At 41.4% G+C, this 230686-nt stretch carries 191 protein-coding genes and 1 tRNA gene (2 of these 192 cut by a window edge); 106 read left to right on the forward strand and 86 right to left on the reverse strand.

The window, feature by feature from the left end; genetic code table 11:
• Positions 1–1016: the 5' portion of a FecR family protein gene (locus BMW86_RS28045; RefSeq protein ID WP_089786477.1), read on the reverse strand. The gene continues 94 nt to the left of window position 1, outside the view; only the first 1016 of its 1110 coding nucleotides appear in the window; the start codon lies at positions 1014–1016; the stop codon falls past the left edge of the window.
• Positions 1017–1022: 6 nt separating this feature from the next.
• The gene (locus BMW86_RS28050) at positions 1023–1583 is read right to left on the reverse strand and encodes an RNA polymerase sigma factor (RefSeq protein WP_089786479.1); all 561 of its coding nucleotides are present in this window, start codon (positions 1581–1583) and stop codon (positions 1023–1025) included.
• 323 nt (positions 1584–1906) lie between these two features.
• On the opposite strand from BMW86_RS28050, the gene BMW86_RS28055 reads away from it, so the two are divergent.
• Positions 1907–5245: a SusC/RagA family TonB-linked outer membrane protein gene (locus BMW86_RS28055; protein ID WP_089786481.1), complete on the forward strand. Its 3339-nt coding sequence runs from the start codon at positions 1907–1909 to the stop codon at positions 5243–5245.
• Positions 5246–5253: 8 nt separating this feature from the next.
• Positions 5254–6633 carry a RagB/SusD family nutrient uptake outer membrane protein gene (locus BMW86_RS28060; protein ID WP_089786483.1) on the forward strand — a complete coding sequence of 460 codons (1380 nt, stop codon included), beginning with the start codon at positions 5254–5256 and terminating at the stop codon, positions 6631–6633.
• A gap of 39 nt (positions 6634–6672) precedes the next feature.
• Here the strand turns inward: BMW86_RS28060 and BMW86_RS28065 are convergent, their stop codons facing one another.
• The 4 genes from BMW86_RS28065 to BMW86_RS28080 form a co-directional block, all read right to left on the reverse strand.
• Positions 6673–6927 (reverse strand): DUF6520 family protein, encoded by a 255-nt coding sequence (locus tag BMW86_RS28065; protein ID WP_089786485.1) that lies wholly within the window; start codon positions 6925–6927, stop codon positions 6673–6675.
• Positions 6928–6961: 34 nt separating this feature from the next.
• Positions 6962–7996, reverse strand: coding sequence for a hypothetical protein (locus BMW86_RS28070; protein WP_089786488.1), 1035 nt, complete (start codon positions 7994–7996; stop codon positions 6962–6964).
• Positions 7997–8005: 9 nt separating this feature from the next.
• Positions 8006–8410 (reverse strand): MauE/DoxX family redox-associated membrane protein, encoded by a 405-nt coding sequence (locus BMW86_RS28075; protein ID WP_089788205.1) that lies wholly within the window; start codon positions 8408–8410, stop codon positions 8006–8008.
• Positions 8411–8505: 95 nt separating this feature from the next.
• Positions 8506–9396 (reverse strand): helix-turn-helix transcriptional regulator, encoded by an 891-nt coding sequence (locus BMW86_RS28080; RefSeq protein ID WP_089786490.1) that lies wholly within the window; start codon positions 9394–9396, stop codon positions 8506–8508.
• Positions 9397–9524: 128 nt separating this feature from the next.
• Here BMW86_RS28080 and BMW86_RS28085 point away from each other — a divergent pair, with 128 nt between their 5' ends.
• The 6 genes from BMW86_RS28085 (at position 9525) to BMW86_RS28110 (ending at position 15111) form a co-directional block, all read left to right on the forward strand.
• Positions 9525–10193 carry an aspartyl/asparaginyl beta-hydroxylase domain-containing protein gene (locus tag BMW86_RS28085; RefSeq protein WP_089786492.1) on the forward strand — a complete coding sequence of 223 codons (669 nt, stop codon included), beginning with the start codon at positions 9525–9527 and terminating at the stop codon, positions 10191–10193.
• Entirely contained in the window at positions 10193–11080 is an 888-nt protein-coding gene (locus BMW86_RS28090) for a hypothetical protein (protein WP_089786494.1), read from the forward strand. Before BMW86_RS28085 ends, BMW86_RS28090 begins: the two co-directional genes overlap by 1 nt.
• A complete protein-coding gene (locus BMW86_RS28095; RefSeq protein ID WP_089786497.1) occupies positions 11077–12003 on the forward strand; it encodes a phytanoyl-CoA dioxygenase family protein in 927 nt (308 codons plus the stop codon). Before BMW86_RS28090 ends, BMW86_RS28095 begins: the two co-directional genes overlap by 4 nt.
• Positions 12003–12524, forward strand: a complete 522-nt coding sequence (locus BMW86_RS28100) for an adenylyl-sulfate kinase (RefSeq protein ID WP_089786499.1) — start codon at positions 12003–12005, stop codon at positions 12522–12524. The genes BMW86_RS28095 and BMW86_RS28100 overlap by 1 nt, the downstream gene beginning before the upstream one ends.
• 131 nt (positions 12525–12655) lie before the next feature.
• Complete coding sequence (locus tag BMW86_RS28105; RefSeq protein ID WP_089786501.1) at positions 12656–13654, forward strand: LLM class flavin-dependent oxidoreductase; 999 nt, start codon at positions 12656–12658, stop codon at positions 13652–13654.
• A gap of 251 nt (positions 13655–13905) precedes the next feature.
• On the forward strand, positions 13906–15111 hold the full coding sequence (locus tag BMW86_RS28110) for a PAS domain S-box protein (RefSeq protein ID WP_089786503.1): 1206 nt from the start codon (positions 13906–13908) through the stop codon (positions 15109–15111).
• Positions 15112–15113: 2 nt separating this feature from the next.
• Here the strand turns inward: BMW86_RS28110 and BMW86_RS28115 are convergent, their stop codons facing one another.
• From BMW86_RS28115 to BMW86_RS28125, 3 genes are all read right to left on the reverse strand, one after another.
• Positions 15114–16130 carry a GntR family transcriptional regulator gene (locus BMW86_RS28115; RefSeq protein ID WP_089786505.1) on the reverse strand — a complete coding sequence of 339 codons (1017 nt, stop codon included), beginning with the start codon at positions 16128–16130 and terminating at the stop codon, positions 15114–15116.
• Positions 16131–16148: 18 nt separating this feature from the next.
• A complete protein-coding gene (locus BMW86_RS28120; RefSeq protein ID WP_089786507.1) occupies positions 16149–16799 on the reverse strand; it encodes a suppressor of fused domain protein in 651 nt (216 codons plus the stop codon).
• A gap of 556 nt (positions 16800–17355) precedes the next feature.
• On the reverse strand, positions 17356–18714 hold the full coding sequence (locus BMW86_RS28125; protein WP_089786509.1) for a hypothetical protein: 1359 nt from the start codon (positions 18712–18714) through the stop codon (positions 17356–17358).
• A 141-nt stretch (positions 18715–18855) separates the two neighbouring features.
• On the opposite strand from BMW86_RS28125, the gene BMW86_RS28130 reads away from it, so the two are divergent.
• From BMW86_RS28130 to BMW86_RS28160, 7 genes are all read left to right on the forward strand, one after another.
• Complete coding sequence (locus BMW86_RS28130; protein WP_089786511.1) at positions 18856–19674, forward strand: SDR family NAD(P)-dependent oxidoreductase; 819 nt, start codon at positions 18856–18858, stop codon at positions 19672–19674.
• A gap of 59 nt (positions 19675–19733) precedes the next feature.
• Entirely contained in the window at positions 19734–20639 is a 906-nt protein-coding gene (locus BMW86_RS28135) for a helix-turn-helix domain-containing protein (protein ID WP_089786514.1), read from the forward strand.
• 259 nt (positions 20640–20898) lie between these two features.
• Positions 20899–21819 (forward strand): FecR family protein, encoded by a 921-nt coding sequence (locus tag BMW86_RS28140; RefSeq protein WP_089786516.1) that lies wholly within the window; start codon positions 20899–20901, stop codon positions 21817–21819.
• Between the two features lie 34 nt (positions 21820–21853).
• The gene (locus BMW86_RS28145; RefSeq protein ID WP_089786518.1) at positions 21854–25006 is read left to right on the forward strand and encodes a TonB-dependent receptor; all 3153 of its coding nucleotides are present in this window, start codon (positions 21854–21856) and stop codon (positions 25004–25006) included.
• A 91-nt stretch (positions 25007–25097) separates the two neighbouring features.
• Complete coding sequence (locus BMW86_RS28150) at positions 25098–26516, forward strand: hypothetical protein (protein WP_089786520.1); 1419 nt, start codon at positions 25098–25100, stop codon at positions 26514–26516.
• 75 nt (positions 26517–26591) lie between these two features.
• A complete protein-coding gene (locus tag BMW86_RS28155) occupies positions 26592–27314 on the forward strand; it encodes a hypothetical protein (protein ID WP_143056719.1) in 723 nt (240 codons plus the stop codon).
• Positions 27315–27325: 11 nt separating this feature from the next.
• Positions 27326–27952 carry a hypothetical protein gene (locus tag BMW86_RS28160; RefSeq protein WP_089786523.1) on the forward strand — a complete coding sequence of 209 codons (627 nt, stop codon included), beginning with the start codon at positions 27326–27328 and terminating at the stop codon, positions 27950–27952.
• A gap of 3 nt (positions 27953–27955) precedes the next feature.
• On the opposite strand, the gene BMW86_RS28165 is transcribed toward BMW86_RS28160, so the two are convergent.
• Entirely contained in the window at positions 27956–28483 is a 528-nt protein-coding gene (locus tag BMW86_RS28165) for an RNA polymerase sigma factor (RefSeq protein WP_089786526.1), read from the reverse strand.
• 225 nt (positions 28484–28708) lie between these two features.
• On the opposite strand from BMW86_RS28165, the gene BMW86_RS28170 reads away from it, so the two are divergent.
• Positions 28709–29293 carry a DUF4202 domain-containing protein gene (locus BMW86_RS28170; protein ID WP_089786528.1) on the forward strand — a complete coding sequence of 195 codons (585 nt, stop codon included), beginning with the start codon at positions 28709–28711 and terminating at the stop codon, positions 29291–29293.
• 30 nt (positions 29294–29323) lie between these two features.
• Here the strand turns inward: BMW86_RS28170 and BMW86_RS28175 are convergent, their stop codons facing one another.
• A complete protein-coding gene (locus BMW86_RS28175) occupies positions 29324–30253 on the reverse strand; it encodes a type VI immunity family protein (protein ID WP_089786530.1) in 930 nt (309 codons plus the stop codon).
• A gap of 187 nt (positions 30254–30440) precedes the next feature.
• Here BMW86_RS28175 and BMW86_RS28180 point away from each other — a divergent pair, with 187 nt between their 5' ends.
• Both BMW86_RS28180 and BMW86_RS28185 read left to right on the forward strand, forming a co-directional pair.
• The gene (locus BMW86_RS28180) at positions 30441–31253 is read left to right on the forward strand and encodes an MOSC domain-containing protein (RefSeq protein ID WP_089786532.1); all 813 of its coding nucleotides are present in this window, start codon (positions 30441–30443) and stop codon (positions 31251–31253) included.
• Positions 31254–31419: 166 nt separating this feature from the next.
• On the forward strand, positions 31420–33477 hold the full coding sequence (locus BMW86_RS28185; protein ID WP_089786534.1) for a pectate lyase family protein: 2058 nt from the start codon (positions 31420–31422) through the stop codon (positions 33475–33477).
• Between the two features lie 235 nt (positions 33478–33712).
• Here BMW86_RS28185 and BMW86_RS28190 read toward each other — a convergent pair whose 3' ends face one another.
• The 4 genes from BMW86_RS28190 to BMW86_RS32935 all read right to left on the reverse strand — a co-directional run bounded on the left by BMW86_RS28190 (position 33713) and on the right by BMW86_RS32935 (position 37190).
• On the reverse strand, positions 33713–35701 hold the full coding sequence (locus tag BMW86_RS28190; protein WP_089786536.1) for a copper-translocating P-type ATPase: 1989 nt from the start codon (positions 35699–35701) through the stop codon (positions 33713–33715).
• A 17-nt stretch (positions 35702–35718) separates the two neighbouring features.
• Positions 35719–36183: a heme-binding domain-containing protein gene (locus BMW86_RS28195; protein ID WP_089786538.1), complete on the reverse strand. Its 465-nt coding sequence runs from the start codon at positions 36181–36183 to the stop codon at positions 35719–35721.
• A 5-nt stretch (positions 36184–36188) separates the two neighbouring features.
• Positions 36189–36731 (reverse strand): DUF3347 domain-containing protein, encoded by a 543-nt coding sequence (locus BMW86_RS28200; RefSeq protein WP_089786540.1) that lies wholly within the window; start codon positions 36729–36731, stop codon positions 36189–36191.
• A gap of 84 nt (positions 36732–36815) precedes the next feature.
• A complete protein-coding gene (locus BMW86_RS32935) occupies positions 36816–37190 on the reverse strand; it encodes a hypothetical protein (protein ID WP_089786543.1) in 375 nt (124 codons plus the stop codon).
• Between the two features lie 76 nt (positions 37191–37266).
• On the opposite strand from BMW86_RS32935, the gene BMW86_RS28210 reads away from it, so the two are divergent.
• The 3 genes from BMW86_RS28210 to BMW86_RS28220 all read left to right on the forward strand — a co-directional run bounded on the left by BMW86_RS28210 (position 37267) and on the right by BMW86_RS28220 (position 38646).
• Positions 37267–37842, forward strand: a complete 576-nt coding sequence (locus BMW86_RS28210; RefSeq protein ID WP_089786545.1) for a Crp/Fnr family transcriptional regulator — start codon at positions 37267–37269, stop codon at positions 37840–37842.
• A gap of 74 nt (positions 37843–37916) precedes the next feature.
• Positions 37917–38327 carry a DUF4267 domain-containing protein gene (locus BMW86_RS28215; protein ID WP_089786547.1) on the forward strand — a complete coding sequence of 137 codons (411 nt, stop codon included), beginning with the start codon at positions 37917–37919 and terminating at the stop codon, positions 38325–38327.
• The gene (locus BMW86_RS28220; protein WP_089786550.1) at positions 38314–38646 is read left to right on the forward strand and encodes a hypothetical protein; all 333 of its coding nucleotides are present in this window, start codon (positions 38314–38316) and stop codon (positions 38644–38646) included. Before BMW86_RS28215 ends, BMW86_RS28220 begins: the two co-directional genes overlap by 14 nt.
• Positions 38647–38700: 54 nt before the next feature.
• Here the strand turns inward: BMW86_RS28220 and BMW86_RS28225 are convergent, their stop codons facing one another.
• A complete protein-coding gene (locus BMW86_RS28225; protein ID WP_143056720.1) occupies positions 38701–38988 on the reverse strand; it encodes a hypothetical protein in 288 nt (95 codons plus the stop codon).
• Positions 38989–39299: 311 nt separating this feature from the next.
• Here BMW86_RS28225 and BMW86_RS28230 point away from each other — a divergent pair, with 311 nt between their 5' ends.
• The 8 genes from BMW86_RS28230 (at position 39300) to BMW86_RS28265 (ending at position 46613) form a co-directional block, all read left to right on the forward strand.
• A complete protein-coding gene (locus BMW86_RS28230) occupies positions 39300–39851 on the forward strand; it encodes a hypothetical protein (protein ID WP_089786554.1) in 552 nt (183 codons plus the stop codon).
• A 2-nt stretch (positions 39852–39853) separates the two neighbouring features.
• Positions 39854–40507, forward strand: a complete 654-nt coding sequence (locus tag BMW86_RS28235; RefSeq protein ID WP_089786556.1) for a hypothetical protein — start codon at positions 39854–39856, stop codon at positions 40505–40507.
• Positions 40486–41271 (forward strand): sensor histidine kinase, encoded by a 786-nt coding sequence (locus BMW86_RS28240; RefSeq protein WP_089786558.1) that lies wholly within the window; start codon positions 40486–40488, stop codon positions 41269–41271. Before BMW86_RS28235 ends, BMW86_RS28240 begins: the two co-directional genes overlap by 22 nt.
• On the forward strand, positions 41268–41927 hold the full coding sequence (locus tag BMW86_RS28245; protein WP_089786560.1) for a response regulator transcription factor: 660 nt from the start codon (positions 41268–41270) through the stop codon (positions 41925–41927). Before BMW86_RS28240 ends, BMW86_RS28245 begins: the two co-directional genes overlap by 4 nt.
• Positions 41928–42071: 144 nt before the next feature.
• Positions 42072–42359 (forward strand): DUF2089 family protein, encoded by a 288-nt coding sequence (locus BMW86_RS28250; RefSeq protein WP_089786562.1) that lies wholly within the window; start codon positions 42072–42074, stop codon positions 42357–42359.
• Positions 42356–42904, forward strand: a complete 549-nt coding sequence (locus BMW86_RS28255) for a hypothetical protein (protein WP_089786564.1) — start codon at positions 42356–42358, stop codon at positions 42902–42904. The genes BMW86_RS28250 and BMW86_RS28255 overlap by 4 nt, the downstream gene beginning before the upstream one ends.
• A 2-nt stretch (positions 42905–42906) precedes the next feature.
• Positions 42907–44103, forward strand: a complete 1197-nt coding sequence (locus tag BMW86_RS28260; protein WP_089786566.1) for a serine aminopeptidase domain-containing protein — start codon at positions 42907–42909, stop codon at positions 44101–44103.
• Positions 44104–44225: 122 nt separating this feature from the next.
• On the forward strand, positions 44226–46613 hold the full coding sequence (locus tag BMW86_RS28265) for an ABC transporter permease (protein WP_089786569.1): 2388 nt from the start codon (positions 44226–44228) through the stop codon (positions 46611–46613).
• Between the two features lie 48 nt (positions 46614–46661).
• Here BMW86_RS28265 and BMW86_RS28270 read toward each other — a convergent pair whose 3' ends face one another.
• On the reverse strand, positions 46662–47966 hold the full coding sequence (locus BMW86_RS28270) for an outer membrane beta-barrel protein (RefSeq protein WP_089786572.1): 1305 nt from the start codon (positions 47964–47966) through the stop codon (positions 46662–46664).
• 202 nt (positions 47967–48168) lie between these two features.
• Between BMW86_RS28270 and BMW86_RS28275 the strand changes: the two genes are divergently transcribed.
• The 3 genes from BMW86_RS28275 (at position 48169) to BMW86_RS28285 (ending at position 50915) form a co-directional block, all read left to right on the forward strand.
• The gene (locus tag BMW86_RS28275; RefSeq protein WP_089786574.1) at positions 48169–48546 is read left to right on the forward strand and encodes a BlaI/MecI/CopY family transcriptional regulator; all 378 of its coding nucleotides are present in this window, start codon (positions 48169–48171) and stop codon (positions 48544–48546) included.
• A 5-nt stretch (positions 48547–48551) separates the two neighbouring features.
• Entirely contained in the window at positions 48552–50018 is a 1467-nt protein-coding gene (locus BMW86_RS28280) for a M56 family metallopeptidase (RefSeq protein WP_089786577.1), read from the forward strand.
• 96 nt (positions 50019–50114) lie between these two features.
• The gene (locus tag BMW86_RS28285) at positions 50115–50915 is read left to right on the forward strand and encodes a hypothetical protein (RefSeq protein WP_089786580.1); all 801 of its coding nucleotides are present in this window, start codon (positions 50115–50117) and stop codon (positions 50913–50915) included.
• A 36-nt stretch (positions 50916–50951) separates the two neighbouring features.
• Here BMW86_RS28285 and BMW86_RS28290 read toward each other — a convergent pair whose 3' ends face one another.
• On the reverse strand, positions 50952–51929 hold the full coding sequence (locus BMW86_RS28290) for an MBL fold metallo-hydrolase (protein ID WP_218149246.1): 978 nt from the start codon (positions 51927–51929) through the stop codon (positions 50952–50954).
• A 260-nt stretch (positions 51930–52189) separates the two neighbouring features.
• Here BMW86_RS28290 and BMW86_RS28295 point away from each other — a divergent pair, with 260 nt between their 5' ends.
• From BMW86_RS28295 to BMW86_RS28455, 33 genes are all read left to right on the forward strand, one after another.
• Positions 52190–52393, forward strand: a complete 204-nt coding sequence (locus BMW86_RS28295; protein WP_089786585.1) for a hypothetical protein — start codon at positions 52190–52192, stop codon at positions 52391–52393.
• A gap of 772 nt (positions 52394–53165) precedes the next feature.
• Entirely contained in the window at positions 53166–55019 is a 1854-nt protein-coding gene (locus BMW86_RS28300; RefSeq protein WP_255373032.1) for a polysaccharide biosynthesis protein, read from the forward strand.
• 82 nt (positions 55020–55101) lie between these two features.
• Entirely contained in the window at positions 55102–55944 is an 843-nt protein-coding gene (locus BMW86_RS28305; protein ID WP_089786591.1) for a polysaccharide biosynthesis/export family protein, read from the forward strand.
• 17 nt (positions 55945–55961) lie between these two features.
• Entirely contained in the window at positions 55962–58376 is a 2415-nt protein-coding gene (locus BMW86_RS28310; protein WP_089786594.1) for a GumC family protein, read from the forward strand.
• 39 nt (positions 58377–58415) lie between these two features.
• Complete coding sequence (locus BMW86_RS28315) at positions 58416–59414, forward strand: NAD-dependent 4,6-dehydratase LegB (protein ID WP_089786596.1); 999 nt, start codon at positions 58416–58418, stop codon at positions 59412–59414.
• Positions 59411–60544, forward strand: a complete 1134-nt coding sequence (locus BMW86_RS28320; protein WP_089786598.1) for a LegC family aminotransferase — start codon at positions 59411–59413, stop codon at positions 60542–60544. The genes BMW86_RS28315 and BMW86_RS28320 overlap by 4 nt, the downstream gene beginning before the upstream one ends.
• The gene (locus BMW86_RS28325) at positions 60537–61178 is read left to right on the forward strand and encodes an acetyltransferase (protein WP_089786601.1); all 642 of its coding nucleotides are present in this window, start codon (positions 60537–60539) and stop codon (positions 61176–61178) included. The genes BMW86_RS28320 and BMW86_RS28325 overlap by 8 nt, the downstream gene beginning before the upstream one ends.
• A complete protein-coding gene (gene neuB, locus BMW86_RS28330; RefSeq protein WP_089786603.1) occupies positions 61175–62188 on the forward strand; it encodes an N-acetylneuraminate synthase in 1014 nt (337 codons plus the stop codon). Before BMW86_RS28325 ends, neuB begins: the two co-directional genes overlap by 4 nt.
• Positions 62185–63354, forward strand: a complete 1170-nt coding sequence (neuC, locus tag BMW86_RS28335) for a UDP-N-acetylglucosamine 2-epimerase (RefSeq protein WP_089786606.1) — start codon at positions 62185–62187, stop codon at positions 63352–63354. The genes neuB and neuC overlap by 4 nt, the downstream gene beginning before the upstream one ends.
• Positions 63351–64238: a formyltransferase family protein gene (locus tag BMW86_RS28340; RefSeq protein WP_089786608.1), complete on the forward strand. Its 888-nt coding sequence runs from the start codon at positions 63351–63353 to the stop codon at positions 64236–64238. The genes neuC and BMW86_RS28340 overlap by 4 nt, the downstream gene beginning before the upstream one ends.
• Positions 64235–64906, forward strand: a complete 672-nt coding sequence (locus BMW86_RS28345; RefSeq protein WP_089786611.1) for a PIG-L deacetylase family protein — start codon at positions 64235–64237, stop codon at positions 64904–64906. The genes BMW86_RS28340 and BMW86_RS28345 overlap by 4 nt, the downstream gene beginning before the upstream one ends.
• On the forward strand, positions 64906–65952 hold the full coding sequence (locus tag BMW86_RS28350) for a nucleotidyltransferase family protein (protein WP_089786613.1): 1047 nt from the start codon (positions 64906–64908) through the stop codon (positions 65950–65952). The genes BMW86_RS28345 and BMW86_RS28350 overlap by 1 nt, the downstream gene beginning before the upstream one ends.
• A complete protein-coding gene (locus tag BMW86_RS28355; RefSeq protein WP_089786615.1) occupies positions 65952–66674 on the forward strand; it encodes an acylneuraminate cytidylyltransferase family protein in 723 nt (240 codons plus the stop codon). Before BMW86_RS28350 ends, BMW86_RS28355 begins: the two co-directional genes overlap by 1 nt.
• Before the next feature lie 67 nt (positions 66675–66741).
• Entirely contained in the window at positions 66742–68145 is a 1404-nt protein-coding gene (locus BMW86_RS28360; protein WP_089786618.1) for a lipopolysaccharide biosynthesis protein, read from the forward strand.
• Positions 68142–69602, forward strand: a complete 1461-nt coding sequence (locus tag BMW86_RS28365; RefSeq protein ID WP_089786620.1) for a hypothetical protein — start codon at positions 68142–68144, stop codon at positions 69600–69602. Before BMW86_RS28360 ends, BMW86_RS28365 begins: the two co-directional genes overlap by 4 nt.
• Positions 69603–69614: 12 nt before the next feature.
• Positions 69615–70130: an acyltransferase gene (locus BMW86_RS28370; RefSeq protein WP_089786622.1), complete on the forward strand. Its 516-nt coding sequence runs from the start codon at positions 69615–69617 to the stop codon at positions 70128–70130.
• Between the two features lie 27 nt (positions 70131–70157).
• Positions 70158–71288 carry a glycosyltransferase family 4 protein gene (locus BMW86_RS28375; RefSeq protein ID WP_089786625.1) on the forward strand — a complete coding sequence of 377 codons (1131 nt, stop codon included), beginning with the start codon at positions 70158–70160 and terminating at the stop codon, positions 71286–71288.
• Positions 71285–72574, forward strand: coding sequence for an O-antigen ligase family protein (locus tag BMW86_RS28380; protein WP_143056721.1), 1290 nt, complete (start codon positions 71285–71287; stop codon positions 72572–72574). The genes BMW86_RS28375 and BMW86_RS28380 overlap by 4 nt, the downstream gene beginning before the upstream one ends.
• Positions 72575–72606: 32 nt before the next feature.
• Positions 72607–73548, forward strand: coding sequence for a hypothetical protein (locus BMW86_RS28385; RefSeq protein ID WP_089786629.1), 942 nt, complete (start codon positions 72607–72609; stop codon positions 73546–73548).
• 19 nt (positions 73549–73567) lie between these two features.
• Positions 73568–74701 carry a glycosyltransferase gene (locus BMW86_RS28390; RefSeq protein WP_089786632.1) on the forward strand — a complete coding sequence of 378 codons (1134 nt, stop codon included), beginning with the start codon at positions 73568–73570 and terminating at the stop codon, positions 74699–74701.
• Positions 74702–74728: 27 nt separating this feature from the next.
• Positions 74729–75766: a polysaccharide biosynthesis protein gene (locus BMW86_RS28395; RefSeq protein ID WP_317042627.1), complete on the forward strand. Its 1038-nt coding sequence runs from the start codon at positions 74729–74731 to the stop codon at positions 75764–75766.
• An 11-nt stretch (positions 75767–75777) separates the two neighbouring features.
• On the forward strand, positions 75778–76902 hold the full coding sequence (locus tag BMW86_RS28400; RefSeq protein ID WP_255373033.1) for a polysaccharide biosynthesis C-terminal domain-containing protein: 1125 nt from the start codon (positions 75778–75780) through the stop codon (positions 76900–76902).
• Between the two features lie 26 nt (positions 76903–76928).
• Positions 76929–78077, forward strand: coding sequence for a non-hydrolyzing UDP-N-acetylglucosamine 2-epimerase (gene wecB, locus BMW86_RS28405; RefSeq protein ID WP_089786636.1), 1149 nt, complete (start codon positions 76929–76931; stop codon positions 78075–78077).
• Positions 78078–78105: 28 nt separating this feature from the next.
• Positions 78106–79251, forward strand: a complete 1146-nt coding sequence (locus BMW86_RS28410; protein ID WP_089786639.1) for a glycosyltransferase — start codon at positions 78106–78108, stop codon at positions 79249–79251.
• A 19-nt stretch (positions 79252–79270) separates the two neighbouring features.
• Positions 79271–80497 carry a glycosyltransferase family 4 protein gene (locus BMW86_RS28415; RefSeq protein ID WP_218149247.1) on the forward strand — a complete coding sequence of 409 codons (1227 nt, stop codon included), beginning with the start codon at positions 79271–79273 and terminating at the stop codon, positions 80495–80497.
• A gap of 20 nt (positions 80498–80517) precedes the next feature.
• Positions 80518–81111, forward strand: a complete 594-nt coding sequence (locus BMW86_RS28420; RefSeq protein WP_143056722.1) for a sugar transferase — start codon at positions 80518–80520, stop codon at positions 81109–81111.
• Position 81112: 1 nt separating this feature from the next.
• Positions 81113–81733, forward strand: a complete 621-nt coding sequence (locus BMW86_RS28425) for an acetyltransferase (RefSeq protein ID WP_089786641.1) — start codon at positions 81113–81115, stop codon at positions 81731–81733.
• Between the two features lie 5 nt (positions 81734–81738).
• Complete coding sequence (locus tag BMW86_RS28430) at positions 81739–82869, forward strand: aminotransferase class I/II-fold pyridoxal phosphate-dependent enzyme (RefSeq protein WP_089786643.1); 1131 nt, start codon at positions 81739–81741, stop codon at positions 82867–82869.
• A gap of 277 nt (positions 82870–83146) precedes the next feature.
• On the forward strand, positions 83147–84649 hold the full coding sequence (locus BMW86_RS28435) for a T9SS type B sorting domain-containing protein (RefSeq protein ID WP_177189428.1): 1503 nt from the start codon (positions 83147–83149) through the stop codon (positions 84647–84649).
• Positions 84650–84818: 169 nt separating this feature from the next.
• On the forward strand, positions 84819–85733 hold the full coding sequence (locus tag BMW86_RS28440) for a hypothetical protein (protein ID WP_089786647.1): 915 nt from the start codon (positions 84819–84821) through the stop codon (positions 85731–85733).
• A gap of 27 nt (positions 85734–85760) precedes the next feature.
• Positions 85761–86663 carry a hypothetical protein gene (locus tag BMW86_RS28445; protein WP_089786649.1) on the forward strand — a complete coding sequence of 301 codons (903 nt, stop codon included), beginning with the start codon at positions 85761–85763 and terminating at the stop codon, positions 86661–86663.
• 77 nt (positions 86664–86740) lie between these two features.
• Positions 86741–87442, forward strand: a complete 702-nt coding sequence (locus BMW86_RS28450) for an FkbM family methyltransferase (protein WP_089786652.1) — start codon at positions 86741–86743, stop codon at positions 87440–87442.
• A gap of 157 nt (positions 87443–87599) precedes the next feature.
• On the forward strand, positions 87600–88664 hold the full coding sequence (locus tag BMW86_RS28455) for a T9SS type B sorting domain-containing protein (protein WP_089786654.1): 1065 nt from the start codon (positions 87600–87602) through the stop codon (positions 88662–88664).
• Between the two features lie 249 nt (positions 88665–88913).
• Here the strand turns inward: BMW86_RS28455 and BMW86_RS28460 are convergent, their stop codons facing one another.
• Positions 88914–89915: a GNAT family N-acetyltransferase gene (locus tag BMW86_RS28460; RefSeq protein WP_089786656.1), complete on the reverse strand. Its 1002-nt coding sequence runs from the start codon at positions 89913–89915 to the stop codon at positions 88914–88916.
• A gap of 523 nt (positions 89916–90438) precedes the next feature.
• Between BMW86_RS28460 and BMW86_RS28465 the strand changes: the two genes are divergently transcribed.
• Positions 90439–91953 carry a sigma-54 interaction domain-containing protein gene (locus BMW86_RS28465; RefSeq protein ID WP_218149248.1) on the forward strand — a complete coding sequence of 505 codons (1515 nt, stop codon included), beginning with the start codon at positions 90439–90441 and terminating at the stop codon, positions 91951–91953.
• Positions 91954–91958: 5 nt separating this feature from the next.
• Here BMW86_RS28465 and BMW86_RS28470 read toward each other — a convergent pair whose 3' ends face one another.
• From BMW86_RS28470 to BMW86_RS28500, 6 genes are all read right to left on the reverse strand, one after another.
• Positions 91959–92645 carry a response regulator transcription factor gene (locus tag BMW86_RS28470; RefSeq protein WP_089786661.1) on the reverse strand — a complete coding sequence of 229 codons (687 nt, stop codon included), beginning with the start codon at positions 92643–92645 and terminating at the stop codon, positions 91959–91961.
• A gap of 316 nt (positions 92646–92961) precedes the next feature.
• The gene (locus tag BMW86_RS28480) at positions 92962–93789 is read right to left on the reverse strand and encodes a hypothetical protein (protein WP_089786666.1); all 828 of its coding nucleotides are present in this window, start codon (positions 93787–93789) and stop codon (positions 92962–92964) included.
• A 131-nt stretch (positions 93790–93920) separates the two neighbouring features.
• Entirely contained in the window at positions 93921–94745 is an 825-nt protein-coding gene (locus tag BMW86_RS28485; protein ID WP_089786668.1) for a hypothetical protein, read from the reverse strand.
• Between the two features lie 63 nt (positions 94746–94808).
• Entirely contained in the window at positions 94809–96131 is a 1323-nt protein-coding gene (locus BMW86_RS28490; RefSeq protein ID WP_089786671.1) for a nucleotide sugar dehydrogenase, read from the reverse strand.
• Positions 96132–96163: 32 nt separating this feature from the next.
• Positions 96164–96928, reverse strand: coding sequence for a tyrosine-protein phosphatase (locus BMW86_RS28495; protein ID WP_089786673.1), 765 nt, complete (start codon positions 96926–96928; stop codon positions 96164–96166).
• Between the two features lie 21 nt (positions 96929–96949).
• On the reverse strand, positions 96950–97429 hold the full coding sequence (locus BMW86_RS28500) for a GAF domain-containing protein (RefSeq protein WP_089786676.1): 480 nt from the start codon (positions 97427–97429) through the stop codon (positions 96950–96952).
• A gap of 301 nt (positions 97430–97730) precedes the next feature.
• Here BMW86_RS28500 and idi point away from each other — a divergent pair, with 301 nt between their 5' ends.
• Positions 97731–98246 (forward strand): isopentenyl-diphosphate Delta-isomerase, encoded by a 516-nt coding sequence (gene idi / locus BMW86_RS28505; RefSeq protein WP_089786678.1) that lies wholly within the window; start codon positions 97731–97733, stop codon positions 98244–98246.
• Between the two features lie 80 nt (positions 98247–98326).
• Positions 98327–99295 (forward strand): (-)-gamma-cadinene synthase, encoded by a 969-nt coding sequence (locus tag BMW86_RS28510; RefSeq protein ID WP_089786681.1) that lies wholly within the window; start codon positions 98327–98329, stop codon positions 99293–99295.
• On the opposite strand, the gene BMW86_RS28515 is transcribed toward BMW86_RS28510, so the two are convergent.
• Positions 99292–100365, reverse strand: a complete 1074-nt coding sequence (locus tag BMW86_RS28515) for a hypothetical protein (protein WP_089786683.1) — start codon at positions 100363–100365, stop codon at positions 99292–99294. The two genes, BMW86_RS28510 and BMW86_RS28515, sit on opposite strands and share 4 nt — an antisense overlap.
• Positions 100366–100466: 101 nt before the next feature.
• Between BMW86_RS28515 and BMW86_RS28520 the strand changes: the two genes are divergently transcribed.
• Entirely contained in the window at positions 100467–102098 is a 1632-nt protein-coding gene (locus BMW86_RS28520) for a sodium/sugar symporter (protein WP_089786685.1), read from the forward strand.
• A gap of 143 nt (positions 102099–102241) precedes the next feature.
• On the forward strand, positions 102242–103120 hold the full coding sequence (locus BMW86_RS28525; protein WP_089786687.1) for an inositol oxygenase family protein: 879 nt from the start codon (positions 102242–102244) through the stop codon (positions 103118–103120).
• A 101-nt stretch (positions 103121–103221) separates the two neighbouring features.
• Here the strand turns inward: BMW86_RS28525 and BMW86_RS28530 are convergent, their stop codons facing one another.
• The 4 genes from BMW86_RS28530 to BMW86_RS28545 form a co-directional block, all read right to left on the reverse strand.
• Positions 103222–103743, reverse strand: a complete 522-nt coding sequence (locus BMW86_RS28530) for a hypothetical protein (protein WP_089786689.1) — start codon at positions 103741–103743, stop codon at positions 103222–103224.
• A 74-nt stretch (positions 103744–103817) separates the two neighbouring features.
• Positions 103818–104333 (reverse strand): hypothetical protein, encoded by a 516-nt coding sequence (locus BMW86_RS28535; RefSeq protein ID WP_089786691.1) that lies wholly within the window; start codon positions 104331–104333, stop codon positions 103818–103820.
• Positions 104334–104468: 135 nt separating this feature from the next.
• Entirely contained in the window at positions 104469–107408 is a 2940-nt protein-coding gene (locus BMW86_RS28540) for an FAD-binding and (Fe-S)-binding domain-containing protein (protein ID WP_089786693.1), read from the reverse strand.
• A 66-nt stretch (positions 107409–107474) separates the two neighbouring features.
• Complete coding sequence (locus BMW86_RS28545) at positions 107475–108473, reverse strand: DUF72 domain-containing protein (RefSeq protein ID WP_255373034.1); 999 nt, start codon at positions 108471–108473, stop codon at positions 107475–107477.
• 208 nt (positions 108474–108681) lie between these two features.
• Here BMW86_RS28545 and BMW86_RS28550 point away from each other — a divergent pair, with 208 nt between their 5' ends.
• From BMW86_RS28550 to bshC, 6 genes are all read left to right on the forward strand, one after another.
• Positions 108682–110094: a glycogen synthase gene (locus tag BMW86_RS28550; protein ID WP_089786698.1), complete on the forward strand. Its 1413-nt coding sequence runs from the start codon at positions 108682–108684 to the stop codon at positions 110092–110094.
• Positions 110095–110121: 27 nt separating this feature from the next.
• On the forward strand, positions 110122–111393 hold the full coding sequence (locus BMW86_RS28555; RefSeq protein WP_089786701.1) for a glucose-1-phosphate adenylyltransferase: 1272 nt from the start codon (positions 110122–110124) through the stop codon (positions 111391–111393).
• A gap of 206 nt (positions 111394–111599) precedes the next feature.
• Positions 111600–113201: a hypothetical protein gene (locus tag BMW86_RS28560; protein WP_089786702.1), complete on the forward strand. Its 1602-nt coding sequence runs from the start codon at positions 111600–111602 to the stop codon at positions 113199–113201.
• 20 nt (positions 113202–113221) lie between these two features.
• Positions 113222–116665, forward strand: a complete 3444-nt coding sequence (locus BMW86_RS28565) for a hypothetical protein (protein ID WP_089786705.1) — start codon at positions 113222–113224, stop codon at positions 116663–116665.
• Positions 116666–116920: 255 nt separating this feature from the next.
• A complete protein-coding gene (locus BMW86_RS28570) occupies positions 116921–119554 on the forward strand; it encodes a DUF6055 domain-containing protein (protein ID WP_089786707.1) in 2634 nt (877 codons plus the stop codon).
• Between the two features lie 228 nt (positions 119555–119782).
• Positions 119783–121378, forward strand: coding sequence for a bacillithiol biosynthesis cysteine-adding enzyme BshC (bshC, locus tag BMW86_RS28575; RefSeq protein WP_089786710.1), 1596 nt, complete (start codon positions 119783–119785; stop codon positions 121376–121378).
• On the opposite strand, the gene BMW86_RS28580 is transcribed toward bshC, so the two are convergent.
• A complete protein-coding gene (locus BMW86_RS28580) occupies positions 121366–123597 on the reverse strand; it encodes an FUSC family protein (protein ID WP_089786712.1) in 2232 nt (743 codons plus the stop codon). The two genes, bshC and BMW86_RS28580, sit on opposite strands and share 13 nt — an antisense overlap.
• A 288-nt stretch (positions 123598–123885) precedes the next feature.
• Here BMW86_RS28580 and smc point away from each other — a divergent pair, with 288 nt between their 5' ends.
• Together smc and BMW86_RS28590 are read left to right on the forward strand one after the other, a co-directional pair.
• The gene (smc, locus tag BMW86_RS28585) at positions 123886–127416 is read left to right on the forward strand and encodes a chromosome segregation protein SMC (protein WP_089786714.1); all 3531 of its coding nucleotides are present in this window, start codon (positions 123886–123888) and stop codon (positions 127414–127416) included.
• 29 nt (positions 127417–127445) lie between these two features.
• The gene (locus BMW86_RS28590) at positions 127446–127841 is read left to right on the forward strand and encodes a DUF4259 domain-containing protein (RefSeq protein WP_089786717.1); all 396 of its coding nucleotides are present in this window, start codon (positions 127446–127448) and stop codon (positions 127839–127841) included.
• Positions 127842–128183: 342 nt separating this feature from the next.
• Here BMW86_RS28590 and BMW86_RS28595 read toward each other — a convergent pair whose 3' ends face one another.
• Positions 128184–129446 carry a NupC/NupG family nucleoside CNT transporter gene (locus tag BMW86_RS28595; RefSeq protein WP_089786719.1) on the reverse strand — a complete coding sequence of 421 codons (1263 nt, stop codon included), beginning with the start codon at positions 129444–129446 and terminating at the stop codon, positions 128184–128186.
• 215 nt (positions 129447–129661) lie between these two features.
• On the opposite strand from BMW86_RS28595, the gene BMW86_RS28600 reads away from it, so the two are divergent.
• Positions 129662–131914, forward strand: coding sequence for a DUF7133 domain-containing protein (locus BMW86_RS28600; RefSeq protein ID WP_089786721.1), 2253 nt, complete (start codon positions 129662–129664; stop codon positions 131912–131914).
• Positions 131915–131946: 32 nt separating this feature from the next.
• On the opposite strand, the gene BMW86_RS28605 is transcribed toward BMW86_RS28600, so the two are convergent.
• The 5 genes from BMW86_RS28605 to BMW86_RS28625 form a co-directional block, all read right to left on the reverse strand.
• Entirely contained in the window at positions 131947–133353 is a 1407-nt protein-coding gene (locus BMW86_RS28605) for a sigma-54-dependent transcriptional regulator (RefSeq protein WP_089786723.1), read from the reverse strand.
• A 51-nt stretch (positions 133354–133404) separates the two neighbouring features.
• Positions 133405–133677 carry an RNA recognition motif domain-containing protein gene (locus BMW86_RS28610; RefSeq protein WP_089786725.1) on the reverse strand — a complete coding sequence of 91 codons (273 nt, stop codon included), beginning with the start codon at positions 133675–133677 and terminating at the stop codon, positions 133405–133407.
• Between the two features lie 330 nt (positions 133678–134007).
• Positions 134008–134508, reverse strand: a complete 501-nt coding sequence (locus BMW86_RS28615) for a DUF192 domain-containing protein (RefSeq protein WP_089786727.1) — start codon at positions 134506–134508, stop codon at positions 134008–134010.
• Between the two features lie 16 nt (positions 134509–134524).
• Positions 134525–135703: an aminofutalosine synthase MqnE gene (gene mqnE / locus BMW86_RS28620; protein ID WP_089786729.1), complete on the reverse strand. Its 1179-nt coding sequence runs from the start codon at positions 135701–135703 to the stop codon at positions 134525–134527.
• A complete protein-coding gene (locus tag BMW86_RS28625; RefSeq protein ID WP_089786731.1) occupies positions 135700–137835 on the reverse strand; it encodes a M43 family zinc metalloprotease in 2136 nt (711 codons plus the stop codon). Before BMW86_RS28625 ends, mqnE begins: the two co-directional genes overlap by 4 nt.
• A 256-nt stretch (positions 137836–138091) precedes the next feature.
• On the opposite strand from BMW86_RS28625, the gene BMW86_RS28630 reads away from it, so the two are divergent.
• Positions 138092–140737, forward strand: a complete 2646-nt coding sequence (locus tag BMW86_RS28630) for a T9SS type B sorting domain-containing protein (protein WP_089786733.1) — start codon at positions 138092–138094, stop codon at positions 140735–140737.
• A 255-nt stretch (positions 140738–140992) separates the two neighbouring features.
• Here the strand turns inward: BMW86_RS28630 and trxA are convergent, their stop codons facing one another.
• Together trxA and dnaE are read right to left on the reverse strand one after the other, a co-directional pair.
• Entirely contained in the window at positions 140993–141310 is a 318-nt protein-coding gene (trxA, locus tag BMW86_RS28635; protein WP_089786735.1) for a thioredoxin, read from the reverse strand.
• A gap of 138 nt (positions 141311–141448) precedes the next feature.
• Positions 141449–145084 (reverse strand): DNA polymerase III subunit alpha, encoded by a 3636-nt coding sequence (gene dnaE / locus BMW86_RS28640; RefSeq protein WP_089786737.1) that lies wholly within the window; start codon positions 145082–145084, stop codon positions 141449–141451.
• Between the two features lie 192 nt (positions 145085–145276).
• Between dnaE and BMW86_RS28645 the strand changes: the two genes are divergently transcribed.
• Entirely contained in the window at positions 145277–145897 is a 621-nt protein-coding gene (locus tag BMW86_RS28645; protein ID WP_089786740.1) for a C40 family peptidase, read from the forward strand.
• 23 nt (positions 145898–145920) lie between these two features.
• Positions 145921–146883, forward strand: a complete 963-nt coding sequence (locus BMW86_RS28650) for a glycosyltransferase (protein ID WP_089786742.1) — start codon at positions 145921–145923, stop codon at positions 146881–146883.
• Here BMW86_RS28650 and BMW86_RS28655 read toward each other — a convergent pair.
• Entirely contained in the window at positions 146765–148264 is a 1500-nt protein-coding gene (locus tag BMW86_RS28655) for an oligosaccharide flippase family protein (protein ID WP_089786745.1), read from the reverse strand. The genes BMW86_RS28650 and BMW86_RS28655 overlap by 119 nt on opposite strands.
• Positions 148265–148355: 91 nt before the next feature.
• On the opposite strand from BMW86_RS28655, the gene BMW86_RS28660 reads away from it, so the two are divergent.
• Positions 148356–149285 carry a glycosyltransferase family 2 protein gene (locus tag BMW86_RS28660; protein ID WP_089786747.1) on the forward strand — a complete coding sequence of 310 codons (930 nt, stop codon included), beginning with the start codon at positions 148356–148358 and terminating at the stop codon, positions 149283–149285.
• 7 nt (positions 149286–149292) lie between these two features.
• Complete coding sequence (locus tag BMW86_RS28665; protein ID WP_089786750.1) at positions 149293–150297, forward strand: glycosyltransferase family 2 protein; 1005 nt, start codon at positions 149293–149295, stop codon at positions 150295–150297.
• Between the two features lie 11 nt (positions 150298–150308).
• Here BMW86_RS28665 and BMW86_RS28670 read toward each other — a convergent pair whose 3' ends face one another.
• A complete protein-coding gene (locus BMW86_RS28670; protein WP_089786752.1) occupies positions 150309–151091 on the reverse strand; it encodes a hypothetical protein in 783 nt (260 codons plus the stop codon).
• Positions 151092–151649: 558 nt separating this feature from the next.
• Here BMW86_RS28670 and BMW86_RS28675 point away from each other — a divergent pair.
• From BMW86_RS28675 to BMW86_RS28685, 3 genes are read left to right on the forward strand one after another with little or no spacing between them, the layout of a single operon-like run.
• Positions 151650–152108, forward strand: coding sequence for a (2Fe-2S)-binding protein (locus BMW86_RS28675; RefSeq protein ID WP_089786755.1), 459 nt, complete (start codon positions 151650–151652; stop codon positions 152106–152108).
• Entirely contained in the window at positions 152105–154264 is a 2160-nt protein-coding gene (locus tag BMW86_RS28680; protein ID WP_089786757.1) for a xanthine dehydrogenase family protein molybdopterin-binding subunit, read from the forward strand. Before BMW86_RS28675 ends, BMW86_RS28680 begins: the two co-directional genes overlap by 4 nt.
• A 26-nt stretch (positions 154265–154290) precedes the next feature.
• On the forward strand, positions 154291–154926 hold the full coding sequence (locus tag BMW86_RS28685) for a hypothetical protein (protein ID WP_089788214.1): 636 nt from the start codon (positions 154291–154293) through the stop codon (positions 154924–154926).
• A gap of 96 nt (positions 154927–155022) precedes the next feature.
• Here BMW86_RS28685 and BMW86_RS28690 read toward each other — a convergent pair whose 3' ends face one another.
• From BMW86_RS28690 to BMW86_RS28735, 10 genes are all read right to left on the reverse strand, one after another.
• The gene (locus BMW86_RS28690; protein ID WP_089786759.1) at positions 155023–158169 is read right to left on the reverse strand and encodes an efflux RND transporter permease subunit; all 3147 of its coding nucleotides are present in this window, start codon (positions 158167–158169) and stop codon (positions 155023–155025) included.
• A gap of 5 nt (positions 158170–158174) precedes the next feature.
• Positions 158175–159248, reverse strand: coding sequence for an efflux RND transporter periplasmic adaptor subunit (locus BMW86_RS28695; protein WP_089786761.1), 1074 nt, complete (start codon positions 159246–159248; stop codon positions 158175–158177).
• A 10-nt stretch (positions 159249–159258) separates the two neighbouring features.
• Positions 159259–160629: a TolC family protein gene (locus BMW86_RS28700; protein WP_089786764.1), complete on the reverse strand. Its 1371-nt coding sequence runs from the start codon at positions 160627–160629 to the stop codon at positions 159259–159261.
• Between the two features lie 21 nt (positions 160630–160650).
• The gene (locus BMW86_RS28705) at positions 160651–162117 is read right to left on the reverse strand and encodes a hypothetical protein (RefSeq protein ID WP_143056723.1); all 1467 of its coding nucleotides are present in this window, start codon (positions 162115–162117) and stop codon (positions 160651–160653) included.
• Between the two features lie 153 nt (positions 162118–162270).
• Positions 162271–162699: a MarR family winged helix-turn-helix transcriptional regulator gene (locus BMW86_RS28710; RefSeq protein ID WP_143056724.1), complete on the reverse strand. Its 429-nt coding sequence runs from the start codon at positions 162697–162699 to the stop codon at positions 162271–162273.
• 227 nt (positions 162700–162926) lie between these two features.
• Positions 162927–163217: a type II toxin-antitoxin system RelE/ParE family toxin gene (locus tag BMW86_RS28715; RefSeq protein ID WP_089786772.1), complete on the reverse strand. Its 291-nt coding sequence runs from the start codon at positions 163215–163217 to the stop codon at positions 162927–162929.
• Positions 163211–163426, reverse strand: coding sequence for a hypothetical protein (locus BMW86_RS28720; RefSeq protein WP_089786775.1), 216 nt, complete (start codon positions 163424–163426; stop codon positions 163211–163213). The genes BMW86_RS28715 and BMW86_RS28720 overlap by 7 nt, the downstream gene beginning before the upstream one ends.
• A 294-nt stretch (positions 163427–163720) precedes the next feature.
• On the reverse strand, positions 163721–164722 hold the full coding sequence (locus BMW86_RS28725; RefSeq protein ID WP_089786777.1) for an NADP-dependent oxidoreductase: 1002 nt from the start codon (positions 164720–164722) through the stop codon (positions 163721–163723).
• A gap of 22 nt (positions 164723–164744) precedes the next feature.
• A complete protein-coding gene (locus BMW86_RS28730; protein ID WP_089788216.1) occupies positions 164745–165506 on the reverse strand; it encodes an SDR family oxidoreductase in 762 nt (253 codons plus the stop codon).
• A gap of 10 nt (positions 165507–165516) precedes the next feature.
• Complete coding sequence (locus BMW86_RS28735) at positions 165517–166320, reverse strand: SDR family NAD(P)-dependent oxidoreductase (protein WP_089786780.1); 804 nt, start codon at positions 166318–166320, stop codon at positions 165517–165519.
• An 89-nt stretch (positions 166321–166409) separates the two neighbouring features.
• Between BMW86_RS28735 and BMW86_RS28740 the strand changes: the two genes are divergently transcribed.
• Together BMW86_RS28740 and BMW86_RS28745 are read left to right on the forward strand one after the other, a co-directional pair.
• Entirely contained in the window at positions 166410–166817 is a 408-nt protein-coding gene (locus BMW86_RS28740; RefSeq protein ID WP_089788219.1) for a winged helix-turn-helix transcriptional regulator, read from the forward strand.
• A gap of 121 nt (positions 166818–166938) precedes the next feature.
• Complete coding sequence (locus BMW86_RS28745; RefSeq protein WP_089786783.1) at positions 166939–167151, forward strand: hypothetical protein; 213 nt, start codon at positions 166939–166941, stop codon at positions 167149–167151.
• A gap of 501 nt (positions 167152–167652) precedes the next feature.
• Here the strand turns inward: BMW86_RS28745 and BMW86_RS28755 are convergent.
• From BMW86_RS28755 to BMW86_RS28765, 3 genes are all read right to left on the reverse strand, one after another.
• The gene (locus BMW86_RS28755; protein WP_089786788.1) at positions 167653–168819 is read right to left on the reverse strand and encodes a hypothetical protein; all 1167 of its coding nucleotides are present in this window, start codon (positions 168817–168819) and stop codon (positions 167653–167655) included.
• Between the two features lie 83 nt (positions 168820–168902).
• Entirely contained in the window at positions 168903–169784 is an 882-nt protein-coding gene (locus BMW86_RS28760; protein WP_089786790.1) for a hypothetical protein, read from the reverse strand.
• A gap of 64 nt (positions 169785–169848) precedes the next feature.
• On the reverse strand, positions 169849–171372 hold the full coding sequence (locus BMW86_RS28765; protein WP_089786792.1) for a M61 family metallopeptidase: 1524 nt from the start codon (positions 171370–171372) through the stop codon (positions 169849–169851).
• Between the two features lie 136 nt (positions 171373–171508).
• On the opposite strand from BMW86_RS28765, the gene BMW86_RS28770 reads away from it, so the two are divergent.
• From BMW86_RS28770 to BMW86_RS28780, 3 genes are all read left to right on the forward strand, one after another.
• Positions 171509–174085, forward strand: a complete 2577-nt coding sequence (locus BMW86_RS28770) for a sigma 54-interacting transcriptional regulator (protein WP_218149249.1) — start codon at positions 171509–171511, stop codon at positions 174083–174085.
• A gap of 236 nt (positions 174086–174321) precedes the next feature.
• A complete protein-coding gene (locus BMW86_RS28775; RefSeq protein WP_089786797.1) occupies positions 174322–175074 on the forward strand; it encodes an SDR family oxidoreductase in 753 nt (250 codons plus the stop codon).
• Positions 175075–175099: 25 nt separating this feature from the next.
• Positions 175100–175456: a YciI family protein gene (locus tag BMW86_RS28780; protein ID WP_089786799.1), complete on the forward strand. Its 357-nt coding sequence runs from the start codon at positions 175100–175102 to the stop codon at positions 175454–175456.
• 53 nt (positions 175457–175509) lie between these two features.
• Here BMW86_RS28780 and BMW86_RS28785 read toward each other — a convergent pair whose 3' ends face one another.
• The 3 genes from BMW86_RS28785 to BMW86_RS28795 all read right to left on the reverse strand — a co-directional run bounded on the left by BMW86_RS28785 (position 175510) and on the right by BMW86_RS28795 (position 177569).
• Positions 175510–176517: a bestrophin family protein gene (locus tag BMW86_RS28785; protein ID WP_089786801.1), complete on the reverse strand. Its 1008-nt coding sequence runs from the start codon at positions 176515–176517 to the stop codon at positions 175510–175512.
• A gap of 18 nt (positions 176518–176535) precedes the next feature.
• Positions 176536–176718 carry a hypothetical protein gene (locus BMW86_RS28790; RefSeq protein WP_089786803.1) on the reverse strand — a complete coding sequence of 61 codons (183 nt, stop codon included), beginning with the start codon at positions 176716–176718 and terminating at the stop codon, positions 176536–176538.
• Between the two features lie 164 nt (positions 176719–176882).
• Positions 176883–177569, reverse strand: coding sequence for an exopolysaccharide biosynthesis polyprenyl glycosylphosphotransferase (locus tag BMW86_RS28795; protein ID WP_089786805.1), 687 nt, complete (start codon positions 177567–177569; stop codon positions 176883–176885).
• Positions 177570–177699: 130 nt separating this feature from the next.
• Here BMW86_RS28795 and BMW86_RS28800 point away from each other — a divergent pair, with 130 nt between their 5' ends.
• From BMW86_RS28800 to BMW86_RS28820, 5 genes are all read left to right on the forward strand, one after another.
• Entirely contained in the window at positions 177700–178827 is a 1128-nt protein-coding gene (locus BMW86_RS28800; protein ID WP_089786806.1) for a DUF1972 domain-containing protein, read from the forward strand.
• On the forward strand, positions 178824–179822 hold the full coding sequence (locus tag BMW86_RS28805; protein WP_089786809.1) for a glycosyltransferase family 2 protein: 999 nt from the start codon (positions 178824–178826) through the stop codon (positions 179820–179822). The genes BMW86_RS28800 and BMW86_RS28805 overlap by 4 nt, the downstream gene beginning before the upstream one ends.
• A gap of 4 nt (positions 179823–179826) precedes the next feature.
• Complete coding sequence (locus tag BMW86_RS28810; protein ID WP_177189429.1) at positions 179827–180954, forward strand: amidohydrolase family protein; 1128 nt, start codon at positions 179827–179829, stop codon at positions 180952–180954.
• Positions 180944–181963: a glycosyltransferase family 9 protein gene (locus BMW86_RS28815; RefSeq protein WP_089786813.1), complete on the forward strand. Its 1020-nt coding sequence runs from the start codon at positions 180944–180946 to the stop codon at positions 181961–181963. The genes BMW86_RS28810 and BMW86_RS28815 overlap by 11 nt, the downstream gene beginning before the upstream one ends.
• A 219-nt stretch (positions 181964–182182) precedes the next feature.
• Positions 182183–183256: a glycosyltransferase gene (locus tag BMW86_RS28820; protein WP_089786815.1), complete on the forward strand. Its 1074-nt coding sequence runs from the start codon at positions 182183–182185 to the stop codon at positions 183254–183256.
• On the opposite strand, the gene BMW86_RS28825 is transcribed toward BMW86_RS28820, so the two are convergent.
• The 13 genes from BMW86_RS28825 to BMW86_RS28885 all read right to left on the reverse strand — a co-directional run bounded on the left by BMW86_RS28825 (position 183222) and on the right by BMW86_RS28885 (position 201961).
• The gene (locus tag BMW86_RS28825; protein ID WP_089786817.1) at positions 183222–184877 is read right to left on the reverse strand and encodes an ATP-binding cassette domain-containing protein; all 1656 of its coding nucleotides are present in this window, start codon (positions 184875–184877) and stop codon (positions 183222–183224) included. The two genes, BMW86_RS28820 and BMW86_RS28825, sit on opposite strands and share 35 nt — an antisense overlap.
• Positions 184861–186123, reverse strand: coding sequence for a hypothetical protein (locus BMW86_RS28830; protein ID WP_089786819.1), 1263 nt, complete (start codon positions 186121–186123; stop codon positions 184861–184863). Before BMW86_RS28830 ends, BMW86_RS28825 begins: the two co-directional genes overlap by 17 nt.
• The gene (locus tag BMW86_RS28835; protein ID WP_089786821.1) at positions 186114–187193 is read right to left on the reverse strand and encodes a glycosyltransferase family 4 protein; all 1080 of its coding nucleotides are present in this window, start codon (positions 187191–187193) and stop codon (positions 186114–186116) included. Before BMW86_RS28835 ends, BMW86_RS28830 begins: the two co-directional genes overlap by 10 nt.
• The gene (locus BMW86_RS28840; protein WP_089786823.1) at positions 187190–188398 is read right to left on the reverse strand and encodes an O-antigen ligase family protein; all 1209 of its coding nucleotides are present in this window, start codon (positions 188396–188398) and stop codon (positions 187190–187192) included. Before BMW86_RS28840 ends, BMW86_RS28835 begins: the two co-directional genes overlap by 4 nt.
• On the reverse strand, positions 188395–189846 hold the full coding sequence (locus BMW86_RS28845) for a lipopolysaccharide biosynthesis protein (protein WP_089786826.1): 1452 nt from the start codon (positions 189844–189846) through the stop codon (positions 188395–188397). The genes BMW86_RS28840 and BMW86_RS28845 overlap by 4 nt, the downstream gene beginning before the upstream one ends.
• Entirely contained in the window at positions 189833–190735 is a 903-nt protein-coding gene (locus BMW86_RS28850) for a hypothetical protein (RefSeq protein ID WP_143056725.1), read from the reverse strand. Before BMW86_RS28850 ends, BMW86_RS28845 begins: the two co-directional genes overlap by 14 nt.
• 4 nt (positions 190736–190739) lie before the next feature.
• Positions 190740–191543: a class I SAM-dependent methyltransferase gene (locus BMW86_RS28855; protein WP_089786831.1), complete on the reverse strand. Its 804-nt coding sequence runs from the start codon at positions 191541–191543 to the stop codon at positions 190740–190742.
• Positions 191544–191552: 9 nt separating this feature from the next.
• On the reverse strand, positions 191553–192983 hold the full coding sequence (locus tag BMW86_RS28860; protein WP_255373035.1) for a B12-binding domain-containing radical SAM protein: 1431 nt from the start codon (positions 192981–192983) through the stop codon (positions 191553–191555).
• A gap of 2 nt (positions 192984–192985) precedes the next feature.
• Complete coding sequence (locus BMW86_RS28865; protein ID WP_143056726.1) at positions 192986–193897, reverse strand: hypothetical protein; 912 nt, start codon at positions 193895–193897, stop codon at positions 192986–192988.
• A gap of 29 nt (positions 193898–193926) precedes the next feature.
• Positions 193927–194532 carry an RNA polymerase sigma factor gene (locus BMW86_RS28870; RefSeq protein ID WP_255373036.1) on the reverse strand — a complete coding sequence of 202 codons (606 nt, stop codon included), beginning with the start codon at positions 194530–194532 and terminating at the stop codon, positions 193927–193929.
• A gap of 129 nt (positions 194533–194661) precedes the next feature.
• Positions 194662–198435, reverse strand: a complete 3774-nt coding sequence (locus tag BMW86_RS28875; protein WP_089786838.1) for a hypothetical protein — start codon at positions 198433–198435, stop codon at positions 194662–194664.
• Positions 198436–198516: 81 nt separating this feature from the next.
• A complete protein-coding gene (locus BMW86_RS28880; RefSeq protein ID WP_089786840.1) occupies positions 198517–200979 on the reverse strand; it encodes a YfhO family protein in 2463 nt (820 codons plus the stop codon).
• Between the two features lie 52 nt (positions 200980–201031).
• Positions 201032–201961 (reverse strand): glycosyltransferase family 2 protein, encoded by a 930-nt coding sequence (locus tag BMW86_RS28885; RefSeq protein ID WP_089786842.1) that lies wholly within the window; start codon positions 201959–201961, stop codon positions 201032–201034.
• 64 nt (positions 201962–202025) lie between these two features.
• On the opposite strand from BMW86_RS28885, the gene BMW86_RS28890 reads away from it, so the two are divergent.
• Both BMW86_RS28890 and BMW86_RS28895 read left to right on the forward strand, forming a co-directional pair.
• A complete protein-coding gene (locus BMW86_RS28890) occupies positions 202026–202307 on the forward strand; it encodes a hypothetical protein (protein ID WP_089786844.1) in 282 nt (93 codons plus the stop codon).
• Positions 202307–203089 carry a queuosine precursor transporter gene (locus BMW86_RS28895; protein ID WP_089786846.1) on the forward strand — a complete coding sequence of 261 codons (783 nt, stop codon included), beginning with the start codon at positions 202307–202309 and terminating at the stop codon, positions 203087–203089. The genes BMW86_RS28890 and BMW86_RS28895 overlap by 1 nt, the downstream gene beginning before the upstream one ends.
• Positions 203090–203102: 13 nt before the next feature.
• Here BMW86_RS28895 and BMW86_RS28900 read toward each other — a convergent pair whose 3' ends face one another.
• The 10 genes from BMW86_RS28900 to BMW86_RS28945 form a co-directional block, all read right to left on the reverse strand.
• A complete protein-coding gene (locus tag BMW86_RS28900) occupies positions 203103–203555 on the reverse strand; it encodes an NUDIX domain-containing protein (RefSeq protein ID WP_089786848.1) in 453 nt (150 codons plus the stop codon).
• On the reverse strand, positions 203552–204571 hold the full coding sequence (locus BMW86_RS28905) for a TIGR00180 family glycosyltransferase (RefSeq protein ID WP_089786851.1): 1020 nt from the start codon (positions 204569–204571) through the stop codon (positions 203552–203554). The genes BMW86_RS28900 and BMW86_RS28905 overlap by 4 nt, the downstream gene beginning before the upstream one ends.
• Positions 204568–205404 (reverse strand): NAD-dependent epimerase/dehydratase family protein, encoded by an 837-nt coding sequence (locus BMW86_RS28910; protein WP_089786854.1) that lies wholly within the window; start codon positions 205402–205404, stop codon positions 204568–204570. Before BMW86_RS28910 ends, BMW86_RS28905 begins: the two co-directional genes overlap by 4 nt.
• Positions 205405–206631, reverse strand: a complete 1227-nt coding sequence (locus BMW86_RS28915) for a class I SAM-dependent methyltransferase (protein WP_089786856.1) — start codon at positions 206629–206631, stop codon at positions 205405–205407.
• Between the two features lies 1 nt (position 206632).
• Positions 206633–207178: a dTDP-4-dehydrorhamnose 3,5-epimerase gene (gene rfbC, locus BMW86_RS28920; RefSeq protein WP_089786859.1), complete on the reverse strand. Its 546-nt coding sequence runs from the start codon at positions 207176–207178 to the stop codon at positions 206633–206635.
• Positions 207175–208200: a CDP-glucose 4,6-dehydratase gene (gene rfbG, locus BMW86_RS28925; RefSeq protein WP_089786861.1), complete on the reverse strand. Its 1026-nt coding sequence runs from the start codon at positions 208198–208200 to the stop codon at positions 207175–207177. Before rfbG ends, rfbC begins: the two co-directional genes overlap by 4 nt.
• Positions 208194–208970, reverse strand: coding sequence for a glucose-1-phosphate cytidylyltransferase (gene rfbF, locus BMW86_RS28930; protein ID WP_089786863.1), 777 nt, complete (start codon positions 208968–208970; stop codon positions 208194–208196). The genes rfbG and rfbF overlap by 7 nt, the downstream gene beginning before the upstream one ends.
• A gap of 68 nt (positions 208971–209038) precedes the next feature.
• Positions 209039–209977: a magnesium transporter CorA family protein gene (locus BMW86_RS28935; protein WP_089786865.1), complete on the reverse strand. Its 939-nt coding sequence runs from the start codon at positions 209975–209977 to the stop codon at positions 209039–209041.
• Positions 209978–210079: 102 nt separating this feature from the next.
• Positions 210080–210859, reverse strand: coding sequence for a diaminopimelate epimerase (dapF, locus tag BMW86_RS28940; RefSeq protein WP_177189430.1), 780 nt, complete (start codon positions 210857–210859; stop codon positions 210080–210082).
• A 167-nt stretch (positions 210860–211026) separates the two neighbouring features.
• On the reverse strand, positions 211027–211905 hold the full coding sequence (locus BMW86_RS28945; protein ID WP_089786867.1) for a nucleoside phosphorylase: 879 nt from the start codon (positions 211903–211905) through the stop codon (positions 211027–211029).
• An 88-nt stretch (positions 211906–211993) separates the two neighbouring features.
• Here BMW86_RS28945 and BMW86_RS28950 point away from each other — a divergent pair.
• Both BMW86_RS28950 and BMW86_RS28955 read left to right on the forward strand, forming a co-directional pair.
• A tRNA-Cys gene (locus BMW86_RS28950) sits at positions 211994–212064 on the forward strand.
• A 158-nt stretch (positions 212065–212222) separates the two neighbouring features.
• On the forward strand, positions 212223–212780 hold the full coding sequence (locus tag BMW86_RS28955) for a DUF6934 family protein (RefSeq protein WP_089786869.1): 558 nt from the start codon (positions 212223–212225) through the stop codon (positions 212778–212780).
• A gap of 385 nt (positions 212781–213165) precedes the next feature.
• On the opposite strand, the gene BMW86_RS28965 is transcribed toward BMW86_RS28955, so the two are convergent.
• The 5 genes from BMW86_RS28965 to BMW86_RS28985 form a co-directional block, all read right to left on the reverse strand.
• A complete protein-coding gene (locus BMW86_RS28965) occupies positions 213166–215565 on the reverse strand; it encodes an ABC transporter permease (RefSeq protein ID WP_089786874.1) in 2400 nt (799 codons plus the stop codon).
• Between the two features lie 102 nt (positions 215566–215667).
• Positions 215668–218031: an ABC transporter permease gene (locus tag BMW86_RS28970; RefSeq protein WP_089786877.1), complete on the reverse strand. Its 2364-nt coding sequence runs from the start codon at positions 218029–218031 to the stop codon at positions 215668–215670.
• 241 nt (positions 218032–218272) lie between these two features.
• Positions 218273–219403 carry a DUF5074 domain-containing protein gene (locus BMW86_RS28975; protein WP_089786880.1) on the reverse strand — a complete coding sequence of 377 codons (1131 nt, stop codon included), beginning with the start codon at positions 219401–219403 and terminating at the stop codon, positions 218273–218275.
• A gap of 5 nt (positions 219404–219408) precedes the next feature.
• Complete coding sequence (locus BMW86_RS28980; RefSeq protein WP_218149250.1) at positions 219409–221361, reverse strand: TonB-dependent receptor; 1953 nt, start codon at positions 221359–221361, stop codon at positions 219409–219411.
• A 182-nt stretch (positions 221362–221543) separates the two neighbouring features.
• Complete coding sequence (locus tag BMW86_RS28985; RefSeq protein ID WP_089786884.1) at positions 221544–222122, reverse strand: porin family protein; 579 nt, start codon at positions 222120–222122, stop codon at positions 221544–221546.
• A gap of 341 nt (positions 222123–222463) precedes the next feature.
• On the opposite strand from BMW86_RS28985, the gene BMW86_RS28990 reads away from it, so the two are divergent.
• The 5 genes from BMW86_RS28990 to BMW86_RS29010 all read left to right on the forward strand — a co-directional run bounded on the left by BMW86_RS28990 (position 222464) and on the right by BMW86_RS29010 (position 229780).
• The gene (locus BMW86_RS28990) at positions 222464–223426 is read left to right on the forward strand and encodes a sensor histidine kinase (protein WP_177189431.1); all 963 of its coding nucleotides are present in this window, start codon (positions 222464–222466) and stop codon (positions 223424–223426) included.
• Positions 223407–224168: a LytR/AlgR family response regulator transcription factor gene (locus BMW86_RS28995; protein WP_089786888.1), complete on the forward strand. Its 762-nt coding sequence runs from the start codon at positions 223407–223409 to the stop codon at positions 224166–224168. The genes BMW86_RS28990 and BMW86_RS28995 overlap by 20 nt, the downstream gene beginning before the upstream one ends.
• Positions 224169–224294: 126 nt before the next feature.
• Positions 224295–225620 (forward strand): TolC family protein, encoded by a 1326-nt coding sequence (locus tag BMW86_RS29000; RefSeq protein WP_089786890.1) that lies wholly within the window; start codon positions 224295–224297, stop codon positions 225618–225620.
• A 7-nt stretch (positions 225621–225627) separates the two neighbouring features.
• Complete coding sequence (locus tag BMW86_RS29005) at positions 225628–226683, forward strand: efflux RND transporter periplasmic adaptor subunit (RefSeq protein ID WP_089786892.1); 1056 nt, start codon at positions 225628–225630, stop codon at positions 226681–226683.
• Between the two features lie 10 nt (positions 226684–226693).
• Positions 226694–229780, forward strand: coding sequence for an efflux RND transporter permease subunit (locus BMW86_RS29010; RefSeq protein ID WP_089786893.1), 3087 nt, complete (start codon positions 226694–226696; stop codon positions 229778–229780).
• Positions 229781–229857: 77 nt separating this feature from the next.
• Here BMW86_RS29010 and BMW86_RS29015 read toward each other — a convergent pair whose 3' ends face one another.
• Positions 229858–230686 carry the 3' portion of a 2-hydroxyacid dehydrogenase gene (locus tag BMW86_RS29015; RefSeq protein WP_089786896.1) on the reverse strand. It continues 167 nt past the right edge of the window, so the window shows 829 of its 996 coding nt (coding positions 168–996); the start codon falls outside the window, past its right edge; its stop codon occupies positions 229858–229860.

The following is a 230686-nucleotide window of genomic DNA, read 5'->3' on the forward strand; positions in this document are numbered from 1 at the left end:
TCTATTATACCGTGAAATTGTATGTTTTGACGCAGCTTACTTATTTTCACATCCATCCTGAAATATTTACGGATAAGCCCAGCCAATTCTTCCATCGAAATCACATTCTCACACCGGTAAATACCATTTTCCATATCATCAATAATGAAGGAGTTCTTTTTCATACTGAGACCAGGTAATGTAAATACTTCTTCACCCGGATCCAGCATCATCGTATCTTTCCCTTTTATATACTCCACTTTCCCACTCATTAGTGATACTCCTTCTTTGCCATCATAAGTACTTGCTCTAAAGCGCGTACCAAGTACCTGTATCACACTATTGGGTAAATGGACTAAAAAAGGCTTATTGGAATTTTGAGCTACCTCAATATCTGCGTTTCCTGATAAACTGATTTCACGAGTGTCACCAAACGTAAGAGGAAATGTAACTTTTGTAGCCGCATTAATCATAACGGATGTTCCATCTGATAAAATAAGCTGGTAAAACTTGCCTGCCGGTACATATAAAACACCGGTCTTGCCTGCATTCTGTTCCAGATGATAAGTAAATGCGGAGCCATAATTTTCATTAACGGGCCCTACGACTGTCATATCATATTTGCCCATATTCAGAATCGTGCCATTATCTAATGCCAGCTGAATACTATCCCTGGATGGTATCACCACTTTACTTATATGATTACTTTCCCTATGCCGATTTATAATAAAAACACTCAGAAAGACAATGAACAAAGCTGCGACACTGACTCCTATATAATAACGGTCCAGGATCCTGCGTACCGGATGTTTAGCTTTAATAAATACAGGAGCATAATTTGATAATTGAGCCCTTCCCTTTTCCGCTTCCTTACTCATTAGTAAATCATATGTCTCATTATATAAATTCTGAGCATCTTTACTTTCTGCTAATTTTTTTTTCAATAAAACACGCTCTTCCTCCGTAATGTCATCGGAAATGTCGGAAATAATGAGGGCTAATATAAAATCTTTGTCTTCCATATCTGAACTATACATAAGTCGCTAGTTTAATTGAAACCATAACAGAATTAATAAAGAATTCTGCAAAATTGGTCTTAGGAATTGAATCGCCCTGCTAACATATACCCTGATAACCGGTACCGATATCCCCATTTTTTGGGCAGCTTCTTTGTAGTTCCGGCCATCTATATGAACAAGTATAAATGCGTCTTTATGTTTTTCGGAAGGTATTTTATTTACAGCAGCACGTACAAATTCGAGAGAGTCCTTACTCTCCATGTCATTATTGGGCGACTGCTCAGCGGGTAGTGTTTCTCCGGACTCCAGCGGTTGGTTGCCCTGTTTCTTTTTCGCCCTGAGTACATCCAACGCTTTAAACTTTGCCATTCCTGTAAGATAACCTTTCACAGTAGTTGTAATATTAATACTTTCCCTGTCTCTCCAGAAAGCTGCAAATACTTCCTGAACAATATCATTGGCTTCGTCGTTATCCTTTAATATATTAAAAGCCCAGTTGTATACATTAATACTGTGTAAGTTGAATGCTTTGGTATGTGCATCTTCATCTCCTCTTTTTAACGCGGCCAGAAAATGTTTATCCATATGTTAAAAGTTATTATTATGATTGGTTGACTGGCATAAAGAATATGACTCTAACGTGGACATTATAATCAAGAGTAGATTCATTTTCTTTAATATAATATCAAATTAATAATAGTGGAATCACTTAAGACGGCAAATGTAGCTGATAGATTTCTATGTTTTAGTTAATACGTTGTGAATGAAATAAATTTTCAGCAACCTCTTTTTATAAGTAATTTACCGCCCTCCGTAAATTGAAAAACTAAAGAAAAACTTACCCATTCCTGTTATGAAATCTATTATTTACCGACTACATACATACACCTTACCAATCTGTAGAACTTATGTCAAATGATATGAAATCTTATCATTTCTTATATAGAGGCGGTTTACTGACATTATTATTTCTTTACCTGCAGCTGATCCCATTATTCGCCCGGCAAGAGCAGCCGGAAAATAAACAGGTAACGCTTAAAATGGAGAATAAATCTTTTAAAAAGGTTTGTAATGCCATCGAAGACCAGGTTAAACTCTACTTTTCCTTAGATGGGATACAATTAAATCGTAATCAGAAGGTTTCTGTTAATTTCGTCAATACCCCTTTGCATACAGCACTGGATACGTTGCTGAAAGGCATGGGTGTTACATGGAGTATCAATAGTAAATCCATTGTTCTCAGGAAAAATGCTGAAATAATACCTGTTATAAATAAGAGCGATTCCATAACAGTTACCGGCAGAATATTCAGTGACAGAAATATTGGATTGCCCGGCGCTACTGTTATGGAGGACGGTACGGTTCATGGCATCCCTACAAATCAGTATGGACAGTTTTCTTTCCGTGTTAGTAAAACCGCCACACTGAAAGTCACTTATTTGGGTTATAAAGAGTACAAAGAAAAGGTAGCAGGGAAAAACAACTTTCTTATTACACTCTCTCCTTTGGAAAGTTCCCTCAATGAAACGGTTGTAACAGGTTATGGGACGGATGACAAACGATTTCTGACCGGAAGTATCAGCCGTGTAAAGGGAGAAATTATAGGATCTCAACCGGTACTGAACCCCTTACAGGCGATACAGGGAAGAGTCGCCGGTGTACAAATCACCCAGAAAACCGGTATTGCGGGAGGTGGCTTTGATATTCAGATACGGGGACAGAATAGTTTGAGACTGATTAACAATCCATTTTATATTGTTGATGGTATACCCTATATGGCAGAACCCCTGAATATTCCAGGTGTTTCCCCATATCCAACAATTACCAATAACCCATACAGTGGTATGAACCCACTGAATTATATCAATCCGGAAGATATTGCCTCCATAGAAATATTGAAAGACGGTGATGCTACAGCTATTTATGGTTCCAGGAGCGCAAACGGAGTGATATTGATTACAACAAAAAAGGCTGATTCTTCCATGGCAAGGAAAGGAAATCCCATCACATCATGGAAGAATTCCCTCCGGATAACTGCCAGTATTTATGGAGGGGGAGGTAAGGTGGCCCATCCCATGAAAATGATCAATACGCCGCAATACCTGGCCATGCGCTTTGAGGGGATCAAAAACGATCAGACAACGATGAAGGTTTCTGATTATGACATAAATGGTGAATGGGATACAACCCGCTATACCGACTGGCAAAAAGAATTAATTGGCAGGACAGTCCATATTAATAATGAATTCGTCACAGCTTCCGCAGGTAATCAATATACACAAGGGTTGATAACTTTTGGACATTACAGACAAACCATGCCTTTCCCGGGAGAGAATTTATTTGACCGGTTTTCTATTCATGGTAACTTAAATATTATTTCCTTCGATAAACGTTTTAAAGTCAATATTTCTCTTAACTATTCCAGTGGAGAAACAAAAAGTATAGGGCAGGACCTTACTCAATTTGCGCTCAATCTCGCTCCTGATGCCCCCAGTCTGTATGACTCATTGCATAATATAAACTGGCAGCATAACACCTTTTTTAATCCTGCTTTATTTACCAAACGTCCTTACTCGGGTAATACCTCTAATTTAATCACCGCCGGACAATTCAGCTATCAGATCAACAAATGGATCTCATTAACATCCAACCTGGGATTTGTACTGAGTTCAGTGAGGGAAAAGAGTAAGCGGTTCAGGACATCTTTCAATCCCGAAATAGCACCTCTCGTGCTTTTATCTACAATATTCGGGAATAGCAAAGTACATTCCTGGATTGCAGAACCACAATTAAATTATAAAAGCGCCATCGGAAAAGGAACATTAACCGGTTTACTGGGTGGTACCTTTCAGGATGAAGTCACCGATCATCTGAAACAAACTGCCAGTGGTTTCCTGACAGAGAAACAAATGGATGATATCCGCTTTGCCAATCAACTGACCATTCTTCCGGTACGCCAATATTCAGAGTATAAATATGCTGCCCTGTTCGGACGTGTTAAATATGAATGGGACCATAAATACCTGATGAATGTATCTGGCAGGATCGATGCCAGTAGCCGGTTCGGGAGCCGTAACCAGGTTGCCAGATTTATGGCAGTAGGGGCAGCCTGGATCTTTTCAGAAGCAGACTTTATCAAGAATGACCTTCTCTTTTTAAACTTTGGTAAACTGAGGCTTAGTTATGGTTCTACAGGCTGCGATCAGATACCTAACTATGAATACCTGGATGGCTACACTACATTGGATGGTACACAATATCAGGGAGTGCCTGCGATCGTTCCTTCCCGTCCGGCAAACCCTGATTTCAGATGGGAAGTGACCAAAAAACTGGAAGCCGCACTTGAATTTGAGTTATTCAAAAAGCGTATCTCAGGTACAGTGGATTTTTACAGGAATAGATCGTCTAATCTGTTGGTGGGTTATCCATTACCACCCACTGCCGGATTTACATCGGTTCAGTATAATCTGAAAGCTGTTATAGAGAATAAAGGACTGGAAATAGAGCTGGCAAGTGTTAATATAAAGTCAAAATTCTTTAACTGGACAAGCACCTTCAACCTCACTATTCCCAAGAATAAACTCGTTTCCTTCCCGGGGCTTGCTAATTCACCTTATGCAAACCAGTATGTAATAGGGCAGCCGGCATCTATTTTGAAATTATACCACTATCTGGAGGTAGATCCTCTGACAGGGCTCTACAAGGTAGAAGATAAAGATCTGAATGGGGTGTTTGATGTAAAAGACCAGCAATCTGTCAAAAGCCTTAAACCTGTATTCTATGGAGGATTGCAGAACGGGTTTGATTACAAATTATTTCACCTTGATTTCTTCATCTATTTTGTAAAACAGCAGGGTTATAATTATAGATATTATATGGGCCTTCCGGGCCAATTTAACCAAAATCAGCCTGTCAGTATATTAGATCGCTGGAAAGCAGCAGGAGATAATGCGCCTGTCCAGCAATTCAGCAGTGCCGATAATGCTGCCGCAGTACAGAGTTATGACAGATATAAGAACAGCGATATTTTAATTTCAGATGCATCTTTTGTAAGATTAAAAAACGTGAATATCTCTTTTCAGTTCCCGGAAAACTGGAAACCTAAAAAGATCAACGCCATGAGTATATTCTTTCAGGGGCAGAATTTACTGACTATCACCGGATATGAAGGACTTGATCCGGAGACCCAACAGCTTGGCCTGCCTCCTTTAAGAACATTTACTGCTGGTATTAAAATCACTTTATAAGTAAAGCTATGCAACCAAAAATGCTGTTATTTACCTTGCTGATCATTGCAACGGTCAGTTGTAAAGATATAGTTGAAATCGATCCTCCAAAATCGGAGCTGGTCATCAATACTGTATTTTCCAGTGATGCTATCGCTGAACAGGCCATAGCCGGTTTATATGCGTCATTATTAACCGGGTATGCTTCAGGAGATCTTACCAGTATTACCTACCTGGCCGGATTATCGTCGGATGAATTAATTACTGGTTCAGATGGAGGAATAGATTTCTATAAAAATGCGATACTCCCCAATAATGCAGTGATATTGAAACTCTGGAGTGATCCGTACAAGGAAATTTACATTGCCAACTCAATATTAAAAGGACTGGATTTACCAACGGCTAATATCTCCCAGACATTAAGGCAACAACTCTCCGGAGAGGCCCGTTTCATGAGGGCTTTTTCTTACTTCTGCCTGATCAATTTATTTGGAGATGTACCACTGACATTAACAACAGACTATAATATTAATGCAAACATAGCACGTTCTCCAAAGGAAATGGTGTATGATCAGATTATTACTGATTTGAAAAATGCGCAGATTTTATTGTCGGGAGACTATATTAAAAATGAACGGGTACGGGCCAACAAATGGGTGGCCACAGCTTTACTGGCAAGAGTATACTTATACCGGGGACAATGGAGTGATGCTGAAACACAGGCCAGTGCAGTTATTGATAATAATGCTACATTTAATCTCTGTCCATTGGACAATGTATTTTTAATGAACAGTAATGAGGCTATCTGGCAATTGAGCAGGGTGGATTCAAATAGTCCTGATGCTGCTACTTTCGTTATTTCTTCGACGAATCCGGTGAATGCAACAATAAGAGCTTCTCTTGTTGCATCATTTAGCAGTGCAGATAAGCGTAAAAAGAGCTGGATTACCAGCCGGAAATATAATGGCAATACATATTATTATCCCACTAAATACAAGGCAACGGAAGCTACACCTGTTACTGAGTATTCCACCATATTAAGATTGGCTGAACAATACCTGATCCGGGCGGAAGCGAGAGTCTGGCAGGGGAAATTTACAGAGGCTGCATCAGATATCAGCATCATACACCGCAGGGCAGGGTTAAAAGATATCAAAGCCGGCACAAAAGAAGCTATGCTGGCGATCCTTGAAAAGGAGAGGGTCTTTGAACTTTTCACTGAATGGGGACACCGGTGGTTTGACCTGAAACGATCACCCAGTCTGACAATCGCAGGGAATACAAGAGCGGATGACCTGTTACAGCCATTGGAGAAAAGCTGGCAATCCACTGATACTTTATATCCAATACCACTGGATCAGCTATTAAAAGATCCGGCTATGGCGAATGCGCAGAACCCGGGTTATTGAATAAGCTAATTGGCAAAACTGCCAATTAGCCTTTATCTGTTATTGTACCTTTTCTCCGATTGCTGACCATACGCAACCCGAAGTATACAACTGATAGGTAATGCCGTATGCGATGGTTGTGCAAAAAGCGCCATTCCCTTCGCAGAAGGCCCTGATCTGGCAATCCACATACTGGCCGGGGTAAAAATCTACCAGTCTGGTATAAACTGCGTATGACCTGGATTTAGACGCAAAGGCGCCTCCAACGGCCAATAAAATGACGGCGCTGGTTAACAGTACTTTTACTCGTTTCATACATTTTGATTTTACAGTTACGAAAATTGGATACCTACTTATTCAGTTTTAAGTTATATGCCACATAAAAATGGGAGTACAAGGCAATCAGTTTATCTTTTATAATACACATTTCAGTAAAACTTTCTTTATGCTGCATGGGGATGTAGTAGGTCTGGATATAATGGCCATCTGTCATTGAATATACATCCACCAGGTCATATTCTCTGAGCGCAGCAAGGCTTTCATTATCCCCCAATAAAGCAGACCTGATATATATATTATCTGCGTGCAGACATACTGTAGCATTCACAAAAGAAGGAGGGGCGGAGAATGTAGTACCCTGATCAGAAATTTGAGCAATTGAAATCTTAGCAACAGTTGTTGTATCAATAGTATGAATCGTTTGTATCAGGTTCAGGTTAGTATCTAATACCAGGCACTGGTTCCGGTAATAGTACATATATACCAGTTTATTGGAAGCCTTATCATATTTAAGCTGACCATCTGTACAAAATACCCCATCTATCTGTTTCTTTAAAGTATTTACCGGTGTGATAACATAAGGGGAATCTGATTGTACTTTCAATAACATATTTTCTTTAGCAACAGTATTCACTGCACGCACTGCAAAAGAGGCAGGAGAGATATTTACGGCAGTAGTGAAATAGCTGCTTTTATGCAGGAATGTATCCATTTTGAGGCTTTGCAGATCTCCTCTGAAAAATTTCGGAGAGAGGCCATCAGATAGATAAACATAAGGTGAATCAACGGATAAACAGGATGATTGCCACACTGCTTTGATCTTTTCAGGAAACTGTAATTTTAAATTTTTATTGCCCACCCACAGATCCAATGGTTTTTTTCTATTCCCCAGATAGATATTGGCAGATGTATGTCCTGCGATGTAAAAATTGCTGCCTTCTAGCGCTACTTCTTCAGCTACAGTTAGTTTCGTTATCGGGATACGCCGGGAAAACCCGTTTTTAGTTGCATTGGACCGTCCCATTGTGATGAACAATATGAACATTAACAATCCGCAGCATACCGTACAGATGCTTACAAACCGGATGATATTTTTATTCGACATGACGAATGTTTATTGCTTGTATATGCTGATTCCAACTAATGCGAGTATGACAAAAACAATGTTAAATATGAGATGCTGACTCCAGTTCATTTCTGCTATGATCCCGCCGCAGGAGCAGGGGAGATGTATGTTTAAGTTTAATAGTATGGCGATATAAAATGTAAATAACAACATGAGAGCGAAGCTGGCGCATAAGCCTATTATGCGATAGCGGGGTAGTACCAGTAATCCGGAAATAGTTATTTCTGCTATGGGCACACCTACGGCTACTGAGGGTGCAAACCTGGTAATCATTGGCGACTGACCAATAACAGCCTGAAAGTTTCTGAAATCAAGAATTTTATATACGGCGGTATATATAAACAGTAAAACGAACAGTAGGGATATGATTTCTACCAGCCATTTTTTGACCATAATGCTGTTTTTTAGATTGTCCCGTATTTTGAGGTCCCCTTTGCTTGTGAGTGTGAAGGTCGATTCAAAAGGCATATTACGGTATCGCGTTCCGTTCAATTTACTATCGCGTTGCGTTCTCTGATAATGCTGGGTGTATAACCGAAATGTTGTTTAAAAGCGTGTGTGAAGGCGGCGGCAGACCTGTATCCTACCTGTAGAGCGATTTCATGTATATGTTTGTTTGTATGGGCCAGAAGTTCTTCTCCTTTTTCCAGTCTTACTTTTTGAAGATACAGGGAGAAGGGGATGCCAAATTTCTTAATAAAACTTCTTCTGAGGGTGGATTCGCTGATGTAATACATCTTTGCCAGTTTGCTGATGGAGATCTCTTTATCGAGGTTATTGCTGATGAAGTCGAGGTATTCTTCTTTTTGGGGAGAGAGATGATCATCGAGGAATAAGATCAGTATTTCTCTCAGTTTAGTTTCCAGCCATATTTCGGTTAAAGAGGAATCTATGCGGGTGAATTTCACTTCATTGATCGCCTGTAATAGCTGGATGAAGATCGTTCTCGGATAGGTAGCTTTTGTGAGGTTGATTAAGTGTGTTTTTGTATATCCGTACTGGTGGAGTTCATAAATTCCCGGCTCCAGGTTTAGCAGCAGGGGAATGCTGTTATCGTTTATGAGGATGTATTGTCCCTGGTGTAAGCGTTTATTGATATTCATGCAGGCGTTGCCTGTGAGCATACAATAGAAGGCCATTTCTGCTTCTGCTTTGGCGGTGCAGAAAGAAGCAGGTTGTCTGACAAAAAAGGTAGTATTATTGATCATATAACCGTTGACAGCCTTTTGCTGGTATAGGATGTCTGCGGGGGGAGAAGTCATGAGAAAGGGCCTTGCGAAAGGGCAGATATGTTTGGAGTAGTAAGTGGGAATGTCATACGTTAATTTGATTAATTGTGAGGGTACGTCAATGACCTTGAATTCTAATGAAAGATTCATAATTGTTACTATGGTTCTTAAAAGGGATGTGTCTTCTCGAGGCTGCTGATAAAATATTGTAAATCAATTTACGAATTATAAGTAAATGCTTGAGTATTAGATATTAATAATATATCTTAGGGCTACAGATGAATTATATACAATTTTCCCAATTTTATGATACAGATCGGCTCCAGGCTGAATTAGCCGGCGTCTTAAAGGAAGAATGGCCTTTGCATTTTAATACACGGGATTTTAATGGCGATTGGCGGAGTATTTCTTTGCGCTCTGCGAGTGGAGAGAGTAATGATATTTACGCGCATCCCGACGGGGAGTATAAAGATACGCCGGTGCTTAAATTGATGCCTTATGTAAAGGAGATCCTGGATAGCTGGGAATGTGAGAAGGAGTCGGTGCGACTGCTATCTCTGGCTCCCGGGAGCGTTATTAAACCGCATAAAGATCCGGGATGTGGGTATGCGGATGGGATATTCAGGCTACATATCCCGATTGTGACCAATCCTTCTGTATATTTTACTATTAATGGTATGCAATTACATTTGAAAGCGGGGGAGTGCTGGTATATGGATTTCAGCACTACGCATAGTATTGTGAACAATGGGGATACTGCACGCGTGCATATTATCATTGATGGTATCCGGAATAGCTGGACGGATCAGCTGTTTGATGCACATGGGTATAATTTAGGGGCTAAAAAGATGGATGCGGCTGTAAAAGCCCGGATGATAGCTGAACTTGAGCGGATGGATACGGATACTGCCCGGAATTTAATTGCCAGTTTAAAAGCGGAGAAATAATGTGGATACCTTATAAGCTGACGGATGGGATGGTGAAATGGCTGGATCTTGGGGACAGGCGGATGACTGATCCGTTTTTTGATGAGACGATACAGATTTGCAGGTGTAGACAAAAGGAGCGGTCTTCTTTACAGAGTGTTTCCAGTGCGGAGTTTCTCCTGGAAGCGGGTAAGGGATTGGATGCTTTATCTCCCGGAGCGTTTATTTTTCATGTTTCCCGTTGTGGGTCCACGTTGTTATCTCAGGTGTTTTCACAGCCGGAGGAGAATATAGCGATTGCTGAAGCGCCTTTGCTGGATGAGATCTTACAGGTGGGGGATGCCTCTTTGTTTAAATCGGCAGTTGCGCTGATGGGGCAGAGGCGGAATTTCAAAGAGACGGATTATATTATCAAATTAGATAGCTGGCATATTCAGTATTATGCTACTTTACGGGAATGGTATCCTTCAACGCCATTTTTCTTTTTGTATCGCAGGCCGGATGAGGTGATTGCTTCTCATGCTAAACGCCGGGGGATTCATGCTGTTCCGGGGATGGTGAGTCATTCATTGCTTAAAACGGATGCGCCGGAAACGTTTGGCGGGGATTTTAACCGGTATACCGCGCAGGTACTGACCCAGTATTTTTTGCAGTTACAAGGCATTTGGGCTTTACATCATCCTAATAATTTGTTTTTTGATTATGCTTCCGGTGGGAAGGCGATGGTGGCCGCTTTTAGCGAGTTTACAGGTGTGCCGGTACGCGATAAGGATCAGGCGAATACCCGCTTAGGTTATCATAGTAAATCCACGCAGGAGGTGTTCAAGCCTGAGGAACCAGTTGATAGGAAATTCTTTTTTGAAGATTGTCATGCCGCTTATGAGCAGCTAAGAACTTTACATTTATGACGGATTTCCTGTTTGTGTTTTATGCTACTCATATGGGCAAAAAACAGAGCACTGCGATACCTGCATATGAGAATTTCTCGCGTGTGGAAGATATCTGGTTGAATATTTTTGGTTTAGGTAAATTCGAGACTTATCAGTTTTTGTATGGGGAATGCAGGGATATTGATGATTTCAAATCCTGGATTATTAATTTAAAGGGGGCTGAGTTTGTCCATCATGCTACTTTGCAGTTCGATAACTGGTTGACTTCTTCTTCTGTTTCAGATAACATTTCTCATACTTTACTAAATCCATCTCAACTATCATTCTGGCAAGAACAAGGTTATCTTAAAATAAGTGGTTTAGTGGAATCTGTTTTATGTGATGATGTAAAAGACCTGATCTGCTCTCATTTAAATCTCTCCTCTACCTGGTATCCTGCTCATCCCGACTGGCAGGGCCTGATGTTACAGGTGTTTCAGGATGTCCGTCTAGAAGCTATCCGGAAACATCCCCAGATTCATCAGTTATTCGCTGAGCTCTATAATACGCATAACATCATTTCCAATACAGATAAACTGAGTTTTAATCCTCCTGAGACGGGTTCCTGGAAATTCAAGGGCAGTGATCTTCACTGGGATCTCGATCTTTCCAAACCTATCGAATATTACATTCAGGGGCTTATTTACCTGGATGATGTTCCTGCAGATCGAGGACCATTAATTCTCGTTCCCGGTTTTCATCATCAGTTTGCTGATTTCATACAGTCATTTTCTTCCCTGGATGATGCTATGGTAGCTGTTCGTGCTGCGACTTCTCCTATACCTGTACCAGGTGTTAAAGGGGATGTGGTTGTCTGGCTGAGTACCTTGCCTCATGCGGCGAGTGCCAACCACTCTTCCCTGCCGAGATTTGTCCAGTACCTTAATTTCTCTAAACTATAATGGGGCATATTATACAGTTCACCGGTTTATCCGGAACGGGTAAAACCACTTTATCCAACTCCCTGCTTGCCTGGGGAGATTCCCTTGGTCTGCGTATTAAACTCATAGACGGGGATGTCTATCGTCAAACCCTTTGCAAAGACCTCGGCTTCAGCAAAGCTGACCGTCTGGAGAATATCGCCCGTTTAGGGGCATATGCCTGGTCTATTATCAATTCCTATGACTTCATTATCATTGCCGCTATAAACCCCTATGAAGAAGCCCGTATCAACATCAAACGCCAATACGGTGCTTCCCTGATATGGCTGCGATGCGACTTGCAGACCCTAATTGCCCGGGACCCTAAAGGTTTGTACCGGAAAGCGCTCTTACCCGATACCCATCCTGATAAGATCCATAACCTTACCGGGCTCAATGATACTTTTGAAGAATCTTTAATTGCTGATTTGATTGTGGATACTGATAAATTGAATGCGGAGGAGACGTTTTGGGTTGTTGTGGGGTTTCTAAAGGAGAAGTAATATTCTAAACCATTGAAAATGATTTAGAATATTTATTTTCAAAGGCTTTAATGGTGTTTTCTATGTTAGGAATCATTGACTCCAAACTTTAATTTTGTATTGGAAAAGACTAACAGACTAAAAGAATCACAATGACGAAATTAGAATCAACGAAGTACTCAGTATTAGACCTGGCCAGCGTAACACAGGGACACACACCTGCGGATAGTTTCAAGAACAGCCTGGATTTAGCGAAGAAGGTAGAAGAGTTCGGTTATACAAGATACTGGTTTGCCGAACACCACAACATGGCCAACGTAGCAAGTTCAGCAACCGCCATATTAATAGGACATATAGCAGGAGGGACGAAGACGATGAGAGTGGGATCAGGGGGGATAATGCTACCGAATCATGCGCCACTGATAGTAGCAGAACAGTTTGGGACATTAGCGTCGATTTACCCTGGAAGGATAGATTTAGGATTAGGGAGAGCGCCAGGGACGGATCAGACAACGGCCCATGCAATCAGAGGCGAGAATTTTAAGGCAATGCACAACTTTCCCAGGGATATCGAAAGATTACAGCAATTCTTCTCAGCAGAGAACAGTCATAGTAATGTGAGGGCGATACCAGGAGAAGGATTGGAAATACCGATATGGGTATTAGGGTCCAGCACGGATAGTGCCATGGTCGCAGCAGGATTGGGATTACCGTATGCTTTTGCCAGCCATTTCGCACCAACCTACTTTATGGACGCAATAAGACTGTACAGAGAGAATTTCAAGCCTTCAGCCAGTTTAGAGAAGCCTTATGTGATATCATGTGTGAACGTAGTAGCCGCAGATGCAGATGAAGAAGCAGAAAGGCTCGCAACATCAGTGAAACAACTCTTCATGGGAATAGTTACCGGAAGAAGGCAGTTATTGCAGCCACCGGTAGACAATATGGAAGACATCTGGAATATGCATGAAGAAGCAGCGGTGAACCAGATGTTGGCATATTCGTTCATAGGAGGACCAGCAAAGATCAAAAAGCAAATGGAAGTCTTCCTGGAGAAAACAGGAGTAGATGAAGTGATGGCAACATCTCACATCTATGATCATCAGGCAAGAGTACACTCTTATAAAATATTCTCAGAGATATTTAAGTAAAAACATCCCCTGGTGAGAGAACAACTCACCAGGGGAATAAATTTAACCCACCCACCTGATAACTTGGGGAAATAACCTCAAAAATAGCGCACACAAGGGCGGTTTTACAAGGCTCAAGCATACAATAAGGGAATTCAACAAACCACTCACAATCGCATATCCCCAATAAAAACATATTAAAAAAGAATTTATCACAATACCCCTTGAAAAATTGAATCGTTTCTGTATATTGTTAATCATTTGATAATATTATGGGGCAGATTCAGGCGCAAAAGACTAGGGTAATTTCTTATCTTAAACACTTATTAAATCCCCGGGGCGACTATTCTATAGAAAAACACATCTTCCAGATTATATCGATCGCGACCATCGTTATGCTCTGTGTTTTTATGCTCGTAGATACGCTCGCTAACATCCCCATCCCCCCATATCTGCTGGAAGTAGTGCTGATAATGCAATTTGTCTTCCTTTTTCTTTCCCTGGTGCGTCGCATTCATTCTTATATCATCAATCTCTACATATTCCTCGGCCTTATCGCCATCATGGTCAACTTCGTATTCAATGCTGGCGTAAATGGCCCCTCATTCGTCCTGTTTTTCATGCCTTTAACACTGGCATTAAGCATATCAGAGCGTAAATGGTATCCGGTTTGGCTGATTATACATCTTATCATGCCCATCTGCTGCCTGGTATTCGAAAGTATGTACCCGGAAATGATCCGGGGAAAGTACCCCGGTCCGCGTGAACAGAATATAGATTTCGGTTCCACAATCATCGTCGCTACGTTGTACGTATACTTCGTTACAACAAGGATCAGAGTATACATGGCCCAACAGCAGGCGATATCAGCGAATAAATCAGTGCAGCTGGCAGCGTCCGAACTTAAATTACAGGCATTTTTCGAAGGGCTCAGCGACCAGTTCTTCCTGTTAGATGATAAGATGAATATCGTTCACTTTAACAGCAAAGCTGCTGAACAGTACCAGAAACAATATGGAATAGAACCTAAAGAAGGGCAGGCTATCACCCCGATCCTGTTACCTTCCTACAAACCCAATTTTTTGGAAGATTTTAAGCAATCGATGTCAGGAGTGAAAATCAGCCATGAGCAGAAGTTTAATTTCGGAGATTGGCAGCAATTAACACTGGAACCCGCCAGGGATAAGAACGGAACGATAGTAGGAGTGACATTGATCCTAAAAGATATCACAGAGCAAAAACTCAATCAACAACGACTGGAAAACAAAAACGCATTACTGGAGAAGATCGCCTTTATCCAGGCACATGAATTCAGAGGACCCTTAACATCTGTGCAATCCTTATTACCACTCATAAAAGAAGAATATTCAGAAGTAGATCCTATACAGATGAATATGATGGAAGATGCATTGGCCAAACTAGACCAGAAAATCATAGAAATTATAGAACTGGCTAATGAAGCGATACATCTGAAATAGATCTAGAGAGAATTCCTCAATATCAATTTAAAAGGATTCTTCACCTTCTGCTGCGTCTTATCCATAATAATCTGAGCCGCTGTAATCCCCATCTGCTCATGGTCTGTAGAGATCACCGTAATCCCGTCCAGCAGAATCTCTTTCAACAAAGTTTCATTATAAGAAACAATGCCCACATCTTTCCCAATCCGCAACTTATTATTACGACAGATCTTCACCAGGTTAACAAGATCGGTTTCTTCAATCACCACATATGCCTGTCCTTTTTTCACCGGTGTATACATTTCCACCCCTTCAATCACGGAAAAATTAAAATCATGCATCCGGCAGAAATACTGAAACCCTTTCTTGATCTCCTCAGGATAAGGATCTATACCAGGATTCACGAAGATCATTTTTTCATATTTCTTCAGAGATGGCAAAGCTTCAAACAAAGCCTCATTAATATCTTTCTCAAAGTTCTGATATACAGAGGAATAATCGCCGGTAAGAGAAGGCAGATCTTTATCTAATAAGATAAGCTGATCAGCGGGGATTTGTTTGATAATACGTAAGACTTCTTCAGGATGATCGTAAAAATGAGGCATGATCACGTAATAATCATAATCGCCTAAATGATTATTGATCAGGTTTTCGAAGAGAGCAACACTGTGATGATGCATATGGAGATCCACAAAAACACTGTCCCCCAGGCTTTTCACAAAAGCATTATAGACCTGCTTTTTATAATTGCTGATCTTGTTAAAGAGAAGGAGTATCCGTAAAGGGATAACAACGTCCGTCCGGTTAATAAAGTAACCCTTTCCTTTAACAGAAATGATTACTTTTTTATCCCGGAGTTCTTTATAAGCTTTCTCCACGGTACCGCGGGAAAGCAGGTAATGTTCACTCAGTTCATTGATGGAAGGTATCTGCTGATCGCGTTTAAGTCCGCCGTCACGCACTGCGGCCATGATGGAATCCACTATCTGCAGGTAAACGGGAACTTTGCTGCCGGTATCTATATTCAACCCTTTCATCGTTGTAAAATAGGAAATTTATATTACTGATGGGCGTTCCAGTGTAGAAAGAGTTGCATCGCCCTGTTTAATCAGTAGTTCAGCCACCTTAACCCGACCTTCATCCCCATGCTGCAGGATATAATCCAGTTCTGCCAGGGTAAGCAGTTTAATATTCACCATTTTTACCGCTTCCAGGCTTAAGGTGACTTCATTGTTGAACCTGGTGCTGGGGAGCCCAAGGATAGCACCTACCGTGCCTCTTTCGGTCTTAAAAGGGACATCTACATCATAAAACTCTGTGGTGATGTAGGTCAGTTCTTCCAGCAGGCTAATCACATTCCCCTGTTCAGCCATTAACTGAGCCGCCTGGTATGCCAGCTGGAACTGCCAGGTGTTCTGCACAGAGCCTTCAATAGGCGTCGTTTCCACATATACTTCCATACCGAGGCCATTATAGTCATTGTCACCCTCTTCGTAAGGGTCGCTTAAGCCGTCACTGGCGATGATGGTCACATCCGGTCTGCGGATAGTCGCAAATGCCTGACGGAGGGAAGGCCAGACAGGGCCACCCATAAAAGAAGGATTGATAAGATGGGCAATGACATCGGGGTCTAATTCACCTACAGACTGCCAGAATTCGCTACGTAATTCACATGATTTGTCAAAATGTTCCTCGTAAGTAAGCATAGAATGTATTTTAGCACATACAAAATATAAATATTTTTAGATTTATTATATGAGGTTTAACAATGATCCATACTCCCTGTTTGTAGCAAATTCAAAGCTCCGGGCGACGTGTTAATATACTCTTTAATAAGGGGCCTGATTCCAAAGTCCAGTGAAATAAGTTCCGTGTTTGTAGTAACGTCTCAGAAAGAGCCTAAACTCTCCTGTAAACTCTCCATAACTAGTATTTCATTTCTATATAACCCCTATATAAGCGCCCTCTAAATAAGGTGGTCTTGTATACAGCTCACAGAGGACTTGTAGGGGGCTTATATGGGGCTTATACCCTCATATAGGTTGAATATCAGTAGGTTATTAGTAGTAGCTAAAATTTCAATACTTTTTATTACTGATTAGCAATACATTAAGATATAATGAAAATTATTATGGCAGGAAATGGTAAAAGATTCAATGTCATTTAAGCTAAACTTCGCAGGAGTTCCCTTCTGATATTAGCGATTATGTGTTGGCTACAAACACGGGGGCTTCAGAGCTTATTATGTTATATATACGGAGCTTAACTAAATAATATCTCCCATACTTCCTTAAAATCCTCATCCCCTAAAACATCTTCGAAATCATACTCGTAGTATTGAGTAGTAAACACGAATTTACACTCACGTAAAATATCAAGACATTTCTGATGATCGCCGGTTTTCAATGCCACTTTGGCCAGTGCTATATAAGGCGTACGGTAATGATTCTCCCCCAGTTCTTTGGCAATAAGTAATCTGGTCTCTGCTTCTTTCAGCAGATCAGGGGCATCGAAATTATAAGCCAGCCGCGCATATTCGATCAGAAACTCTCCCCAGCGAAGCGTTAAGGTGAGCCCCTTTTCGTATTCGTAGGTTATGAGAAAGATAGATTTTCCCGCTTCAAACAGCTCAATAACTTTAGCCTGATTATGTTCCTGCTTATAAATGCGGGCCATTGCTATTTGTACATTTGTTGCATATACCGGAAAGGTCCAGGCAGCCGGGTTGATGGATTGTCCTTTTATGAAATAATTCAGCGCAATCTGGTAATAATGAAGTGAACCAGTTTCCATCCGCTGAGCCGCCTTGTCAAAAGCAGATCCTAAGCTATTCAACAGCGAAGTATCATTTGTCTGATAGTCTGTTAATGGCTCCAGTAATTCAATGGACCTTTTATTCAGTTCATCAGCGTATGCAGGAGAAATATCATGATCCAGCATTCTTTTCAACTCATCTGACCATGTCAGATAAATAACAGGGTCTTTTTTTACAAAATTGGAGAGAGAGGCTGTAAGTTGATCAAAAAACTGAGCATGCCAGTAATGTTTCCTGTCAAAGGGGAAATGCAGGATCTGAAAACAGGCATAGAAAAAGGACCTGAAAACCGATTCTGAATATGCTGTAAAAGCGAGTTGAAACAACTGCAAAACTGCTATAAATTCATCGTCTGTAAACTGTTGATTAATCAACATTCTAGTTAACAAAGCATGAGCAAGCCGGGCATTCAGTTCAACAGATCCCTGATTACGTAAAGCGTTGTTATACTCATCAATGGCTTTCTGGATATAGTGCAGTTTTTCGTTTTTTATCTCAGAAAGATATTCATAACATTCAGCCCGCTCCTCATAATGGATCTTTTCCGGATCTATCTTTTCTGCCGATGAAAGGATCTCCAGAAGATCTGAAGTAACTCCCTCCCGGTCTTCTTCTCTTATTTTATCACACACCAGATATGAATACCAGATAGCAAACATACTCAGACAGGTATCAACCAATTCAGTTTTATATTTGCGAAGATCATCTGTAGAGAGGCTCTGAATCAGGGTATCCAGCCCTCCCAGATCTTGATTGATCCTTAATTCCTTCAATTGCTTATTAACATCCTTTTTTGCTGCTTCCATATTTGAGATTTCAAATTACAAAATTATTTTTACGCCGGATGAGCACCCAAACGTAAAAATGTATCAGTCTTCCGTACTTTTGAATAAGCAGCACACAAGGTTGTTCCGGTAGCTTTGCATCATCAGTTAAAATAAATAACAATGTCAAAGACTATTTTCATTACAGGAGCATCCAGGGGATTCGGAAAGATCTGGACAGAAGCATTTTTAAAACGTGGGGATAAAGTAGTCGCCACCGTGCGGGATCTCAATTCATTAAAAGATCTGGCGAAAGAATACGGAGAAGCCTTGCTGCCAATAAAACTGGACGTCACCAGTCGCGCAGGTTGTTTTGCCGCTGTAACAAAAGCAAAGGAACATTTCGGCACTATTGATGTGCTGATCAACAATGCAGGCTATGGACTTTTCGGCGCTATTGAAGAAACAGCTGAAGAGGAAGCCCGTAAGCTGATTGAAACAAATGTGTTAGGCTTATTATGGCTTACCCAGGCGATAATACCTGTAATGCGTGAACAGGGCCAGGGACACATTATCCAGCTGTCGAGTGTATTAGGTGTTGTGCCGTTCCCTGTGATGGGTGTTTACAGTACCTCCAAGTTTGCTGTGGAAGGACTCAGTGAAGCGCTTGCCGGTGAAGTGAAAGGTTTCGGGATCAACGTAACAATCGTGGAACCCAACGCCTATGCAACTGACTTCAGTAATGATTCAGCCGTACATGCCCAATCCATGAAGGAGTATGATGAGGTGAAAACAGCTTTTCGATCTGGCTTCACGGAAGACATGTTAGGGATTCCTGCATCTACAGTGAAAGCGATTTTTAAATTGGTAGATTCCCCTCAGCCTCCGCTCAGGCTTTTCCTCGGGAAGATTGGATTATCTTTGACAAAACAGGTTTATCAGGGCAGGCTTGCCACCTGGGAAGAATGGCAGGATGTGGCAGTAGAAGCACACGGAAAATAATTTAAAACAAATTAAGCAGGATCTGTGTATTACATAGATTCTGCTCATTTAATAATCAAATGAATCATTTCAAAAACCTCAGCGATCTTCATAGCTCCCATGGATTTCCTCCTCCGGAAAACCCGCTTATCAGCGTGCTCAAATGTGATGCAGACTACCATAAAAATGGCAATAATAGTGTTGCCGAACATACGAGCGACTTTTATACGATCGGTTTCAAAAAGATGATATCGGGTAGCATAACGTACGGCAAAACGAAATACGATCATGCCCTGGGCTCCATGTTTTTTATGCGCCCAAGACAGATCGTGGCACTGGAAGATATTGAAGTGGAGGAAGAGGGATTCCTGATATATTTTCATGAAGACTTTCTGAACGGCCATCCACTGCACCATGAAATCAGGAAATACAGCTTCTTTGAGTATGAAACGAATGAGGCATTACACCTTTCACCGAAGGAAGAAGGGATCATCGGGGAATTGTTCCATAAGATTGATATCGAATACCACAACAACCAGGATGAATACAGCCGGGATATCATACTCTCCCACATTGATTCTCTGCTGAAATATGCCAGACGTTTTTATAAAAGACAGTTCATTAACCGGACTGAATTATCAGGCAAAACCGTATCGAAGTTCAATGAAATACTGAGCGATTATTTTGAGAAAGGTTTTGTGAAAGAAAAAGGACTGCCAAGCGTTAACTACATGGCATCACAGCTCAACCTTTCACCACGGTATCTGAGCGATCTGCTGAAACAGGAAACCGGTAAAACAGCGATCGACCTCATTCATTTGTTCCTAATCTCAGCGGCAAAAAATCTGCTGACAGGAGGAGATCAGTCGGTTTCAGAAATTGCCTATGCATTGGGTTTTGAGAATCCGCCCTACTTTTCAAAGTTATTCAAAAAAGAGGTTGGTGTGAGTCCGAATGAATTTCGTTTTAAACTCAATGGTAATTAATTGACCACCAGCTATAGAATTCGTGTTGTAAAAATACTGATCAATTAAATTATTGATTTTTAACATTTTAAACAATAAAAGAGGCCGTTTCATTCTTTGAAACGGCCTCTTTTATTGTTTAAAAAACCAGGTTAAAGGTACCTAATAGAAAAACTTGTCCAATATATTACCAAATTGTTAACTGTCATTTTCAACTAGGAATATCCTGTGTAGAGAAACGTACTCTCTGTGTTAGATCCATTAACATGAAACTAAGCAAATGAACATGAAGGCCTTGTTGCGGAAATATTTCAAAGGTAAATGTAGTGAAGCGGAGCAACAAGTCGTGGAAGACTACCTTGCCAGCGGGGATACTCCGGAACTGGATGCCCTGTTTCTGGAAACCTGGCAGGAAATTGACAGAGATGTAAAGAGGATGCCTGTGAGGACCTGGTATAGCATTGCAGCAGCAGTGATGATACTGATAATAAGCAGCACAGGCTGGTGGTTGTCGAACAACGGGAACAAGGATAAGATGCAAGTAGCGGCTGTCACCTGGGACACCCTTTCGAATCAGAACAATGCCATACAGCGTTATCATATGCCAGATGGGTCGGTTGTCTTGCTGAATAGTTATTCAAAACTTGTATATAATAACGGTTATGGTGTAAATAACCGGGAATTGTGGCTGGACGGGGAGGCTTATTTCGAAGTAGCGCAACAGGCAGCTCATGCCTTTCAGGTGCATACTGCCGCAGTAACGACTATCGCTTTGGGTACCTCTTTTAATATCGCTACAGGTAACCGTGCAGACCATGGGATAGAAATAAGCCTTTTATCGGGCCGTGTAATAGCAGCCAGCGCTGATGGTTTCCGACAGATATTGACTCCTGGTCAGATGCTGGTATATCATGACGCTAAGGCACCGCAAATCACCGCTTTCAGGGAAGTGAATGTAATAGACTGGAAAAACGGGAATATGAATCTTGATAATGTAAGCATGGCGGATGTCTTTGCCAGGTTACAGCAACGGTATGGATGTCGCATTGTGCTGGAAGATAGTGTGCTGGCGCGTAAAACGATCACCGGGGAATTTAGTTCGGGCATGTCGCTGGAGAGAGTCATGAAATCGCTGAAATATGTACACAACTTCAGGTATATACAAGGGGAGGGTAAAACCTATATCATTAAGAGCCACTAGAAACAATCCTCATTTTTAACTAGAAAAACAAAGTATGCAAAAAATTGCCAAACGATTTTGTGGGTGGAAAATATTGTCAAAACATTGGCTGGTATGGGGGATTTTACCCACTGTGTCCGTAGCCCAGTCTTACAAAACACTTTCAGATAAAGTACTGTTGCAAACAGGAGATACCAATGCAGCCAGTATCGTAAAATCCTTACAGCAACAAACGAAATATATTTTTATATACGATCCGGAATACCTGAAAAAAATCAAAGTTACCGCATCACATTTTAATAGTAATTCTATTGCGGATGTACTGTATTATCTTGATGAAAATACACCACTTGATATTGAATTAACGGATGCCAATACTATTTCCCTGCGTACAGGACGACAGGTAAAAGATGGTAAAGTGACAGGCAAAATAGTAGATAGCAGAAATGAACCGCTGCCGGGAGTTACTATTAAGGCAGATGGCAGCAAAGGTACGGTCAGCAAGGTTGATGGCACTTATGAACTCTCCCTGTCACCTGGTACCTATACCCTTACTTATAGTTATATTTCTTTTGAAAGCAGGAAAGTAACAGAAGTAAAAATACATGAAAATGAAAATACCCCATTAAATATACTATTAGCAAGAGCTGCGAACTCCCAGTTAAGGGAAGTAACCGTTACCGCTAACTATCGTAAGGCATCCGTACAGGGATTGTATGCACTGCAAAAGAATAATGCAGCAGTAACGGATGGGATCAGTGCAGAGCAAATCAGCCGTACCCCGGATAAGAATATCGGTGAAGTACTGAAACGTGTGAGTGGACTAGCGACCATGGAAAATAAATATGTTATCGTACGCGGGTTAGGGGAGCGTTACAATCAGTCATTACTGGACGGACAGGTAATGCCCAGCACAGAATTAAACCGCAAAAACTTCAGTTACGATATTATACCATCCAACATTGTTGAAAATGTTACAGTCATTAAAACATTAACACCTGATCACAGCGCTGAATTTGGAGGCGGACTGGTAGAAGTGAATACCCTGAGTGTTCCGACAAGCAACTTTTTTAACATTACTGTTGGTGGTTCGGTAAATAATCAGACAACCGGAAAGGATTTTGTCTCTTTAAAGCTGGAAGGAAAAGAATATCTGGGACAGGTATCATCACACCGGAATTTCATGGGCAAATTGAATTGGGGGAGTATTACCGAAGCACTCGATGCTTATGGTAAAGGTGGAACACTCAGCAGTAACTGGGGGTTGTATAAGTTCAAAGCACAGCCATCACAAAATTATCAACTATCAATAGGACATATTTTCCCTGTTAAAAACGGAGGCCAGTTTGGGGCAATTGCTTCTGTAAGTTATCGCAATACATTGGCTGTCCAGGATATCAGGATGACACGTAATGGTTATGATGGAGGTCTGGATGATCCTAAAGCTGGCTTTTTAGGATATACCGGTAAACGTTATGGTTTTACCACAAATCTGGGTGGTCTGATAGGGATAGGTTACAAGGATAAGCGCAATATGGTAAGTTATCAGAGTATGTATCTCCGCACCCTGGAACAGCAATTATTGATTGGCATGTATCAGCAGGAATTTGGTTATTTTGATCTTACCACACAAACTTCTTTATTTACCAATCAGCTGAAAGGGGAACATACACTGGGTAATAAGGGCATCAAATTAAAATGGATGGGTAGTTACCTGCACCTCGACCGTGAAAAGCCGGATAACCATTTTGAAAGTTCTTTCGCTATCAAAGATTCTACACAGGTCAATAATTATAATATCCGGAATGCAGCCTTCCCTTCCAGTAGTTATGGTGCACTTCGCTCATGGAACCGTGCGCTGGAAAAGGATATCAACTGGGATGTTTCATTGTCGGTGCCTTTTGCCTTCTTCAATACAAACAATACATTAAAAGCAGGTTTTGCCGGCTGGTCAAAGGACCGTTTATTTTATGTACTGAACATGGGTACTTCATTCAGCAATGATGGTCAGAATTACCTGCCACTGGCAACAGCCTTTACTGCTGAAAACGGAGTAGATTTCAAACCCAGTCATTACGGAGATAACTCTCATCGTACCGCTTCATTAATGGCTCCTTATATCATGCTGGATGATAAAATCGGTAAGTTTCGTCTTGTATGGGGTGTAAGGGCAGAATATTATAATCTCAACAAAGTGAATGAGGCGCTGGAGAACGTTTTTGCCATGATAAACAGGGACAGGCCAAATGCAGAGAAATATGATTTCTCACTGATTAAAAATCAGGAACCGAACCTGCGGTTTTTCCCATCAGCAAACCTGACTTACAGTCTTACTCCGGCTATGAATATAAGACTTGCCTATTCTCAAAGTATTATACGTCCGGACCTGCGCGAATTAAATTATTTCCAGGAGTATGATTTTGAACTGGGAGGTAATTATACAGCAGGTTATGTAAGATCTTCTCCCATCCGTAATCTGGATATCAGATATGAATGGTATCCGGGAGCAGGAGAGGTGATGTCTTTATCCGTTTTTCAGAAGGATATAAAATACCCGATGGAAATTTATAAAGATGGCACCAACAATTCTTATACACTTACCAATAATAAATCAGCGAAGAATGTAGGAGTGGAAATAGAGATGCGGAAATCCTTAGCATTTACCAAAATACCTGTTATCAGTAATATCACGTTGTATGCAAATGGTACTTTGCTGAGTGCGCATGTGAAACCGCTGACGCTTGACTACAACGGAGTAGATCCCGGTAATCCATTGTTAATAGTTCCCCGTGAACAGGTAGGGCCATCACAACGCAGGCCACAAACAGGCGCCAGTAATTATATGGCGAATGCAGGCATCTATTACGATACCAAACCTGTATCACTCAGCCTGGTGTATAATTATGTCAGCAACCGTTTATTCCGTCCGTCGGCAGATTATAGTCAGTCTTTGTTTGAGCGTCCTTTAACAGCACTGGATGGACAGATTGCAGTACGTGTGCTGAAGCAGAAAGGTGAAATAAAATTTAATGTAGCCAACCTGCTGGATAGCTATCAGGTAGTTTACTTTAACATATATGGCGATGGTTTAACACGGATAGATAATCCGTCGACCAAAGAATTATTGTATCAGGCAGGTAAAGATAAAATAGATTACGAAGCAAGGCCAGGAAGGACTTACAGTATGAGTTTCAGTTATAAATTCTAATTATTTAAGACAGTATACACTCGATGTTCGTACGCGTACCATTTTACATACCCTGATCAGGTATTCATTTTTAACCTTGAAAAAACAAAAAATGAAAAAGAAACCCTTTATTTTAACCCTGGTAGCCATTTCTTTAGGTCTGTCTGCAATCTTTGTTACTTCCTGCAAAAAAGATCTGAATGTTAACAATGGCCTGAGACCACTTAGTGCAACGATCATTATCCCGGCTTCCCATACTCTTTCAGGGGTATTAGGAACGGGACACACTGTCAGAGATTCTATCCGCCTGAATGGTGGCGAATGGACCCTGAGTGGCCTGGTGTATGTTGATTCTCTAGATGTATTAATTATTGATGCAGGAACCCGCGTTGAAGGTTCTGTTGGCGACACTTCCCTTGGAGGTATCCGTGGTGGTGGTCTGATCGTTACCCGCAGTGCTAAAATTCTTGCACAGGGTACTGCTGCAAGTCCAATCATCTTTACTTCTGCCCGTTGGGATTCTACCGGTGTAAAAGCTCCAAGATCAGGTGACTGGTCTGGTGTTGCTATTCTGGGTAACGCTCCTGCTAACAACAATGGTGCAACTGTAGAAGGTATTGTAGGGTTACCGCCAGCTAATGTTACCTATGGTGGTAATATTGCTGCAGACAACTCCGGTATTCTTCAGTATGTACGTATCGATTACGCTGGTTATGCTGCCGTACAGGATCAGGAATTGAATGGTCTTACACTGGCAGGTGTAGGTAGCGGAACATTGATCGACTTTGTAGAAATCTTCAAAGCAAATGATGATGCAATAGAATTTTTCGGTGGTACTGTGAATGTAACGCACCTTATCGCAGTAGATCCATTGGATGATATGTTTGATACCGACAATGGTTTCTCTGGTTCCATCAATTATGCACTGGGCCTTGAAGATACTACCCGTGCTGATATCAGCTGGTCAAATGGTTTTGAAAGCGATAACGATGCTAACGGTTCTTCTCTGACACCGATCACGCATCCTAAGTACAAACACTTTACCGTGATTGGTCTGCCAAATGCTGCTAAAGCTGCTCTGGCAACCAGACCACCTTCCGGTGCCGGTGTTTATGGTCGCGCTGCACATCTCCGCAGAAATGCAGAATTCGAAATAGATAGTTCTATCTTCTTAGGATTCTCTTATGGTCTGTCTCTGGATAGTGCACTTGGCTCTACAAATCCAAAATACTTCGCCGGTACTTCTACAGTGAAACACACGTACGTACATGGCTTTATTAAACCATTTGTAACAGAAAGTAATAAGACTTTCAACACAGCAGGTGGTGCCACACATTTCCAGGCATTTGCTACTGCTGCCGGTAACTTTGGTTACACTACGTTATCTTCTCTGTTGTATGTTAACCCATTCAGCCGTACTGCTGGTACCAGTGCTTTCATTCCATTGACTTCTTCACCAGCTTATAATGCTGGTGCATTTGCTGGCGGTGTAAACTGGGTTCCTTCAGGTTCATGGGTTAGATACCGCTAATCTCTTTTAATCATCAAACTTAGTGATAACGTATAGGGCAGATGCCCTATACGTTATCTTATAAAAATGATATTCATGCGTTTTCTATTTATAGTATTGACATTAGTTACTTTAATAAGTTGTCGTAAAGGTGAATTGCCCGTATCAAAATACTATGGCAAAGTAGGTGTTACAGTGGCAGATCTGCCTAACTCACCTTCGATAGACGTATATTTCGAAGGACACAGGCTTGGTGAAACAAACGGTGCCGGTGTAATTACTTCTTTTGTACTGGAGTCTGGCAAACCTGGTAAACTGGCGCTTTTTAAACATGCAACAGATACACTGATTGCAGATACGATTATCACCGTACCTGTGAATAAACAAATTGATTTTAAAGTAGCTTTTAGTGAAGATCTTGGCATAAAAGGTTTTTTGGCCAGTCAGCCTGTAGCAGCAGATTCCATCGCATTCCAGTTTATTTATGATTTGGGAGATACTGATTATCCATCTACCAGTGTAAACCTTTACTTAGTGAGAATAAATTTCGAAACAGGTGAATATGATCCGGTGGATTCCCTCATGAATATGCAAAAAGGGCGATTGTACCCTAAGATATTAAACCTGCCTTTTGCAGATGCTGATGGGAATCAGTATTTCTATCTGACAGCATTAAAAGATGCTGTAACAGGTGAGGAGTTGGTACCACCTTCAGGATCCCCCTATTTTGTTACTACTGCTGATACACCGGGTACCTATTATATCCTTAGAATTTATAATCAGGGAGGTGAGATTGGCGTTACGTTTACGGCTATATAAAAATTCATCATATGAAAAAACTTATTGGGTTACTATCCCTGGCAATTTTAATAATAAGTAGCTGTAAAAAAGATGCCGAAGCCACCCACTCTTCCTGGAACAGTGAATTAATTCCTGTCAATGATACGTTATCCGGTACTATCACCACCAATACACTATTGACCCATACTCATCCATGGTATATTAAAGGATGGCTGTATGTAGCCAATGAAGCCACATTACGTATAGAACCAGGTACATTGATCAATATGCTCCCGGCAAAAAAAAATGGTGGCATTGTAATAACCCGCGGAGCTAAAATAGTTGCTGCCGGTACTCCCGTTTTCCCTATCTGTTTTTCATTTGATACAGTAGCCCCCGGTAGTGGCATTATCCTGCTGGGAAAGGCGCCGCAATTAAGTCCGGTTACAGTATTCGACGATCCTGCCGGAGCAGGCTTTCTTTCATATGGCGGAGACTTTGCCGATGACAGCTCTGGCATTTTGCAGCATATACAACTCTCATATGCGCCGGCTAATGCCCGGTTTAAAGGAGGATTGCTCTTATTGGGAACAGGTAATAAAACGATATTGAAGGATATTGTGCTAAAGTCTTCACCTGGAAGAATTGATACGTTTACCCGGCCAGCTTTACATTGATTTCTATTCTGATTTAATATCGTAATGCATTAATAACTCCTTTCTGATGAATTGTAAGGCAGTGGTCAAATGGTTTTTCACTGTAGCAGGGGAGATAGATAGTTTGCTCGCAATTTCTTTATGGCTATAGCCGAGCTTACGGCTGAGCTGGTATACTGTTTTACGTTGATCCGGCATTTTCTCAATCACTTTTTCCAGTTTTTGCTCATATTCCCTCATGAGTAATGGTAAATCATTTTCCTGTTTTTCAGGCGGTTTTGACAAAGCTGCCTTTGCCAGCATTTTCTTCTCCCGGTAAGATTGGCGGGAATTATCGATCACCAGATTTTTGACATACACGAATAACAGGGGAAATATATCCCGTTCGTTGTTTACCTGATCAATATTCTCCCATAACCGGATAAAACATTGCTGGGTAATTTCCTGTGCCATATTATGATCTTCTGTTAACTTAAGGGCAAAACGATACACTTTCTCGTTGTTTCTGGCAAAGAATTCATCAAATAATATTTGGGAAGAGTTAGCAGACATGGTAACAATTATACTCAATGATCAGGTAATGAAATTAAGTGTTTAATGTTATACTAATGTTATCTGCTCAATGAATAACAAAAAAGCCTGGTGTGAGCAATTACCGGAGGGAAGTAGAATAATATGTAGCTTTGAGCTAACTGAACAAGGCAGCATTCGTAATTGGAAATATTAGATTTAAAGGCTTTCTTTTGATGTTTAACTAATTAGAATAACTTTGAGCTTATGACAAGAATAGAACAGGCTTTTCATCTTTTTGATACTTATAACAAAAAGGACCCTTCGGAGATAATATGGGATGGACAGCATTATCCATCTGAATATTTTTATGCCATCCAATTGTATGAATGGGTAAAAAAACTTGATCCGGAAGCTAATGAACCTCTTCTGCTTGCCTCAAGATGCCAGCATATAGGAAGATGGGAAATTGCCAGAAGAACTTACCCGGAAGGCAGGGTAGGGTATCTGAAATGGAGAAGTGATCTGTCGAAATTTCATGCACAAAAGGCTACAGAGATATTGGAGTCACTGGGATATGAGGCAGGCATCATTGCCCATGTGAATGAAATTGTATTGAAGAAAAAGCTTAAAACGGATACTGATGTCCAAACGATGGAGAATGCGCTTTGCCTGGTGTTCCTGGAATTTCAGTATGATGACCTTATAAATAAACAGCCGGCGGAGAAAATGATAGACATCCTGCAGAAAACCTGGGGGAAAATGAGTGAAACGGGAAGACAGGCTGCTTTGTCCCTTACTTATAGCGAGACCGGAAAGATGCTGTTGGACAAAGCACTGGGAAATGCTTAAAAGAGTATCATGGGGTGGTATCGTCGGCTATCACCAGAAACGGCGTTCCCAGCGATACATTTCCTCGGGATCGTTGAAGAATTGCAACATCCCTTTGTTGTGGAAACGAGTGACACTTTCTATCGCATGTGCCACTGAAGCCAGCAAGGGCGTAGTTTGGTTGCAGTCGACGTCGCCGATCTCCGGGCTGTGACCCGCACGAATCAACAGGCCATGCACCCCGGGAACGACGGTGACACCTTCGATTAGCTTGCCGGCCAACTTATCGCGGCCGCCCAGTTCACCAATAAGCTTATTTGATAGCATAGTCAGCCAGCGGGCGCCCCGGCAACGATCCCCCAGTTTATTGACAACAAACATCGTGAGCCCGATGTCTAGTCCGTGGCTTCGCATCAGCCATGGCGTGATGTGAGTACCTGCCTCAGTGAAATCGGCCGGAGCGCCGGGAACCAGCGCGATCCCCGCATGACCGGAGTCACATTGTAAGGCCTCGAACATGTCCATCACCATGGCAACAAACGCGTCTTCGCCATATGAGGACAGGAACTCAACAGGAAACATACACTCGATCCCGTTCGTTTGGTCCAGAAAACCGCGTTGGCTTGGCAGCTTTAGTCCCCCAACTATCAGGCTATAGTCGGGACCCCATGCATCATGTCCATGCAGCCGAAAGTGGATGTCCTTTCGCTTTGCCGTCGCCACAGTAAGCATGGCCCGGCAGCGGGCAATGTCCTTGGTACCCAGGGGGGTGTTTGTATCTGCCGTACTCCCAATCAGTGACCACGAAAAGGCATCCTTCGGAATCATCTTCAGGTATTGGTCAACGCAGTAGGCTGCTCCTTCCACCATCTCGGCAAAGGGACGCTTACCGTAGAAAGCAACCATCAGGTTGGCTCTGAAAAGGCAAATTCCATCCTTAGTTTGCATTCGCAGAGAACCATTAAAAGTGTTTTCTTCCATATAATTTCCTTTTAATAATCATTGAAAATCTGGTTCCATACGAGCAGACTTAGCCTCGGAAGTTGTTTGATTTTCTGAGGGATAAAATTAGAAGAAGTACTTTGTAAAATGAATATAACAGTAACAATTAATGATCATGTAGATCATTTGTAGTATACGCTTTTTACAATTTCGTACCTTAGCGCCTATGCTTACAGTCAGCGAATTATATATTTATCCTGTTAAATCATTAGGGGGAATAGCATTACCTGCGGCTTCCCTGACGGATCGCGGTTTTGAATATGACAGAAGGTGGATGCTGGTAGATGAAAACAACCGTTTCCTCTCACAACGGGAAGTACCTGCCATGGCTTTTTTAAAAGTAAGCCTGCTGGAGGATGGGTTGTTAGTCCAAAATACGGGTATAGCAGATTCTTTTTACCAGATCCCCTTTCAATCTTTAACGACAGAGACTATGATGGTTTCTGTATGGAGCGATAGCTGCCCCGCCCAATGTGTAAGTGCTGAAGCGGATGCCTGGTTTAGTGAACAACTGGATATTTCCTGCCGGTTGGTGTATATGCCGGATAGTACACAGCGGGAAGTAGATGCATTGTATGCACATAATAAAGAAATTACCAGTTTTTCTGATGGATATCCTTTATTAATTATTGGTCAGGCTTCTCTGGATGACCTGAACAGCAGGTTAGCATCCCCTTTACTGATGGACCGTTTCAGGCCCAATATCGTATTTACCGGAGGATTACCGTTTCAGGAAGATGACATGAAACAGTTTAGTATTGGCGACATACAATTTTTGGGTGTTAAACCCTGCGCACGCTGTACCATTACTACCATCGATCAGCAAACCGGCGTAAAAGGGAAAGAACCCCTGAAAACACTCAGTACTTACCGTGCCAGAAACAAGAATATTTATTTCGGACAGAACCTGTTGTATCAGGGTGGTGGAATAATTCGTGTAGGCGACGCCATTACTAACACCATGTTAGACAATCATTAAGATAAATCCGGGAACGTTTGCATAAATTTAATATTGTGAATAGTATAAAAATTAAAAAATAATCAGCATTTTGTTGCGGTGAACAATTGTACGTAAACGAAAATTTCGACAAAGCAACTGTCGTTGCAGAGCATTTATTTATAACCATTAACCATAAACCGAACCTATGAGAAAGACCTGCTTTTTATTGATGGCATTACTATGCCATGCCTGTTTATTTGCCCAAAGTCAGTGTACAGTCGTTGGCTGGGCCAGCCAGAATGGTGGCGTAACAGGTGGCGGAACAGCTACACCTACAGTTGTTACTAATTACAACGATCTTAAAACTGCCATTACTTCTTCTACCGTGAAGGTTGTCCATATATCAGGGACCATCACCATTCCTTCCGCTGGCCGTATCAGCTTACAGGACCAGTCGGGAAAGACGATTTATGGTTTGCCGGGTTCTAAATTAGTGTCAACAGACCAGACAAAAGATGGCTCAGGTATACTGTATGTAAAAAGATGTTCGAATATCATTTTCAGAAACATCACATTTGAAGGACCAGGAGCTTATGATACCGATGGCTGGGATAACATGACCCTGGACAACAGCACCAATATCTGGGTAGATCATTGTGAATACCAGGATGGCATGGATGGTAACCTGGATATTAAAAACATGGCCGACTACGTCACTGTCTCCTGGTGTAAGTTTATCTACTTAAAAGCTCCCAGGGCAGGCGGCCCCGGAGGTTCGGATGATCACAGGTTCTCCGACCTGTTTGGCTCCAGTGACGGTGCTACCACTGACAGGGGACACCTGCGTGTAACCATGGAGCATTGCTGGTGGGCACAGGGTTGCAAAGAACGCATGCCACGGGTACGATTTGGGAAAGTACATATGGTCAACAACTTTTTCAGTAGCACTGTTGCATCAAAATGTGTAACGGCTGGTTTTGAAGCAGATCTGCTGGTGGAAAGTAACGTGTTTGAGAATGTAAATAACGCTATCACCACGATGGATAATACATTTACTGCCGTGACCTCCAGGAATAATATTTTTACCAATACTTCCGGTGACACCACAAACAGTGGCACAGCATTCACCCCTCCTTACACATTGACCATAACAGCTGCTGCAAATGTAAAAAGCCTGGTGACGGCAGGTGCTGGCGCTACATTAACAAGTCCTTACTGCGACAGTACCACCACACCTACACCCACACCTGTACCTTCTTACACCCTGCAAACTATAGCTGCGCCTACTACAGGTGGTAGCATCACAGGTGCCGGAACATACGATTCAGCAACTGTAGTAACCGTAAAAGCTATTGCCGCATCAGGATATACCTTCACCGGGTGGAGTGGCGCTGTATCAGATACTTCTGCCGTAGTGACTATAACCATGAACAGTAATAAATCTGTTACAGCTAACTTCCAGGTACAAAACACAGGTGACTCTACAAATACCGGTGATACAACTACTACCCCTACTCCCGATACTACTGCTACTGCTATCAGAATAGAAGACGATGCTTCTACCTCACAAGGGCTTTGTAGTTATGATGGTGCTATCAGCAGCAACAGCGGTGCTGCAAATGGCAAAGTAATCAACCTGGCGAATGCGGCAGGCAAAGGGGTTAGCTGGAAGCTAAATGTGCCTGAAGCAGGAACATACTCCCTTAACTGGCATTATGTAAACAGTAGCAGCAGCAATGCCTATACTATGGCGCTGATAATAAATGGTGTTACTGTCAACAGTGCACAGTCATTCCCTAAAACAAGCAGCAGCACCGTATTTGCTAATACGACTGCAACTGTGTCGTTAAATGCCGGAGACAATACCATCCGCCTGCAATCAGTAACAGCGAGTGCCACTGCAGATATTGACTGGATAGAGATTACCGGGAAAACACCTGTAGCTGCCAGCTGCGCCTCCACAACGGTAACTTATGTGCTTCCTGCATCAGAGATTGCTGCATCAACCCCGGCTATCTATCCCAATCCTACCACAGGAGCAGCCACGATAACAGTGACCTTGCAAAAGAATGAACAGGCTGTTATCAGGGTATATAATACACAGGGTAGTCTGGTAGATAACCTCGGTACAATCAAGTCTGAGACAGGTGGTACACAACAAATCCACTGTAACCTGAATGGCAAAAAGCCAGGGTTATATTATGTGGTGGTAACAGGAGATAAAGGATTCAAGTCTGGTTACAAATTATTTGTAGGAGAATAACTTTTCGATAAAATAGACTCCGTTAGGAGTCCCGTGTTTGTAGCAACAATTTATCTTCTACATAATAGACTCCGTTAGGAGTCCCCTAAAATTGCTAATATCAGGGGACTCCTAACGGAGTCTGTATTTGTTGTTCTATTTGTTTACTACAAACACGGGGCTCCTAACGGAGCCTATTATGTTTTGCCGTAAACATATAGAGGGCGTATTAGTTATTTTTGAGACGAGCTGAATCCTATTTTACTTTCAGCAGACTTGCATTAATGGCAACCACAATGGTGCTGACAGTCATTAAAACAGCTCCTGCGGCAGGACTTAATAAAATACCTTGTTTGTACAACACACCCGCCGCTAATGGCAATGCAATCACATTATAACCTGTTGCCCAGATTAAATTCTGAATCATTTTCCTGTAAGTAGTTTTACCAAATAAAATCAAACTTACGATGTCTTTGGGATTGCTGTTTACCAAAACGATCCCTGCTGTTTCAGCAGCAATATCGCTGCCGCTGCCAACGGCAATGCCAACATCAGCAATAGCCAGTGCGGGAGCATCATTCACCCCGTCACCTGTCATGGCTACAAACTCGCCTTTGCTTTGCAACTCTTTTATCTTCTCTAATTTTTGATGAGGTAATACTTCCGCAATGAAACTATCGAGTCCCAAAGTGTCACTTACACTTTTTGCTACTTTGTTGTTATCACCTGTAAGCAATATGGATTTGATATTATGTTGTTTCAAAGTTTTAATTGCTTCAGCTGATTCCGGACGAATCTCGTCAGATAACGCAATATATCCTGCTAACTGATTATTGATAATAACAAATACAACGGTTTCTGTATCATTAACAGTATATCCTTCAGGGATAGTGATGTTATTCTCTTTTAAATATCCCGGACTTACCACCAATATCTTCTTGCCTTCTACAGTTGCTTCAATACCCTTTCCTGTGATGGCATTAAAACCTTCTGCTGCAGGCGCATTGACAGATAAATCTTTTGCTTTCTGTAGTATGCCTGTTGCAATGGGATGTTCTGATTTTTGCTCCAGTGCAGCTGCTAAACGGATGATTTCATTTTCGCTTACATCTTTTTGTAATGATACAACTTTTGATACTTCAAATCTCCCTATGGTAAGTGTACCTGTTTTGTCAAATACAATGGTGGTGATTTTTCTCGCATTTTCAAATGCTGTCCTGTTCTTAATCAGTAAACCGTTCTTAGCAGATAACGCGGTTGATTTTGCCACTACCAGCGGCACCGCCAAACCCAATGCATGAGGACAACAAATAACAATGACCGTTACCATTCTTTCCATTGCAAACGCCAGAGATTGCCCGGTTAAATACCAATACAAAAATGTAGCAATACCTGAAATCAGTGCAATAATGGTGAGCCATTTTGCGGCCGTATCTGCCAATAGCTGCGTTTTTGATTTTGATTTTTGTGCATCGTCCACCAACTTTATTACCTGTGACAGATAAGAATCTTTGGCGGCATGAGAGACGGTCACTTTAATAGAGCCGTTTCCATTAATAGCACCTGCGATGACCTTATCCCCCTTTACTTTTTGTACGGGTTTAGATTCACCTGTTAACATACTCTCATTCAGATAACTTTCTCCTTCTGATATGATCCCGTCTGCTGCCACTTTTTCTCCTGGTTTTATAAGGATGATATCGTTCTCTTTCAATGTATCCGTCTTTACATCATGCACCATATCCGGCATAACCATATGTGCCTCAGCTGGCATTAACTGTACCAGTAATTCCAGTTCTTTTGAAGCACCGGCAACTGATTTCATTTCTATCCAATGCCCCAGCAGCATGATCAGAATTAACGTTGCCAATTCCCAGAAGAAATCCATACCCTGCAAGCCAAACACAATTGCTACGCTGTATATGTAGGCTACGGTGATGGCAAAGCCAATCAGGAACATCATACCGGGATTTTTCATTTTTACCTCATCCACCAGCCCTTTTAAAAATGGCCATCCACCATAAAAAAACACCACAGAGGATAAAGCAAACAGGATGTATTGTGAACCTGAAAACTGCCAGTTCACACCAATGAAATGTTGTATCATGGTTGATAACAACATAATGGGAATAGTAAGGACAAATACCACATAGAACCGTTTCCGGAAATCCATGATCATCATGGAATGGTGATCATGCCCTGCATGATTCATCTCGGGGTTAGCATGAAGATGTTGATGTTCCATATGTATTTATTTAATGGTTAATTGCCAGCAGACAAACTATCCGCTGTTTTTCGCGCCCAATCTATAATCGATATTTTCTCTGCTGCTGATAATCTTGCATTTTTATGCATCAGCGTGTAAGAAGACAAAGGCATGTTACCATCATTAATACTATTTGCAATGGCCTTTAACTTATTTATCTGCCTTCTTCCGGAATAAACTCCAAACTCACTAAAGTTGAGCTCTTCTTTGCCTTCTTTAATATGCCGGTCCAGCATCCATCTGACAGGTTGCACATCAGCATACCAGGGGTATTGAGTGTTATTGCTATGACAATCATAACAGGCAATTTTAAGAGTAGCCTGTACATTTTCAGGAAGGCTGTACATCTTTGAAATAGCTGTTGGTAATACCTGCCCGTTTTTATTACGGGCAGGCTGAATGAACTGGATAGCGATCAATATAATCAATATCCCCGGCAATATTTTCTTGCTACGGTTCATGATATCTATTTAAGTTCTTCCTTTACAGAACCACATGTCGGCATCTTTTCACCCAGGTATGGATTTTTTATTTCCTTTATTTCGCTGAGCCATGTAGCGCCCTTACCATCGTTATACATAGGGCAATAGTCCTGGTATAATGGCTGACCGCTGCCAAAGGTTTTTACCAGTTCATACATATCTTTGCTCAACATATCAAAATGTTCCCGTTGGTGTGGGATATTACTGGCATTTTTCCCGATGTGTTCAGCATGTTCTCTGGCATCCTCTTCCAGATCCTGGTAAGTTTTCTTTTGTCCGGTTGTCAATGAAGAGGTGTCAAACTTTTGGAAGGCTGATACCATTGTATTGCCGGCAGTGGCCGCTTCGTTACCATTATCGTTGGCCAGCGCATTTTTCATGCTTAGATAACCGGTTACGATTTCCTTTATTGAAGGGGATGGTTTAGCATCCAATGTATCTGGTTTTGTCTGTATGCTTTTAGATGGTGTATTGCTATTGCAGGCTGCGAATGAAACTATCGCAGCTAAAAAGAGTATATTTTTCATCTGTATTATTTTTAATTTTTGAACAAATAGAAATAGCCCATTGTTCAATGCCTTTAACGCATTGAATGGTATATGTTGCAAAAATCAAATCTGGAAGGATTGAATAGACACACGTATGTCAGGAGGATCGTAAAACAGCTGTCGGGGTATTTGTTTTTCTGTTTTAAGGGAAGGAGCTAAATAGGATAAATAAAATGAAGGGAACAATATTACTGCAACAGGGCTCTCGATTCCTGTATTTACAGAATGGGCAAGTAATTTATCTAACTGCGAAAATTGAATTACATTTTTATTGCAGCAGTGGTCAGCATGTTTGTCAGATGTTTTATGATGATGGTCGTGGTGATGATGTGAAATAAATTCCATACCTACAGCACAGGCAAACCCTACCATAGTATTCAGGGTGAACACTACAAGTAGAAAAACGGCTTTGATCTGTATGGTCCTGGTTCTTTTCATTCCTTACCATCCCAAAAGTACTGTTAAAAGGTTATATAATTATTGAAAAGATGTATATAATTATTATCTTAAAGGCATGCATGTTAACTTGATATCCACTATCGAACATTTTATTCATCTTGATGATACAGAAAAAGAATTTATATCCTCGATAGCTTTTAGTAAAACATATCAGAAGGATGATTATTTTTTACGCCCGGGGCAGGTTTGCCGGGAAGTAGGCTTTATTCAAAAAGGGCTGATCCGTTATTATACGGTTAAAGATAATGGTGAGGAGATGACCCTGCATTTTGGAAAAGAAAATGAATTCACCAGCAGCTACCAGAGCTTTCTGAACCATTCAGCATCAAAACGTGGTATACAGTGTCTGGAAGCCAGTGAAATACTGGTAATATCATATGATAACCTGCAAAGGTTATATGAGGAAGTTAAAGAAGGGCAAAAATTCGGCCGCCTGATTTGCGAGTTTATTTATTTACAGACTCAGAATCAATTAGATTCCATATATGCTGATAATCCCGAAAAGCGTTATCTCAACTTTGTAAATGATTATCCTGATCTGCAACAGCGTATCCCTCAATATTATATATCTTCTTATGTAGGCGTTAAGCCCCCTTCATTAAGCCGCATAAGAAAAAGGCTGTCCCTGTAATTTATTAACCTGGGTGAACGAACCGGCCAACAGCCGGTTTTATCTTTGTTGCATCAAATCAAAAATGCATCAAAATGAAAAAGACAATCTCTTCCATCGCTTTTGGATTCACCTTGATCACCGGTCTGTTACTGGTATTTATCGGCACACGTTTTCTCCTTCTGCCATATACGGCCGAACTGGCTTTTGGGATACAGACACCTACCGGAAATGACTATTCCTTTCACTATATAAAAGGCATCCGAGACCTGGCTGTAGGGCTTGCAATACTGGTGATGCTCCTTACACGTACACAACGTGGACTGGGCATATTGCTGTTGACAATTACAATAGTCCCTGTCACTGATTTCCTGATCGTACTTAATGCACCTGGTCATCTTACAGAACGGTTGTATCCACATCTGACCGCTGTGCTACTTGGTATTGTACTGGGTGCTTATTATCTTTTAGTATCACGTAAATCCTCTTCCAATGTTGCTCTTTAATATTATCCTTCTGATACATTTTATCTGTTTTGCCGTTTATCTCTGCACCTTATTAGCCCAGTGGCAGGATTATGACACCCGTGTACGAAGTGTATGGGGTTTAATACTGGGTATTATACTACTGGTGAGTGGTATTGTAATGGTGATAATGAAATACCCGCATATAAACTACTATAAGGTTATTCCTAAAACCGGGTTGTTTGTGCTGGTTACTATCATCAATGCACGTTTTGGAGGTAAAGTCTATACCCGCGGGGCTTATTATACCTTGATTGCAGCCACATTACTTGCAGCCTGTATTGCAGTGGTACGAGTATAAATATAAAAAAACGCCCCCAAAAGCGGGGGCGTTTCCAATGAGGTGTGCCTTCATTTATGGATGCGTATATAGTCGATATACAGGCTCTCCAACTGGTGGCACAGTTGGACCTCCGTCTGTATATCCTAACGCTACCAACGTTCCATTAGTGGGATCTGTAGTAGCATCGCTGACAACTTCAGCATTAAATAATGTACTCCAGGCGATAAACTGGCCGGCAGGATTGTACCAGGCATAGTTTACGATTGTAGCGTGTTTTGGCTCCTGTTTAGGGGTAAATGAGCTGAACAGCAACAACATGGCAAATAATGGGAGAGTCATGAGGACTTTCAAATTTCTCATTTGAGGGTGTTTTAATGATTAACAAAAATAGGGTTGTGTCATATTAAATATACAAAGGAGATTTCAATGATCAAAAACTACTTTATGCCAAGTTACCTTGCATATAAAAACCAACGTTTAAGGAAGCAGCCTGTATATTTAATTGTTCGGTACCGGTCCATTGAACAGAGGTTGGTGGGTTTTTAAATACAGTGTTTTATATCTGATTTTTAAAATATAGCGGGTATTTATACCTGTTTTTAGAGGAATGATTATGATTCCTGATTACTTGTATCTACATTGTAGCTCCTATAAAAACAACCCGGTTAATCATGAAACAAACACTACTTATCCTTACATTATTATCCACCCTTATGGGCTGTAATCATCAACCTGTCCGTTCAGTTGTAGAAGATGATTGTAGTCAGGCTGAAGACAGCATTCCCCACGTACTTTGCCGGTTAACGACCGCCAGGCAGAACATCCGGACGTATCTGGATTTTTGCAGGAAGCATGGAGAGGGAGACTCTGTCATTGAATCTTTTACCATTCGCGCAGTAGATTTATTAGGTGCTTTAGGCATGCCGGCATCATATGCAGATTCAGCTATATGCAAATACAAACATGTTAGAGTATACATGGGATATCAGGCAAAGGCGGGCTTTAAATTATATATTGTTCCGGTAAGGAATGCCTGTTTAAAGGGAAAAGATCCTTCAAAATGGAATGGAGGAGAGGATCTTCTGCTGGATGAGAGAGGAGAACCCCAGGAAGTAAACACGGATTCAACTGCTATGCTGGTAGATAATACATTTGTGCTGGATTTAAATGCCCCTTGCCCGAATACCTGTCCAACAAACTCCCCATTAAAAATACAGGATTAAACATGATGAACTTTCCGGAAGCTACAATAGTGTTATCTCACGTACCTATTCTGTTGACGGTGGTGTATGCTGCCATCTGTTACAAACAATTGGGTAAGGAGCTAAAGGTATTCTCCTGGTTTATCTTTTTATCAGGCATTATCCAGTTTACATCTTTAGGTTGCTGGTATGCCAGTAAAAATAACATGCCATTGCTGCATATATATGTAGCAACCGGATTTATCTGTTTAGCATGGTTTTATCAGACTTTGCTCAAGGGATTTATAAAATCAAAAATAATATGGTTAGTAGCCATATTATTTTTGATTTTTACGATTATAAATTCATTGTTTTTTCAGAGTATTTTTACATTCAATTCAAATGCGTTAACAGTAGAATCTATTCTCATTATCATATTAGCCCTGTTCACGTATAGATTCTTTTTAAACGACATTGTGAAAGAGACCAGCAGGTATGATATTAAAAGCCTGAACTGGATCAATTCCGGGTTGTTTATTTATTATTCTTCCAGTATGCTGATTTTTTATTTCGGCTCTGTTATTACGTCAACATTTACGAGGAATCTCAATTTATATACCTGGGTATTTCATTCATTCTTTTCTATTGTTATGTACACCTGTTTTTTTATTGGCTTATGGAAACGATCAAAGACCTGAGTTTTTTAGATACATTGTTGCCATTGGCTGTTGTTATTTTTATCATAGGTATAGGCGTAGTATTTTTGAACCTGCATTTTCAAAGGAATCTTACTGTCCAGAAACTTAAACAGGAAGCATTAAAAAACCTCTATCAAAATGATCTGCTACGTTCAAACATCCATGCCCAGGAGGAAGAACGTAAGCGAATAGCCCATGACCTGCATGATGAACTGGGAGCCGTTATTTCTATTATGCGTATGCACCTGATGGTACTGGAGCAACAAAGTACCGGCAACCTGCAGGATGGGTTACTGAATGTACGTCAACTGGCAGAAACTGCTTTGGGAAGCATACGAAGTATCAGTCATCAGTTGATGCCACCGCAATTGGAATCGTTTGGACTGCTAACAACGTTGGAATCGGTGATCAGTCAGATAAACCAGACGGATCAGATCATCATTGAACTTACTTATAGTGACGCATTGGAAGATCTGCCATGGATCGTGAACCTTGGTTTATTCCGGATAGTGATGGAACTGATCAATAATACGATAAAACATGCCAATGCAAAATCTGTAAAGATTGATTTTCTTCGTTATGGTCAACATCTTACATGTCACTATAGTGATGATGGTGTTGGCCTTACTAAGGATAACATCAATAAAGGACTGGGACATAAAAGTATAGAAGGACGGGTTAATTCTCTTGGAGGGAAACTTGAATTTGGGAATGGGGAGACAAACGGATTTTATGCAATTATTGAACTAACAGTTAGTATATGATATACACAGGATTAGTAGAAGATCAGGTGCTTTTCAGAGAAGGGATGAAAGCTATCATTGGCACCTGGCAGGATATGGAAGTGGTATTTGAATCGGCAGATGGTTATTCTGTGCTGGATAAATTAAAGGAATGCGCTGTTATTCCGGATGTGATGCTGGTGGATCTTTCATTGCCCCCTGATGGGAAAACAGAATACAGTGGCTTGCATGTAACCCGGGCATTGACCAGTGCTTTCCCTGACATGAAAATTCTTATTTTATCTGTTCACGAAGATGAGAATTTTATCAACCAGTTAATTGAATCTGGTGCACATGGATACCTGGTAAAAGACAGTGACCCGCAGGAAGTGCAGGAAGCGATTATTGCTGTATACAATAAAGGGTCTTATATTAATGAGCGGACATTAAAGGCATTACAGCATAAGGTGGTTAAAAAAACAAAAAACAAATGGGGGGATGTACCCATTACCAGGAGAGAAGAAGAGATTTTACAGCTGGTGTGTAAGCAATATACCGCAGAGGAAATAGCGCAGGAACTTTTTATCAGTGTAAAAACGGTGAATGGTCACAGGAATAATTTATTACAGAAAACAGGTTCGCGTAATGTCACCGGTTTGGTGTTGTATGCCATACGGAATAATATTGTGACCTTATAGTGATTCAAACAATTTGCATACTATATCTGTTACTCAAACCGGTAAATTATAAAAGGGGTAGATGCCGCCAGGTGGAAAACTATTTATAAATAAAATTTACCAAAAACTCAATTTTATTGATATTTTCTTTAACTTTATTAAATAATGAAGCAGTTAAAGAAATCGCTCCCGCATGTTTGTCCCAGTTGCCAGTCGCCACTGAAAGTGACGTCCCTGTCATGCGATGCCTGTGAAACAGTGGTATCCGGTTCTTTTGAGCTGCCTTTACTGTCAAGGCTTTCAGGAGAGGAATTACAGTTTGTGCTGGACTTTGTGAAAAGCAGCGGAAGCCTTAAAGTGATGGCCCAGCAACTCGGGTTAAGTTATCCTACCGTACGTAATCTGCTGGATGATATCATTCAGAAACTAGAGAATCTAAAATCAGAGAAATGACAACCTGGTTCTTTAATCCGTTCACATATATTGCCGGCTTTAAATCGCTGGTAATAGGCTGGATAATCATACTTGTTACTGCCTGTATCGCTTATTACAGTCATACACATTTTGATGGCGCTATTGATGCACATTTACATGCAGGTAATAAGATGTATCCTGCCTGGCATTATGTAGCAGAACCATTTATAGACTGGAGCAGTTTAGTACTTGTGTTTTTTATCACCGGAAGAATATTCTCCATTTCGACTGTACGTTTTATTGATATAGCAGGGACCTTTGCCTTTACCCGCTGGCCTTTTTTCTTTCTTGCGTTGATTAACTTTTTAGCACCGGAAACAAAAGATCTGTCCCACATATCACTACAGCTATTATTTTTTGCATTCGTCTCACTGGGCTTTTGTATATGGATGATAGCCCTGATGTACAACGCTTTTAGAGTATCTGCCAATATCAAAGGCTCAAAATCTGTTTGGCTGTTTATTATATCATTGATCGTAGCAGAAATGATATCAAAAATTATCCTTCACTATACATTACATTAACCATGAAAAGAGTTTTGTTTGTTCTCGTCATGCTGTTCAACACAGTATGCGTATTCGCGCAGGCGGATTATCCGGCTGCTGTTGCTAAATTCCAGAGATACTATAATCAGAAACAGGCCGACAGCCTTTTCAATATGTATGGCCCGAATATGAAAGCCGCATTACCGTTGGATAAAACAACGGCGATGATCAACCAGTTGAATAGTCAGGCAGGAGAGTTGAAAAGTGTAACACCACTCAGAAATGGGTATAAAGCCGTTTTTGATAAGGTTACTCTTAAGTTATCTATGCATCTGAATAATGATAATCAGCTGGAAGGACTTCATTTTACGGGATATGAAGAAATGAAGGATAGTGATAATGTTGTGCTGAATGGTATTCATGGTACACTGATAGCTCCGCCGGGGAGTAAGAAAGTCGTATTGTTTATAGCAGGTTCCGGCCCTACAGACAGGAATGGCAACAGCAGTATGGGGCTCCGGACCAACTGCACTAAAATGATGGCAGAAGCTTTGGAGAAAGCAGGTATTGCGAGTCTGCGTTACGATAAACGTAGTATAGGAGCTTCTGATGCCACACCTGAGAAAGATCTGCGATTTGAAAATATGGTGGATGATGCAGTAGCATTGATTAAAATGCTGAAAGAGCGTTATGCAGAGGTATACGTTGCCGGCCATAGTGAAGGCTCATTGGTGGGTATGCTGGCTTCAAAGACAAATGTAGCCGGTTACATCTCTATAGCAGGGGCAGGAGAGTCTGCAGATATTCTGCTCAGAAAACAATTAGACCTTTCAATGCCAAATAGTGCCGCAAAAGCATCTTTGCTGATGGATAGTTTAAAGAAGGGATATAGCATACAGGAACCTTCCGGAGAGCTGAGTGTGATATTGCATCGTTCTATACAGCCTTATATGGTATCCTGGATGAAATATGATCCGCAACAGGAGATTAAAAAACTGAAAATCCCGGTACTGATTATACAGGGTACAACAGATTTACAGGTGAGTACCCATGATGCGGAGTTACTGAAAAAAGCAAAACCTGATGCTACATTGCTGGAAATAGAGGGGATGAATCATATACTTAAGGAAGCTCCTGCTGAGAAGAACGAAAACTTCATTACTTATACTAAACCTGACTTACCACTGAAAGAAGAAGTGATGAAAGCGATCATCCCCTTTGTATTAGCTCAAAAGTGAACAGTCTAGTGTAACGAAACCGGACACTTCTATCAATTTAAATTATTTAATCACCTGTAAATCAGGTGATTTTTTATTGGCATACTTTTCATTGAAACAGCGGTAGTACAACCTATTCCCTTATGATCAGAAGCTATTTCAGAATTGCCTGGCGCAATCTTATAAAAAGCAAAGGTTACTCTCTTATCAATATCGGTGGATTGGCAGCAGGTATGGCCGTGGCCATGCTCATTGGTTTATGGATATGGGATGAGCTGTCTTTTGAGAAATACAACAAAAACTACGACCATATTGCGCAGGTAATGCAGAATCAGAACTTCAATGGAGACATTGGTACCTGGGAAACAATGCCATATCCAATGGGAGATGCGCTCCGCAACGATTACGGCAGCTACTTTAAACATGTAGTGATGTCTTCCTGGAACGGGGGCTCCCTGCTGATTACCGGTGAAAAGAAGATTGTAAAGAACGGTACATTCATGGAGCCGGGGGCGCCGGAACTGATGGGCCTTACCATGCTGAGGGGAACCTATGGAGGTTTGAAAGACCCGGGGTCGGTGATGTTGTCCGAATCGCTGGCAAAGGAGTTATTCGGAGAAACTAATCCTGTAGGCAAAACCATCACATTTGATAAAAAGAATACAGAGATCGTTACCGGTGTTTATAAAGACCTGCCCCGTAATTCTGTCTTTAGTGGTATATACTTCCTCAGAACATGGGCAGCGTATCTCAGTATTGAAACGTGGATAAAAACAAATGATAATCCCTGGGGTAATAATGCCTTCAGGGTATTTGTTCAGATAGCCGATAATGCGGATATGGCAAATGTTTCTGCAAAGATCAGTAGGGTAAAGCTGGACCATTTGCAGGCATTCGACAGGCGGTATAAGCCTGTGATCTTCCTGCATCCTATGAGCAAATGGCATTTGTACGAACGGTTTAATAATGGGATTAACAGTGGTGGCCGTATACAGTTTGTGTGGTTGTTTGGTATTATAGGCGTGTTTGTATTGTTACTCGCCTGTATCAACTTCATGAACCTGAGTACAGCCCGTTCCGAGAAACGTGCCAAGGAAGTAGGCATCCGGAAGGCGATCGGTTCTTTACGCGGACAACTCATCGGGCAATTCTTCAGTGAATCCCTGCTGGTAGTAGCCCTGGGGTTTATATTGTCTCTTTTGCTGGTGCAGCTGGCATTACCATTCTTCAACAGTGTAGCGGATAAGAAAATGTCTATCCTCTGGAATAGCCCTGTCTTCTGGCTGACAGGCATCGTTATAAGCCTGTTAACGGGCTTAATTGCCGGAAGTTATCCGGCAATGTACCTTTCTTCTTTTCAGCCGGTAAAGGTCTTAAAAGGCACTTTTCGCGCAGGGCGTAATGCCGCGATACCTCGTAAGGTGTTAGTGGTGTTACAGTTTACGGTGTCCGTCACGCTGATTATCGGTACTATTACCGTTTTTCGTCAGATCCAGTTTGCCCGGAACAGACCTGTGGGTTATACCCGTGAAGGGCTACTTTCCCTGCAAATGGATGCTACTATTATTCATGATCATTTTGAAACGATAAAAGCGGATTTAAAAAGTACAGGCGCTGTGGTGGAAGCCGCGGAGGCCAGCAGTCCGGCGACCTCTGTATGGGGTACAAACGGAGGTTTTAGCTGGAAGGGGAAAGATCCATCTCTGGCAGTTGATTTCCCTAATACAGCGGTGTCTAGTGAGTATGGCAAAACAGTGGGATGGCAGTTTAAAGAAGGGCGTGATTTTTCTCCAGCCTTTTTGACGGATACCAATGCATTTGTTTTAAATGAAGCCGCCGTAAAATTTATAGGTCTGAAAGATCCGGTAGGAGAAACGATTATATGGGATGATAAACCATTTAAGATCATCGGGGTAATTAAGGATATGATTGTGGAGTCCCCTTATCAGCCTGTAAGGGCTTCGTTGTATCATTTAATCAATCAGCAGGATGTAAATATCATCAATATAAAGATAAACCCTGCTGCAGGCGTTCCTGAAGCCCTTGGTAAAATAGAAACGGTGTTTAAAAAGTATAACCCTGATATACCTTTTGATTACAGGTTTGTGGATGATGAATATGCACGGAAATTCGGGAATGAGGAAAGGATCGGTAAACTGGCCAGCTTCTTTGCGATACTGGCGATCTTTATCAGTTGCCTGGGGCTGTTTGGTATGGCTTCCTTTATGGCAGAGCGCCGTACCAAGGAAATAGGTGTGCGCAAGGTGATGGGCGCATCTGTATTTAATCTCTGGCAGTTATTATCAAAGGATTTCGTGGTACTGGTATTTATCTCTTTGCTGATAGCCATGCCCATGGCGTGGTATTTTATGCACAGCTGGTTACAGAATTATCAGTACCGTTCCGAAATATCCTGGTGGATCTTTGTAGTAGCAGGAGCGGGCATCCTTATTATCACCTTACTGACCGTTAGTTTTCAGAGTATCAAAGCCGCGTTAATGAACCCGGTAAAAAGTTTAAGAGCAGAATAAGGGGAGTATGATACATGAGGTATCATTAATACCTCATGTATCATCTTATTAAAAACGGACTATCAAATCCATAGCAGCCGAATACTGATCTTTTTTAACGCCATTATCATAAGGAGTTACACCATCAGCGTAAGCACGTTCATATCTTACCTCCGGGCGTATTCTTATATAAGGATTAAAGAAGTGAACAACTCCGATAGTGTGACTTGAATATGCAGTAGCAAAGCCGGTGCGGTTTCCTTTAGCATCATTTAAATAATCATTGCGGATAGATAGGTAGTCTGTCCCCGAAAGTTTTACCTGGAAGTAGTTAACAGCACCAAGGGCATTCGATAATCCGGGAATAGGGTTTCCAGCACCTACTCCTTTAAAGAATGGTTGTGGTGGTCCATCAATGACAGTTCCTCCTACAAGTGCATCTTTCTGCCAGATATAGTATACTTCTGTCATCATATGTATTGTGCTGTTAAACCGGTGCCCCCAGGTTGCAACAATCATCTGCAAATCATCATGATTGTTTTTGTACTTACCGGCACCTAATGAATTAATACCTGCGTAAATAGAGTTGTTGTTGTTCTTTGAAACCCAGCGGGCCATTAATAAACCGTTGATGCTTGCCGAGTTGCTCCATGGAGCAACATCATTTCCGGCATGCACGCCAATTTCCAGTTGCCAGTATGATCCAAGCTTAAAGGTTGCCTGTGCTCCGGTGAATGTATAAGGATCAACAGTAAACATTAATGAGTGTGAGTAGAGATAGTTATCTGTTGCCCATTGCGCCTCAATATCAGCAGGAGAAATAAATCGGCCCACTTTTAAAATCATGCCGTCAGCTATCTTCGGAAAGTATATCAGTCCATATATTTCAGCGGGGTCAAACCCATATTTATTATTATGCTTTAGTAACTGATCACTAAAATAACCTTTGGCTGTAGTGAAGCGGTAATCAGTACCAAAGATGGTAGTAAGCAGGAATCCTGCAGAAATGTGATCTGTTTGTACTGTATTGGGTTGCAGGTCAAATTTGAGACCAATCTGGTCGAGTACTACATTGTTAGGAATGAGATCATACGATGTTGGTGCATTGGATGATTTTGACGAACTTATATTCACTCCGGGATCAATCCAACCATAAAACCTAAGTTTGGTTTTAGTTAATCCCAGGGCTTTTTGTAGCGGGTATATAGGCGCTGTGGCATCAATACCTATAAGAGGAGCCCCATCCCATTCACTGGTTGGAAATGGAGGAGATTCAAGTGGCGATGGCAGGGAACGTTTTACGGAATCTACCTGAGAAAATGTATTCAATGTGACAGTAGTCAGCAAAATAAGAATGAATAAACGTTTTTTCATACCACCCTTTATGCCATAGAAATGCCAGAATTAAGAGCGGGTCGTAATTGTGTCAAAACCAATATATTAATAACTATGCTTAGATAATTATTGAGCGTTGGCCATATCAAAATGAGAGGGTGAATTATCATTTTGGTATGTTCTCAGAAAAAAAAGATACCCTTCTTGATGTAACGTACGTTTAAATACGTACCTTTAAATTATGAAAGATGAAGTTGTTCCTACCAAGACCGAAATGGACGTATTACAGGTGTTATGGCAGTACGGGCCATCCACTGTAAGATTCGTACACGACAAGCTGAATGAGCAGAAGCAGGCCGTCATATATACTTCTACATTAAAGCTGATGCAGGTGATGAAAGAGAAGGGGATGCTGGACCGGGATGAGACAAACATGAAACATATCTATAGCGCCAACCTGGTGGAAGAAAAGGTAAAAGGTAGCCTGTTGGGACGTTTTGTAGATTCCATGTATAATGGATCTCCCAGCAGCCTGATGGTGGCTTTACTGGGCAATGATAAAACCTCTGCAGAAGAGCTGAAGAAGATAAAAGACTTACTGGATAACATGGATAAATAATAAACATGATAACAGATCAACTGGTACAGGCTTTCAGCTGGATGCTGATCCATTCATTATGGCAGGGATTACTGCTGTCCGTTATTACAGGTGTAGTACTGATGCTCACCAAACGATCGTCTTCGGCGATACGTTATAACCTGATATTACTACAGCTGTTGCTGTTTATAACAGGCTGCGTTTTTACTTTCGCCTGGGAGTGGCAGCAGAACCAGTTGCAGACAGTTGATTTCTTACATCTGCAAGCGGATAATATTAAACAATATACACAAACCGTGATCAGTTATTTCTCGGCAAATGCCCCGATGGTATTGCTGTTATGGTTTGTGTTATTTATAGCAAGAGCGGTGAAAATGATGGGCGGACTGGCATACATCCGTCGTGCCAGATATAAGAACATTTATTCTCCTGAAGATTACTGGAAGAACAAAATCGTGTTGCTCTGCGAGCAGCTACAGATAAAAAAAGCAGTTACTTTATTTGAATCCGGGTATGTGAAAATGCCCCTGGTAATAGGGCATTTCAAACCGGTAATACTGATACCTGTAGGCTTACTGGCCGGATTGCCTTCCAGTCAGGTAGAGGCCGTGTTATTGCATGAACTGGCACATATCCGCCGTAATGATTATTGTGTAAATCTCTTACAGAATATTACAGAAGCGATCTTCTTTTTTAATCCGGGATTATTATGGATCTCATCGTTATTACGTGATGAACGGGAACATTGTTGTGATGATATCGCTTTGGCACAAACGAAAAATAAAAGAGAATTTATAGAAGCGCTGATCAGCTTTAAAGAACATAGTAATAATTATGCAGTCGCGTTTCCAGGTAAGAAAAATCACCTGTTACAAAGAGTGAGCCGCATTATTCATAATAAAAATAATACGCTGAATCCAATAGAGAAAGTGTTTTTCATGACGGGGATATTGATCCTAGCCGTAATGGTGACTGCGGCTGGTGTAATGGAAGTGAAGACGATTGTAAAAGAAGAAGAACATGTTGTATCAGAGCAACAACAACCTGTGCAAAAACCGGTTATCGTTAAACATAAGAAGATAAAACCGGTGAAGGTAGTACGGGAAGTAAAACCAGTACAACCAACAGATGCAGAAGAAGCAGAAAGAGACAGGGAAGAGGCGATTCGTGATAAGAAACAGGAGTTAAGTGATAACGAACAGGAAGTCCGCGATAGAGAACTGTTACTCCGTGACAAGGAACATGCACGAGAACAGAGTATCCGTGATAAGGAACAGGCGCAAAGAGATCGTGAACAAGCTGTCAAAGATCGCGAACAGGCTGTTAAAGACAGAATGCAGGCAGACAGAGATCGTATGCAGGCCGACAGAGACCGCGCTCAGGCAGATAAAGACAGAGCACAGGCCCGCAGGGATATGGAACAGGCCAAAAGAGACAGGTTACAGGCCGATAGGGAAAGAGAACAGGCGATGAGGGATAAACAACCTCAATAAAAAAATCACTTCATTTTATTAAGCATAATTAACATTCACTGAAAAGTGGACTGGAATAGTATTGCCCTTTTTAAACCTTTTAAAAATTAGAAAACCATGAAAAGAATCTATGTATTCATCTTCGCAACATCTCTGTTTACAACAGCCGCGAATGCACAAAAATCAGTTAAAACAACTAACAGTACTTATAACACGGATGACCAGGTAGAAAACATCAACATGGACATGAATGGTGTTAGTTATAAAATGAAAACAGTGAAAGGAGAGATGACAGAATTTTCTGTAGATGGTAAACTGATTCCTGCTGCTAACTGGGGTGATTACCGCAGTGTTATCAATGAGATCAATGAGCAGGTAGAGAAGGATAAAATCCAGGCTAAGAAAGATCGTGCGCAGGCTGTATTGGACAGGGCACAGGCAAAGATGGACAGAGCGCAGGCGGATAAAGACAAGGAGCAAGCTGTTAAGGACAGGGCACAGGCAGATAAAGACCGTGAACAGGCGGTTAAGGATAGGGCACAGGCAAAGCGGGACCAGGAACAAGCATTAAAAGACCGTGCGCAGGCAGATAAAGACCGCGAACAGGCGGTTAAAGACAGAGCCCAGGCAGAGAAAGATCGTGAGCAGGCAAAATTGGATCGCATACAGGCAGATAAAGACAGAGCGCAGGCAGCAGAAGATCGTAAATTAATGGCAAGCCTGATCGATGATCTGATCAATGATAAAATTGTTCCGGATAAACAAAGTATAGAAGACCTGACTATTTCAAAAAACGGAATGGTAGTAAACGGGATACAACAACCGGAAAATGTATTTAAAAAATACAAAGAGAAATATCCCCGTTTTGCACATCTGACCTATGGCAATCACGGTACTAATATGAATATTAATAATTAAAGGGGGAGAAGGGGTTGACAAGAAAACTGTCAGCCCCTATATTTTTAAGGGCCTTCCTAAGGTCAGTACTTTCACTTTATCAGCAATCCCTTTTTGCGTAGCTGTTTTAAGTAACTCTCTCACCGGCATTCCCAGAGGTTCATCAGCCAGGTCAAATGTGCCGTAATGCATAGGGATCAACTGTGCCGCATGCAAATCATCAAACGCCTGTAATGCCTCGGCAGGCGACTCATGATTAGGACGCATAAACCAGGCGGGCAGATAGGCACCAATGCCCAGCAACACATAATCAAAGCCACCAAATATCTGCCCAAGATCTTTGTAATGCTCATCATACGCACTATCTCCTCCAAATAAAATCCGTTTATTACCGGCTTCGATTACAAACCCACCCCACAGGCGTTTATTATCATCAGCAATTCCCCGTTTAGCCCAGTGCCGGGCAGGCACAAACGTAATCTTAATACGGGTCGTATTGAATTGCTGATACCATCCCGCCATTTCAATATTATCAGATCCTGTAAAGCTTTTTACAACCGGCGCCATATTTAGCCCGGTAAGATAGCGGACAGAGGGGTTATTACGCGCCAGCAGCTGCAGGCTTTCTTTATCCAGATGATCGCGGTGGTCATGGGAGAGAAGGATGTAATCAGGATGCAGGAGGGAAGGATCAACCGGAAACGGTGTTTTCCGCCTCACCATGAGGATATCTCCGAAAACAGGATCTGTTAGTAGCCTGATGCCGCCTATACGTATATAAAAGGTGCTATGCCCCAGTAAAACGATGATATCATCAGTGTCGTTCAGCCAGGAAGTATCTGTAGCTATTTCCGGCTGCCATATTTCCGCTTTCTTTTCCTCTCTGAAAGGATTGGCTTCCAGTTTCCATTTCAGCACCTGCAGCAGGCCGGGAGCCTTAAAGGGAGAATAGAGATTTACGAATCTGCCGTTTTTATCTACCGGTGTACCTGGCCAGTCTACGATCGTTTTGAGCTGCGGATTGTTAATATTCATGGGAACTAAGATAATATCATTCTGCATAAGGTAAACCGGCCTGAGGGCTAATACTTATTTTCTACGGGTAACAATGATATAATGCACCTCATCTGCATTTAAAAATTACTTTCGCAAAAACCAAGGACAGGTTTCTACAAAAAAATCTTGCACAATCAGTCAGACAGATATAGAAAATTTACTGACCATTCTTTAAAGGAAAGCCTGCATTTAATAATAAGTCCCTTTTGACCATTAAGGGACACAACATAACTATATCCATGAATGATCAAGATGAAATGCAGGTAGATAAAGTTACCGGCAGCAAAGCCATTCTATGTCCAAAATGTAAACAGGCCAATCTGGAAGACAGAGTTCCCAGGGGTATGTTTATAAAGAAGTTATTATGGTTTTTGCCTTTAAGGCGGTATATCTGTTACCGTTGTTGCAGGAAGTCATACATCTGGTACAAAGCGGGAAAGTGAGGAATTTACTGTGAATTGTAGTAAACTTTACCCATTCCGGTAATAAGAGGGTTTAATCATATATGACATATCCAACCATTTTATATCTTAGTTATTCGTCAATTGTTATGTGTTTTTAACGATGTCCTTTTATGCAACTGAGAACAATTTTTCTATATTTTTTGTTATCTAAACAGAGCGTTAAAAATTAGAATATGATTTTATTGGTATAGAGTTTGTTTACTCTGTCTCAAACTCTAAAAGTACTCGAAAGAATAGTACTATCAATAGTAAGACACGCTTTAGAGTATAGTTAAATATGTTCAACTTTGTGCGAGTCATGCTTGAACTGAATATAGAGAACCACGTCTTTAACTGAATGACCCGATAGTGTGCAATTACGTATTTATACGTGATTTTGTTTTGAGCAAAGTTACTTCCTGATACAAAATTTAAATCCTATTTCTATTCCAATGCTGGGTCAGTGCTGTTTGTAAGGGATATAAGAAGAACGCATAGTTTTAATATTACCATAAATTAATATTGTTATAAAAAACATTTAACTCTATTCATTTATTCTTAACTAAAAAGTTGACAATATGTATTTATTTTGCACGCAGGTTAGAATCCCAAGAATATAAAAAGAGCAATAAGCTATTTCACGGAAATGAATGTTATGAAACACTGATACGTTTTAACCTTATCTATTAAACTGATGACTAAGAGATCTTGGATTACCCCGTCCTGGCTAATATTACTGTTAGATTTAGCCTGTTCTATTGTCGGAATGAGCATGGCCTTTTTACTAAGGCTGAATTTTAACCTTGAAGAGTTTAACCGCTACCCCATTCAGAGTATCGTAATGATGGTAGTGAGCGTAAATCTCTTGCTTTCGTTAATATTTCGCACCTATACGGGTATAGTGCGTTATACAAGTATGGCAGATATAGGTCGTATTTCGTGCCTTGGACTAATTAGTGCTGCAATATATTGCTATGTAGGGACAACTTCCTTACACTATAGTAGTATAAATATGTTCCCGTTCTCTGTCATAGCGATAAACTTTTTTATTAATACGTTCTGCTTATTATCGTATCGTCTGTTTGTAAAATGGGCATTCCGTTATTATGGTCGTTATGGCAATATAAACAAAACCAGAGCGGTTATATACAGTGCGGGACATTCCGGTTTAATGGTACGCAGAGCTATTAATGAAGATGAAACCGGTAACATTCGTATAGCGGGATTCCTGGATGATAAACTAACATGTAGTGGTAAACGCCTGGATGGATTACCCATTTATGCTACAAGTAAAGCTGTTCTCGAAAAACTGGCCAGACAGGATAAAATTACACTTGTAATACTTGCAGAAGAATCTATGGAGCCACATGTACTCAATAACCTGGTAGATAACTGTATTGCCCTTAATATTAAGGTACAGAAAGTATTGCCCGTCAATAAGTGGATCAGTACCGGCTGGAACCCTTCCAAACTGCAGGATATCAAAATTGAAGATCTGCTGGACCGCTCAGTAATAAATATCAACAACGAACAGGTGAGCCGCGAAACGAAAGGCAAAGCCATACTGGTTACAGGTGCTGCCGGTTCTATCGGTAGTGAACTGGTAAGACAACTGGTAAAGTCAGATCCTTCCGTAATAGTATTATGTGATAAAGCAGAATCCCCGCTACATGAACTGGAACTGGAAATGGGGGATGTTGCTCCGGGTATACTGGTAATCCCTTTTATAGCCAATATCTGCGACAGGGTACGTATGCAGCAGTTATTTGAAGTATATGAACCCGCTATTGTGTATCATACGGCTGCTTACAAACATGTACCGATGATGGAAAAAAATCCATCTATAGCGGTATTGAATAATGTATTAGGCACCAAGATACTGGCAGAGTTATCCGTAGAATTTGGTGTAGAGAAATTTGTGATGGTATCTACAGATAAAGCGGTGAATCCTACTAATGTAATGGGCGCCTCAAAAAGGATTGCGGAAATATTTACCCAATCCTACAGCAATCATGTGAATAAACAATATAAAAAATCTGGTCCGGTATACGGTGTTCCTCCAACCCGTTTTATCACCACCCGTTTTGGTAATGTGTTAGGCTCCAATGGTTCCGTGATTCCACGTTTTAAACAGCAAATCGAAAAAGGAGGTCCCATAACAGTTACGCATCCTGATATCACCCGCTACTTCATGACCATCCCGGAAGCCTGCCAGCTGGTACTGGAAGCCGGTGCAATGGGGCAGGGAGGAGAGATCTTTGTATTTGACATGGGACAACCTGTAAGGATCGCTGAACTGGCAAAGAAGATGATCCGTATGAGTGGCAGAGAGCCAGGGAAAGACATACATGTCGTATACACTGGTTTACGCCCCGGAGAAAAATTATATGAAGAACTGTTAAACAATGCGGAGAATACCATGAGTACCTATCATGAGAAAATCATGATAGCCCGGGTCCGTGAATATGATTTTGTAGAAGTGAATGATGATATTGATAGATTAATTGAATCTGCTCATAAACATTATCTTACCCCAACCGTGGTTCTGATGAAACAATTAGTGCCAGAATTTATTAGTAAAAACTCCGCTTACGAACAATTAGATAAAGATAAAATTAAACTATAACCTCATATCGTATGTTAATTCTATATCGGCATATTAAGTTATGACACGATATGAAAAATGTATTTAAACAGTTTTTTATATAATGAAGATACTCAATTGGGGTAAATACCTCCTTACGCATTCTTTTACCAGAAAGAAATTTTTGTTATTTGCCTTATCCAGTGCTTTTTTAAGTCTATTATTAAGCTCATGTGTAACTACAAAAAATGTTAGGTATTTTAAAGATGTTCCTGACACATTAAAGAAAAAAGTAGTTGATCAGGCGACATTTTATACTCCTGTTATCCAGCCTGATGACATCTTGCAGGTAACCATTCAGACGTTAGACCCTTCTACCAATACTTTGCTGAATCCACAGGCTAGCTGGCCTATTACAGGTAATGCCGCCCCTTCTGCGGGATCGACTGGTGTAAGCGGATACCTGGTTGGTAAAGATGGCTATGTGGTATTACCGTTAGCCGGAAAGATTCTCGTAAAAGGTAAAACAACAGATGAGGTGAGGGAAGATATCCGGATCAAAGCATCCGAATTCTATCATGACCCCCTGGTGAATGTAAGATATGCAAACTTCAAAATAACCGTGTTGGGGGAGGTGTCACGGCCCTCAACCTATGTAATGCCTAATGAAAAGGTCACACTTTTAGATGCTTTAGGTGCAGCAGGAGATCTCACTATTTACGGCCGGCGTGAAAATGTATTATTGATACGTGACAGAGATGGTAAGAAAGAATTCACAAGATTCAATCTGAATAACAGTAGCTTATTTAATTCACCATATTTTTATCTGCAACAGGGTGATGTGGTGTATGTAGAACCCAATAGATCTAAAGTAATATCTACTGATGCTGCCCGTTTGAGAGTAATAACGATTTTAACGACAGGTATATCACTATTAACATTAATTATAACGCGGGTTCGTTTTTGATTTAAAGTTTATACACAATGCAGGAGCATATTTTACATACAAATGGGAAATCTAATAATGACGTAATATTTCAGGAGTCATTAGCAGGAGCAAGTTTTGATCTTAGGAAATTACTTGATAAATTTTTAATTAACTGGTATTGGTTTGCACTCTGCATAATATTGGGGGTAGGGACCGCCTGGCTATATTTAAGATATGCAACACCTACTTATAATATAACGGCAAAGGTTTTAGTACAGGACCCAAGAAAGGATGGTGATTTACCCGGCAGCGAAGCACTGGAGCAACTACAGCTTTTTACTAATAAGAGCAGTGTTGATAATGAAGTAGAAATACTGAAATCCCGTTCTTTAATGGAGAAGGTTGTAAAAGATTTACAGCTAAACGTTACTTATTATGTGGAAGGTCGTGTAAAAGAAACAGAGCAGTATGGCATTCTTCCATTCACCATTCATTGGATCACGCAAAATGATTCTTTGAAAAAGGTTACTTATCTGATAAAGCCTAAGAATAATGATGAGTTTATATTAGGCATAGGTCATTTTGAACGGACTGTTAAATGGGGTGATTCACTACAGTTGCCGGAAGGGACTTTATGGTTGGAACGTACGGAATCCATACCTTTTAATAAAGATGAATATCAGGTAAAAATTGCTTCTGTTGATGATGCGGTAGCTTCTTATCAAAATAAGCTGAATGTTGGTATTACCAATAAGCAGGCTAGTACCATTGATCTTCTTCTTACTGCCACCCTTCCGCAAAAGGGGGAAAATGTACTGAATAAGCTTATTCAGGCATATATGGAAGCAAGCGTGGAAGATAAAAACCGTATAGCAGATAGTACAATTGCGTTTATAGATAACAGACTGGTGATTGTAAGTAAAGAACTTACAGGTGTAGAAAAAGAAATTCAGGAATTTAAACAGGATAATCAGCTGGCGGATATTTCTGAACAATCTAAATTGCTGGTGTCCGGTTCCAGTGAAAGCTTCAATCAACTTACCGAACAGCAGATAAGATTAAGTGTTGTATCATCTTTAGAAGAGTATGTGAAGGATGAAAAGAATAACAAACGGGTAGTTCCTTCCGCACTTGTAATACAGGACCCCTCTTTTTTATCTCTGTTGGAAAAATATAACACCTTACAGTTAGAACGTGCAAGGCAATTAATGGCCAACACGGAATCTAATCCTTTGATCAGAAATATTGATAGCCAGCTGGCAGGTTTAAGATTGGATTTAATTAATAATCTGGGTACCTTAAAAAGGACATTACAGATTGGGATTGATGAGGTGCAGAAGAAAACAAATATGTTCGAGCAAAAAATCCGGCAGGTGCCGGGTAAAGAACGTGTTTTCCTTGACTATTCCCGTCAACAATCAGTTAAGCAGGGATTGTACCTGTATCTTCTGCAAAAAAGAGAAGAGTCTGCGATTTCAAAGACCTATAATATGGCTATTGCCAGAATTATAGATTACGCAAAAAGTGATTCGCAGCCTTTCATGCCAAAGCGGGTTTTGATATACCTGTTAGGACTTATTATAGGTGTGTTAATACCAACTGCTGCTCTGTATTTACGTGAAATGTTAAGCAGAAGGGTTACTAAAAAGAGCGATATCACTAATACTATTCCTGTTCCCATATTAGCTGAGATAGGTCATAATAATGGTAAGGACCTGATCATTGCCGGAAGAGATACCCGTTCTCCTCTTGCTGAACAATTCAGAGCAATGAGAACGAATCTTCAGTTTATATTGGCAAATACAAATGAGAAGGTGATTATGCTAACCTCAAGTATGAGTGGAGAGGGTAAATCATTTGTTTCCGTTAACCTGGCAACCGTGCTGGCTTTATCGGGGAAAAAAGTAGTGCTGATGGAAATGGACCTTCGCAAGCCTAAGATTTCGGAAAATCTGGGATTGAATAATCAAACAGGGTTCAGTACTTATATAATTGGTTTAACTCCTTTGGAAGAAATAATTAAACCTTCAGGATTTCATGACAACTTCCATATCATTACTTCCGGCCCCATTCCTCCTAATCCAACTGAACTCTTATTATTCGAGAAAACAGAAAAGTTGTTTGCAGAACTTCGAAGCCGGTATGATTATATAATTGTGGATACAGCCCCTGTTGGTCTGGTAACAGATGCCCAGCTGCTTGGACGTTGGTCTGATGCTACATTATATCTGGTTAGACAGGGATATACCTTTAAACAACAGTTGCTTTTGTGTAAAGAGTTTTATCAGTTCAGAAAATTACCCAAAATTAATATTGTAGTGAATGATGTGAAAATGGGCGGAGGTGCTTATGGTTATGGATACGGCTATGGATATGGGTACGGTTATGGCTATGGATATGGTTATGGTACTGAGGTAGAAAAGAAGAAAAAAGGTTTGGCAAGAATCAGTGGAATCTTTTCGCGTAAATAACTGTAAAGATTTATAGCATAACAGTATAACAATTTATACATGGAATTAAAGAATAAAAAGGTATTGGTAACAGGAGCCGATGGATTTATAGGTAGCCACCTGGTAGAGAAATTACTGGAGGAGGGCTGCATTGTCAGAGCTTTTGTATGCTATAACTCTTTTAACAGCTGGGGATGGTTAGATAGCTTTCCTCCGGCAATGCAAAAACAAATAGAAGTATTTTCCGGTGATATCCGCGATCCTAATGGCGTGAGAACTGCTATGAAAGGAATTGACATTGTATTCCATCTGGCAGCTTTAATTGCTATACCATTCAGTTATCATTCTCCTGATTCTTACATAGATACCAATGTGAAGGGGACCTTAAATTTTGTGCAGGCCGCAAAGGACCTTGGTGTTGAAAGAATATTGGTTACCTCTACTTCTGAAGTGTATGGTACTGCATTATATGTTCCTATTGATGAAAAACATCCACGTCAGCCACAGTCGCCATATTCGGCTTCCAAAATCGGTGCAGACTGTATCGCCGAATCCTTTTATAGAAGTTTTGATCTGCCACTGACAATAGTAAGGCCATTTAATACTTATGGTCCCCGTCAATCTGCCAGGGCCGTCATTCCCACTATTATCACACAACTGCTGAATGGGAAGACGGAAATAAAATTGGGCGACCTTACCCCAACAAGAGATTTGGTTTATGTAAAGGATACTGTTAACGGCTTTGTAGAAATTGCAAAGTCAACAGCATTGATAGGACATGATTGTAACATTGCTACAGCATCTGAAATTTCAGTAGGAGAGCTGGCTCAAGAGCTAATTGATCAAATAAACCCTGCAGCAAAAATTGAATCAGATGAGCAGCGCCTGCGCCCGGAAAAATCAGAGGTGTTCAGGTTGTTTGGTGCGAATGAAAAAATCAGGGAGTATACCAGCTGGCAACAGCAATACAATTTAAAACAGGGCCTGGCCAACACAATAGAGTGGTTTAAAGTACCTGAGAATCTAAAACAATATAAAGCAGATATATACAATATATGATACCGTTGTCTGTACCTAACCTTGCTGGAAACGAATGGAAATATGTAAAAGATTGCCTGGATACTAATTGGGTATCATCAGTAGGTAGTTATGTAAACCGGATGGAAGAATTGTCTGCGACTTTTTGTAAAGTATCAAATGCAATAGCAACATCAAATGGCACAGCAGCTTTGCATATCAGTCTTATTTTATCCGGAGTGGAGAAAGGAGATCTTGTTATTTTACCTGATATCACTTTTGTGGCACCTGCAAATGTGATCAAATATATGGGAGCAGATGCTGTTTTGATAGATATTGATAAGGACACGTGGCAATTGGATACAGCTTTACTTGCCAGGTTTCTTCATGAAGAATGTTTGTTGCAGGATAATAAATGTTATCATAAACAAACAAAACGCCGGGTTGCTGCGGTAATTCCTGTACATGTGTTAGGGAACATGGTAAACATGGAGAAGTTGCTGGAATTGGCAGCAGCATATCATATTAATGTGGTCGAAGATGCTACTGAAGCATTGGGCTCTACATATAAAGGGCAACCAGCAGGCTCTTTCGGTCTTTTTGGTACGCTTAGTTATAATGGCAACAAGATCATTACAACTGGTGGAGGTGGGATGATCCTTACTAATGATGAGATATTGGGTAAAAGGGCCAAACATCTGACCACACAGGCCAAAGCTGATAATATGGAATATTATCATGATGAGGTCGGATATAATTACCGTTTGGTAAATATTCTGGCAGCAATGGGAGTAGCCCAGATGGAACAACTGGAAGGTTTTGTAAAACGGAAGCAGGCAATAACAGCTTTCTATAATCAGGAATTAAGGACATTACCAGGCTTCATGCCGCAGGTAGTAACAGAACATGTAGCGCCTAACTGCTGGTTATATACAGCTATGTTTGAACGAGCTAAGGAACTGCTGAATTTTCTGAATGCAAATGGTGTTCAGACAAGACCTTTCTGGGTGCCCATGAATAGATTGCCTGCATTTAAAAATGATTATTACTATAACGTCGCTGATGTATCAGGTGTTGTATATAATAACTGTCTTAGTTTGCCCTGTTCTACCAATATAACAGATGCAGAAGCAGAGCAGGTTGTTGTCAACGTAAAAAAATTCTATGCCTGAGAAGAAACTGGTATTGATTGGCGGCGGCGGTCACTGCAAATCGTGCATTGATGTGATAGAGTCTACAGGTGAATGGCAGATTTCAGGCATAATAGATTTGCCGGAACTGCTTGGAAACCGGGTATTGAATTATGAGGTGACCGGTGCTGATAATGATATTGACAAATGGATTAATAGTGATACATATTTTCTGATAACTGTCGGACAGATCAAATCCTCAGCAGTGAGGCAACGATTATTCGGCTATTTAAAAGAAAAGAATGCGCTGATCGCTACTGTCATATCGGCAAAGGCAACGGTATCAAAATATGCCAGCATCGGAGAGGGATCTATTATCCATCATCATTGTATAGTAAATGCAGAAGCCAGCATCGGAGTTAATTGTATTATTAATACTGCTGCTAATATTGAACATGAAGTGAAGGTAGATGATCATACACATGTTTCTACAGGCGCCTTAATAAATGGAAATGTAACAATAGGTAAAGGTTGTTTTATTGGTAGCGGTTCTGTTTTAACTCATAGTATCAGTATACATGATGGCACTATAATAGGAGCTGGTAGTCTGGCAATAAAAAATATAGAGGTCCCAGGTATTTATGTTGGTGTACCCTGTAAAAAAAGAGGAAAATGAAAAGAACACTGATTATCGCAGAAGCTGGTGTCAACCATAATGGTGATATCAACAACGCATTTAAATTAGTTGATGCTGCATTTGAAGCAGGTGCAGATTATGTTAAGTTTCAGACTTTTAAAGCAGGTGAACTGGTTGCTAAATCAGCAAGGCAGGCTGAGTATCAGATGAAGAATATGGGGGAGCAGGAAAATGATTCTCAGTTTGAGATGCTTAAGAAATTAGAATTGAGTGAAGAGGATCATGAGAAATTAATTGAGTACTGTAATAAGAAAGGGATAGCATTCCTTTCTACGGGTTTTGACCTTGAATCTTTGCAGTACCTGGCTGATCTTGGTATTACGCTGGCTAAGATCCCTTCCGGAGAGATAACCAATTTACCCTACCTGAGGAAAGTGGCAGCTTTATTTAAAGAAGTCATTTTATCTACGGGAATGGCGACTATTGAGGATATAAAAGCGGCGATTGATGTACTGGTGGACAATGGAATAGGAATACAGCATATTAGAATATTGCATTGTAATACCGAGTATCCTACACCAATGAAAGATGTTAACCTTAAGGCGATGCAACATATCCGGGTAGTAACAGGAGTTGAAATCGGCTATTCTGATCATACTGAGGGTATTGAAGTGCCAATTGCAGCAGTTGCCCTGGGGGCTACTGTAATAGAGAAGCATTTTACACTGGACCGTACTATGGATGGGCCGGACCATAAGGCATCATTAGAGCCATTGCAGCTGAAAGAAATGGTGTCGGCAATACGAAATATAGAATTGGCCATTGCCGGTTCAGGCTATAAAGAACCTTCAGCGTCCGAGAAGAAAAATATGGCTGTTGTGAGAAAAAGCATCATTGCCGTTAAGCCTATACAAAAAGGAGAAGAATTTACAACAGAAAATATTGGTGTGAAAAGACCAGGTACCGGTATTAGTCCTATGAAATGGGATGATGTTTTGGGTACCATAGCAGGAAGGAATTTTCAGGAGGATGAATTAATTGAAATATGAGAAGAAAAATTTGTGTAATTACTGGTACAAGAGCGGAGTATGGATTATTGTATTGGCTTCTGAAAGCCATTAAGGAAGATATTGATCTTGAATTACAGCTGGTAGTAACAGGTATGCACTTATCTCCGGAATTTGGACTTACCTATAAAAATATAGAGAAAGATGGTTTTATAATTGATAAAAAGATAGAAATATTACTGTCATCTGATTCTGCAACTGGTATTTCCAAAAGTATGGGATTGGGTATGATCGGCTTTGCTGAAGCTTTGGCGGAATTACAACCAGATCTTGTAGTGATGCTGGGAGACAGATTCGAAATTTTTTCTATGGCAGCTGCTGCTATGATCAGCAGAATACCGGTTGCCCATCTGCATGGAGGAGAAGCAACTGAAGGACTGATTGATGAAGCTATCAGACATTCTGTTACAAAGATGTCGCATTTGCATTTTACTGCCACAGAAGAATATAAAAACCGTGTTATACAACTTGGGGAACAACCTGGAAGAGTCTTTAATGTAGGGGCGATGGGAATTGAGAATATCAATAAACTGGCCTTACTTGATAAAGAAGCATTCGAGAAGAGTATAACATTCAAATTAGGAGTGCGTAATGCGTTAGTGACTTTTCATCCGGTGACCTTAGAAAAATCATCTGCTGAAATACAGTTTAAAACTTTATTGGAAGCATTAGATAGTATTACGGACCTCAATATAATTTTTACTAAAGCAAATGCAGACACTGATGGAAGAGTCATCAATGAGATGATTGATGAATATGTGAAGCATCATAAGAATAGTATTGCTTTTTCTTCCTTAGGTCAGCTACGGTATCTTTCAGCATTACAATATGTTGATGTTGTTATTGGTAATTCTTCCAGTGGTATTATAGAAGTGCCTTCTTTTAAAAAGGCAACTGTCAATATTGGAGACAGACAAAAGGGAAGGAGTAAGGCTGCCAGTATCATTGATTGTACACCTGATCTGTTATCAGTCAGGGCTGCTTTGGAACAGGCTTTAAGTGAGGAATTTAAAGAAGTATTAGCAGGAACTATAAATCCTTATGGTACAGGAAATGCTTCGGAAAAAATATTACCGGTATTGAAATCCGCAGATTTGGATAATATTTTAAAAAAGGAGTTTTATGATCTTAAACATGGCGACAAATGAAGATATTTTTTATTGGTACTGTTCAATTTTCTTATGATGCTTTGAATAAACTGATAAGTAGCAATGCTGATATAGTAGGAGTCGCTACAAAGGCCTCTTCTTCATTTAATGCTGATTATGCTGATCTGTCTGCGTTGTGTATTAAAAATAATATTCCATATAAATACGTCAATGATATTAATCATCCTGGTAATGTAGATTTTATTAAGAAATGTGCCCCGGATGTAATATACTGTTTCGGATGGTCCAGTTTAATTAAGAAAGATATTTTAAACCTTACAAAACCAGGCGTTGTAGGATTTCATCCGGCAGCACTTCCTCATAATAAAGGAAGACATCCTATTATTTGGGCACTGGCACTTGGTTTAACAGAGACGGCATCCTCTTTTTTTATCATGGATGAAGAAGCTGATAACGGTAAGATCATTTCGCAGGAGATACTTAAGATAGATTATGAAGATGACGCAGCATCTCTATATAAGAAAATAACATCAGTTGCTCTTGAGCAGATCAGTTCTTTTACCAGGGCACTTGAAAATGAAGGTGTATTTACAAATTTAAAAGACAATGGTGAAGGGAATAGCTGGCGTAAAAGATCTAAACCTGATGGAAGAATAGACTTCAGGATGACAAGCAGAATGATTTATAATCTGGTGAGAGCGTTGTCAAAACCATATGTTGGAGCACATCTTGAAACTATGAACGGAGATGTGAAAATCTGGAAGGTGAAAGAGGAGAACAGTGAACATAATAATATAGAACCAGGAAAGGTATTACGTGTTGATAATAATAATATTCTGGTTAAAACGGCAGATGCTGCCATCTGGTTGACGGAACACACGTTCGGAAATCAATTGCCTGAGATAAACGATTATTTTATATGAGAAATGTAGTTATAATTTCTGCACATCCGGATGATGAAGTACTAGGTGCGGGAGGAACACTGTTAAAACATGCTGTTGCAGGAGATAACATCTACTGGTTAATTATAACAAATATTGCAGTAAATACTGGCTTTTCAGAAGAACGTGTACGGAGCAGACAGATAGAGATAGAAGAAGTAGCAAAGCGTTTAAGGATAAAGAAAACATTTAAACTGGATTATCCAACAATGTCGTTATCCAGCAGCAGTTTATTGACGATGGTACCTGAAATATCAAAGGTATTTGAGGAAACCAAACCAGAAATTATTTATTGCCTTAACAGATCAGATGCACATTCTGATCATAGGGTTGTATTTGATGCGGTTGCTTCCTGCACTAAATCATTTCGTTATCCTTACATAAAGCGGGTATTAATGTATGAATGTATTTCAGAAACAGAATTTGCGCCCGCTTTACCCGAGAAAGCATTTATACCTAATTACTATGTAGACATTTCAGCATACCTGGAAGAGAAGCTTGATATTATGAAGTTATATGCCTCTGAATTGGGAGATCACCCTTTTCCAAGGTCACTTGATAATATAAAGGCACTGGCACATTTCCGTGGCGCAACTGCTGGCGTACAATATGCGGAAGCATTCCAATTACTAAAATACATCGATAAGTAATGAGTAACTATAAAAAACATCTGATTCATAAGGATAGTGGTATCAAGGTAGCACTTGCCCAATTGGACGCATTGGCCATTGATGCCATCCTTTTTGTTGTAGATGATGATGAAAAGCTGATAGGCTCGTTGACGGACGGAGATGTGAGAAGAGGATTTCTTCGTGGATTGGAATTAACAAGTCCTGTCCGTGACTTTATACAACCATCTCCCAGGTATATCAGAAAATCGGATTATACCATTCAGGAAGTAATCGAATACCGGGAAAAAGGGTTAAAGGTGATTCCTGTTATTGATGAAAATGATTGCATCGTCAATGTACTTAATTTTCGTTTTCATAAATCCTATCTCCCTGTAGGTGCCATTATCATGGCTGGTGGCAGAGGTGAAAGATTGAGGCCGTTGACAGACCAGATGCCTAAACCATTGCTGAAAGTAGGGGATAAGCCGATAATAGAACATAGTGTGGACCGACTGATAAGCTTTGGTATTGATGAATTATGGATATCAGTAAGATATATGGGAGAGCAAATAGAGGATTACTTTAAAGATGGATCTTCCAAAGGGGCCAGTATAAAGTATATCTGGGAGGATGCACCCCTGGGTACAATCGGTGCTGCCGGAAAAGCAGATATCAGTAAACATGATTATGTGCTGATCAGCAACTCCGATATTCTCACTAATCTTGATTATGAAGACCTGTTCCTGGATTTCATAAAAAAAGACGCCAAGTTATCGATAGTAACAATACCTTATAATGTAGATATACCTTATGCAGTATTGGAAACTACCAACGAAAATGTTCTTTCATTCAGGGAGAAACCGACTTACACCTATTATTCCAATGGAGGAATTTATTTGTTGAAAAAAGAATGTCTGGCTTTGATACCCAAAGGCGACTTTTTTAATGCCACGGACTTAATGGAGAAGCTTATTGCAAAAGGTGAGAAAGTAGTGTCCTATCCATTAAGAGGATATTGGTTAGATATTGGCAGACATGACGATTACACTAAAGCTCAGGAGGATATTAAATACATTAAGTTTTAATGAAGATTCTTTATTTAATAACAGCAAGAGGAGGTTCCAAAGGGTTACCTGGAAAGAATGTCAGAGAACTTGCGGGTAAGCCGTTAATAGCTTACACGATTGAAATGGCTAAAGCAGTAGCCACTGGTGAGGATGAAATCTGTGTTTCTACTGATAGTCCGGTAATAGCAGAGATCTCAACAGCTTGCGGGATAGAAGTGCCATTTCTAAGGCCGGAAATACTGGCTGCAGATAATGCCAGCAGTTATGATGTCATTTTACATGCAATTGATTTTTATGAACAGCAGGGGAAGATGTTTGATATGGTGATGTTGTTGCAACCAACTTCGCCTTTTAGAAATCGCCGGCAGATCTATGAAGTAAAAGATCTGATGCAACAAAAAGCAGAAACAGAAATGGTTGTTTCTGTAAAGGAATCCAAGGATAATCCCTACTATAACTTATTTGAGGAAGATGAGAGAGGGCTTCTGAATAAATCTAAACCGGGATATTATACCCGCAGGCAGGATTGTCCTAAGGTATATGCGTATAACGGATCGCTGTATCTGATGAAAGTGGATGCTTTGAAGGCAAAGCCAATGCATCAGTTGGATAAGGTGGTTAAATATCTGATGTCTGAAATATATAGTCTGGATATTGACAGTTTTGGAGATTGGGATGTGGCTGAATATCATGTGAAGCATAGGCTGATTTATGAGCAGCCTGATTTTCTATTGATTTAATATAATTACTAACCAAAACATGGTTTTATCCATAGGCTATTGCCAGCGAAGTTAATAGTACAGCTAAATGCTAAAAAAACTTTTTTCTCATACGATAATATATGGTCTTGCTCCGCAGGTTCCTAAAATAGCTGGTGTATTGGCTTTACCCATTATAACCAGGTATTTGACAGAAGTGGATTTTGGGGTGAGTGGGGTTATAACTGCTGTCGCTGCTTCTATTGCAGTATTAAGTACCCTGGGGTTAAGGATCACGCTTGTAAATTCTTTCTATAAAAGTCCATCACAATATAAATGGGCATGGAGACAGATTTATGGCTTTCTGACTTTATGGAATATTCCTTATGCTGTTGTGCTGGGGGCTATTCTCTTTTTCTTTATACCTCCGGAAGCTAAAATACATCAATGGCTTATTATCATTTTGAATGTATTGCCCATTGTGTTTTTTGGACCAACAAATTCTCTGGGAAATACTTATTTCCAGGTGAAGCAAATGCCGATGCAGATTGCTGTGAGAACAATGATTTTTGGTTTTTTGACAGTAACACTGAATGTATATTTTATAGCTTATCAGAAAATGGGGTATATGGGTTGGTTTACGTCTAACTGTATAGTCTCTATGTTGAGCAACATTTCATATTGGATACCATTAAACAGAAAATATGGCTTTTCTCCCATTTTCAATTTCAAATGGAGATTCATAAAACAGTCATTGAAGATCTCTTTACCAACGGTACCGCATTACTATTCCAGTTACCTGGTGGATACTTCGGACAGGTTTGTAATGAAACTGGTAAAGGTATCTACAGATAATATAGGGATGTATAATGCAGCCTATACAGTAGGGAGCCTGATACAGAATGTTGGTTATGCAGCTGGTTTGGCGATCGGTCCGCTAATGAACACTGCATATAAAGAGAATAATGATAAAAAGGCAAGGAATCTGGTATTCATTCTTCAGGTCGTATTTTTTGCCATTACATTTACGGTGTCTGTCTGGTTAAAAGAAATATTTCAACTCTTAATAAAAAATGCAGCACTACAGAAAGTATATCCTATAGGGATTGTAATCGTGATGGCATATAATTATCGCCCCATGTATTTTGGTGCGAATAATAAACTCTTTTATGCAGAACGGACCAGACTGCTAGTCAGGATCACTTTTATCGCTGGTATGATTAATGTTTTATTTAATCTGGTCTTTATCCCGATCTATGGTTACCAGGTAGCAGCATATACAACATTTGTGGCGTTGATGTATATGGGATATGCGGGTTATTATTTTAAAGTATTTAAGGAGATCAATAAAGTAGAGTATTATCCTTTTGTATGGATTTTATTAACGGTACTGTTATCCTTAATCGCTTATTTTATGGTAGAAGCTGGTATGCTGATTAAGATATTTAGTTGCTTAGCTTGTTCTATGACTGCGGCCTTTTTCGTTTATAAGTTTAACCGACAAATAAAATGACACGTAAGGAAATTATAGTCATGCTTCATAGCCTGGAAGAAAAATACCCGATAAATCAGTGGAGGGTAGATGATCTTTATTTATGGCCAATCATTAAAATTGACATCTTTTATAAACATTTTCACCAGCAAAATGTAAAGGATGCAGAGATCACCCAGGTTGACAGAAAAAAAGGGTTTGTACAGCAGCTGATAGAAACATTCAGATCGTTTTTCTATCTGCTCACATTGTTGCTTAAAAGACCAGAAGCAGGTATACCTGTTATTTTTTCAGGTGCTAATAATTACCGGGTGGATTTCGAAGGTGAATTTGTCAATAGGTATTTTCAACCTATGATGGAGTATATGGGAGAAACTTTCAAGGAAGATTCTCTGATCATTGAATATGAGAGAGAAGACAGAACAAAGAATTATAAATCGAGGAACAAACTACTCTTTCTAAAGCGATATTCTTATGCAGCCTGGTTGCTGCAGATATTGCAACGGAAAAAGAGAGTAATGAGATTAAACGGGTTGGAGGGATTTATTAAAGAGGTGAATGAACGTGCTGGCATGAATATTAATTATAACAGTTACATAAGTGAGCTTCATGGAAAACTGAAATTGCTTTTCGCATATACTTATATATATGAAACTATTTTTGATAAGTACAAGCCTCAATACGTTATAGGATTATGCTATTACAGCTGGCCTGTGTTTGCCATGAATTATGCAGCATACAGGAAGGGAGTGATAAGTGTGGATATGCAACATGGTGGACAGGGACTGCTTCATATTTCTTATAGTGGGTTTAATAATGTACCAGCAGAGGGATACCAGGTAGTACCCGGATACTTCTGGTGTTGGGATGAAGCATCTGCAGGAATAATCAGAAAATGGACTGATAAACAAACGGCACATAAGGTATTGGTTGGAGGAAACCCATGGTTATCTTATTTCCTTGCACAATCAAAAAAAACATATGATTTCCCGGACAAGAAGATCATTTTGTATACGATGCAGTTTAATGAACTGGAAGATTTTATTATAAAAGCCATGCAGGAAACCCCGGATGATTATCAGTGGTGGCTTAGATTACATCCAAGGAAACTGGATGCACAGCCTCATATTGAAAAGAAGCTGGAAAAGGCAGGGTTGTTGCATAAAGTAGAAATTAATAATGCGATTAACTACCCTTTACCTCAGATCCTGAAAAAATCTGTGGTGCATATATCAAGATTCTCCGGGTCTATTATAGAGGCCTCACAATTAGGCATTAAAACGATCATAATTGATGAAGTGGGTGTTGATAGTTATGGAGAGTATATCAGCAGTAATGAAGCGATCTGTTATCTGGAAGCTGATGGCAGCAAACTAATAGCATTAATTATGGGAGTACAAAAGGAACCTCACTCAGGTGAAAATGGCAGTATGTTTAAATATCGCCAGGTTATAAATGGACTTTTAAAAACTAACTAATTAAGGCGTGATATGAAAAAGATGATTAGCTTTTTCAAAAGGTTTAAAAATAGAATAAAAGTACAGCGCTATACTGATAACGTTAAAAAGACCTGTGGGTATTATGCTGGTAACATTATAGTAAATGGGAAGTCATCTATCGGGAAAAATGTCACACTGGGGAATAATGTGAATTTTAACGGGATGTCTATCTCTTCAGGTGGGAAGGTTGTTATCGGTGATAATTTTCATTCTGGAGTGGAATGCATGATCATTACAAGATATCATAACTACGAAGGAGAAAAGATTCCCTATGACAATACCTATATATCTAAAGATGTGATTATAGAAGATAATGTCTGGCTGGGTAACAGAGTACTTATCCTTGGAGGGGTGAGTATTGGGGAAGGCGCTATCATACAGGCGGGATCAGTGGTGGTGAAAAGTATACCTGCATATGCTATAGCGGGTGGGAATCCTGCTACGGTTTTCAAGTATAGAAATATAGAACATTATAATCGGTTGAAAGCAGAGAAAAAGTTTCATTAATAAGTAGTTAAATACGTTTCATTCTTTATGAGAATATTAAAGATTTTAGATAGCAATGATGGTGGCGGTGTTTTTACATGCGAAATGCAGTTTATAAAGGAACTGCGGAGGAAAAATGTTGTAGTAGATGCACTCATCGTTGGAGATGGAGAGAAAGTAGAACAATATAGGAAGATTTGTAATAATATCTATTTATTACCCGGATTTACGCCTATATATGCAGGCTCTACATCGGAAATCATACGTTCAATAATAGCATCTTATAAATATGGAGTTAAGCATTCGGAAAATGTAAGAAAGTTGCTTGAGAAAGATGCTCAGTATGATGCTGTTATTTTCAGACGGGCTACATTCATACATTTAGGCGGTAAGTTAGCCCGCATACTTAAAACAAAAAGTCTCTGGCATCTTCCCAGTGTTGTTACGGGTTCTCTTTCCAGGAATTATTACAACTTCTACTGTAAGGTATATAATATAGTACAGGTTGCTAATAGCATTTATACAAAAAATACTTTAGGTGGGCAATGTAAAGATGTGGTGTATCCCGGATTTGATAGTGAAAGACTGAGTGAAACTTCGTCTGTTTACAGGCAGAAACTTGCAATAGATAAGAATGTACCCGTGTTCGGAATGGCAGCAAGGATGGATGAAGAAAAAGCACAGGATATTGTGGTGGAAGCATTTATAAAGTCAAAAATTCCAGGTAAAGGTGGTCATCTTTTAATTGCCGGTGGTCCTTTGAATACGCCGTTTTCAGAGAAAGTTAAAAAAGTGGCGGGTGAATTTCTTGATAAACAAATTCATATTCTGGGAGGAATACAGGATATGGGGGGATTCTATTCAAGTGTGGATATTATTGTAAATGGCCGCAGAAATGCAGAACCATTCGGCATCAGTATTGCAGAGGCATTAGGTGCCGGTAAACCAATCATTGCTTATCATCTGGGTGGACCTGCAGAAATGATTAAAGATAATATCAACGGTTGGCTGGTATCACATCCTACCGTAAAGGATTATGGAGAGGCGATGAACATTTCTATAGATAACATTGATAACTGGCCTAAAATGGGGCAGCAGGCAAAATCAGATGCTAATGAATTTAGTGTAGGCACGAATGTGGACCGCTTAATGAAGATTGTGGCAAGAAACGGCAATTGATATTTAAATATATTCATCAATATATGGAGTTACTGAGAAATATACATCAAACAGATAAGGTAGTAAAACTACAGGTACTGCTTATTAGTTTGGGCTTGCTGGGATATGAACTTATTTCATTTGTTCCGGCCAAGCTTGGCCTGGATTCAAGGGTATTTACAGTTCCCTACCGGGCATTTTATCTTGGAGTAACATTGCTTTGCCTGTTTACCCTGAAAGAAAGAAGACGAATTGAATTTAATAATGCAACGAAAGTATTGTTTCTTTTTTGGGGATTATATATAATGCGTCTTTTTCATGATACTATTTTTGCTGCGGATGAAGTATACAGACCACTGGCAGATTACTGGCTATTTGCTATAGCATTATGTTTTTTGCCAATGATTGCCTTTTTATTTCCTGTAAATAGTAAAACTTTACATGCTGCTTTATTATACAGTTATATTTTCGCTGTACTGGTAAATGTGCTGGGATATAATAATAACCTTGGTACTACATCAGATGTTGACGTGGACACCCGTAAAGCCGGAAATGAGTTTTTAAATGCTATTTCTTACGGACAGGCAGGCGCGAATCTCGTTGTATTGGCAATTTGTGTGTTTTTCCGTTATAAGCAAAAATCGAAATATGCCTTTTTGCTGCTTTTGCCAATACCATTTGGATTGATAAATATTGGATTATCCGGTTCCCGGGGGCCTTTTATTCAGTTGATGATAGCTTTTTTGGTTTTCTTTTTTTTATATCTTAAATCAGGGAAAGGGAAATTCATTGTCATATTTTTAATGCTGGGATTTATAGCACTGTATTTTAGTTTACAGGATTCAGCTTTCTTTGATATCTTATTCAGAAGATTGAGCAGTACCTCAAATACCAACAACACAAGTGATAAGTTAAGATATGAGATGATGCATACTGCCTGGAATCAATTTCAGGATAATCCCATTTTCGGAGACTTGATTGAAGTCCGTAAATATCATTTTTACCCTCACAATTTAATTTTGGAAGCCATGATGGCTTGTGGATTGCTTGGTGGTATCTGTATGTTAATTCTTTATGTATCCTCTTTAAAAAATTCATTTAGGCTGATGCTTGACTTTGATATAAACTGGATAGCCATGATCTGTATTATGCAGGTAGTTGGAGGACTTACTACGGGATCGCTTTTTGGAAGCCAGAAATTATGGTTTACGATGGCGTTGCTTAATAATTATTATGTTCATACTCGGAAGAGACAGTCAAGGTTATTGCAATACAGGAGAAATGAATTCATAATAAATGCTCAGTAATTACATTATTTAAATTATTAAAATTGAAATTTATGAAGCGTTTAGGCACATTAATGCAATTCAAGTCAGCGTCTTTTACTATTATGCTGATTTTTGTAGTTAGTAATATAGTAAATGGGCAGAGCAAATTTAAGGTTGCAGGCGGGCCTAAGCTTTATATAGGAATGGAAGATGTTGGTCCTAAATTACAATCTTTTATGGACCAAAAAAATATTATGCGGGTCCATGTAATTTATCAGCGTTATGTAGAGCCCAAAGGGGACATGAAGGTAGATGAATCATTACTTGTTAGTACTATTGAACGGATATTTCCTGATAAAAATGCCAGTGGTATCGGGATAATGGATATTGAAGGCAAGCCTGCCGCTATTCTGTATGCTAAAGATGAAGATGATCCGGATTATCAATCCATTCTTAATAACTACTATCTCAAAGCATTAAGAATAGCAAAAAATACAAGACCCAATGTTTATTGGGGTTATTATAATCTTCCCTTCAATGCCTTCTGGAACAGGACTGATAAATGGAAAGCCAATTCAAAAAAAGTAGCGTCCCTGCTCAGGGAATGTGACATTATGTTTCCTTCATTATATGAATATTATCCTAATTCCCGTGTAATCAGCAATCAGAGTTACGTAAATGATAATCTTGCCAATGCTCTTAGCCTGGCCAAACAATTGGGTGTTCCTGTAATGCCTTTTGTATGGCATCGGTGGCATCCCAGCAATCATAAAATAGGATACACATTGATATCCTTAGACGACTTTAAGAGCCACGTTCAGTCTATATTATCAGCAGGTAAGGGAAACCCTCTGTTTGCAGGTATTGTATGGTGGGGGTATGATGCCTATTTGAATAAAGTGAAAAATAATAATTTAATGAAGGAGGTGGCAGTTAGCAGAGGAAATTTTAATGATTATCACGATGATATGACATTGCAATATGCGACTGAGATTATGAAACTTTTTAAATAATAAATTGCTCAGGACAACAATGCAGGAAAATATCTTTATATATCAAAGAATAATACCTCATTACAGGATTGATAACTTTAATTACCTGAATGAGGTATTGGGCGGAAAATTGATTGTATTTCATGACCACAGAATTAAATCAAACTCTTTAATCCTTGATGGGAAGGGCGTTACATTTAAATCTGAGCAGCTTAATTTATATACGTTATTCCGGGGCATCTTTTTCTGGCAAGGTATTCTTTCCCCTATTATACGGTTTGGAAGACCTAAAGCTATAGTAGTGGAAGGCAATTCGAGATTCCTGTCTAATTATTTTTTGCTGTTATTTAAGCTCATTAAAATAAAGATCATTTTCTGGGGACATGCTAAAGCAACAAGCACTGATAATACAGGTATCTCTGCCCGTAACAAACTTAGAAATATTCTTGCAGTAGCTGCTGACGGATATCTGACTTATTCGGAAGAAGGTAAAAGAGAAATCACCACTCATTGTAATCCCCAAAAAGTTTTTGTAGCTACCAATACAATTAATATTGAACTGATTTCAGCTATCAGAGAACAATTAGAAGAGCCGGCCATATTAAAAAAACAGTTGGGATTAAGCAATAGATATTATGCATTGTTTATTGGACAACTGATCCCGGATAAAAGGGTAGAGGAGGTGATTCAAAAGGTACAGTTATTAAAACATAGCGGGGTTGATATAGGCTGCATCATCATAGGAGATGGGCCAGAGAGAAAAAACCTTGAAGAACAGATAGCGCCTGATTTCAGAAAGGATTTTCATTTTATGGGGAGCATGCCTGATTTCAGAAAATCGGCACCTTATATCTATGTGACGGATTTCTTTCTTTCACCTGGTTATATTGGTCTGGCCATTAATCATTGCCTGGCTTTGGGGGTTCCCGCAATAGTGGAGCGTGATAGAACGAAAGCTATGCATAGCCCGGAAGTAGAGTACCTGGAAGATGGAAAAAACGGACATTTTATAAACTTTGATAATGAAGAAGAGTTTCTGGATGTTATTAAAACCTGCATAGTAAAAAGAGAAGAATACCGGCATTACTGTATTGATTATGCCAACAGGAATCTTAAGTTGAGCAATTTTACCAAAGGCTTTGAGGATTGTTTTCAATATCTGAAAGTGATATAAATATAAAAAGACTTAATTATTTATTATATGCGAGATAATATGTTTTCAAATAAAGTTCTGTTAATTACCGGTGGAACTGGTTCATTTGGTAACGCAGTTTTAAAGAGGTTTCTCCATACAGATATCAAAGAAATCCGCATTTTTAGCCGTGATGAGAAAAAGCAGGATGATATGCGCAATTTATTGCGCAATGATAAAATTAAATTTTTCATGGGAGATGTGAGGGATTTCAGAAGTATTAATAATGCAATGGATGGGGTCGACTATGTTTTCCATGCTGCCGCATTGAAGCAGGTGCCATCATGCGAATTTTATCCTATGGAGGCAGTAAGGACAAATGTATTGGGTACAGAGAATGTGGTAGAAGCTGCAATTAATCATAAGATTAGTAAACTCATTTGTTTAGGAACAGATAAGGCAGTTTACCCGATAAATGCAATGGGTATTTCAAAAGCTATGATGGAAAAGGTAGCTGTATCCAAGGCGCGGTTACATTCCACACCTCTTATTACCTGTACAAGGTATGGCAATGTGATGGCCAGCCGGGGCTCTGTTATTCCTTTATTTATTTCACAGATAAAGGCAGGGAAACCGTTAACCATCACAGATCCGGAGATGACACGTTTTATGATGTCTCTGCATAATGCGGTGGAACTGGTATTGTTTGCTTATGAAAACGCAAATCCGGGAGATATTTTTGTGCAGAAAGCGCCTGCTGCTACAATCGGGCAACTGGCTGAAGTGTTACTCGAAATTTTTGAAAGTAAAAGTGAGATACATGTAATAGGTACCCGTCATGGTGAGAAATTATATGAAACTTTACTCACGAGGGAAGAATTTGGAAAGGCAGAGGATATGGGAGAATTTTACCGTATTGCAGCTGATGACAGGGATTTGAACTATGCCAAGTATTTCTCGGAAGGTAACAGTAAAATAGCAGAGATGCAGGATTATCATTCTCATAACACGCATCGTTTAAGCAATGCGGAATTAAAAGAATTATTACTGAACCTGGATTATGTACAGGAAGAATTAAAGACTGACATGGCCGTATGGCATGGGTAACCGATATAAAAATGGCAATAAAAAAAATTGGTATTACTGGACAAAACGGCTTTGCCGGTTCTTATCTTTTTAATAAGATCAGTTTATTAAAAGAGGAGTTTGAATTGATCCCTTTTGATAAATCTTATTTTGAATCAGCCCCGGACCTTGTTGCATGGGTGAAGCAATGTGATGTAATCATTCATCTTGCGGCTATGAACCGCCATCCTGATCCGCAGGTTATCCATGATACCAATATACAACTGGTTGCACAGTTGGTGGCTGCCATGGAAACAGCAGGTCATATTCCACATGTATTATTTTCATCTTCTACACAGGAAGAAAGAGACAATTTATATGGTATATCAAAAAAGGCAGGCAGAGAATTATTTATAGAGTGGGCAGGGAAAAACCATGCCCGCTTTACAGGTATGGTGATACCTAATGTATTTGGTCCTTTTGGGAAACCTTTTTACAATTCCGTAGTAGCTACATTTTGTTATCAGTTATGTAATGGTCAGTTACCTGCTATAGATAATGACGGGTTTCTGAAACTGATCTATGTAGATGAACTGGCGGAGGTAATGATTAACAGTATCAGGAATGAGATAAATGAACCGGCGCTGGAAGTACCTGCTACCAGTGAATGTTATGTATCCCAGGTCCTGGATAAACTGAAGGCTTACAAAACATTGTATTATGATCAGGGTATTTTCCCTGACTTACCGGATAAGTTTAGTATCAACCTGTTTAATACCTTCAGGAGTTATATTGACCATCACACTTATTTCCCTTTTATATTGAAGCAACATGCTGATAACAGGGGTGTATTTGTAGAAATGATTAAGCTACAGCAGGGAGGGCAGGTGTCTTTTTCCACTACTCATAAAGATATTACAAGGGGTAATCACTTTCATACAAGGAAAATCGAACGTTTCCTTGTCATAAAGGGTAAAGCATTGATCCAGTTAAGGAAATATAATTCAGATGTGGTGCTGAATTTTGAACTGGATGGTTCAACGCCTTCGTATGTGGATATGCCGGTATGGTATACGCATAATATCAAAAATATCGGAGAGGAAGAATTATATACTGTGTTCTGGATCAATGAATTTTTTGATCCACAGGATCCGGATACATATTTCGAAGTAGTATAAAATCAATTTTTAAGTAGCCATCGTATATGAGCAACAGCGTAAAAAAATTAAAGGTACTGACTGTAGTTGGTACAAGGCCAGAGATAATACGTTTGTCAAGAGTACTGGCAAAACTGGATGAATCAGAGGCGATTGAACATGTATTGGTACATACTGGTCAGAATTATGATTATGAATTGAACCAGATATTCTTCGAAGACCTGGGACTTCGTAAACCGGACCATTTTCTGGAGGCTGCCGGTAAAACGGCTACAGAAACTATTGGCCAGATATTGATTAAAATTGATCCTATCCTGGAAAGCGAAAATCCTGATGCTTTCCTTGTGTTAGGTGATACCAACAGCTGTTTATGTGCGATCCCTGCTAAAAAGAGAAGGATCCCTATTTTTCATATGGAGGCTGGTAATCGCTGTTTTGATCAGAGGGTGCCAGAGGAGACTAACAGGAAGATCGTAGATCATGTTAGTGATATCAATCTTACTTATTCAGATATAGCCAGAGAATATCTTTTACGTGAAGGATTGCCGCCCGACAGAGTAATTAAGACAGGCAGTCCCATGTATGAAGTATTGCATTATTATATGCCGGGGATAAAACAGTCCCAGGTTTTAAATACATTGAATTTAAAGCCCGAAGGATATTTTGTAGTATCTGCTCACAGAGAGGAGAATATTAATTCCGATAAGAACTTTAATAACCTTGTTGTTATACTGAATGATATTGCGAAAGTATTTGGATTGCCTGTAATTGTATCAGCACATCCGAGAACACGCAAAATGATAGAGGCAAAGAATATTACATTTGATCCACTCGTCAGATTAATGAAACCTCTTGGATTAAAGGACTATATAGCTTTACAGATGCAGGCAAAAGCGGTTTTGTCTGATAGTGGCACAATATCAGAAGAATCGTCAATACTTAATTTCCGGGCGCTTAATATAAGAGAAGCCCATGAACGGCCTGAAGCGATGGAAGAGGCTTCTGTTATGATGGTGGGGCTTAATCCGGAGAGAGTACTGCAAGGATTGAAGCAGTTGGAATATCAATTGAAAGAAGAACGGAACTTTAGAGAAGTAAGTGATTACAGTATGCCCAACGTTGCAGATAAAGTGGTGAGAATAATTATCTCATACACGGACTATGTGAAAAGAACGGTGTGGAGAAATTATGAATAATAAGGGTGAAAAGTAAACATTTATAGCGATGAAATTATTTATTAACGTCTCCAATCTGAGATTCGGAGGTGGTAAGACTGTAGGGATGAACATTATTAATTATTACATGTTGCATCCCGACATTTCTTCTCTGGTGATAGCGGCTCCTGCGGGAAATGGATACGAAAGATTTGATGGTATTAGTGAAAAAGTGAAAATAGTCTATTTCCATAAAATTTTCAATACCTCTGTATTCAAACTTATTATAACTTATATACTTCTTCCTGTATACCAGGTTGCGTTTAAGGCTGATTTTATATTGAGTCTGGGGAATGTTGCAATCCCTACAAGGAAACCACAGTTATTATTAATAATGATGCCTTACCTGGCTTATCCGGAAAGTATCATGTGGGAAAGAATAAAGAAGAACAACAGGAAGTTTTATTTCTATATCAGGAATGTGTTAAGATTAATTAAAGCAAATCTGAAATATGCTTCCATATTATGTGTGCAGACTGAAGTAATGAAAAAGCGGATCAGCGCTTTGTATAATATTCCTTTAGATAAGGTATTTGTTATGCCTTGTGCGGTTTCCTTTACCAGTTCAAAATTGCCTGAAAGTGCTGTTAAGGCAGGTTCCTCAAATAGTAAGGAGATCAAACTTCTTTTTCTGAGTAAATATTATCTGCATAAGAATTTTGAAATTTTATATGAAGTAGGTAGAGAGATTCTAAACAGGAAGCTGGATATAAAAATATCTGTAACGATCGAACCAGAAGAAAATGAAGGAAGCCGGGAGTTTCTTGAGAATATTGCAAAACTGAATTTAGGCGCTGTAATTGTCAATAAGGGCAATATCACGCTTGAACAGATCCCTTATGTATATGATGAGCATGACGGGGTGTTTTTGCCAACTTTCCTGGAATCTTTTTCTGGTACTTATATTGAATCAATGTATTTCGGAAAACCAATTTTCACAAGTAATCTTGATTTTGCAGAAGTGGTTTGTAAAGATGCAGCGTATTATTTTGATCCTGTAGATGCGAATGATATTATTGATACTATAGTAGAAGCCTTTGATGATCCTGTAGAATTGACCCGGAAGGTGGACAGAGGTAATCAGATGATTGCCGAATCTCCATCATGGAACGATATCGGGAAGTTCATCGACGAGAAGATTTTAAAACTGTCTTAAAAGCTGGAAAATAATTCTAATGGTCGGAAGAAATATAAAGGTCTTGATTCTGAGCCAATGGTGTTATCCGGAGCCGGATTTAAAAGCACTCACCTTTGCCAAAGCCTTGCAGGAAAGAGGACATACAGTCCAGATTCTGACCGGATTCCCCAATTATCCCGGAGGCAAAGTGTATGAAGGGTATAAGATCTCATTATTTAAAAGAGAAAAGATTGATGGTATAGAAATATTACGCTGTGCTTTATATCCTAATCATGACAGATCTGCATTTAAAAGGATCTTAAACTATTTGAGTTTCGCTTTTTTTGCGAGCCTCATTGGCATATTTAAAGTAAATAAGGCAGATGTAATGTATGTATATCATCCACCTGCTACAGTAGCCATTCCGGCATTAATGATTAAGTTTTTCAGAGGAATACCTGTAGTGTATGACATTCAGGACATGTGGCCGGATACGTTAAAAGTTACGGGAATGCTCAATAATCCCCGTTTGCTTAAGATGATCGGGTCTTATATGAATGCTTGCTACAAACGGGTGAATCATATTACTGTATTGTCCGGGGGATTTAAGGAGTTGTTGATAGAGAGAGGAGTGCCGGCTTCTAAAGTGAGTGTGATCTATAATTGGAGTAACCCGATTAATGTACCCGATGTTGTTGATGGGGAGGAAAAGACAAAACGGTTTTCCATTCTGTTCGCAGGTACGATTGGGCTGGCACAGGGATTGGATGTAGTGATCCGTTGTGCAGAACGGTTAAAACAGGCAGGGGAAACGGAGATTGAGTTTGTTTTACTGGGAGGAGGAGTAGATGTAGCAAGGCTAAAAGAACAGGTAGAGAGCATCCGGTTGGATAATATCAGATTTTTGGGGCGTGTACCGAATAGTGAGGTAGGGAAATATCTGGCGATGGCAGATGTATTGTTGATTCATCTGGTAAAGGATAAATTATTTGAAATAACGGTACCTTCAAAAACACAAGCTTATCTGTTGGCAGGAAAGCCGATTTTAGTAGGTGTAGAAGGGGATGCCGCAAATCTCGTTAATGCAGCGGGTGCGGGGTATAACTTCTCACCGGAAGATGATCATGAATTAGCGGAAAAGGTTTTGTTGCTAAAAAATATGAGTAAGCAGGAGTTAGCGGTGTTAGGAGATAATGGTCGCCGGTATTATAACGATCAGCTGTCAATAGAGATCGGAACGAAAAAGTTTGAAGAATTATTTATGTTCTTACAGAAAGATAAATGAATAATAACCGGTACATCTATATGGATTTAATTAAACCCTGTGCAGACTTTTTATTGAGTTTGTGCGGGTTTATTCTGTTGTTGCCGGTTTTTTTCCTGGCAATGGTTTTTCTTTTTTTCGCCAATAGGGGAAAGGTGTTTTTTCTACAGGCACGTCCGGGAAAAAGAGAAAGGATATTCTACGTTATCAAGTTCAAAACAATGAATGATAATAGAGATGCGAAAGGAAATCTATTGCCGGATAATAAAAGGTTGACAGCGGTAGGGAAATTTATTCGGAAGACATCAATTGACGAAATTCCTCAGTTATTGAATGTAATTAAAGGGGAAATGAGTTTAATTGGGCCACGACCTTTACTGATTGAATATTTGCCATTGTACAATGATGTACAACGACGCAGACATATCATAAAGCCTGGTATTACAGGTTGGGCCCAGGTTAACGGGAGGAATGCTATTAGTTGGCAACAAAAATTTGAATATGATGTCTGGTATGTGGACCATGTCAATTTTTTGCTTGATCTGAAAATTTTGTTGATGACAATAAGCAAAGTATTCAAGTCGGCAGACATAAACCAGGGAGAACATATTACAATGGAAAAATTTACGGGTTAGCATGGAAAAGAAATACATCTACGGCGCAAGTGGTCATGGAAAGGTAATCCTTGAAATATTTGAAGCAAATAATATTGTTATAGAAGGTGTGTTTGATGACAATCCGGGCATTACGAAAGTGCTTGATTATCCCGTACTGGGAGGACTATCTATGATAAAAGCAATGGAGAATCCGGCATTACTTATTTCAATAGGAAATAATGTGATCCGGAAAAAAATAGCAGAAGAACTTAACAGTTTATATTTAAATGCGATCCATCCTGCTGCTACCATCTCACGACGCAGTAGTATTGGGAAAGGATGCGCGATAATGGCGGGGGTATGTATTAATAGTAATGTAACTATCGGGAATCATGTGATACTTAATACCAATTGTTCCGTAGATCATGATTGTATATTGGGCAATTACGTACATATTTCTCCAAATGCTGCGTTAGCAGGAAATGTAAGCATCGGAGAGGGGACCCATGTAGGTATAGGTGCGGCCATTATACCGAATATTAAAATAGGCAAATGGTGTACGATAGGAGCAGGTGCTGTAATTATCAGGGACGTGCCGGATTATGCTGTTGTTGTTGGCAATCCGGGCAGAATAATAAATTATAATAGCAAGATTGAATAAAAATTATGGCTGAGAAAATATGGTTGTCATCTCCCCATATGGGAGGCAACGAAAAGAACTATGTAAATGAAGCATTTGATACCAATTGGGTAGCACCACTTGGACCTAATGTAGATGGTTTTGAACAGGACCTGTCCAGGTATACTGGTGCCGGATATGTAGCCGCTTTATCTTCAGGTACGGCTGCATTGCATCTTGCATTAATATTGGCAGGTGTAGAGAGGGGGGATGAAGTAATTTGTCAGAGTATGACTTTCTCTGCTTCTGCGAATCCGATCGCATATCTTGGTGCTATACCAGTCTTTATTGATAGTGAGGAAGATACCTGGAATATGGACCCTGTTTTACTGGAAGAAGCCATAAAGGACAGGATTGCAAAAGGAAAGAAGCCAAAGGCTATTATTCCCGTTCACTTGTATGGAATGCCGGCAAAGATGGATGAGATCACTCACATTGCTGATAAATATGGAATAATAGTTATTGAAGATGCTGCAGAGGCTTTGGGTGCCACCTATAAAGGACGGGCCTGTGGCACGTTGGGGCAATTGGGTATACTCAGCTTTAATGGTAACAAGATTATCACTACCAGCGGAGGAGGTGCACTGGTTGGGAAGGATGCCGCTATCATCAGTAAGGCTAAATTTCTGGCCACCCAGGCACGTGATCCGGCACCACATTATGAACATAGTCATATAGGGTACAATTACAGAATGAGTAATATTTGTGCGGGGATTGGTCGTGGCCAGATGGAAGTATTGGATGAAAGAGTCAATCAGAGAAGAGCTAATTATGATTATTATGTACAGCATTTAGCTGCATTACCTGGTGTAAGTTTGTTAGAAGAACCTGTTGACAGCATTAGCAACCGTTGGTTAACCACTATACTGATCGATCCTGTAAAAAGCAATGGTATAACCCGTGAAACAGTACGTCTTGCATTGGAGCGGGAGAATATTGAATCAAGGCCATTATGGAAACCGATGCATTTGCAGCCTGTTTTTGCAACTGCCCCTGTTTATAAAAATGGTGTTTCCCAAAGGCTTTTTAATGACGGGCTTTGTTTACCCAGTGGTTCTAACCTCAGGCCTGAACAGCTGGACCTGATTGTTACCATTATAAAGGGATTATGGATATAAGATAATGTAAGATATTTATTTTCAGGTAGTTATAAAATAAGCCGTCACATTGTGATGGCTTATTTTATTTATATACCCTCTTGTTATATAATATAAATAATTACTATAAATTGATATTTATACATATATTTGAATAACTATTATATTTATGATAATAGTTATATGAAACATTACCGATATCCTATGAATTAAGGTGCCTTGTCCTATGAAAATGCCTTTGTGGAAGCCTGAGAATACTTTCGCGGGAGTAATTTGCTATTGCATTTTATTACTTGCAATGACTATATCATCACCTATTATAGCTCAGGATATTATTTTACGGAATCCTTCTCTTGAAGGTGAGAGTGTGGAAGGAAAAGTGCCGGATCCCTGGATCGCAGTACGTGAAACACCTGATATACAACCTGGGATCTATAAGGTTTCTTTACCGGCTTCTGATGGGAACACTTATGTAGGCATGATTTGTTATTCCTGGTTGCAGGAAGGAATGGCGCAAAAATTATCTACATCACTGCAGGCAGGAAAAACCTATATGCTTTCTTTTGATCTTGCTTATCCGCCAAATTACAGCAAAAAGATCTGCTATGGTTCATTTGTGATTTATGGTGGGAATAATGCTACAGACAAGGCAGAAGTACTATGGCAATCTGATCCTTTTTATAATATAAACTGGAAGAGATATACGGTGTTCTTTACTCCTTCTCATGATTATACTTATATTTCTTTTAGTCCTTATTTTTCCGAAGTATGTTCTTCTACTAATTTCTCAGCTGTATTAGTCGATAATTTTTCATCTATCCGGGAAGCAATTAAAATAGAATTGTTGTCTCAGAATACCTGCCGTGGTATATCCGGTGGTACCGCCATGGTTAAAATAATGGAAGGGCATGGGCCCTATTCATATCTGTGGAGTCCCGGGAATGATACAACAAGCAGCGTAAGTGGCCTTTCTCCCGGAAATTATGAAGTGACCGTAAAGGATGCGAATGGAGCTATTACCAAAGGGGACGTTGTAATTAGTGAATATCAGATTAAGGCGACTGCTGCCATTAAAAATATTGATTGTTATGGTAATAAGGATGCAGGGATCGTCTTATCTGCCAGTGGTGGAGGAACGCCTTATCTTTTTAGTATTGATAGTGGTTATTCCTATCAGGAATCCCCCTATTTTAATAGTTTATCTCCGGGCTCATATGATGTGTTCGTAAGAGATGCTTACAGCTGTATAGCGAACCTGGGAGATGTTGTAATTACCCAGCCAGATCCATTGGTGCTTGAATCGGTTAAAGTGCGGCCGGTAAGCTGCAATGAAACAACGGACGGGAGCATTACATTAACCGCCGGAGGAGGAACACCTCCTTATACTTACAGTATTCCCGGATACATATCTCAATCTGACAGTAGTTTGCGTCAGTTAGATGCCGGGCGGTATTATTACCGGCTTACAGATAGCCACGAATGTAAAGTAGATGGGGAGGCGGACATAAATAAAGAATGGCGCGACTGCCTTGTGATCATACCTAACGCTTTTACACCTAACGGGGATGGGGTGAATGATGTTTTCCGTGCTCAAATTCACGATGCAATCAGTGATTATCATATGGCAATATATGGGCGTTGGGGACAACTGATTTTTGAAAGCCGTGATCCCGAAAGTGGATGGAACGGCCAGCAAAATGGCATTAGTTTACCCATGGGAAGTTATCTGTGGTTAATTACATATACTGATAGTAAACACCAACCCAGAAAGCAAAAGGGGAACCTGGTTTTAATAAAATAGCTTTAAATTATCTTATTTCATTAACAAGGCATTAACGTGTTTTACATTTAGTTTAACTAACTTGTTGTTTAGTAGACTCTTAGATGAGGTAATATTCGTTAGGAAATAAGGTAACCTTACACCCTCATAACCCCAATAGCTTGTCTTTCCATTCCCCAAATTTTTATGTATGAAAAACACCCCTCATTATTTTAAAGTACTGTCCATACTTGCCGGCGTTGCGTTTCTTTTTAATGCCTGCACAAAGGATAAGGACCCTGTTGAGAAAAAATGCTGTACTGCCGAACCCCCAATAATCGAATGGTTGCTTACAGCCTTACAATTCCATTATGACTATGATAGCCCCGGGGCTTCTTATGGCAATATACGACATCGGTTTGTGTATAATGAATTCAATAAACCCTGGGTACATCAGGAAATACTACGGGTCTTAGATCCAACACATGCCCCCGCCAGGACTGATACTTTCTATTATAATAGCCAGCAGCAATTAATCCGGATTAAAAGCACGGATATCAGTGTTAGTACTGCAGGTGGACTATACTCTCATAAAAAAGAATTTTTTTATGATGCCAGTGGCCGGAAGACAAGCAGTCTTAAATATTCACTCGATAATACTAATCAATACCATTTAAGCGATAGTACCATCTTTGTATACCAGGATACAACGATCCTGAAGATCACCTATCACATTGCCACATCTGGTAAGGACACTGCTTCTTTTACCTATAATCAGCAGAAAAACCTTGTTAAATTTACGTTGGGAGAGTTCGATCCTCAGATGCAGGTATTGCAATCATATGATGACAAGGTTAATCCTTATAGATACAGTGGTTTGGAAACATTTGATATGGACCCGTACCCTGTTTCTCGTTGGGGTTGGGATGCGGAATTTCTCATCATGATGCAGGCTCCCCGGCTCCCCGTGAATAATTACCGGTATCGGTTTTCAGATTATGACATGATTGAGTATTTCTATGCTGTTTATTATAGTGCGCTTGATTCTGTAGTAGCTGGTAGATCCACAAATCATGTTGAGGATGTTAGATATTCAGAGCAATACGAATATACACCTGCTCAATAAAAATTTTTACTTCATCAATCTACAGTCATGAAAAACTCTAAATATTTTATCCGCATCATATTATTCTTTCTTACTGTCACCTTTTGGGGAATCAGTTGTAAAAAAGATACTACTACACCCACAAAGACTGAAAAAGGAAAATGGTTGCTCAGTAAAGTATATTACGCAGAACTGAGAGGTGGAACAACTCTTATGAGTTATCTCAGTGAGGAATATATTTATAATACTCAGAAAAGCCCCTGGCTGGATATTACTTATGACCGTTTACATGATACGGTCCGTATAGATACTCTTTTCTATGATGCCCAAAACCGGCTCTCGCAGATGGGGAGTGTTTTCTTCACCAATAAAACCAGAGTAGAATATCGAATAAAAACAATTCAGTATAATGCTACAGATGGAAAGATAGATACTATCAAAGTCTTTAATCCCGGTGGCATTAAACCTGTCCGGAATATATTTAATTACCAGTATAATGGCTCCGTTATTAAACAATATATACGTTCCGGAGGAGTAAATTCGCCTGTCATCGATAGCCTCGGATATACCTATGCCGGTGATAACCTGAGTCAATGGTATACCTTTACAGATCCCCAATATGGGAACATTGAAGAGGAATTGTATACCTATTCAGAGTATGATAGTTGTTATAGTGTGCTTAGCTATTTAAACATGAATGTTTACCTTCCTTATATTTCTCAGTTTGTATATCAGAGAGAATTCGTGAATGAACCACGGCTTTCTAAAAATAATTATGTGGTGAAACAAGTACAAAGTGCGGAGGCGCAAATTTATGAACAGGATTTGCATAGTACATCTGTTTCTGAATATACCAAAGACAGTATAGGACTTATCATCGGTAGAACAGACCGCTCACCTACCAGTGACTACGTTATAAAATATACTTACGAATATATCTCTGCGCAATAATTTTTTCCGGAATATAATTTATCATAATTTAGTTCAAAGAGATCGCTTCATATTAACATCTTTTGAACTTTATCATCATGATTACATTTAAAGATTGTTTAAGGACCCTGAGACGTGAATATCATGTCAGGGCTGGTAAATCTCCCAATACCCATGTGCAGGTTAGGGCTACAAAAGAGAAACATGGATCTGCCTATGGAGGTTGGGTAATTAATCCTGATTTGATTAGTAAAGACAGTATCGTATATTCTTTCGGTATAGGAAATGATATCTCTTTTGATTTATCAATCATCAATAAATATGGAGTGAATGTTTATGCATTTGATCCTACACCTAAGGTGAAAGACTGGTTAGCAGCGCAGGATCTGCCAGCTGAGTTTATTTATGAGGGAGTGGCATTATCTGATAAGAATGGTAATATGAAATTCTATAAATCAGCTAATCCAAATTATATATCACATTCCAGTGTGGCTATTAATGAGCAGGAAGATTTTGTTGAAGTACCTGCGTTAAGATTGGATTCAATTATGAAGAATCTTGGCCATACTTACCTCGATATATTGAAGATAGATATTGAAGGAGCAGAATATCCTGTTTTAAAAGATATACTTGATAGTGGGGTGAGGATTGATCAGATCCTGGTCGAATTCCATCATTTCTTCAGCGCATTTTCGAAAACAGATACAGAAGATATTATCAGACTGATGAATGTAAAAGGGTATAAAATCTTTTACATTTCCCCAAATGGGTATGAATATTCATTTCTCCGTAAGCAATAAGTAATAAAAAAACTACAAACCATCATGCATCATTTGCCAAATGATACATGATGGTTTTTTTATTGGCTAAAAGTCAAAATGAGAAATTACAGTTTATTATATTAAAATAATGTAATATATTTATGCCTGTTAACTGTATTTTAATGCAGGGAAACAGATGCTACCATCAAGACGTAAGACTTATATGAAACATTCGCCCTGGCGCTGTAGTTTGTACCTGAATATTTGTTTTATCACGATCTCTATACATGCAGACGCGCAGAAGGTCATTGATGCAACAGTACGTAATACCTGTAAAGGATCAAATACAGGCGCTATTACGCTGAATGTAACCGGACAACAAGCACCTTATTCATACAACTGGATACCTGCTAATTATACAGGTGCAGCTATCAGTAATCTGCCTTCGGGTATATACAAAGTAACAGTCACTGATGCGAATGGTGATACCATTTCAAAGCAGATGAATATAAGGGAATATGAAATGACGGGCTACGCTTTTGTTTCCTTCCAGGACTGTCAAACAACAATAAACTTAACGGTGAGCGATGGGGTGGAACCATATCAATTCAGTATTGATAATGGTAATTCATTTCAGGCATCTGCTGTTTTCAATAACCAGAAAAATGGCCTTTATTATGCAGTGATAAAGGATAATACTGATTGTACTTTGCATCTTGAACATTTTGCTACCTTCTCACCTGATGCTTTAAAAATAACAAGTGTACGCACTAAAGATGTGAGCTGCAGTGATCTTACCAATGGGCAGATTATTGTAGCTGTACAGGGCGGTACACCACCTTATACATACAGTATCCCTGGCTATGTTTCGCAACAGGACAGTGTCCTGGATCATCTTGATGGAGGACATTATCTTTATCGTGTAACCGACCGCTGGAATTGTGAAGCAGAAGGAGAAACAGATATCATCAAGGAATGGCGCGACTGTGCCGTGTTTATGCCAAATGCCTTTAGCCCGAACGGAGATGGCCTGAATGATATTTTCCGTGCAAGAGTGCAGGATGATATTACAGATTTTCGTATGTCGATATATGGACGATGGGGAGAATTAGTTTATCAGAGTAGCAATACGGATAAAGGATGGGATGGTAAATTAAAGGGTGTAAGTGTGACTGGTGGCAGTTATGTGTGGGTAGTGACTTATACAGACAATAAGCAACAGGCGATTAAACAACAAGGCACATTATTGCTGATGAGATAACTTAATGCAATAATAATTCATCGTTAACCAAGGGTTAACAACTTTGTACACATCAATTTATTAATATTGCATAACAAACATTGTAAGGGTAGCCCCAGCTGCTCAATCGGAATAAAAGATCAGCAGCTGGGGTTAACAAACAATGGATGAAAGACCGGCTTTCCATTCATGGTTGGCCGTTTTTTTTTGCTCATTATTCAACTCATTTATAGAAAAACGCCGGATGGTTAGTACCGTCCGGCGTTTATTTTAAACAGCAATTAAAAGTTCCTGGCGCGAGTCACGGCTGCTTTGCGGAATTAATATGTTAGCAGTGCTAACATTCCACGATTTGAAACCCGGATATATATCCGGGCAGATCGCCTTCGCTGCAAACAGTGCATCTGCTTTGTCTGCTATACCACCCAGGTGCATATATTGCATGCCAAGGGATTTCCCCAGTGCAGCAGCTTCAGCCAGTAATAATTTTAAAGGAGTATCCTGCAAATGGTTTTCGTGTGTTGCTGCCAGGTGTAACTGCATGATGTCATTACAGAAGGTTAATAGTACGCCAGCTACTATTACCGTACCACGGCAGGCCACAAGCAGACTGCTGTCGAACCCTGTGGGGCGCATCATCTGTCTGAACCAGGCTTTGTCATATACACTCCCGATCGTTTCATTTAAACGCAGCATGTTATGCTGAAAGATATCTGCAAAAATATCCACATCGTTAATCGCTGTCGCTTGCCTGATGGTATAGCCTTTCCTGTGCAGCATACTAACGACAGGTTCAAAGCTCTCTCCAAAATGTTGGAGCTGATGAATCTCTGCCGGATGAGAAAGATCTATCAGCAGGCTGTCATCACATTTATCCAGGCGGCCGGCATGTACTGGCTTAAATGCTTTGTGTATGGTAGGATGCAAACGGATGTTTACATGCATGATGCGTTCCCGTTCAAAGTAGTCAAGCAGGGAGCTCTCAAAGCGTTCCTGCATAACATAACTGGTTTGGGCAAAGCTTCTGCTGGATACAGGGCCTGCATACCCGGAAATAGTATAGGCTTCGTATATTTCTGTACCCGGAATATGCCTTTTTATGAGTGGTAAAGCAATGAATTCATCCTTTTCCTCATACACGAGTAAAACAGGTTCACCACTTGTGGCAGTACTGTGGTAATGCCAGGTATGGGAAAAATCAAATGCGTGTGCGTTACGGACAAGTCGGTCCCACCGCTTATTGTCAAAAATGGATACAGTATAAAAGGGCATAGAATGGATTTTTCAAAAAAACGTGTCAAAGCAGGTAAAAGAAATCCCCCCCGGCATGTTTAATATGGTTTAGTCAAGGTGAATTTTCTATCAATCGAAAACGCTAATACAATGAATATTAAGAACATGATTAATCTTGAGACAATTGTATTATAGAAAAAATGATAATATGGTATTATTTTTGCAAAATAGTCATATTAATATAGTTTTAACCATCCTCTGAAAAGCCAACTGACAAGAAGAGTTATTCCCGAACAAAGCTAATAGACCAATAGCTGGCTATGTCATGTGCCAGTGCTTAGACTTCTGGATTATCACTTATCCTTACCCAGGAAGACATATAAAGACGCAATGACTGTGCCATGCAGTTAAATTATTGTAATTCAGTGTATTGTGGTGCTTTCCCCCAAAAAGAAGCCTCCAATATATTGGATTAATCCAAACGGGAATACGAAATAATGGAGAAGTTAGTCCGGATACCGTAAGGTGTTCCGGAATCTTAATAATGCAAGTGTTGGGATCTATGGAACTGTTCGAGTTATTAGAATGGTTGCTGCCCGCAGGGAACGTATCGGGTATACAACCGGGGACAAAGTCAATTTCCGGAGAGGAATTTAAAAGTGAGGATGATTTATTTTCTTTTATACAGGCTGTATTACAGCCTTATCCGCATGCCTTCTCTATACTGATAGGTATGGCGGATACTAATGGTGTTATTGCTCAATGGTGGTTACAGAAGGAAGGCGCATTTAACCTGGGTAATCTGCCCGATAAGGTAAAGGAGTATTATCTGAAGGATGATATTGCCGGTGTGATGAAACTGGAAACTCCGGACAGGAGTGATGCGTTGAAATCTGTTTTATATAATGGTGGAGTAATGGAATTGCTGATCATTCCTTTGGGGAATACTTTCAGAAATTTTGGTTTTGTATGTCTGCTGTCTGATCAAAGAAATACTTTTTCGCAATCATTGCAATCGAAGTTAAATGAATATACCGCTGGTTTTTCTGTTGCCTGCCTGAAATTATTGCTGACCACTTCTTTGAAGAATGTACAGCAGGATTATTTAACACTGGAAGATGTTGCTTCGATTGAAGACGGCAAACTGATAGGGAATACATTGAAGCCGGTGATGCAGCTGGTACGGCAGGTAGCGCCTACCGATGCTACCGTATTACTCACCGGCGAAACAGGTACCGGGAAAGAGTTATTGGCGGAATCTATTCACTATAATTCTCAACGCAGGGATAAAGACATGATTAAAGTGAATTGCGCAGCATTGCCCGCACAACTGATAGAGTCTGAACTTTTCGGACATGAGAAAGGTGCTTTTACCGGTGCATTGCAACGTCGTACCGGAAAGTTTGAGATGGCAGACGGTGGTACTTTATTCCTGGATGAAATAGGGGAGTTGCCCCTGGAATTGCAGGCTAAATTACTGCGTGCCATACAGGAGAAAGAAATAGAGCGTTTAGGTGGCAGTAGAGCTATTAAAGTGGATGTACGGATCGTAGCTGCCACCAACCGTATACTGGAGGATGAAGTAAGGGCTGGTCGTTTCCGGCAGGACCTTTATTACCGTTTATTTGTGTTCCCTATTCATTTGCCTGCATTAAGAGAAAGGAAAGAAGATATCCCGTTATTGCTCCGGTATTTTACGGAGAAAGCAGCCAATAAATATGGTAAAGTTGTTAAGCATATTAACCGGGCATCCCTTGCTACGCTTGTTAACTATAACTGGCCGGGTAATATCCGTGAGATGGAGCATATGGTAGAACGTGCGGTTATCTCTGCCACATCCCCTGCCATTACAATTACAGCGCCTGATAGTCAGCAGATAAAGGCGTCGGATATTTCTCCGCCGCCTTTGCTTTCTCTGGCAGATGCAGAACGGGAAGCGATTATCCGCGTACTGAAATATTGTAATGGCAGGATACGTGGCCCACAGGGAGCAGCTGATATTTTAGACATAAAGCCGACTACGCTGGAAGCGAGAATGAAAAAACTGGGTATTGTAAAAGAACACATTATACAATAAAGTCTTTATCTGCCCATAGCTCCCGCATACCCTATAGCAAATTTTACAAGCGCATTAGGTCCTGAAAGTTGTAGTTTCTTGGTAATATTGTGCCTGTGATTGTCTACTGTTCTTACACTGATGCATTGATAAGATGCGATATCCCTGCTGCTCATACCTCTGGCAATCATATCCAGTATTTTTGCTTCTGTTTTACTTAACCTGTCATTGACAGGCAGGGTGTTTATTTCTCCGGCTGAAACAAGTTCTCTTGTTGTAGCGTGGTAGGTATCCCTGATATGATAAAACCTGCTGAGTCTTGACTGTATACTTTTCAGCAATTCTTCTCCGCTAAAGGGTGCCACCAGGAAATCATCAGCACCCAGGTTCATTCCTTTCCGCATATTGGCAGGGCCATTGGGTCTGCTGAAGAGGATAAAAGGTGTGTGTTTCAACATGGGATCATTCCTGAGAGTGATCAGGAACTGGTACCCGGTGGTATCATGCATCATAGAGTCACACAAAATCATATCAGGCTGATCGTTATAACCATGTGCAATGCCTTCAGCGACAGTGTTGGCAACCAATAATGTATACTGTGGGGTTAACAGCTGACGGAATTTGCGCAACATCGCAGTATCACCTGTCAGTAGTAAAATTTTGAGTTGGGCTGACTCACTGATCCCTAAAACTTCATTGTAAGGTGTGTTCATCGGTACATGGTTTTTTCTTGCAAAACCGCGTGCATGTTATAAGCAGCTTTACAAGGAATACTTTACAAAGTTGTAATCTTAATAATGGCTTGTAACGGACATATTTTTCATGTCCCGTCGATAGGGTGTACCAGGAATAATAACAATCTTAAGGGAGGCTTTTTTAAGAAAGATATGGGGTTTTTTAAGGCATATGCTGAGGTAAAGTTATTAAATAATTCTGGGTTACAATGTATCTATGGAAAGGAAAAATGTGATAAAACAAAAAAGAACCAGTATATATACCAGTTCTTTTAAAATATATAGGTGGTAACACTTATTTACCGTAGTGCGCTGTCAGGATAACAGAGTCTGTAACTGCTGCCTCCCCATCATGCTGTGTTGTTGTCCTTAAGGTCATAACTGCCGGATAATCATCTTCATCATACTGGTAAGTATTGTTGACTGAAGTGGTGATTGCTGTTATTGAGTCATAATAAGAAGATGTCAGCAGGTTATTGGCAGAAAGTAAACCTGCCAGATCTTCTACATTAAATTTAACCAGATAGTAACCCAATACCTTCGGAGCCGGGTTAATCTTATCGTCATAAGTATAATTGGTTACAACATAGTAATCTGCTATCGTAGAAGAAGTCCTTTTTCGTTTGATGATATTACCCTTTGTGTTCCAGGTATATTCGTATGAGTAAAGACGTTTCAGATTAGTATTGACATCCTTTTCAAAGTGGAAGAGCATTGCAAGTTTATTCTCTGTGTTATATCCCAGGGAATCCACACCAATCAATGATCCTTCTGAATCATAGGAACTGATTACGCTGGGCAGACCCAGATCGTTGAATGTAATACCCTGACGCTGATATATATTAGTGAGCAAAAGATCTGTGGTAAAATCTATGGTAACTATTTTCCCTGATGTATAAGAAGGTAGTGTAGCGGAAGGATTCTCTCCAAAAGTAAGATACCTGTACACCGATTTATCCATGTTAAACTCTATCGAAGTGCTGTCTCCGTTAGTAGCAATAGTACTCTGTAGATACTTTGTAACCGGAGTAGGAGTGATAGTAGTCGATGAGTCATCCTTTTTACAGGCCGCAAATAACAATGACAGCGTAGCTAAGCAAATAAGAGATTGTTTCATAGGCATCCTGGCACCAGATTAGTAATGCCAGTCAAATATACATATATTTTCAATTATATAAATAATCTTAATATATTATGCTTTTGTTTATGATACCTGGCCCTGGTATCATAAACAAAAGCATTGTTGGGTTTGCCTTATTTACCGTAAATGATTTTTATGCTAACTGAATCCTTTTGTGGTTCAGCGCCGGTATTCTGATAGCTTGATCTGGAAATTAATGAAGCAGGATAATTGTCAGCATCGTACACATAAGTATTGGTAGAAGAATATGTATAATCTGCTCCTGTTGCAGAAGTTGTCAGCATGTTGTTGGCAGACAGCAAGGTGGCTACATCATCAGGTGAAAACTCCATTAAATAATAACCTGAAACTTTAAGGACCGGATTGATTTTATCATCATAAGTATAAGTATATGTTGTAGTTGAACCTGTATTTTTAACATAAATCTCTTCCTGTTTGATGATATTGTCTTTAGTATCCCAGGTATATGCATACTTATACGTAAGTTCTTTCGCATTTGTACCTGAGTTATATTGATAGAGCAGGGTTGAATCCAGTTTACCATTGCTATCGTATAACAGGGAATCAACAGTCATAGGAGATCCGTCCTTGCTAAAATAAGTGATACTGCTTATTTGTCCGACGCTGTTGTAAGTAACTGTCTGATAATTGTATGTACTGCTAAACAGGCTATCTGAAGTAGCAACTGTTTTTGTTATTTTTCCAGCCTCATAGTTAGGCAAAACACCAAAGAACTGACCACCATTCCTGTGGAAATCAAGATACCTGTATACAGATTTATCCATGTTATATTCAATGGCGATACTGTCATAAACAGAAACAGTACTTTGAATATACTTTGTGACTGGCGTTTCAGTCGTAACAGTAGTCGTACTATCTTTCTTACAGGCAGCAAAAAACAGAGAAAGCGTAATTACGCTGATTAGAGATTGTTTCATAGAGTATAAGACACCAGGTTAATTAAATGTGCCTGGCAAATATACATATTATTCATAAATCTACTATAAGCGGCAATCTACAAGATTTCTGTCTATACAGGCCTTGGTATCGAAGATGACACCATTATTACGTTTATACTTTTTATAATCAAAGGTGAGGAACTCTTTATGTGCCACAGCGATAATGATCCCATCATAGATCTCATCATCTTTTAGCTTTGTTACGATCTCCAGCCCATATTCATGTGCTACTTCTTTAGGATCAGCCCATGGGTCGTAAATAGTGACGTCTGTACCAAATTGTTTTAACTCATGGTAGATATCTACCACCCTTGTATTACGCACATCCGGACAGTTTTCTTTAAAGGTAATTCCCATGATGAGTATTTTGGACCCCTTGATCTTGTGGTCCTTTTCAATCATGAGTTTTACGATCTTATTGGCAACAAAATTTCCCATATGGTCGTTCACCCTTCTTCCGGAAAGGATTACCTGTGGATGATAACCCAGGGATTCTGCTTTATGGGCAAGATAATAAGGGTCAACGCCTATGCAATGGCCGCCTACCAATCCTGGCTTGTATTTCAGGAAGTTCCATTTTGTTCCTGCCGCTTCTATCACGTCGTTGGTATCAATACCAATACGGTCAAATATAAGGGCCAGTTCATTTACAAAGGAGATGTTGATATCGCGCTGGGCATTCTCAATCGCTTTGGATGCTTCTGCCACCTTTATACTGCTGGCTTTGTGTGTACCAGCTTCTATAATAGAGGCATATAAGGCGTCTACTTTGTTCGCAATTTCCGGAGTTGATCCGCTGGTTACCTTTTTGATCTTTGTAAGGGTGTTCACTTTATCACCCGGATTAATACGCTCCGGAGAATAACCGGCAAAGAAATCCTTGTTGAATTTCAGTCCGGACACCTTTTCCAGCACGGGTACACAGTCATCTTCCGTACAACCAGGGTATACAGTAGATTCATATATCACAATGTCTCCTGCTTTCAGGATACTGCCCAGCATAGTAGACGCGCTGATTAACGGTCTCAGGTCCGGGGATTTATATTCGTTGATGGGTGTTGGAACTGTTACGATGAAGATATTGTAATCTTTCAGGTTGGCTTTGTCTGAGGAAAACAACAGGCCCTTATCTGCGCCTGGTTCTTTTCTGATACTGATGACTTTATTAAGGTCTTCAATATTAGCTTCTTTGGTCCTGTCCTGCCCTTTACTCAGCTCTTTTACACGATCTTCATTGATGTCAAAGCCAAGGACTTTGTACTTTTTGGAGAATTCAATGGCAAGAGGTAAACCGACATAACCTAATCCTATAACTGCTATACGGCTGTTTTCCAGCCCCTTTTGCGGTACAATGGTATTACTCATTTTGTAAAAATAGAAATTTTAAGGCAGATTTTTTACTTTATTGCCTGGGGTGAATGTGTGAGTGTATTATTTCTAAAGGGATATACTTCAAGCAGTTTTAAGAGCTTTTTATCTTTTCCTATGGACAGGATTGCCTCCAGATGTTTTTCATGGTGCAGATCTGTCCCGATGAAATCAATCAGCTTGTGTTCTATCAGCCATTCTGCTGCTTTCTGGATATGCCGGCCATAATAACCGGTAAGGGAAAGCAGGTTCACCTGCAGGTAGCAACCCCGCTGTTTGAAGGTCTTATATTCTTCCAACTGACTATGATAATAGTTATAGCGTTCCGGGTGAGCCATGATGGGACGGTAACCCTGTGCCTGTAACTCAAAGAGCCATTGATGAAGTTGAGGCGGGGCGCTCATGAAAGAGATCTCTACCAGCACTAATTCACCATTGAGGGTGAACAGGGGCTTTTTCATCAGCTCTTCAAAATATTCATCCATGTAATATTCTGCGGCGTGTTGAAACTGGATGCCCAGGCTATTTTCCAGCAGTTTTTCCTGTACGCTTTTGTAGGGCGTGCCAAGGGTCTCTATGGAATTGGGATACCTGTCCATCATGATATGAGGAGTGGTAATCACCTTTTTAATACCCAGGGAATGCAGGGTTTCGATGAAGCGTATGGATGTTTCAAGGTCCTGTACACCATCATCTACACCTGGTATCAGGTGAGAGTGTATATCTGTTTCAATGCCGGCAAGGAAAGGGACAACGGCCGTATTATTCTCTGATTTTTTGCGGAAAAAAAACATAATAATGTATTGGAAATGCTGTTATACTGCAAAATCCAGGCCTGCAATCAATTCTTCGAGGAATTGCTGGTCTGTTTCATCAAAATAATTCAGATGTTCGCTGTCTACATCTAACACACCTATCACCTGTCCATTGCGTATAACGGGAACAACAATTTCGGATTTAGAGAGACTGCTACAGGCAATATGCCCGGGAAAAGCTTCCACATCGGGAACAATCAGTGTACGGGCTTCTGCCCAGCTGCTGCCACATACGCCACGGCCTTTTTTTATGCGGGTGCAGGCAACGGGTCCCTGGAATGGAGCCAGTACCAGTTCGTCTCCTTTTACAAGATAAAATCCTACCCAAAACCATCCAAACTGTTCCTTTAATGCGGCAACAGTATTGGCAAGATTTGCAACCTGGTCTGGTTCACCATCTACCAATGCCTTTATTTGGGGAATTATAGATTTATATGCTGCAATTTTATCGCCTTGAATAATGCTAAGATCTTCTGCCATAGGGTACAAATATACGTTAAAGTTCAAATCGTGCGAATTACGCTGCGAAGAATAGATAGGGCAGAAAGATAAAATGAACAAATTAATTCGTAAATTAAGGCCAACTCATTTTAGCCTATCTCAACATTGTTGTCCCCGTTATACCCGGATATTGAAACTCCTATCAGATTAACTCATTAAAAGAACATTTATGATTACCATTCATTCTCCGCCTGCAACGTAAAGTTGTTATTATTGAAGGGGGGCTATGCCAGCCGGAATTTGTTTACTTAAATTGACAACAAGTATATTTGTTTATAGTATGGAAGCACAGGTTATATTAGTTAATGAACAGGATGAAGCTACAGGCGTAATGGAAAAGATGGAAGCGCACCGTAAAGGCATGTTACACAGGGCTTTTTCGGTGTTTGTAATGAATGATAAAGGAGAAATGCTGCTGCAGCAGCGGGCACTCGATAAATATCATTCAGGCGGTTTATGGACCAATACCTGTTGCAGTCATCCCTTACCGGGAGAAACGGTAGAAGCAGCGGCACACAGGCGGCTGTTTGAAGAAATGGGATTCGACTGTGCGCTTACAGGACTATTTCAATTCACCTATCGTACAGCATTCGGTAACGGCCTTATTGAGCATGAATACGACCATGTATTATCCGGTATCTATAATGGAATCATTAACCCAGATCCAACAGAAGTAAACGACTACCGGTATATGAGTATAACAGCAGTAACCCGGCTGTTAGAAGCAGAACCCTCTCAATTCACCAGCTGGTTTCAGCTGGCTTTACCCAGAGTAATTGAGCGCCTGACGGTTTGAGTTTTGACGATCTGAAAAGTTGAATAAAGTCAAACATTCAAACGCTCGGATAATCAACATTTAACCCACAATTTTCACTTATGCCAACGATCATTCTGCCTCGGATTAAATATCCGTTCCCATCTCTCATTAACCCACATGTAGAGGCCGCAAATGCACAAAATCTCCAATGGGTGCTGTCTGCCGGATTTATGAACACTCCTGAAGCATTAACCCGCTTTAACAGGTCGCGCTTTGCATGGCTGGCTGCCCGTGCTTTTCCTCACGCGGAACTGCACGAATTATGCATCATTGCCAATTTTAACACCTGGCTTTTTATGCTGGACGACCAGTGCGACGAAGCTCAACTGGGTAAAAAGGCTGTTTACCTGGAAGCGATCACGGATGGCTTTATGGATATCCTGAAACATAACAAACACATAGATACCGTGTTGGGTAACAGCTTCGCGGATATCTGGCAAAGGATGCAACAGATAGGAAGCCCCGCCTGGGAACAGCGTTTTATACGCAGCATGGAAGAATACTTTACTTCCTGTCATTGGGAAGCCGGTAACCGTGCTGTAGGGGCCACACCAACAGTAGCAGAGTATGTTACCATGCGCCCTTATACAGGGGCGTTATTTGCGGATGTGGAAGCTATAGAGATCATCGAAAGAATATACCTGCCCACGCATGTGCAGCAACATTTTATTGTACAACGTTTAGCACTGGCCTGCAATAATATTGTATGCTGGAGCAATGACATTTTCTCCTGTGCCAAAGAGGCCAAACAAGGTGATGTACATAACCTTGTGCTGGTGCTGGAACACGAAAGGAACCTGTCTTTGCAGGATGCTGTCAATGAAACGGTACGCATGCATGATGAGGAGGTAAAACTGTTCACTGCACTGGAAAAATTACTGCCCTCTTTTGGCGCTGAGACAGATAAAGAACTGGAACGTTTTGTAGCTGTACTGCGCTCATGGATTACTGCCAATTACGACTGGAGTTTCCACGATACAAAAAGATACCAGATGCAGGAAGTGGAAGTAGTGAGTCGCGTTGATTAATTTTTTAACTCCGTGGGAGAGGTTTCTCCTTCTCCTGCGGAGTTTCTTTTACGCATTCTTCGTTCTAATAATTTTCCTATCCACCAGAATGAAACAGCCAGAATGGCAAAGAATAATCCTTTATGGGTACGGTCCCAGAGGTATTCGAAATAACGGGTGTACATGTCCAGCAACAGGAAGAGCACACTGATATCCCTTACCATACTGTCCTGTGTTTTAATCCCGATCAATAACGTTATCACACATAATATCGTAAATGCAGCTACCCACCAGAGTAACTGTACCTGCCGTACATGCTGCCATTCATCCCAGGTACCACTATTACCAAAAATGGAAATGAGCCAGCCGGATAATAACAATAATAACCAGCTACCTACCCAGGTGATATCTTCTACCCGTTTGTACTTTTTAATGTTGCGGAAAATCAGGTCTACTCCCAGCATGATCACTGCCAGCAGGAACATGCGGCAGGGGAGATTCATACCCCAGAAATAAGGTTTATCAGCTGTGATGAAGTAAGTGAGCTTTACATAAGCGGGGATGAAACAAAGCAGTGTTGCAGACCATAATAATCTGGAAGACAGTACAATAGCCAGTGCTCCGTAACAGGCAGTGGCCAGTAACCAGAAGGCCCCGTAGTTGCCGTTTAAATATGCCAGGCTTTTGCCCAGGTATACCACGCTTACGCCTATGCTGAGCACCGGTAATAACCAGAAAAGCTCTCTGTTTAATGAATAAGCGGGGTGCCGGTGCTGTCTTCTATAACCATGCAGACATAAAAAAACAGTAAGTCCGGCAAATAGGGTGGCGATAATGCCATCATTTAAAGAGAATTTCAGCCTTAATACCTCAATCCACTTCTCATCCAGTACAAGGGAGCCAAAGGCCATCAAGGCACAGGAAATGGCGGCTATGAAGATATAGAGAGTAATAGCTTGCCAGTCGGCCTCCCGCACACGCCATGTCTTTTGCAGATCATTGGCCTGTTGAGGGCTGATCAATGCATTCTTTTCCCATTCAGAGATGGCTTTCTGTAATAAATCCGCTTCTTTTTTGTCTACTTCCAGCATAATCGATGGTAAATATAAAAGAAAAGATCAAAGTAAGAATTTATGAGATTATTTAATTATTTTAACGAATCTCAAGTTCCACTTATTAACTTTAGCGCGTTATGAATCATTTACAGGCTTTAGACTACTTCGTTTTTCTTATTTATTTCGTAGTGGTCGCATCGTATGGCTATTATATTTATCAGAGGAAAAGATCGGGTATTACCAGTTCAAAAGACTTCTTCCTTGCGGAAGGCTCTCTCACATGGTGGGCTATCGGGGCATCCCTGATTGCCTCCAATATCTCTGCAGAACATTTTATCGGGATGTCCGGATCGGGCTTTGCCTTAGGACTGGCCATCTCTACCTATGAGTGGATGTCGGCGGCTACGCTGATAATAGTGGCGTTGTTTTTTATACCGGTGTACCTGAAAAACAGGATTTACACCATGCCGCAGTTCCTGAAGCAAAGGTATAATACAACTGTCAGTACTATCATGGCGGTGTTCTGGTTGCTGGTATACGTTTTTGTGAACCTGACTTCTATTATTTACCTGGGCGCACTGGCAATATCATCTGTGTCGGGGATCGACTTCGGGTTATGTATAACCGGACTGGCAGTTTTCGCTGTCATAGTAACGCTGGGTGGTATGAAGGTGATCGGGTATACGGATGTGATCCAGGTGTTTGTGCTGATTGCCGGCGGACTGGTAACTACTTACCTGGCTCTTAACATGGTATCCAATCATTTTGGTTATGGGGATAATGTATGGAAGGGATTAGCCCTGATCCGCGAAAAGGCGGATACGCATTTCCATATGATCTTCCCGCCTTCTCATCCTTATTATAAAGATCTACCCGGATTATCTGTATTGATAGGAGGGATGTGGGTCAATAATCTCAGCTACTGGGGTTGTAATCAATATATTACGCAGCGTGCATTAGGAGCAGACCTTAAAACCGCCCGCAGCGGGATTCTCTTTGCGGCTTTCCTGAAGCTGCTGATCCCGGTGATTGCGGTGTTACCTGGTATTACAGCGTTTGTGCTGTATCAGCAAGGGGTGTTTAGTCATGAGATGCTGGATGCTTCCGGCGCTGTGAAACCCGATCATGCTTACCCAACTTTGCTGAACCTGCTGCCTCCGGGTGTGAAAGGGATGGCTTTTGCGGCCCTCACGGCGGCTATTGTAGCTTCGCTGGCAGGGAAGGCAAATAGTATCTCTACCATCTTCTCTTTAGATATTTATCGCCAGTACTTTAATAAAAACGCTTCTGAGAAGCACCTGGTCCGTACCGGGCGTATTGCCGTGATCATCTCTATGGTGATCGCCAGTCTGGTAGCGCCTGCTTTGCGTAACCTCGACCAGGCTTACCAGTTCATCCAGGAGTACGTTGGGTTCATCGCTCCGGGTGTACTGGCTATCTTCCTGATGGGCTTCTGCTGGAAGCGGACTACCTCTACAGCAGCGTTGTTAGGGGCTGTACTGACTATCCCGTTATCCACCGTGCTGAAGTTCCTGCCGGTGTGGACGGGCGGATTATTCCCTGATTTTGCTTTCCTGAACAGGATGTCTATTGTGTTTGTGTCGCTGATAGTGCTGATGACGGTAGTGACATTACTGGATGAGAAGAGTAAACACCAGGAAAGGGTGCTGATCATAGATAATAGTATGTTTAAGCCCTCCACGGCATTTGTGGTGGGTAGTGTGCTGATTATAGGGGTATTGACGGCTTTATATACTGTTTTCTGGTAACAGGATTTTGGGTGCAGGGCGAAGCCCTGCAAAATCCCTTCAATTTTTTCTGATGGTGCGAAGCACCATCAGAAAAACAGTCATTTTTTCATTTGTTGAAATCGATTGTAATTTGTAAATTCAGGGTACAAAATCCACGAATAATGAATGCAAATAACTTTTCCGGGGAGGAGATCAATCCACTACAGAGCATTGAAGATTGGGAAGACGATGTCGTACTACGCTACCCAGAAGCAGACCAGCCAGCCAAAAGTAAAGAAGAGTACCGCAACTATGACAGCCCTGTAAGGGATACTGTGCGGGAGTTCTACCGTCTTAATCACAAATATCAGACGTACGATTTTGTGCAGGAAAAGAAGAAAGATTTTCTGCAATTCAGCCGTAAGGAAATGCCGGTTTGGAAAGCAATGGAGTTCCTCAATACATTAGTAGATGATTCCGATCCTGATATAGAACTGGACCAGTTGCAGCACCTGTTACAGACAGCTGAAGCGATACGCGCAGATGGTCATCCCGACTGGTTCGTGCTGACTGGCTTCCTGCATGATATGGGTAAAGTATTATGCCTGTTCGGAGAGCCGCAATGGGCCGTGGTAGGAGATACCTTCCCTGTAGGTTGCAGGTTCTCAGATAAGATCGTGTATCCTGAGTACTTTGCAGATAACCCGGATTCTACCGACGAACGTTATAATACCAAATATGGTGTGTACGAACCTAACTGTGGTTTGAATAACGTGGATTTATCCTGGGGACATGATGAATATCTGTACCAGATAATGAAAGATTACCTGCCGGAACCGGCTTTATATATGATTCGTTACCACTCTTTTTATGCGCAGCACAGGGAACATTCTTATGAACACCTGATGAATGATCATGACAGGGAAATGTTTGAGTGGGTAAAGAAATTCAATCCTTATGATCTCTATTCAAAAAGTCCGAAACCGCCCGTAATTTCGGAACTGAAACCTTATTACGAGGCACTGATCGCAAAGTATCTTCCCGAAACGATCAGGTTATAAAAGAAATAATCCATCACAGGTGCCATCACCCGTAATGGATTATTTTTCCTTTTTTAAAGGATAGTCAAAAAAGCTGGTAGTATTAATGCTACCAGCTTTTTTTATTGCTGGTTACGTAATTCTAGTTTACCATCGTACTTACCAGTCAGTTTACCGGTAGGGAACACGAAAGAATAAGTAATGGAATAAGTATCTCCGTTCTTAGTGTAGGTTACTGTACCAGATGTGATTCCATCAAGGATACGACCAGTTGTCCCGTCAATATCTCCATCTACCCAATCAGATTTGTAATAGGCATAAGCATCAGGGAAATTTTTGCTTTTATTGTATGCTACAGAATCATTGGATAAATAAGTGTAAGTCTGACCAGATATCAGTGTATCGAGATCAAAACCTACTGCACTCACTTTACCCTTCAAAGTATCTGACAATACTACATCTGTAAATACTACACTAAAATCGCTCACACCATATACAAACAGGTAACCATTGTTGGCTACTACGGTAGTGTCGTTAAAGGAAAAGGAACCTCCTGTTGCAGGAGTAGTTGGTTTGTCGTCATCTTTTGAACAGGCAGTAAAAAACAGTGCTGCAGCCAGCACGGCGAATGATAATTTTTTCATGAAGTTGAGGATATAATATAGGTTATATATACAGGTTATAGGTTAGATCCATTACGCCTGTAATGGATTATTTATTATTCAACAACAGTAAGTGTATCAGAAAACTTACCGGTTATTGTCTTGGTATCAAATTGTAAGGAGTAATCAAAAGTATAAATGTTTCCAGTTATTTTCACAGTTACAGTACCGCCTGTTGGTTTATTATATTGGATACCTGTACTATCTTTCATTTCTCCATTTATTATGCTTGCATTATAGAAAACGCTTGCACCATAAAAGTTTTTTGTTTTGTTGTAGGTGCTGGAATCATCACGTGAGTAGGTGAAAGTCTGGTTGTTGATAAGTGTATCCATGTTAATGTCAACACCACTTGCCGTACCAGTGTAATTTGTAACAAGGCTGTCCGGAACCGTTAAAAATGAAACGCCGGCGCCACTGCCTGGAGTACCATATTTGTAACCATAAGGAGTCGTCGCTACTTTACCATCAATTGTAAATGAGTTGGCAGGAGTAGTTGTATTGTCGTCGTCTTTCGAACATGCACTAAAGAACAGTACAACAGCTAGTAAACTGAATGCTAATTTTTTCATGTAGGGTAAGTGTATATTATAGGTTCTATAATCGGGCCATAGGTTTATATGGTGGCATAATTCGGGACTGCTACGAAGCCAGGTTTCTCCGCGCAAAGATATTAATTATTTTAATATTACAAAATATTACTTCTTTTAGATGTTGTGTAACAATGCGTCATGTAGAATTTCAATGGGATGCAAGGCTTTACGGCCGGTACCGTCTTTTACCTGGTGCCTGCAACTGGTACCAGGAGCAGCAATAATTGTTTCTGAAGTGGCATTACGTACTGCAGGGAACAATACCATTTCTCCTATCTGCATAGAGAGGTCGTAATGTTCTTTTTCATATCCGAAAGAACCTGCCATACCACAACATCCGGAAGGGATCACTTCTACGGAATAGTTCTGTGGCAGGGACAAGATATTTTTACTGTGCAGGGCAGAAGACAATGCTTTTTGCTGGCAATGCCCGTGTAATTTGATATTTCTTTTCTCCGTTGTAAATAAGGATTTATCGATGTTTCCTTTTGTTATTTCATTACTGATAAATTCATCTACCAGGAATACGTTCTTTGCTAATTTTGTAGCATCCGCTCTCAGGTTTTCCCTTACAAGATCAGGATATTCATCACGGAAACTGAGGATGGCAGAAGGTTCTACACCCAGTAAAGGAACATTATCATTGATAACGGCGCTGAATATACGCACATTCTCTTCTGCAAAATTACGTGCCTTTCTCAGTAAACCTTTAGACATCCATGCACGTGCGCTTTCCGGGTGGTTAATGATGATAACATCATATCCCAGTTTATGCAGCAGCTGTACTGTTTTGATACCGATATGTGTATCGTTGAAGTTGGTGAATTCATCACAGAAAAGGTATACCTGTCTGGTAGCAGCAGGTAGTTTGGATTTCTGTGCCGGCCACTGTTTGCGGAACCAGCTTCTCAGCGTGGTATACTCTAATTCAGGGAGAGAGCGTTTCTGTGCAAACCCGGATATTTTTTTGATCAGGTTACCGGTGAAAGGAGTGTTGATCATCCAGTTGTAGATCCCCGGTGCTATTGTAGCCAGACCGTTTAATCTTGTATAGTTGCTGATCAGTTTTGCCCTGAAAGGAACACCGTTGGCATCATAATAATGTTGCAGGAATTCCATTTTCAGTTTGGCCATATCTACGTTGGATGGGCACTCTGATTTACAACCTTTACAGGCCAGGCAGAGGTCCAGTACATCATAGATTTCCTTATGATCAAAGCGGTTTTCTTTGTTGGAATGAGTCAGGAATTCGCGCAGGATATTCGCTCTTGCGCGGGTAGTGTCCTTTTCATTGCGGGTAGCCATGTAACTGGGACACATGGTTCCACCGCTGAGTTCTGTCTTGCGGCAGTCGCCGGAGCCGTTACACTGTTCTGCATGTTGCAGCATGGTTTGTTCCGGGAAATGAAACACCGTTTTTAAAGGCGGTGTTTTTTGTCCGGGTTCATAGCGTAACATGCTGTTCATGCTAGGCGTATCTACAATCTTATTGGGATTGAAGATATTCTCCGGGTCCCAGGTGTATTTCACCTGTCTTAAGAGTTCGTAGTTTTTATCACCTATCATCTGTTTGATGAATTCACCGCGAAGACGGCCATCTCCATGTTCCCCGCTGAGAGATCCCTTGTATCTTTTAACGAGGGTAGCAATTTCTGCGGCGATGGTATGGAAGAGCTTATTGCCTTCAACCGTTTTCAGATTGATGATAGGGCGCAGGTGGATTTCTCCGCTGCCTGCGTGCGCGTAGTGTACGCAAAAGAGGTTATGTGTTTTTAAGATCTCGTTGAAGTCCCGGATGAAGTCGGGTAAGTCTTCGATGGCAACAGCCGTATCTTCAATAACAGGTACGGCCTTTTCATCGCCGGGCAGGTTACTGAGCAAGCCTAGTCCTGCTTTACGCAGTGTCCAGATCTTCTTGGTATCTTCTCCGAACAATAAAGGGAAGTGGTACCCCAGTCCGGCGCTTTGCAGTTCCAGTATCAGGCGGTTGGCAATTTCGGTAATGGCTTCGCGGTTATCCCGGCAGAATTCCACTACCAGGATAGCGCCCGGATCTCCCTGTACAAAGAAGCGGTTCTGGCTTTGCTGGATATTATCCTTGGTGCATTCGAGGATGTAATGATCTATCAGTTCACTGGCGCTGGGTTTATATTGCATGGCAATAATATTCGCCCTCAGTGATTCGTCTACGTTATTGAAGTGGATACATAACAAGCCTGTCTCTTTGGGAGGCAGGGGATCGAAATGCAGTTTTATTTCTGTGATAAGTGCCAGGGTACCTTCAGAACCGGCAATGAGGCGGCAGAAGTTGAAGTTATCCGTACCTGCGGTAAAAGGCGCCGTTTCCAGCAGCAGGTCTACCGCGTAACCGGTGTTACGGCGGGTGATGCTGGGCTTGGGAAACTGGCTGCGGATCTCTTCCTGGTTGGCGTGGTTGCTCAGCATACTGCGTACCTGTTTGTACACAGCAGTTTCCAGGGTACCGTCGTTCTTCTCACAGCGGGCGTGAAATTCGTCGATGCTTATCTGGTTGAATACGGCTTCGGAGCCGTCGCTGAGCAGGGCTTTTACTTCAAGGAGGTGTTCGCGGGTGCTGCCATATACAACAGAATTGGAGCCGCAGGAGTTATTCCCGACCATCCCGCCTATCATAGCGCGGTTAGCGGTGGATGTTTCCGGGCCGAAATAGAAGCCGTAGGGCTTGAGGAACATATTCAGTTCATCGCGGATCACGCCGGGCTGTACCCGTACCCAATGTTCTTCTGTATTGATTTCCAGTATTTTGGTAAAGGTGCGGGAAACATCCACGATGATCCCGTTCCCTACTACCTGACCAGCGAGGGAAGTTCCTGCTGTACGGGGAATAAGTGAGGTTTTATTGGCACGTGCAAAGGCGATAAGTGTTTTAAGATCTTTTTCATTGGCCGGGATAGCTACTGCCAGCGGCATTTCCCGGTAGGCGGATGCATCCGTAGCATACAATGTCCGCATGGTTTCATCATCGTATAGTATGCCCTCTAAATCATGGGCCAGTTCACTGAGCTTGTTCCGCATAATTAAATCTTCCCTTTTCAGGCTTCAAAAGTAATATTTAGAATGATGGGAAACAATCTCCTTCTATCAGAACAATGTACTTTGCCTGCTGAGGAACTGGGGGCGGGGTACTTCTATACCACATACCTCTTTCAGCTTATCTGCCACATATCCAGCTACTTCCGGAGAAAAAGCCGTGTCATGAATGAAGAAATAGAGCTCTTTTAAGCCATGTTGCAGCCAGTAGTGAATACGGTTCATCCAGTCGTCTATACGGGTATAATCGGTGGGATGTGCGCCATTCCCCACGTACCGGATGAATCCCTTGGTGATGGGCATATGCATATGACAGCAATCCCGGCGGCCTGCCGTATCGGTGATCACAGCGCCTACATTCAGTTTGTGCAGGGTATCGAACAGCTCCTTACGTATGGCCAGATCGCTGAACCATTCCGGGTTACGTACTTCGAGGAAGAACTGAAGATCGTGGGGAAGGCTCTCCAGGTATTTGTACAGGTTATCCCTTCTGTTAGGGGAAAACCGCTCGCCCAGCTGTAAAAAGATAGGTCCCAGGTGATCCTGGAAAGCCAGGATACCTTCCAGGAAGGCAGTTGTCTGTACATACGTATCAATCAGGTTGCTGTAATGACTGATAGACTGCGGTACTTTAGGGCAGAACTTAAAATGTTTCCCTTTTGCCCGGGCATCCCATTTCTCAATAACATCCGCACCATAGATCTTGTAATGAGTGGCATTGAGTTCTATAGTATTGAAATGATGCATGTATTGATCTGGGAAGTCTGCTTCTCTGGTGCCTTTAGGGTAAATTTTACCCACCCATTCCTTCCGGCCCCATTTGGAGCAACCCAGGTACACATGTGGATGCTTCAAAGGAGTGCCTTTGAAAACCGTTTTATTGAGGGCCGGTTCTGCCGGCAGTTTGAAATCTATTTCATCCAGCTGGGCTGGATCAACGCGACCAAAATCCATATTCCGAAGGTAAGAATTTTGTCTTTTTCCCGCGTATTGTGGTTTCCCTGCCCCAGTTGGTGGTATAAATGCACATAGTTGTAATATTTTCTTCATTGGCCAGCAATCAAACTGCGAAGGGTACACGTTAATAGATGAATAATCTGCATGTGTGGGAGTGAGCCATACCATTGGATTGATGTGGGCTTACCCTACTTAAATCAGGCATGGAATTGGCTGTAGAAGCCTGTGAATAAAAATTGGACATTTCTTTGTAATATGCTTTTTCCAAGGTAATTTGAAGAAACAGACATAACAGATAAGCATGGAGATTTTACACGTTAGCGCAGAATGTTATCCGATAGCAAAGGTTGGAGGATTAGCCGATGTGGTGGGCGCATTACCCAAGTACCAGACCCAGGCGGGCTGTGTGACAAAGGTGGTAATGCCCGCATACAAGACCAGGTTTTTTGCCACACATGAATTCGAACTGGTCCACCAGGGAGGTACATGGCTGGGGCACGACTGGTACCACGTCAATGTATGGAAGGAAGAACACAATACCCTTGGATTTGATCTGTATCTCCTGGATATTCCGGGATTGCTTGACAAGGAAGGTGTTTACGGACACTGGAATGATACAGAACGTTTCCTGGCATTCCAGGTAGGAGTGCTGGACTGGCTGAATGAATGGTCGCATCACCCGGATGTTATTCATTGCCATGATCATCATACAGGGCTGATCCCTTTTATGGTCAGCTATGCACACAAGTATGAACGTTTAAGGAGTATCGCAACAATATTAACGATACATAATGCCCAGTACCAGGGCCAGTTTGGATGGGACCAGTTATACCGCTTACCGGGATTTGATCTCTGGAAGGCAGGTCTGCTGGGATGGGAAGGAGCGATTAACCCGCTGGCAGCAGCTATCAAATGCGCCTGGCGTTTTACTACAGTATCTCCCAGTTACCTGGAAGAGCTGTACACCAATGCCAATGGCCTGGAAACGCTGTTAAGCAGTGAAAGGAGTAAAGGTGTGGGTATCCTGAACGGTATTGATACCATAGTCTGGGACCCGGCAACAGATCCTATGCTGCCTGTCAACTATGACGAGCTTACATTTTTGAAAGCAAAAGAGAAAATAAAACAGCAACTTTGTGAAGAGTTTGACCTCGACCCCTCATTGCCATTAATCTCATTTATCGGCAGACTGGTAGGAGATAAAGGTGGTGATCTGTTACCTGAGATCATAGGACGTTCAATCTTTGAGCAACATAATCAAGTTAACTTTTTAGTGTTAGGCAGCGGCGATCCCCACGTAGAATGGTCGTTACAGCAAACAAAGATTTATACAGGCAAGAATTTCAATGTGCAGTTTGGATATAATGAAGGATTAGCTCACCGTATTTATGCGGGTAGTGATTTCCTGCTGATGCCTTCCAGGGTAGAACCCTGTGGGCTGAACCAGATGTATGCATTGCGTTACGGTACAATACCCATTGTTCGCAGTACCGGCGGATTAAGAGATACAGTCGTTGATTTTGGTGACCCCGGTGGATTTGGAATCCGGTTTATACAGCCTGCGGCATGGGACGCCTGCAGTGCAATAGCCAGAGCAATGGTGCTGTATAACAATAACTCCCTGTTCCAGGAAATAAGGGAATACTGCATGCAACTGGATCATTCCTGGGATAGTGCCGCAGAAGAATATCTGAAATTGTATAATAGTTTGTAAGAAAAACTGAAACAAAAGAATCAATATATGTCTAACGCAGTTATCTCCCTTATCTTAGGTGGCGGCTCCGGCACCCGCTTATACCCCTTAACACGGCGCCGGTCAAAACCCGCCGTACCAGTAGCTGGTAAATACCGCCTGGTGGATATTCCCGTTTCTAATTGTTTAAATGCAGATATGAACCGCATATTTGTACTAACACAATTTAACTCAGCGTCGCTGAATAAACATATCAAAAACACGTATTCATTCAGTCATTTCAGCAAGGCCTTTGTGGATATCCTGGCGGCAGAACAAACGCCTGATAACCCCACCTGGTACCAGGGAACGGCGGATGCAGTGCGTCAGTGCCTTCATCATATCGAAAACTTTGAGTACGAATATGTACTGATCCTTTCCGGCGACCAGCTATACCAGATGGACTTCCGCGAAATGTTACAGCATCATATCGAATCTCAGGCAGAAGTATCTATCGCTACCATCCCGGTTACCGCGAAAGATGCATCTGATTTCGGTATCCTGAAAACAGATAATAAAGGCATGATTACTTCCTTCACCGAAAAACCGAAACAGGATGCATTAGGCCCATGGTCTTCTCCTGTTAGTGAAGAGATGCAGCAGGAAGAGCGGAACTACCTGGCCAGTATGGGTATCTACATCTTCAGCCGTCAAACGCTGTATGATCTGCTCAATGACCAGGCAGCTGCTACCGACTTTGGTAAAGAGCTGATTCCGTATGCGATCAATGCAGACATGAAAGTGGTGAGTTACCAGTACACCGGTTACTGGACAGACATTGGAAATATCAGTTCTTTCTGGGAAGCTAACCTGGGCCTCACAGACGAGATCCCTAAGTTTAATCTTTTTGATGAATCAAAAACGATTTATACCCGTGCACGTATGCTACCACCGGCAAAGATTTCCGGTACACTGAAGAACACCATCATCTCTGATGGCAGTATCATTTCAGACAGTTACCTGGAACGTTGTGTGGTAGGATTACGTACACGTATAGGCAGTGGTTCTACCATCACCAACAGCTACGTAATGGGCAGTGATTATTACCAGACACTGGAAGATCTTGCTCGCGCCAAAGCCAAAGGAAATCCGCCTATCGGTATTGGTAATAACTGCCGGATCAACAATGCCATCGTAGATAAAAACTGCAGCATTGGTAACAATGTAGAAATCAATGTAGGCGAGCGCTTGCCGGATGGTGACTACGAATTATACGCCGTAAAAGACGGCATCGTGGTAGTGAAAAACGGGGTAGTAGTGCCGGACGGATATGTGATCTAAATACAACAATATGTTTTTTTGAGAGGCTGTTTCAGATTGCTGAAACAGCTTTTTTTTTAGTCATATAATGTAAAAAGAATTTGTACATTTATCAACGTTACTCTTTTACCTCACGTCAAAATTTTTGTGAATGTTAACCTTGTAGAAATATCCTCATCAGTATATCATTTTAATTTACCCTATTTCTTCATTTTAAATTTAATCTTATGGGACTCAGTCAGATTAGTCTTACTAATTATGATATGGTTGTTGCTGTGACTCAAACTGCCCTGAATGAAACATTGACCGAATATCTGTATGGATTGGATAAAACGGTTGCCCTCTATTTCAATGTAGATGATAACGGTAATTATATCCCCGCTCCCGATCCATCTACGGCCAATTATACCTTTACCGGTACGTTGGGTTATACATTAGATAGTGAGGGGCATCCGGTGGATATAGTACAGTTGTATACGGATATAGGGAACCAGACCATATTGTACAATATTACGTTCAACAATGCCACTTTTTCATCCACTGTTGCGCCTGGGTTCAGTATCTCCCAGGTTGAAGGTACACCCTGGGTAATCCAGTTTGCAGTGAGCCTGGCAACTGCCGAAGTAGATACTCCTGACGCACCGGCTGCTGTACAATCAGCTGTCAGCAAACTGAATAATTTTTCTTTTGTCATTCAGCAGCTTTATATAGACCTCAATACCGCCAATTATGATACTTATACAGGAATTGAAGGATTGACCGGTTCGGAGGAAAATATTCTGGCAGGAATCATGCAAGTATACCTGGCGTCACTTCAGCAATCAGGGGGAATCATTTTTGGATATACCGTTCAGCAAGTAGCTAAGATGGATTACACACCTACTTTCATACCTACCTCACTGGAATTTTGTGTAATGCCTTATACGGATGCTAACGGTAATTATTCTAATCCGGGTCTGGATACACTTACTTACCTGGTGATGTTTAATAATAATCCGTTGCCTGCAACTCCTCCTGTTACACTGGGATTTAATTTTGTGGATGATGAAACTGTGCAGGGAGCAATGGCCATCCGGCAGGACCTTTATACCAATTTCCTTTTGTCAGAATTGAATCCTATACTACAAGGTCTTTCCCCAGTGGCTTATGTTAGTCTTAGTTGCGATGCTGCTATTGATGACCAGACTATGCAGCTTAATGCCGGATCGCCGGGTTTTTTTACGGCAGTTACTCCATCAGCAGGTAATAATAATGTCGTTGCGCAATATTCTTATACTTCGCCTACTGCCAATGTTGCAAAAACATGTTTCGGAGGTGATCTGGGTGCAACGCTTACCTACACCATGAACTGTTCGCTGGCATTCAATGGCACTGCAGCTACGCTTTCAGGAGCAATCACTATTTCGGCCGATTCACAACAGTCAGATCAGAATGGCAATCTGCTGGACCTTTCCATGCCGCCAACAACTTATAACTGGAGCGTAGATATTGCACTACAGATGGACCTCACCAATAGCGGCCAGTTAGACCTTGTATTACAGAATGAGAATTTTAATAGTGCCCCCGTAGTGCAGCAACAAGATCAATCTGCCTGGGATAAATTCTGGGGTGCGGTGGCAGGTGCTTTTCAGGAATTCGCTTCGAATCTTGGTAATCTGCGAACAACCACCCAGTCCTCTATTGTTGATAATATACAACCCAGTCTCACTGTTGCTATCCAGTCGGCCAACCACTTTGTATTTCCCGCGGGTAATACTTTTGTGTTTTCAAATCCACAGTTCAGTGCTACCTGCGATCTTGTATCGGATATCACTTACCTGGCTCCCTGAATTATTTAAACCCTATTAACATGTATAACCTCACTACATCTACCGCATTGATGAAAAATCAGAAAGCGGCACAAGTACTTTCTGATCAGTCCTTATTTTCGGTATTACAGAATTCACAGGGGCAATCTCTGTTCTTTTCTATAGGAGACGATGCTATTCTTTACCTGAGTGCAGAACAGGATAATGCGACTACAGGCTGGACACCTATAGACCTTACCACAGAACTGGCTGCGGATTATACCGGCAAAACGGTCACTGCAAAAACTTTTGTGGTGTCCCAGGATGCTACAACAGGAGATATCCTGATCCTGCAGGCTATCCATGTGGCAGAAGACAATGCCGATTACCTGTATATGCTGTCCGGCCTTTCCAATGCGCCTGATGCTGCCTGGTTGACTGCTTCTTCTAACAGAAGCTGGACTGCCCGTCTTTATGATGATACTGCGGACCCGGTGAGTAACACGGATATTGCATATATTAATATTGCACTGAACCAGGACCCTATACAGGCACCTTATGTAATTGTTGGTTTGCAGGACCAGGCCACTACATTTATTCAAAATTATGTAGTCAGTATTGATCCCACCACAACAACAGGAATATGGACAAAGTATGAAACAGCTGAGAACTATGACCAGCTGTATGGAATGGCAATTGGAAAAGCCCAGGCGGCGATGTTTGCGGGTTTGTACGAATTATATACACTCAATGATAATACATCACTGACTTTTACCCCTTTAAAATCTGTTTTCGGTCCTCCGGATATTATCAAACTCACGCCTCCGGATGGTGCTACTGCGATTGCAACAATGCCTCCGGACAGTTCCGGCAATACGAATCTGTATGTAGCAGGTACAGGCGCTATTTACCTGTTTTCACCAGATCAGCAGCTGAATGATGCAACAGGTACTGCTGTCATCACTAATGACCTTATTGTAGGTGTTGAATACTTTAAAGTGCATCAGTCAGGAAACCAGGTGACGCTCTGGGGAAAGGATAATGAAGGGACCGTCTTTTATAGCCGCTGTGATGTTGACAACCAGACAGATCCCGGCTCATGGTCCTGTCCGTTGCCATTGCTGGTTCAAGTGGAGCAACTGGCTTCCCTGCTGGACATTCAGACGCAATCCAGTGTGCTGTACGCGCATACCACTGGTCAGTCGCTGGTTAAGCTGATCCAGGATGCAGTAACCACGCAATGGAGCAGCCAGTCTATCTTACTGCCTGCATTGAGTACAAGTGATATTTATGAGTATTATGCGTTTACGACCACGCTTAAAGTAACCGATGATAATAATTTGCCTATCGGTGGGCAAGCGGTACAAATAACAGCTACCAGCCCCTGTTCATTGTACATGGATAACCAGTATGTCACGCTTTTGCCCGACGTGCCATTAACCGTTACTTCCGATAGCACTGGTATGATCACTTTTGTGCAGGAGACACAAACACTGGGCGCTGTTTGTTATAATTTTCAGCAGGACGATAACAGCTGGCTGAATGTGAACCCGATGAATAATATTGTTCAGAGCATGAGTGGCATCACTCAGGGAAGTGATCTCACAGCCGTGAACGTGACCGATGAATATGGGACCACCACACCACTGGTACCGTCTACCATTCCGGCTGATCAGGCAGATGCTGTTGCAAAGGGGATTGCTCAATTTGTCAGTACTGCACAAACACTTCCTCAGGATGGCTCCCTCCAATCCACAGGATCTTTCGCAGCATCAGAGGGCCTGGTATGGGGACTTTCTTTCGCGAATAACAGTATACAGTATTTTGAAGGTAGTTCTCAGTATGCAGCAGCAGGTATCATCCCGGCAAGCGACATAGGGAATGCTATCGAGGCTTTCGCAGGAGATATTTTTAAATGGCTGGAGAATGCTGTTGATGAAGTAGCACAATTCGTTGTAAAGGTGATCGATGGTGTTACCCATTTTTTTATAGAGATAGGGGATGCAGTATATCACTTCATCATGCAGTGTATCAATGATGTGGTACATGGTATCCAGTTCATTCTTAGCAAGATCGAAGCAGGGTTTGAAAAACTGGTACAGTGGGTTGGATTTATCTTTTCCTGGAGCGATATCATTCGTACGCATAATGTGCTGAAAAATATTTTTGCGCAATATTCACAGTACTGTGTAGACAATATCTCATCCTATAAACAAACCCTGCTCGATACTCTTAGTACTATTAATGAAGAGATAGATCAATGGGCTAATATCCCTGCAGTTTCGGATACCATAGCAGGGAGTAACGCATCATCTCCTTCGATGCCAGGAAAGGACAGTCCGCAGTCACATTGGGCATTATACCATACTAAAGGTAATGTGGCAGGTGCTTCCACAACTTTTGACGCTTCCTTTGATGGAGATGCACTGTCATTGATCATTGCAGATCTCTGCACTGCACTGGAAAATGAAGAACAGAATTTTGAAGATGTATTGGCTGCTTTAAAGACAGATGTGATTGACCAGATAGGCACATTATCGGCAAGTGAGCTGATTACAAATCTGCTGGGTATTATTGCCAATTTATTGATAGATACTGTTGGTAATATCATAGGCACAGTGATGGATATTATTGCAGCACTGGTGGCAGGTGTAGTGGAAGCACTGACAACACCACTCGATATCCCTGTCATTTCATATATCTATAATAAATTTACGGGCAATGACCTTACCCTGCTGGACCTTACCTGCCTGATTGTTTCTATTCCCGTAACCATTATTTATAAGCTGATCAAAGAGGCAACTCCTTTCCCGGATGATAGTTTTACTCAGTCCCTGATCGCTGCTACAGATTACACTACTATCCAGAATCTGTATGCTGGTGCCAGTAGTCTTGCAGTAGCAGATGATGATGGGGTAACACCGGTGCAGATCATTACTCTCACACTAGCTATCAGTGGTTATTTCGGATCAATAGCAATGATCATCATGACAGCAGTGAAAGCCGCCGCCCCGCAAAGCGCGGCAGTTTGTACGGTTTATGCGCTGGCTTATCTGCCTTATATTGCGCCTAACATTGCTATTACTAAACCCAGTACCCAGAAATGGTACGTAGATATGGATGAGATCATCACGGTTATCAGTGTGATTAAAACTTTTTCAGACATTACGCTGTATAAATATGATAAGAATGATCCCGAAGCAAGTCAAACCCTGGCTAAGTGGGCAAAGGCATCCCCTTATGTAGAACTGCTCATCAATGTGATATGGGAAATACCTACTATAGGCTTCATTGCTGATAACCAGGATGCGGGCACAGTGCTGGGATTTCTGGGTAATACTTCCTTTAATGTGAGTGGCATTTTATCACCATGGAGCGATACTGATTATGTAATGCTTGGTATCGTGATATTTATTGGTCTTTATGGTGAAATGATGCTGGTACAGGGGATGGTGAATTTTCCGGCTCCTTCTTCTGCTAAGTATCTTGCTACAAAAGAAGCTTAATAACCCATTTAAATTAAAAAGAGAAAGCTCCCAACCGGGGGCTTTCTCTTTTTAATTTGGATAATTTACAACTACAATAAGCCAATATCAGACAATAAAAAGGATTAAACATTTGTATTTTTACGTGTATAAATAAAAGTGAACAGCGAGCATAGAGCATAGAGGTACTCCCGATTAATTTATTCTTACCCCATTTGAAGCAGGTATTGTATTACCTGGTAACCTATTACTATTCGTACAAAAACAAAAAAACGTATGAGAAGACTATTACTTTTTTTTGCAGGCATTCTTATGTCTTGTTGTCTTTATGCCAAAACTGTTTACATCCCCAGCTATTGGGCTAATGACACCTATTTAAAGACCTGGTCATATTCAAGGTCTTACCAGTCTGCCAACTTCATTATCTTCTGGGGCAGTGCAGCCGGTACTAATCCTGCGGGAAATGCCAGCGGTAACAGTCTGCATTTTGTACCGCAGGTCATTTGTGATACACTGGAAAAAATTTATGCCAAGTATGTTACCGAGTTGAAATTTTGTTCTGACACATCTACCGTAAATCTTGGTAAATACAAGATTCCTATTGTGATGACTAATACCTGGGGAACAGGAGGGCCAGATGACTTTGCCTATGCCACCAACTTTGACAATGTGATCGGTGGAATGTTTGTAGACGCGAGTGCTACCCTGGACGGTGGTGTTACCAGTCATGAGTTCACGCACTGTTTACAGTTTATGATGGGTATTCAGGAGAATGTCAACAGCGGTGGCGCTTTCCAGAATAATGATCTCTGCGGTTTTTTCTTTGAAACACATGCTAATTTCATGCGGGCACAATTGTACCCCAATGTAGCCAGTTATGACCTGCCCAGATGGATTGGAACGGGAGCATTTCACTGGAGCAGCACACGCCACCACTATGATGCTTTTGACCTGTTGTTTTATATGCAACAAATAGATGGTATCAGTATGGTCAACCGGTTATGGAAAGAATCGCAGGCCAGTGAACATCCATTAATGACCTACAAAAGATTAAAAGGCTGGACGCAGACGCAGCTGAATAATTTTATCTATGACTATGCCAAACGGCAGGTAACATATGATTATACTGTAAACAATGTAGGAGCTATTCTCCGGGCGGAAAGGGACCGGCTCAAAGCGCAGGAACCACATTACCTCTGGCGGCAATACACAATGCTGAAACAGATCAGTGCCACCACCGGCCGGTATATTGTTTCAGATGCTTCCGCTCCACAGGATTATGGATTCAACATCATTCCGTTGTACACCACCTGTACCGGCAAGAATGTAACCATCAAGTTTAAAGGACATACAGAGGTGAATAGTACTGCCGGCTGGATGTATGGATTCGTAGCCACCAAAGCAGATGGAACAGTATCCCGTTATGGCGCTGTTAATACCGCTAATGAAAGCGAATTGTCCTTTCAGCTCAATGCTACAGAAACGCAATTATACCTGGTGGTGATAGGGGCACCTTCCACACATACTTCTTATGTATGGGAAGCAGGATGGCCCAGGATAAAACGCTATCCTTATGAATTGAGAATTGCCAATGCAGTACCCGAAGGATTCCAGACCGGATTCAGGTCGGAGTATAAAACAAGTGGTCATGCACACAGTAATGGTGGCGGTTGGGTAGCCAATACATCTACAGTAGCAGCTACGGCTTATGTAGGACCTAATGCCCTGGTACTGGGCAACAGCTCCGTTTCAGGTAATGCTGTTATAAATGGAACCGCCTGGGTGCAGGATGCTATTGTAACCGACAATGTTGTAATCAGTGGTAATGCCAATGTAACCCAGGGTACCTATGCAGGTTCCACCAGTATTACAGATAACGCAATCCTTAATAATGTAACTAGTTCCGGTAGTGCCATATTCAAACAGAATGCGCTGGAATTTGGCGGCACCTTTGGAGGTACAGTAGTTGTGGGTGGTGATGCAGAAGTAGTAGGTTGCACAACAGGAGTATATTTGCAGTCGCCCGATCCTCATACCGGTAACCAGCGAACAGACTGTGATGGCAAAGGGGCTTCTGACATTACCAATACCGACGTGAATAGTACCTATACTCAGTTTACAGATGCGCAGATGGCTTTCTCTACCACGCCCAATTGTAATGGTGCTCCCATAGCCGGAAAGATGTACCAGATCATCAATAAGAACAGCAGTAAAAGTCTGGGCATTCAGAGTGGATCTACTGCCAATAACGCTACCCTGGTACAGGCAACCTACCAGGCGGCCCTGTATCAGAAGTTTGTTGTAGACACTGCCGGTGGTGGTAGTTATTATAAATTAATTCCTCAGCATACCACGGGTAAAGTGCTTGATGTAAGTGGTAAGTCTACTGCCGATGGCGCCAGCATTATCCAATATACCTGGAGCTCTACCGCACAGAATCAGCAATGGACATTTGTGGATGCAGGTAGCGGATACTTCAATGTTAAATCAAGGTCCAGTGGTAAGTGCCTGGGTGTAGAATCTTCCGGCACGGGGGATAATGTAGCTGTCAAACAGTATACCTGTAGTACTACAGCTGCCAACCAGTTGTTTATGTTCTCGCAGGTCACGGCTATGTCTGCTGTGCGACTGGTACAGGAGGAAGCGTCAACGGCAGAAAATGCCTTATTGGTTTACCCAAACCCGGCCAGTACCAGCTTCACTGTAGTAGTGAATGCTTTTACTCCAAATGAAGATGTTTCCCTGAGCATTTATAACTTTCAGGGTGCATTAGTCATTAAGCGCGATATCAAAGACCAGCGTACAATCAACTTTCAGGTATCAGAGAGTGCGTTAAAAAACGGGGTCTATTTTATCAGGGCATCCGGGCAGACGAAGTCATATGTTCAGAGATTAGCTATTGTTCAATAAAGTTCAAAACGAGGTTGTCAAAAGTAATCTGATGGTACCCGAATAAAATCAGGTGAAAGTTACTTTTGACAATCTCTTTGAATTTACCATTCAACCCATATAAAGAATAACATAAAATGTTTTAAATCAATTATTTGTATTATATCAAGAAAGCATTCCTCTAATTCGTAATTGATCATTCGTAATTCATTCCCTACCTTCGTGCCTTCAAAAGATCAGAGAGAGTGTATGGAACAACCTGTAAGTAGTATCCCGTATAGCGACACCGGGTATTTTAATCAATTGGTCATAGATTTCCTGGCAGAACATCCACATTTACGTCCATTCTATACATATTCCCCGGTAAAGCCGTCGTTTGAGGATGTTATAAAGGCTAAAAAGGCCCATCCACAAGACAGGGAAACGCTGGTGGCTGCACTTGAACAGCAATATGAAGGATTAATTACCGAAGATGCAGTAAAGACCAATATCAGCAGCCTGCTGGATAAAAATACTTTTACCATAGTAACCGCACATCAGCCTAATATCTTCACCGGTTACCTCTACTTCGCTTATAAGATCCTCCAGACTATCAAACTGGCCCGTCAGTTAAAAGAACAATACTCTACCTATAATTTTGTACCCGTTTATTATATGGGCAGCGAAGATGCTGACCTGGATGAACTGGGACATGTATATATTGATGGTAAAAACATTGTATGGCCTACTTCCCAGCAGGGAGCCGTAGGACGTATGCAACCGGAAGGATTCGATGAGCTGATCAACAAGATAAAAGACGCATTAGGACATGGGGCTTATTCCGATGAGCTGATTACATTACTGCGTACTGCTTATCTTGAACATGAGAATATCCAGGATGCTACTTTATATTTAGTGAATGAGTTGTTTGGCCGTTACGGACTGGTAGTACTGGTACCGGATAGCCCGGCATTAAAGAGATTATTTATTCCGGTAATGCGGGATGAATTACTGCACCAGCAATCTTATAAGATTGTGAATGAGACAACAGAACGTTTATCTCAGCATTATAAAGTGCAGGCCAATCCCAGGGAGATCAACCTGTTTTACCTGACGGAAACCAGCCGTGAACGTATTGTTCGCATAGGAGATACCTGGAAGGTATTACATATGCCTGTAGAATTTACGGAAGTTACCCTGGAGAAAGAATTACAGGAGCATCCTGAAAGGTTTAGTCCGAATGTGATTCTGCGTGGATTGTTCCAGGAGACTATCCTGCCTAATATCGCCTTTATTGGTGGTGGTGGAGAGATCGCTTACTGGATAGAGTTGCAGGATTTGTTTACGCATTATAAAGTACCGTTCCCGGTGTTGTTGCTGCGTAATTCTTTCCTGCTGGTGAACAGTTTATCACAGCAGCGTTTACAAAAATTAAACCTGGATATTACAGATCTTTTCGGGGATGTGGAAGTCTTGATTAATCAGTTTGTACAGAAACATACCAATGCTTCTCTTGTGCTGAAAGATGAATATGCAGCGATAGAGAAATTGTTTGACGACCTGGTGGAGAAGGCACGTAATATAGATGTGACGCTGGAAGCAACGGTAGGCTCTGAGCGTAGCAAAGCAATAAAATCCATTGGTAAATTAGAACATAAATTCCTGAAGGCGGAGAAGAAGAAATTTGCCTGGCAAACGGAGCAGATCCGTACGCTGAAAGAGAAATTATTCCCGGCAGATTCTTTACAGGAGAGGAAAGAGAACTTTATGCCCTGGTATATACATCAGGGGCCTGCTTTCTTTGATTTAATCCTGGAGAAGCTGGACCCGTTATCAGATCAGTTTGGAATTATTTATAATGATTGATAGGTCTCCATCGTTTTCTTCATATCTTTTAATAAAGACAGGATAGCGTGTAACTGATCACGTACCTGTTTTGTTTCCAGCATTTCATCTCTTACAGGTGTATTGCCCTTTCCGAGATTCGTCTCTTCCTGCCTGCGCAGGTAAAGGTCTTCCAGTAATGTATCCAGTGTGGCAAATGCTTCTGTAACAGACGCAGGTACATCCGGTTTACAACCCGGTTCTGCCAGCATTTTCTCTATACAGGCAAAATATTCCAGGAGATTAGCGGTGATCAGTTTGTATTCCGGACGGGGATAATGTACGCCGTGCAACAACCCGTAATTAGCCAGTGCAGCGGTATGAGACATTAAAGAATGATTCAATACCACAAAATGATATACCTGTGAAGCATGTAACTGTTTACTCTTAGGTTCTGATAACATCCGCTGGAATGCAGACATCAGGTTCGCTGCACTTACATTCGTTTCTTTCCTCGCCAGCTTATAATCATTCATCACAAATTCCTGCTCCGTAAACAGGTGCATGACCTGCTTAAAATACTCACTATTATCCTTCACCATTTTGATCATATGCCCCGGCATATAGTTGTGCTCCCAACTGGGCCATAACAGCATGTTCGCAAGGAATGCAATGCCTCCGCCAATGAAAGTATCTATAACGCGCAGCCATACATACTGCAAATGCGCAGGATGCAGGAAATGTAATAAGAATACAATAAAAGGTGTCACAAAAAACACACTCACAGTATATTGCTGGGTCATAAAACTATATCCACCGAGGATACAGAATAACATGATCACAAAGATGACAGTATCATTAGAAGTAAGGTAGAGAACCCCCGCTGCAAATAAAGCCCCGGTAACAGTACCCACCAGACGCTGATAGCTGCGTTCCTTACTAATGCCAAAACCTGGTTTCAGGATGACGATGGTAGTAAGTAAGATCCAGTACACCCGGCTAAGGTGCAGGGCCTGCCCCAGCACATATCCCGTTAACGCCGCAAGACTTAATCTTATCGCATGCCGGAAAATATGCGACTTAAAAGTGAAGTTGGTCTGTAAAGGTTCAATATCATAACGGTTACGCGTAGTAAAACTGGCCAGTTCCAGCCTTGGATCGATAGAATCATCTTTGACTCTTTCCAGGCGGGTAAGGCGGTGCAGGTTGTACATGCGCTGCGCCATGTCCTGTAAATTATGCAGGATATTATTGAGTACAATCAGGCGGGAGCGTTCTTTCACCGTAGGCAGTGTCTGACGGATTTCATCCACAGCACGTTTTACTTTCTCTATTTCATAGCGTAGATTGGCTTTGGGTAGCGTACGTTGTCCCGCTGCCACGGCTTCTCCTATCAGTTGCAGTTCGTGGGCGAATTTCAGAATGAGACTGTGAAATTTATCAAGAATATTGTCATTATCAAAAGAGTCGTGCAGGGCGGTGTAATCTGTCTGAGAGGCCATGATCTGCTCCTGGAGATCCACGATATCCAGGAAAATAAGCACCATGCTTTTGTTGATACTGGTAGATCCCTGTTGAGCAGAACGGCGTTTTAATAACAGTTCGCGCACAAATTCCTGCTTTTCACTCACAATTACCTGTTGGGCCAATACCGCTTTGAAAGTATCTTCCAGATCTGCATTTTTCTCATAAAAGCCTGCGCGTACCTGTAAATATTTGGCTGTTTCGGTGATACATTCTGCCAGCATCTGCTGAACACTAAGATAAGGACGGATCTGCCAGAGGATAAGCGCCAGGAAACCATACCAGATACCACCTGCGGCTATCATACCACTGTGCAGCAGCGCCTGTGCAGGGGGAATTGGTTCTTCTCCCAGTATGGATACCATCACCAGCATACAGGCGATACCAATATTACCACCCCGGTTACCGTACACCAGCAGCATACCATTGGCAAAGCAGCAGGCCACTATCCAGCCCATCATGAGCAGGGGATAGGGCAGGATGAGGCTAGTACCCAACGCGGTGAAGAAGACGAAGCCTATAGCGGTTAAAATGCCATTTCGTTTATGTAAAGCCGTGCCCGGAACATCGGAAAGGGCAACAGCCAGCGCTCCAAGAGAGACAATGATACCCATGGGAAGGTCGCCCATGAGGGAAAATACGACGGAAGGTACTACTACGCTGATGGTAGTACGGAGGCCCGTACTGAAATGATAGCTGTAAATAAAATTCCTGACTTCCTGAATCCAATGCCGCATGTAAGTAAAAATATATGCAAAGTTAATTCAATTACAAATGAAGAATTACGCGTTAATAGTCATCGTTCTACACAATTTTTACCCCTCTGTGAATAATTAAATTATAATTCTCTGATAAAATACTGTTTTCTTTGGAGAAATAATTGGTAATAAATAGTTTTAAGACATTGATAATCATAATATTTTTCAGTTAAGAGCCATTAATATAGGTAGAACAGGGAAATCCTGGTCCTAAATCAAAGAAATCATAGTTATCTTTGACGGCTTAAAAAACAAAGCGAAGCGATTGTGCGTTTAAAAACATTAGAAATTAAAGGCTTCAAAAGTTTTGCTGACAAAACCGTCCTGCATTTTGACGAAGGGGTGACTGGTGTAATAGGACCAAACGGTTGCGGCAAAAGTAATATTATTGACTCGATCCGTTGGGTGATCGGAGAGCATAAGATCAGTAACCTGCGTTCTGAGAATCAGGCGGGGCTGGTGTTTAATGGCTCAAAAAGTCGTTCTGCCAGTGGTATGGCGGAAGTGAGCCTGACCTTCGAGAATACCCGCAATGTGCTGCCCACAGAGTTTACCACCGTTACCATTACCCGCAAATTTTATAAGAACGGCGATAGCGAATACCGCCTGAATGATGTAGCCTGCCGCTTAAAAGATATCCATAACCTGTTTATGGATACCGGGATAAGCACAGATTCCTACGCCATCATCGAGCTGGGTATGGTGGACGATATCATCAAAGATAAAGAGAACAGCCGCCGCCGTATGCTGGAACAGGCCGCCGGGATCTCTATCTATAAAACCCGTAAAAAGGAAGCTAAATCCAAACTGGATGCTACCGAGGGCGACTTAAACCGTATCGAGGACTTATTGTTCGAGATCAATAACAACCTCAAAACGGTAGAGAGCCAGGCCCGTAAAGCAGAACGTTTCTTCGAAATCAAGAAGGAATACCGCGAGATTAGTATAGAGCTGGCGAAAGCTGCCCTGGAAGGGTTTAACATTAATTTTAAAGAGCTGACAGATCAGCAGCAACAGGAAAGCGACCGCAAAACAGCGCTGGAAGCAGAAATTGCTACTGATGAGGCCAGCGTAGAAGAAGATAAACTACACTTTGTAGCCAAGGAAAGAGAACTGCAGGTATTGCAGAAATCATTCAACGAATTGATTTCCACCGTTCGTACCAAAGAGAATGATAAAAACCTGGCTACCCAGCAATTAACCTATTTAAAAGAAAGGGAAAAGAATATCAGCCAGTTCCTGAACAATGCCGAAGGGCAGTTGCAGGGCTTCAGCGATTCTATTGCCTTTACAGACAAACAGGTAGAAGAAGAACAGGAAGTGTTTGAGTCTTTACAGGATCAACTGGAAGGATTGACAGAAATGGTGGATGAAAAGAAAGAACTCTTCAACCAGAAGAAGCTTTCTTTGGAAAACCTGCGCCGCGATCAGCAGCAATGGCAACGCCAGCAGTTTGAAGCGGAGAAGAAAGTGGCCGTTGCTGATACTTCCGTGCAGAACCTGCAACGCGGTATCCAGCAGTTACAGGAAGAAAAGACAAACCGCCAGTTACAGATCTCCCAGCTGGAAGAAGAAAAACTGGGCTTACAGGATACCGTCACTGATAGTAAAGCCGACCTGGAAGATATGGTGGCTTTCCAGGAAGAGACCAAAGGCAAAATCCTCACTACACAGGGAGAGATTGAAGGGTTACGTGATAAACTGGTGAACGAGAACCGCTCATTAGACCAGAAAAAGAATGAGTACGACCTGTTAAAATCTTTAGTAGATAGCTTAGAAGGTTATCCGGAGAGTATCAAATTCCTTAAAAAGAATACCGACTGGAATAACAAGGCGCCTATCCTCAGTGATATTTTCTTCTGTAAAGAAGATTATCGTACCTGCGTGGAGAACCTGCTGGAACCTTACCTCAACTACTACGTAGTAAACAACGCAGCAGAGGCGATACAGGCTATCCGTCTGCTGGATGAAAACAAAAAAGGAAAGGCAAACTTTTTCATACTTGATCAGTTCAATCACCAGGGAGGGGCTTTATTTGCACCTCCGGGAACTATTTCCGCACTGGAAGTAGTGGAGATTGATGAACGTTACAAAGGTCTGGGTAACTACCTGCTGGCTAAAGTGTTTATCTCCGAAGATGTAAGCACACTGGAATTCGACAAACTGGTAGACCAGGATGTGCTGATCATAGAGAAGGGCGGTCGTATGCACCGTGGCAAATACAGCTTCAGTGGTGGTTCAGTAGGATTGTTTGAAGGGAAGAAACTGGGCCGTGCGAAGAACCTGGAGAAGTTAGACGAAGAGATCAAATCACTGGAAGCAGTGGTGGCCAGTCTGCGTGATCAGATCCAGGAGAAACATAACCAGGTGTTAGGCTACAACGGCCAGTTGAATGAGAACAAGATCAATACTGCCCGTGAGCGTATCAATCAGCTGAATAACCAGGTGTTTGGTTTACAGAACCGTATTGAGAACTTCCGCCTGCTGATAGAAACAGGTGATAAACGACTCGCAGAAATGCAGTTATCTCTGGAGACTAACCAGGAGAGTATTTCCGGGGTACGTGAAGAACTGGAAGATCTGAATGAGAAAGTACATGCCCTGCATGATAATATTATCTCAGCAGAGAAAGCAGCATCTGATGCTGAACAACAGTTTAACCAGTCGAACATACAGTTCAATAACCAGAACCTGCAGCATACCCGCCAGCAGAGTAAGGTACAGGCGTTAAAGCAGGAACTGGAATTCAAACGCAAACAATTATCTGATCTGCATGTACAGATCACCAGTAATAAATCGCAGTTAGAAGATGCGGTAGCGAATATTGCTGCTGCCCAGGATAAATTAAGTGATGCTGAAGAAGGATTGGTAGACCTGTTCCGTAAGAAAGAAGAAGAGGAGAAAGAGCTGAATGAAAAGGACCAGGAATATTACAACTTCCGTAACGTTTTACAGGAGAAGGAAACTACCTTGCGTGCGAAACAGCGTGCGAAAGATCAGTTGGAGCAGGCATTAACGGTGATCAAAGACAAGGTGAACGATCTCCGCTTACAGCTTTCTTCCATGAAGGAACGTCTGAGCGTAGAGTTTAAAGTGAACCTGGATGAGATCCTGGACGAGCAGCGTACTTCAACCTTACCGGTAGATGAGTTGCAGGGTAGCGCAGAGAGATTAAAGAAACGTTTAGAGAATATGGGTGAGATCAATCCTACAGCGATTGAAGCTTACCAGGAAATGAAGAAACGTTACGAGTTCATACTGGAGCAGAAGAACGATCTGGTAAGTGCCAAGGAGTCTCTGATGGCGACAATACAGGAAGTAGAGTCTACAGCTAACCAGAAATTCCTGGATACATTTAACCAGGTAAAAGAGAACTTTGCACGTGTGTTCAAGGCGTTGTTTACTGAAGAGGATGAGTGTGATATGATCCTGAATGATCCGGGTAATCTGGCTGATACCGGGATTGAGATCATCGCGAAACCAAAGGGTAAACGTCCGGCAGCGATTACGCAGCTGAGTGGTGGAGAGAAAACACTGACGGCAACAGCTTTGCTGTTCGCTATTTATTTAATCAAGCCGGCGCCGTTCTGTATCCTGGATGAGGTGGATGCGCCGCTGGATGATGCGAATGTGGGTAAGTTTACCAATATGATACGTAAGTTTTCAGACAACTCTCAGTTTATCATTGTAACGCACAATAAGCAGACGATGGCGTCCGTAGATGTGATTTATGGTGTAACCATGCAGGAGGCCGGCGTAAGTAAGCTGGTGCCGGTGGATTTCAGGAGTCTGAACTAAATTAGGAAACCAAACAAAAAATTAATATCATGGGCACATGGGGCACCAGGAACTTTGAGAACGACGGTTCACAAGATTGGATATTCGAAATGATGGAGAACAAGGATGGCGGCATGGTAGCCGACACCTTGCAATTCACAATTAACAAGGAAGGTCATCTGGACGCTTCCGAATGTGAAGATGCTTTGGCTGCTGCAGAGGTAGTAGCGGCACTGGCAGGTAAAGCCAGTGAAGATTTCCCGGAAGAACCACTTGAGAATCTGGATTCTCTGGACCTGCTTGCAGCGCCTGCGCTGAAGAAATTAGCTATTGCTGCAGTAGAGAAAATCAAGAATAATTCTGAAATGAAAGAACTCTGGACAGATGCTGGTGACGTGGATGCGTGGGTAGCTGTACTGGTAGATCTGCAGAAGAGATTAGACTAAACCTATTACGCTATAAATAGTGTTCCGCTTTATGTTCATTATGGAATGAACGTAAAGCGGAATTTGTTATTCGTATAAGTGATAGATTGAATAGGGGACTCCTAACGGAGTCGGTTTTGTTGTTTATTACATTATCTACAAACACGGGGCTCCTAACGGAGCCTATTATGTTTAGGGTAAATAGGTTTCTATTAACAGGGAGCTTTTAATGGAATCTATTATGTTTTGATATAAAACGTTTTCTACAAACGAAAGGCTCCGTTAGGAGCCCCGTGTTTGTAGAAAACGTTTTATCCTCCAAAATAGACTCCGTTAGGAGTCCCCTGTTTCAAATTTCTTTTATCAGATTAATATACCTGCGATAGTAGCCGACAGGTAAGATGCCAGTGTCCCACAGAACAGGGCTTTTAAACCCAGGCTGGCCAGGTCTGCACGTCTCTCTGGTGCAAGTACCCCAATACCACCTATCTGCATACCCACACTACTGAAATTCGCAAATCCGCAGATAGCGATACTTACTATCAGTAACCCTTTCTCCGTCATAATAGGAACCGACTTATCTGTAAGGTGTTTGAAGGCTACAAATTCGTTGATAGTAAGCTTCTGACCCAGCAGCGTAGCTACGTTATTCACATCACTGGCCGGTACGCCCATTGCCCAGGCAACAGGGTAGAAGAGCTTCCCAAAGATCCAGTTCAGACTCAGATCAAAATTAAGATGACAGAGGTGACCTATTTTTAACAGCCCCCAGTCGAGGAAAGCAATAAGGGCGATAAAACCGATGATCATAGCGATTACGTTCATGGCTATTTTGAAGCCATCGCTTGCACCATGAGTAATAGCATCTATCACATTTACATACTGGCTTTTTACTTCCAGCTTGATAGTATCCATGGTCATGCTTTTCTCTGTTTCAGGAAACACGATTTTGGCAATGACTAAGGCACCAGGTGCCGCCATAAGGCTGGCAGTGATCAATTTAGGCGCGAGGTCCAATCCTGCGGCAAGGCCCATGTTGGAATAGACCACCAGGATACCACCTGCTATACAGGCCAGACTTCCACTCATAGACGCCAGCAGTTCGCTTTTAGTCATGGAGTTCAGGTAAGGTCGTATCATTACCTGTGCTTCAATTTGTCCTACGAAGGCGCTGGCCACATTACTGAGCGCTTCTGCACCGCTTACCCGCATGATCACATTCATAGCGCGTGCGATCACCGCCACAATGCGCTGCATCACCCCAAAATGATAAAGGATGGCTACCAGTGAGCATACGAGAATGATAGCCGCTGTAACATTAAATGCAAAGACGAACCCGCCATTTACATAGTTGCCGATTGTACCGGGAGCCTGTTCTACGGCAATACCGCCGTATACAAAGGCTGCACCCTGGCTTGCAAATTGCTCCAGTTTACCCATTGCTTTCCCTAATTGCTGGAAAAACCAGAATACAGGTCCGACTTTAAAAACGAGCAGGGCGATCAATACCTGTAATGAAATTCCGCTGATCACCAGCCGGAAATTGATCTTTTTTCTATTGTTGGAGCATAAATAAGCTAGTCCCAGGATAAGAATAATACCGAAAATGCCCTGAAAGCGTCCCATAAGCCGAGTTAGATGATGGTAATTTGACGAAGATAAAAAAAAACTATGTTGAAATACGAATAAGTAAAGTAATCAATAGTACCTGGTGTATTTTATTGAAAACATGGGGCGCTGTTAGTCACCTATAATCAATTCAGCACGTATATCTACCACTCATAACTACCCTATTCATAATTCATATTTAATTTATATTTTGAGATTACAATCGATTGAAGATGAAATACCACGTTTATCTGCTGGGAGCTGTCTTATTAATGACCGCCTGTAAAGGAAAGCTACATACACACGCCACCGATTCACTGGCTATCAGGAAAAAATATGCAGTATCACCTGTCCTGGATGCTAAAACTGCCATTCAGCATATGGTTACCGAAAAAGGACTGGAAGTACAGTTAGTCGCTTCAGAACCGCTGGTAACCGTTCCCGTTGCCATGACCTTCGACGAAAAAGGCCGTATGTGGGTAGTGGAAATGACCGGTTACATGCCCGATACCGTAGGTACAGGAGAAGATATCCCCAACGGGAAAATAGTGATCCTGGAGGATACCAACAAAGACGGTGTAGCAGACTCCCGTAAAGTATTCCTGGATTCCCTGGTATTACCCAGGGCCATCTGTTTGCTGGAAAACGGGGTATTAATAGCAGAACCACCCAAACTCTGGTTTGTAGAAATAGATAATGACAAGCCAGGCAAACGTACCCTGGTAGATGATAAATATACAGAAGGAGGAAATGTGGAGCATCAGCCCAACGGGCTGTTAAGGGCCATGGATAATTGGATCTACAATGCAAAATCTGATAAAAGATATAGAAAAGCAGGTGATAAATGGCTGAAAGAAGAAACCCACTTCCGCGGCCAGTGGGGACTGTCACAGGATAATTACGGAAGGCTTTTCTATAATAACAACTCAGAGAATGTATTGGGAGATTACTTCCCACCTGCACTAGGTGCTCATAACCCACAACAACGTAACGTTGCCGGTTACGATGAAAAGATAGTATCTGATAAAAGAGTATTCCCGATCAGGGCTACCACCGGTGTAAACCGGGGTTATATGAAAGGGATCCTGGACGATAGCCTGCGCTTAAATGAAATGACCGCCGCCTGCAGCCCGTTGGTATATAGAGGGCAACTGCTGGGCAAAGCATACGATAATAACGTGTTCGTAGCAGAACCTTCCGGTAATCTGGTTAAGCGTAACCTGATACAGGACAGCGGATATATCGTAAAAGGGAAGGAGGCATATCATAATAAGGAATTTCTGGCCAGCGACGACGAACGTTTCCGTCCGGTAAGCCTCTATGATGCTCCCGATGGGGCATTGTATGTAGTGGATATGTACAGGGGGATTATCCAGCATAAAACCTTCCTCACCCCTTATCTGAAAAGTGAAATTAAAAGCAGGAATTTAACGAACCCGCTCAACTGCGGACGTATCTACAGAATAGTACCGGCAAATACAAAAGTAACACCCGTACAACTGGAGAATGATCCACAGAAATTACTGGCTTCATTAAATAATAATAACGGGTGGATCAGGGATAAAGCACAACAGATGATCATCGATCATCATTATACCATATTAATTCCCGCCCTCAGAGAACGTCTGCAAAAAACAGACAGCATAAATGGACAGATGCATGCTTTATGGACACTGGAAGGATTGGGTGCTTTACATCTGACCGATATTCAGTTATTATTACAGCAGAAGAACCCTTATATACAGGCACAGGCATTAGCAGCATTACCTGCTGTCATTACGCCGGTTAATGGTGTGCAAATAGCTGAAGAACTGGCTCATTTAACACAGAATGTTTTCCTGGCGCCTTATGTGGCTTTGCTGTTACCGGTTTTACCTGCTAAACAGGCGGGCATCTTACAAACGGAATTAATAAAACATTACGCAAACGACAAGTATGTAGCAGATGCTATTATCAGTAATAACGCAGGTAAAGAAGCTGATTTACTGAAAGAGATGCCTGATACAACATTATTGATCGCAAAGAGACTGAAACTGGTATTAAAGAACATAGAAAGTCATAAGAATGAGAAGCTGACAGAAGGATTGAAGAAGATGTACCCGCGTGGTGCCGTAATATTTAAAACAGTATGCCAGACCTGCCATGGTGCAGATGGTAATGGTATACAGTCACTGGCTCCACCGCTGAACGAGTCGGGCATTGTAACCGGTGATAAACAAAGATTAATTTCCATCGTGCTATATGGGCTTACCGGACCAGTAGAGGTGGGAGGGAAGACATATAAAGCACCTGAGATAAGCGGAGATATGCCAGGAATAGGCAGTAATGATGAATATTCTGATAAAGATATAGCCCAGGTGCTGAGTTTCATTCGTAACTGCTGGAGTAACAAAGCTCCTGCCATCACGGAAAAAGAGATCCAGGATGTGAGGAAACAAAACAAAGGCAGACAAAAGTCTTTTACATTAAAGGAACTGAGTAAGTAACTCTGGGTGCAGGGCGAAGCCCTGCGAAACTGTTATACTTTTATCTCCAGTAACTGTAACTTATTGTACAGGGTTTTACGATCAATATTCATCAGCCTCGCTGCTTTTGTTTTATTGAATTTTACCTCGCGCAATACCTTCATGATTTTTTCATGTTCGGCCTGTTGAGCGATAGATTTTAAATCGTTATCAGCCTGTTTTAAAACGATCACTTTCTTATGCACAGGTTTGTGGGCATCTGTCATATCCTGCGGTAATATCTGTAAGTCGATTGTACTATCGGCAGGTGTTAACAGACATGCTCTCCGGATCAGGTTCTTCAATTCACGGATATTACCCGGCCAGCTGTAAGTATTAAAGTACTCCAGTAATTCCGGAGATAAAGGACCTGATTTGCGTTGTAAATCGTTCTCTGTTTCTTTTACAAAGGTTTCAATGAACAAGGGTAAATCTTCCAGTCGTTTACGCAAAGGCGGAACGGTGAGTGTGAACTCATTTAATCTGTAGAATAAGTCTTCCCGGAATTTACCCTGGATAATAGCGTGAGACAGATTTTCGTTGGATGCAACGATAAGCCTGATATCTACCGGTGTTTCTATATTACTACCAACCGGTCTTACCATTCTTTCCTGCAACACACGTAATAATGCTACCTGAATAGAGTAGGAGAGATTCGCTACTTCATCTAAGAATAAAGTACCCCCGTTTGCTTCCTGGAAGGCACCAATTTTAGTATTGATAGCTCCTGTAAAAGAACCTTTCTCATGACCGAACAATTCACTGGCGGCCAGTTCATTGCTAAGACTACCACAATCCAGTGCTACAAAAGGCTTATCACTGCGTTTACTGCGGCTATGTATCAAACGTGCAACGGATTCTTTACCGGTGCCTGTTTCTCCGCAGATGATGACGCTGTAATTAGTAGGAGCGATGAGTGATATCTGCTGGTTCAGTTCTTTGGATGCGCTGCTGATACCATATACATGTCCGGTTTCACTGAGTTTTCCCTGTGCGTTTACACTGGTGACTGATGGTGCTGAATACGGAGTTGTATCATTGCCATGCACATTTGCTATGTATAAGAATGCCTTATTTGCCAGCAGTATTACCTGCTCTGCATGTAAAGGTTTAGTCACATAATCATATGCACCATTTTTGATAAACTGGATAGCGATGCGTACATCGGGGTAGCCAGTCATAATGATGATGGCTGTCTGTGGACTTAACAGATGTATTTCGTGAGAAAGTGTAGCGCCATCTTTCTCTTTGTCTTTAAGACGGTAATCACAAAAGACAACCTGATAGTGTTTCTCTTTGACCATTTTGAGAGCAGTACTTCCAGACATGGTAATATCTACATCAAAGCCTTCTTTCATCAGGATCTTACGCAGCAATGTACATGTGTGGATCTCATCGTCTATTATAAGGATGCTTCTCATAGATTCAAGTTGTTTGGGAAAAATTATCAGGATGTCTTTTATGTATTCATATCAGTAACTTCTACCGGATGGAAAAGACCTGTCAACACGTTCTTTTGCAACAGCCACGGAGATATTTCTACCACCCACATTTGTTCCATCCAGCTCTTTTATTGCTTTAGTACCATCTTCGTCCTGCATTTCAATAAAACCAAACCCGCGGGATACACCAGTGAATTTGTCGCCGATAATCTTGCAGGAAGTCACAGCTCCATACACGGAAAACACTTTCTTTAATTCTTCCTCATTGATTTGAGACATGAGGTTTGAAACATAAATAGTCATGATATTTATTTTAAGTGAGAAGATTAACTATACAAACACATATCCGGAAAGCACGAAGCCTTTTTAAAACCGTAATACATAACAAAGAAAATTTGCTCTCGTCAGGAGGTGATCAGAAGAGATAAAAATGAGCAAATTCAAAAATAAAGCTGCAAGAAGAGGATAACGCGACTAAAAGCAGTGTTGCAAGAGAACTTAGTATTTCTATAACAGGGTAAAGGTATTGAAAATAACGCTAGATAAATCAAAACGGAAATAAAAGCATAAAACAGGGGACGGATTGTTATAAATGCAGAAAGCTCCTGTAAGGAGCTTTCTACATTTATAGTATTATTTTTTCTCCTGATAAGCAATTTTATCGCCATAAGAGATATGGTACTTATCAAAGAATCCTGCATTCACTTCCAGCACATACTGTGCTTTCTTAAATGATGGCAAACTTTCTTCAGAGAGAGGCGTAGTATACTTCTGCACAGATACGATTTCTTTATGATCATCGATATATATGATGTCCAGAGAAATGTAGGTATTCTTCATCCAGAAAGACTGCTCTGTTGCTGTGGCAAAAATAAAGAGCATGCCCTGTTCATCTGTCATTGATTTTCTGTCCATCAACCCCTGGGCTCTTTCCTGGTTGTTGGTCGCCAGCTCTATATCAATTTTCCTCAGCGTATCATTATTTACTTTGCTGAGAAAATATAATTCTCCTTCTTTGGTAAACTGAGGGCCATTATCAGTAACAACATTGGTTGATACTGTATGGTTGTTATGACATCCTGCAATATAAAGACATAACCCTATGTTAAATAACCATTTAGAAGATAGAAGCATAATATATTAGTTATAATCAGCTGGCCAGTTCTTCCGCAGTAAATTCTACTTCAGTATAATCTTTGATTTCGTTATAAACTGTATCTCTTTCTACCGGTCTTCTGCCTGCCTGCCTGATTAACATCGCTAACTGGGCAGTGTTCATAGACGGTGTTTGTTCTTCAGATCCGGCCATGGAGTAAATCTTGGTGGTATCGTCGATGGTACCATCCAGGTCATTTACACCAAAGGATAATGTGAGTTGTGCCGTATTTCTTCCCAGCATAGGCCAGTAGGCTTTCAGGTGAGGGAAGTTATCCATATACAGTCTTGCAACTGCATATAATTTAAGATCTTCTATGATAGAGGATTCCGGTACATGAGACATTTCATTGTCTTTGTTACGGAACTTCAGTGGTATAAAGGTGTTGAAACCATGTGTTTCATCCTGCAGGGAGCGAAGACGTTCCATATGGTCTACACGGTGCCAGTAGTTCTCTACGTGACCATATAACATAGTGGCATTGGTATGCATACCCAGTTTATGAGCTGCTTTGTGAATTGCCAGCCATCCTTCCGCATCTACCTTATCGTGGGAGATCTGTACACGTACATCAGGGTGGAAGATTTCAGCACCGCCGCCCGGCATTGACTGTAAACCCGCCTCGTGCAGCTTGCGCATACCTTCATCTACGGTCAGTTTTGCCTTGCGGAACATATAGTCCAGTTCTACGGCCGTGAACCCTTTCAGGTGCAGGTCCGGACGATGATCTCTTATTTTGCTTAACAGTTCGCAGAAGAAGTCGAGGTTCATTTTAGGATGTACCCCACCTACGATATGTACTTCTGTAACTGGCTGACCATCATACTTTTTCACGATATCCATCATCTCATCGATGCTCAGTTCCCAACCTTCTTCACGGTTCTTATAAAGACGTGAGTATGAGCAGAATTTGCAGGTGAATACGCAAACGTTGGTCGGTTCAATATGGAAATTACGATTGAAATAGGTCTTGTCGCCATGCATGCGCACACGCACCAGGTTAGCCAGGGCACCCAGGAAGCCGAGTTCCCCCTTTTCGAATAACAACAATCCCTCTTCAGGTGTTAATCTTTCTGATGATAATACTTTCTCACCGATGATTTTCAATCCTTTATCCAGTCTGGTATCCTGCAGGAGTATGTCTACAGCAGGAAAGTCGTTTCTAGTCGTCATTGCACTTTTGTTATTTTAATAGTCTTAACCGAGTTCCTGTAGATTAGTTTCACAAAATAAATACCATTTGGTTCATTTACCAAATCAAAGATGAAACGGTTACTGCTATTGATACTGGCGGCTGGTTGTTTGGCAACCTGCTGCCCTAAAGTGTTATATAACGCTATATACTGAAGGTTTGCCGGTGGTTCCAGGAAGGTAATAAACACCTGGTTGGACGTTGGATTTGGCCCAACGGTGTATCCTTTTTCCTTCAGGTAAGGCTGGGTAGCTTTGGTTATCAGGTTGATATTATCCAGGTAGATATTGTTTTCTGCGTTGCTAACGTTGCGGAATACTACTCGGAACTCACCTTTTTTGATGATAGGCGTGAGGTTCACGGAGTCTCTGCGCCATTCGGCAGCCGTAGGAACGTATTCTGTGGTAACAGCCTGTTTATGCGTCAGGAAATCCGGGCCCCCTTTCACGTAAAGGCTGTCGAAAGTAATGCCGCAGTCGGAAGTGGTGAGCACTATCAGGCTGTCCCAGAGGGCGTTCGTACTGGTAGCGCCGGAATAGGAAGCCGAAGCCACATCGAAGAACAGGAATACAGAATCGTAACCGGAAGGGTTCATGAGGGGCGAGAACAGGTCGTCTACCGCACCATTTGTATCATAAGCCAGGTTATGCATCACTATTGATTTGCTGCCGGATTTAGCGGCATCAGTAGTCACTTCCCAGGTATAGAGGCCATCGTAATTCTTTATTTCCCAGGCTGTTGGCGGGAAGGTACTGCCTTCAAAACCTTCCGTGAGCGGGAAAGTACCGTCTGCATAGTATTGGAACGCAACGGAAGCAGTATCGTTGGTAACATCGTCATCTGTCACGCCATTAGGCTGAGAGGTATAAACTTTCAGTATATGTGCGCCTTCTCCCGGAGCGGTGTCCGGTAAGTACAGTGTATCTGTTTTAAGGGCGGTCAGGCTGCCTGTCCAGCTGAAGGCATGCGTATCACCATTGTCTATCTGATAGGTGATAGTAACAGCAGTGAGTTTAGTGAGGCCCATGTTTTTCAGCACGATATACGGTGTGATACTGTTCTCGCAGATCTGTGCTGAAGGAGAGAGGATGTTTAACACCCGGGCATCGTTAGCGAGCAGGTTAACCGGCTGACAACCATCTGATGTAAGCAGGCTGGCATGGTCTGCATCCAGGGACACGCGCATTCTGTCTACCTGTTCAGAGGTGAACAGCAGCATACAGGCATCATCTGAATAGTCCATGTAATTATTGAACATGATACCGGGAGAATCCACGGAACACTGGTCTTTTTTAGGGAATACAGGGCAGCCGTAGGTATTGGTACCCTGTAAAGGGGTATCATCGATACCATCATCTGCTGCACAGGCAGATTCATCACCCCAGGTATGACGCAGGGTAAAGTAGTGGCCTATTTCATGTACAGCTGTGCGGCCTTTATTATAAGGGGAAGTTGCGGTACCGGTACTGCCAAAGGCAACATAATCTACAGCCACCCCTTCCTGGTTGGCAGGATATAAGCCGGGGAAGGTAGCCACACCAAGGTAGTCGCCGGAAAGGTCACATACCCATATATTCAGGTAACGGGTATTATCCCATATATCAGCGCCTCCGGTGGATGCAAATTTTACAGCCTGAGCTGCATTATCTATCGAAAAGGAATTTTTGGTAGTGGTGACCCTGTCTATACCATCGGTAGGATTGCCATCGGGTGTGCGTTGTGCCAGGCAAAACTGCAGAGAGGAATTACCTACCAGTGGTTGCCATGCTGCGGGCAGCTGGGACATATCTGCGTTACCAGCGATATAGTCTTCGTTGAGTGTAGCTATCTGGGAAAGTACCTGCGCATCCGTTACATTGGCCGGGTTCTTCAACACGATATGTACTACTACGGGAATGGTAACGGTACTGTAAGACGTTTTTGCGAGGGCCTTCATCTGCTTCATCCGCAGTGTGGCTTCTCTGAGGCTGGCTTCTTTAGCCTGTCTTACCTGCAGCAGGGCCGGGTTGGCCTGAATTTGTTGCAGGATAGATGTTTCCGTACCACAATTACGTTGGGCAATAGCGGGTAATACATAGAAAATAGTCAGGATAAAAAGGGTAAAATTGCGCAATGTTAAAGTTTGTAAGTCAAAAATTCTCAGCTTGCTCAAATGATTTCCGGGGAAAGTTACAATCTCTTTGCCAGATCCCCTATAGAGAATCTACGAAAAGGAGTATTCCGGCAGTCAATTGATATTAAAACAAATTGAACTACAAGATTAAACGCAAATTGTATGATTTTCTTATTATAGGAGGAGTATTAATATTGCACTATTTTTGAAGAGCGGACACAATATCTAACAGATCCTGCCAGTACTCCCTTATATCATGAATAGATTCTTACTGTGCATTTTTATATACCCCACTGTTTTTATTGCTAAATCGTATGCCCAGGCCAGTTTCACGGCTCCTGATACGATATGTGTAAATAGCCCTGTCACGATACAGAATACTTCAGTAGGTGCATCTACGTATTTCTGGAATTTCTGCTCAGGAGGTTTATATGGAACACCGGATTTAACAAACCTTGGTAATGTAGGCAATGCGCAGAATCTCTCTACTTTCATGGTTACGGCAAAAGATGGGAATAACTACTATGGTTTTATTACCAACAATGGAACTGCGTCCTTACTACGACTGGATTTTGGTACTAACTTACTCAATACGCCTACCGTAACCAACATGGGTAGTTTCGGCGGAACGATACCAATTAATACTGAAGGTTTACAGGTAGTAAAGGATGTGGACGGATGGCATGTGATTATAGTGGGAGGTGCCACTGTGGCTGCTGCTGCCATTATGAAACTGGATTTTGGGGCATCTCTTTCCAATAACAGCCCGGTAGCTACCAACTGGGGGAATATAGGCGGATTGAATTACCCGGTAGATCTTTATCTTTTTCAGGATGGGGGTAACTGGTATGGACTCACAGTCAATTTTTATAATAATACAGTTACCCGTTTTGCATTTGGCCCTAATTTCCGGAATCCACCGGTGGGTACAAACCTGGGTGGAGTAGGAGGGGTGAATATGCCAACCGGTATTTCTGCCATACAGGAAAATGGGAAATGGTATGTTTTTGTGGCGAATGAAGTAGACAATTCAGTATCCAGGCTTGATTTTGGTAACTCACTCACGAATACGCCTACAGGTGTAAAACTGACAAATCCTGCACTGAGTGGCCCAAGAGATTTGTGTGTTATACATGATTGCGGAGGCATCTTTGCACTGGTGGTGAATAACTTTTCCAATGAGCTGGTAAGGCTTGATTTTAATTCGGATATTACCAGTAATCCAACAGCCGTTTCATTGGGCAATGGAGGCAATCTGAGTTTCCCGCATTCCATTTCCACCATCTTCAGGGAAGGAAATAACCTGTATGCTTTTATTACCAATATCAACAATAATACGATTACCCGGCTGGTATTCAAGAGCTGCACCAGTTCCAGTATTGGCTCTTCTACACAGGCGGTGGTGCCCGCTGTTTCATATAATACGGCAGGTATTTATACAGTGAATCTGCTAACGAATGAATCCTTACCCAATCAAACTACTTATTGTAAGAACATTGTTGTGATGCCTGTCCTGGCGGTTGACCTGGGGAATGATAAAGAGATTTGCGGAGGTACAACTTTAATGCTGGACGCAGGTTCTCCGGGTAACAGGTACCTGTGGAATACAGGCGCTACCACACAAACGATTTCGGTGACAACATCCGGTACTTACAGTGTCACTGTCACTAATGGCGGTTGTTCAGCAACTGATATGATTAAAGTAACTGTTTCTGCTCCTATGAGCCTGAACACACCTGTGGTCACAAATGCTGATTGCGGCATTCTTTATGGAAAGATAGAAGTGCATCCAACAGGTGGTACGCGGCCTTATACTTATTACGTAAATGGAACAAACAGAAACAGTGATTCTGTTTATAGTCAGCTTACACCAGGGAATTATACAGTGAGAGTAGTGGATGCAAAAGGTTGCGAAGTATCGATGCCACTGACTATTACCGGGAAGGATATTATGGGGGCAACAGGTAACGGTATTTCACCTACCTGTTACGGTGTGACTGATGGTACTATTACTATCCAGGTGCAGAGTGGTGCCCCGCCTTTTGAATATGCGATTGCAGGACAGGCATATCAGTCCGGTGCTTCGTTTACAGGCCTTGGTAGCGGGACGTATAAAGTGTATGCCCGCAATGCTGTTTGTATAGATAGTGTGGAGGTAACATTGACTGCGCCGGCAGTACTTATAGCTAATGTAACCACAGATGATGAGACTTGTGAAAGAGGGAATGGAAAGGCCACTGTTAATGTAACAGGCGGCACTATTCCTTACAATATTTATTGGGATAATGTACTGCAAAATACTAATGTAGTAACAGGATTATCGAAAGGTAATTATACATTGTCTGTAACAGATGTCAATAGTTGTAATACCGGTTCAACTATTGATATCAATAATATCAATCCTCCTCCTGTTCATATTACCAATCATGATACAACAGTTAATATAGGAGATATTGTGGCGTTACATGCTGTGAATGCGGTAGATTACCAATGGACCCCTGCGGAAGGATTAAGCTGTACGGATTGTCCTTCTCCTTTTGCTCAGCCCTTAACACCTACTACTTATATTGTGCAGACAGTCACCGGGTTAAATTGTGTACCTGCGGATACGGTCACTATCAACCTTACTTATAATCGTTCTTTATATGCTCCCAATGCCTTTTCTCCGAATGGAGATGGAGTGAATGATGTATTCCGTGTAAAGGGGAAAGGAGTGGCTTATTATAGTATGACGATCTATAACCGCTGGGGAGGGTTCGTTTACCAAACCAGTGATATGAACAAGGGTTGGGATGGGGTGTTGCAGGAAGTAGGAGGATATGTGTATGTAATAGAGTATGCCTTTTATGGCAAGGAATCTACCAGGCTGAAGCAAAAAGGAACGGTAGCCCTGGTAAGATAAAACTCAGTTAGATTACATCATCTTCGCGTCAGATGTTATTGCTCATAAATACACCTTATCTGACGTGAATATTAGGTGAAGTTAAATTGAAAAATAAATTCTGAACCCATATTCCAAAGCTAAATCAGAGAACTAAACAGTCAGATCCAGTGTATTTATGAGCAATAACATCTGGTAATCTAGCATCAAACCCTGGTAAGATAAAAAAAGCGCCCCGGTTATCCGGGGCGCTTTCATATATAATTATATGATTTATTACAGATTAGACTGTATTTTCTTTTCGAGTACAGATCTTGGTACTGCACCAACCTGTTTGTCAACCACCTGACCACCTTTAATGAAAAGGATAGCCGGAATGCTGGTGATGCCATAGTTGATAGACAGCTGAGGATTCTGGTCCACATTTACTTTACCAACGTTTATCTGACCTGCGTAATCTTTAGACAGTTCTTCGATAACCGGACCGATAGCGCGACAAGGACCACACCATTCTGCCCAGAAATCGATCACGCTCAATTTATCTGAGCTTAACACTTCCGTCTGGAAGTTCGAATCTGTGAATTCTAATGCCATGATATTTTAATTTATGATTGTTGTTATTCAATTTGTAATTACTATACTTCAAGAATTAAACCGAATCCATTCTACTGCTCTTTTGACATGCTGGTTTCGAATCAAATACATGCTGCAAGGTAAAGCTTTTTTGATCCCCTACTTATTGATTGTCTCTATATAAATATCGATATCCCGCTGTTGGGTCAGATAGTGTGCCAGCTCATCATTCATCTCTATATGTTTGTTGAATGTGTGCAGTTTCACGGCCATATCCTTGTCCCTGTCTATCAGTTGCAGGTACAATTCACTGGCACCGGGATATTTGGCGATATTGTCTACAATAAAATCAACGAATTCGCGGGTAATAAACTTAGGCATTGTCACTAAACCTACCTTCTTGGTATGCGTTTTCTTTACTTCCTGTAATAACTGGATCCCGTTTACTTTGAATTCATACTCGGCATCATTGAAACGTTTTGCCTTAAATCCACCATTTACGAACAGGCAAAGTCCTGTTTTCAGGTAGGGTGCAAAGCGGATAAAGTCCTCACTCCAAAGGGCAAATTCGAACTTGCCGGAGTAATCCTCTATCGTCATAATGCCAAATTGGCGGTTGTTTCTGGAGATCCTTTCCTGGGCACCGGTAACGTATACCGCCAGGCGGAAATTCCTTTCCCTGCCTGCACGGGCATTGCCCGGAGTGGCCAGATCGGCCTGGTATTCTACCAGGTCCTGTACGGTGTTCATGTTATAGAAACGGCTCTCAAAGCGGTAATCATCCAATGGATGGCCGGAAATGTAGATACCGGTTACTTCTCTTTCATTATTCAGTTTCAGGATCAAAGGCCATGGATCGCAAGGTGGGATCTTTGGTGGCTCTACGTCCGGTAAATCATCAGCACCAAACAGGCTACCAACAGAATTGGAGCCGGCAGCCACCTGGTTCCCGAATTTCACGATCTTGTCCAGGCCGGTGCTGGTATCATTCTCCGGTTTGAAAAAGTACTGTGCACGGTGCAGGGCAGGGAAGCAGTCGAAAGCGCCGGACATGGCCAGGGCTTCCAGTGATTTCTTGTTCACTGCACGCTGGTTCACACGTTTGATCATCTCAAAGATGTTCTGGTAGTTACCGTTTTTGCGTTCTTCCAGGATGTTTTCCACGGCAGCTTCACCCACACCTTTCAAACCTGCCAGTCCGAAACGGATCTGACCCTGTTTGTTCACGGCAAACCCTTTGAAGGACTCGTTCACATCCGGTGGTAATACGTCTATGCCCATTCTCTTCGCTTCTTCCATGAAGAAGGTGATCTTTTCAATGTTGCTGGCACAGTTCAGAACTGCCGCCATATATTCAGCAGGGTAGTGTGCTTTGAGGTAGCCGGTCTGGTAGGCCACAAAGGCATAACAGGTGGAGTGGGATTTGTTGAAGGCATAGGATGCGAACGCTTCCCAGTCGGTCCATATCTTATCACAGATCTTCAGGTCATGCCCGTTAGCGGCACATCCTTCCATGAACTGTTTCTTCATTTTATCCATCACGGCCTTCTGCTTCTTACCCATCGCCTTACGGAGAACGTCGGCGTCTCCTTTGGAGAAGTTGGCCAGTTTCTGGCTCAGCAGCATCAGCTGTTCCTGGTATACGGTGATCCCGTAGGTATCGTTAAGGTATTCTTCCAGTTCCGGCAGGTCGTATGCGGTTTCTTCCAACCCGAGTTTACGCTTGATAAACAGGGGGATGTACTCTATAGGACCCGGACGGTACAGGGCGTTCATGGCGATTAAGTCATCGAACCTGTCGGGTTTCAGTTCACGCAGGTATTTCTGCATTCCCGGAGACTCAAACTGGAACGTGGCGTTGGTTTCACCTTTCTGATAGAGTTCGTATGTTTTGACGTCGTCCAGCGGGATATCATCAATGGAGATCTCTATCCCATGGTTCATTTTGATGAGTTCAAGGGCGCCTTTGATAATGGTGAGGGTCTTCAGACCCAGGAAGTCCATTTTGATAACGCCGGCGCTCTCGATGATACTACCTTCAAACTGTGTCACCAGCAGATCGGAGTCTTTGGCGGTAGACACGGGGATAAGGTCGTAGAGGTCCTGCGGAGCGATGATGATACCCGCTGCGTGGATACCCGTGTTACGCACAGAGCCTTCCAGTACGCAGGCTTCCCGTAATACTTCCCCCTGCAGGTCATCTCCTTTGATCAGTTCCCGCAGTTTACGCACGTTTTCCATGTCTTCCGGTCCCAGACCTTCTTTCTCCACCAGGCTTTTATCCCCTTCCATCGGAGCGTTGAAGAGACGGGCCAGCTGGATACCCGGTTTATCCGGAACCATCTTAGCCAGTATATTGGATTCTATCAAAGGAAGGTCCATTACACGCGCCACGTCTTTGATACTCATTTTGGCAGCCATGGTACCATAGGTAATGATCTGTGCTACCTGGTTTTTACCATATTTCTGTACAACGTAGTCAATTACTTTCTGGCGGCCTTCATCATCGAAGTCCGTATCGATATCCGGCATGCTTTTACGTTCCGGGTTCAGGAAACGCTCAAACAGCAGGTTATATTTAATAGGATCTATATTGGTGATACCGATGCAGTATGCCACGGCAGAACCTGCCGCAGATCCACGGCCAGGGCCTATGAATACGCCGAGGTCGCGCCCGGCTTTGATAAAGTCGGATACGATGAGGAAGTAACCCGCAAATCCCATCTTTTCAATAACGTCCAGTTCAAAGTTGATCCTTTCTTCTACTTCGGCAGTCATTTCACTATAGCGCAGACGGGCGCCTTCCATGGTGAGGTGACGCAGGTACTGGTCCTGTGTAAAGAATCCCGCAGGAATAGGGAAGTTGGGCAGCAGAATATCTCTTTTTAAATCGAGTAATTCTACTTTATCAACTATCTCATTGGTATTATCAATAGCCTGTGGCAGATCACTGAAAAGAGCGGTCATCTCTTCAGTTGTCTTGAAATAGAACTGATCGTTATAGAAAGCGAAACGTTTGTTTTTAACGGATACATCATCATCAGAGAAATCCTTCATACTCGGTGTACTCTTTTTCTCACCGGTATTGATACAAAGCAGGATATCGTGTGCGTTGGCATCAGCCTGATCAACATAGTGGGAGTCGTTGGAAGCTATGATCTTCACATTGTGTTTGTGAGCGAATTTCACCAGTGACTCATTCACTTTGATCTGTTCCGGAATACCATGGCGTTGCAGTTCCACATAATAATCTTCTCCGAAGATATCCAGCCACCATTTGAATTCATCCTCACCGGCTTCTTCTCCTTTTTTAAGGATAGTACGGGGTACGGAAGCACCTAAACAGCAGGTGGTCGCTATCAGTCCTTTATGATATTCTACGATCAGCTTTTTATCTATACGGGGATATTTACCGTACAGGCCTTCCATGTATCCCAGGGAGCATAATTTGATGAGGTTACGGTAACCTTCATCGTTTTTTGCCAGGAGTACCTGGTGATTACGGATATCTTTTTCTTCACGGGTGAAGGCACGTTTAAAGCGATCTTCCACCACATAAAATTCGCAGCCTACAATAGGCTTTACTTTCAGGCGTTTATCCTTTGGATCTTCCGGATTCAGTTTATTGTTATACGCCTCTGCCACAAACTGGAATACACCAAACATATTCCCGTGATCTGTGATAGCAAGGGCCGGCTGATTGCTGGACATCGCTTTCTTGTACAGGGATTTAATGTCTGCCGCACCATCCAGCAGGGAGTATTGAGTATGAACGTGTAAGTGAGAGAAAACCATCCTGCAAAAGTCCGATACTTAGAGCAGAATAAAAATTGACAGAATGTAAAATTATCCACAATGGTGCATAACAAATGAATTAGTCAGTTTCGTTAACTATCTATCTGCTGTTATCCAACCTTTTATATTGTGATATTATAAAAAACGATTATTTTTAGTAACTTGGCTCAAATTTTAACCAAGCAGGGATTTATGACAAGGAAGGAACCTTTATGGCTGGCATTGATGATGTGTGTACTTATGGTGAGTGCCTGTTCTTCTCTTAGAAAAACCAGTAACACCAGCGCCAATAACAATCAGCAGTTCCTGGAAGGATTTACGACTACCAGCAATTTTAAGGTAAGTACGGTGAAGTTGAAAATTGTGACCAGCGGGGCTAATCTTGAAACCGCCCAGTTATGGCAGTTCAAGTATGCGCAGATCCTGGATGTTCCTGTAGAAAAGGTGTTAAACACTCCTTTGTATAGCTTTATTGAGGACTGGTGGGCTACGCCCTACCGTTTAGGAGGTAAAAACAAAGAAGGTATCGACTGTTCCAATTTCACAAATACACTATTGACTTCGGTGTTCCGGTATAATTCCTCCGGTACATCATCACAACTGTTCCAGAAAGCGAAAAAACTAAGCAACAACCAAATGAAGGAAGGAGACCTGGTTTTCTTCCGTATTAGCCAGAAAAACGTATCCCACGTGGGAGTTTACCTTGCCAACGATCGATTTGTACATGCTTCTACCAGTTCCGGGGTTATGATAAGTGACCTCAATGAACCTTACTGGAAGAAGTACTATGCGGGAGGCGGTAGAATTGAGTAAGAAGACATTCTAAAAATTTGCGAATGGTATCTGTAATTATTTGCTCCGCAAATAAGAATCGTTTAGCCCTTGTGAAGCAGAACATTGCTGACACCATCGGTGCGAACTATGAACTTATTGTGATGGAAGATGCAGCATCAACCGGCATCTGCGACGCCTACAACCGGGCTGCTGAAAAAGCCCTTTATGAAGTACTCTGTTTTGTCCACGACGATGTAGCTTTCCAGACGCCAAACTGGGGTAAGCTGTTGTCAGATCATTTTGAACGGGATGAAAAGCTGGGCCTGTTAGGGCTTGCCGGCAGCCGTTATAAGAGTAAAACCTTATCCGGCTGGTGGACAGGCATACGGGCGGCCGACTGCTGCAACATTCTTCAGCGTAAACGAAATGGCGATCACCGCCGGTTCCTGGCTCGTCCGGAAGGACTTACCGGGGACGCTGTTCCTGTGAGGACACTGGATGGTGTGATGCTGGTAATGCGTAAGAAGGTATGGAAAGAAATTCCGTTCAACAGTGAAAAGCTGAAAGGATTCCATTTCTATGATCTGGATCTCAGTTTGCGTGTATCTGAAAAATATACGGCGGCTGTTATTTACAATGTAGACCTGGTACATTTTTCCATGGGTCATTTCTCCGATCAGTGGATCAAGGCGGCCGTATATTTCCACAAAGAAGTAAGTCCGGTTACCCTGCCATGCAGTATTGAGGAACTACCCGGAAATAATGAACAATCCGTCAGCAAATCCTGGTTATCGCGGCTGCGCAGGGAAAAGATCTCATTTAAGGTGAAGATGCTCTGGTGCCGGGAAAGCGGTTCCTGGCAGTTTCCTGCCAACAGGCCTTATGTGATCCGGTTTCTGGCAGCTTTTAACGCTTTGCTAAGACATTTCTTATTCTTAAGTATACATTCGTTAATACTTGCTCTACATCTTCCGATACTTTTAAGCGCAACAACAGGAATGTATACAGTCCCACAAATAATATAGAGCGTACCACTATATTTAATAAGGGATTTGACAGCCGTACTGTATAATACAGCAGGAAGAATACACCTGTTGGTATCAGTACGGCTATCAGTGTTTTATAAGTAAATGGCTGCAGTTTATATACTTTCCAGAGGAAGCCAAAACGGATCGTATTAAACAGGGTGATGGACACCATATTGGCAATACCTGCTCCTATTAACCCATGACTTTTAATAAGGATATAAGTAAGGGGCAGCATACATACCAGTAATATCATGTTTGAATACAACTCAAATTTCCATTTGCGGGAAGTGATGATAATTGCACTGTTCATGCCCGTTCCCAGTTCAATGATCTTGGTGAGGCCCAGCATTAATACCAGAGGTTTACCCAGGTAATAAATTTCAGGCATATCCAGGAACCTGAAAGCATCATCATAATTCAGCCAGATCATCGTAAAGATAAAAGTAGACGCTATCAGCAGGGTTAAAGAGGTTTTGCGGTATACGCTTGCCAGTTTATCCATATCACGGTCTTTCCATGCCTGTGAAATGATGGGAGTAGCCATGCTTGTTGCCGTACGCTGAGGTACTTCAATAACGGACGACATATACTGCGCCAGTGAGAATACGGCCGCATAATTCAACCCAATGACACTGGAAATAACGATGGCATCTATCGTTTTACTCAATATGGAAATAACATTGCCTCCCAATATGAATAACGCATAGGCCAGCATCTTCTTCCATAATCTTTTTGTTAAGGAGCTGATGCGGAAGGAAAACTGCAGATCTCCTTTATACATGAGGTAGAGCAGCATTACCGCAAATAACACGGCATAATTCCAGCTGAAGATCTCTACAAAGGAATGAAACGAGATGATGCCTGTAATAAAAAGGATGATCAGTATAAAACAAAGTATACGGTACAATACTTCCTTCAGGAAGTTGGAAAGGCCCGCCCTTCGCATATTCCATGCCTGTGATTCCAGTACCTGGAAATATACCAGGAAAAATGTAATAGGATATATGAGATAAAAGTAATTGACCAGCAGGGGTGATTTGCCGGAATACTTTTTAATGATCAGTGGCTGAAAAAGCAGGGTACCGCCTAATAGTAACAGGAAACCTACCAGCGAGAAAAAGAAAGCGATTGTCAACAGTTCACTTTTTCCTTCTTTAAGATGACTACGGTAATAAGGAAAGAATTTGGCCACCACCGTATTACTTCCCAGAATAGCCATACTGCTGAATAACATGGCAATTTCCAGGAGAACGATCGTAAGTCCGTATTCTGTGGGTTGAAAGTATTTAAAATAGAAGAATGTATTCAGCGCTCCTAAAAGAAATCCAATATAAATGTAGAACGTTGTAATTATACCCTTTTTCCTGATGGTACTCATAATCTATCGGAGGCGCTTGTTTAAAAATTAAAGGTATTCATAATTTTGGATTATTTTGCTTCGTGGTCTGCCAGCAAATATGTAGTAAAATATGATGAAAGTTTCCGTATGTATACCGGCTTATAAGCAGGTGGCTTACCTGCAACGCCTGCTGGACTCACTGCTGATACAAACATTCAAAGATTTTGAAGTGGTGATAACGGATGATAGTCCGGATAACAGCGTAGAGCTGTGTGTTCAGCAATACCTGCAGCGTTTACCTGTCCGGTATTACCGGAACGAACCTGCCAGGGGGATGCCGGGCAACTGGAATACGGCGCTGGACCTGGCTAAAGGGGAGTATATCAAGATAATGCATGATGATGACTGGTTTGCTACACCATCTGCTCTGGATTTGCTTGTACAGGCGCTGGATGACCATCCTCAGCATGATTTCGCTTATGCGGCGTATTATAACTATTACCTGGATAACGGCACTACAAAGCTGATGACGTCTCCTGCTTACTTCAGGAAGGCGTTTCAGAAAGATCCCGTGAATGTATTGCATGATAACCTGGTAGGTCCGCCCAGTGTGATGATCCATCGTAATAAACCTGCTTACCGCTATGATGAGAAGGTTCGCTGGACGGTAGACGTTGATTTTTACATCCGGCTGTTGCAGTCGCAACCGGGTTTTACTTATATAGCGGAGCCGCTTTTATATGTGGGAATGGGGAAGGAGCAGATTACGGAAGAGGTGCATGGGGTGCGTGAGGTCTATATCCCCGAATATTTTTACCTGTTGCAGAAAACCGGGAACGGGCATTTTAAGAGTATACTGGTGTATGATTTCTTCTGGCGTTTATTGCGGAATATGAAGATCCGTGATGTGGAGGATATCCGTCAGGCTGGTTTTAACGGGCCTTTGCCTGTTGTTACTACTTATGTGTTGAACTGGCAAAGAAGAATACCTTTTTTACGTAAGGGGCCGGTTTCCAAACTATGGATGTCTCTGTCTTTCCTGTTTGCTCCCGGAAAATAAATCAAGCATGTTATTATCTATCATCATTGTCAATTATAATACCGACGCACTTATTATCGACTGTATCGATACTGTTATCAAACAGACGCAGGATACTGCTTATGAAATAATTGTGGTTGATAACCTGTCTGCTGCCGGTAGTCTGGATAAGATCTTAGCTGCACATCCTTCTGTAAAGGGGATTCAGATGGGGTATAATGCCGGCTTTTCCCGGGCTAACAATGCTGGGTTAAAAGCAGCTACCGGTGAATATTTACTATTACTAAACCCTGATACACTTATCTTAGACCATGCGCTGGACCGCTGTGTACAGCGTTTCTCTGCCAGTTCCCATGTAGCCTGTGGGGTGCAGTTGCTGAACCCGGATTTAACCACGCAAATCTCCGGGAACTATTTCATGAAAGGCGGCTTGAATCATCTCTTACCCTTGCCTTACTGGGGTGGCCTGCTTCGCTGGATAGGCTATAAACTGAATACCAAAGTTCCTAATGTACAGGAAGCAAAGGCGGTGCATGAAGTAGACTGGATCAGTGGTGCTTTTCTAATGGTTAAAAAAGACGTACTGGAGAAAGCGGGGTATATGGATGAGGATTTCTTCCTGTTCGCAGAAGAGGTGGAGTGGTGCAGTCGTATCCGTAAACTGGGTGTGCTGGCTATTTACGGGGATATCAACATCATCCATTTACAGGGCGAAAGTACAGGAGAAGCCTTTGATTCTGCGGAGAAAGGGTACTACGGATTGTACGACCGTAAAGGATTACAGGTGATGTTGTCCAATCATTTACGGGTGCGTAAACAGTTTGGAGTTAGCTGGTACATGGTGTTATTACTGAACTATACCTTTGCAGTGCCGGTGTTTTTCTTTGGCAGTATACTGGAAGGGTTTTTCCGCTTACGTAACCCTTTCCGCTATATGAAACAGGTAGCTGGCCTGACTAAAAACGTAGCTACCTTGTGGAAGTTTACCCCCAGGATCATCAGGAGCAAACCTCATTTTTATAAAGTATTATAATGATGGTGGGATTATCCCACCATCATTATTTTAGCGCTACCTGTATTTTTTACAATACCAATCAGTTCATTCGTAATAGGCTCTCCCATTTCAATCCCAATTGATAATATCATTGTCTGACTTTCCTCAATTGCATATCCATTTTCTATTTTCACTTCGAACTCTTGCGCTGCAAAAGGTATTTGCGCTGTTTGCCATGCGGTATAAACGCGTTGAACGAAACGATGGGTCCATTCCGCTGCTGGTTTAGCCCCGTTATCAGTCAATATACCCAGGGAGATAATAAAACGGTAGAGAGGTGCTTTCCAGGGCAGGGACAGGTTTAATCCGGGGATTAGCTCCGGTAATGATACTATTGCGCTGCAGGTTGTCCTGTCAATGGTACATTGCAGAGGATGTCTTACAATACCTTCAAAAGGGTATCTTTTATTTAGACTAAACCCATTCAGCAGTTGCTTGTGTTTCGAGAATAATATTACCCTCTCACCTTTAGGATTTACCCTATCATAAGATTGAATAATTTTTGCTAAGGAATTCAACTTTGGAGTGATATTATAATCCGCCAGGTGTTTCACATAGGTCAGCATCCATCTCACATTACTACCTGCTTTTGAGCTCATACCAAAGTCTGCGTTATTGTCTCTGATAGGTTGGCAGGATGGAGATTTAGCTATTTTCTTTCTGGAGCCACCACCTTTTGTACGTACGATGTAATCGTCCATGTCTTTCCGCTTGTAACAAGACATATTACCAACGCTTCCAATAAAGGGGATCCCGCTTTTTAAGATTGCCATATGAAGTTCTTTAAAGGTTATTAATGAGTATTCTAAAATACTTATTTTATAAATAAAAACCAAAAACAAAACACATATAAAGTATACCTCTAGAAGTATGTTTTATATATGCTTCATATATGTTTTGTATATGGCTTATATATGGATTATATCTGTGATCACAGGCCTGTTAAGGCCTTACAGGGAAGGTGTTAAAAAGTACTAAAGGAGATGACTAATAGAAGAATTATCCCATTGTATGGTTGGTGATAATAGTGTATGTATTCATGTGCTTATTAATGAATGAACTATATACTATAAGAATCTTCAATAGTGAAAAAAGTGTTTAATGACCAGCATTCTGACAAATAATTAGCGATGGTAGTTTAGCGACAAAACTGAACAAAGAAGGCTTTCCCGTGTTTGGAAATACAGAAGCATTTGAATTTTATAATTAATTCTTTGATTTTCTTAATTTCTGCTCATTGCTTTTATTTAATTTGATACGACTAAGGTTTTGAGCAATGTCAGCTGTGCAGACTTCTTTGTTCTTTTTTAAAACCGGCTAACCAAAACATTATGATCAAATTATCTGTCAATAATCAGCCTTATACAGTTGATGTTGAGCCAGCAATGCCATTGCTTTGGGTACTTCGTGATATACTTCACCTGACAGGTACAAAGTATGGCTGCGGCATGGCTCAATGCGGGGCCTGTACCGTTCATTTAAATGGTGAAGCGGTTCGCTCCTGTGTCACTCCCGTTCGCCGTGCAGAGAATCAGACTGTCATTACCATTGAAGGGCTTTCTAAAGATTTCAGCCATCCATTACAACGTGCATGGATAGAAGAAGACGTCCCACAATGCGGTTATTGTCAAAGTGGACAGATTATGGCTGCAGCAGTATTACTTCGTGAAAACCCTCATCCTACAGATCAGGATATTGATGATGCAATGAGTGGTAATATTTGCCGCTGCGGTACTTATCAACGCATAAGAAAAGCAATTCACCTGGCAGCTAAATTGAGTGCAAAATGAGTACAACATCTTACAATCGCCGGGATTTTTTAAAGACAGGAGGAATGCTCAGTAGTGGTTTACTGATCTCTTTTTTTGTTCCTGCCGGCGCTAAACGCTTTATCCCTGGTGGAGAGACTCCTGAGCCATTATTTGCTCCCAATGCTTATTTAAATATCGGGCCGGATAACACCGTGAAAATTACTCTTGCGCATGTAGAAATGGGGCAGGGTATATGGACCACTTTGCCTATGCTTATCGCAGAAGAACTCGATTGTGACTGGAGTAAAATAAAAGTGGAACATGCTCCGCCGGGGGCTCCTTACATTCATACGCTTTACGGTGTACAAATAACAGGTGGATCAAGTACTACATGGTCAGAGTTTGACCGCTATCGTAACGCCGGCGCTACAGCAAGAACGCTGCTTGTTGAAGCTGCTGCAAAGAAATTCAATGTTTCTCCTTCGGAATGCCATACGGAAAACGGTTTTGTGATTGCCGGTAATCAACGTGCCAGTTATGGGGAACTTGCCGACGCTGCTGCAAAACTTCCTCCACCTGCTTCTGTAAAACTGAAAGACAAAAAAGACTGGAAGTATATAGGAAAGGTAAAAAAGCGTCTGGACACAACAGCCAAGATTAGTGGTGAAGCAATGTTCGGCATAGATGTGCATTTCCCCGGAATGTTGATTGCTGTACCTGCGCACGCTCCGGTGTTTGGTGCAACAGTAAGATCATTTGATGCAAGTGCTGCAAAAGCTATTAAAGGCGTACAGGAGGTAGTACAGGTGCCAACCGGGGTTGCTGTTATCGCAGATAATTTTTGGGCAGCCAAACAAGGTCGTGATGCGCTTAAAATTGATTGGGAGCTTGGTCCTGGTGAGAACATCGACAGTACTACCCAATTTGAAGAATACCGGCAGTTAGCAGCAACAAAAGGAGCAACTGCTGCACAGGCAGGAAATGCAGATGACGCACTTTCCAGAGCAAATAAAAAAATAGCAGCTGAATATATATTTCCTTACCTGGCTCATGCACCAATGGAGCCGTTGAACTGTACGGTAAAGATTAGTGATGATCTATGTGAAATATGGACAGGTACACAAATGCCTGGGTTGGATCAGAGCATTGCTGCTAAAATCCTCGGCTTTAAACCCGAACAGGTAAAAGTAAACACCCTGTTTCTTGGTGGTGGTTTTGGAAGAAGAGCGAATGCCACTTCTGATTTTGTAGCCGAAGCAGTAAATGTTGCAAAAGCAAGTGGTAAGTTTATCAAATTGATATGGACAAGGGAAGATGATATACGTGGCGGCTATTATCGCGCTGCCTTTTTACACCAGGTACATACAGGTCTTGGTGCTGATGGTTTACCCATTGCATGGCAACATCGGATAGTTGGACAATCCATTCAGGAAGGTGGTCCATTTGCTGCGTCCATAAAAAATGGCATAGATCCCACTTCGGTAGAAGGAGTAAGTGACTCACCATACCTGGAATCAATCCCTGATCATAATGTAGAATTACATTCACCAAAACTTCCTGTAACGGTTTTATGGTGGCGCTCAGTAGGTAACACACATACTGCATTTGTAATGGAAACAATGATTGATGAACTGGCATTTGCAGCAGGTAAAGATCCTGTAGCTTATCGTCGTAGTCTTTTAAAAGGCAAGAGACATCTTGCTGCACTAGATCTGGTTGCGAAAAAATCAGGATGGGATAAACCTTTACCTCAGGGGAGATTTCGTGGAGTAGCGGTACATGAATCGTTTGGAACTGTTGTTGCACAGGTGGCGGAGATATCAATCAGGGAAGGTCATCTTCGTGTGCACAAGGTTACCTGTGCAATTGATTGTGGTCTTGCTGTAAATCCTGATGGCGTAAAAGCACAAATGGAAAGCTGTATTATTTTTGGTCTTACTGCTGTATTATATGGTGAGATAACATTGGAGAAAGGGCGTGTTAAACAAAGGAATTTTCACGATTATAAAATGCTGCGCATGAACGAAACACCGCTTATTGAAGTGCATATAGTTGATAGTAATGAAAAAATGGGTGGGGCGGGAGAGCCCGGTGTTCCGCCGGTAGCGCCTGCTATTGCTAACGCTATTTTTTCGGCAACAGGTAAGCGTGTACGGAGATTGCCTTTACAATCTTCCGATCTTGTGAAAGTATGAATGAAATGTTCTTAAAAATACTTTGTATGAAGATTCATCAATACCACTTTTTGAAACCGGACCGGATTACATTGGTTTCAATTTGCATTATTCTTGTTATATCCGTCGCAACATTGTCCTTTAAATATGATGATAAAAAAGTAAGTCATACTTCAATTGCAGAAAAAGACAGCATTGTTTCTCAAAAAGCATTTCTCCAGGTGTATAAAGTGCTGATGTCTCCACGCTGCATGAATTGCCATCCTGCAGGGGATGTTCCATTGCAGGGAGATGACAATCATTTGCATCCGCAAGGCGTAAAACGCGGTCCTGAAGGTAAAGGGCTGTATGCATTGAAGTGTTCTAATTGCCATCAGTCAGAAAATACACCCGGTTTGAATATGCCGCCTGGTGTTCCTGATTGGCATTTGCCACCATCAAATATGCGCTTGGTTTTCCAGGGAAGATCTCCTCATGATTTAGCAATGCAATTAAAAAACCGTAAGCAAAACGGAAATAAATCTCTGCACGATTTGATAGAACATATGAACACGGACCTGGTTAAGTGGGCCTGGGAACCCGGCGATGGCAGAAGTAAACCACCTCTCAGTTATGCTGAATTTGTTAATCAGCTTAAAATCTGGATTGATAAAGGTGCTGTTGTACCACCACGAGGGAGGTGATCGTAACGATATATTTATACATACGAAGGCCAGAGTAGGACTACTCCGGCCGTTGCTTAATAACCTACAACTTTCAAAATTGCTTTAATTGAAAACCTATTGACCAGTAGATTGTGTGTCTGGCATAGTATAACCTGCCTTTTCTTTACCATTTACCCACTTATTTACTTTTATCCGCCAGCTTTCAATGATCATATAAACTGATGGAACTAATATCAGTGTGAAAATCAGGGAACTGGTAAGTCCTCCAATGATCACCCAGGCCATTGCACTTTTGGTTTCCGAACCGGCTCCGGTTGACAATGCCATAGGTAACATCCCGAATACCATGGCCAGGGTGGTCATTAAGATCGGGCGAATACGTTCTCTTCCTGCTTCAATCAATGAATCGACTACAGACATACCTTTTTCTTTTTGATGATTGGCAAAGTCTACGATCAGAATACCATTTTTAGCAACAAGTCCTAACAATAGAATAATACCCAGCAGAGAGAATACATTGATTGTTTTCATGGTCAGTGCCAGTGCCAGGACAGCACCTATAATTGCTACCGGCATAGAGAATAGCACTACAAAAGGATATACAACACTTTCGTACAATGCCACCATGATGAGGTAGATCAGCAGTACCCCTATCCCGATAGCCATGAATAAGCTTTTGAAAGAGTCCGCCTGGTTCTTGGTAAAGCCTTCTTCTGATATCTGTATGCCTTGTGGCAGCCCCTTCCGTGCAATTTTTTCTTTAATTTCATCCATGATAGTACCTGATGGACGTCCGACAGCAGCAGCATTGATCTGCATCGAGTTTAAACGGTCATTCCGTTCCAGCACAGACTGGGTAAGTGTCTCACGGATATCGGCTACCTCTGTTAAAGGTATGATCCCGCCACGGCTGTTATAAATATTCAGGTTCCTCACATTGGAGATATTGTTCCTGTCTGCATCATCAAGCTCCAGGTTAATATTATATTCTTCACCATTATCGCGATACTTGGTATTGTCATTTCCCTTAAAGGCATATTGTACCGCGCTGCCAACATCCCCCACACTAACACCAAATTTTGCCATCTTATCCCTGTTCAGTACAATGGATACCTGTGTTTTGGCTTCTTTAGTACTGTATTGCACGTAATCTGCTCCGGGAGTAGAGGCTACAATCTGTTTGATAATAGCCGCTGCCTTTACTATAGAATCCATATTAGTGCCCTTAACAGCAATCTGAATATCATAAGATGCATTCCCTGTGATACCGGTTAGCTTGATCGTTGGTTTTAATCCTGGTATTGCAGATAGTTCCTCACGCAATTGCTTGCCCATATCAGTAGTAGATATTTTCCGGTCTTTTTTATCCACCAGTGTGACCGTTAACTCTGCCAGGTTGCTATTGCTGGAACCGTTCGTTCCTATGCTGGCCCCTTGTTGCGTACCAACATTCGAGAAAACGTCCTTTACTTCCGGATGTTTCAGGATGATTTTTTCTGCTTGCGAAACAGTGTAATTTGTTTGTTTTAAAGATGATTGGGATGCAAGATCTATCTGGATATTTAATTCTCCTCTGTCAGACTGACCAATAAATTCGGCTCCAACAAATCCTGCCGGGATCAATGCGACCGATCCTATAATGAGGACTGCAACCAGCAGGATCACATATCTTTTATGACTGAGTGCCCATTTCAGAATATTGGTATAGAAGTCCCGAAATTGATCAATAAGAGATTCAAACCATAAATTGATACGTCCCCATAAAGTGCTCTTATCAAGATGGGGGAGTTTGCCCCATCGCGAAGCAAGTAATGGTGTCAGTGTGAAGGCAACAAAGAGGCTCATCAATGTAGAGAAGACCACTACAAGTGAATACTCCCTTACAATATTACCAATAAGGCCCCCGATAAGCGCAAGGGGAAGAAATATCACGACATCCACAAGGGTAATGGCCATTGCCGTAAAACCGATTTCGTTTCGTCCTTCCAGTGCTGCCGTTCGCTTATCCTTCCCCATTTCAAGGTGACGGAAGATGTTTTCCAGTACTACTATACTATCATCTACCAGAATACCTACAACAAGAGAAAGACTCATCAGCGTCATGAGATTGAGGGAGAAATTAAAGGCCCACATCAGTATAAATGTCGGGATCATCGCTGATGGTAATGCCACCAATACAAATGAAGAGCTGCGCGCGCTATGCAGAAAGAACAGCATCACTGCCGCAACGATCAGGATAGCCAGAAATATGTCTTCAATCACGGCATCGGCAGATTTCAATGTATATATTGACTGGTCTGCAGCAATATGATAGCTAAATCCGTAAGAAGCATAAGTCGTTTTCAGTTCTTCGAGTTTTTGTGCTGCAAGCTGACATACTTTTACGGTATTGGCATCCGTCTGTTTTTTAATTTCAATACCGATGGCAGGTTGTCCATTCAGTCTGTTTAAAGTAGTATTTTCTTCCTGCCCGTCTGTTACATATGCAACGTCTTTTAGTTGTATCCGGCTGCCATCATTATTTTGTTTGATAATGACATTTCTGAGATCTTCAACGTTCTTTATCTTGGCATTTAAGTCGATGGAGTAACGCGTGTTTGAACTCTTCAAAGAGCCGGCGGGATAAGAAGCACCACTATAAACTACCGCCTGGTTTACATCCGTAACGGAGATGTTATAGGCCTTTAGTTTATCATTATCCAGCGCAACATTAATCTGGCGTTCAGTACCTCCGGTAATATCAATCTGAGCAACACCAGGTATATTTGTCAGTAGTGGTTTTACCTGCTGATCTATAAAATCATATAGTTTGGTGTCGGTAAGCGTGGAGGTCACACTTACTTTCATAATCGCCTGGTCATCCGAACTAAACCTGGTAACAATGGGGTCGTCCGCATCCGCTGGTAAAGTAGACTTTATCTGGTTTATCTTTCTTTCGGCATCAAGTTGCGCCTGCTTCACATTTGCATCGTTGTTCAATTCAATGGTAACGCTGGACATACCTTCCTGCGAAGAAGAGCTGATCTTGTCTACTCCTTCAATGGCAGCCACAGCATCCTCAATGGGCTTTGTTACACTGGTCTTTACTTCAGCAGGTGAGGCACCGGTATACGTGGTGGTAACTGTAAGCATGTTCGTTTCGAACTTGGGAAGCAGATTATAGTTCAGTGTTTTATAACTGATATATCCAAATAACAACAGTGTTACAAAAATAACCGTGATGAACAATGGACGCTTTATAGCTAATTCAGTAATACTCATAATGGTTATTTTTTATTTTGATCAATTGATTGAACAAAACTGCCTGATAATATATTGATCAACCCACTGGTAATGACATGTTCTCCATTGCTCAGTCCACTCAGAACTTCTATGTATTCACCATTTTCCCGTCCGGGAATGATTTTCCTTTCTACCGCTTTGCCATTTTGTACCACATAGACATATGGATTTTTAGTACCTTCCACTAATGCGATTTTTGGAATCTGCAAAGCTTCAGTTTGTTGTTTTTCACCAAAAAATACCTGTACATATAAACCGGCTTTCAACCTGTTACCGTCTTTGTTTTCAATGAGTAACTCTGCGAGGTAGTTATGGTTATCATCACCTTTAGGACTAACAAAAATGACTTTTCCGGTAAACGTTTCACCTGGGAAAGATTCTGTGGTAACAAGTGCATTTTGTCCTGATTTAATAGACATCACCTGGTTTTCCGGTACGTAGACCTTCGCTTTCAGATTATATACATCCACCACTGTCCCAATAATTCCCCCTGCATTTACATATTCACCGCTTATCATCTTTTTATCGGTAACAACTCCACTTACAGGTGATACGATATTTGATTTGGAAATCTGGCTGCGCAATTGAGCTGCCTCCAGTTTTTTGCTATCAAGATCATATTTGGCATCGGTTACAGCATTGGCGTTAGTGGCATTACCTGCCACCAGTATTTTATTGCGTTCATAGTCGCGGTTCAGCTTTTCTATTGAAAGTTCCGCTGCATCCAGTTTCAGCTGGGTTTCCCTTATATCGATATGACCTACAACCTGACCTTTTCCCACCACTGTTCCCAATTCAATATTCAGGCTTTCGATACGGCCCGATATCTCAGCAGAGATACTACCTTCGTCTTTTGCAGCAAGCGTTGCCGGCAGGGAAATATCGCCCTGAATGGCCATTACTCTGGCTGTATCCAGCGATACAGAAACAGGGACATGGGAACGGTCTACTGGTTTTTTATTTTCGTCTAATGTCTTTTTATTTCGAAAAAGAAGAAAGACAATGACTCCAATTATCGCAATTACAATCAAAATGGTAAATATTCTTTTGCTTTTCATTTCTTATTGATTATTTAAGATTTGTTACATAAGAGCTTAAAGAACCTTTGGCTTTTTCCAATGCTATTTGTGCGGTCAGAAAATCCAGAAGGGAAGTGATATAATTAGTCTGTGCTTCTTTAAAGGAAGAATCCGCATCCAGATAAGAGGATAGAGTAGAAGTCCCTTCCCTGTATTCAACAGCAGAGGCATCCATTACGTCTCTGGCAAGGTCAAGGTTCTCCTTATTTTTTTTCAGACTGGTATAAGAACTAAACAGATTGTTGCCTGCATTTTCGAAATCAAGTTTATAATTCTGAACATTCATCTTCATCGTAAGATTTTGCGTTTGAAGATTAAGCTGACTTTGTTTCAACTGACTGCTTTTTTTGAACCCGCTAAAGATGGGAATACTCAGTTTTACCCCGATGGCAGAATAGTCAAACCAATTGGAGAAAGCATTGGAAAATTCTGTACCGTAAGCATTCACTCCATATTTAGCATATATTGAAAAGGTTGGAAGAAAGGCTGCTTTTTTCTTTTTAACATCAATTTCTTTCGATGAAAGATTCTGCTGATCTATCTTAAAATCAGTAAGCTTTGAAGTATCCAGTTCGTTTATTAATTGAAGGTCTATATGCGTTGAATAATCAACATGCTGGTCAATGGCAAGGGGCGCTTTAAGGTCCAGCCCCATTGCATTTTTCAGTTTATTTAAAGCGAGTTTCAAATAATTGTCGTTCAGTGCAAGTTCTGACTGTACATTATTCAGGTTAACGCGGGAACGGTCATACTCACTCTTTTTTACGACACCTTGCTCATAGCGTAGTTTTAGGATATCGAGTAGCTGCTTGTATTGGGTCTCGTTATCTCTCAGCAGTGTTCCTTTTTCCCCGTAAGTAAGCACTTCATAGTAAGCAGATGCCGTATTATAGATAAGTGTCTCATTCTCTTTCAATACGTTGAGGTCTGCAATTTCTTTATCAACCCTGGCTGATTTGATAGTTAATGCAGAAGACTTATCAAAAATTGTCTGGTCTGCCTGCAGATATCCGCCTGTACTGAATTTGCTCCCCATTTGGAGTTTGGTTTCATTAGCAGAAAATGTTCCGGCAGGAATAATAGATGTTTGCAGCTTGATGTTATAATCGAGGCTGGTATTAGCTGATACTGAGGGAAGGAAGGCGGCTTTATTTTCCCTGATCTTTTCTCTCGTTACCTGTGCATTATTTGCATAAATACTACTGTTAGGATGATTCCTTAGCGTAAACTGAATACAGTCTTTTAAGCTAAAGGAATCCTTTGCCTGCCCTGAAACCTTATTGAAGGATAGAGATGCCGTAATTACTAATAGAAAGAGTAATTTCCTGTGAAAAATACATTGCTTTAGTTGATGTGACATAGCATTTTATTGTGTTATTATCTATCTGATGTTTTTATTAATTTCCCTCAGTATTCTTTTATTCCTGCTGAAACCAGGACCGAACATGTATCCAATGTTAAACTGAAGCTTCAAACCACTGTAATTCTCCAGTCCCCCTATTGAAGGATTATAATTGGGGCTCCATACATATTTCAGCGCCATATCATACAGTACCCTTTTCCCCAACCGGGAGGATAATCCGAGACCGGACTGAATGGAAAGTTTCTTCTGCGTATAATCTGTAGTGGAAAGCGAGCCTGTCATATTTCCTTTTACCCTGATGAGCGTTGTATTCGTAGCTCCTGCACCAAACAGGAAATACGCTTTAGGTTCGGCGATGAGTTTAGCCCTTTCAGAGAAATACTTTGCATGTAATTCCGGATCATTTGTATGGGGATCAATATGTGACATGTTCCCCATCAATGTATTTCGCAATCTCTTACCATATAATCCTCCTAAACCAATTTTCATATAAGAGGAAATGGAAAAAATCGACCCGGCACCTCCCGAAAAGGATGTACCATAAACGTCAACGGCTTTGGATGGGATATTCAATTGTAGTTCCACGCCTATTCTGTCCTTATTAGTAATAAACCGCTCAGATGCCAATCCGAATACAAAGGCATTATCTGAAATATTTACTCTTGTTTTGGTATCCTCGGCCCCATGTGCGTAGGCAGGAAAGTACATTCCTCCCATCGTTATACTTACTACCCTGTTATCGGTATTATCAGTCAGCAATCTTTCATCAAGAATAAATTTTGCCCTTGCATATGCGCGTTCTCTCCTTGAAAGGCGATCGATTTCCCATACTTGAGTAGTATCAGGTAAAAGGGGCGGATTCTTTATAAAATAGACACTATCTAAAGTTTGTTCCCTCACGGTCAACCGGTATGGATTTTTTTTGCTGATGGTATGACGCATTGGATACAGCACCGTTGCAGTGTAAGCCATAGCTATACCTGTAGCAGGCATCATATAGAGCATGCCGGGAAAGGAGGTGAATTCTGTTGGCAGCAGGGATATAAAGGGCATGGTAAGTGAGTTTTTGGCTGTGTTCTCACCATTTTTGTGATATACCCTGAAGGATGTAATATTTCTGATATAGACCGTATCAAAACCAGTCTGCCTTGCAGAAAGAGGGAAAGGATGTCTGCGGGCAAGAATTAAAGTGCTATCCGTAATGAAGACAATAGGAGCTTCATAGTAAAAAGTCTTCTTGTTAAAATCAACCCTTGCAAGGGGTTGTGCTTTATGTCTTACCTCATCGGACCGTATCCATAATTTAATGTACGCACCCTGCTGTATGCTATCTTTTTTGCCTGTGCGTACATTTTCTTCAACAAGGATCTTTTGCTTATTGCTATCGACTAACAGTGAGAGAGAATATGTGGACTGGCCATTTGATTTTTGGCTTAAAACCGACAGCGAAAACACAATGATACACCTGGTATGCAATTGTTCCATAATTTTTGATTTATAATACTGGTTCATTAACTGTCTAAATCCGTCCCTTGTGTTTTGTTCACTTTTATCTACCAATGCCCTTATTATATAGTTGATATTGAATATTATCTCTTTGTGAGAAGATTGATATTATCAACTATTAGAGTAAAAAAATTATTTTTTCAAGTTGGATTTAATGACTGAAAGTGCTTTTGATAAAGCAGCTAAATCATCTCCAGACATGCCTTCGAGAAAGTGCTCAGCCACTTTCGCCTCAAGTTCAAGGGCTTTCTGAATTGTTTCAGCGCCTTTCTTGGTTAATACGAGATGTTTCTTACGACGATCTTCCGTATCGGCGATCCTTACAATCATTTTTTTCTTTTGCAAGCTATCTATGATCCTTAAAACACCAGATTTGTCTTTGCTAAGCATATGTGCAATGTCCTGCTGAATAACATCATCATTGGAATTCAGAATGCTAAGTAGTATGAACTGTTCCATTGCCAGATCAAGACCACTGTCCCTAATCGCAGTAGCGATCTGTTTACCCATTAATTTAAAGGTTTCTGCAATTTGTAAACCCAGTGTCGTTTTATTTATCAAGACGAAAAGTTTAATTCTGAAGCAAAGATAGATATTTGATTGATATTAACAACTAATTTTTCCAAGGGGTTACTTTTGGTTAAGCCGGGCAGGCCGGCGGAGGCAGCGCCATGCTCTCTATTATGCGCAAAGCTGTCAGGCTGATTGATGAAGATACAAATGATACCAGGAAGGGGTTGTCTAAAAGATGAACACTACTGCCTATAAACCTGTGAGGAATAATCCGGTTAATAAGATAATGGATTTCTGCCCGTGTGCCGTAGGCGTATTATACGAATTTCATTAGGCATTATCCGGTAGGATACTCTGAAATGGTGTTTTTCAAAAGCACGCCAGTTACTATCGTTAGCTAACTTATACTTGTCCGGTGGATATTTTTTTGGGTGATTGGGTAAGTCAATGGTAATATCAATGATTTCATCCCTTACTTTAGCGGCATTGAGTGGTGAATCCTGAAAAATATACTCATAGGCTTTTTGTAGTTCCGCTTTAGCCTGTTTACTCCAAACTGTTACCATTTACTGGCTTCTTTTTTTAAATCGACGGCGGTAATAAAATCCCCATTTTCAATTTCATCATTGCCGGCTTTCAGGTCCTGATTATATTCGGCAAGAGTTTGCGGTTTTTCAGAAGTATGGTATCCTATACCCATAATTTTCAGGGTGCGTATCAACCACTCCTTTTTTGAAGCATCCTCAATATTGTCAAAATCAATTATAAGTTCCATGAGTCTCGTTTTTCTGTCTAAACCTTATTTTCAATATACTTATTCCCAATCGCTTTACAAAGTTAAACTTTTTCGCAAGAATAACCCCATACTACCAGGAGAAGCTGGCATCTGCATAATAGGGGTGTAATATATTGTATTTCAGTATTTTATAAAATTTATGCTATAAGATTTACTGTAAAACATATGATAAGGTTAAGCGTTAACCCTTTCGCGGGCCTACCTCTATTTTCTTTGAAATATGCGTATACCTATGGAGCTTTCCTTATATGATAATATCAACCAAGGCTAATTTTACTTAACCTTGATGACGACCTTCCCTTTTGCACGCCCGCTTTCGACATAGGTCAAAGCTTCTTCTGTTTTCCCGAATGGAAAGACCTTATCGACAACCGGACTTATAATACCTGAATCAATAAGAGCAGTGATTTTGCTTAACTGGCTACCTTCTGCCCGCATAAAAAGGAACGAATAGTCTACGCCTTTTCGTTTTGCTTTCCTGCGTGTGCCAAAGCTCAGCAACCCCATTATGATTTTCAGTGGCCAGCCCAGTCCGATTTCTTTTGCGAAAGAAGGGTCCGGAGGACCTGATATCGAGATAAGTTTTCCACCCGGTTTTAGCACCCGGAGGGACTTTTCGAGTGTCTTGGCATCCTGGCTGTTCAGCACCACATCATAATCGCGCAGAATGGTCTCAAAATCGTCCTTTTTATAATCAATCACCACATCTGCCCCAAGTGCTTTCACCCATTCTAAGTTTGCCGTACTGGTTGTGGTTGCTACGGTGGCACCAATGTGTTTGGCCAATTGAATGGCAATTGTTCCCACACCGCCGGAGCCGGCCTGGATGAAAACTTTTTGCCCTTTTTTCAGGTCTGCTTTTTCAACAAGCGCCTGCCAGACCGTTAAGGCCACAAGGGGGATAGATGCCGCTTCTTCCATGGTAAGCTTTTTGGGTTTAAGCGCCACATCAGCTTCATTGATTGCAATAAGCTCTGCAAAAGTACCGATACGATGATCTGCTGGTCGTGCATACACTTCATCGCCCACTTTAAAGCGAGTGACGCTGGCACCTATTTTTGTGATCACACCTGCCACATCGTGCCCTAAAACAAGGGGCATTTTGTAGGGTAGAATAAGTTTAAATTCCCCATTTTTTATTTTTGAATCCAACAAGTTCACACCGGCGGCATATACCTGAACCAATACGTCATTTACTTTTACAACGGGTTCCGCGATTTCCTGCGGATGCAATTTCTCTTTCTTGCCGTAGCGATTTACAATAAATGCTTTCATTTTTATGAAGTTTGTTTTATGGTTATAGGGACTGGTAAGTTTTCTTGGAATTAACTAAGCCAAAAGCTATTTTAGGGAAAAGCCGGTTGAGTATATACAGCAATTTTGTATCACCCACACGGATGGTATATTGGTCTTTTTTAAGTCCGGATATCAGGCCTTCTACCAGCTTTTCCGGGGTCATCTTTTTTTCGTCTCTGGCTGCGGTCATTTCTGTTGCTACAAGTGGTGGTAGTAGTTCAAATACCTTCACGTTGCTGTTTAGAATGTGTAAATGCTCTCTGAGTGATTTGGTGTAAAAAGCTAAAGCCGTTTTAGTAGCTGAATAAGTAGCTTCCAACAGTGAAGGTACATAACTAAGTATAGAGGTTGTATTGATAATAGCCGCTTCCTTTCTCGATTTCAGCATATCCATAAAAAGGTTGTTCAGGCGGATCACCCCCAGGTAATTGACGTTCATTTCGTAAGCGGCCCCTTCCCAGTGTTTGTCGTTGGTAACTCCCAAATTTAATGGAGGAACACCAACGCCTGCATTATTGTACAATATATCAATACCGCCAAGATCTTTTATCTGGCTGAATAGCGAAATGGCATCCTCCGCATCGGCTACATCGCTGTTTATGGCAATCAAAGCCGGATTCGTTTTTTTGGCTGCGTCCAGTTTATCCTGGTTCCTGCCAGTAATAATAACCCTGGCACCATTGGCTAAAAATTGCTTAGCCGCTTCCAGACCAATGCCAGAGGCGCCGCCTGTTATCAATATTGTTTTTCCTTTTATGATCATGATATTAGTTTTAATGTGCACCATTCACTCTTTTCAAAATAGAATTTTCGAAAACGCTATATGCAAAACGTTGTAGTGTAAGAATAACAGACGAACCTTTGCCAACAGGAGAGTTAAATTTTGGATCTTGTTCATTCACAATTTTGAGCACAGTATTTACAACTGGCTCAGGCCCGGCCGCTTTATCAAATTCCTTTTTTGTGAACGCAGCAATTTTTTGCCGGAATATATTGTAATCATTAATTTCCCCATTTGACGCAACTGCATTTTCTCCAATGTTGGTTTTGAACCCCATAGGTTCAACCATGCTTACTTTGATGTTAAATTGATTCAATTCAAATCGCAATGATTTGAAATACCCTTCCAGGGCATGTTTAGACGCAGAGTAGTAAGCAACATTCGGAAGCCCGATTAAACCAAGAATAGAACCAATTGTAATTATTTTTCCATGCTTTTGCTTTCTGAAATAAGGTAATAACTCATTTGTGAGTTTAACAGTTCCCCAGAAGTTTGTTTCCAATTGTTGTTTTCCTAATTCAACAGGAGTTTCTTCGGCAAGCCCTGTTACCAAATACCCTGCATTGTTTATCAGTACATCTAACTGATTGATCTGACGGAACAGTTGCGTGGCAAAAGATGAGATTGAATGATCGTCAGCAATATCTAATGCTAATAGTTTAAAAGGCAGTGTAGCTTTATATTTATCCGGATTGCGGCTGGTACCAATCACATGGTAGCCGCTTTCGTGAAGCTTGTTGGCTATAAGGAGGCCAAAACCTGAAGAGGCCCCTGTCACCAGAATTGTTTGTTTCATTTTGTGTTGTTTCGTATCTTTACTTGCATTTTGCAAGTGTAAATATAGTATTTACTTGCAAAATGCAAGTGTTTTTTTTAAATATTTTTATGGCTAAAGCAAAAAAGAGGTCGGATTGTCCGGTTAGTTGTTCCCTTGATATATGGGGAGATAAGTGGTCGCTATTGATTATCAGGGACTTGTTATTCGCAAAAGAGTGTACTTATGGGGATTTTTTAAAGGCAGCGGAAGGAATAGCTACTAATATTTTAGCCGCCAGGTTACTGGTGCTGGAAGAAAATAAGATTATTGAAAAACTAGCGCATCCGGATAGTAAAGCCAAAGTATTATATAGATTAACCCGAAAAGGGATTGACTTACTTCCCGTAATGATTGAAATAAATCTATGGGCAGAAAAATATTTTTCTATACCGGAAGATAGAAAAGCGCTGTTGCAAGAGGTGAAAAAAGATAAGGCCGGATTTATTAAAGCAATGACTAAAGAATTGGAGAGTTGATTTAAATAAACGACTAAAGTGCTGCGGGTATTTAAGGCCTGATTCAAAAGCTATTTCATTGATTTTTTTTGGATCAAATATTTTTTATCTTTGATAAAGTAAAATTTGATAATTCGTTATCATGGTTAAACCTAAAAGCACCAAAATAAGTGTACGTAAAATAATTACAGCAGGCATTGTTGGCCTGGCTGGTGGTGTTATTACTTTTGCATCAGTTGTTCCTGGAGCAGCTGCTATGATATTAGGTAGTGTGTTGGGGGCAGGTGTAACAGGGATAGCTGAATATCAACGCGAAATAAAGGCAAGTTCTACAGAAGCCGCCAAAAACTTTTAATTCCACAATTAACATTTAATCTCAATTACCTTCTACCTTGAAGAATGAAAGCTTCTTTCAATCCCATTGGCTTATAACAATAGCGGGATTTGTCACTGTGGGATATATAGTCGCGTCTATATGGAAGAAAAAATTGTCTCGTGACTCTTTAGTTAATGTAGTAACTACATTTCTATCTGCCGCCTCTATCTTGGGTGGAATTAAACTCATGTATGTGACCATCATGAGTAAATTAATTAATAATCCAATAAACCTTGAAGACTCTGAGCTGGTTTATACTGTAATAGGAGGTTTTGCAGTCTCCTGGATGGCTACATGGGAAGTAATAAAGAAATTTAAAGAATAAATATTTATTAATGAGTCTCCTTATTATAAACTGAATGAGGAATTCACTTTGAGAACTCAGTACTCTCTTAAAGTGCCAAAATTCGGATTTAAAGAATCTAAATACTTTATTAAGTTTACAGGAATATTATCAATCTTTGTGGGATACCAATCCTTTTATAACGTAAATTCTCCTGTTTCAATATCAACACCTGTAGCGAAAGGAGGCTTTTTTACAATATAAGGAATATTGTCTACTGTAGGTAATATACCTTTCCCCAATGGCCCGCCGGTGGCGGTTTCCATAATTGCATCTCCTATGAGTCCTCCAACCATTTCCACCGGGATGTTAAAAAGAGTATAATTGTTTTTGCGGCGGGACAATGGCAGGTAACCGGTCAAAACAATGCTATTTTCTTTTTGTTCAATGGGAATAAGCAGGTCATAATATTGTTTAAGTAATAAGCCATTTTTACGTACTCCCCAGAACTTATCAACAAATGTTTTCTTTCTGCTACTATCCGTATAAAAAAAACGTACCGTATTATGCTCCAGGCTATACGCTATATTTAAAATAGAAGGTTGATCATTAATAAACTCCTTAAAGGTTAAATAAATACCATCTGCATGTTCCTTTGATTGTAAAGCTGGTTTCTGGTAACGTTGTAACGCCTCTTCCCGGATAGCGGATATTGTATAAACAAGGCTGTCAACCTTTTGCAGTAAAGCGCCTTTTGTAAGCGAGTGTTCCAGTAAAATGTGCAAAGCATCTGTTATATTTTCTCTGTGCCTATGAGTTACATCCATACTTCCTTTTATCAGGACCGTATCCAGTTGTGTAAGCCGTTTAAATGTTCCGTTACCATTGCCGGCGAACACAATGGCTTTCAGATGTAAGTATCCTTTCTCACTCATCCCGAATGTACGTTCGCCGATTCGCAGTTCCTGTATCACCCATACAAACGGCACAGCATGTTTTTTATACATCCGTCCATATCGCCGATCTACATATGATTGCAAATATGCTGTATAAGGCTTATCCGGAAGGGCTTCTACCCATCTGTTGAATGCGCCGGTCTGCACATATCCCAGTAATGAAGAATCACTCACTGCATTGATCACCCGGATATCAGAGATAGCCATACCTGCCGGAACTTCTTTCTCAGGATCAAAATCCGTCAGGGAAATGGTTTGGGGTACATCATTACTGCTATCAGTATTTTTTGCTTTTTTACCTGCTTTAAAAGGATCTTTGGCTTTACGGTTATCATCTGCATATTGTGCATGGGTAATAGTGGTAAACAAAGTAAGACCCAGGAGTAATGAGCAGTAAACATTTTTCATATGGAATAATATAGATATCAGGGGAGGATTATAGTTATTAATAACATAGCAAGCACGAATGTAACATTATATGTTTTCTTTTATCATTCATTGGAACTATATTTTATTAGCTGGATCACCATTTTTGTTCCGTCAATATTGGTGTATTCAAGTCTTACGAAACCGTATTTTGGGTGATAATAGCTTTTCAGGGATGTTTTCATAGTGGTATTATCAAATTCAGATGTTCCTGTTCCGTTTGTGACTTTACATTTTATCTTACCTAAAGGACTGTTAATAATTTCATCTTTTTGCCTTGTATAGTCAAAGTGGATCTTGATATTTCCTTTGTAGTTTATCCACCGGGGATCTAAATATGGGTTACCTGTTTCTAAATCCCACGACCAATGATTAACGGATTCGTCTAAGTAATAAAAGGGAAATGGATTTAATTGTAGGATTTTAAATGTGAATTGTCTGGGTGGGTGCATCCATAAATTTTTAGCATTGTCAATCACACCGGTACTCACACCACTGCACAAAAACAGACGGTTGGTTTCATCCCTTTGAAAACATTCACAAAGAGAATCATTCTTTATAATGTAAGCATAACTCATTACTGTTTGTGTGTATGTTGAATCATAATTTGGGAATGTCTCTACTGAATCTGTTACTATCAGTTTTATCTGAGCTATGGTACTGTCCGTCAGATTTTGATAATCGGTAAGATTAAGTGGATTATCAACAGATGTTATGTTTTTACTTAGCAGGAACTTCTTTTTTACTCCCGAATTGTCAATATAGTAATAATCGAAAATGAAAGTCGTTTTAAGCTTATATGAAATATTGTCTCTTGAGTATCTATGTTTTTCTGTACTTGAATAATCTGGTTTTTCAATGTATATCCCACCATCAGAAATTAATTCCTGCGCAAAGAGTTTTCCAACTGGTATAAAGATTAAGAGTATAAGGATGTTTCTGTTCATTTTTGCTGTTAGTGATCCGGGTTATATGATGAGAGTATTGTTGCAATTAGCTAATGTATAATTTCTAACGGTGTAACCAGCTGGTATAAATAGCATACTGTAACGCAGTAGGATGCTGCATAGGCGTAATTTTAAATGCGGTATCGATATCCAGTCCGGCATATGCGAAGTATTTGGGATAGTTTACAGCCGCCACCGTATTGGTATATGAAAATACTTCCTTTAAAGGAACACCTGCTATACGTTCGCATTCTTTCTGAAATTCCTCATCAGTAAAACCTCTTTTCTTTTTCTGGTAATACTTTTTATATAGCGCTTTCATCACATCATCCAGAGAATGTTTATTGCCTGTCTCATATCTTATCTTAAAATCAATCATTAATCCCAGTATACATCCTTTATCATAGACGGAAATGGTACTGTCGCGTTCCTTGTCCGTTCTGGTAAAAGGATTACCTCTGATAGCCCATATACCCCTGCTGGCAGCAGCGGCCGACTGGTAAAGATGACCAGATACGCCCTCATAGTTTTTGATATGCTGCTGCAGTTCTTCCAATACATATTCATCATCTATTAATCCGGCTGCACGGACACCCAGGAGTGCATAATAATCGGTGAATCCTTCAGATACCCATAACAGGTTTGTATAGTTTTCTTTACTGTAATCGAAGGGCCCCAGTTCTATAGGTCGGATACGTTTTACATTATACAGATGGAAATATTCATGGGAGAGAAAGTTATAGAAATGCTCTTTGTATCCGGGAGCCATCAGGTTTTTGTTGCCAATAAGCAGGGAAGCCGAGTTAAGATGTTCTATCCCCCCGGAACCACTCCCTTTATGCCCTACACCAAGGAAGGTATAATGTGAATAGGGGATGTCTCCGATGAAACTGCTTGTATGTTCTACTATTTTTTTCAGGTCGGCTATAAAAAGGTTGCGGTCGAACTCTCCCAGGTTATAACAGATAAACTGATGGGGGATACCTTTGACAGTAAAGGAGGGGAATACTTCCAGTTTGCCCATCAGCAAAGGGCTGTCATACAGGATATCGAAATCGGCGGCATAAAAAACATTGCTTTTCCCGGGAATGGCATCCAAGCCGGTAGCCACGAATTTATTCCAACCGCTATAGGGTTGTATTTCAATGGTAACTGGGTGTCTGAGTTCTTTTTCGAGATACATGAATAGTCCGCCCGGGATAATGTATCCGTAGTTTTCATCCAGGTTTACATTTCCGATGAAGGGTTCTACGGCTTTTACATCATAACTGATGAGTACATCCTTATTTTCAGCATGTACCTTCCAGGTACTGGAGTCTTTTTCCCAGGCAAGGGACTGACCATCGGAGCTGGTGGCTTTAAAATCTTTTACGGCAGCAGCAAAATCAATGATCTCATAGAAGCCGGGCGTCCATGTGCACATCTTAAAATCAAGGGCTTCCTTTTTAGTATGGCTGTATTGCAGCGATACATGATAAAGATGGCTGGATGGGTTTTCCATCGTCACCTTAAAAGTCATTTGAGCCTGGGTTGGGATAATTATTCCAAGGCAGAGGATCAGGTACAGGACCGGGATTTTGTTTGTCATTTTACTGGGTTGAGGCAAAAGCTAATATACGCCTGCGAAAATTAAGAATTAACCGTATTTTTATAAAAACTGGCTCAAAATTGTCCAGTTTTCCGTTCTCCAATTGTCATGCTGTCTGGAAATCTTATAAGATTACATGATGGAAAAAAGAATTGAATTATTAGAGAAAGAGAGAAAAATCCTGCTCGAGCTTGGCAATGACCTTACAAAAGTCAGAGAGAAGAACGATCTCATCACTTTATTTTCCTCCAGGATCAAAGCGTTATTCTATTTTACACACGCTATTGTTACCCTGATTGATCATAAAAACGAGACTTATACTCCTTTTCTGCTCGATCCCGTTTCTTCCCCTATTAAGGACCATCCTGCTTATGCCTCCCTGGTGATTGCACATTTTCCTTTGAATGAGCCATTCATACAGCAGGTACTAAATGGAAACGGCCCAACCTCTTTTATACTGGAAGATATAATGGATGCCCCGGAAAGCCCGTCTTTTCTGAAAGTGAATTATGAAGGGGGAGCCAGGGAGATCTTAATGACGCCTTTGAAAAGTAAGGAAGAGACCATTGGTTTTCTGCATGTTTATAATACCAGCAGTTTTACGGATGAATTTAAGAGTATTATAAACGGTATTTCTCCGCAGATTTCCAGTGCGGTTTCCAATATTATACAAAATGAGGCCATCAGTTATGAGGAGCATATTAATGAGGTTGTACTTGCTTTAAGTAACGATATGGTGAAGGTGAGAGACCGGCAGGACTTATTAAAAGTTATTACTAAAGATCTTAAAAAGGTCTTCAGTTTTTCGCACAGTATGATGACAGTACTGGATAAAGCAGGTGAGAACTACAATGTTTTCTTAGTAGAGGGGGATGGGATGGCTTTGCCAACGTCTGTACAGGATGGGATTTATGATGTGGCATCTCTTTATTTTAAGCCGTTGATCTTCGATATGCGTTCTTTCGATATGGAGAATGTTCCATTATGGTTTAAACGGCATTATGCCAGGGGATCAAGAGAGATGATGGTGAAAATCCTTCCAGGGAATGGAATTACTGAATATAGCCTGATATTATTTGCTGATCAGGTAAATACTTTTGGGGAGGAGGCTATCAACATTATACAACGTATATCCAGTCAGCTTTTTATTGCGGCCAGTAATATCTCTGCCAATGAAGCCATTCTTGAAAGGGAGAATGAAAAGTCTTTTTTGCTGGATTTCAGTAGTGACATTGCTGCTGTAAGGACAAAAGATGATCTGAAATCGGCTATTTCCCTTGTATTACAGAAGGTATTGGATATGAAGTTAGCCATGATACGGGTAATAGAAGATGATGGCGTAACGCTGAGCCCTTATATATATGACGAGAGTGTGTTTGATAAGGACAACCCGTTTTTTAAGCAACTCGCTTATAAAAATATTGATATTTATGAAGAGCTTTCAGCAAGAGTGCTGAATAGTGATGGACCTGTTGTTTTTAATATTGCAGAAGAAATAAGGCAGGGGAATAACAGAGCATATATTCGTTTGTGGGAAAGTACAGGTTTTAAGAATGCTTTCGGGGCGCCATTGCGTGTAGGCAATACAAACCTGGGAACGTTATGGTTGTTAACAGACGATATAAACCTGCGGATCCTTAAGGGGATCTGTGCACAGATATCAATAGCTATATCTAATATCAGGGCGAATGAAAAAGTACTGAGTTATAAACAGAAACTGGAGATAGAGAACGATTATCTGAAAGAGCAGATTCAGACGACTTACTCAGAGATTGTAGGGAATGGAGCAGAGATGCAAAAGGTGTACCGTTTAATGTCTCAGGTAGCGGAATCCGGTTCTACGGTGCTTATACTGGGAGAAACAGGTACTGGTAAAGAATTAATAGCAAGGGCATTACATAACACTTCTCCCAGAAACAGTAAATTAATGGTAAAAGTGAATTGTGCAGCGCTGCCTGTTCATCTGATTGAAAGCGAGCTTTTCGGTCATGAGAAAGGGGCTTTTACCGGGGCTATAGACAGGCGGATCGGGAAGTTTGAATTGGCCAATAACAGTACGTTGTTTTTGGATGAGATAGGAGAGATGCCGCTTGAGTTACAGGTTAAATTATTGCGGGTGATTCAGGAGCGGGAGTTTGAAAGGATAGGAGGGAAAACGACTATCAAAGTAGATGTGCGTATCATCGCTGCTACCAACAGAGAGCTGGAAGTAGAAGTACAGGAGGGCCGGTTCAGATCAGATCTTTATTATCGCCTGAATGTATTCCCTATTCATTTACCGCCATTACGTGAAAGGCCGGAAGATATTGAGCCACTGGCGAATTTCTTTGTTGGTAAATTCAGCAAGAATATAGGTCGTAAAGTAACAGGCATAACTGCCAAAGTTATGCAGGAGCTAAGAACATACCTGTGGCCGGGCAATGTACGTGAGCTGGAACATATCATAGAAAGAAGTATCTTATTAAGCGAAGATCATCTGTTAAGAGAGGTTCATTTACCCAGACAAAAAAGTGAGATTACACAGACTATTTCTTCTGCTGCAAGGACATTAGATGATATGGAGCGTTCCTACATTATTGAAGTATTGAAAAGATGCAGGGGCAAGATTTCCGGCGCCGGCGGAGCAGCGGAAATACTGGAAATTCCGGGCACGACTTTACATTCTAAAATGAAAAAATTAACTATTTCCAAGGCGGATTATTTTCTGAAATAGTACGTTGGCATAATATAATTGTAACAGGCTGTCTTTTGAAGCAGCCTGTTTTTTTATTTTATACGCGCCTTCACTGTATTTCGCCAAAAGCTTAGACAAATCGCTTTATACCGTGAAAATGAAATCCTATAAATCTGTGTAATTATTTGGTTGTCAATTATTTATTTGGGTGGCACGTTGCTTGCAAACTCATAGCGGAAAGATAAAAATTTCATCATTTTTTAAAAGACAACATTATGAAAATTGTAGTAATCGGCGGTACCGGCCTTATAGGTTCTAAAGTAGTTAATAATCTTCGTAAGCTTGGTCATGAAGTAATTGCAGCATCACCAGCTTCAGGTGTGAACACACTCACAGGTGACGGACTGGATGAAGTATTACAAGGCACGGATGTGGTAGTTGATCTTGCTAACTCTCCTTCTTTTGAAGACAAAGCAGTATTAGCATTCTTCGAAACTGCTGGTCGTAATTTATTTGCAGCTGAAACCAAAGCAGGTATCAAGCATCATGTTGCTTTATCTATCGTAGGTACTGAGAGGCTGGATAATGGTTATTTCCGGGCAAAACAGGCTCAGGAGAGAATAATCAGGCAGTCAGGCATTCCTTATTCAATTGTTCATTCTACACAGTTCATGGAGTTCCTGGGCGCTATTGCGGATGCTGGTGCTGTAGGAGAGGAGACTCATCTGTCTACAGGTGCTTTTCAGCCAATAGCCTCAGATGATGTAGCTGCTGCGGTAGCAGATGTTGCTGCAGGTAAACCGTTGAATGGTATTATTGAAATAGCCGGACCAGAAAGAGGACGTCTGGTGGATTTTGTAAAACGTTATTTAGATAAGAAGGGAGATACCCGTAAGATTGTGGCAGATGCTCATGCTAAATATTTCGGTTCTGAGTTGGACGATCAGTCTATTGTACCTGGTGCAAATCCACGTTTAGGTAAGATCAATTTCGAAACCTGGTTTAGCAGTCAGCTTCAAAAAGCATAATCATTTACAACAAAAACTACATAACATGCTGGAGTTTTTATTAGTCATCCACAGAGATTTTACCAGTGCCAATCCAACACCAACACCGGACCAGATGAAAGAAGCAATGAAGCCTTACCAGGATTGGATAGGTGCTATTGCTGCACAGAATAAACTGGTAGAGCCTCCTAAGCGCTGGGATGTTGATGGCCGTGTTATCAAACAGGTAAAGATGAAAGAGGAAGTGATCAGCGGGCCTTATGTTGAAACGAAAGAATCTATAGGTGGATTGTTACTGATTAAAGCAAAAGATTATGATGAAGCAGTAGAGATTGCAAGAGGTTGTCCCATCATTAAATACGGGGCGATTGTAGAAGTTCGTATGGCGATTCCCGCTGCCTGATTTCTCTCTTACTAAATAAAAAAAGCCTTCGCAAATCTGCGAAGGCTTTTTTATTATAAAATAATATTATGCTGAGGTAGTAAGGAAGGTGGCCGCTCTTTTTCTCCCAACATATCCCGCAGTTCTATCTCAATAGCCCTGCACATCTGGGATATAGGCACATCATTAGCGCTTCCTTCAAAAGGATTTTCTGTACTTTCTCCTACCTGTTCCAGCGAGGTATACATCCATGAGATAATCATACTGAATGGTACCACCAGCCAAACCATATTGCCTTTCATGATCCCATTCACACTATCATTGAGTTTGTCGAATTCATGCAACATACCAAATGGTAACAGGAAGCAGAATAAGTTGACGAAAAATGTATTGATAGTAGAATATTGCCGCGGATAGGGGGAGTCTTTTATAGACTCGCTCTGACCTTGTACAGTATAAAAGTTAAAGATCGCTTTCTGCATTTCAATGAACTGGGGCAGGACTAATTCCTGTTTTCCATACAACTCATTGATGGTTTGGCTTTGCATACTCATAATCTGAGTTGCTTTATTTTTTGTTGTTAGAATGCTCTTTAACTCTTCCTCCGTCATATATTTCCTCAGCTCAGTTTCAATGGCAGTTTCTCTTTCCGGAATGGAGTAATATTTTTGATACTCTGCATTGTGGCGTTTATCATTTACTTCCCATATCCTCTCTTCTCTCATCTGGTAACGCAGAGCGGTGAGCCAGGCGATGTGCCGGTTTACCAGTGTTTTTGTTGTTGCCGTATTTTTCAGGAAGTCCCTGCTCATAATACCCCATGACCTGCTACTGGTAAGAATGTTTGTCCAGATCTTTTGTGCATCCATTGTACGGTTATAGGTTTGCGTATTTTTGAAGCCGACAATAAATGCAGTAGCTGTTCCCAGAAGTCCTACTACAGTCCAGGGGATGGCCAGCCATTTTATACCGGTTACCTGGTATAATATCACAGGTATACATCCGAAAATAAGCAGGATATACACATTTCGCCTGGTCCAGATAAGGAACTCTGGTAATTTATAGGATTTTCCTGTATGCATGCTTTTAAGGGGTTTTAATTATTCAGATGGAGCTACAAGCTGATCTTCCGGTTGATCATCCAAATTACTGAAATCATTCAGAAATTCACTACCCTCATAGGAGTCTTTATCATGAAAAGGTTCCAGGGCTGTTTGTACAGTGGTAGGTTTTACTTCTCTGGCGGCAAAAATGTTGCGAAACAACTGGGTGAGTTCTTTCATCTTATTAAGTTTTAAATGGTTTATAAATACCTATAAGTATTTACAACCAGCATGCCATGCAGATAAGTATATGATTATTAATAGACTAAGAAGATTTTAGCGTTTTGAATTTCGCGATATATAGTGAGTTGGCGAATGGGATCGCGATATACAGCGGAGTCTTTTTAATAAGCCTTCTCATCTTTTCGTAACAATAACCCGGTAGTGAGTACTATTATTCTTACATCAAAAAAGAAAGACCAGTTCTCCAGATAATAAACATCGTGTTGTACTCTTAAATCCATTTCAGAAAGCAATTTCGTTTCACCTCTGTATCCACTCGCCTGTGCCCATCCTGTAATACCGGGTTTTACAAAATGCCGGACCATGTAGTTGTCCAGTAGTTGTTTATACTTTTCTGTATGAGCAAGCATATGTGGTCTGGGGCCAACAACCGACATATCATTTATCAGTACGTTAAAGAATTGTGGCAATTCATCAAGGTTTGTACGTCGCAGAAAACGTCCTATCCTGGTGAAACGGGCATCGTTTAATGTCGCCTGCGTAATGTCTGCCAGATCATTTACATACATGCTCCTGAACTTATAGCAAACGAAAGGCTGATTGTTCTTACCGGAACGTAACTGCTTAAAGAAAACAGGACCTCGGGAATCCAGCTTAATTAACAGTGCGAGAACAGGAGTCAGCCAACTCAGAATAAAGACGATCACTATAATGGACAATACAATGTCCAGAGATCGTTTTACGAACTGATTGAAACCATCCTGCAATGGCATACACTCATACACGCGCTGTTGCTCCGGCAGCGCTTTCTCTTTAAGGCCAATCTGGCTCAAACTTTTGCTGATCATACAAAAAATAGATAGTGATACAAAGCCGTGCTAACTCATTATAAACAACCAAAAAGCACGATATGGTTGCCTCATAATTAAAAATATTTAGCGTAAAACATTCCTACATTTGTTACATAAGTAAGGCAAAATGAACATTGCGATTATTGGTACTCGAGGCATTCCAAATCACTACGGCGGATTTGAACAACTAGCGGAATATCTTTCTGAAGGTCTGGTGAAATCAGGGCATCACGTTACGGTATATAACTCGCACAATCATCCTTATCAGGAGAAAAAGTGGAAAGGCGTAAATATTATTCACTGCTACGATCCTGAACATAAAATAGGAACAGCCGGACAATTCATTTATGATCTGAATTGTATCATGCATGCCCGTAAGCAGGACTTCGATATCATTTTACAGTTAGGTTATACCAGCAGTACAATCTGGGGATGGCTACTGCCCCGGCAGAAAAGCATTGTCACCACCAATATGGACGGACTGGAATGGAAACGCAGTAAGTACTCCCGCTATGTGCAACGCTTTTTATTATATGCTGAAAAACTGGGAGTGAGATACAGCGATCACCTGATTGCAGATTCACTGGGGATACAGACATACCTGCGGGAAAAGTATCAGAAAGAAGCAACTTATATTGCTTATGGTGCAGAAGTTTTTGAACGTCCTGATGAGACAATATTAAAAAAGTATCAGCTTCAGCAATTTCAATACAACATGCTGATCGCACGCATGGAACCAGAGAATAATATTGAAACTATTCTGGATGGATCTATGCTGCAGCCAACCCCTGCACCTTTTATTGTAATAGGAAACGTGGATACGAAATATGGGAAATTCCTGAAAGAAAAGTATGCTGCGGGTCAACATATCAGGTTTTTAGGTGGGATATATAACCTGGAAGAACTGAATAACCTGCGTTATTATTCTAACCTGTACTTTCATGGGCATAGTGTGGGTGGCACCAATCCTTCTTTACTGGAAGCTATGGCATCGCAGGCCGTAATATGTGCGCATGATAATATCTTTAACCGGTCGGTTCTGGAAAATAATGGATTTTATTTTTCGGATGCAAGAGATGTGATGGGATTATTAGGTTCCGTTTCAAGGGAAAAAGAGTATAAGAAAATAGCAGAGAACAAATCGAAAATCATCCATCAATATTCCTGTGAAACAATTATTGATCAATACCTGAAACATTTCGCGGAAATTACGGAAGAAAAGAAAGTTGTTAAAGTTTTTCAGTACTCCAGATGAACATCAGTGTAGTCATACCTACTTACAACCGTAAAAAGAGCCTGGTTGCTTTATTAAACAACCTTCACAACTCTACACACCCGGTTGAGGAAGTAATTATTGTAGATGCGGGGAATGAACAGTTAACAAATGCAGACTACCCCGGTTTAAATATTCAACACTTATCGTCCATTCCTTCAGTCTGTGTTCAGCGGAATATGGGAATAAGAGCTGCCAGGTCCGAATGGATCTTCCTCTGTGATGATGATATAGAAGTACCGGCAGATTATCTGCAAAAGATAAGCACCTACATTCAGGAACATGGGGAAGCCGGTGCTGTTTCCGGACAGGTACTACAGCAGGAAAACGGTAAATGGATGGCTACCTATCCGGTTTACTCCGCTAAACAATTAATCATCAGATACGTTTTTGGTTTAAGTATCTGGGGTGAAATCCGGTGCACATCAGACAACCTTCTCATAAAGAGGATTAAAAGATATTACGCCCGTAAAGGAAATCACATTGCAAGATCCGGCTGGCCGGTGATTACAGATTTCTCAGGTGATAATTGTACCGTACCGGTATTTGGATTAGGGGCAAGTGTTATCCGTAAGAGCTGGCTGGAATATTCTCCTTATGATGAAACGCTGGATAAAAATGGAATTGGTGATAATTATGGGGTTAGTATCGGTTTCCCGGGAACAGGCATTCACATATTGAACAATGCCTTTGTTTATCATCACCAGGAACGGATGAACAGGCTGAAACATCCTTTGCAATATTATAGAAGAGTGTTAGCGCTTGATTATTTTATCCGTACAAAAAAGGAATTGAAAAATGTAAGGAGGATATCTTTTGCCTGGTCTTTGTTTGGGAATAGCCTGGTATTTCTCTTTTCGGGAAACTGGTTAATGGTAGATGCCGCGAAGAAAGCATTTTTCCAGGTTGTATTCAGAAAAAATCCATACGCTGAAGCGGCTGCATGTGACAAAAAAATCATTGAACCGAAATTGTAAACTAATGATTTTACATGGATTACAATTGATGAATGGAGATCTCCGGAGCATTTTTATTCATGGGGATAAAATAGAACAGGTCCTTTCTCCCAATGATAATAATCCGGTAGAAAGGAATATCTATTTTGAGGATTGCTTAGTTTTTCCGGGATTGATAAATTCTCACGATCATCTGGATTATAACCTGTTTCCTCAGCTGGGTAACCGTATTTATAAGAATTACCTGGAATGGGGCCCCGATATATATCAGCAAAACAATGACATCATTCAAAAGGTGCTGGACATCCCCAAAGAACTACGTACAAAATGGGGTGTTTATAAGAATCTGATTGCTGGTGTTACAACCGTTATACAACATGGAGAAAGATTAACTGTTCCTGAAAATTTAATCACCATATTTTCCGGATGCACTTCTTTACATTCGGTGAAATTGGAAAAACATTGGAAGAGAAGATTGAATAAACCTTTCGCAGATAATCCTTTTGTGATCCATGCAGGGGAGGGGACAGACATTCAGTCTTGTAACGAAATAGATGAATTACTAAGATGGAATATCTTTCGCCGTAAACTGATTGCTATACATGGTGTGGCCATGAATGAACAACAGGCAGAGAAATTTGAGGCATTGGTCTGGTGCCCGGATTCGAATTATTTTCTGTTGAATGCAACAGCTAAGATTGATCAGCTCAAATCATGTACGAAAATTCTGTTCGGTACGGATGCTACCGTTTCGGCCAACTGGAATATATGGCAACACCTGCGACTGGCAAAAGCGCAAAACATGCTAAGTGATACTGAATTAATAAATGCAGTAACACAAGTGGCAGCGGATGTCTGGAAACTGGAGAAAACAGGAGCGGTGAAGGAAGGATATTATGCTGATTTAATCATTGCAAAAGGAAGTAATTTCTTTTCAACTAATCCTGAGGATATTCAGTTAATGCTTCATAAGGGTAAGATCGTTTTATTTGATGCTTCACTGCTTATTCAACTGCACAATATTCCGGTAAGTGATTATTCAGTCATTTATGTAAATGATGTAAAGAAATATGTTATTGGAGATGTTCCGGCATTGATAAGAGAGATAAGAAGACATATGCCGGCAATTAAATTACCAATAGATGTCGATTAGAAAATGGGAGAGAAAGACAGCTCCCAAAAGGGTGCTGGCGATTCGTTTACAGGCAATGGGCGATACGGTTATTACGCTTCCTTATTTACAGGCATTACGTAATACCTTACCTGAAGGGACTCAACTGGACTTTCTGACAAGGAAAGAAGTAGATCCGATTCCCAAAGATCTTTTGCTCTTTGATCGCGTATTTTCCATTGGTGGAAAAAGGAACTTCAAAAAGCAGTTTTTGTCTGCCTGTTTATTGCTGCCGTGGTTGTTTTTCAGAAGATATGATGTGATCATTGATTTGCAGAATAATCCTATCAGCAGATTTGTGAGAAAGATGTTACGACCTGAAGCGTGGAGCGAATTCGACAGGTATTCTCCGCTTGCTGCGGGTGAGCGTACCAGGCGCACTATTGAGGCTGTTGGGCTGGGGGATAATTTTTTGGATGCAGGTTATCGTTTTAAGCCATCTGCTTTTGATGCGAATAAATTATTAGCAGCATGTGGCTGGGATGGGAAAAGTAAATTAGTGATCCTTAATCCTGCGGGGGCATTTGGTACGCGTAACTGGGATATGGATAATTATGTCACCTTTGCCAGATTATGGTTACAGGAATTTCCTGATACACAGTTCATAGCGTTGGGTATAAGTTTTATAAGAGAAAAGGCGGTTTATCTCAAAGAAAAACTGGGTGATCAATTGCTTTATATGATTGATAATACTTCTCCCAGTGAAGGGTTCAGGATTATCCAGCAATGCTGGTTTATGCTGTCTGAAGATTCGGGATTAATGCATATGTCCTGGGTATCGGATAACCCGACAGTTGTATTACTCGGTTCTACCAGAAGTGATTGGGTAACACCGCAAAATAAGAACGCGCTTGTATTCAGCTCAGATGATCTGGCATGCGGTAATTGTATGCTGGAGACCTGTAAGTTTAATGATGTTCATTGTCTTACAAGGTATACACCAGAAATGATTTTTCAAAAAACAAAAGCATTTATCAATAGTATCGTTTAGTTAAGCAATGTATTTTTATAGCAAAACATAATAGGCTCCGTTAGGAGCCCCGTGTTTGTAGAAAACACATTAAACAACAAAACGAGACTCCGTAGGAGTCCCCTATTATTCGCGAATTAGGGGACTCCTACGGAGTCAATTAAAGAGGATAAAAATATTTGCTACAAACACGGAGCTCCTAACGGAGCTTAATTAAACAACATTGATTCATCAGTTCAATTGAATAGGAAAACGCTGATCATATTAACACCTGCATTTCCGGCGAATGAATCGGAAGAGGAGTCTATATGGCTGCCTGCGAAGCAAAGCTTAATAAGAGCGCTGAACAGGAGTTTTCCGGAACTGGAAATTATCATCCTTACTTTTCAGTTTCCTGTGAGGCGTGATCGTTATACCTGGAATGGGAACCTGGTGATACCATTCTCAGGGGGAAATAAAGGTGGTATACACAATTGGCTGGTATGGTTGAATGTTGTAAAGACATTGTTCCTGTTGAAAAGGGAAAAAGAGATCATTGGACTGCTTAGTTTCTGGTGTGCAGAATGCGGTTTTGTAGCACATTATTTTTCAAAACTATACCGGTTAAAGCATTATTGCTGGATCTGTGGACAGGATGCAAGGCCCTGGAACAAATTTGTAAAACGTATCCGCCCTAAACCATCGGAGCTGGTAGCCATGTCAGACTTCCTGCAGGATGAGTTTCATAAAAACCATGGTATTCGCCCGGCACATCTGATTCCTGATGCGATCGATACACTGTTGTTTGATAAAGACAAAGAGGAAGAACGGACACTTGATATACTAGGTGCAGGAAGTTTCTCACCGCTAAAACAATATGACGTTTTTATAGAAGTAGTGGCAGCTATCAAAGAACAATTACAGCATACCAAAGCCATTTTATGTGGAGATGGGTCCGAGAGGACAAGGATAGAAGAGAAAATCAAAGAGACAGGTTTGGAAGATGATCTTAAACTTACCGGCTCAATCCCCCAGAAAGAAGTATTGCGACTGATGAAAAGAACCAAGGTCTTTTTGCACACCTCAAACTATGAGGGTTTTGGCAATGTATGTATTGAAGCCTTGTACGCAGGCGCACATGTAATCAGCTTTACAAAACCAATGAATCAACGGATCGGGCAGTGGCATATTGTCTCCACAAAGGAAGAGATGATCGCGAGGGCATTGGAATTATTGCAGGATCGGAATACTGTTTACTCATCAGTGCTGCCATTTGATATGAATGATTCAGCAAAACAGTTTATGAAACTTTTTCAGTACGATAATGAGCGTTAAAGTTAATTACAGCATGACAAAAATCTAAACTTTTGGGGTTATGTGAGATCAGTAAAATGATCTTCCCTGATTCAGCCAGCGTTCTTAAATATAACATGATCGCTATTTCAGAAGCTTCGTCCAACTCACTAAAAGGCTCATCCAGCAATAACACAGTTGCATCTTTATATAAGGCCCTTGCCAAAGCGATGCGCTGACGCTGACCTCCACTTATATTCTTTCCTCCTTCCATTATTATCTTCCCGATACCTTCCGGAAAGTTTTTCAGTAACCCGGTTACTTCCAGCACTTCGTTTAATTTGACAGGATCATACTGTTCGTCGAACAAAACAATATTATCCAAAATGGATGCGTGTAAAATAAACGGATCTTGTTTTGCATAAGCAATCTGGCTCCAGAATGGGAGATATTTCCGGGTCTCACTATTAAATAAAATCTCCCCCTGCTCCGGTTGCAGGAAACCGGCTGTCAGGTTGAGCATCGTTGTTTTCCCTTTCCCTGAATCGCCACTGATTCCGGTCAATGATCCTGTATAAATGGTGGTATTTAAACGATGGAGGATTTTATTTCCATTGTACGAGAAACCAACATTTTGGAATGTAATGGAAGTTATTTTATCATTTATCGTATCAACTGATGGCTCAGGAAGTACAGCTTTTTCAGCAATTGTATGCTGATAAGCCCGCAACTGGTTGTTTAAGTTGATGATCTTTGAAATACCGGGAATGATTTTATAAGCAGCCGCCATAAAGGTGCCCAGCAATACTATATATGCACTACCCATTGTGCCCGAAAATTTTATCGCAACAATTAATATAAATAATCCCAGGATGGCAAATACTTCAAAAAAACGTGCAGGTAAATCCTGTGTTATCTGCATACTTGAAATCTTCTTACCTAACTCCGCCTGCACTGTTGTATGCCGGTTTATAAAAAAAGGGTTCTTATCAAAGATATTACTCTCTACAAATCCAGACAATGCCTCACGCAGGTATTGTAAAGATTGTTCAACGATAGTTTTGATATTCTTTTTAATGGTCTTTAATCTTCTCTTTGTAAGGAACACCAATAAGAAAATGGGTGGTAACAGGGCAATGGCAGCTATCAGGAATAATTGCGCATTATATACGAGTAACGTAATGACAGACAGGATCACCATCACACATTCTGTAATGATCAACTGGAAATTAAGCAATACGTATTGCGCAAATTCTGTGGGCTGATGAATGATCTTTCTGACAAAAACAGCGGAATCTTCATTTGCAAAGTTGCTGTAAGCGCCATTCAGATAATTAGCCAGGTTCTCTGTAGAAAGCCTTTGAGCAATACGCGTAATGAATTTCACCTGGGATTGATACACCCAATGTCCCATAATATTCTTAGCCGAAAAAATGAGCAATAGCCATATTGCCGGCATCACAGAATTTTTGTCAGCGAACAGGCGACTATCATTCAAAAAAGAAGCATTGCTCTCTGTATAGAATTTTAAGACAAACAATAAATAGATAATGCAAAATATATCCAGTAAGCTGATGAACGTGTTTAAAACAATAAACACCTTTACCTGCTTTCTCTCCCCGGTTGTGAGGACACGGATAATATTTTTATATATGCTGTTCATTGTAGTGTATAAGTGTTATGGAAAGGCAACAGAGCGTTAATATTAATGAAAGATCACACTGATCATGCATGATGATCACGTCTGTAAAGGAACTAAAGAAAATAATGATAAATATGTCCCTTAATAAAGGCATTCTGTTCTTTATTCCGGCATAACCTATATATCCGTATAACGTTAAAAGGGTCAATAATCCGATAATACCAAACGAAACAAAGCTTTCCAGGTATATATTATGGAAGGAATACTGAAGATAACCTCCTTTGCCGGAGACACTGTTTTCGCCGGTAAACATATGATAGGAAAGGATCTTCTCCTGCAACAGGGCTGCGGCATCGCCGCTGCCGACACCCAGCAGATAGCTATTATGCTCTCTCATTATTTCACAGGAGAAGCGTATATAGATGAGTCGCAGGCTAAGTCCATCGAAATAGATTGCTTCATTAAACTTTGGCTGCGTGAGATAAGATGTCTTAAATAACTCCAGGTCCTGGAACCTGCTTTTGACAGGATTATTGGTAAAAGATAAAAGTGCAACAATGGCAATAATACCGCCTATAGAGATAACCCTGTACTTTGCAGAAAGGTAAGTGAACAAATTAACCGCTGAAATTACAAGATGTATGAACAGGAACATCCTGGAAGAAAGCAGGAGCAGCCATACAGTAAAGAAGGCATACAGGATGATCTTCCACCTGGCAGAAGCCGGAACAAATAAAATAACCGCAACGCTTATCACACATAACAGGGATGCGTAGATGGCGGTTGATTCAATATTATAGGCCAGCGCATGATAAAGAAATACAGAAGGATCACCACTGAAAACATATTGTTTCATTGCCAGGATACTGGCGAGGGACATCCAGAAAAATGTCCCATACACAAAGATCTTTAGCAGGAAGTAAATCTCTTCCTTTTTAAATGGGTTTTTAGAAGAGAATATGAATGCAATAACGAATTCCCTTTGCACCAGTGAGAGCGCATGATCTTTATCCTTTGAAATCCAGATACTCAATATATACAGCAAAAAATAAAGGGTAGTCAGATATACAAGAGGACTGCTTTTTAAACGTTTCCATTTTGTGCTGAAATCTCCTTCAGCTATCCACACCAGTAATAAGCCAATAGTGCTGATACTGTTAACAGCAGTAAATCGCCCTCCCAGAATAGCGGATATGAGCAATAAACCTGTAAGTATTAGATACAGTTTATTAAAAATGACTTCTTCCCTGGATTCAATTACTTCCATGACAAACCTTTTTTGTACGCATCCAGGGTTTTAAGAGCGGTTTCGGTCCAGTTATTCTGATGAACGATCTTATCCGTGAAGGAATTGTTCGCCGGCGCCTTCATGGCGTGCTGTACCGCCGTTCTTATACTCTGCAGATCTCCGGGATCACAATATTCAACGTTATCTGAAAAATATTCCCTGGTGTCTCCTTTATCACTTATTACAAGTGTGCAACCGCAGGCTGCTGCTTCAAGAGAGCTTAAACCGGTAGTTTCAAACCAGCTGGCGAGAATATGGGTTTTATGTTTGTTGTATAATGTTGCAATTGTTCCCTGGTCCTGGTAGTTGATAAAAGTTACTTTATCGTAAGCATTTTCCCGGCATTCATTGTAATAGGCATGGTGGTTAGGCGCCGCATCACCTACGATCGTCAATGGTATATCTGCCTCTTTGAGTGCCCGTATAACATTCAGCTGATTCTTGGAAGGCTCTATTCTTGCCACACATATTACTGCCTGCTCCCGTTGTGCAACATCCACCTGATTAAAAATGGATGTGTCAATGGAGTTGGGAATAACTGCAAATGTGCCGGCTTCTTTAAAATCCTTTTCCAGGCGTTCGTATTCGCTAAAAGAATTAGGAAGCAAACAGGCGCATTTTTTCAGAATATATGCAATGGATCTTTTATGACCATAGAAGATATATTTCCAGGACATAATCTGTTCTCCGTTTTTTAAACTTCGTGCCAGACATTTAAAATACTCCTGTGTATTCTTGCTGAAGAATGACAGGAATTTGTACATGAATTGTTTGTATATTTTAGGTACCTGTTGATAATCCATATAGATAGGGGAGACGACAAAGGGTAAGCGGCTCTTATCTATATGGAAAATAATATCTGCCGGGCGAATAATATTGAAAAAATGAATGAGCTCATATTGGCTGTAGTCAATATGTCTGTCGTTACAAAGTTTAATATCAACAGTTATATTCAGCTTTCTAAGTTCATTGGCCGTATTCACAATTTGAATAGTATCGCCTCCTTTTGCGGAATATAATGTGGCCCTGCTTATATATAACACTCTCATAGCTGCTTTAAATTTGTTCTGTTAAACTGGGGGAATAAGGCCGGACTAAATGCCAGGATCCAGATCATATATTCTGCGGGATTAAAAAGATAACTGCCGGTGAACTGATAGATAAAAATGAATATGAACAGCAACTGCCGGTAGTAGTTCTCCCAGACTTTTGTCTTTATAAAAAGATAAATGATAGTATAGAACCGGAGTATTATTCCTATTCCTCCATAAATACAAAATGTTTCTGCCACGGAGTTGTACACTCTTGTTACAGGGATTTTTGAATAGGAGTAAAAGTAGTTGGAGAAACCTTTCCCTATATGTTTAAACTGTCCTAACCCAGCACCAAACAATAACGATTTCGTTTTCGTAACCTTCCAGGCAATATAAAATGAATCAGTGATGCGGCCCCTTGCAGAGGTATCTTTTCCTGAATAAATATTTTGAAGCCTTTCGAATAACGGATTATGCCGGTAAAAGAAATAAAGCGCCAGCAGGCCTGCCAGTATCCCCCAGCAGGTTACCACTAAAAACGTAATATTCACCCTGCCTTTTAATTTGTCCATATTTAACGAGAGCAAAAATATGATCCCGATAAAGAATGTGATCAGTACACCCAGGGAGAAACTCAGTAATAAGGAGAAACAAAGTGAGAGGAAGAGGATATTATATTCACTTTTCAGCAGTATTTTCTTTAAAGCATAATATCCGGCAATAGGAAACATGACCAAAGAATAATAAGACGCTTCGAAAGTAAACAGCTTTAACCTGGGAATAATGGGAATGTCCGGACTTATCGGGAGCAAATACCAGAGTACGGGACGGATAAATGGAATAAACAGCGTTATTAAAGCTATCACCACCAACACAATATTTATCGTGGCAAGACTTTTAAATATGTTGGCTGTTGCATGTTCTGTTTTAAAGAACAGGTAAGTATTGAGTACGAATATTGCCAGTGTTTGTAATAAGAGGAAGGATATGATATAATCCTTTGGATATTCCACGGTTGGCAATTGTATACATGCAAACGCTAATGAAATGATCAGGAAGTAGAAGTAGTATTTAAGATACTTCTGCCGTATTAAATTGATAAAAAAGAAAGGTGTCAGTAATGTGGTATAATATAGTCCCTCTGGCAATAGTACACTGTTAAAGAACGTATACACAATTGCCACGAAGAAAAAGAGATGATATGTTTTAGATGTACTCACGATTTTACCAGTAATAAAATTTTATGTCTGTAGCCTTTTACATGTGTGAGATAGAGTGTGAGGATTGCTAACAACGCACTCGACCATTGTAACAGGGGATCAGATAAGAATATAAATGCTGAAAGGAAAATAGAAGGAAGCATCCGGACAATGCAGGATAGCAGCTGGAAATTACCTGTTAGTATTTTGTTCAGCAACATTTCCAATACTATCATACTTGCAGCACAAGCCCCAATGAGTCCGTAAAGGACTGCCACCGGCTGCTGAAAGATATATACGCAGGTAAACATGCCTGTCAGTGCCAGCACACAGAAAAACAGGACGTAATATAAATAAGTCCGTTCATGGCCTACTGCATTGAAATAATAGGTAGGCACAATACTAAGGACGAAGAATGATTCAAATGAAATGAAATACTTGGTGTATTCATGTACTTCGCTGGCGGTCTCTGTTCCAAGAATAATTCTGAAGATATAGGGATAAGTAATATAGAGTATTAAGAGAGAGATAACCGCACAACTGGTTACTACATTTTTGGCGGCCATATATAGTTCCTCACTATTCAGCTCCTGTGCGTACATCTTTGTGAACTTGGGGGAGATCCAGTGCAGAATGGCGCTGAACCCCATATGTAAATGATTGAACATGGTAGCAATCAATGCATAATAACTCAATACTACCAATCCAAAGTAATTGACGATCAAATATCTGTCTGACTGGAAAGTGAGTATAATTACCAATGATTGCAGCCATGTGAGAACAGCGAATGATATTTCGTTCTTGGGGATTTTCAGGTTGAACCTGAATGAATAACCCGGCAAACTTCGCTTCATCAGCACGAATGCAAAAGGTATAAATAAGCCGTTTACGATTATTATTACCAGCAGGAGTTGCGTAATATTGAACGGAAAGAGAGCAAGCAGTAATACATTCAGTAATAATCCGCCCAACCGGTTCCCGCTTCCCAGCAATGCCGCAATTTTGTATTGTTCTAATGCTTTGAAATAATTGGTGAATATTTGCTCAAAAAACTTTATCCCTACTATGCATCCGGCAAGGGCACAGCTTTTGGCGCATAACTGCCTGTAATCTGCTGCTATCTCAAATAGATGATAATGAGATACTAAGAAAGAGCCTATGAGTGAGAGTAATATACAAAATGCAAACAGCACAATAGTAATGCTGATAGCATTGTTCATGATGCCGGTTTTCCCTTCTTCATCCCGCTTTCCTATATACAGGGCGATATTTTTCAATACCATACTGCCTATGCCCAAATTAAAAAGCTGCATAGATACCACTATGGTATTTACGAGCATCCATATCCCGAACTGTTCCTTTCCCAGATGTTTGATAAAGAAAGAGGTGCTTATGAAAAAAAGCAAGGGATACAGAAAGATATCCGCTATATTCCAAAAGCTATTGATGATATTTTTATTCCGGAACATATTTTGGTCTGACAATATTTAATAAGATAAAGAGGAGCAGTCCGCTTATTACCAGGTACATTATTATAACTACCAGCGCAATTTTTATCACAGACCTTTGCACGGGAATCTGACTGACCAGGAACGGCTCCTGTAATTTTACAGCACGTGGGTCTTGCAGGAAATGCTGCATATCCGAAATTTCTTCCGTGATCCTTTCTCCTTTCTCAAAAAGGGCTTGTGTATTGATCTCGCCTTTCTGGACCGGATAAATGGATTGTGTTGTGCTGCTCAGGCTATTGGTATATGCATGCATCAGGGAATCGAGCGCGATCAGTTCCTTTTCCCTGTATGTGATAGCCCTTTTGAATTTTTCTGCCCTTTGTCGCTGTAGCTCCTGTACGGCCACAATATTATTGAGATAATTTTCCAATAGAATAGCCAGGCTGTCAAATACAACGTGATCTGTACTTTTCACGGTAATATAAAAGATCTGACTATTATTCTCTGTCATATCATCAGATAACAAACTTCCGTAGTTGTTGGTTGCTTTTATTTCCCGGAGATGCTTTAACTGATTTACACTCAGTGGTAATGCATTGTGTAATTGCTGATAAGATCGTGTCTGAATAAGCGCATTCACATTATCAATAGCTTCTCCATATAATTTTCTTTTTAAAGAAGTATACCCGTACGAAGCTGTTCCTTCAAATTTCTTTTCTGCGTGGAAGAAATATAATGTCCCTCCCGCAGTTATCCCTATCAGCAGGAAAGTCATTGGGAACCAATAACGCTTAAACCCTTTACAGTACTGATAAATTATTGAGCGAATAAAATGGACTAATATTTTTATTTGCTCATTAAATTCATTCATCGTTAATTCATCATTTGGTGCTTTCTCTTCTTGCATCGTACTATGATTTCTTTTGGATTGTAATCAGATAATGATCGCAGAAAATGTTAAAGGGGAAATAACTGCTTAAACGCTGTTCCACCCTTTGCAGGAATTTATATAAACGGGGATACCTTTCTACAAATCCCTGGTAAAATTCCGGGGGTACAGCGAAGTAGATCCCTTTTAAGGTAAGTATTTCAAAATCTTTCTTCAAATGCTTTTTTATATAAGAAGGGTTGTAATAACGTACTTTGAAATGTACCCCTTCAATATGTGCAGTAGCATCTTTCTTAAATCTTCTGAATGCTGTTTTGAAATCTCCTTTCAGTGCCATGATCAGTTCCCAGGGGGAGACTGTAGGCATTATGACTAATGTGGCTTTCCCTTTTTCTGTTAGAAATGTCTTGAATTGATCAAGCACCTGATTCAGATTATCTGTACAGTTGAGACCACCAAAATTTGATATGATATAATCGAATTGCTGGTTTCCTAATTTGTGTAATTCATTGAATGAACATTGTTGGGTGCTTATAACATCTTCTAAATGATCCTCTTTTATTTTAGAATCCAGTTTATTCAGCATGCCAGCAGCGATATCAGTAGATAATAGTCTGAATCCCTGATTTGCGAAAAACAGCGTGTCTATCCCTGTACCGCAATTCAATTCCAGAAAACGGGATTGTTCTTTAGCCTGTTTCAGAACCTCTTCACGGTATATAACACGCAAGTGGGCGGTTAGTTTATTTTCATTATTTAGTTTGTCGAAAACCGCAGACTGTAATGAAAATGCCTGGCTTACCAATTGGTCGTTGCTGGTCATCATCAGATTGATTTAAGAAAGTTCTTTTGTATAAACGTTTAGTTCCTCTTTAAGCCTGCGTTTTAAAAAGGAGTATTTGAGTGATTTAAAGAGTTTGGCAGGAAAGGTGCTTCCATCACTTTTTAATTTTTCAAGCCTGTAAGTATAATGTGTGTACCGGTGTAACTTTTTATAGAACGGACTTTCATATGTATTGGTGTACATGATATCCAGGTCGTCGGAGTCTGTCCAGTTCTCTTTCGTTATCAGGTCTTGTTTTACATTTTCATAAAAGGCTGTACCCGGCAATGGGTATGAAACAGAGATACCGATATCATCGGGTAATGTTTCTGTAATTAAGTTGATGGTTTTATTAATGTCCTGTACTGTTTCGTGCAGGTAGCCATATTGAATGAAAAAGGCCGCCCGGATACCATATTGCTTTAACAATTTCCTGGCCTGCCTGATTTCATCAACAGTGGTGCCCTTGTCCATTGCATCCAGGATCTTCTGCGAACCACTTTCAGCCCCCATCCATACTTCCTCACAACCGGCCGCTTCGAGGTCTGTCACATATTTTTCCTGTACCAGCAGGTCTGCCCGTGATTGAATCTTGAAAGCGGTCCTTACACCAGCCGCTTTTACCAGGTCTGCAAATTCCTTTACCCAGCTACGTTTTAGTCCAAAGATATCATCGCAGAACCAGATATGGTCCATGTTAAACAGTCGTTTCAGCAGCGCTATTTCTTTCACCACGTTTTCAGGGCTGCGCATATTGTAGTTGTTGCCATAAATGGGTTTGGCGCACCAGTTACATTTATAGGGACATCCCCTTGTAGTGGCAATATTGATAGAGAAATACCCATGTTTTCTGAGCCATACTTTTTTGTATGGTTCAATGTTTACCAGGTCCCAGGCAGGTAGGGGGAGTTCATCCAGATGTTTAGAGATGGGTCTTAACGGATTCTTCTTTATAACACCTGTTTCTGTATAAATCAGGCCTTTTATCTTTTCAATGGGAGAGCTATTCTTTTCTAATTGCTGCACCGTTTCCAGCAGGGTATATTCAGCTTCCCCGGAGATCACATAATCAGCCCCATTGTTTAAATACTTATCGTAATGATCTGAGGCATCTGAGCTTGTAACGATTACCCTGCAACCGTAGGCTTTGGCATATTGCTGCATCAGGAATGCTGCTTCCCGCATATTGCTCAGGCACATTTTGGTCAGATAATTGAAGCCATCATCGTATATAACGAAAACATCCGGTTTAAATGCTTTCAGCACTGGTATCAATTCTTCGGGTGCGTTAGCGAACATGGTATCGAACAACGCAACTTCGTATCCATTTTCTCTCAGGAAAGCCGCCGCCAGTATAGTACCTAATGGCGGATAAGGCTTTGCATGTGCGACCTGCTTTGGATCGAACTGAAGAAAGTATGAATGACTGAATAAGACTTTCAATGTTATCTCTTTTGTAATTGTTCTAATACTTTTTTCTGATAATTTGCGGGATGATTCTTGGAAACATACGGTGTGGTTTTAAAAGCCAGCTGATAATCCTCCATTGGAAAACCTCTCTTTCTCCACTTATGTTTCCACTTCCTGTCTGTGAGGTCCATCAAAAAAAGGTTCAGTGATTTCCAAAAAAGGTTCTTCTTACCCAATGTTATCAGATTAAATTTGACAGCGCCTTCAAAATCAACATCAAGATGTTGAATGTTAGAGAGATTACTTTGATTTCTCAATAAGAAAGTCTTGTATATATTCTTATTATAGACAGGAATAAGCGTACTTAGTTCAATACGGGTAAAAAGATTTTTTTCATCCAGTCGCAGGTAATGTTCATCAATGAAGTAATTCATACAGAGATGATGTTGCCTGCCAATTATATAACTCAATTTCTTTACCATGTGCAGGATGGTGCGGCAAATCCATAAAGTGTTATTGGCAGTAATGATGAAAAAATCAAAATCGCTCTTTTCATCAGCATAATTTTTGGATAGGGAACCTGAGATACCTACGAATTTAACAAAGGGGAATAGTGAAATGAATTGAGCCGTTCTTTTGGCTTTAGGGAATAACCGGGTAGCCTTTACTTCTCCTGCAATGCGTTTTTCAACAATAGCATCATCGTCTGTTGCCAATAAATAATAGTCATCGATTTTTTTGATTGTACCACTGATATCCATCCTTCTCAGCGCAAATTTAGTATCCAGCTCTTTGATGTTATCGGGTAACAATTTATAGATCTCACTCAGTTTAAGCGGATGCCTGAACAAGCTGAAATATTTCAGCAGGTTGATGATTTCTGTCTCAACCAGCTCATTGCTTCCCGGCAGCGAATAAGCAATGCTGTCTGCCCGTAATGCTTCCATAAAAAATATTTTTCCAGTGCTTCTTTCTCTCATGATGCCATTACCATTTGCGTTTGATGCTCAAGCATCCTCCTCAAATTCCTCCTTGCTTTCAATAGGTTTGATTTGGATGTTCCCAGGGATATACCTAAAATTCTGGAGATCTCTTCATGTGTAAAACCGTCAATTGCAAAAAGACAAAATACGCTGCGATAAGCCGGAGTGAGTTGCTGGATCAGTTTTACCAAATCATTATAGGCCATGCTTTCCATAGGATCTTCCATGTAGGATGCAGTACTATTCAACGTATTATCTGCAACTGTCCATGAAATGCGTCTTGCCCTCAGTTTTGAGTGATTAATGCTGGTATTGATCATAATCCGCTTTAACCATGCCATAAAGACAATGGGTAAAGTGCTTTCATCGCCATATACTACGAAGGACAAGACGCCCTTAAAGACCTTTACAAAGCCATCATTGAGTGCTTCCCGTGCATCTTCATCAGTTGATGCATACCGGACACAGATTGAATTTGCAAAGCCGTAATACTGCTCATACAGGGCTTTTTGCCAGGTTGGGATCCCCAGCCGGCAACCATCCAGGATAGTGGCCAGGTTATATCCCTTTAACGGGACTATTTTTTTAGTGCTCTCCACGTTTACTGCTCTTATATAAGTAGTAATACGAGGGGTTGGTTAAAAAGGTTGCCTGGGGGTAAAAATATATTTTGGGGCTGTCAGATAGGATAGGGGGGATGGTGAACAGTGACTTTTGTTATAATATGATTATCCGGGATGAAGGGCTTTGTCCATGTTGGCACGGATTTGAGCGAGGAGGGGATTGTAGGCTTTATTGGCAACGGGCCCAACGATAGCCTGTGATGCTGCGAGGAAGCGGGCTTGTTCTGATGCTGCGGCTGGTAATGCACTGGCACTGCTTACTGCTATTAATCTACCCATAGCAAATTTATCTGTACCTAATTGTTTGAATTTGGTAAGACTTTCCACTAAGATAAAGTTGTTGGGCATAAAGCCTAAAGAATTTACCTTGGCGATGGTGCTGTTAGTAATATCAATGATGGGTACTATTGTGGCATTCTTAACACTTCCATCTGCGTCATTTTGCCAGGTATGTTTTATCGCATTTTGTGTATTTGCTTCTGATACAAAATTGTCTGCCAGCCCTGGCCCTGGTTTTGATGTAATAGCCGGCGACATATCGGCATGTACGACCGTTGCGTTGGTATCATCCTTATTAAGGTTGGACCGCATAGCTCCTTTTCCTCCTTCTACTTCGAAGTATGGGTTTCTGCTAATGTAATTACTCTTTGCTACAGTGGCACCAGTGGGTGCTGCCTTTTTATCAAATCTGTTTGCCAGTATACCCGCGGTTATCAGAGCTTGTTCTCCGCTATCCAGATAATAGATACGATAATCTTTGGCTCCCAGTGTGCTTACGACATTGCTTTCATAGGCGTCGGTGGCGTCTTTAAACTTACCAGCTTCGTTATGATTAGCGTTTGGATTAACGATTCCCGTATCCAGCGTGGTAGCTGTATACAGCATGGTATATTCCTGTAGCTTATCAATCATATCTGCTGTAATCAGGTAATGTTTATCTTTTTCCTGCTGGGTAGCTGTCGATGGGGCATCAGCTGTGCCATAAACAGTTGGCGCTTTATCCAGTAATAATTCGGATTGTTTTAACTTAATGAGCAATCTGGTTTTTAACCACTTGTATACCCTTTTTTTCTCTTCAGGAGCGCCACCATCTATCTTTTTACTTAAAGCAACAAAGGCATGACGCATGGCTGTTTTTAGCGCTTCTACGTGTAAAATAGGTCGTGTTACATCAGTAGTTACCAGGTCCATACCGGCTATATTGGTCAGTGCAGGTGTCAGAGGTGCTTTGCTGCTTATTTTTTCTACAAGTACTTTAAGACCAGGTATTAATGATTCTACAGGTGTATAACCCGGCCATAATCTTACTGAATCGCTGGTATCTGTAAGGGTAGGTCTTTGAAAACCAAAACTTGCTCTTTGTGAGAGCTGTACTTCCTGGCCGGGTGCACCATTAAAATCAGTAACCATCCTGGAGATTAACAGGCTCGTATTACCAAAGTCTTCGCTGTCATAATGGAATTTGTCAACGACTTTAGGTATGAGTAACATCAAACTGGGATGTCCTTCCGTACCTATTGCAAATAGCCGCTGTGGTCCTCCTGATATGGCATTGATTGCAGCACTTATATTGGCTACCATATTTCCTCTGTCTGCCAGTAAATGATCATGGAAATTAGGGTTGGCCGGATTAATTTTTATTTTATCAGATAATGACGTTTTCTGTTTATCCACTAAATCATCCGTTGTTGTTCCTTCATCATCTATAGAGCGGCTTTTGCCCGGAGCCCCGACACTTACCAGTGGCGGAGCCGGGAATCCGAAGAATTTTTCTTTGGCGGTTTTCTTGTTTTTAGCAGAATCCAGGATAATATTTTGTTGCTCTCCCAGTACCTGGAAATTATTTGAAGGAAGACCCGCTGAACTGATTTTTATCTTTCCGGTTCTATATCCGGGAGTGGTGGGTGTGTGTGGAGTGAATGCTTTGGGCGCACTGGGAAACCTGGCACCGGGATCATTGGTATTGTTCTGTTGAAGCGCTAACAATGCTGCATTGACAGGTTGAAGTAAATGAGATATGGCTTTACCTTCGGCCTCAGCTACTACATTGCCATATTGTACATTTAGTGGATGGGATGCATTACTTCTTGCATACGATCTGGTATCTATGTTATCCCTGTCTGCACCCTGTGCTTTATCATTAGGTTGATAAGGCGCAATATGTTTATGGAAGGAAACCAGTGTAGAAAGAAAATCGCCCTTTATATCCTTAATGTCGATGTTGCCAATTCCTGTAATATTTTCTTTACCCAACAGTGCATACAGTAACTGGGTGTATTTTTTATTTGTCCGGTCAGCGGATGATATTTTTGTTCTGTCATGTTCATCATACCATTTTTTGTCGGCAAAATGATTGAGTCTTGCAGTAGCTCTTACTTCATCCGGTTTTGTTTTAAGACCGGCATCTTTTTTTGCGGTCTCTATCCATTGTAACGTAGTACAATTACCATCATTTTTATCAAAGGCAAGTGCCAGATTAATTAGTTCATCTGCGCTCCAGTCAGGGATAGTTAATAGTTCGCCCCAGGCAGCTGCGGTACTTTTTCCAGCTTTACCCGCAAAAGCAGTTGCTATAAGTGAGCTGTGTTCAGCTAACCCCGGGGGAATTATGCCTGGATTATATATGTTCCAGGCTGTTGCCAGATTGTTGTTTGGTTTGGCTGTCGCCCAGAGGGATTTAATCGTTACTAAATTCACAAGGGCACCGGCTGCTTTGACAAAATCTTCTAATTCTTTCATAGAAGTATATGCAATACCCGTAAAGAATGCAGTCAAATTAACCAGTGATGGATCTCCCTGTACGGCTCTGGTACCAGTATAGAAATTCTTTATATCAGCTATTGTTCCTCCAATACCTACTGCATCAATAAAGGCAAGTGTTTGTACCAGCTTGTCTGTTCCAGCGGTTTGAATCAATGTTACAACGTCCGCAATATTATCTTCCCGGTGATGTTTATTGATTTGTGTAAATATGCTTACCTGTTTTGGTAAGTCGCCAACGAAAAGTGCCGCTATGGCATCTTTGCGTTCATCAGTACCAGCAAGTAATATTAACGCAGTATCGTTTTTGAGTGGTAGATTCCCCGGATCATCTGTCGTTTTTTTGATATTTTTTACCTGTGCCAGGGACGTCATCTTTATACTGAAGTTCTTATTTCCGAAGGATGTCAGTGCTTCGATAGAAATGATATTTAATTTTGTATTATTAATAGACTCCTTATTACCATAAGCAGCATTTTTATCATTTTTAAAATCGGCACTTTTACTCAACGCAGTGATTTTAGTGGCCAGGGGCTTCATTAACTCTATTGCGGTATTGTGTAGGACCCTTTTTTGTTTAAGCGTTACATTTAATGCTGTAATATCCTGCCCGGCAAGGAGATTGGTTGCGATTTGATTATACAGATCGTTATATTCACCATAGTATTGATGATAGAGTGCCTCGTAATGATTCTTACATGTATCCAGGCTAGTTTGTAGTTTGAGGTCAAAAGCCGCTATTACTTCCCTTAGATCTTTGACAACAGGTTCTGTATGTTTTTTATTAACAGACCTGTTGCCCTTCCAGTGCTCTTGATAAATACCGCTTATAATCGTTTTAAGGGTCATATAATCCGTCATTGCTCCCGCATAATCATCGGCAGCAATTTTTCCCAACAACACTGGTTTTAGCGCAATGACCTTTCCTAATTCTTCATCTGCACCCCATAATTGAATTACCTGCTGCCGTTGCACCACTGCCTCTAATGGCAATGACTCCTCTGCAAGCGGTGTCCCCGGCACTACTGCTGGTCTGGAAATACCCGCAGAACCGGGATTGTGTGCTGCTGCACGACTGGAAGTATGAGTGGGTTGGGACTTACTTAAATCGCGGGGCATAGAGAATATTGATACCTGTAAATTAATAAAAAAGAGGATGCCCCGTTAGGAACATCCTCTTTATTTATAAGGAAAAGTTATTTATTGTTTCTTCTTTTTCAGATAAGTCACCACTGCTGCCACTATCAGCAATAATACTACTATCAGTGTGCTGGCAAAGGAGATCTTCTCACCCAGGAAATAAGATTTAGGTTCGAATTTGAACGCTATTGCATGTGTACCTGCGGGAATGGATAAACCACGTAATACATAGTTTACTCTTGCATAGGGTACTTCTTTATCATCAATAAATGCTTTCCAGCCTTCTTTATAGTATACTTCAGAGAACACCGCAAACTGAGGTGTTTTAGAAGTGGAGGTGTAAGAAATGGCATCTACATCGTTCTTTACCAGTTTAATAGTAGCTGCACTATCAAATACCGGATCTGTCGTTACAGCAGATTTGTAACGCTGATCGATGACTACTGAATCGCGTGTATTGAGGTGATCCAGCGCTTTCATTTCGGCATCGGCATTTGGTACCCAAAGGATGCTTTTGATGAACCAGGCGTTACCTAATGCATCCGGATTGGTTTGTACAACCGGTTGTCCCTGCTGCCCCGGAACAATCACGTATTTAGCATTCAGCATATTTAATACATGCAGGTTGTTATGGCTTAACTGGTTCTCGATCAGGTCCTGGTAGAGGGTGAGTTTAGCCGCATGATATCCACCTACAGAATTATGGAAGTAGGAGGTCATGGCATCGCTGAACGGATCAGAGTGGGTGAGGTTAAACACCCTGAAATATGGGTCTTTATCCTGCATAATCTGCTGATCGACAGGAGTAGCCGCAAACTCGTTATTGTATTTGAGCTGTTCAGAGTAGTTGTCGCTGTTGAGGTAACGGGCATCTACCTGTAACAGGTCGATTAACATCAGTACCACCAGTGCACCGGCCATCCACTGTATTTTCACTTTACCTTTCAGGTAATAGAAAATGAGGAAATAAGCGATAGCTGCCAGGGCGATAGCGCGGAAGAGGTCGTAGCGGAAAATAGAGGCCCTGTCGGCATGCAGTGCATGCATCAGGGAATCTGCTACGGTGGTGTTACCACCAGCCATCTGAGCAAACTGAGCCTGCATAGCTGCATCGTTGGCATTGCCAAAGGAGAGCGTAGCAGAAGCCAGCAGCAATAGCGCCAGGATACCACCGGTGATCATACCGGCCAGTTTCAGTGGTTTGAACAGGGATTGCTTGTTGTTGTCTTCTATTAAAGCCTGCAGGGCCAGTACCGCCAGGATGGCGAACGTGAGCTGCGGAATAATGAGGATCATGGACGGTGCCCTGAACTTATTATAGAAAGGCAGGTAGTCGAATAATGCATAGTTAAATGCAGAGAGGTTGCTACCCCAGGACATCAGGATGGCGAGGATGCTGATCACCAGCAGCCACCATTTATGCCATGATTTGATAGTCAGGAAGCCGAGGATGGCCAGCAGGCAGGTGATGATACCCAGGTAAACCGGACCGGAAGTACCGGGTTGATCTCCCCAGTATAAAGGCCATGCTTTGATCATGGATTCGGCCTGTGCAGCAGGCACCTGTAAGCCGGTGAGTGTTTTGTATGTTTCAGAACCTTCGTCCAGGGGAGCCTGTGAGCTGCCACCATAGAGGTTAGGTACCATGAAGGTGAATGTTTCGAAGATGCCGTAGCTCCAGCGGAAGGCGTATTCTTTATCCAGACCGCTGCCCTTGGTGGTTTCTACGTTTTTGGTGAGTTCAGACTTGCCACCTCTGATGGTTTCCTTGGAATATTCGTAGGTAGTCCAGAGGTTCATGGTGTTCACACCTATGCTTATTGTGAGGGCAACACCGAGTAATAAAGCTGTGAATATGAGGTGTTTGAAGTCTTTCGCTTTGATGGTCACCACGGCGAACACGATGCCCAGTACTCCTAATAAGAGGAAGAAGTAGTAGGTCACCTGTAAGTGGTTCATGGTGATGAGCAGGGACATGAAGAGGGTAGTGACTGCCAGGCCGGGCAGGTATTTCTTCTGCGTTAGCAGCAGAATCCCTGCCAGTACCGCCGGTATATAGGCGATGGCCATCATTTTGGTATCATGGCCTGCACCTATGATCACGGGGTCGTAGGTGGAGAAAGCGTAAGCCACGGCCCCCAGGACACCTATCCAGGGTCGTACTCTTAACACGCTGCAGAGGAAGTAAAAGCCCAGTGCGGCCAGGAAGAAGAAGTTAATAGGTTTGGGCAGCCATAATGAAAACAGGCTGTTGAAGAAAGAAATACCGAAAGGTTCGTTGGATTCCAGTGCGATCTGGTAAGCCGGCATACCGCCAAACATCCTGTTGGTCCAGAGAGGAGTGGTGCCATGCGTAGCTTTATAGTCAAGCGATTGCTTGGCCATAGCCTGCCATTGGATATTATCGTTCTGGCTCAGGACCTTACCATCCAGTACAGGTTTGCAATAGAGAATAGCCAGCAACAGCAAGATACCTATTGCGATTACGTGTGGCAGTATTTTTTTCAACCAGTCTGGTTTCATATGCGTGACGCTTAGTGAGTTAATAAGTGAATAAAGATAATAATATATATTATCAGTTGGAAGGAAGGTGTACCGGTTCCCAGAATCCTTTCAGCACATCTATACGGAATTGTATCACGGGCCAGGATTTGGAAGGTTTACCCTGTAAGAGGTACCAGCCGCCTATCAGCACAGAAGCGCCCAGTTTAAAGAGGTATTCCACTCCTTTTTTACTGACGGCCCCCCGGCCGGCAGTCTGCATCCGTACCTTTTCCCCGCGGCCAATGCCGGAGGCTACGCGGTACATGTATTCGGATGTTAATTTCTTTACTTCAACTACGTGGTGTACAATCACTTCGGGGTCGTACCAGATGATACCGCCCCTGGAGATCAGTTTGTAAAAGAACTCTTTGCCTTCTCCACCGATGCGGAGAGTGCCTTTTACTCCGGGTAGGCTGGTATTAAACCCTCCCACGGCGAAAAAGTCTTCTCTTTTCACTATCATATTGGATTCCAGTGGATAACGGCCGTTGTCGAAGGGCTTTGTTACCGGGCTGTAATCGAAATTACCCACGAGGGAAGACACATAATGTGACATCCATTTAGGTTCTGAGGGGATATAACGGGGGATGATACGGCCACCGAGGCCGGTCGCATCCGGGTGTTCTTCGAAGAAACGGATGATATTGTTCAGGTAACCGGGCATGGCCACGGCGTCATCATCCATGCAGCAGATGAGGCGTCCTTTGGACAGGTCCGCGCCGGTGTTACGGGCATAGGAAGCGCCCTGGCGTTTTTCCAGGTGGTAATACAGTTGCATGTCCGGATGAGCAGCGATGTAGGCGTTGACTTTGCCTGCTGTATCATCCTGACTATTATTATCCACCACGATCACTTCGTACAGCTTTTTATCTGTATCCTGTTTGTACAGGCTGTCTATGGCCTCTATAATATAGGCTTCCCTGTTATATGAACATATGACTACCGATATAGCTATCTGCATCTGTTTTATTTAAAATTTCTGATCAAGGAAAGCAAAATAACTGTAATTTATCCGAAATTTCAATATGGGCAGGTTACGATTCCTTTTAAAGCTGGCTTTTATCTGCAACCTGTGTTTTTTACTGGTGCAGTTTTCCAGGTATGTGAATATGAGTAAGGGGTTTGAGGCGGTGATCAAAAGTATCATTCCCCTGGGGATGATGGTGGCATTCCCGCTGAACGTGGTAACGCTGATATTCGCTGTAGTGATGCTTATAATGAAGCGGATAGCCTGGAAGGAACTCCCTCCTTATGTATTTATCGTAAATATCATTATCTTAGTTTCTCAATTTTTCTTTCTATTCTGATGATCAACAATATCCTTAAAGACCGCCCCACCAAATTATTTGTTATTTTTTGCAGTTTCTTCGTTGCAAATGCATTACTAGCGGAATGCATAGGGGGAAAGATATTTTCCCTGGAGAAGCTGCTGGGGATTCCCGTGCATACGTTTACGCTGTTTGGGCAGAGTGGGTTATCCTTTAATCTTACCTGCGGGGTGCTGTTATGGCCCCTGGAGTTTGTATTAACGGATATCGTGAATGAATATTACGGGCCGAAGGCGGTGCGTCGTATCTCTTACATCGCTGTAAGTCTTATTGCGTATGCGTTTCTCATGTTTTATGTGTCTATTCATGTGCCTTTTGCAGACTTCTGGATAGGTACAGGGGTGAAGAACGGTGTGCCGAATATGCAAGACGCCTTCAATGGTATTTTCGGACAGGGGATGTGGATCATCTTTGGTAGTATAGTAGCGTTCCTGGTGAGCCAGATAGTGGATGTAACAGTGTTTCACAGGATTAAGAAGGTGACAGGAGAGAAACATGTGTGGCTTCGGGCTACAGGGTCTACGATCGTGTCTCAGCTGGTGGATAGTTTTATCGTGTTGTATATTGCTTTTAAGATTGGACAGGATTGGAGCTGGCAGCTGGTATTGGCTATCTGTCTGGTGAATTATACGTATAAGTTTACGGTAGCTATCTTATTAACGCCTTTGATCTACCTGATAGAGGGGATGATTGAACGTTATTTCGGGCATGAGGTGACAGCGAAGATGAAAGCTGCAGCGATGGGGAAGAGTGAGGAATAATAAGATTTCCTGTTTACAGGTATTTTTCTTTTACCAGATCAGCTACCACTTTATCTATTGGTAAAGTAATAACAGCAGAGGAGAACTCTTCTTTATCTATCCATCTAACCCCTTCTACTTCTGTTACTCCTTCGGGGATGGCAAAGTCGAAGGGTTTGCTGAGGATCTTGGCTGTAAAGGCTGAGATGGGATTTACAAGATAATAGATAGAGATAATCTGAGACTTGTTATCAAATGCAGAGATCTGAAAGAAATCAGTTGTGTAAATATGTTCTACTACTTCTACATCCAGGTTTAACTCTTCCTGAAACTCTCTTACTACACATTGTAAAGTCCCTTCTCCGAATTCTAATCCACCACCAGGGAATTTAGTGTAATATCCTCCTCTTATATATTCATCACTTACAAGAACCTGCTTATGTTCATTGATCATGATACCGTATACACGTACATTAAAGCAATTCATAGAATATGTTTATAGGAGATAATCAGATTGCGCAGCATATCCAGGTTTTTCTGATCTTCTGCTGTTCTGATAAAAGGTTGTAAGGCTTGTTTGGCTCTATAGGAACGATATAGTCTGATCAATAAATTACCCAGTAAAGGGATCTTCTGGATCATCTTTCCATATTTCTTATCAGCACTGGCTCTTGGCGCATACCTGCCCTGTTTCATCTGCATCGCTACATCATCTAAAATACCATGTAACTGGAAAGATGCAAATGAGGGTTCTGTATTGGTTATGGAAGCAACTAATGCAGCCTGTTGTTCTATTAAACCATTGTATTGTTTGTTAAGCTCCGTATCATGAAAGATAGCGTCTAAATTAGGCGTGGTTTTATCTCCGGAATCATCTGCATAATCCCTTACATGATATAAAAAAGGAAGTTCTGCAAATCCACCGGATGCAATGGTGTAAATACCTGTTAAGTATTCATTCATGTAGAGGTTCTTCACAACCTCTGCCGCACCATCAAATGCCCTGCGTAATACAGGTGTACGATGTACAGCATAGAATGCACCACGATAAGGATTAAAGAAGGATTTGATTCTATCAAAAGGATCTTTATCTATTACTTCGTAAGAGAGACGATCCGTATATATCGGAGCGAAATTTACATGTGTAGAAGTGACGGTGTCTTTTTTATAACAGATGCTGTTACCCGCAGCAGACTGGTATTCCGGGTGTTTGTCGAGGAAATCTATGCAGGCCTGTACTTTCTCCGGTAAAAGGAAATCATCATCTGCACTCATCACTACATAAGGGGTATTGATGAGGTTTAGTGCATGAGAGATTTTACCTGTTAAAGTATGAGTAGGCAGATGAATATAAGTGATATTATCCTGTCTGATATCATACGGTGTAGCCGAACTATCTGCTATAACGATGTCGATAGGCATAGGGCCGTAATAAGCAATGGCCCGCTCTAAATAGTTATGCCGGTTATGTGTAGGTATCAGTAAGGTGATAATATGCTTCATCTGATCTCTTTAAGTTTAGTATTATCTCCCCAGAAAGCCATTGGTTCATAATCCGGATAAGGATAAAAACCAAGTTGCAGAGGGATGGATACATTATTTTCCTGCAGGTAGTTTTGTACTAGTTGTTTTACGGTGACAGGCGCTCCGCTACTGCAATTAATGATACCTGTGATGGTATTTTGCAAGGCTACTTTCACGATGTTCTCCGCTACTTTTTCTACGGGCAGGTAATCACGTACCTGCTCACCACCACTCATTTTAAAGGCAGGTTCTTTGTTGATGATCGCCTTTTGTAACTGGGATAAGATGGAATTAGGATTTTGTCCTTCTCCGTATAGATAAAATAAGCGTACCCATTTGAAATCAAACGGATACAGCTTTTGTAATTCGCTGAGGAATTTGCGTAGAGTATCTTTTGCCAGTGCGTAAGGATTGGCGGGTAGGGTAGGCTTATCTTCCCTTAATATTCCTTCCTGCATACCATACTCAAAACAGGTACCGGTAACGGTGATATCTGTTACACCGTTTGCGATTAAGTTTTTCAGGAAATGATAATGCGCAGGCAGGTTTTCTTCGAAATGAAATAAGGATTTGTAGTTTGGTAATCCTTCCCAGGCCAGGTGAATGACTGCATCCAGCTGACCAAAGACGCTTACATCTGTATCTTTTTGCAGATTAAAAGGAATCCAGGTAACAAGGGGGAACCAGTCGTGATGACGGGCTTTCCCTTCGTCAACGGAAGTAGCGATGACCTGGCAGTTATTTTTTAATAACTGTCTTACCACATAGTTCCCTATAAAACCGCTACAACCAGTAACGAGTACTTTTTTCATTTAATCGATTTGTAAAGAAGGAATGGGTACTACGAATTTACCTTTCCAATCTCTGATATATGCCAGTTGATCTTTGATCTCATCCTTTAAATTCCAGGGAAGGATGAGTACATAATCTGGTTTTTGCTGTTTGAGATATTCTTCGTTTACTACCGGGATATGACTGGCTGGTAAGTATTTCCCTTGTTTATGAGGGTTTGAATCTACTACGAAATCAACTAAATCATTTTTAACTCCGCAGTAGTTGAGTAAAGTATTTCCTTTAGCTGCGGCACCGTAGGCTGCTACTTTTTTACCTGCTTTCTTTTGTTCTGTGAGGAAGCTGAGTAAAGAGAGTTTTATATCGAATGCTTTCTGCTGGAAGTTGTGATAATAGTTAAGGTCAGTGATACCCTGTTTGATCTCTTTTGCTAATAAAGCAGCTACCCGTGGGGAGATCTCTTTGCTGTTATCATTTTTATGTTTGGCATAAATACGCAGAGAGCCGCCATGAGTGGGGATTTCTTCCACATCAAACATCTCTAATCCTACAGATTCGAACAATTGTTTTACGGTGTAGAAAGAGAGATAAGAGAAATGTTCATGATAGATAGTATCAAACTGGTTGTTATCTACTAACTGCATTAAATGCGGAAATTCCATGGTGATAACACCGGTAGGTTTTAAGATCACCTGCATACCAGCTACGAAATCTTTGATATCCGGTACATGTGCCAGTACGTTATTACCGAGTAATAAATCGGCCTGGATGTTTTGTGTGCTCAGTTTTTTAGCCAGACTGGTACCAAAGAATTCCACTACTGTTTCAATGCCTTTTTCCATGGCTACTTTCGCAGTGTTGGCGGTAGGCTCTATGCCTAATACTGGAACGTTCTTTTCTTTAAAGTATTGCAGCAGGTAACCATCATTAGAGGCGATCTCAATCACTTTAGAGCTTGCGGAGAAGCCAAAGCGGGCGATCATATCCTGTGTATATTTTTGCGCGTGAGCCAGCCAGGTGCGTGAATAGGAAGAGAAGTAAGCGTATTCACTGTTGAATAACGCGTCAGATTTCTGGTATTCATCTACCTGTACTAAAAAGCAGTTATGACAGATGTAGACCTTTAGCGGATAATATGTTTCCGGTTCATTCAGCTGCTCCGGATTCAGGTATGAATTCGAGGCAGGAGAGTTGATGAGGTCTATAAATACATGCTTTAGTTCAGTCTTACAAAATCTACATTGCATATTAAATTCCTTTAAAATTTTCTGTCAGTTCAGCATGCTTGTTATCGCGTTCTGAGATATCGGTTACCGGCAATGGCCAGATGATGTTTATTTTCGGATCGTTGTATTTTATACCGCCTTCGCTACCGGGGGTATAAAATTCACTATGATGATAGAGTAGTTCACAATCTGTTGTTAATGCCTGGAAGCCGTGTGCAAAGCCTTCGGGGATGTATAACATTAGTTTGTTGGCAGCAGACAGTTCTACGCCGATGTGCTGTAAAAAAGTAGGGGAGCCTTCCCGTAAATCTATGATGACGTCGTATACGGCACCGGCGATACAACGTACCATTTTCACTTCTCTGAAAGGAGGGTATTGAAAATGCATACCTCGTAAGGCGCCTTTAGCACTGGTAAAGGAATGGTTGAGTTGTACCCATTCTTTATCATGGCCGATCTGTTTGAATTCATCTTTACAATAGACCCTGGCAAACCAGCCGCGGCTGTCCTGGATGGTATCTAATGTGATGATATAACTATCTTTTAAAGGTGTAGGCAGAAATTTCATTGCATATATTCATTGATCTGCTGAATAGTGTAAGCCTGCCTGTTGTTTGCCGGCTGTTTATACCAGTTGATGGTCCATTCAATAGCCTGTGCGGCATTGAGCTTAGGTCGCCATTGCAGTTCTTCTTTCGCCAGAGAGATATCCAGTTTAAGTAGTGTCGCTTCGTGTAGTTGTCCGGGTTTGGAAGCATCTTTCCATTGTCCGTTTCCCCATATGGAGATGGCTTTCTCTACCAGTTCTTTTACGGTGAGATGATCTTCAGCCACCGGCCCGAAATTATATGCTTTGGCATATTTAGCCGGATCTTGTTGCAGGAGAGCGCCCAGTTGTAAGTAACCGCCTATAGGTTCCAGTACATGCTGCCAGGGTCTTACGGAGACAGGGTTTCTGACTTCGATGACTTGTTCGTTGCTTAAAGCGCGGACGATATCCGGAATGATACGGTCTTTGTTCCAGTCGCCCCCACCGATGACATTACCTGCGCGTACACTGGCAATGGCTTTGTTATTAAAAGAGTTCCTGAAGGAGCTTACTACCAGTTCGGCGCAGGCTTTACTGGCGCTGTAGGGGTCGTAACCCCCTAAAGCATCGCCTTCTTTATACAGGATATCCTGTTCTTTATTTTCGTATACTTTATCGGTGGTGATGATAACGATGGTGCACTTTAAGTTGTTGGCAGCTTCCAGCACATTAGCGGTACCTGTTACATTCACGTCGAATGTTTCGGCGGGAATTTCGTAAGAGCGTCTTACGAGCGGTTGTGCAGCCAGGTGGAAGATGAAATCGGGCTGGAATTCTTTTATAGCCGTTTGTAACGCTGCTTTATTACGGATATCATCGAGGATACTATCAGCGGGTCTGATATAATCGTATACGCCGTTATCGTATTCCGGTGGCAGGGCATACCCTTTAACGATGGCACCTAATTGTTGCAGCCATGCAGCCATCCAGGCACCTTTAAAACCGGTATGACCGGTTAAGAACACCTTTTTATTTGTATAAAAATCCTGTAATCTTACCATACTTTCCACTTGGCATTATTGGTTTGCCATAAAGACTCTAATTCGATTTTATCTCTGAGGGCGTCCATACATTTCCAGAAGCCGGTATGTTTGTAGGCTATCAGTTCTGCATCTGCCACCAGTTTTTCCATGGGATCATCTTCCCACATGGTATTATCCATATCATCTTTCAGATAATCGAATATCTGTGGTTTTAATACGAAGAAACCACCATTGATAAATTTATTATCGCCTTTAGGTTTTTCCTTGAATGCAAGGATCTTGCCGTTTTCGTCCATCTCTATACCACCGAAGCGGGCTTCTGGTTGTACAGCGGTAACGGTGGCCATTTTATTATGGGATTTATGAAATTTGAGGAGATCTTCCAGGTTGATATCGGAAACGCCGTCACCATAGGTGAGCATGAAATCTTCATCACCGATATATTGTTTGATCCTTTTTAAGCGTCCTGCGGTTTTGGTAGGTAATCCGGTATCGACCAGGGTTACTTTAAAGGATTCTGTTTTTGTATAGTGAATGTCCAGTTTATTGCTGTTCAGTTCTATGGTGAGATCAGAGTTATGCAGGAAATAGTGCATGAAATATTCTTTGATCACGTATCCTTTGTAACCCAGGCAGATGATAAAATCATTGAACCCGTAGTGAGAATACATTTTCATAATGTGCCACAGTATAGGCTTACCGCCGATTTCTACCATGGGTTTCGGGCGAACATCCGTTTCTTCTGAAATCCTGGTACCCAGTCCTCCTGCAAAAATTACTACTTTCATGCCTTATAATAATTATATAATACATTCAAAAATATAATTTTATTTGAGAAAGTCCAGAAATAATGGGTTTAGAACCATTTCTTCTTCATGAAGTACCAGCTCATGATGACGGATACGACGATAGAGAGTATGATGGGAATATAGAAGGCATGTGCAGAATGTGCGAATGGGATCTCTACGTTCATACCGTATACACTGGCCACCAGGGCAGGGAAAGTGAGTACGATAGTGATAGAGGTGAGGCGTTTCATCACGATGTTCAGGTTATTGGAGATGATGCTGGCGAAAGCATCCATCGTGCTGCTGAGGATGTTGGTGTAGATATTGGCCATTTCCAGTGCCTGGGAGGTGTCTACGATCAGGTCATGCAGGAACTCTTTCTCATCTTCGTTTAATCCGAGGAAGTTGGTACGTTCCAGCTTCATCAGCAGTAGTTCGTTACTGCGGAGTGCTGTGAGGAAGTATACGAGACTTTTCTGGATACGCATGATGGACAGCAGTTCTTCGTTTCGGTTGCTGTCGTAGAGTTTTTGTTCCAGGGTATTCCTGAGCTGGTTGATCTCTTTCAGGTAATCCAGGAAGTTCATGGTTACTTTTTCGAAGATCTTCAGCACCATCATGTTCCTTTTTTCCGGGTGACGGTTATGGAAGGTATCGAGGAAGCGGTTGATAGCCGCGTTATCGAAGGAGTTGACAGTTAATATCTGGTTATGGGTGAGGATGATAACGATGGGTATGGTGATGTAATACGCATCGCTTTCATTGATAGAAGCGTTCCCTGCAGGTGTTTTGATGACGATGAGCTTGACATTGTCTTCCAGCTCATAACGTGATTTCTCATCAATATCCATGGAGTCCATGAGGAAGTCGAGAGGGATCTCCAGTTCTTCAGACAGGTGTTCAAATTCTGACTGTTTCAGAGGAGGGGTAATATTTACCCAGGCGCCGTTTTCAGGCGTCTCGATTTCTACTGTGCGAGCATCTATATTTTTGAAATATTTGATCATCCGGGCGCAAAGGTAGAATAATTAATGATCTGGAGGGGTGTTAACCATTATTTAATGTCCCATTTGTAAACAAGGGTTGCTATTCTTTGTTAATGAGGGGCACTATTTTTTAATGTTCCCTTCGTAAACCAGTGTAGCGGGGCCACATAACCATATGTTGGTATAAGACCTTTCTCCTGTTTTGGTGAAGCGTACTTCCAGTGCGCCGCCGAGTGTCTGTACCGGGACTATATAGTCTTTTTCTTCTGTGGCCGTCATTAAAGCTGCTGCGGTAACGCCGGTGCCGCAGGAGTAGGTTTCGTCTTCTACACCACGTTCGTAGGTACGGACGAAAATCCCGTTATCGGTGTTTTGTACGAAATTCACATTGGTGCCTTCTTTAGCGAATCTGTCGTTATAACGGATTTGTCTTCCTTCTTCGTATACGTCTATGGCCTGTACATCTTCTGTGAATTTCACGAAGTGAGGGGAGCCGGTGTTCAGGTAATAGTAAAGGGAGCCCATTTCCACGCCGTCCACATCCTGCATTTTAAGGTTTACCCAGTCGTCTCCTTTGAGGGTAGCCTCGTGGGGGCCGTCTACGGCCAGAAAGTGCAGATGTTCTTTGATTACGCCCATTTTACGGGCGAATGCTACCAGGCAGCGGCCACCATTGCCGCACATGCTGCCTTCTTTGCCATCGGCGTTGTAGTATTTCATGCCGAAGTCATAGCCTTCCTGTTGGTTTAGCAGCATTAATCCATCTGCGCCTATACCAAAGCGGCGGTCGCAGAATTTATGTACCTGCTCTTCTGTGAGATCATTGTAAACGCCGTGCCTGTTGTCTATGATGACGAAGTCATTGCCGGTACCCTGGTATTTATAGAAATGGATTGCTGACATAATGCGCAAAAGTAAGAATTATTGGAAAGGTGGCAAAGTGCGCGATTAATATGCTTCAGATATGCTTCAGGTATGAAGGAGACATGACGCAGACATGAAGGAGGTATGAAGGAGCCTTGTAAAAACAGGATCATCTTTTAGTGGGATGATCCTGTTTTGAAGCTCTTTTACAATTTCTCTATTATTTCTAAAGATGTTTTTATCAGGGTATCGACTGCTTTAGCCCCATCTTTGGAAAACTCCTGCCGTACCCTATTGGCTACTATTGCACTGATAGACAGGCAATCATGTCCTAAAACCCGTCCTAAACCATAAATCCCGGACGTTTCCATCTCAAAATTGGAGATATAATGAGGTTCGTGGCGGAAGGCGGTCAGTTGTTCCTGTAATTGGGGGTGGGAGAGCGGCCCTCTCAGTGCCCGGCCCTGGGGGGCGTAAAATCCCGGGCAGGTAACAGTGATCCCTGTATGAAATCCGGTGGTAAACTTATCTGCCAGTGTCTTTGCTGCACTGAATAAAGAAGGGCTGGCGGTTCCTGGCTGCAGGAATACCTGTTCCCGGAAGGCAGACAGCAGTGCTTTTTCTTCGGGGGTGTTTTCGAAGAGGTACCAGGGCATCAGGTTATCGAGTCCCAGGCCATGGGAAGACACCACGAAGCTATCTACAGGTACCTGTTCCTGTAAAGCCCCGGAAGTACCTAAACGGATGATTTTAAGGCTTGTTAGCGCCGGTTTGATAGTTCTGGTGGCAAAATCTATGTTTGCGAGTGCATCCAGCTCATTTAGCACGATATCAATGTTATCTGTACCAATCCCTGTGGACACCACCGTAATCCTCTTCTGACCGATATACCCGGTATGGGTAACAAATTCCCTGTGCTGGTGTACGCTTTCCAGGCGGTTGAAGTGTTTACTTACTTCGGGAACGCGGTCCGGGTCTCCTACGGTGATAATAGTGCCTGCAAGCTCTTCCGGCCTTACATCGAGGTGGTAAACGGCCCCTCTGCTGTTCAATATTAATTCTGATTCTGCAATACGTTCATTCATGGTAAACAAGTAAATGATGAAATAGATTTGGCAAATATCGAAAATTTACTACTTTTGCAGTCCCACAAAATTGGTGGGCCAAAAAGATGGTTTCGTGGCCGAGTGGCTAGGCAGAGGTCTGCAAAACCTTTTACAGCGGTTCGAATCCGCTCGAAACCTCCGAAAGATAAATTGAAACTCAGTCATTTGGCTGAGTTTTTTTTGTCTTTTTGTTAATCCAGATACGAAGTGGCTTCTGCTTCGATGTTATCTCTTTATAGATATATCCCGGGGAACTATACAGCAAACCAGATTTTGAAACTCAAAAACCATTAAAAATGGCACTCGGGGTAAAAATTGATTTTGATAATATTTATGAAGTAACACCAGTAATTGAAAACCTCAACGAGAGTTTTTTTGAAACAGAACTTGTAGACGGTACACGAACTAATCTACATGTTGAGATAGATAACAGACCACATACATTGCGAGAGAATCTCTATAATCTTGCATTTGGTCCGCTGAATAAAAAAGGGCAGATTGATGATAGGGCACAACTAACGCACAGCGATTACGCAAAAGTATTTTCTACCATTCTTTTTGAGGCAAAAAACTACTTATTGCGCAATCCTGATCATCAAATTGGTATTGACGGTTCCACAAATGGACGTGCATATTTATATTTCAGGTTTTTTAAAAAGAATTATGATTATCTGAGTAATTATTTCGACATATACTGTGTCAAATATTATGTAAGAATTGCAAGAATAGGAGAGGAGCAATACGAGGACCCATTTGACTTTGGAGACGTTATGCTGTATGAGGAAAAGCTTGAGAAAAAAACGAAAAACAATCCGAAGTTTATGTATAACTATTTTATTTTTAAGTTGAAATAATCTTAACTTAGTTAAACTAAAAATCTCTAAATTTTACAGTTATGAGTGTACGAAAAGTAAACTTACGGGAACAAAGATTCTTAGCCAGAGTTGAAAGAATGAAATCTCTTGGTTTAGATCCTGACAAAATACTTTCTATTGAGCAAAAAGCATATCTGTATGAGACACTCTCAAGAAACGAGCGGTTCGCAGAAATTAGCAGGAAAGGGATGAATGATTTTGGGAAGCAATAATCTTATGTTTCCATAAATAAAGGAGGAACTGATTTAAAATCAGCTCCTCCTTTATTTATTATATTACTTAATTCAACAATAATCAGTGATCAGAACTTAATCTTATTTGCAAATAAAGCAAGTACAATATAACAGCATCCTTTTAAGAAAAATTATTCCGTTCTTAAACTTTGAACAGGATTAGTAAGCGCTGCTTTAATACTTTGATAACTTACCGTCATCAACGTAATCAAAATCGCCCCTATACCAGCTGCTGCAAATATCCACCAGGAAATCTCTGTTCTGTATGCAAATTGCTGCAGCCATTGATGAAGGAACCACCAGGCTATGGGAATGGCAATCAGACAAGAAAGAATAATTAAAAGAACGAAGTCTTTAGACAGCATTTTCCAAAGATTGAATACGCTTGCCCCCAGAATTTTCCGAACACCGATTTCCTTGGTGCGTTGCTCTGCAACAAAGGAAGCGAGGCCGAACAATCCCAGGCAGGATATGAAGATAGCCAGGGCGGTGAAAAGGCTGGCCAACTGTCCTACACGCGATTCTCCCCGGAACTTGGCATCATATTCATCGTCTACGAATTTGTAATCAAATGGCTCGGCAGGGCTGTATCTTGTGAATATAGGATTGATCCTGCGGAGTGCCTCATGGACACTAAGCTGAGGATTGATTCTGATAGTTACGTTGCTCATCGTCCAGGGTGCGAGATAGAACATAGCAGGAATCGGTAATTCATAAGGAGATTCCATGACCATATTTTTGACAACCCCAATGACAGTAAATTTATATCCTGTCCATGTTATCGTTTTACCAACAGGATCTTTCAATCCCATATACTTGACCGCAGATTCGTTTAAGATCATCGTCAGTGCATCAGATCCCGAAGGCCCTGTCTGAAAATCTCTTCCATCAGTAAACTGCAACCCGACTGTCTTCGCATATTCCTGTGTTACTCCTTTCATGGCAAAATCAGGATCTCCGGGAACAGCGCTGCTATGGCCTGTCCAGGTAAGTCCACCATTAAAAGGCCAGGATGCTGTTACCGGACTTATAGATTCGGTGACTTCGGCAATGGCACCTGTATTCTGCAGATCGTTGCGGAAGGCGGAAAAATGATCGTGTATGTTCGTGGTATGCATCTGCATCATGACCAGCCCTTCCCGGTTATATCCTACAGGTCTGTCCCTGGCATACTGCACCTGCCGGAAAACGATGATCGTTCCGATGATCATGGTGATGGAAACCGTAAACTGCGCTACTACCAGAACCTTACGCGGTAATGAGGCCAGACGGCCCCCTCTGGAAACCCCTTTCAGCACTTTGACAGGTTGGAAGGACGACAGATACAAGGCCGGATAGCAGCCCGCGATCAGACCCGTGAACAGGCTGAAACCGATACAGGCGATCCACCAAAGTGGATTCGACCAGGGGATAATCATCTTTGTTCCTGCCAATTCATTGAAGAAGGGCAACGACAACTGAAACAGCCCCAATGCTATTCCAAGTGCAAGGATAGTCACTAACAAAGATTCACTAAAGAACTGCCCGATCAGTTGACTGCGTAGAGAACCGATAGCTTTACGAATCCCCACCTCCCTGGCTCTTTTTTCCGAACGGGCGGTACTCAGGTTCATGAAATTGATGCAGGCCAGCAGGAGTACAAATGCACCAATCAGTCCGAATAGCCTAACGTACCGGATCCTGCCGGTGTCGCTATCGCCATTTCTGAATTCCGAATACAAATGCCATCGGCTCATCGGATGTAAAAATAGTTCCGTAGTATTAAGATTATGCCCTTTAGAGTCGGACCAGGGATTATTATCCGCTTTGATGGTTTTAATCTTTGCTGAGACTTTCGCCATATCTGCATGATCCGCGAGCTGTACGAAGATCTGCCAGTTATTATCTTCCCAACTGTGCCGGTTATTCCTGGTTTCGGCATCGAAAGATGCGTAAAGATCCCAGGGGGAGAGAAAGGTAATATCACTGAAGGTACTATTATAGGGGAAGTCCGCATAAATGCCTGTTACTTTAACAGAGAGGCTATCGTCCATGCGTAGTATCTGGCCAAGAGGATCGGCGTTGGCAAAAAGGGCTTTGGCCAGTGATGCCGATAATAAGATTGAGTATGGATCTTTCAATCCGGACCTGCTCCCCTGAAGCATCGATAATGTTAGCATTTCCAGGCCTTCGGGTTCTATGAAATTACCAGCCTTTATCAGTTTCTGTTGTCCGAAAGCAAGTACATGCTCCTGTGTTTGGGAGGATAGAACTATCCGCTTGAAGTCACTCCCGAATTTTGTACGTAGCTCGTCTGCAACAGGAACGGGTAATTGTCTTTGAGTGCCCTTGTGTTCGGGCCAGATCTCCCAGACCTGGGCAATGCGGCGGTAGTTGTCGAACTGGCGGTCAAAGGACCATTCATTATAGATCCAGCAAGCAATCAGCATAGCTACTGTTATGCCTACCGAAAGGCCACCGATATTAATAAATGCGGAAAGCTTGTTTTTTATAAGGCTGCGCCAGGCAGTTTTCAAATAATTTTTAAGCATCTCTTTGGTTTTATCACTTTGGTGGAACTCAACTGTGACTAAGAAATAATAGTCAAAATTTCAACTTATACTTATAATAGCCTTCGGCTTGAATAACGAGGATCACTCTGCTTTTAAACTCTTTATAGGATTCACAATTGCTGCTTTTATAGATTCATAACTAACAGTAACCCAGGCAATCCCCAAAGCTGCCAGGGATGCCGTGAAATATACTGACCAACCAACATTTATATGATATGCAAAACCAGCCAGCCAACTATTAACTGCATAATATGAAAGCGGTATTGATATAACTATGGCAACCAGGATCAACCTGGTGATGCCGGAGGATAATAAATAGACGAGGTTTAACACAGAGGCACCTAACACCTTACGCACGCCAATTTCTTTGGTTCGCTGTTCGGCCATAAAAGCGGATAAGCCATATAAACCGAGGCAAGAGATAAAAATGCCCAGAAGAGCAAAAAGGTTAAAGATATTACCCATCTGTTGTTCTCCTCTATAAAGATTGGCCATATCCTGGTCGAGGAAATCGAATTTGAAGGGGTAGGCCGGGTTAAGCTGCTGGTTTATCTTTGACAGTGCCTGTATAGTAGCCTCAGTTTTGCCTGGCAATGTTCTCACCACTACAAAACCGCCGTCTTTATTATAGCGCAGGATCAGTGGCTCTATAGACAGTTGCACCGGTTTAAAATTAAAGTCCTTTACAACACCAATGATCGTACCCTTATAACCGGTAAATGAAAACGGCTTACCAACCGCTGTGGCTGCATTTAAGCCCATAATGCTCAGCATTTTTTCGTTGACCATGAAATTATTTGAATCTGCCGGAAATGATCTCGAAAAGCTTCTCCCATTTACCAGCTTCAGCTTAAATACATCTATAAAATCCTCATTGACATCCATCAATTGATAAACTATTTGTAAGTTGGGATCTTTGCCTTCCCAGTCAGCACTACCATTTCCGGAAAGCAGATTAGTGGGCAGATCGGAAGTGATGGCGAAATCACGGGTAAGCGGATTTTGTTTTAACTCATTTTTTAAGGCCTGCTGCTTATTCCAGAGTTCCCCTTTGGTGGGCATATACAAAAGGTTGGCCTTTTCAAAGCCGGGGTCACGGTCTTTTATGAATTTAAGCTGGTTATAAATAACCACCGTGCCTACCAACAATATGATAGATGTCGTGAATTGGATGACAACCAGGGCATTACGAAACAGCAAATTGCCGCCCATTGATTTTACGTTTCCTTTGAGTACTTTAACCGGGTTAAAGCCGGAGAGAAATAAGGCCGGGTAGCTGCCCGAAACCAATCCGGCTAACAACGCTATACCCAGAAGGCTTAACCAAAACCGGGCATCTGAAAAAGGAATAGCCAATTTTCTATCGGCTATTTCATTAAATGCCGGCAATAATAACCAGACAATCGCAAGCGTAAGCAATAGTGAGAGAAATGAAATAAAAACAGCCTCGCTTAAAAACTGGAGGACCAGTTGCCCGCGTATGGCCCCTGCCACTTTACGCAAGCCAATTTCTTTCGCTCTCCGGGCAGAGCGTGCTGTAGCCAGGTTCATAAAATTGATGCAGGCCACTACAAGTATCAAAATAGCGACGATAAAAAAGATATTTACATATTGTGCATTCCCGTGGCCCGGAAAATCTCCCAGTCTTGCAGGCGCCAGATGGATGTTGGTTAAAGGCTGCAATTGGAATACAACCGGCATTGAACTATGACTTTGAAATAACTGCGTCATTTGCTTTATCAGTCTGGATAAATTGGCAGCAGAAGGGTCAAAATTTTGAGCTAGTTGAATATAGGTGTAAAAATTAAAGTCCTCCCATTTATTATTGTCTGGATACTTATCCATTTTTTGTAACATAACCATTGGCAGGATAAAATCAAACTGCAGGTCTGAATTAGCCGGAACGTTGGCCAAAACGCCTGTTACCACCACATATTCATGATTGTCTTTTCGTAAGATCTTACCGATCGGGTTTTGGTTCCCAAAGTATTTTGCAGCCATTTCCTGCGTTATTAAAACACCATTCTCTTGTTTTAACGCCGTAGCACGATTACCTTGTACAAGGGGAAAAGAAAATACATCCATGAAACTCGGGTCGGCGTAGAACACACGGTTTTCTTCAAATTTCCTGTTGCCTGCTTCAAACAGCACTGTGGAGATCTTGCTTAACCTGACAGTATTTTTAACAACCGGTATTTCTGCTTTTAACCCGGCGGGCATAGCTTCCGCGTTTATCGCGGCTTTATATTCACCAAAATCGCCGGTGATACGATATATCTGGCCGGCATTTTTATGGAACTTATCGTAACTCTGTTCATGTTGTACCCAAAGCAAGATCAGGATACTCGATGCCAGGCCTATTGCTAAGCCTGATATATTAATAATGGAATAAGCTTTATCCCTGATGATATTCCTATAGGCGAGTTTGAAATAAGTTTTAAACATGCGCGTATGATATTTTTGAAATTGAGACTATACCGTCTATCAATCGACTAAAATACGTGCCAATTGCATAATGTGTTGACAGTAAGCATTTTCGAATCGGTATATCGTTCGGAAACGTACAGTAGGTGTGCGATTTTACTATACCCTCATGATTTTATCAGAGTGCATACAGGTATGTGTGCAGAATCCGGATAGCTGGGTGAAATCTCTACCGAAGTAGCCGGAATAGAAGATCATAATATTATTTACCCGCTAATACAAAAGCAAAATGTCCCGGTATATCACCGGTAGTTACAGACCATTTCTTTTTGCCTGTTTTATCAAAGCAGTATAAGGTACCGGATGAGACATAATCTTTTGCGTCTGTCACGAATATATCTTTGTTAACAGGATTTACAGCTACGCCATAAGGCATCTTAATAGTTTTCTCTGTACCATCTGTAATGAAATTGCCGGATAATAAGGTCTCTGTTTTTACATTGATCATATTGTAGGAGACAGCCCAGGTATTAGTGAGGTAACTGAATATAGAGCTATAGATGTAGGCCGTATCACCGGAAATACAAAGATTACTGGCAGCAATATCGAACTTCTTTTTCACCGTATCTGTTTTAGTATCTATCACAGATAAAGAAGATGGAATATTATAATAATCGCCCCGTGATGTTACATAGATATCACCATCACTATCTGCTTTTACATGATTAAGATTGATAGCAACGTCGATCTTTTTTATCTCCTGGAAGGTAGTGAGATCTATTACTGAAATGGTATGGTCGTAATTAGGAACGCTGTATCCACCTGAATTAGCTACGTATAATTTTCCATTTACTACTGCCATTTCTTCCGGCTGGTAACCTACGGTTACTTTGTTGGTGATCTGTAAGGTGGCAGTGTCTATTTCTGCTACATAACCAACAGGTGAATGTGGATTCTGCTGCACAGGACCTGCGTAAGAACTTACATAAGCTTTGCCATTGGCAAAAGTAATATAACGACAGCTGAGAATATCAATCTGACCGATACGTTTAGCAGTAGCAGCATCCATCACTTCTACTTTATTAGAAACATTGATCACCGCGTATAATTTACTGCCGTATACCTGTATATCATTGCCGACATCCCCCAACTCTTTAACTACAGTAGGATTGACGCTGGGGTAGATATTCTTTTTATATAGACCGGTATTGTAATCGTAGTAATCTAAAGATGCTTTATTAGTACCCATATTGCCTTCGTTTAACAGATAGAAGCCATTCACGGGAGATGTGATAGTCGCAGTATCTACAGGTGTCACAACAGGAGGAACGATGTTATCGCCCTTCCTGCATCCGATGAAAATAATAATTGAAAAAGCTAAGAGCTTTTGCATGACGATTAAATATTTACTGCGATAATAAATTTATAATTTCTGCCGGGCATAGGATAGTTCAGTACGACGTCGTAGTATTGATTGAACAGGTTATTTACCTGTGCCGTCAGATGAATGTTTAGTCGTTTGTACTGTAATATTCTGCCTATGGAAAAATCACTGGTGTACCAGGGCTGCATATAATTTTCCGGATCATTGTCTTTTCCGTTATACCGTTCACCGGTATAGAGCAGGCTATAATTGGCAGTCCATTTCTTGAAATCTGTTCCTATAATAGCAGAGCCGCTATGTCTGGGAATATACACGATCTGGTCTTTATAAAAACTGGAAGTAGGATCTGAATAATCCTGTGCTTTCTGGAAGGTGTATGTGAATCTTGTGCTGATGCTCACCGCGTTTAGCTGCCAGATCGCTTTTGCTTTCACATCGATGCCCCTGATTTTTACAAAACCCAGGTTCATCATCGTCCAGCGGAACTGGTTGACGGTGGGGACAGCTACTATTTTTTGTGTTACTTCATTGTAGTAAGCGTCTGTTTCAATACCAGCTTCTATTTTATCGGTAAAAGTTTTCGTCCAGGTGAAGCCGGCATCATATTGGGTAGCGAATTCCGGATTCAGGAAAGAGTTGCCGATATCCGTGTAATAGAGATCGTTGAAAGTAGGCATGCGGAAGATGCGTTTATAAAAGCCCCGCAGTCTGAATGTTGGTGTAGTGAAGGGCTGCCAGGAGATAAACAGGGAAGGCGTGTATTCTCTTTTCGGTGTGGCTGCCACTTTCTTCTCCACAGTTTCATTGACAATGGTGGCCAATACACTGGCCTGTGCACTGAAGCGTTTAAAATATATTGCGGATGCAGCAGCTACCAATGTTGTATAGCGGGTAGGATAGGCAAAATCCTGTAAGTCGGCATTGAGTTTGTTCCATTGGAAATCGGCGGATAAGTCGAGGTTCCACCAGCTGGTTAAGGCATACTGCTGAGCTGCAGAAAAGTAGAACTCGTGCTGATGGTAATGATTATCCACGTATAAAGCGGCAGTGTCCGGCGCCAGGTAACGGGTGTAATCATCTGCATATTTTGCATTCAGTAATAAGCTGTAACGTGGCGTGATATCTTTACGGAAAGAGGATTGGGCAAAGAAATCGCGATCCCATTGGCGGTCTACGTGGCGGAAGACGTTATTCGCCACGAAACCGGGTAAGCCGCGTTCGGAGTTGTAGTAATACAGTTTAGTACTCCATTCTCCGCCATTCAGAACCCCATTTAAGCCACCTTCTACACGCAGGGCATTGATATCACTGTTCTTCCTTATCATCGTTGTATCATACCCATTATCCTTGCGTGAGCGGAACTTGTACCGGCCATTGGCATTGATCCATTCTGTATTAAAGCTGGCAGAGACTTTATCGCTGATCTTTTGCTGCCACAGGAGAGAAGGGTTGAATAAACCAAAGGAACCGGTTTTGACAGTTCCTTTTAAGTGTATGCTTTCACCAGTGTTAAAACTGGGTTTAAGGGAAGTCATATAAATAGCACCTGCAGATCCGAAATCTTTTGCGGGTTGAAAGATGTTGCTTTTCTGGCCATTGTACAGGGCTATTTCCTGCATGTTATCCAAAGAAAATTTACCAAGATCTACCTGCCCGTTCTGCGCATTCCCCAGCTGAATACCGTCGTAAAATACGCCGGTCTGATTGGTGCCCATACTACGCACGTCTACTGTCTTTAAGCCACCAATACCGCCATAATCCTTTACCTGTAAGCCGGAGAAGAAACGGATAGCGTCAGCTACGGAAAGACTGTTCAGGCGACTCAGGTCTTTGCCCTGCATTTTTTGCCCGGGAGTGATTTCCCTGCTGGGCTTAGGCGCAATGACAGATACTTCTTTCAGCTCCCTGGCTTTGGTAGTATCTCTTTGCTGGGCATTAAGCGCCGTGGTAAATAAGACGACCAGCATACAGGCTGGTTTACAGCAGTACATATTTTTGTTCCCTTTTAATGACCCTCTGCATAGAGGATTCAACCATAATGCTGCAAAAGTAGATATTAATCTTATCAGATCCCTTAAAAAACAAAACAGCCAGACGGTTTCCCGCCGGCTGTCTGCTTTCCCCCTTTTTTCCTGTCCGGGTACAATCTTTAGAAAATATAGAAAATACTGCTCTGTATTACATTTGTTCTGAAATCGGTCTTTATATTGGAAGCGTTAAAATTACCTACTTTAGATATCCCTGCCACATATCTTGCGCCAATACCAAATCCGCTTTTTGTCTGATAGCCTATTCCACCTACACCTGCCAGATCCATCTTATTGGCAAACTCACCGAAAGAGTTACTGCCTACGTCTTCTTTTATACGAAAACCAGCCTGTGGTCCTGCTTCAATGTACAAACCAAAGTTGGTACGGTATTTTAAAACAAATGGTACCGTCATGTAGTAAACGTTGAGATTCTCTTTACCAAAAAGGGTATTGTCTTTTACTTTCGCTCCCTGTGAAGAAAGTAAGAACTCTTCCTGTACAGAAAAATTATCAGTAATCCTGAAGTTAACTAATGCTCCTGCATGAAAACCTACGATTCCTTCAGTAGCAAAACTGGCATTGGTGTAGTTACTGTAGTTGGCACCTGCTTTAAGACCAAAGCTGAGCCTTTGAAATAATCCCTGACTAAAACCATTGGTAGATGCAAACACAAGACAAATGAATAATAACTTTTTCATATTCTTATTTTATGAAATTATGGCCGCTCCCGACCGTATAAATATTTAACGGTACAAAGGTGGAAATTCTACAAGCACACCGGTAGTGGAAAATAAAGGAAACGGACAAAATGCGTTACGAAGCGTAGAAGGCCCGGGAGATCAAAATAGATGTGTTGCCTGAAAAAAAGAGTAATAGAATGCTTCGATGGGCGTTTTGTCCGTTTCATGTATTTGTATCCACTCCCGCATAGCAAATTCCCTAATTTCGAACGATGAAAATGAATAATCCATTCATAAAGGAATTAATCCGGTATTGCTGGTTTTTAGCGTTACTCTGCTGGGTATTAGCCTTCATGCTTATGAGTGTTTTCAAACTGTCTCCTAATCCGCCTTTGGTTTATTCCGCTTTTGTGGGGATACGTATATTCATACAGGGAATTGCCAATGTTTTTATACTGATCGCGCTGGAGAACCGGATTTCCAAAGAACAGGTGATGAGAAAAAGAATTATGCGATATATAGGTGGATATCTTTTCGCCATTATCTTCTTTGTAAGTACGTTTCCCATTGAAGACTATCTGACGCATAATAACTGGCATGAATGGAGACATCTGTCCAGTATAGCATCTGCTCTCCTTCAGGGAGCAATTAATAACAGTCTGGTCATCTTTACACAAAACCTCGTGATGCTACGTCAGGAAAAAGCAAACACTGATCTTGAAAATTCCAGGTTAAAAGCTGCGAATCTTGAATCAGTTAATCTGTTATTGAAACAACAAATACATCCGCATTTTCTTTTCAATGCTTTGAGCATGCTGAAAAGCCTTTACAAGTCGGACCTGAGAGCCGGAGAAGCCTATCTTACACACCTGGTAAACTTCCTGCGGGCATCACTGGCAGAACCACAATCCAGGGTTTCCCGTTTATCTGATGAGATAAAACTTTGTCGGGATTATGTGGAAATGCAGAAAATCCGTTTCGAAGATGCTTTAATCTGCACTATCAATATTCCTGACAGTATCCTTTCACACGGATTCGTGCCTTCGTTCTCTATTCAATCACTGATAGAGAATGCAATTAAACATAATGAAGTAACGGAATCATCTCCGCTGATGATCAAAGTTTATTACAGGAATAAACGTATCATTACAGAGAATAATCTGCAGGTCAGGAAATATATAGAGGGCCGTAGTGGTAAGGGTTTGATTAATCTTGTGGAAAGATATAAGATCCTGTCGGTGGATGAAGTAATAATCAACGAGTGCCCCAAAATGTTTTCTGTAAGTATTAAAGTTTTAAGCGATGAAATTAGTGATCATTGAAGATGAGAAAGTTACTGCCAGGGATTTAGCACAGACACTTGAACAGTTGTTCCCTCAGATAACGGTGGAGAAAGTACTTGGTACTGTTAAAGAGAGTATTAAGTACTTCATTGATGGTACTAATGCCGACCTGATTTTCTCCGATATACAACTGGGGGATGGACTGAGCTTTGAAATATTTGCACAGGTGGAATTGGATATACCTGTTATCTTCTGTACCGCTTACGACGAATACGCCCTGAATGCATTTAAAGCCAATGGGTTTGATTATATCCTGAAACCTTTCACCAATGAATCCGTAACGGCTGCCGTAAATAAGTACCTGACTTTCAGGGGAAAGATTGCAGAGAACGCATTACCCTATAAGGCGCTGGAGCAACTTTTTAATTCGAAGAAAACGACTGATCCGGGTGCTGTTTTAGTATATGAGAAAGATAAGATTTTACCTATAGCCATCAGTGATATTGTTTTCTTTTACCTGAAGAACGGCGTAGTAAGCCTTACCACATTTGATAAGAAGAATTACATCGTTAATAAAAATATGGAAGAACTGGGAAAGGTTACAGAGCCTTTGTTCTTCAGGGCTAACCGTCAGTTCCTTGTGAATAGAAAAGCTGTACTGGATGCTTCCAGTTATCTGTCCCGTAAAGTCTCTGTTTCTTTATCCGTACCTACTCCCGAAACGATTACTATCAGCAAAGAGAAGATCCCCCAGTTTCTCAAATGGCTGACACAGCCCTGATCATCTGGCTTAAAATATGGCCGCTTCGTTCTGCTAATTGGCTGTTTCGTATTACTTCCACTTATTTCATTACAAGGATATACTGACTTTTGATGCGCGAAAGGATCAGCGCTCAAAAATGATGAAATGAAAAGAAGTCTCTTATTATTGTTCTTACTGGCACCAGTCCTGCTCTATTCACAACAGAGATGGGAACTGAAAGCGTGCCTTACCTATGGCCTTCACAATCACCGGAGTGTAAAAATTTATCAGAATGAAAAACTGGCAGCAGAACAAAAAGCCAGGGAAGCTCTTGCAGACTACCTGCCCAGTGTAAACGGTACTGCCGGAATGGCTGATAACATCAAACCACAGGTAAGCGTTATTCCAGCCGGTTTATTCAGTCCTACGGATATTAAGGTCGCCTTTACCAAAAGGTATAGCACCACCACCCAGATAGAGCTGAATCAGCCCATTTTTGACCAGTCAGCGCTCATTGGGTTAAAGGCAGGGAAATATAACAAAGAAGTCGCAGAGCTGAAAGCCCAGAATAATGAAGAGACGCTGATCTACAATATAAGCACTGCTTATTACCAGGTCCACCTTTATCAGTTGCAGCTACAGTTGCTGCATGCCAATGAAGAAACTTACAAAGAACAACTGCGGATCTCCGAACTCGGAGTTCAAAAAGGAGTAACGGCAGAAGTAGATCTGAATAAGATCAAAGTGAATTATAATAATACTTTGTCCGATATCAATGTGGCTGAAAGTAATCTTGCACTGGTAAGTATGCAGCTGAAAAATGAGATGGGGTATCCTTTGGATGATACATTACTGATTGATTCCGTTTTTACAGCGGAATTACCAGCACCTCAGCCAGCAACACTGGACCCCTTCAAGGTATTTAACAGGGGAGATTACCTGTTGTCAGATGCGGAATTATCACTAAAAGGGATTAATGCCAGACAGCAGAAAGCAGCAAAATTACCAACACTTTCATTTTATGCCCGCTACGGTAGTAATGGATTTGGCGATAACGCATCACAGTCAATCAACTACCAGAATACATGGTCTGTTTTAGGGCTCACGCTGAAGGTGCCTTTGTTCAATGGATTTAAACATAATGCGCAGTATAAGCAGGCGCAATACGATTACCAGAATGCACAGGAATCTTTAAAACTGGATGCCGACAAATACAGGGTAGAATACGAAAATGCAAAAACAAAATTGCTGAAGGGAGATGAGAAACTGGCCAATGACAAGCGCAATATTGAACTGGCCAAACTTGTATTTGAAAGTACCAACCTGCAATATCAGAAAGGGGTAACAGACCTTACCGACTGGCTGAATGCACAGTATTCTCTGAAAGAGGCTCAGAATAATTATCTCAATTCCCTGTATACTTTCTATACAGCGAAGATAGATATGGAAAAGGCAAACGGCACCTTGAAAAAATATTATAATTCTTTATAAAAGCAGCATGAAAAAAATCATTATCACCGGCATCATTTTGCTGGTAATTGTCCTGATTATCTGGAAACTCGCAAGTAATAAAAAAGAAATCAATGCGCGGCAGCAAAGTGCCGACACTACTGAAATAGCTATCCCTGTAAGAGCTGCGCGTGCAGAAACAGATACTATTACGATCAACATTGAGAAAACGGGAAACATTTCTGCGTTTAAAGAAGCGAAAGTACTCTCTACTCAAAGTGGGATTATCACAAAGTTATACTTTGAATTAGGTACTAAAGTGGTACAGGGTAAATTATTAGCTGTGTCAGATAACAGCGCGGCATTAATAGACCTGCAAAAAGCCCATTTGAATGTAACCAAGTTATCCAATGACCTGGAAACGTACAAAGAATTACTGGAAGGAAAAGCTACGACTGCTCAGAAGGTAAAAGATCTGCAACAGCAGTATAATGATGCTGTTAGTCAGGAAAAACAAGCACTCAAACAGATACAGGATGCCAACATTGTAGCGCCTGTCAGTGGTATGATATCGACGAAAGATGTAGAAGCAGGTGTTTTTGTGAATGCAGGTGCACAGCTGGCTACTATCGTCAATACAGAAAAAGTGAAGGTACAGGTAAACCTTTCTGAAAATGAGATCTACCGTATCAAACAGGGGCAAACAGTAAAGATCTCCGCCAGTGTTTATCCGGACCATGACTTTAAAGGGCAGGTAACTTTTATCAGTCCGGGTGCAGATGATGCACGTAATTACCTGGTAGAAGTAACGCTCAGCAATAGCGGAGAATTTATACTACGTCCGGGAACGTTTGTGAAAACTGATTTCTTAGGCACTGTTAGCCGGGAGGCTATTTTAATACCAAGGGAAGCGGTTTCAGGGAACCTGGAAGCTGCTGCTGTATACCTTGTTAAAGGTACTCATGTTGAATTAAGAAAGATCAAAACCGGACAGGAAACCAACGGAAAGATTGAGGTGATCAATGGCCTTCAGGCAGGAGATCTAGTGGTGGTATCTGGTCAGATTAATTTGAAAGACGGGTCTGCCGTTAGCTTATCAAAATAAAATATGCTTCATGTCTATTAGTGAAATAGCCGTTAAACGGCCTTTGCTTATCGTTGTAATATTCACTGTATTGATTGTATTCGGAATACAGTGTTATACGAAATTAAATTATAACCTGCTGCCTAAAATTCAGGTGAATACGGTAACGGTAAGTACGGTTTATCCCGGTGCTGCTGTATCCGAAGTAGAAACGGCTGTAACAAAAAAACTGGAAGATATTTTATCCGCTGTGGAAGGGTTGGACCAGATCAATGCTACTTCTCAGCAAGGTGTATCGCAGATCACTATCACGTTGAAAAGTGATGCAAATATAGATGAGGCAGAACGTGCCATCCAGCGTAAGATTGATCAGTCGCAGAATGACTTGCCCCTAACGGCAGACAAGCCGATTGTGAAGAAGATCAACCTGGAAGAAACGCCTGTTGTAAAAGCCGGTGTTACAGGTAAAATAGATCCCAGGGAATTATATGAACTGGTAGATAAACAGATAAAGCCCGCATTGCAGAATGTAGCCGGCGTAGGACAATTAAATGTTATTGGTGGGGACCAAAGGCAGATACAGGTTAATATCGATCAGAATAAACTGAATTCATACAAGCTGGGCGTAGCCCAGTTGACACAGGCGATCGGAAATGCTAATCAGTCGTTCCCGGCAGGGAACATTGAAACAGCAGCACAACAGCTGTCTATTCACTACGATGCTAACATTGTATCTGTTAATGAACTGAAAAATCTGATCATTTACACGGATGATAAGGGCGGGAGTATTTACCTGAAAGATGTGGCCAGTATCAGCGATGCGACGGCAGATCCTACCGCTATCAATCATATCAATGGTATCCCGTCCATAGGTTTGCAGATCATCAAACAATCTGATGCCAATGCTGTGGATGTGAGTGCACGGGTAAAGGAAAGCTTTGCAGCATTGGAGCAGCAATATGCTGCTCAGGGTCTTAAGTTCTCTATATCAGCTGATCAGAGTACGTATACATTATCTGCTGCAAATGCAGTAATGGAAGATCTGGTGCTGGCTATCGTAATAGTGGGTATCGTCATGCTGGCCTTTCTCCATAGTTTCAGGAGCTCCATGTTCGTATTGATCGCATTGCCTTCTTCCATCATCCCTACTTTCATCGCCATGTACCTCTGTGGCTTTTCACTGAACCTGATGACATTGATGGCAATGTCGCTGGTAGTCGGTATCCTGGTGGATGATTCTATTGTGGTACTGGAGAATATCTACCGGCACTTAGAGATGGGGAAAGACAGAATGAATGCGGCACTGGAAGGACGTAGCGAGATAGGCTTCACAGCCCTGGCGATTACACTGGTGGATGTGGTGGTGTTCTTACCATTGGCATTATCCGGTGGTATCATTGGTAGTATTCTGAAAGAATTCTCACTGGTGGTGGTATTTTCTACCTTAATGAGCCTGTTTGTATCCTTTACTATTACACCTTTACTGGCAAGCCGTTTCGGGAAACTGGAACATCTGAGTAAAAACAGTATATGGGGTAAAATCAATCTTGGATTTGAAAGTTTTATTGATAGTATTAAGGATGGATATGCTATACTGTTAGCGGTTTTACTGAGGAAGAAAAGATGGCTGCTCTCAGGTGTAATCATATTGATCATAGGGTCCATTAGCTTGCTGGTGAAAGGTTTTATAGGAGCTACGTTTATTCCTAATATGGACCAGGCGCAGTTATTGATAAAACTGGAACTGGCGCCTGGCACATCGCTTTACCAGACTAACCTGGCCACACAAGAGGCGGAGAAGCTGGTCATGGCACATCCGGAAGTGATCAACGTATTTTCCAGTATAGGTTTTGTAACAGGAAGTGTAGCAGGTGCTTCAGGAAACAGTAACCAGGCAGAGATCTCTATCACACTGGTAGATAAAAAACACAGAAAGAAATCTGCGGATGACTATGGTGTGTTGTTGCAGCAGGAGCTCAGCAGAAAGGTGGCAGGCGTTAAAGTGAGTGCGGCTCCTGTTTCACTTTCTGGTGGTAGCAGTGGTGCACCCATACAGATCGCTATACAGGGTACGGATCCGGTTAAACTCCGTAGCGTGGCTAACCAGTGCCTTGATTTAGTGAGTACAGTGCCTGGTACCCAATCAGTAGAATTATCAGTAAAAGATCAGAAGCCGGAGATAGAGCTGAAAATAGACAGGGAAAAAATGATGATGCTGGGAGTAGATGCCCGGCAGGTAGGAGCAGCGCTGGAGAATAGTTTCAGTGGGAATGATCAAAGCAAATTCAGGGAGAAAGGGAATGAGTATACCATGCTTATCAGACTGGAAGCTGGTAGCAGGTCTAATATAGGGGACATCAGAAAGCTCACATTTGCGAGCAAATCAGGGGGGACATTTACTTTAGACCAGTTTGCTGAAGTACGTCAGGGATTAGGAGAGAGTGTATTACAGCGCAGAAACCGGGTAGGAACGATCACTGTCAATTCTAATGTCGCAGGCAGACCATCAGGTACTGTAGTGAGTGATATCAAGCTGAAACTGGCAACCGTCAAAATACCGGAAGGTATCAGCATAGAATATTTAGGGGATGCCAAGAATCAGAAGGATGCTTTCGGAAGTCTGGGAATTGCCCTGCTGACGGCGATCCTGCTGGTATACCTGATCATGGTGGCGTTGTACGAAAACGCGGTATATCCGTTTGTGGTGCTCTTTTCCATACCGGTAGCGCTGATAGGATCTTTGCTGGCACTGGCACTCACAATGGAAACACTGAATGTTTTCTCTATCATAGGTATCATCATGTTGCTGGGACTTGTATCCAAAAATGCAATATTGATAGTAGACTTTACCAATCACCTTAAATCTGAAGGGAAACCTGTAACAGAAGCACTGATTGAAGCAGGTAAGGAGCGTCTGAGACCTATTCTCATGACTACCCTGGCAATGATCTTTGGTATGCTGCCCATAGCAATGGCAGGCGGTGCCGGTTCTGAGATCAAAAACGGGATGGCATGGGTAATTATAGGCGGATTAACCAGTTCGATGATTCTCACATTGTTCGTAGTTCCGTCTATGTACCTGATTATAGATAAATTAATTCATCGCCGTAAGGCTTAAATTCTGAACGCACTATAACAGTGTGACAGTTGTAGGTTGAGCAATACACCGGTGCATTCCTGTACCGGTGTTCTCTTTTAACAGGTAATCCGGTTCCAGTCCTGGTAGATCTCCGGATTAACGATATGAGGTAACTTCGTACCCCCTAAGCCCGCAATCACGTTCTTAGCCGCAATAACGGACATCGCATTTCTTGTATCTACGGTAGCTGATCCTATATGCGGCAGAATGGCCACATTAGGCATGTTTAAGAGAGGATTGTCGGCGAACATAGGTTCCGGGTTGGTAACATCTAATCCGGCGCCCCAGATGGCCCCTGATTCCAAAGCGGCCCTAAGGTCCTCTTCATTATGAATAGCGCCCCGGGCAGTATTGATGAAAATGGAAGAAGGCTTCATTTTACTGAAAGCAGTCGTATTGAAGATGCCTTTTGTTTCCGCCGTTAAAGCCGTGTGTACAGATAATACATCACTCTGTTGCAGGAGTTCATCAAAAGAGACCTTTACTGCATTCAATGCTTTCTCAGCCTCTGCATTATGCTGACGGTTGTGATAGATCACTTTCATATTGTAAGCACCTGCACACTTCTTTGCCATCTCAAATCCTATCTTCCCCAATCCAAAAATCCCCAGTGTTTTACCATTCAGTTCAATACCAAGATCTGTAGTAGGATCAAAGAATTTCCATTCTCCTTTTAAGATCTTTTTGTGTACATAAAAGGCTTTACGGGAAGCTGCCAGCATTAATAAAAATGCGGTATCAGCAGTAGCGCCGCTTAATACTCCCGGGGTGTTACCGATAGGAATATTGAGACGTGTAGCTTCCGGAACATCAACGTTATCATAACCTACAGACAGTAATGCAATTACTTTCAGGTGTTTGCACTCATTTAAAAAGTGTGCGTTG

Source organism: Chitinophaga sp. YR573, from assembly GCF_900110995.1.
Taxonomy (GTDB): Bacteria; Bacteroidota; Bacteroidia; order Chitinophagales; family Chitinophagaceae; genus Chitinophaga.

Excerpts from the sequence above, each read along its gene's own strand:
- BMW86_RS28390 (WP_089786632.1), top strand. The coding sequence starts at position 73,568 with ATGCAGGAAAATATCTTTATATATCAAAGAATAATACCTCATTACAGG.
- BMW86_RS28515 (WP_089786683.1), bottom strand. The coding sequence starts at position 100,365 with ATGCTGGAAGTAGACAAAAAAGAAGCGGATTTATTACAGAAAGCCATC.
- BMW86_RS28185 (WP_089786534.1), top strand. The coding sequence starts at position 31,420 with ATGAGAAAGACCTGCTTTTTATTGATGGCATTACTATGCCATGCCTGT.
- BMW86_RS28075 (WP_089788205.1), bottom strand. The coding sequence starts at position 8,410 with ATGGTCAAAAAATGGCTGGTAGAAATCATATCCCTACTGTTCGTTTTA.
- BMW86_RS28915 (WP_089786856.1), bottom strand. The coding sequence starts at position 206,631 with ATGCAATGTAGATTTTGTAAGACTGAACTAAAGCATGTATTTATAGAC.
- BMW86_RS28135 (WP_089786514.1), top strand. The coding sequence starts at position 19,734 with ATGAATCATTTCAAAAACCTCAGCGATCTTCATAGCTCCCATGGATTT.
- BMW86_RS28645 (WP_089786740.1), top strand. The coding sequence starts at position 145,277 with ATGACAAGGAAGGAACCTTTATGGCTGGCATTGATGATGTGTGTACTT.
- BMW86_RS28365 (WP_089786620.1), top strand. The coding sequence starts at position 68,142 with ATGACACGTAAGGAAATTATAGTCATGCTTCATAGCCTGGAAGAAAAA.
- BMW86_RS28590 (WP_089786717.1), top strand. The coding sequence starts at position 127,446 with ATGGGCACATGGGGCACCAGGAACTTTGAGAACGACGGTTCACAAGAT.
- mqnE (WP_089786729.1), bottom strand. The coding sequence starts at position 135,703 with ATGACGACTAGAAACGACTTTCCTGCTGTAGACATACTCCTGCAGGAT.
- BMW86_RS28560 (WP_089786702.1), top strand. The coding sequence starts at position 111,600 with ATGGGACTCAGTCAGATTAGTCTTACTAATTATGATATGGTTGTTGCT.
- BMW86_RS28340 (WP_089786608.1), top strand. The coding sequence starts at position 63,351 with ATGAAGATATTTTTTATTGGTACTGTTCAATTTTCTTATGATGCTTTG.
- BMW86_RS28485 (WP_089786668.1), bottom strand. The coding sequence starts at position 94,745 with ATGAAACAATCTCTAATCAGCGTAATTACGCTTTCTCTGTTTTTTGCT.
- BMW86_RS28095 (WP_089786497.1), top strand. The coding sequence starts at position 11,077 with ATGACGGATTTCCTGTTTGTGTTTTATGCTACTCATATGGGCAAAAAA.
- wecB (WP_089786636.1), top strand. The coding sequence starts at position 76,929 with ATGAGCAACAGCGTAAAAAAATTAAAGGTACTGACTGTAGTTGGTACA.
- dnaE (WP_089786737.1), bottom strand. The coding sequence starts at position 145,084 with ATGGTTTTCTCTCACTTACACGTTCATACTCAATACTCCCTGCTGGAT.
- BMW86_RS28650 (WP_089786742.1), top strand. The coding sequence starts at position 145,921 with ATGGTATCTGTAATTATTTGCTCCGCAAATAAGAATCGTTTAGCCCTT.
- BMW86_RS28245 (WP_089786560.1), top strand. The coding sequence starts at position 41,268 with ATGATATACACAGGATTAGTAGAAGATCAGGTGCTTTTCAGAGAAGGG.
- BMW86_RS28830 (WP_089786819.1), bottom strand. The coding sequence starts at position 186,123 with ATGGAAGTAATTGAATCCAGGGAAGAAGTCATTTTTAATAAACTGTAT.
- BMW86_RS28905 (WP_089786851.1), bottom strand. The coding sequence starts at position 204,571 with ATGAAGCATATTATCACCTTACTGATACCTACACATAACCGGCATAAC.
- rfbF (WP_089786863.1), bottom strand. The coding sequence starts at position 208,970 with ATGAAAGTAGTAATTTTTGCAGGAGGACTGGGTACCAGGATTTCAGAA.
- BMW86_RS28295 (WP_089786585.1), top strand. The coding sequence starts at position 52,190 with ATGAATGATCAAGATGAAATGCAGGTAGATAAAGTTACCGGCAGCAAA.
- BMW86_RS28370 (WP_089786622.1), top strand. The coding sequence starts at position 69,615 with ATGAAAAAGATGATTAGCTTTTTCAAAAGGTTTAAAAATAGAATAAAA.
- BMW86_RS28495 (WP_089786673.1), bottom strand. The coding sequence starts at position 96,928 with ATGTTTTTTTTCCGCAAAAAATCAGAGAATAATACGGCCGTTGTCCCT.
- BMW86_RS28115 (WP_089786505.1), bottom strand. The coding sequence starts at position 16,130 with ATGAAAGGGTTGAATATAGATACCGGCAGCAAAGTTCCCGTTTACCTG.
- BMW86_RS28780 (WP_089786799.1), top strand. The coding sequence starts at position 175,100 with ATGCTGGAGTTTTTATTAGTCATCCACAGAGATTTTACCAGTGCCAAT.
- BMW86_RS28415 (WP_218149247.1), top strand. The coding sequence starts at position 79,271 with ATGGTCGGAAGAAATATAAAGGTCTTGATTCTGAGCCAATGGTGTTAT.
- BMW86_RS28985 (WP_089786884.1), bottom strand. The coding sequence starts at position 222,122 with ATGAAAAAGTTATTATTCATTTGTCTTGTGTTTGCATCTACCAATGGT.
- BMW86_RS28630 (WP_089786733.1), top strand. The coding sequence starts at position 138,092 with ATGAATAGATTCTTACTGTGCATTTTTATATACCCCACTGTTTTTATT.
- BMW86_RS28510 (WP_089786681.1), top strand. The coding sequence starts at position 98,327 with ATGCCAACGATCATTCTGCCTCGGATTAAATATCCGTTCCCATCTCTC.
- BMW86_RS28350 (WP_089786613.1), top strand. The coding sequence starts at position 64,906 with ATGAGTAACTATAAAAAACATCTGATTCATAAGGATAGTGGTATCAAG.
- BMW86_RS28220 (WP_089786550.1), top strand. The coding sequence starts at position 38,314 with ATGTTGCTCTTTAATATTATCCTTCTGATACATTTTATCTGTTTTGCC.
- BMW86_RS28250 (WP_089786562.1), top strand. The coding sequence starts at position 42,072 with ATGAAGCAGTTAAAGAAATCGCTCCCGCATGTTTGTCCCAGTTGCCAG.
- BMW86_RS28845 (WP_089786826.1), bottom strand. The coding sequence starts at position 189,846 with ATGTTCCGGAATAAAAATATCATCAATAGCTTTTGGAATATAGCGGAT.
- BMW86_RS28240 (WP_089786558.1), top strand. The coding sequence starts at position 40,486 with ATGGAAACGATCAAAGACCTGAGTTTTTTAGATACATTGTTGCCATTG.
- BMW86_RS28850 (WP_143056725.1), bottom strand. The coding sequence starts at position 190,735 with ATGCAAGAAGAGAAAGCACCAAATGATGAATTAACGATGAATGAATTT.
- BMW86_RS28455 (WP_089786654.1), top strand. The coding sequence starts at position 87,600 with ATGCTACCATCAAGACGTAAGACTTATATGAAACATTCGCCCTGGCGC.
- BMW86_RS28150 (WP_089786520.1), top strand. The coding sequence starts at position 25,098 with ATGAAAAAGAAACCCTTTATTTTAACCCTGGTAGCCATTTCTTTAGGT.
- BMW86_RS28990 (WP_177189431.1), top strand. The coding sequence starts at position 222,464 with ATGAGTGTTTTCAAACTGTCTCCTAATCCGCCTTTGGTTTATTCCGCT.
- rfbG (WP_089786861.1), bottom strand. The coding sequence starts at position 208,200 with ATGGTAAGATTACAGGATTTTTATACAAATAAAAAGGTGTTCTTAACC.
- BMW86_RS28605 (WP_089786723.1), bottom strand. The coding sequence starts at position 133,353 with ATGAGAAGCATCCTTATAATAGACGATGAGATCCACACATGTACATTG.
- BMW86_RS28360 (WP_089786618.1), top strand. The coding sequence starts at position 66,742 with ATGCTAAAAAAACTTTTTTCTCATACGATAATATATGGTCTTGCTCCG.
- BMW86_RS28735 (WP_089786780.1), bottom strand. The coding sequence starts at position 166,320 with ATGAAACAAACAATTCTGGTGACAGGGGCCTCTTCAGGTTTTGGCCTC.
- BMW86_RS28065 (WP_089786485.1), bottom strand. The coding sequence starts at position 6,927 with ATGAAACGAGTAAAAGTACTGTTAACCAGCGCCGTCATTTTATTGGCC.
- BMW86_RS28785 (WP_089786801.1), bottom strand. The coding sequence starts at position 176,517 with ATGCATACAGGAAAATCCTATAAATTACCAGAGTTCCTTATCTGGACC.
- BMW86_RS28530 (WP_089786689.1), bottom strand. The coding sequence starts at position 103,743 with ATGAAAAAATTATCATTCGCCGTGCTGGCTGCAGCACTGTTTTTTACT.
- BMW86_RS28290 (WP_218149246.1), bottom strand. The coding sequence starts at position 51,929 with ATGAATATTAACAATCCGCAGCTCAAAACGATCGTAGACTGGCCAGGT.
- BMW86_RS28050 (WP_089786479.1), bottom strand. The coding sequence starts at position 1,583 with ATGGATAAACATTTTCTGGCCGCGTTAAAAAGAGGAGATGAAGATGCA.
- BMW86_RS28230 (WP_089786554.1), top strand. The coding sequence starts at position 39,300 with ATGAAACAAACACTACTTATCCTTACATTATTATCCACCCTTATGGGC.
- BMW86_RS28770 (WP_218149249.1), top strand. The coding sequence starts at position 171,509 with ATGATGGAAAAAAGAATTGAATTATTAGAGAAAGAGAGAAAAATCCTG.
- BMW86_RS28265 (WP_089786569.1), top strand. The coding sequence starts at position 44,226 with ATGATCAGAAGCTATTTCAGAATTGCCTGGCGCAATCTTATAAAAAGC.
- BMW86_RS28430 (WP_089786643.1), top strand. The coding sequence starts at position 81,739 with ATGGCTGAGAAAATATGGTTGTCATCTCCCCATATGGGAGGCAACGAA.
- neuC (WP_089786606.1), top strand. The coding sequence starts at position 62,185 with ATGAGAAGAAAAATTTGTGTAATTACTGGTACAAGAGCGGAGTATGGA.
- BMW86_RS28325 (WP_089786601.1), top strand. The coding sequence starts at position 60,537 with ATGCCTGAGAAGAAACTGGTATTGATTGGCGGCGGCGGTCACTGCAAA.
- BMW86_RS28535 (WP_089786691.1), bottom strand. The coding sequence starts at position 104,333 with ATGAAAAAATTAGCATTCAGTTTACTAGCTGTTGTACTGTTCTTTAGT.
- BMW86_RS28875 (WP_089786838.1), bottom strand. The coding sequence starts at position 198,435 with ATGCCCCGCGATTTAAGTAAGTCCCAACCCACTCATACTTCCAGTCGT.
- BMW86_RS28580 (WP_089786712.1), bottom strand. The coding sequence starts at position 123,597 with ATGCGGCATTGGATTCAGGAAGTCAGGAATTTTATTTACAGCTATCAT.
- BMW86_RS28895 (WP_089786846.1), top strand. The coding sequence starts at position 202,307 with ATGATCAACAATATCCTTAAAGACCGCCCCACCAAATTATTTGTTATT.
- BMW86_RS28275 (WP_089786574.1), top strand. The coding sequence starts at position 48,169 with ATGAAAGATGAAGTTGTTCCTACCAAGACCGAAATGGACGTATTACAG.
- BMW86_RS32935 (WP_089786543.1), bottom strand. The coding sequence starts at position 37,190 with ATGAAAAGAACCAGGACCATACAGATCAAAGCCGTTTTTCTACTTGTA.
- BMW86_RS28665 (WP_089786750.1), top strand. The coding sequence starts at position 149,293 with ATGTTATTATCTATCATCATTGTCAATTATAATACCGACGCACTTATT.
- BMW86_RS28395 (WP_317042627.1), top strand. The coding sequence starts at position 74,729 with ATGCGAGATAATATGTTTTCAAATAAAGTTCTGTTAATTACCGGTGGA.
- BMW86_RS28700 (WP_089786764.1), bottom strand. The coding sequence starts at position 160,629 with ATGTCACATCAACTAAAGCAATGTATTTTTCACAGGAAATTACTCTTT.
- BMW86_RS28855 (WP_089786831.1), bottom strand. The coding sequence starts at position 191,543 with ATGATGACCAGCAACGACCAATTGGTAAGCCAGGCATTTTCATTACAG.
- BMW86_RS28180 (WP_089786532.1), top strand. The coding sequence starts at position 30,441 with ATGCTTACAGTCAGCGAATTATATATTTATCCTGTTAAATCATTAGGG.
- BMW86_RS28720 (WP_089786775.1), bottom strand. The coding sequence starts at position 163,426 with ATGGAACTTATAATTGATTTTGACAATATTGAGGATGCTTCAAAAAAG.
- BMW86_RS28300 (WP_255373032.1), top strand. The coding sequence starts at position 53,166 with ATGGCCTTTTTACTAAGGCTGAATTTTAACCTTGAAGAGTTTAACCGC.
- BMW86_RS28070 (WP_089786488.1), bottom strand. The coding sequence starts at position 7,996 with ATGTCGAATAAAAATATCATCCGGTTTGTAAGCATCTGTACGGTATGC.
- bshC (WP_089786710.1), top strand. The coding sequence starts at position 119,783 with ATGGAACAACCTGTAAGTAGTATCCCGTATAGCGACACCGGGTATTTT.
- BMW86_RS28175 (WP_089786530.1), bottom strand. The coding sequence starts at position 30,253 with ATGGAAGAAAACACTTTTAATGGTTCTCTGCGAATGCAAACTAAGGAT.
- BMW86_RS28525 (WP_089786687.1), top strand. The coding sequence starts at position 102,242 with ATGAATGCAAATAACTTTTCCGGGGAGGAGATCAATCCACTACAGAGC.
- BMW86_RS28730 (WP_089788216.1), bottom strand. The coding sequence starts at position 165,506 with ATGATCATAAAAGGAAAAACAATATTGATAACAGGCGGCGCCTCTGGC.
- BMW86_RS28980 (WP_218149250.1), bottom strand. The coding sequence starts at position 221,361 with ATGCTGGTCGTCTTATTTACCACGGCGCTTAATGCCCAGCAAAGAGAT.
- BMW86_RS28690 (WP_089786759.1), bottom strand. The coding sequence starts at position 158,169 with ATGAGTATTACTGAATTAGCTATAAAGCGTCCATTGTTCATCACGGTT.
- BMW86_RS28425 (WP_089786641.1), top strand. The coding sequence starts at position 81,113 with ATGGAAAAGAAATACATCTACGGCGCAAGTGGTCATGGAAAGGTAATC.
- BMW86_RS28355 (WP_089786615.1), top strand. The coding sequence starts at position 65,952 with ATGAAGATTCTTTATTTAATAACAGCAAGAGGAGGTTCCAAAGGGTTA.
- BMW86_RS28280 (WP_089786577.1), top strand. The coding sequence starts at position 48,552 with ATGATAACAGATCAACTGGTACAGGCTTTCAGCTGGATGCTGATCCAT.
- BMW86_RS28285 (WP_089786580.1), top strand. The coding sequence starts at position 50,115 with ATGAAAAGAATCTATGTATTCATCTTCGCAACATCTCTGTTTACAACA.
- BMW86_RS28550 (WP_089786698.1), top strand. The coding sequence starts at position 108,682 with ATGGAGATTTTACACGTTAGCGCAGAATGTTATCCGATAGCAAAGGTT.
- BMW86_RS28170 (WP_089786528.1), top strand. The coding sequence starts at position 28,709 with ATGACAAGAATAGAACAGGCTTTTCATCTTTTTGATACTTATAACAAA.
- BMW86_RS28155 (WP_143056719.1), top strand. The coding sequence starts at position 26,592 with ATGCGTTTTCTATTTATAGTATTGACATTAGTTACTTTAATAAGTTGT.
- BMW86_RS28195 (WP_089786538.1), bottom strand. The coding sequence starts at position 36,183 with ATGAACCGTAGCAAGAAAATATTGCCGGGGATATTGATTATATTGATC.
- BMW86_RS28970 (WP_089786877.1), bottom strand. The coding sequence starts at position 218,031 with ATGTTTAAAACTTATTTCAAACTCGCCTATAGGAATATCATCAGGGAT.
- BMW86_RS28465 (WP_218149248.1), top strand. The coding sequence starts at position 90,439 with ATGGAACTGTTCGAGTTATTAGAATGGTTGCTGCCCGCAGGGAACGTA.
- BMW86_RS28765 (WP_089786792.1), bottom strand. The coding sequence starts at position 171,372 with ATGACAAACAAAATCCCGGTCCTGTACCTGATCCTCTGCCTTGGAATA.
- BMW86_RS28615 (WP_089786727.1), bottom strand. The coding sequence starts at position 134,508 with ATGCTTCTATCTTCTAAATGGTTATTTAACATAGGGTTATGTCTTTAT.
- BMW86_RS28695 (WP_089786761.1), bottom strand. The coding sequence starts at position 159,248 with ATGAAAAGCAAAAGAATATTTACCATTTTGATTGTAATTGCGATAATT.
- BMW86_RS28900 (WP_089786848.1), bottom strand. The coding sequence starts at position 203,555 with ATGAATTGCTTTAATGTACGTGTATACGGTATCATGATCAATGAACAT.
- BMW86_RS28800 (WP_089786806.1), top strand. The coding sequence starts at position 177,700 with ATGAACATTGCGATTATTGGTACTCGAGGCATTCCAAATCACTACGGC.
- BMW86_RS28815 (WP_089786813.1), top strand. The coding sequence starts at position 180,944 with ATGTCGATTAGAAAATGGGAGAGAAAGACAGCTCCCAAAAGGGTGCTG.
- BMW86_RS28760 (WP_089786790.1), bottom strand. The coding sequence starts at position 169,784 with ATGAACAGAAACATCCTTATACTCTTAATCTTTATACCAGTTGGAAAA.
- BMW86_RS28680 (WP_089786757.1), top strand. The coding sequence starts at position 152,105 with ATGAGTACAACATCTTACAATCGCCGGGATTTTTTAAAGACAGGAGGA.
- BMW86_RS28610 (WP_089786725.1), bottom strand. The coding sequence starts at position 133,677 with ATGACTATTTATGTTTCAAACCTCATGTCTCAAATCAATGAGGAAGAA.
- BMW86_RS28215 (WP_089786547.1), top strand. The coding sequence starts at position 37,917 with ATGAAAAAGACAATCTCTTCCATCGCTTTTGGATTCACCTTGATCACC.
- BMW86_RS28385 (WP_089786629.1), top strand. The coding sequence starts at position 72,607 with ATGAAGCGTTTAGGCACATTAATGCAATTCAAGTCAGCGTCTTTTACT.
- BMW86_RS28795 (WP_089786805.1), bottom strand. The coding sequence starts at position 177,569 with ATGATCAGCAAAAGTTTGAGCCAGATTGGCCTTAAAGAGAAAGCGCTG.
- BMW86_RS28555 (WP_089786701.1), top strand. The coding sequence starts at position 110,122 with ATGTCTAACGCAGTTATCTCCCTTATCTTAGGTGGCGGCTCCGGCACC.
- BMW86_RS28470 (WP_089786661.1), bottom strand. The coding sequence starts at position 92,645 with ATGAACACACCTTACAATGAAGTTTTAGGGATCAGTGAGTCAGCCCAA.
- BMW86_RS28655 (WP_089786745.1), bottom strand. The coding sequence starts at position 148,264 with ATGAGTACCATCAGGAAAAAGGGTATAATTACAACGTTCTACATTTAT.
- BMW86_RS28805 (WP_089786809.1), top strand. The coding sequence starts at position 178,824 with ATGAACATCAGTGTAGTCATACCTACTTACAACCGTAAAAAGAGCCTG.
- BMW86_RS28600 (WP_089786721.1), top strand. The coding sequence starts at position 129,662 with ATGAAATACCACGTTTATCTGCTGGGAGCTGTCTTATTAATGACCGCC.
- BMW86_RS28305 (WP_089786591.1), top strand. The coding sequence starts at position 55,102 with ATGAAGATACTCAATTGGGGTAAATACCTCCTTACGCATTCTTTTACC.
- BMW86_RS28835 (WP_089786821.1), bottom strand. The coding sequence starts at position 187,193 with ATGAGAGTGTTATATATAAGCAGGGCCACATTATATTCCGCAAAAGGA.
- BMW86_RS28270 (WP_089786572.1), bottom strand. The coding sequence starts at position 47,966 with ATGAAAAAACGTTTATTCATTCTTATTTTGCTGACTACTGTCACATTG.
- BMW86_RS28440 (WP_089786647.1), top strand. The coding sequence starts at position 84,819 with ATGAAAAACACCCCTCATTATTTTAAAGTACTGTCCATACTTGCCGGC.
- BMW86_RS28595 (WP_089786719.1), bottom strand. The coding sequence starts at position 129,446 with ATGGGACGCTTTCAGGGCATTTTCGGTATTATTCTTATCCTGGGACTA.
- BMW86_RS28375 (WP_089786625.1), top strand. The coding sequence starts at position 70,158 with ATGAGAATATTAAAGATTTTAGATAGCAATGATGGTGGCGGTGTTTTT.
- BMW86_RS28085 (WP_089786492.1), top strand. The coding sequence starts at position 9,525 with ATGAATTATATACAATTTTCCCAATTTTATGATACAGATCGGCTCCAG.
- BMW86_RS28755 (WP_089786788.1), bottom strand. The coding sequence starts at position 168,819 with ATGAAAAATGTTTACTGCTCATTACTCCTGGGTCTTACTTTGTTTACC.
- BMW86_RS28965 (WP_089786874.1), bottom strand. The coding sequence starts at position 215,565 with ATGCTTAAAAATTATTTGAAAACTGCCTGGCGCAGCCTTATAAAAAAC.
- BMW86_RS28685 (WP_089788214.1), top strand. The coding sequence starts at position 154,291 with ATGAAGATTCATCAATACCACTTTTTGAAACCGGACCGGATTACATTG.
- BMW86_RS28995 (WP_089786888.1), top strand. The coding sequence starts at position 223,407 with ATGAAATTAGTGATCATTGAAGATGAGAAAGTTACTGCCAGGGATTTA.
- BMW86_RS28420 (WP_143056722.1), top strand. The coding sequence starts at position 80,518 with ATGGATTTAATTAAACCCTGTGCAGACTTTTTATTGAGTTTGTGCGGG.
- BMW86_RS28130 (WP_089786511.1), top strand. The coding sequence starts at position 18,856 with ATGTCAAAGACTATTTTCATTACAGGAGCATCCAGGGGATTCGGAAAG.
- BMW86_RS28200 (WP_089786540.1), bottom strand. The coding sequence starts at position 36,731 with ATGAAAAATATACTCTTTTTAGCTGCGATAGTTTCATTCGCAGCCTGC.
- rfbC (WP_089786859.1), bottom strand. The coding sequence starts at position 207,178 with ATGAAATTTCTGCCTACACCTTTAAAAGATAGTTATATCATCACATTA.
- BMW86_RS28435 (WP_177189428.1), top strand. The coding sequence starts at position 83,147 with ATGACTATATCATCACCTATTATAGCTCAGGATATTATTTTACGGAAT.
- BMW86_RS28060 (WP_089786483.1), top strand. The coding sequence starts at position 5,254 with ATGCAACCAAAAATGCTGTTATTTACCTTGCTGATCATTGCAACGGTC.
- BMW86_RS28520 (WP_089786685.1), top strand. The coding sequence starts at position 100,467 with ATGAATCATTTACAGGCTTTAGACTACTTCGTTTTTCTTATTTATTTC.
- BMW86_RS28480 (WP_089786666.1), bottom strand. The coding sequence starts at position 93,789 with ATGCCTATGAAACAATCTCTTATTTGCTTAGCTACGCTGTCATTGTTA.
- BMW86_RS28120 (WP_089786507.1), bottom strand. The coding sequence starts at position 16,799 with ATGCTTACTTACGAGGAACATTTTGACAAATCATGTGAATTACGTAGC.
- BMW86_RS28545 (WP_255373034.1), bottom strand. The coding sequence starts at position 108,473 with ATGAAGAAAATATTACAACTATGTGCATTTATACCACCAACTGGGGCA.
- BMW86_RS28450 (WP_089786652.1), top strand. The coding sequence starts at position 86,741 with ATGATTACATTTAAAGATTGTTTAAGGACCCTGAGACGTGAATATCAT.
- BMW86_RS28080 (WP_089786490.1), bottom strand. The coding sequence starts at position 9,396 with ATGAATCTTTCATTAGAATTCAAGGTCATTGACGTACCCTCACAATTA.
- BMW86_RS28935 (WP_089786865.1), bottom strand. The coding sequence starts at position 209,977 with ATGATCAAATATTTCAAAAATATAGATGCTCGCACAGTAGAAATCGAG.
- BMW86_RS28885 (WP_089786842.1), bottom strand. The coding sequence starts at position 201,961 with ATGCAGATAGCTATATCGGTAGTCATATGTTCATATAACAGGGAAGCC.
- BMW86_RS28975 (WP_089786880.1), bottom strand. The coding sequence starts at position 219,403 with ATGCAAAAGCTCTTAGCTTTTTCAATTATTATTTTCATCGGATGCAGG.
- BMW86_RS28890 (WP_089786844.1), top strand. The coding sequence starts at position 202,026 with ATGGGCAGGTTACGATTCCTTTTAAAGCTGGCTTTTATCTGCAACCTG.
- BMW86_RS28110 (WP_089786503.1), top strand. The coding sequence starts at position 13,906 with ATGGGGCAGATTCAGGCGCAAAAGACTAGGGTAATTTCTTATCTTAAA.
- BMW86_RS28160 (WP_089786523.1), top strand. The coding sequence starts at position 27,326 with ATGAAAAAACTTATTGGGTTACTATCCCTGGCAATTTTAATAATAAGT.
- neuB (WP_089786603.1), top strand. The coding sequence starts at position 61,175 with ATGAAAAGAACACTGATTATCGCAGAAGCTGGTGTCAACCATAATGGT.
- BMW86_RS28715 (WP_089786772.1), bottom strand. The coding sequence starts at position 163,217 with ATGGTAACAGTTTGGAGTAAACAGGCTAAAGCGGAACTACAAAAAGCC.
- BMW86_RS28705 (WP_143056723.1), bottom strand. The coding sequence starts at position 162,117 with ATGGAACAATTGCATACCAGGTGTATCATTGTGTTTTCGCTGTCGGTT.
- BMW86_RS28210 (WP_089786545.1), top strand. The coding sequence starts at position 37,267 with ATGCATGTTAACTTGATATCCACTATCGAACATTTTATTCATCTTGAT.
- BMW86_RS28955 (WP_089786869.1), top strand. The coding sequence starts at position 212,223 with ATGGCACTCGGGGTAAAAATTGATTTTGATAATATTTATGAAGTAACA.
- BMW86_RS28320 (WP_089786598.1), top strand. The coding sequence starts at position 59,411 with ATGATACCGTTGTCTGTACCTAACCTTGCTGGAAACGAATGGAAATAT.
- idi (WP_089786678.1), top strand. The coding sequence starts at position 97,731 with ATGGAAGCACAGGTTATATTAGTTAATGAACAGGATGAAGCTACAGGC.
- BMW86_RS28790 (WP_089786803.1), bottom strand. The coding sequence starts at position 176,718 with ATGAAAGAACTCACCCAGTTGTTTCGCAACATTTTTGCCGCCAGAGAA.
- BMW86_RS28675 (WP_089786755.1), top strand. The coding sequence starts at position 151,650 with ATGATCAAATTATCTGTCAATAATCAGCCTTATACAGTTGATGTTGAG.
- BMW86_RS28090 (WP_089786494.1), top strand. The coding sequence starts at position 10,193 with ATGTGGATACCTTATAAGCTGACGGATGGGATGGTGAAATGGCTGGAT.
- BMW86_RS28140 (WP_089786516.1), top strand. The coding sequence starts at position 20,899 with ATGAACATGAAGGCCTTGTTGCGGAAATATTTCAAAGGTAAATGTAGT.
- BMW86_RS28945 (WP_089786867.1), bottom strand. The coding sequence starts at position 211,905 with ATGAATGAACGTATTGCAGAATCAGAATTAATATTGAACAGCAGAGGG.
- BMW86_RS28055 (WP_089786481.1), top strand. The coding sequence starts at position 1,907 with ATGTCAAATGATATGAAATCTTATCATTTCTTATATAGAGGCGGTTTA.
- BMW86_RS28315 (WP_089786596.1), top strand. The coding sequence starts at position 58,416 with ATGGAATTAAAGAATAAAAAGGTATTGGTAACAGGAGCCGATGGATTT.
- BMW86_RS28255 (WP_089786564.1), top strand. The coding sequence starts at position 42,356 with ATGACAACCTGGTTCTTTAATCCGTTCACATATATTGCCGGCTTTAAA.
- BMW86_RS28775 (WP_089786797.1), top strand. The coding sequence starts at position 174,322 with ATGAAAATTGTAGTAATCGGCGGTACCGGCCTTATAGGTTCTAAAGTA.
- BMW86_RS28565 (WP_089786705.1), top strand. The coding sequence starts at position 113,222 with ATGTATAACCTCACTACATCTACCGCATTGATGAAAAATCAGAAAGCG.
- BMW86_RS28235 (WP_089786556.1), top strand. The coding sequence starts at position 39,854 with ATGATGAACTTTCCGGAAGCTACAATAGTGTTATCTCACGTACCTATT.
- BMW86_RS28310 (WP_089786594.1), top strand. The coding sequence starts at position 55,962 with ATGCAGGAGCATATTTTACATACAAATGGGAAATCTAATAATGACGTA.
- BMW86_RS29005 (WP_089786892.1), top strand. The coding sequence starts at position 225,628 with ATGAAAAAAATCATTATCACCGGCATCATTTTGCTGGTAATTGTCCTG.
- BMW86_RS28490 (WP_089786671.1), bottom strand. The coding sequence starts at position 96,131 with ATGAGTAATACCATTGTACCGCAAAAGGGGCTGGAAAACAGCCGTATA.
- BMW86_RS28460 (WP_089786656.1), bottom strand. The coding sequence starts at position 89,915 with ATGCCCTTTTATACTGTATCCATTTTTGACAATAAGCGGTGGGACCGA.
- BMW86_RS28105 (WP_089786501.1), top strand. The coding sequence starts at position 12,656 with ATGACGAAATTAGAATCAACGAAGTACTCAGTATTAGACCTGGCCAGC.
- BMW86_RS28445 (WP_089786649.1), top strand. The coding sequence starts at position 85,761 with ATGAAAAACTCTAAATATTTTATCCGCATCATATTATTCTTTCTTACT.
- BMW86_RS28740 (WP_089788219.1), top strand. The coding sequence starts at position 166,410 with ATGGCTAAAGCAAAAAAGAGGTCGGATTGTCCGGTTAGTTGTTCCCTT.
- BMW86_RS28165 (WP_089786526.1), bottom strand. The coding sequence starts at position 28,483 with ATGTCTGCTAACTCTTCCCAAATATTATTTGATGAATTCTTTGCCAGA.
- BMW86_RS28825 (WP_089786817.1), bottom strand. The coding sequence starts at position 184,877 with ATGAACAGCATATATAAAAATATTATCCGTGTCCTCACAACCGGGGAG.
- BMW86_RS28225 (WP_143056720.1), bottom strand. The coding sequence starts at position 38,988 with ATGAGAAATTTGAAAGTCCTCATGACTCTCCCATTATTTGCCATGTTG.
- BMW86_RS29010 (WP_089786893.1), top strand. The coding sequence starts at position 226,694 with ATGTCTATTAGTGAAATAGCCGTTAAACGGCCTTTGCTTATCGTTGTA.
- BMW86_RS28500 (WP_089786676.1), bottom strand. The coding sequence starts at position 97,429 with ATGGCAGAAGATCTTAGCATTATTCAAGGCGATAAAATTGCAGCATAT.
- BMW86_RS28910 (WP_089786854.1), bottom strand. The coding sequence starts at position 205,404 with ATGAAAAAAGTACTCGTTACTGGTTGTAGCGGTTTTATAGGGAACTAT.
- BMW86_RS28100 (WP_089786499.1), top strand. The coding sequence starts at position 12,003 with ATGGGGCATATTATACAGTTCACCGGTTTATCCGGAACGGGTAAAACC.
- BMW86_RS28810 (WP_177189429.1), top strand. The coding sequence starts at position 179,827 with ATGATTTTACATGGATTACAATTGATGAATGGAGATCTCCGGAGCATT.
- BMW86_RS28745 (WP_089786783.1), top strand. The coding sequence starts at position 166,939 with ATGGTTAAACCTAAAAGCACCAAAATAAGTGTACGTAAAATAATTACA.
- BMW86_RS28725 (WP_089786777.1), bottom strand. The coding sequence starts at position 164,722 with ATGAAAGCATTTATTGTAAATCGCTACGGCAAGAAAGAGAAATTGCAT.
- BMW86_RS28260 (WP_089786566.1), top strand. The coding sequence starts at position 42,907 with ATGAAAAGAGTTTTGTTTGTTCTCGTCATGCTGTTCAACACAGTATGC.
- BMW86_RS28190 (WP_089786536.1), bottom strand. The coding sequence starts at position 35,701 with ATGGAACATCAACATCTTCATGCTAACCCCGAGATGAATCATGCAGGG.
- BMW86_RS28125 (WP_089786509.1), bottom strand. The coding sequence starts at position 18,714 with ATGGAAGCAGCAAAAAAGGATGTTAATAAGCAATTGAAGGAATTAAGG.
- BMW86_RS28345 (WP_089786611.1), top strand. The coding sequence starts at position 64,235 with ATGAGAAATGTAGTTATAATTTCTGCACATCCGGATGATGAAGTACTA.
- BMW86_RS28145 (WP_089786518.1), top strand. The coding sequence starts at position 21,854 with ATGCAAAAAATTGCCAAACGATTTTGTGGGTGGAAAATATTGTCAAAA.
- trxA (WP_089786735.1), bottom strand. The coding sequence starts at position 141,310 with ATGGCATTAGAATTCACAGATTCGAACTTCCAGACGGAAGTGTTAAGC.
- BMW86_RS28670 (WP_089786752.1), bottom strand. The coding sequence starts at position 151,091 with ATGGCAATCTTAAAAAGCGGGATCCCCTTTATTGGAAGCGTTGGTAAT.
- BMW86_RS28540 (WP_089786693.1), bottom strand. The coding sequence starts at position 107,408 with ATGCGGAACAAGCTCAGTGAACTGGCCCATGATTTAGAGGGCATACTA.
- dapF (WP_177189430.1), bottom strand. The coding sequence starts at position 210,859 with ATGTCAGCAATCCATTTCTATAAATACCAGGGTACCGGCAATGACTTC.
- BMW86_RS28880 (WP_089786840.1), bottom strand. The coding sequence starts at position 200,979 with ATGAAACCAGACTGGTTGAAAAAAATACTGCCACACGTAATCGCAATA.
- BMW86_RS28660 (WP_089786747.1), top strand. The coding sequence starts at position 148,356 with ATGATGAAAGTTTCCGTATGTATACCGGCTTATAAGCAGGTGGCTTAC.
- BMW86_RS28570 (WP_089786707.1), top strand. The coding sequence starts at position 116,921 with ATGAGAAGACTATTACTTTTTTTTGCAGGCATTCTTATGTCTTGTTGT.
- BMW86_RS29000 (WP_089786890.1), top strand. The coding sequence starts at position 224,295 with ATGAAAAGAAGTCTCTTATTATTGTTCTTACTGGCACCAGTCCTGCTC.
- BMW86_RS28865 (WP_143056726.1), bottom strand. The coding sequence starts at position 193,897 with ATGGAAGCATTACGGGCAGACAGCATTGCTTATTCGCTGCCGGGAAGC.
- BMW86_RS28400 (WP_255373033.1), top strand. The coding sequence starts at position 75,778 with ATGGCAATAAAAAAAATTGGTATTACTGGACAAAACGGCTTTGCCGGT.
- BMW86_RS28410 (WP_089786639.1), top strand. The coding sequence starts at position 78,106 with ATGAAATTATTTATTAACGTCTCCAATCTGAGATTCGGAGGTGGTAAG.